Annotated in this window: 207 protein-coding genes, 3 other RNA genes and 1 riboswitch (1 of these 211 cut by a window edge); of the genes, 105 read left to right on the forward strand and 105 right to left on the reverse strand. The window is 68.2% G+C overall.

What is annotated here, in order from left to right:
* The first annotated feature begins 42 nt into the window (after positions 1-42).
* Complete coding sequence (locus J2S75_RS14325; RefSeq protein ID WP_307021306.1) at positions 43-1,317, forward strand: extensin-like domain-containing protein; 1,275 nt, start codon at positions 43-45, stop codon at positions 1,315-1,317.
* Positions 1,318-1,329: 12 nt separating this feature from the next.
* Here J2S75_RS14325 and dapB read toward each other — a convergent pair whose 3' ends face one another.
* The 4 genes from dapB to J2S75_RS14345 all read right to left on the reverse strand — a co-directional run bounded on the left by dapB (position 1,330) and on the right by J2S75_RS14345 (position 4,282).
* Positions 1,330-2,139 (reverse strand): 4-hydroxy-tetrahydrodipicolinate reductase, encoded by an 810-nt coding sequence (gene dapB, locus J2S75_RS14330; protein WP_307020586.1) that lies wholly within the window; start codon positions 2,137-2,139, stop codon positions 1,330-1,332.
* Between the two features lie 81 nt (positions 2,140-2,220).
* Positions 2,221-2,599: RNase P RNA component class A (gene rnpB / locus J2S75_RS14335), an RNA gene on the reverse strand.
* 108 nt (positions 2,600-2,707) lie between these two features.
* Complete coding sequence (locus J2S75_RS14340) at positions 2,708-3,127, reverse strand: lytic transglycosylase domain-containing protein (protein ID WP_307020588.1); 420 nt, start codon at positions 3,125-3,127, stop codon at positions 2,708-2,710.
* Between the two features lie 339 nt (positions 3,128-3,466).
* Positions 3,467-4,282, reverse strand: a complete 816-nt coding sequence (locus tag J2S75_RS14345) for an N-acetylmuramoyl-L-alanine amidase (RefSeq protein WP_307020590.1) — start codon at positions 4,280-4,282, stop codon at positions 3,467-3,469.
* Between the two features lie 291 nt (positions 4,283-4,573).
* On the opposite strand from J2S75_RS14345, the gene J2S75_RS14350 reads away from it, so the two are divergent.
* From J2S75_RS14350 to mraY, 7 genes are all read left to right on the forward strand, one after another.
* Positions 4,574-5,056, forward strand: a complete 483-nt coding sequence (locus tag J2S75_RS14350) for a division/cell wall cluster transcriptional repressor MraZ (protein WP_307020591.1) — start codon at positions 4,574-4,576, stop codon at positions 5,054-5,056.
* Positions 5,053-6,087 carry a 16S rRNA (cytosine(1402)-N(4))-methyltransferase RsmH gene (gene rsmH / locus J2S75_RS14355; RefSeq protein ID WP_307020593.1) on the forward strand — a complete coding sequence of 345 codons (1,035 nt, stop codon included), beginning with the start codon at positions 5,053-5,055 and terminating at the stop codon, positions 6,085-6,087. Before J2S75_RS14350 ends, rsmH begins: the two co-directional genes overlap by 4 nt.
* Before the next feature lie 9 nt (positions 6,088-6,096).
* Positions 6,097-6,690 carry a cell division protein FtsL gene (ftsL, locus tag J2S75_RS14360; RefSeq protein WP_307020595.1) on the forward strand — a complete coding sequence of 198 codons (594 nt, stop codon included), beginning with the start codon at positions 6,097-6,099 and terminating at the stop codon, positions 6,688-6,690.
* Between the two features lie 15 nt (positions 6,691-6,705).
* Entirely contained in the window at positions 6,706-8,490 is a 1,785-nt protein-coding gene (locus J2S75_RS14365) for a peptidoglycan D,D-transpeptidase FtsI family protein (RefSeq protein ID WP_307020597.1), read from the forward strand.
* A 51-nt stretch (positions 8,491-8,541) separates the two neighbouring features.
* Positions 8,542-10,017 carry a UDP-N-acetylmuramoyl-L-alanyl-D-glutamate--2,6-diaminopimelate ligase gene (locus J2S75_RS14370; RefSeq protein ID WP_307020599.1) on the forward strand — a complete coding sequence of 492 codons (1,476 nt, stop codon included), beginning with the start codon at positions 8,542-8,544 and terminating at the stop codon, positions 10,015-10,017.
* 4 nt (positions 10,018-10,021) lie between these two features.
* The gene (locus J2S75_RS14375) at positions 10,022-11,476 is read left to right on the forward strand and encodes a UDP-N-acetylmuramoylalanyl-D-glutamyl-2,6-diaminopimelate--D-alanyl-D-alanine ligase (RefSeq protein WP_307020601.1); all 1,455 of its coding nucleotides are present in this window, start codon (positions 10,022-10,024) and stop codon (positions 11,474-11,476) included.
* A 95-nt stretch (positions 11,477-11,571) separates the two neighbouring features.
* Positions 11,572-12,657 carry a phospho-N-acetylmuramoyl-pentapeptide-transferase gene (gene mraY / locus J2S75_RS14380; protein ID WP_307020603.1) on the forward strand — a complete coding sequence of 362 codons (1,086 nt, stop codon included), beginning with the start codon at positions 11,572-11,574 and terminating at the stop codon, positions 12,655-12,657.
* Between the two features lie 108 nt (positions 12,658-12,765).
* On the opposite strand, the gene J2S75_RS14385 is transcribed toward mraY, so the two are convergent.
* A complete protein-coding gene (locus J2S75_RS14385; protein WP_307020605.1) occupies positions 12,766-13,665 on the reverse strand; it encodes an MBL fold metallo-hydrolase in 900 nt (299 codons plus the stop codon).
* A gap of 131 nt (positions 13,666-13,796) precedes the next feature.
* On the opposite strand from J2S75_RS14385, the gene murD reads away from it, so the two are divergent.
* The 16 genes from murD to J2S75_RS14465 all read left to right on the forward strand — a co-directional run bounded on the left by murD (position 13,797) and on the right by J2S75_RS14465 (position 35,000).
* Positions 13,797-15,182 carry a UDP-N-acetylmuramoyl-L-alanine--D-glutamate ligase gene (gene murD, locus J2S75_RS14390; RefSeq protein ID WP_307020607.1) on the forward strand — a complete coding sequence of 462 codons (1,386 nt, stop codon included), beginning with the start codon at positions 13,797-13,799 and terminating at the stop codon, positions 15,180-15,182.
* Positions 15,183-15,257: 75 nt separating this feature from the next.
* Positions 15,258-16,430: a putative lipid II flippase FtsW gene (gene ftsW, locus J2S75_RS14395; RefSeq protein WP_307020609.1), complete on the forward strand. Its 1,173-nt coding sequence runs from the start codon at positions 15,258-15,260 to the stop codon at positions 16,428-16,430.
* A gap of 8 nt (positions 16,431-16,438) precedes the next feature.
* Positions 16,439-17,551 carry an undecaprenyldiphospho-muramoylpentapeptide beta-N-acetylglucosaminyltransferase gene (gene murG / locus J2S75_RS14400; protein WP_307020610.1) on the forward strand — a complete coding sequence of 371 codons (1,113 nt, stop codon included), beginning with the start codon at positions 16,439-16,441 and terminating at the stop codon, positions 17,549-17,551.
* 123 nt (positions 17,552-17,674) lie between these two features.
* Entirely contained in the window at positions 17,675-19,084 is a 1,410-nt protein-coding gene (murC, locus tag J2S75_RS14405) for a UDP-N-acetylmuramate--L-alanine ligase (protein WP_307020612.1), read from the forward strand.
* Positions 19,081-20,001, forward strand: coding sequence for a UDP-N-acetylmuramate dehydrogenase (gene murB / locus J2S75_RS14410; protein ID WP_307020614.1), 921 nt, complete (start codon positions 19,081-19,083; stop codon positions 19,999-20,001). Before murC ends, murB begins: the two co-directional genes overlap by 4 nt.
* Before the next feature lie 35 nt (positions 20,002-20,036).
* A complete protein-coding gene (locus tag J2S75_RS14415; RefSeq protein ID WP_244450554.1) occupies positions 20,037-20,957 on the forward strand; it encodes a D-alanine--D-alanine ligase in 921 nt (306 codons plus the stop codon).
* 74 nt (positions 20,958-21,031) lie between these two features.
* Positions 21,032-21,937: a cell division protein FtsQ/DivIB gene (locus tag J2S75_RS14420; protein ID WP_307020617.1), complete on the forward strand. Its 906-nt coding sequence runs from the start codon at positions 21,032-21,034 to the stop codon at positions 21,935-21,937.
* Positions 21,934-23,256, forward strand: a complete 1,323-nt coding sequence (gene ftsA / locus J2S75_RS14425; protein WP_244450556.1) for a cell division protein FtsA — start codon at positions 21,934-21,936, stop codon at positions 23,254-23,256. The genes J2S75_RS14420 and ftsA overlap by 4 nt, the downstream gene beginning before the upstream one ends.
* Positions 23,257-23,342: 86 nt before the next feature.
* On the forward strand, positions 23,343-25,055 hold the full coding sequence (gene ftsZ / locus J2S75_RS14430) for a cell division protein FtsZ (RefSeq protein ID WP_244450557.1): 1,713 nt from the start codon (positions 23,343-23,345) through the stop codon (positions 25,053-25,055).
* A gap of 305 nt (positions 25,056-25,360) precedes the next feature.
* Positions 25,361-26,299 (forward strand): UDP-3-O-acyl-N-acetylglucosamine deacetylase, encoded by a 939-nt coding sequence (lpxC, locus tag J2S75_RS14435; protein ID WP_307020620.1) that lies wholly within the window; start codon positions 25,361-25,363, stop codon positions 26,297-26,299.
* Positions 26,300-26,578: 279 nt separating this feature from the next.
* The gene (locus tag J2S75_RS14440; protein ID WP_307020622.1) at positions 26,579-27,484 is read left to right on the forward strand and encodes an outer membrane protein assembly factor BamD; all 906 of its coding nucleotides are present in this window, start codon (positions 26,579-26,581) and stop codon (positions 27,482-27,484) included.
* A gap of 133 nt (positions 27,485-27,617) precedes the next feature.
* Positions 27,618-29,291 (forward strand): DNA repair protein RecN, encoded by a 1,674-nt coding sequence (gene recN / locus J2S75_RS14445; protein ID WP_307020623.1) that lies wholly within the window; start codon positions 27,618-27,620, stop codon positions 29,289-29,291.
* Positions 29,292-29,396: 105 nt separating this feature from the next.
* A complete protein-coding gene (locus J2S75_RS14450) occupies positions 29,397-30,557 on the forward strand; it encodes a glycosyltransferase (protein ID WP_307020625.1) in 1,161 nt (386 codons plus the stop codon).
* Entirely contained in the window at positions 30,554-32,080 is a 1,527-nt protein-coding gene (locus J2S75_RS14455; protein ID WP_307020627.1) for an ArnT family glycosyltransferase, read from the forward strand. The genes J2S75_RS14450 and J2S75_RS14455 overlap by 4 nt, the downstream gene beginning before the upstream one ends.
* 163 nt (positions 32,081-32,243) lie before the next feature.
* On the forward strand, positions 32,244-34,385 hold the full coding sequence (gene ligA / locus J2S75_RS14460; protein ID WP_307021308.1) for an NAD-dependent DNA ligase LigA: 2,142 nt from the start codon (positions 32,244-32,246) through the stop codon (positions 34,383-34,385).
* Between the two features lie 57 nt (positions 34,386-34,442).
* Complete coding sequence (locus J2S75_RS14465; protein WP_307020629.1) at positions 34,443-35,000, forward strand: cysteine hydrolase family protein; 558 nt, start codon at positions 34,443-34,445, stop codon at positions 34,998-35,000.
* Positions 35,001-35,091: 91 nt separating this feature from the next.
* On the opposite strand, the gene J2S75_RS14470 is transcribed toward J2S75_RS14465, so the two are convergent.
* The 3 genes from J2S75_RS14470 to J2S75_RS14480 all read right to left on the reverse strand — a co-directional run bounded on the left by J2S75_RS14470 (position 35,092) and on the right by J2S75_RS14480 (position 38,629).
* A complete protein-coding gene (locus J2S75_RS14470) occupies positions 35,092-35,244 on the reverse strand; it encodes a DUF3309 domain-containing protein (RefSeq protein WP_244450564.1) in 153 nt (50 codons plus the stop codon).
* 126 nt (positions 35,245-35,370) lie between these two features.
* Positions 35,371-37,203, reverse strand: coding sequence for an aminopeptidase P family protein (locus J2S75_RS14475; RefSeq protein WP_307020631.1), 1,833 nt, complete (start codon positions 37,201-37,203; stop codon positions 35,371-35,373).
* Positions 37,204-37,324: 121 nt separating this feature from the next.
* Positions 37,325-38,629: an aspartate aminotransferase family protein gene (locus J2S75_RS14480; RefSeq protein WP_307020633.1), complete on the reverse strand. Its 1,305-nt coding sequence runs from the start codon at positions 38,627-38,629 to the stop codon at positions 37,325-37,327.
* A gap of 99 nt (positions 38,630-38,728) precedes the next feature.
* Between J2S75_RS14480 and J2S75_RS14485 the strand changes: the two genes are divergently transcribed.
* The 3 genes from J2S75_RS14485 to J2S75_RS14495 all read left to right on the forward strand — a co-directional run bounded on the left by J2S75_RS14485 (position 38,729) and on the right by J2S75_RS14495 (position 43,183).
* A complete protein-coding gene (locus J2S75_RS14485; protein ID WP_307020635.1) occupies positions 38,729-39,601 on the forward strand; it encodes a LysR family transcriptional regulator in 873 nt (290 codons plus the stop codon).
* A gap of 93 nt (positions 39,602-39,694) precedes the next feature.
* Positions 39,695-42,157 carry an ATP-dependent helicase gene (locus J2S75_RS14490; protein ID WP_370874145.1) on the forward strand — a complete coding sequence of 821 codons (2,463 nt, stop codon included), beginning with the start codon at positions 39,695-39,697 and terminating at the stop codon, positions 42,155-42,157.
* An 87-nt stretch (positions 42,158-42,244) separates the two neighbouring features.
* The gene (locus J2S75_RS14495; protein WP_307020639.1) at positions 42,245-43,183 is read left to right on the forward strand and encodes a 50S ribosomal protein L11 methyltransferase; all 939 of its coding nucleotides are present in this window, start codon (positions 42,245-42,247) and stop codon (positions 43,181-43,183) included.
* A 33-nt stretch (positions 43,184-43,216) separates the two neighbouring features.
* On the opposite strand, the gene J2S75_RS14500 is transcribed toward J2S75_RS14495, so the two are convergent.
* Complete coding sequence (locus J2S75_RS14500; protein ID WP_307020643.1) at positions 43,217-43,729, reverse strand: thioesterase family protein; 513 nt, start codon at positions 43,727-43,729, stop codon at positions 43,217-43,219.
* 256 nt (positions 43,730-43,985) lie between these two features.
* On the opposite strand from J2S75_RS14500, the gene J2S75_RS14505 reads away from it, so the two are divergent.
* Together J2S75_RS14505 and J2S75_RS14510 are read left to right on the forward strand one after the other, a co-directional pair.
* The gene (locus J2S75_RS14505) at positions 43,986-45,401 is read left to right on the forward strand and encodes an FAD-binding oxidoreductase (protein ID WP_307020647.1); all 1,416 of its coding nucleotides are present in this window, start codon (positions 43,986-43,988) and stop codon (positions 45,399-45,401) included.
* A gap of 162 nt (positions 45,402-45,563) precedes the next feature.
* Positions 45,564-49,169 carry an AsmA family protein gene (locus J2S75_RS14510; RefSeq protein ID WP_307020648.1) on the forward strand — a complete coding sequence of 1,202 codons (3,606 nt, stop codon included), beginning with the start codon at positions 45,564-45,566 and terminating at the stop codon, positions 49,167-49,169.
* Between the two features lie 7 nt (positions 49,170-49,176).
* Here J2S75_RS14510 and serB read toward each other — a convergent pair whose 3' ends face one another.
* Positions 49,177-50,070: a phosphoserine phosphatase SerB gene (gene serB / locus J2S75_RS14515; protein ID WP_307020650.1), complete on the reverse strand. Its 894-nt coding sequence runs from the start codon at positions 50,068-50,070 to the stop codon at positions 49,177-49,179.
* Between the two features lie 50 nt (positions 50,071-50,120).
* Between serB and miaA the strand changes: the two genes are divergently transcribed.
* The gene (gene miaA, locus J2S75_RS14520; RefSeq protein WP_307020652.1) at positions 50,121-51,071 is read left to right on the forward strand and encodes a tRNA (adenosine(37)-N6)-dimethylallyltransferase MiaA; all 951 of its coding nucleotides are present in this window, start codon (positions 50,121-50,123) and stop codon (positions 51,069-51,071) included.
* 4 nt (positions 51,072-51,075) lie between these two features.
* On the opposite strand, the gene J2S75_RS14525 is transcribed toward miaA, so the two are convergent.
* The 3 genes from J2S75_RS14525 to purE form a co-directional block, all read right to left on the reverse strand.
* Entirely contained in the window at positions 51,076-52,014 is a 939-nt protein-coding gene (locus J2S75_RS14525) for a protein-methionine-sulfoxide reductase heme-binding subunit MsrQ (RefSeq protein WP_307020654.1), read from the reverse strand.
* A gap of 152 nt (positions 52,015-52,166) precedes the next feature.
* Positions 52,167-53,261 (reverse strand): 5-(carboxyamino)imidazole ribonucleotide synthase, encoded by a 1,095-nt coding sequence (locus J2S75_RS14530; protein ID WP_307020656.1) that lies wholly within the window; start codon positions 53,259-53,261, stop codon positions 52,167-52,169.
* Positions 53,258-53,767: a 5-(carboxyamino)imidazole ribonucleotide mutase gene (purE, locus tag J2S75_RS14535; RefSeq protein ID WP_307020657.1), complete on the reverse strand. Its 510-nt coding sequence runs from the start codon at positions 53,765-53,767 to the stop codon at positions 53,258-53,260. Before purE ends, J2S75_RS14530 begins: the two co-directional genes overlap by 4 nt.
* A 309-nt stretch (positions 53,768-54,076) precedes the next feature.
* Here purE and J2S75_RS14540 point away from each other — a divergent pair, with 309 nt between their 5' ends.
* Both J2S75_RS14540 and mepK read left to right on the forward strand, forming a co-directional pair.
* Positions 54,077-56,146, forward strand: coding sequence for a L,D-transpeptidase family protein (locus J2S75_RS14540; protein WP_307020659.1), 2,070 nt, complete (start codon positions 54,077-54,079; stop codon positions 56,144-56,146).
* 257 nt (positions 56,147-56,403) lie between these two features.
* Positions 56,404-58,059, forward strand: a complete 1,656-nt coding sequence (gene mepK / locus J2S75_RS14545; RefSeq protein ID WP_307020661.1) for a peptidoglycan L,D-endopeptidase MepK — start codon at positions 56,404-56,406, stop codon at positions 58,057-58,059.
* Positions 58,060-58,135: 76 nt separating this feature from the next.
* On the opposite strand, the gene J2S75_RS14550 is transcribed toward mepK, so the two are convergent.
* From J2S75_RS14550 to J2S75_RS14560, 3 genes are all read right to left on the reverse strand, one after another.
* Positions 58,136-58,420, reverse strand: coding sequence for a DUF2312 domain-containing protein (locus J2S75_RS14550; protein WP_018387757.1), 285 nt, complete (start codon positions 58,418-58,420; stop codon positions 58,136-58,138).
* A 170-nt stretch (positions 58,421-58,590) separates the two neighbouring features.
* On the reverse strand, positions 58,591-58,893 hold the full coding sequence (locus tag J2S75_RS14555; RefSeq protein ID WP_307020663.1) for a DUF1244 domain-containing protein: 303 nt from the start codon (positions 58,891-58,893) through the stop codon (positions 58,591-58,593).
* 27 nt (positions 58,894-58,920) lie between these two features.
* On the reverse strand, positions 58,921-59,769 hold the full coding sequence (locus J2S75_RS14560; RefSeq protein ID WP_307020665.1) for an N-formylglutamate amidohydrolase: 849 nt from the start codon (positions 59,767-59,769) through the stop codon (positions 58,921-58,923).
* Positions 59,770-59,942: 173 nt separating this feature from the next.
* Here J2S75_RS14560 and J2S75_RS14565 point away from each other — a divergent pair, with 173 nt between their 5' ends.
* Together J2S75_RS14565 and J2S75_RS14570 are read left to right on the forward strand one after the other, a co-directional pair.
* Complete coding sequence (locus J2S75_RS14565) at positions 59,943-61,235, forward strand: glycerate kinase type-2 family protein (RefSeq protein ID WP_307020666.1); 1,293 nt, start codon at positions 59,943-59,945, stop codon at positions 61,233-61,235.
* Positions 61,204-61,773 (forward strand): DUF1036 domain-containing protein, encoded by a 570-nt coding sequence (locus tag J2S75_RS14570; RefSeq protein WP_307020668.1) that lies wholly within the window; start codon positions 61,204-61,206, stop codon positions 61,771-61,773. The genes J2S75_RS14565 and J2S75_RS14570 overlap by 32 nt, the downstream gene beginning before the upstream one ends.
* A gap of 132 nt (positions 61,774-61,905) precedes the next feature.
* Here J2S75_RS14570 and J2S75_RS14575 read toward each other — a convergent pair whose 3' ends face one another.
* The 6 genes from J2S75_RS14575 to J2S75_RS14600 all read right to left on the reverse strand — a co-directional run bounded on the left by J2S75_RS14575 (position 61,906) and on the right by J2S75_RS14600 (position 66,541).
* The gene (locus J2S75_RS14575) at positions 61,906-63,468 is read right to left on the reverse strand and encodes a Do family serine endopeptidase (protein ID WP_307020670.1); all 1,563 of its coding nucleotides are present in this window, start codon (positions 63,466-63,468) and stop codon (positions 61,906-61,908) included.
* Between the two features lie 134 nt (positions 63,469-63,602).
* Complete coding sequence (locus tag J2S75_RS14580; protein WP_244450584.1) at positions 63,603-63,788, reverse strand: DUF2065 domain-containing protein; 186 nt, start codon at positions 63,786-63,788, stop codon at positions 63,603-63,605.
* A gap of 12 nt (positions 63,789-63,800) precedes the next feature.
* Positions 63,801-64,757, reverse strand: a complete 957-nt coding sequence (gene hflC, locus J2S75_RS14585; protein WP_307020672.1) for a protease modulator HflC — start codon at positions 64,755-64,757, stop codon at positions 63,801-63,803.
* Positions 64,754-65,896, reverse strand: a complete 1,143-nt coding sequence (gene hflK / locus J2S75_RS14590) for an FtsH protease activity modulator HflK (protein ID WP_307020674.1) — start codon at positions 65,894-65,896, stop codon at positions 64,754-64,756. Before hflK ends, hflC begins: the two co-directional genes overlap by 4 nt.
* A 181-nt stretch (positions 65,897-66,077) precedes the next feature.
* Positions 66,078-66,356 carry a ribbon-helix-helix domain-containing protein gene (locus J2S75_RS14595; protein WP_244450587.1) on the reverse strand — a complete coding sequence of 93 codons (279 nt, stop codon included), beginning with the start codon at positions 66,354-66,356 and terminating at the stop codon, positions 66,078-66,080.
* Positions 66,353-66,541, reverse strand: coding sequence for a DUF4169 family protein (locus tag J2S75_RS14600; RefSeq protein WP_307020676.1), 189 nt, complete (start codon positions 66,539-66,541; stop codon positions 66,353-66,355). The genes J2S75_RS14595 and J2S75_RS14600 overlap by 4 nt, the downstream gene beginning before the upstream one ends.
* A gap of 397 nt (positions 66,542-66,938) precedes the next feature.
* Here J2S75_RS14600 and fumC point away from each other — a divergent pair, with 397 nt between their 5' ends.
* Positions 66,939-68,330 (forward strand): class II fumarate hydratase, encoded by a 1,392-nt coding sequence (gene fumC, locus J2S75_RS14605; protein WP_307020678.1) that lies wholly within the window; start codon positions 66,939-66,941, stop codon positions 68,328-68,330.
* A 133-nt stretch (positions 68,331-68,463) separates the two neighbouring features.
* A complete protein-coding gene (locus J2S75_RS14610) occupies positions 68,464-69,093 on the forward strand; it encodes a Spy/CpxP family protein refolding chaperone (RefSeq protein ID WP_307020680.1) in 630 nt (209 codons plus the stop codon).
* Positions 69,094-69,163: 70 nt separating this feature from the next.
* Here the strand turns inward: J2S75_RS14610 and J2S75_RS14615 are convergent, their stop codons facing one another.
* Entirely contained in the window at positions 69,164-69,643 is a 480-nt protein-coding gene (locus J2S75_RS14615) for a GNAT family N-acetyltransferase (protein WP_307020683.1), read from the reverse strand.
* Positions 69,644-69,645: 2 nt separating this feature from the next.
* Positions 69,646-70,440 carry a thymidylate synthase gene (locus J2S75_RS14620; protein WP_307020684.1) on the reverse strand — a complete coding sequence of 265 codons (795 nt, stop codon included), beginning with the start codon at positions 70,438-70,440 and terminating at the stop codon, positions 69,646-69,648.
* Between the two features lie 182 nt (positions 70,441-70,622).
* Here J2S75_RS14620 and J2S75_RS14625 point away from each other — a divergent pair, with 182 nt between their 5' ends.
* The 5 genes from J2S75_RS14625 to J2S75_RS14645 all read left to right on the forward strand — a co-directional run bounded on the left by J2S75_RS14625 (position 70,623) and on the right by J2S75_RS14645 (position 74,049).
* Positions 70,623-70,940 (forward strand): hypothetical protein, encoded by a 318-nt coding sequence (locus J2S75_RS14625; RefSeq protein ID WP_307020685.1) that lies wholly within the window; start codon positions 70,623-70,625, stop codon positions 70,938-70,940.
* Between the two features lie 37 nt (positions 70,941-70,977).
* Positions 70,978-71,331, forward strand: a transfer-messenger RNA (tmRNA) gene (gene ssrA, locus J2S75_RS14630).
* Between the two features lie 52 nt (positions 71,332-71,383).
* Entirely contained in the window at positions 71,384-72,184 is an 801-nt protein-coding gene (locus J2S75_RS14635) for an SspB family protein (protein ID WP_417281867.1), read from the forward strand.
* 60 nt (positions 72,185-72,244) lie between these two features.
* Positions 72,245-73,543, forward strand: a complete 1,299-nt coding sequence (locus J2S75_RS14640) for a flavin monoamine oxidase family protein (protein ID WP_307020687.1) — start codon at positions 72,245-72,247, stop codon at positions 73,541-73,543.
* A complete protein-coding gene (locus tag J2S75_RS14645) occupies positions 73,540-74,049 on the forward strand; it encodes a dihydrofolate reductase (RefSeq protein WP_307020689.1) in 510 nt (169 codons plus the stop codon). Before J2S75_RS14640 ends, J2S75_RS14645 begins: the two co-directional genes overlap by 4 nt.
* 15 nt (positions 74,050-74,064) lie before the next feature.
* Here the strand turns inward: J2S75_RS14645 and J2S75_RS14650 are convergent, their stop codons facing one another.
* The 7 genes from J2S75_RS14650 to J2S75_RS14680 form a co-directional block, all read right to left on the reverse strand.
* On the reverse strand, positions 74,065-74,691 hold the full coding sequence (locus tag J2S75_RS14650) for a tetratricopeptide repeat protein (RefSeq protein WP_307020691.1): 627 nt from the start codon (positions 74,689-74,691) through the stop codon (positions 74,065-74,067).
* A gap of 97 nt (positions 74,692-74,788) precedes the next feature.
* A complete protein-coding gene (gene ykgO / locus J2S75_RS14655) occupies positions 74,789-74,914 on the reverse strand; it encodes a type B 50S ribosomal protein L36 (protein ID WP_013167868.1) in 126 nt (41 codons plus the stop codon).
* 147 nt (positions 74,915-75,061) lie between these two features.
* Positions 75,062-75,460: a DUF4260 domain-containing protein gene (locus J2S75_RS14660; RefSeq protein ID WP_307020694.1), complete on the reverse strand. Its 399-nt coding sequence runs from the start codon at positions 75,458-75,460 to the stop codon at positions 75,062-75,064.
* Positions 75,461-75,478: 18 nt separating this feature from the next.
* Positions 75,479-76,003 (reverse strand): ribonuclease HI, encoded by a 525-nt coding sequence (gene rnhA / locus J2S75_RS14665; protein ID WP_307020696.1) that lies wholly within the window; start codon positions 76,001-76,003, stop codon positions 75,479-75,481.
* Positions 76,000-76,980, reverse strand: coding sequence for a homoserine kinase (locus J2S75_RS14670; protein ID WP_307020697.1), 981 nt, complete (start codon positions 76,978-76,980; stop codon positions 76,000-76,002). The genes rnhA and J2S75_RS14670 overlap by 4 nt, the downstream gene beginning before the upstream one ends.
* 14 nt (positions 76,981-76,994) lie before the next feature.
* Positions 76,995-77,963, reverse strand: coding sequence for a 4-hydroxy-3-methylbut-2-enyl diphosphate reductase (ispH, locus tag J2S75_RS14675; protein ID WP_307020699.1), 969 nt, complete (start codon positions 77,961-77,963; stop codon positions 76,995-76,997).
* A gap of 67 nt (positions 77,964-78,030) precedes the next feature.
* The gene (locus J2S75_RS14680; RefSeq protein ID WP_307020701.1) at positions 78,031-78,657 is read right to left on the reverse strand and encodes a YceI family protein; all 627 of its coding nucleotides are present in this window, start codon (positions 78,655-78,657) and stop codon (positions 78,031-78,033) included.
* A 261-nt stretch (positions 78,658-78,918) separates the two neighbouring features.
* Here J2S75_RS14680 and J2S75_RS14685 point away from each other — a divergent pair, with 261 nt between their 5' ends.
* A complete protein-coding gene (locus J2S75_RS14685; protein WP_307020703.1) occupies positions 78,919-79,623 on the forward strand; it encodes a DUF1013 domain-containing protein in 705 nt (234 codons plus the stop codon).
* A gap of 80 nt (positions 79,624-79,703) precedes the next feature.
* Here the strand turns inward: J2S75_RS14685 and J2S75_RS14690 are convergent, their stop codons facing one another.
* Both J2S75_RS14690 and J2S75_RS14695 read right to left on the reverse strand, forming a co-directional pair.
* Positions 79,704-81,632: a propionyl-CoA synthetase gene (locus J2S75_RS14690; protein WP_307020705.1), complete on the reverse strand. Its 1,929-nt coding sequence runs from the start codon at positions 81,630-81,632 to the stop codon at positions 79,704-79,706.
* Between the two features lie 344 nt (positions 81,633-81,976).
* Entirely contained in the window at positions 81,977-82,153 is a 177-nt protein-coding gene (locus J2S75_RS14695; RefSeq protein ID WP_307020707.1) for a YdcH family protein, read from the reverse strand.
* Positions 82,154-82,360: 207 nt separating this feature from the next.
* Between J2S75_RS14695 and J2S75_RS14700 the strand changes: the two genes are divergently transcribed.
* On the forward strand, positions 82,361-82,567 hold the full coding sequence (locus J2S75_RS14700) for a YdcH family protein (RefSeq protein ID WP_244450605.1): 207 nt from the start codon (positions 82,361-82,363) through the stop codon (positions 82,565-82,567).
* Between the two features lie 71 nt (positions 82,568-82,638).
* Here J2S75_RS14700 and J2S75_RS14705 read toward each other — a convergent pair whose 3' ends face one another.
* Positions 82,639-83,124 (reverse strand): peroxiredoxin, encoded by a 486-nt coding sequence (locus J2S75_RS14705; protein ID WP_244450606.1) that lies wholly within the window; start codon positions 83,122-83,124, stop codon positions 82,639-82,641.
* Positions 83,125-83,255: 131 nt separating this feature from the next.
* Positions 83,256-84,095: a protein-disulfide reductase DsbD domain-containing protein gene (locus tag J2S75_RS14710; protein WP_307020710.1), complete on the reverse strand. Its 840-nt coding sequence runs from the start codon at positions 84,093-84,095 to the stop codon at positions 83,256-83,258.
* Positions 84,096-84,230: 135 nt separating this feature from the next.
* On the opposite strand from J2S75_RS14710, the gene J2S75_RS14715 reads away from it, so the two are divergent.
* Positions 84,231-84,857: a YqgE/AlgH family protein gene (locus J2S75_RS14715; RefSeq protein WP_244450608.1), complete on the forward strand. Its 627-nt coding sequence runs from the start codon at positions 84,231-84,233 to the stop codon at positions 84,855-84,857.
* 45 nt (positions 84,858-84,902) lie between these two features.
* Here the strand turns inward: J2S75_RS14715 and J2S75_RS14720 are convergent, their stop codons facing one another.
* From J2S75_RS14720 to J2S75_RS14730, 3 genes are all read right to left on the reverse strand, one after another.
* Entirely contained in the window at positions 84,903-88,061 is a 3,159-nt protein-coding gene (locus J2S75_RS14720) for an EAL domain-containing protein (RefSeq protein ID WP_307020712.1), read from the reverse strand.
* A 171-nt stretch (positions 88,062-88,232) separates the two neighbouring features.
* Entirely contained in the window at positions 88,233-89,234 is a 1,002-nt protein-coding gene (locus J2S75_RS14725; RefSeq protein ID WP_307020714.1) for a tetratricopeptide repeat protein, read from the reverse strand.
* A gap of 44 nt (positions 89,235-89,278) precedes the next feature.
* Positions 89,279-89,935: a thiamine phosphate synthase gene (locus tag J2S75_RS14730; protein WP_307020716.1), complete on the reverse strand. Its 657-nt coding sequence runs from the start codon at positions 89,933-89,935 to the stop codon at positions 89,279-89,281.
* 292 nt (positions 89,936-90,227) lie between these two features.
* Here J2S75_RS14730 and J2S75_RS14735 point away from each other — a divergent pair, with 292 nt between their 5' ends.
* Positions 90,228-92,741: a carbohydrate-binding family V/XII gene (locus J2S75_RS14735; RefSeq protein WP_307020718.1), complete on the forward strand. Its 2,514-nt coding sequence runs from the start codon at positions 90,228-90,230 to the stop codon at positions 92,739-92,741.
* 80 nt (positions 92,742-92,821) lie between these two features.
* Here J2S75_RS14735 and pstB read toward each other — a convergent pair whose 3' ends face one another.
* The 5 genes from pstB to tkt all read right to left on the reverse strand — a co-directional run bounded on the left by pstB (position 92,822) and on the right by tkt (position 99,428).
* Positions 92,822-93,571 carry a phosphate ABC transporter ATP-binding protein PstB gene (gene pstB, locus J2S75_RS14740; protein WP_307021311.1) on the reverse strand — a complete coding sequence of 250 codons (750 nt, stop codon included), beginning with the start codon at positions 93,569-93,571 and terminating at the stop codon, positions 92,822-92,824.
* 274 nt (positions 93,572-93,845) lie between these two features.
* Positions 93,846-94,868: a class I fructose-bisphosphate aldolase gene (locus J2S75_RS14745; protein ID WP_307020720.1), complete on the reverse strand. Its 1,023-nt coding sequence runs from the start codon at positions 94,866-94,868 to the stop codon at positions 93,846-93,848.
* Positions 94,869-94,994: 126 nt separating this feature from the next.
* Positions 94,995-96,194: a phosphoglycerate kinase gene (locus tag J2S75_RS14750; RefSeq protein WP_307020722.1), complete on the reverse strand. Its 1,200-nt coding sequence runs from the start codon at positions 96,192-96,194 to the stop codon at positions 94,995-94,997.
* 79 nt (positions 96,195-96,273) lie between these two features.
* Entirely contained in the window at positions 96,274-97,281 is a 1,008-nt protein-coding gene (gap, locus tag J2S75_RS14755) for a type I glyceraldehyde-3-phosphate dehydrogenase (RefSeq protein ID WP_307020724.1), read from the reverse strand.
* Between the two features lie 155 nt (positions 97,282-97,436).
* On the reverse strand, positions 97,437-99,428 hold the full coding sequence (gene tkt / locus J2S75_RS14760) for a transketolase (RefSeq protein ID WP_244450614.1): 1,992 nt from the start codon (positions 99,426-99,428) through the stop codon (positions 97,437-97,439).
* 399 nt (positions 99,429-99,827) lie between these two features.
* On the opposite strand from tkt, the gene J2S75_RS14765 reads away from it, so the two are divergent.
* The 6 genes from J2S75_RS14765 to J2S75_RS14790 all read left to right on the forward strand — a co-directional run bounded on the left by J2S75_RS14765 (position 99,828) and on the right by J2S75_RS14790 (position 104,197).
* Positions 99,828-100,127, forward strand: coding sequence for a DUF4164 domain-containing protein (locus J2S75_RS14765; RefSeq protein WP_244450615.1), 300 nt, complete (start codon positions 99,828-99,830; stop codon positions 100,125-100,127).
* Positions 100,128-100,137: 10 nt separating this feature from the next.
* A complete protein-coding gene (locus J2S75_RS14770; protein WP_244450616.1) occupies positions 100,138-100,521 on the forward strand; it encodes a cell division protein ZapA in 384 nt (127 codons plus the stop codon).
* A 157-nt stretch (positions 100,522-100,678) separates the two neighbouring features.
* Entirely contained in the window at positions 100,679-101,467 is a 789-nt protein-coding gene (locus tag J2S75_RS14775; protein ID WP_307020728.1) for an inositol monophosphatase family protein, read from the forward strand.
* Between the two features lie 138 nt (positions 101,468-101,605).
* The gene (locus J2S75_RS14780) at positions 101,606-102,673 is read left to right on the forward strand and encodes a flagellar motor protein MotA (RefSeq protein WP_307020730.1); all 1,068 of its coding nucleotides are present in this window, start codon (positions 101,606-101,608) and stop codon (positions 102,671-102,673) included.
* The gene (locus J2S75_RS14785) at positions 102,673-103,707 is read left to right on the forward strand and encodes a peptidoglycan -binding protein (protein WP_307020732.1); all 1,035 of its coding nucleotides are present in this window, start codon (positions 102,673-102,675) and stop codon (positions 103,705-103,707) included. Before J2S75_RS14780 ends, J2S75_RS14785 begins: the two co-directional genes overlap by 1 nt.
* A gap of 10 nt (positions 103,708-103,717) precedes the next feature.
* The gene (locus J2S75_RS14790; RefSeq protein WP_244450620.1) at positions 103,718-104,197 is read left to right on the forward strand and encodes a GNAT family N-acetyltransferase; all 480 of its coding nucleotides are present in this window, start codon (positions 103,718-103,720) and stop codon (positions 104,195-104,197) included.
* 41 nt (positions 104,198-104,238) lie between these two features.
* Here the strand turns inward: J2S75_RS14790 and J2S75_RS14795 are convergent, their stop codons facing one another.
* From J2S75_RS14795 to J2S75_RS14805, 3 genes are all read right to left on the reverse strand, one after another.
* The gene (locus J2S75_RS14795) at positions 104,239-105,594 is read right to left on the reverse strand and encodes a PQQ-dependent sugar dehydrogenase (RefSeq protein ID WP_307020735.1); all 1,356 of its coding nucleotides are present in this window, start codon (positions 105,592-105,594) and stop codon (positions 104,239-104,241) included.
* Positions 105,591-106,040: a DUF2231 domain-containing protein gene (locus J2S75_RS14800; RefSeq protein WP_307020737.1), complete on the reverse strand. Its 450-nt coding sequence runs from the start codon at positions 106,038-106,040 to the stop codon at positions 105,591-105,593. Before J2S75_RS14800 ends, J2S75_RS14795 begins: the two co-directional genes overlap by 4 nt.
* A gap of 185 nt (positions 106,041-106,225) precedes the next feature.
* On the reverse strand, positions 106,226-108,070 hold the full coding sequence (locus tag J2S75_RS14805) for an ABC transporter transmembrane domain-containing protein (protein WP_307020739.1): 1,845 nt from the start codon (positions 108,068-108,070) through the stop codon (positions 106,226-106,228).
* Positions 108,071-108,171: 101 nt separating this feature from the next.
* On the opposite strand from J2S75_RS14805, the gene rpmE reads away from it, so the two are divergent.
* Positions 108,172-108,396, forward strand: a complete 225-nt coding sequence (gene rpmE, locus J2S75_RS14810) for a 50S ribosomal protein L31 (RefSeq protein WP_244450624.1) — start codon at positions 108,172-108,174, stop codon at positions 108,394-108,396.
* 132 nt (positions 108,397-108,528) lie between these two features.
* Here rpmE and J2S75_RS14815 read toward each other — a convergent pair whose 3' ends face one another.
* Together J2S75_RS14815 and J2S75_RS14820 are read right to left on the reverse strand one after the other, a co-directional pair.
* Positions 108,529-109,101 carry a DUF1465 family protein gene (locus J2S75_RS14815; RefSeq protein ID WP_370874146.1) on the reverse strand — a complete coding sequence of 191 codons (573 nt, stop codon included), beginning with the start codon at positions 109,099-109,101 and terminating at the stop codon, positions 108,529-108,531.
* A 264-nt stretch (positions 109,102-109,365) separates the two neighbouring features.
* Positions 109,366-109,572, reverse strand: a complete 207-nt coding sequence (locus J2S75_RS14820; RefSeq protein WP_307020743.1) for a DUF1192 domain-containing protein — start codon at positions 109,570-109,572, stop codon at positions 109,366-109,368.
* Positions 109,573-109,694: 122 nt separating this feature from the next.
* Between J2S75_RS14820 and J2S75_RS14825 the strand changes: the two genes are divergently transcribed.
* The 5 genes from J2S75_RS14825 (at position 109,695) to J2S75_RS14845 (ending at position 113,323) form a co-directional block, all read left to right on the forward strand.
* Complete coding sequence (locus J2S75_RS14825; protein ID WP_307020745.1) at positions 109,695-110,696, forward strand: NAD(P)H-quinone oxidoreductase; 1,002 nt, start codon at positions 109,695-109,697, stop codon at positions 110,694-110,696.
* Positions 110,697-110,874: 178 nt separating this feature from the next.
* Positions 110,875-111,030: non-coding RNA, 6S RNA (gene ssrS / locus J2S75_RS14830), on the forward strand.
* Positions 111,031-111,041: 11 nt separating this feature from the next.
* Positions 111,042-111,647 carry a 5-formyltetrahydrofolate cyclo-ligase gene (locus J2S75_RS14835; protein WP_307020747.1) on the forward strand — a complete coding sequence of 202 codons (606 nt, stop codon included), beginning with the start codon at positions 111,042-111,044 and terminating at the stop codon, positions 111,645-111,647.
* A gap of 3 nt (positions 111,648-111,650) precedes the next feature.
* Positions 111,651-112,466 carry a TIGR00282 family metallophosphoesterase gene (locus tag J2S75_RS14840; protein ID WP_307020748.1) on the forward strand — a complete coding sequence of 272 codons (816 nt, stop codon included), beginning with the start codon at positions 111,651-111,653 and terminating at the stop codon, positions 112,464-112,466.
* 110 nt (positions 112,467-112,576) lie between these two features.
* Positions 112,577-113,323 (forward strand): YebC/PmpR family DNA-binding transcriptional regulator, encoded by a 747-nt coding sequence (locus J2S75_RS14845; protein WP_307020750.1) that lies wholly within the window; start codon positions 112,577-112,579, stop codon positions 113,321-113,323.
* Between the two features lie 14 nt (positions 113,324-113,337).
* On the opposite strand, the gene J2S75_RS14850 is transcribed toward J2S75_RS14845, so the two are convergent.
* Entirely contained in the window at positions 113,338-114,084 is a 747-nt protein-coding gene (locus J2S75_RS14850; RefSeq protein WP_307020752.1) for a sulfite exporter TauE/SafE family protein, read from the reverse strand.
* 237 nt (positions 114,085-114,321) lie between these two features.
* Here J2S75_RS14850 and J2S75_RS14855 point away from each other — a divergent pair, with 237 nt between their 5' ends.
* The 6 genes from J2S75_RS14855 to J2S75_RS14880 all read left to right on the forward strand — a co-directional run bounded on the left by J2S75_RS14855 (position 114,322) and on the right by J2S75_RS14880 (position 118,689).
* Positions 114,322-115,251 carry a DMT family transporter gene (locus J2S75_RS14855; protein WP_307020753.1) on the forward strand — a complete coding sequence of 310 codons (930 nt, stop codon included), beginning with the start codon at positions 114,322-114,324 and terminating at the stop codon, positions 115,249-115,251.
* Between the two features lie 112 nt (positions 115,252-115,363).
* A complete protein-coding gene (gene ruvC, locus J2S75_RS14860; RefSeq protein ID WP_307020755.1) occupies positions 115,364-115,915 on the forward strand; it encodes a crossover junction endodeoxyribonuclease RuvC in 552 nt (183 codons plus the stop codon).
* Positions 115,912-116,529, forward strand: a complete 618-nt coding sequence (gene ruvA / locus J2S75_RS14865) for a Holliday junction branch migration protein RuvA (protein ID WP_307020756.1) — start codon at positions 115,912-115,914, stop codon at positions 116,527-116,529. The genes ruvC and ruvA overlap by 4 nt, the downstream gene beginning before the upstream one ends.
* A complete protein-coding gene (locus J2S75_RS14870) occupies positions 116,526-116,966 on the forward strand; it encodes a hypothetical protein (protein WP_307020758.1) in 441 nt (146 codons plus the stop codon). Before ruvA ends, J2S75_RS14870 begins: the two co-directional genes overlap by 4 nt.
* Positions 116,963-118,000, forward strand: a complete 1,038-nt coding sequence (gene ruvB / locus J2S75_RS14875; RefSeq protein WP_307020760.1) for a Holliday junction branch migration DNA helicase RuvB — start codon at positions 116,963-116,965, stop codon at positions 117,998-118,000. The genes J2S75_RS14870 and ruvB overlap by 4 nt, the downstream gene beginning before the upstream one ends.
* A 56-nt stretch (positions 118,001-118,056) precedes the next feature.
* The gene (locus J2S75_RS14880; protein WP_307020762.1) at positions 118,057-118,689 is read left to right on the forward strand and encodes a TetR/AcrR family transcriptional regulator; all 633 of its coding nucleotides are present in this window, start codon (positions 118,057-118,059) and stop codon (positions 118,687-118,689) included.
* 10 nt (positions 118,690-118,699) lie between these two features.
* Here J2S75_RS14880 and J2S75_RS14885 read toward each other — a convergent pair whose 3' ends face one another.
* The gene (locus J2S75_RS14885) at positions 118,700-119,179 is read right to left on the reverse strand and encodes a hypothetical protein (RefSeq protein WP_307020764.1); all 480 of its coding nucleotides are present in this window, start codon (positions 119,177-119,179) and stop codon (positions 118,700-118,702) included.
* 141 nt (positions 119,180-119,320) lie between these two features.
* Here J2S75_RS14885 and J2S75_RS14890 point away from each other — a divergent pair, with 141 nt between their 5' ends.
* The 13 genes from J2S75_RS14890 (at position 119,321) to J2S75_RS14950 (ending at position 132,061) form a co-directional block, all read left to right on the forward strand.
* Positions 119,321-119,737 (forward strand): DUF2852 domain-containing protein, encoded by a 417-nt coding sequence (locus J2S75_RS14890; RefSeq protein ID WP_307020766.1) that lies wholly within the window; start codon positions 119,321-119,323, stop codon positions 119,735-119,737.
* 197 nt (positions 119,738-119,934) lie between these two features.
* A complete protein-coding gene (locus J2S75_RS14895) occupies positions 119,935-120,750 on the forward strand; it encodes a hypothetical protein (RefSeq protein WP_307020769.1) in 816 nt (271 codons plus the stop codon).
* 49 nt (positions 120,751-120,799) lie between these two features.
* On the forward strand, positions 120,800-121,309 hold the full coding sequence (gene ybgC / locus J2S75_RS14900) for a tol-pal system-associated acyl-CoA thioesterase (RefSeq protein ID WP_307020770.1): 510 nt from the start codon (positions 120,800-120,802) through the stop codon (positions 121,307-121,309).
* A 396-nt stretch (positions 121,310-121,705) separates the two neighbouring features.
* A complete protein-coding gene (gene tolQ / locus J2S75_RS14905) occupies positions 121,706-122,407 on the forward strand; it encodes a protein TolQ (protein ID WP_307021313.1) in 702 nt (233 codons plus the stop codon).
* Between the two features lie 4 nt (positions 122,408-122,411).
* Entirely contained in the window at positions 122,412-122,867 is a 456-nt protein-coding gene (tolR, locus tag J2S75_RS14910) for a protein TolR (RefSeq protein ID WP_307020772.1), read from the forward strand.
* Between the two features lie 3 nt (positions 122,868-122,870).
* Positions 122,871-123,854: a cell envelope integrity protein TolA gene (gene tolA, locus J2S75_RS14915; RefSeq protein WP_307020774.1), complete on the forward strand. Its 984-nt coding sequence runs from the start codon at positions 122,871-122,873 to the stop codon at positions 123,852-123,854.
* An 89-nt stretch (positions 123,855-123,943) separates the two neighbouring features.
* Positions 123,944-125,266 carry a Tol-Pal system beta propeller repeat protein TolB gene (gene tolB / locus J2S75_RS14920; RefSeq protein WP_370874156.1) on the forward strand — a complete coding sequence of 441 codons (1,323 nt, stop codon included), beginning with the start codon at positions 123,944-123,946 and terminating at the stop codon, positions 125,264-125,266.
* Positions 125,267-125,421: 155 nt separating this feature from the next.
* On the forward strand, positions 125,422-125,916 hold the full coding sequence (pal, locus tag J2S75_RS14925; protein ID WP_244450643.1) for a peptidoglycan-associated lipoprotein Pal: 495 nt from the start codon (positions 125,422-125,424) through the stop codon (positions 125,914-125,916).
* Positions 125,917-126,035: 119 nt separating this feature from the next.
* Complete coding sequence (gene ybgF / locus J2S75_RS14930) at positions 126,036-126,974, forward strand: tol-pal system protein YbgF (RefSeq protein ID WP_307020776.1); 939 nt, start codon at positions 126,036-126,038, stop codon at positions 126,972-126,974.
* Positions 126,949-128,001 (forward strand): tRNA lysidine(34) synthetase TilS, encoded by a 1,053-nt coding sequence (gene tilS, locus J2S75_RS14935; RefSeq protein WP_307020778.1) that lies wholly within the window; start codon positions 126,949-126,951, stop codon positions 127,999-128,001. The genes ybgF and tilS overlap by 26 nt, the downstream gene beginning before the upstream one ends.
* Before the next feature lie 148 nt (positions 128,002-128,149).
* On the forward strand, positions 128,150-130,072 hold the full coding sequence (gene ftsH, locus J2S75_RS14940; RefSeq protein WP_307021316.1) for an ATP-dependent zinc metalloprotease FtsH: 1,923 nt from the start codon (positions 128,150-128,152) through the stop codon (positions 130,070-130,072).
* Positions 130,073-130,355: 283 nt separating this feature from the next.
* Positions 130,356-131,699, forward strand: a complete 1,344-nt coding sequence (glmM, locus tag J2S75_RS14945; RefSeq protein WP_307020780.1) for a phosphoglucosamine mutase — start codon at positions 130,356-130,358, stop codon at positions 131,697-131,699.
* A gap of 131 nt (positions 131,700-131,830) precedes the next feature.
* The gene (locus tag J2S75_RS14950) at positions 131,831-132,061 is read left to right on the forward strand and encodes a DUF378 domain-containing protein (protein ID WP_307020781.1); all 231 of its coding nucleotides are present in this window, start codon (positions 131,831-131,833) and stop codon (positions 132,059-132,061) included.
* A gap of 88 nt (positions 132,062-132,149) precedes the next feature.
* Here the strand turns inward: J2S75_RS14950 and choV are convergent, their stop codons facing one another.
* The 3 genes from choV to J2S75_RS14965 form a co-directional block, all read right to left on the reverse strand.
* The gene (gene choV, locus J2S75_RS14955; protein ID WP_244450647.1) at positions 132,150-133,346 is read right to left on the reverse strand and encodes a choline ABC transporter ATP-binding protein; all 1,197 of its coding nucleotides are present in this window, start codon (positions 133,344-133,346) and stop codon (positions 132,150-132,152) included.
* 3 nt (positions 133,347-133,349) lie between these two features.
* Entirely contained in the window at positions 133,350-134,201 is an 852-nt protein-coding gene (choW, locus tag J2S75_RS14960; protein ID WP_244450648.1) for a choline ABC transporter permease subunit, read from the reverse strand.
* Positions 134,202-134,372: 171 nt separating this feature from the next.
* Positions 134,373-135,332, reverse strand: coding sequence for a choline ABC transporter substrate-binding protein (locus J2S75_RS14965; RefSeq protein ID WP_307020783.1), 960 nt, complete (start codon positions 135,330-135,332; stop codon positions 134,373-134,375).
* A 393-nt stretch (positions 135,333-135,725) separates the two neighbouring features.
* Here J2S75_RS14965 and betB point away from each other — a divergent pair, with 393 nt between their 5' ends.
* Together betB and betA are read left to right on the forward strand one after the other, a co-directional pair.
* Positions 135,726-137,915, forward strand: a complete 2,190-nt coding sequence (betB, locus tag J2S75_RS14970) for a betaine-aldehyde dehydrogenase (RefSeq protein ID WP_307020785.1) — start codon at positions 135,726-135,728, stop codon at positions 137,913-137,915.
* Positions 137,915-139,585, forward strand: coding sequence for a choline dehydrogenase (gene betA, locus J2S75_RS14975; RefSeq protein ID WP_307020787.1), 1,671 nt, complete (start codon positions 137,915-137,917; stop codon positions 139,583-139,585). The genes betB and betA overlap by 1 nt, the downstream gene beginning before the upstream one ends.
* Before the next feature lie 17 nt (positions 139,586-139,602).
* On the opposite strand, the gene J2S75_RS14980 is transcribed toward betA, so the two are convergent.
* The 7 genes from J2S75_RS14980 to J2S75_RS15010 all read right to left on the reverse strand — a co-directional run bounded on the left by J2S75_RS14980 (position 139,603) and on the right by J2S75_RS15010 (position 148,807).
* Positions 139,603-140,541, reverse strand: a complete 939-nt coding sequence (locus J2S75_RS14980; RefSeq protein WP_307020789.1) for a phosphatase PAP2 family protein — start codon at positions 140,539-140,541, stop codon at positions 139,603-139,605.
* A gap of 273 nt (positions 140,542-140,814) precedes the next feature.
* Positions 140,815-141,603, reverse strand: coding sequence for an adenine nucleotide alpha hydrolase family protein (locus J2S75_RS14985; protein WP_307020791.1), 789 nt, complete (start codon positions 141,601-141,603; stop codon positions 140,815-140,817).
* On the reverse strand, positions 141,600-142,793 hold the full coding sequence (locus tag J2S75_RS14990; RefSeq protein ID WP_307020793.1) for an electron transfer flavoprotein subunit alpha/FixB family protein: 1,194 nt from the start codon (positions 142,791-142,793) through the stop codon (positions 141,600-141,602). The genes J2S75_RS14985 and J2S75_RS14990 overlap by 4 nt, the downstream gene beginning before the upstream one ends.
* Positions 142,790-144,721 carry a DUF3483 domain-containing protein gene (locus J2S75_RS14995; protein ID WP_307020795.1) on the reverse strand — a complete coding sequence of 644 codons (1,932 nt, stop codon included), beginning with the start codon at positions 144,719-144,721 and terminating at the stop codon, positions 142,790-142,792. Before J2S75_RS14995 ends, J2S75_RS14990 begins: the two co-directional genes overlap by 4 nt.
* 51 nt (positions 144,722-144,772) lie before the next feature.
* Positions 144,773-146,812: an NADH:flavin oxidoreductase gene (locus tag J2S75_RS15000; RefSeq protein ID WP_307020797.1), complete on the reverse strand. Its 2,040-nt coding sequence runs from the start codon at positions 146,810-146,812 to the stop codon at positions 144,773-144,775.
* A 121-nt stretch (positions 146,813-146,933) separates the two neighbouring features.
* Positions 146,934-147,716, reverse strand: coding sequence for a YoaK family protein (locus J2S75_RS15005; protein ID WP_370874147.1), 783 nt, complete (start codon positions 147,714-147,716; stop codon positions 146,934-146,936).
* Between the two features lie 119 nt (positions 147,717-147,835).
* Positions 147,836-148,807 carry a GlxA family transcriptional regulator gene (locus J2S75_RS15010; protein WP_307020799.1) on the reverse strand — a complete coding sequence of 324 codons (972 nt, stop codon included), beginning with the start codon at positions 148,805-148,807 and terminating at the stop codon, positions 147,836-147,838.
* 160 nt (positions 148,808-148,967) lie between these two features.
* Here J2S75_RS15010 and J2S75_RS15015 point away from each other — a divergent pair, with 160 nt between their 5' ends.
* Positions 148,968-149,705, forward strand: coding sequence for a hypothetical protein (locus J2S75_RS15015; RefSeq protein ID WP_307020801.1), 738 nt, complete (start codon positions 148,968-148,970; stop codon positions 149,703-149,705).
* 166 nt (positions 149,706-149,871) lie between these two features.
* Here the strand turns inward: J2S75_RS15015 and J2S75_RS15020 are convergent, their stop codons facing one another.
* The 3 genes from J2S75_RS15020 to J2S75_RS15030 form a co-directional block, all read right to left on the reverse strand.
* Positions 149,872-151,038, reverse strand: coding sequence for an FAD-binding oxidoreductase (locus J2S75_RS15020; protein ID WP_307020803.1), 1,167 nt, complete (start codon positions 151,036-151,038; stop codon positions 149,872-149,874).
* A gap of 184 nt (positions 151,039-151,222) precedes the next feature.
* Positions 151,223-152,482, reverse strand: coding sequence for an aromatic ring-hydroxylating oxygenase subunit alpha (locus J2S75_RS15025; protein WP_307020805.1), 1,260 nt, complete (start codon positions 152,480-152,482; stop codon positions 151,223-151,225).
* Between the two features lie 202 nt (positions 152,483-152,684).
* Positions 152,685-153,473: a DUF4394 domain-containing protein gene (locus J2S75_RS15030; RefSeq protein ID WP_307020807.1), complete on the reverse strand. Its 789-nt coding sequence runs from the start codon at positions 153,471-153,473 to the stop codon at positions 152,685-152,687.
* 165 nt (positions 153,474-153,638) lie between these two features.
* On the opposite strand from J2S75_RS15030, the gene J2S75_RS15035 reads away from it, so the two are divergent.
* Complete coding sequence (locus J2S75_RS15035; RefSeq protein ID WP_307020809.1) at positions 153,639-154,208, forward strand: sigma-70 family RNA polymerase sigma factor; 570 nt, start codon at positions 153,639-153,641, stop codon at positions 154,206-154,208.
* A complete protein-coding gene (locus J2S75_RS15040; protein ID WP_307020811.1) occupies positions 154,205-154,927 on the forward strand; it encodes an anti-sigma factor in 723 nt (240 codons plus the stop codon). The genes J2S75_RS15035 and J2S75_RS15040 overlap by 4 nt, the downstream gene beginning before the upstream one ends.
* Positions 154,928-154,939: 12 nt before the next feature.
* On the opposite strand, the gene J2S75_RS15045 is transcribed toward J2S75_RS15040, so the two are convergent.
* The 6 genes from J2S75_RS15045 to J2S75_RS15070 form a co-directional block, all read right to left on the reverse strand.
* The gene (locus J2S75_RS15045) at positions 154,940-155,992 is read right to left on the reverse strand and encodes a GlxA family transcriptional regulator (protein WP_307020813.1); all 1,053 of its coding nucleotides are present in this window, start codon (positions 155,990-155,992) and stop codon (positions 154,940-154,942) included.
* Between the two features lie 94 nt (positions 155,993-156,086).
* Positions 156,087-157,451, reverse strand: a complete 1,365-nt coding sequence (locus J2S75_RS15050; protein WP_307020815.1) for an L-serine ammonia-lyase — start codon at positions 157,449-157,451, stop codon at positions 156,087-156,089.
* A 130-nt stretch (positions 157,452-157,581) separates the two neighbouring features.
* Positions 157,582-158,148: a sarcosine oxidase subunit gamma gene (locus tag J2S75_RS15055; protein WP_307020817.1), complete on the reverse strand. Its 567-nt coding sequence runs from the start codon at positions 158,146-158,148 to the stop codon at positions 157,582-157,584.
* A 10-nt stretch (positions 158,149-158,158) separates the two neighbouring features.
* Positions 158,159-161,194 carry a sarcosine oxidase subunit alpha family protein gene (locus J2S75_RS15060; protein WP_307020819.1) on the reverse strand — a complete coding sequence of 1,012 codons (3,036 nt, stop codon included), beginning with the start codon at positions 161,192-161,194 and terminating at the stop codon, positions 158,159-158,161.
* Position 161,195: 1 nt separating this feature from the next.
* Positions 161,196-161,495: a sarcosine oxidase subunit delta gene (locus J2S75_RS15065; RefSeq protein WP_307020821.1), complete on the reverse strand. Its 300-nt coding sequence runs from the start codon at positions 161,493-161,495 to the stop codon at positions 161,196-161,198.
* 12 nt (positions 161,496-161,507) lie between these two features.
* Positions 161,508-162,758: a sarcosine oxidase subunit beta family protein gene (locus J2S75_RS15070; RefSeq protein WP_244450668.1), complete on the reverse strand. Its 1,251-nt coding sequence runs from the start codon at positions 162,756-162,758 to the stop codon at positions 161,508-161,510.
* A gap of 272 nt (positions 162,759-163,030) precedes the next feature.
* Between J2S75_RS15070 and J2S75_RS15075 the strand changes: the two genes are divergently transcribed.
* Entirely contained in the window at positions 163,031-163,867 is an 837-nt protein-coding gene (locus J2S75_RS15075; protein ID WP_307020823.1) for a tellurite resistance TerB family protein, read from the forward strand.
* Positions 163,868-164,125: 258 nt separating this feature from the next.
* Positions 164,126-164,794, forward strand: a complete 669-nt coding sequence (locus J2S75_RS15080) for an outer membrane protein (protein ID WP_307020825.1) — start codon at positions 164,126-164,128, stop codon at positions 164,792-164,794.
* Between the two features lie 51 nt (positions 164,795-164,845).
* Here J2S75_RS15080 and J2S75_RS15085 read toward each other — a convergent pair whose 3' ends face one another.
* Positions 164,846-165,349 (reverse strand): invasion associated locus B family protein, encoded by a 504-nt coding sequence (locus J2S75_RS15085; RefSeq protein WP_307020827.1) that lies wholly within the window; start codon positions 165,347-165,349, stop codon positions 164,846-164,848.
* 698 nt (positions 165,350-166,047) lie between these two features.
* On the opposite strand from J2S75_RS15085, the gene J2S75_RS15090 reads away from it, so the two are divergent.
* Both J2S75_RS15090 and serA read left to right on the forward strand, forming a co-directional pair.
* On the forward strand, positions 166,048-167,223 hold the full coding sequence (locus tag J2S75_RS15090) for a phosphoserine transaminase (RefSeq protein ID WP_307020829.1): 1,176 nt from the start codon (positions 166,048-166,050) through the stop codon (positions 167,221-167,223).
* 222 nt (positions 167,224-167,445) lie between these two features.
* Positions 167,446-169,032, forward strand: coding sequence for a phosphoglycerate dehydrogenase (gene serA, locus J2S75_RS15095; RefSeq protein WP_307020831.1), 1,587 nt, complete (start codon positions 167,446-167,448; stop codon positions 169,030-169,032).
* A gap of 69 nt (positions 169,033-169,101) precedes the next feature.
* Here serA and eda read toward each other — a convergent pair whose 3' ends face one another.
* A complete protein-coding gene (gene eda, locus J2S75_RS15100) occupies positions 169,102-169,749 on the reverse strand; it encodes a bifunctional 4-hydroxy-2-oxoglutarate aldolase/2-dehydro-3-deoxy-phosphogluconate aldolase (protein WP_307020833.1) in 648 nt (215 codons plus the stop codon).
* Between the two features lie 186 nt (positions 169,750-169,935).
* On the opposite strand from eda, the gene puuE reads away from it, so the two are divergent.
* Both puuE and J2S75_RS15110 read left to right on the forward strand, forming a co-directional pair.
* Positions 169,936-170,865, forward strand: coding sequence for an allantoinase PuuE (gene puuE / locus J2S75_RS15105; protein ID WP_307020835.1), 930 nt, complete (start codon positions 169,936-169,938; stop codon positions 170,863-170,865).
* Between the two features lie 4 nt (positions 170,866-170,869).
* Positions 170,870-171,232: an MliC family protein gene (locus J2S75_RS15110; RefSeq protein ID WP_307020837.1), complete on the forward strand. Its 363-nt coding sequence runs from the start codon at positions 170,870-170,872 to the stop codon at positions 171,230-171,232.
* Here the strand turns inward: J2S75_RS15110 and J2S75_RS15115 are convergent.
* A complete protein-coding gene (locus J2S75_RS15115; protein WP_307020839.1) occupies positions 171,172-171,693 on the reverse strand; it encodes a two pore domain potassium channel family protein in 522 nt (173 codons plus the stop codon). The genes J2S75_RS15110 and J2S75_RS15115 overlap by 61 nt on opposite strands.
* Before the next feature lie 30 nt (positions 171,694-171,723).
* Between J2S75_RS15115 and J2S75_RS15120 the strand changes: the two genes are divergently transcribed.
* Positions 171,724-172,563: a GNAT family N-acetyltransferase gene (locus J2S75_RS15120; protein WP_307020841.1), complete on the forward strand. Its 840-nt coding sequence runs from the start codon at positions 171,724-171,726 to the stop codon at positions 172,561-172,563.
* Here the strand turns inward: J2S75_RS15120 and J2S75_RS15125 are convergent.
* A complete protein-coding gene (locus J2S75_RS15125; RefSeq protein WP_307020843.1) occupies positions 172,504-173,472 on the reverse strand; it encodes a DMT family transporter in 969 nt (322 codons plus the stop codon). The genes J2S75_RS15120 and J2S75_RS15125 overlap by 60 nt on opposite strands.
* Positions 173,473-173,613: 141 nt before the next feature.
* Entirely contained in the window at positions 173,614-174,510 is an 897-nt protein-coding gene (locus tag J2S75_RS15130) for a VOC family protein (protein ID WP_307020845.1), read from the reverse strand.
* 288 nt (positions 174,511-174,798) lie between these two features.
* Between J2S75_RS15130 and J2S75_RS15135 the strand changes: the two genes are divergently transcribed.
* The 3 genes from J2S75_RS15135 (at position 174,799) to J2S75_RS15145 (ending at position 177,996) form a co-directional block, all read left to right on the forward strand.
* A complete protein-coding gene (locus J2S75_RS15135; protein WP_307020847.1) occupies positions 174,799-176,091 on the forward strand; it encodes an adenylosuccinate synthase in 1,293 nt (430 codons plus the stop codon).
* Between the two features lie 28 nt (positions 176,092-176,119).
* Positions 176,120-177,667 (forward strand): hypothetical protein, encoded by a 1,548-nt coding sequence (locus tag J2S75_RS15140; RefSeq protein ID WP_307020849.1) that lies wholly within the window; start codon positions 176,120-176,122, stop codon positions 177,665-177,667.
* Positions 177,668-177,867: 200 nt separating this feature from the next.
* Positions 177,868-177,996 (forward strand): hypothetical protein, encoded by a 129-nt coding sequence (locus J2S75_RS15145; RefSeq protein ID WP_307020851.1) that lies wholly within the window; start codon positions 177,868-177,870, stop codon positions 177,994-177,996.
* 63 nt (positions 177,997-178,059) lie between these two features.
* Here J2S75_RS15145 and sucD read toward each other — a convergent pair whose 3' ends face one another.
* The 7 genes from sucD to gcl all read right to left on the reverse strand — a co-directional run bounded on the left by sucD (position 178,060) and on the right by gcl (position 186,086).
* Positions 178,060-178,956, reverse strand: coding sequence for a succinate--CoA ligase subunit alpha (gene sucD / locus J2S75_RS15150; RefSeq protein ID WP_244450740.1), 897 nt, complete (start codon positions 178,954-178,956; stop codon positions 178,060-178,062).
* A complete protein-coding gene (sucC, locus tag J2S75_RS15155) occupies positions 178,956-180,155 on the reverse strand; it encodes an ADP-forming succinate--CoA ligase subunit beta (protein ID WP_244450741.1) in 1,200 nt (399 codons plus the stop codon). The genes sucD and sucC overlap by 1 nt, the downstream gene beginning before the upstream one ends.
* Positions 180,156-180,287: 132 nt before the next feature.
* A complete protein-coding gene (locus J2S75_RS15160) occupies positions 180,288-181,061 on the reverse strand; it encodes a fumarylacetoacetate hydrolase family protein (protein ID WP_307020854.1) in 774 nt (257 codons plus the stop codon).
* 12 nt (positions 181,062-181,073) lie between these two features.
* A complete protein-coding gene (locus tag J2S75_RS15165; RefSeq protein WP_307020856.1) occupies positions 181,074-182,051 on the reverse strand; it encodes a 2-dehydropantoate 2-reductase in 978 nt (325 codons plus the stop codon).
* A gap of 369 nt (positions 182,052-182,420) precedes the next feature.
* Entirely contained in the window at positions 182,421-183,311 is an 891-nt protein-coding gene (gene glxR, locus J2S75_RS15170) for a 2-hydroxy-3-oxopropionate reductase (protein WP_307020858.1), read from the reverse strand.
* 49 nt (positions 183,312-183,360) lie between these two features.
* Positions 183,361-184,146, reverse strand: a complete 786-nt coding sequence (gene otnI, locus J2S75_RS15175; protein ID WP_307020860.1) for a 2-oxo-tetronate isomerase — start codon at positions 184,144-184,146, stop codon at positions 183,361-183,363.
* A gap of 176 nt (positions 184,147-184,322) precedes the next feature.
* The gene (gcl, locus tag J2S75_RS15180; protein WP_307020862.1) at positions 184,323-186,086 is read right to left on the reverse strand and encodes a glyoxylate carboligase; all 1,764 of its coding nucleotides are present in this window, start codon (positions 186,084-186,086) and stop codon (positions 184,323-184,325) included.
* Positions 186,087-186,470: 384 nt separating this feature from the next.
* On the opposite strand from gcl, the gene J2S75_RS15185 reads away from it, so the two are divergent.
* On the forward strand, positions 186,471-187,289 hold the full coding sequence (locus J2S75_RS15185) for an IclR family transcriptional regulator (RefSeq protein ID WP_244450747.1): 819 nt from the start codon (positions 186,471-186,473) through the stop codon (positions 187,287-187,289).
* Between the two features lie 210 nt (positions 187,290-187,499).
* Here the strand turns inward: J2S75_RS15185 and frc (J2S75_RS15190) are convergent, their stop codons facing one another.
* The 6 genes from frc (J2S75_RS15190) to J2S75_RS15215 all read right to left on the reverse strand — a co-directional run bounded on the left by frc (J2S75_RS15190) (position 187,500) and on the right by J2S75_RS15215 (position 194,273).
* Complete coding sequence (frc, locus tag J2S75_RS15190) at positions 187,500-188,750, reverse strand: formyl-CoA transferase (RefSeq protein WP_144344254.1); 1,251 nt, start codon at positions 188,748-188,750, stop codon at positions 187,500-187,502.
* 329 nt (positions 188,751-189,079) lie between these two features.
* Positions 189,080-190,357, reverse strand: a complete 1,278-nt coding sequence (gene frc / locus J2S75_RS15195; protein WP_307020865.1) for a formyl-CoA transferase — start codon at positions 190,355-190,357, stop codon at positions 189,080-189,082.
* Positions 190,358-190,460: 103 nt separating this feature from the next.
* Positions 190,461-192,200, reverse strand: coding sequence for an oxalyl-CoA decarboxylase (gene oxc, locus J2S75_RS15200; RefSeq protein ID WP_307020866.1), 1,740 nt, complete (start codon positions 192,198-192,200; stop codon positions 190,461-190,463).
* Positions 192,201-192,243: 43 nt separating this feature from the next.
* Positions 192,244-192,969: a GntR family transcriptional regulator gene (locus tag J2S75_RS15205; RefSeq protein ID WP_307020868.1), complete on the reverse strand. Its 726-nt coding sequence runs from the start codon at positions 192,967-192,969 to the stop codon at positions 192,244-192,246.
* A 432-nt stretch (positions 192,970-193,401) separates the two neighbouring features.
* Entirely contained in the window at positions 193,402-194,082 is a 681-nt protein-coding gene (locus J2S75_RS15210; RefSeq protein ID WP_307021318.1) for a GntR family transcriptional regulator, read from the reverse strand.
* A gap of 35 nt (positions 194,083-194,117) precedes the next feature.
* Positions 194,118-194,273 carry a hypothetical protein gene (locus J2S75_RS15215; RefSeq protein WP_307020870.1) on the reverse strand — a complete coding sequence of 52 codons (156 nt, stop codon included), beginning with the start codon at positions 194,271-194,273 and terminating at the stop codon, positions 194,118-194,120.
* 365 nt (positions 194,274-194,638) lie between these two features.
* Here J2S75_RS15215 and oxlT (J2S75_RS15220) point away from each other — a divergent pair, with 365 nt between their 5' ends.
* Positions 194,639-195,943, forward strand: coding sequence for an oxalate/formate MFS antiporter (oxlT, locus tag J2S75_RS15220; RefSeq protein WP_307020872.1), 1,305 nt, complete (start codon positions 194,639-194,641; stop codon positions 195,941-195,943).
* Between the two features lie 724 nt (positions 195,944-196,667).
* Positions 196,668-197,927, forward strand: coding sequence for an oxalate/formate MFS antiporter (oxlT, locus tag J2S75_RS15225; protein WP_307021320.1), 1,260 nt, complete (start codon positions 196,668-196,670; stop codon positions 197,925-197,927).
* A gap of 96 nt (positions 197,928-198,023) precedes the next feature.
* On the opposite strand, the gene J2S75_RS15230 is transcribed toward oxlT (J2S75_RS15225), so the two are convergent.
* Together J2S75_RS15230 and thiC are read right to left on the reverse strand one after the other, a co-directional pair.
* Positions 198,024-198,461 carry an NUDIX hydrolase gene (locus J2S75_RS15230; protein WP_307020873.1) on the reverse strand — a complete coding sequence of 146 codons (438 nt, stop codon included), beginning with the start codon at positions 198,459-198,461 and terminating at the stop codon, positions 198,024-198,026.
* A 54-nt stretch (positions 198,462-198,515) separates the two neighbouring features.
* A complete protein-coding gene (gene thiC, locus J2S75_RS15235; RefSeq protein ID WP_307020875.1) occupies positions 198,516-200,348 on the reverse strand; it encodes a phosphomethylpyrimidine synthase ThiC in 1,833 nt (610 codons plus the stop codon).
* A 94-nt stretch (positions 200,349-200,442) separates the two neighbouring features.
* Positions 200,443-200,570, reverse strand: a riboswitch (TPP riboswitch).
* A 119-nt stretch (positions 200,571-200,689) separates the two neighbouring features.
* Between thiC and J2S75_RS15240 the strand changes: the two genes are divergently transcribed.
* The gene (locus J2S75_RS15240; RefSeq protein ID WP_307020877.1) at positions 200,690-201,925 is read left to right on the forward strand and encodes a lytic murein transglycosylase; all 1,236 of its coding nucleotides are present in this window, start codon (positions 200,690-200,692) and stop codon (positions 201,923-201,925) included.
* A gap of 124 nt (positions 201,926-202,049) precedes the next feature.
* Here the strand turns inward: J2S75_RS15240 and J2S75_RS15245 are convergent, their stop codons facing one another.
* From J2S75_RS15245 to J2S75_RS15265, 5 genes are all read right to left on the reverse strand, one after another.
* A complete protein-coding gene (locus J2S75_RS15245) occupies positions 202,050-202,937 on the reverse strand; it encodes a cation diffusion facilitator family transporter (protein WP_307020879.1) in 888 nt (295 codons plus the stop codon).
* A gap of 132 nt (positions 202,938-203,069) precedes the next feature.
* Positions 203,070-203,978, reverse strand: a complete 909-nt coding sequence (locus tag J2S75_RS15250; protein ID WP_307020881.1) for a sugar kinase — start codon at positions 203,976-203,978, stop codon at positions 203,070-203,072.
* A 108-nt stretch (positions 203,979-204,086) separates the two neighbouring features.
* Positions 204,087-204,848 carry an SDR family NAD(P)-dependent oxidoreductase gene (locus tag J2S75_RS15255; RefSeq protein ID WP_307020882.1) on the reverse strand — a complete coding sequence of 254 codons (762 nt, stop codon included), beginning with the start codon at positions 204,846-204,848 and terminating at the stop codon, positions 204,087-204,089.
* Between the two features lie 110 nt (positions 204,849-204,958).
* Positions 204,959-205,537, reverse strand: a complete 579-nt coding sequence (locus J2S75_RS15260; protein ID WP_307020884.1) for a lysozyme inhibitor LprI family protein — start codon at positions 205,535-205,537, stop codon at positions 204,959-204,961.
* 29 nt (positions 205,538-205,566) lie between these two features.
* On the reverse strand, positions 205,567-206,775 hold the full coding sequence (locus tag J2S75_RS15265; RefSeq protein ID WP_307020886.1) for a pyridoxal phosphate-dependent aminotransferase: 1,209 nt from the start codon (positions 206,773-206,775) through the stop codon (positions 205,567-205,569).
* Between the two features lie 137 nt (positions 206,776-206,912).
* Between J2S75_RS15265 and J2S75_RS15270 the strand changes: the two genes are divergently transcribed.
* The 3 genes from J2S75_RS15270 to radC all read left to right on the forward strand — a co-directional run bounded on the left by J2S75_RS15270 (position 206,913) and on the right by radC (position 209,814).
* Entirely contained in the window at positions 206,913-208,094 is a 1,182-nt protein-coding gene (locus J2S75_RS15270; RefSeq protein ID WP_307020888.1) for a GNAT family N-acetyltransferase, read from the forward strand.
* 107 nt (positions 208,095-208,201) lie between these two features.
* Complete coding sequence (gene map, locus J2S75_RS15275) at positions 208,202-209,029, forward strand: type I methionyl aminopeptidase (RefSeq protein ID WP_307020890.1); 828 nt, start codon at positions 208,202-208,204, stop codon at positions 209,027-209,029.
* Between the two features lie 17 nt (positions 209,030-209,046).
* A complete protein-coding gene (gene radC, locus J2S75_RS15280) occupies positions 209,047-209,814 on the forward strand; it encodes a RadC family protein (protein ID WP_244375059.1) in 768 nt (255 codons plus the stop codon).
* A gap of 8 nt (positions 209,815-209,822) precedes the next feature.
* Here the strand turns inward: radC and J2S75_RS15285 are convergent, their stop codons facing one another.
* From J2S75_RS15285 to J2S75_RS15330, 10 genes are all read right to left on the reverse strand, one after another.
* Positions 209,823-211,298: a flavin monoamine oxidase family protein gene (locus tag J2S75_RS15285; RefSeq protein ID WP_307020894.1), complete on the reverse strand. Its 1,476-nt coding sequence runs from the start codon at positions 211,296-211,298 to the stop codon at positions 209,823-209,825.
* A gap of 74 nt (positions 211,299-211,372) precedes the next feature.
* On the reverse strand, positions 211,373-212,116 hold the full coding sequence (locus J2S75_RS15290; protein WP_307020896.1) for a protease inhibitor Inh/omp19 family protein: 744 nt from the start codon (positions 212,114-212,116) through the stop codon (positions 211,373-211,375).
* Positions 212,117-212,127: 11 nt separating this feature from the next.
* Positions 212,128-213,111: a 2-hydroxyacid dehydrogenase gene (locus tag J2S75_RS15295; RefSeq protein WP_307020898.1), complete on the reverse strand. Its 984-nt coding sequence runs from the start codon at positions 213,109-213,111 to the stop codon at positions 212,128-212,130.
* An 88-nt stretch (positions 213,112-213,199) separates the two neighbouring features.
* Entirely contained in the window at positions 213,200-213,694 is a 495-nt protein-coding gene (locus J2S75_RS15300; RefSeq protein WP_307021322.1) for a MarR family winged helix-turn-helix transcriptional regulator, read from the reverse strand.
* A gap of 119 nt (positions 213,695-213,813) precedes the next feature.
* On the reverse strand, positions 213,814-214,401 hold the full coding sequence (locus J2S75_RS15305) for an NAD(P)H-dependent oxidoreductase (protein ID WP_307020900.1): 588 nt from the start codon (positions 214,399-214,401) through the stop codon (positions 213,814-213,816).
* Positions 214,401-215,822 carry an FAD-binding oxidoreductase gene (locus tag J2S75_RS15310; RefSeq protein WP_307020903.1) on the reverse strand — a complete coding sequence of 474 codons (1,422 nt, stop codon included), beginning with the start codon at positions 215,820-215,822 and terminating at the stop codon, positions 214,401-214,403. Before J2S75_RS15310 ends, J2S75_RS15305 begins: the two co-directional genes overlap by 1 nt.
* Entirely contained in the window at positions 215,812-217,128 is a 1,317-nt protein-coding gene (locus J2S75_RS15315; protein WP_307020905.1) for a cytosine deaminase, read from the reverse strand. The genes J2S75_RS15310 and J2S75_RS15315 overlap by 11 nt, the downstream gene beginning before the upstream one ends.
* Positions 217,125-217,907 (reverse strand): ABC transporter permease, encoded by a 783-nt coding sequence (locus J2S75_RS15320; RefSeq protein WP_307020907.1) that lies wholly within the window; start codon positions 217,905-217,907, stop codon positions 217,125-217,127. The genes J2S75_RS15315 and J2S75_RS15320 overlap by 4 nt, the downstream gene beginning before the upstream one ends.
* An 11-nt stretch (positions 217,908-217,918) precedes the next feature.
* Positions 217,919-218,734, reverse strand: a complete 816-nt coding sequence (locus tag J2S75_RS15325; protein ID WP_307020909.1) for an ABC transporter ATP-binding protein — start codon at positions 218,732-218,734, stop codon at positions 217,919-217,921.
* Between the two features lie 37 nt (positions 218,735-218,771).
* A complete protein-coding gene (locus J2S75_RS15330; protein ID WP_307020911.1) occupies positions 218,772-219,797 on the reverse strand; it encodes an ABC transporter substrate-binding protein in 1,026 nt (341 codons plus the stop codon).
* Positions 219,798-219,950: 153 nt separating this feature from the next.
* On the opposite strand from J2S75_RS15330, the gene J2S75_RS15335 reads away from it, so the two are divergent.
* The 3 genes from J2S75_RS15335 to J2S75_RS15345 are packed head-to-tail and all read left to right on the forward strand — an operon-like array spanning position 219,951 to position 222,256.
* On the forward strand, positions 219,951-220,340 hold the full coding sequence (locus J2S75_RS15335) for a RidA family protein (RefSeq protein ID WP_307020913.1): 390 nt from the start codon (positions 219,951-219,953) through the stop codon (positions 220,338-220,340).
* 36 nt (positions 220,341-220,376) lie between these two features.
* Positions 220,377-221,195 (forward strand): creatininase family protein, encoded by an 819-nt coding sequence (locus J2S75_RS15340; RefSeq protein WP_307020915.1) that lies wholly within the window; start codon positions 220,377-220,379, stop codon positions 221,193-221,195.
* Positions 221,195-222,256 (forward strand): Ldh family oxidoreductase, encoded by a 1,062-nt coding sequence (locus J2S75_RS15345; protein WP_307020917.1) that lies wholly within the window; start codon positions 221,195-221,197, stop codon positions 222,254-222,256. The genes J2S75_RS15340 and J2S75_RS15345 overlap by 1 nt, the downstream gene beginning before the upstream one ends.
* A 62-nt stretch (positions 222,257-222,318) precedes the next feature.
* On the opposite strand, the gene ppa is transcribed toward J2S75_RS15345, so the two are convergent.
* On the reverse strand, positions 222,319-222,843 hold the full coding sequence (ppa, locus tag J2S75_RS15350; RefSeq protein WP_307020919.1) for an inorganic diphosphatase: 525 nt from the start codon (positions 222,841-222,843) through the stop codon (positions 222,319-222,321).
* A gap of 236 nt (positions 222,844-223,079) precedes the next feature.
* On the opposite strand from ppa, the gene J2S75_RS15355 reads away from it, so the two are divergent.
* The 4 genes in view from J2S75_RS15355 to J2S75_RS15370 are tightly spaced (at most 11 nt apart) and all read left to right on the forward strand, a layout consistent with a single transcriptional unit that may run on beyond the window.
* The gene (locus tag J2S75_RS15355; protein WP_307020921.1) at positions 223,080-223,427 is read left to right on the forward strand and encodes a hypothetical protein; all 348 of its coding nucleotides are present in this window, start codon (positions 223,080-223,082) and stop codon (positions 223,425-223,427) included.
* Positions 223,427-224,191, forward strand: a complete 765-nt coding sequence (aztA, locus tag J2S75_RS15360) for a zinc ABC transporter ATP-binding protein AztA (protein ID WP_307020922.1) — start codon at positions 223,427-223,429, stop codon at positions 224,189-224,191. The genes J2S75_RS15355 and aztA overlap by 1 nt, the downstream gene beginning before the upstream one ends.
* Entirely contained in the window at positions 224,188-225,057 is an 870-nt protein-coding gene (locus J2S75_RS15365) for a metal ABC transporter permease (RefSeq protein WP_307020924.1), read from the forward strand. The genes aztA and J2S75_RS15365 overlap by 4 nt, the downstream gene beginning before the upstream one ends.
* Positions 225,058-225,068: 11 nt before the next feature.
* Positions 225,069-225,355, forward strand: partial view of a metal ABC transporter substrate-binding protein gene (locus J2S75_RS15370; protein ID WP_307020926.1) — the beginning only. 697 nt of this gene lie beyond the right edge of the window; only the first 287 of its 984 coding nucleotides appear in the window; its start codon is at positions 225,069-225,071; its stop codon lies off the right edge, out of view.

Raw genomic sequence — 225,355 nt, forward strand, 5'->3', positions numbered from 1 at the left:
GGGCTTAACCCGCTGTCAACCAAGACGGGTTACCGTCTTCCCATGACGCGCGGCGTATCCTGGTTTTTCGTAGCCCCGCTCGTCCTTCTGGGGCTTTCGGGTTGCAAGTTCGGGCTGTTCGATCAGCGCGAACCCTGGCGCACGGAAGCTGAAGAAAGGTGTTTGGCGGAGGGCCGCGTGAAGCCCTCCGCCTTCATCGTTCAGGACCGCGCCATTAACGGCGCCGGCACCTGCGGCATGGACCATGCCTTCCGCATCACGGCTTTTTCCGAAGGATCTGTTGAGGTTAGCCCGCGTGCGACGCTGGCCTGCCCGATGACCTCGGCCGTCGACCAATGGGTGACGCAGGACGTTCAGCCCGCCGCCATGGCCTGGTTCGGCCAGCCCGTGGTCAAGATCAAGCAGATGTCGTCCTATTCCTGCCGGCGCATGAACGGGGCGACGACGGGCAAGATTTCCGAGCACGCCTTCGGCAATGGGCTCGACATTGGCGGCTTCGTTCTGGCCGACGGGCGCGAGATTTCGGTGCGCAAGGACTGGAAGGGCAGTGCCGATGCGCGCGGCTTCCTACGCACCGTGCAGGCCGATGCGTGCGAGCGGTTCACCGTCGTTCTGGCGCCCGGCTCGAACATCTACCACTATGATCACATCCACATCGACCTGATGCGCCGCGCCTCCGGCTCAACTACCTGTAAGCCATTGGCGCAGCGGCCGATTCCGCCGCGGCTGCCGGTGTATAAAGCGCCGGCCTACAAGGCGCCGCCCTATGGCGCGTCCTGGCAGACGGGGCCGATGTCGTCCGTGCCGGGCGCGGCTCAGCCGGCGGAGGATTACGGCCCGGCGGGGGACGAGCAGGAGGGTTATGACGAGGCCGCCGCCCCCGCGCCGCTCGCGCCTGCGCCTTTGGCGCCTGCCCGCCCGGCCGCCGCGCGCGCCGCACCCGCTCCCGTCTATCCGCCGGCGCAGGCCTACCCGGCGCCGAGCCATACCCCCGGCGGGAGTGTCGGGGCGCCAATGGTGCTGACCCCTCCAGCGGCGAATCCTTATGAGAACGGGGGATATGCGGCCGATCCCTATCCGGCGCCCGCTCCCGCCGCACCGGCCTACCCCGCGCCCCGCGCACCGGCCCCCGCACCGGCCGCGCCAGCCTCGACGCGTCCTCCCGGCCTGCTGCCTCCCGGCAGCATCCCGCTGGCGAAATGGCTGGGGCTCGACACCACGCCGACGGGTGCGGCCGGCGATGCCCGCTCCTTCACCACGACGCGTGAATTCGCGAGCCCGATCCCGCCCCCGGCGGCGGCGGCCGGATCGGACTGACGGGGCAACTGTTCAGTCGAGCAGCGTGTCGAGGCCGCGCTTCACCCCGACCCAGCCCTGCACCTTGCGGGCGGCGAGCAGCGTACCGGCGACATAGGGCGCGGCAGACGAGCCGGCATCGTGGCGGATCGTGAGCCGCTCGTCCGGCGCGCCGAAGATCGCTTCGACCCCCAGCACGAAGGAGGGCAGGCGCAGCGCGTGCACCCGCACCTCGCGCGGGCCCTCGCCGAAGGCGCCGCCGCGCGTTTCCGGCACGCCGACCACCTCGGCTACGGGGCGCGAGGTCGCGGGCTGACGTACGCCCGCCAGCGCTTCGGCGAGTTCGCGGCCTGTGCCGGAAGGGGCGTCCGGCTTGCCGGCCGAGGCGTAGTCGATGAGTTCGACATCGGCGACATACTTTGCCGCCTCCAGCGAGAAGCGCTTGAGCAGCGTTGCTGTGATGGAAAAATTGCCGGCCGCCAGCAGCCCTTTCAGATGAGCCTTCGCCACCTCGTCGAGTTCGGCGTAGTCAGCAGCACCGAGACCCGATGTTCCGATCACGACGCAAAGGCCGGCCTCCAAGGCGGCGCGGGCATTGTCCTTCACCACGCCGGGTTTGGTGTAGTCGATCAGCACATCGGCGGGAACGGCGAGGGCTTCCGCGACGCTGGCGAAAACCGGCACGCCGGTCGCGGCCCCACCGAGCGCGGTGCCGAGGTCGGCGCCGGAATGGGAGCGGGCGACGCCGGCGACGATTTCGAGATCGGGCGCGGCGGCGATGGCGGGCGTGAGCGCGCGCCCGACCCAGCCGGTGGCGCCGGCGAGAATGATGCGGATCGCCATGGGGTGAGTTCCTTCACGGTTGACGGCAGCCAAGCCGTAGCAAGCCGTGAGCCCGGCGCCAATGGCGCGGGGGGAAGAGTGGGTGCCAGCCGGCCTGTAAGCCGGGTTCTGTATGGCGGGATTTCTCCCACGTGACGGCCATTCCTCTGGGACGCCAATTGCTTGGCGCCTCGAGCAGTCAACCCGGGCGGCTGTCCGAAGACGGGACCTGAAGCGGAGCTTCGTGCCACCCCTATACGACTTTGCTCCCGGTGGGGTTTGCCGTGCCGCCTCCGTTGCCGGACGCGCGGTGCGCTCTTACCGCACCGTTTCACCCTTACCCCGGGCGAACCCGTGGCGGTCTGATTTCTGTGGCACTTTCCCTAGGGTCGCCCCCGCCGGACGTTATCCGGCACCGTGTCTCCGTGGAGCCCGGACTTTCCTCGGCATCTTGCGATGACGCGGCCGTCCGGCCGGCTGGCGGTCTGCACATGCGGGAGCGCGGCGCTGGCGTCAAGTGCGCGGGGGAGGAAGAGGCCATTGGCGCCGCTCCGCCCACAGGGCAAGCCCTGCATGCGGGGCGTCGGCGTCAGTTGGAGGCCATGATGGTGCGCGCCTTGGAGCAGTAGCTGCGTGCGGCCGATGACATGCGCTTGGCGCCGTGGCCGCCTTGGTAGCGCATCACGGTGCCGCAGGTGTCGCCGCTGGCGAGGCGATAGGCGCCGGCGAGGTAGCGCATGCCCCAGCGGATGTTGGTCGCGGGCTCGTAGAGTTTGGCGCGGGAGCCCTTGTAACCCATGCCGCGCGCGGTCTGGTGCTTGATCTGCATGAGACCGACCTCGCCGGCGCGCCCGGTGGTCTGCACCTTCCAGTTGCTCTCGATGCGCACCACGGCGCGGGCGAGGGCGATGGGGATGCCGTTGGCGCGCGCCTCACGGTCGACGAGTGCGGTCAGATTAGCTCTGGAGGATGAGAGGTTTATCTCGGAAGAATCGCGGGGAGACGGCACCGGTCGCTCGAAAATCGATTTAGCGCCCGCCATGTTCGGCAGGATTGGGATGAAGAGTGAGGCAACCAGGAGAGCAGAGAAGAGACGGGAAACGTTCATCAGACGGTTAAAGCCTTTCGATCCGGTTTGGGCAGCCGGGGAAAAGCCAAGAAAATCAGGTACGAATGTGACCCGCGCCGTACAAGAACGGTCGCATTGCCGACAAGCGACGGCCGCAACCCGCCGACAGTACCGCGCAATGTGGTGCCATCGCAGCGCGCGCGAACGATGCTTGCGGGACGGCGGCAGCACGCGCAGCATCCTGTCGCGCGCTGCGCATATTAGAGGCGTGGCGTTATTTCAGGCGGTCTGGGCGTCGGGCGCCGCGCCCGCCGCGCCCGCCAGGCCCGTCGGGCGCGCGGCGCAGAGCGCGTAGAGCGTCGCCAGCGTCGAGACATCGGCCACACCATCGACGCGAGCGCGGCGGAAATGCCGCTGGAAGGCCCGGACGACCGCCTCGGTCTGCGCGCAATAGGTGCCGGTCACCGGCACGCCATAGCCATAGAGGGCGAGCATGGCCTGCAGCGCCTCGATGGGCTGGCCGTGCTCGCCGCGCATGAAAAACCGTCCATCGCTGGGCGGGACTTCCTCGACGAGATGCCCGACCCCGAAGCGATGCAGGATGTCCCACGGAAACTTTTCGCCGGGGTCATCCTTGCGCGTCGGGGCGACGTCGGAATGGGCGAGCACCCGGTCGGGCGGGATGGGCTGTCGCGACTGGATGTCCTTGGCCAGCGCGGTCACAGCCTCGATCTGGATGGGGGGGAAGGGCGGGTAGCCGAATTCGTGCCCGGGATTGGCGATTTCGATGCCGATGGAATGCGAGTTGATGTCGGTGGCCCCTGCCCAGAAGGCGGCGCCGGCGTGCCAGGCGCGGCGCGCTTCCGGCACCAGCTGAAGAATGCGGCCATTCTCCAGAACCACGTAATGCGCCGATACTTGCCGCTCCGGCGCGCGCAGCCAGGCGACCGCCTCGGCGGTCGATTCCATGCCCGTATAGTGCATGAGCAACATGTCCGGTCGCGCGACACCGAGGCGAGGGCCGTGGTTGGGCGAGGGCAGGACCTCGGCAACCAGCGGCGAGTCGGGTGGAAAAGCGGTGTCGTTGTTGCTCATCCCGCAGCAGCTAATGCCGGGCCGGGGGTGATTCAACAGATTCTTAAGGTTCATGGGGCGTTAATGCCGGATGCCGACTGCGGCGGAATCACCTGTGTGGAAGCCCCACAGGCGGTGGTCCGTCACGGTCATTCCATTGACGACCATCACATCCCATGGTATCCCAAATCATCCCGTTGCAGTACCGCGTAACCAAGGCCGACGGCGCCGTTTCGGCGCCGGTCGTTCGGCATTTGTTGCGCGGCGGGCACATGGCGGCGGGGCGTGTTTGCGTAGGGGCGTGCCGGGCCGATGGAACGTTTCGTATCGACCTACCCGATGCGGCTCGATTCCAAGGGCCGGATGTCGATCCCGGCACCGTACCGCGCGCTTCTGGCGCGGGACGGGCTGGAGCACCTGTACTGCCATCCGGCGCTCGACCTTCCCGCCCTGCAGGCGGGCGGCGCGCGGCTGATGGCGGGGATCGACGCCCTGATCGCGCGTTATCCGCCCTATTCGGAAGCGCGGGAGGAACTGGCGGGCGCGCTCTACGGGGCGATCGAGATGGTCAAGCTCGATCCGGAGGGTCGCGTGATGCTCGGCGAGGGGCTGAAAGCCCATGCGCACATCAAGGACGAGGCCGTTCTGGTCGGCCTCGGGGATCATTTTCGGATCTGGGAGCCCGAGCGCTTCCGGGCGCATCTGGCGGAGGCCACTGCCAGAGTGCGCGCGCTGAAGCAGGAGATCGGCTCTCAGGGGGCGACGCGGGATTCCCGCGCCGATGGGGCACGATGACGGGTCGCGGCGGTTCGGAGACGGACGCTGCCGGCGGACCGGCCCGTCATCTGCCTGTCCTGCTGAACGAAGTTCTGCATTATCTCGCCCCGCAGCCGGGCGGCATCTATGTCGACGGCACCTTCGGCGCCGGCGGCTATACGCGCGCCATTCTGGGTGCGGCCCCGTGCCGCGTGATCGCCATCGACCGCGATCCAAACGCCATTCGCGACGGGCAGGCGCTGGTCGCGGAATTCGACGGACGCCTCACGCTGGTGCCGGAGCGCTTCAGTGCGCTCGATGCGGTGGTCGAGGCGCAGGGCGAGCCGTTCGTCGATGGGGTCGTGCTCGATATCGGCGTCTCCTCCATGCAGCTCGACGAGGGCGAGCGCGGCTTTTCCTTTCGCCGCGATGGGCCGCTCGACATGCGGATGTCGCAGGACGGGCCCTCCGCCGCCGATCTGGTGGCGAAGCTCTCCGAGACCGAACTCGCCAATCTCATCTATCGCTTCGGCGAGGAGCGCCGCTCGCGGGCGGTGGCGCGCGCCATTGTGGAAGCGCGGGCGCAGGAACCGATCGAGCGCACGCTGCAGCTGGCCGACATCGTCGCCAAGGTGGTGTGGGCGAAGCCGCACGAGCCGCATCCGGCCACCCGCACCTTCCAGGCGCTGCGCATTGCGGTGAATGACGAACTTGGCGAGCTCGCCCGCGCGTTGGAGGCCGCCGAGCGCGTCCTCAAGCCCGGCGGTCGGCTGGTGGTGGTGACCTTCCACTCGCTGGAAGACCGCATCGTCAAGAACTTCCTTGCCAACCGCGCCAAGGTCGCCGCCGGTTCACGTCATCTGCCGGCGGTGGCGGGTGCGGCGCCGAGCTTCACGCTCGTGGCGCGCGGCGCGGTCGAGCCGGGTGAAGAGGAACGGGCGGCCAATCCGCGGGCCCGCTCGTCCAAGCTGCGGGCCGCCGCCCGCACCGCGGCGCCGGCCCATGCCGGCGGTGACCTCGGCTCGCTGCTGCCGCCTCTGCCCGCCCTTGATGCTCCCCGCCGTCGCTGAGGTCGAGACATGTTCCGCATACTCAACGCCGTCTCGGTCATCGCGCTGCTCGCCGCGGCGGGTATCGTCTACCATGTCAAATATTCCTCGGCCTTCGAGGCGCAGGAAATCGCCAAGCTGCGGACCGAAATCCGGTCCGAGCGCGACCGCATCGCCATTCTCCATGCCGAATGGGCCCGCCGCACCGCGCCCGACCGCGTTCAGGCCCTGGCGGAAAAGCATCTCGACATGCAGCCGCTCGATGTCGACCATATGGACCGCCTCGCCAGCCTTCCCGCCAAGTCCGAAGGGGGAGGCGACGCGCTCGGCGGGATGATCGAGGCGCTGGTGGACGGCCCCTCTCTCAATCCCGCTACACCGGAAGCGGCCGCGTCCAAGCCGGCCAAGCCGGCGCGCAGCGCCCCGGTGGCCAAGCTGCCCGACGATGCGCCGCTGCCCGAACAGCCCTTCTCCGCCGAACCGTTGCCCCTCTCGGCAATGCCGCCGGCGGGAACGATGGGTACCCCGCGCCGCAGCCCCGCCGGCGCGCAGGGCGTTGTCGGCGCGCCGCTCAATCCGGTCATGGCGGCGCCGCTGCTTCCCCCCGGCGATATCGGCCAGTAAGCGCGAGGTGGCACCATGAGCATCGTTTCCAGCCTCTCCGCCCCCGCGATCGGCCGCGGCCTGCTTCGCCTGCCGCACGCCTTGCTGCGTGGACTGCTCGCCATTGTGCGGGCCGCCTTCGGGCGCGGCCGGCCGGAACCTCATGCCGTCGCCCGCGCGCGCATCGTGCTCTGCATGATCGTGTTCGGCGGTGTCTACCTCGCTATTGGCGGCCGGCTGGCCATGCTGGCCTCGGCGCCCGAGGGCGCCGTGGCGCGGCGCATCGTTGCCACCGATGCGGTCGCTTCGGCGCGGCCGGACATTGTCGACCGCAACGGGCTGGTGCTGGCCACCGATGTGAAGTCCGCCTCGCTCTATGGCGAACCCCGCCGGCTGATCGATGTCGACGAGGCGGTCGAGGCACTCACGGCCGTTCTGCCCGACCTCGACGCCAACGAACTGCGCCAGCGGCTCTCCACCGATCGCGGCTTCATCTGGCTCAAGCGCGACATCACCCCGCAGCAGCAGCGGGAAATCCACAATCTCGGGCTGCCTGGCATCGGCTTCATGACCGAGAACCGGCGCATTTATCCCGGTGGCACCCTGGGCGCCCATGTGCTCGGTTCGACCAATATCGACAATCAAGGCATTGCCGGCATCGAGAAATGGGTCGACACGCGCGGGCTTTCCGATCTCCACCTCGCGGGCTTTGCGACCGACCGCCAGCAGGAACCGGTGGAACTGGCGCTCGATCTGCGCGTGCAGCACGTGCTGCGTGACGAGCTCTTCGCCGCCAAGGAGAAGTTCAAGGCCATCGCCGCCGCGGGAACGGTCGTGGATGTGCGTACCGGCGAGATCGTCGCCATGGCCTCGCTGCCGGATTTCGACGCCAATGACCCGGCGCGCTCGCTCGACCCGAAGAACCTCAACCGCCTGACCACCGGTGTGTTCGAGATGGGTTCGACCTTCAAGGCGCTGACCTTCGCCATGGCGCTGGACAGCGGCCGCTTCAACATCAACTCGACGCTGGACGCGCGCGGGGCGCTGAGCTTCGGGCGTTTCAAGATCAGCGACTATCACGCGGAAAACCGCGTGCTGACGCTTCCCGAAGTGTTCCTGTTCTCGTCGAATATCGGCACCGCGAAGATGGCGCTGTCGCTTGGCGTGGACGCGCACAAGGCGTTCCTCGCCAAGGCCGGGCAGCTGGACCGGCTGCGCACGGAACTCCCGGAAAGCGCCATGCCGATCGTGCCCAAGCGTTGGGGCGAGGTGAACACCGCGACCATCGCCTTCGGCCATGGCCTGGCAGTCGCGCCGCTTCAGGCGGTGATGGCGGTGAACGCGCTGGTCAATGGCGGCTATCTCATTCCCCCGACCTTCCTCAAACGGACGCGGGAGGAGGCGATGGCGCTCGGCACGCCGATCATCAAGCCGGAAACGAGCGCCAAGATGCGCTACCTGCTGCGGCTCAATGCCGAGAAGGGTTCGGCCAAGAAGGTCAACGTTCCCGGCTTCTATGCCGGGGGCAAGACCGGCACGGCGGAAAAGGTCATCAATGGCCGCTATTCAAAGACGCGGCTGCTCACGACCTTCACGGGTGTTTTTCCGATGGACAATCCGCAGTACCTGGTGCTGGTGATGCTGGACGAGCCGCAGCCGGTCGAGGGCACCTATGGCTTCGCCACCGCCGGCTGGAACGCGGCGCCGACCACGGGCAAGATCATCTCCCGCATCGCGCCGATGCTGGGCATCATGCCGCGCACGGATGTGCCGCCGGCCGAAAGCCTGCTCGCCAACACAACCCTGGCTCGGGTGCAATGATGTAAAAGGCGCCCGCTGCGGGCGCGCAGGACGACGCCAATGCCTGACCGGATGCGACCCACTGTTGACTGCGCCCGCCGCCTGACCCTCAAGGGTCTGATCGGGGAGGATGCCGACTACGCCGGCGCCGTGCCGGAACTCGCGGTTGGCGAGCCTTCGCTCGACAGCCGCACGGCGCGGGCGGGTGACGTGTTCTTCGCCTTGTCGGGAGCGAAGTCCGACGGTCTCTCCCATGCGAATGACGCCATCGGGCGCGGCGTCGTCGCCGTCGTCGGCGAGGCGGAGCGGCCGCAAGGACTCGATCCCGCCATCTCCTATGTCCGCGTCGGCAATGCCCGCCGCGCCGTCGCGCTTGCGGCCGCGCGGGCCTTTCCGCGCCAGCCGGCAACCATTGCCGCCGTCACGGGCACGTCCGGCAAGACCTCAGTGGCCGCCTTTACCCGGCAGATATGGCAGGGCCTCGGCTTCTCCGCCGCGAGCCTCGGCACGCTTGGCGTGGTCGCGCCGTCCGGTAACGCCTATGGTTCGCTGACCACGCCCGATCCGATCGAACTGCATCGCACGCTGCACCACCTCGCCGAAGAGGGTGTCACACATCTGTGCCTGGAAGCTTCCTCCCACGGGCTCGACCAGCACCGGCTCGACGGGGTGCGGCTGAAGGCCGGCGGCTTCACCAACCTCTCGCGCGACCATCTCGACTACCACCCGGACATGCAGGCCTATCTCGACGCCAAGATGCGGCTGTTCCGCGATCTCGTGCCCCGCGGCGGCGGGGCGGCGGTGTGGGTCGACAGCACCGAAGGCAGTCACGTCGCGCAGGTCGCCGCCGAACACGAGCTTAACGTGCTCGGCATCGGTGCGACGGGAGCCGGCATCGCGCTGTTGAACCGTGTCGATGAGGGGCTGGGCCAACGGCTTGAGATCGAAATCGACGGTGCGCGCCACACGGTGAAACTGCCGCTCGTCGGCGCGTTTCAGGCCTGCAATGCGCTCATCGCCGCCGGTCTCGCCCTGCTCACCGGTGCCGTCCCCCGCGAAGCGCTGCCGCTGCTCGACACTCTGGAAGGCGTGCCGGGCCGGCTCGAACTCGTCGGTACGAAGGAGGGTGCGGGCGTGTTCGTCGACTACGCGCACAAGCCCGACGCGCTGGCCAACGCGCTCGACGCGCTGCGCCCCTATGCGAGCGGGCGGCTGATCGTCGTCTTCGGCTGTGGCGGCGACCGTGACCGGGGCAAGCGTGCGATCATGGGCGCGATCGCCACCGCCAAGGCCGATGTGGTGATCGTTACCGACGATAATCCGCGCAGCGAAGATCCCGCCACGATCCGGGCGGCGATTCTCGCCACTGCGCCGGGTGCGCGGGAGGTCGGCGACCGCGCAGAGGCCATCAAAGCCGCGCTGGACGAGGCGGCACCCGGAGATGTGGTGCTGATTGCCGGCAAGGGTCACGAAACCGGCCAGATTATCGGCGACCGGACGCTGCCATTCTCCGACCGCGATGTCGCGGCCGGGCTTCTCGGGAGATGAGCGCATGAGCGCCGGTTCGGCTGCCGTATCGCCGCTGTGGACGCCGGAGGCGCTGGCCCAGGCTACCGGAGGAGTGCTCGCCGGTGCGCCGGCCGGGGCCATTGGCGGCGTCTCCATCGATACCCGCACTCTGCGGCCGGGCGAAGTGTTCTTCGCGCTTCGCGGCGACAACAGTGACGGCCATGCCTATGTCGCCCTGGCACATGAGCGCGGCGCGGCACTAAGCGTGGTCGAGCGCGGGCGCACCGGCGACATGCCGGAAGGCGCGCCGCTGCTTTTGGTGGACGATGTGCTCCGCGCGCTGGAAGCGGCCGGGCGCGCCGCCCGGGGCCGCACCCGCGCCCGCATCATCGGTGTCACGGGCTCGGTCGGCAAGACCACGACCAAGGAAGCACTGGCCCTGGCGCTGGGGGCAGACGGCCCGACCCATGCCTCGGCGGCGTCCTACAACAATCACTGGGGCGTGCCGCTCTCCCTCGCCCGCATGCCGCAGGACAGCGTCTATGGCGTGTTCGAACTCGGTATGAACCATGCCGGCGAGATCGCGACGCTTGTGGACATGGTGCGTCCGCATGTGGCGATCATCACCACGGTCGAGCCGGTCCATATCGCCCAGTTCGACAGCGTGGAAGGCATCGCCGATGCCAAGGCGGAAATCTTCACCGGCGTAACGCCCGGTGGCGCGGCCGTGCTCAACCGGGACAACCGGCATTACGAGCGGCTGGTCGCCGCCGCGCGGGCGGCGGGCATCGGCACGATCATCGGTTTCGGCGAGGCGGAAGGCGCGCAGGCCCGGCTCACCAGCGTCAATCTCCAGCCGCATATGTCGACCGCCATGGCCGACATCATGGGCGAGAGCGTCAGCTTCAAGGTCGGGCTGCCCGGCCGCCATATCGTGCAGAACGCGCTTGCCGTGCTCGCCGCCGCCAAGCTGGCGGGTGCGGATCTGTGCCTCGCCGCGCTCGCGTTGTCGGCGCTCGGCCCGCCTCCGGGGCGCGGCGTGCGCACCGGGCTGGCGGTCAAGGGCGGGCGCGCGACCGTCATCGACGAAAGCTACAACGCCAACCCCGCCTCGATGCGCGCGGCGCTGGCCGTGCTCGGCACAACCCCGCCGACCGGTCGCGGCCGGCGCATCGCCGTGCTCGGCGACATGCTGGAACTCGGGCCGCAGGGCGAGGCGATGCACCGTGAACTCGCCCCGGCTGCCAGCGTCGCCGATCTCGTCTTCTGCGCCGGCCCGCTGATGCGGGCGCTGTGGGAGGCGCTGCCCGAAAGCCGCCGCGGCGGCTGGGCGCCGGACGCGGCGGCACTTCTGCCTCTCGTGGCCGAGCGGCTGCGCGGCGGCGACGTGATCATGGTCAAGGGTTCCAATGGCAGCCGCATGGGGCCGCTGGTGCGCGCACTGATCGAGCGTTTTCCCGCCGACCGCCTTGCGGAAACGGCGGAATCATCGGAATGAGCCGCGCCGTTTCTTTCTTCCCGATTCCGGGCCTGAACACTTGCCTGGCGCGGCGCGCCGGCTTGCCGCTCCGCCCACCCCAAGGTTGATCTTCCATGCTGCAATGGCTTGCCGAACTCCAGGGAAGCGTCCCGGCGGTTAACGTCTTCCGCTACATCACTTTCCGCACCGGCGGGGCGATCATCACCGCGCTGCTGTTCGTCTTCATGTTCGGCCCGGCGATCATCGCCCTTCTGCGGCTGAAGCAGGGCAAGGGCCAGCCCATCCGCACCGACGGGCCGCAGTCGCATTTGCTGACCAAAAAGGGCACGCCCACCATGGGCGGGCTCATGATCTTCTCGGGGCTCATGGTGGCGACGCTGCTCTGGGGCAACCTGTCCAACCCCTATGTCTGGGTGGTGCTGTTCGTCACCATCGGCTTCGGGCTGATCGGCTTCTATGACGACTATCTCAAGGTGACGAAGCAGACCCATAACGGCCTGTCGGGCAAGGCGCGCCTCGCCATCGAGGCGCTGATCGCCGGCACGGCGGCGGTGGTCATCATGCATGTCGGCCGCGAGCCGCTGTCCTCCTCGCTGGCCTTCCCGTTCTTCAAGGACCTGCTGCTCGATCTTGGCTGGTTTTTTGTCGTCCTCGGCGCCTTCGTCATCGTCGGCGCCGGCAATGCGGTCAACCTGACCGACGGCCTCGACGGCCTCGCCATCGTGCCCGTCATGGTGGCGGCGGGCAGCTTCGGCATGATCTCCTATCTCTCCGGCAATGTGCTGTTCGCGGATTATCTGCAGATCCACTATGTCGCCGGGGTGGGCGAACTGGCGGTGATCTGCGGCGCCATCATCGGCGCCGGCATCGGCTTTCTCTGGTTCAACGCGCCGCCGGCGCAGATCTTCATGGGCGATACCGGTTCGCTGGCGCTCGGCGGGCTGCTCGGCACCATCGCGGTCGCTACCAAGCACGAGATTGTGCTGGCGGTGATCGGTGGCCTGTTCGTGCTGGAGGCGGTCTCGGTGATCGTTCAGGTCGCCTCATTCAAGCTGACCGGCAAGCGCGTGTTCAAAATGGCGCCGATCCACCACCATTTCGAGCAGAAGGGGTGGACCGAGCCGCAGATCGTCATCCGCTTCTGGATCATCGCGGTGGTGCTGGCGCTGATCGGCCTCTCGACGCTGAAGCTGCGGTGAGTTTTTCGTCGTCCCGGCCGAGCGAAGCGAGAGCCGGGATCGCCATCCGTTCATGGTACGCGATCCCGGACGGCCTGCGGCCGTCCGGGATGACGGGGCTTCAGAGCCTCATCCCGGCAGCGCCAGCACCTTCTTCACGTTGCTGGCGTGTACCGCCTCATAGGGGGCGAAATAAGCCAGCATCCCGGTGGCGAGATCGCCGGCGATGAAGGTGGAAAGGTCCTGGTCGGCCAACGCCATGTCGATGCGGGTGTGCAGCAGCTTGCTCACATAGCGCAGCGTGGCATTGATCAGTTCGGGCCCGTAGCCGCCGGCGGCGATCACATCCGGCGCGCCATGATTTGGCAGGATGCGGCCATAGCCCCACTGCCGGATGCGCTTCAACTCCTCGATATGGACCGGTAGCCGTTCGGCCTCGGCAACATAGGTGATGGGCTCTTCCAGCGTGTCGCCGGCCAGCATCACCCCGAGCTGCGGCAGCAGCAGGATCAGCCCGTCATGGCTGTGGATCTCCGCCGGCTCCAGCTTCACGGTGAGGCGGCCGACGGAAATCTCGGTCGGGCCGGTGATAATCTTGTTCGGCATGACCAGCGGGAAGATCGGCGGGTCGCCATTCTCCAGCGCCACGCGGTTGGCGGCGAGCGCCCGTTCGGTGCGGTCGAGGGCGATGATCTCGTCTGTGGCGAAGACGGCGTTGCCGGCGACATGGTCGTCGTGCCAGTGGCTCAACACCACACGGAAAGACGTGACGCCCGCTGCTTCCAGCGTCCGGCGCATCATCTGCGCGTGGGGAATCGAGATGTGGGTGTCGTAGAGCAGCGCCTCATTGCCATCCACCACTGCATAGACGCAGACGCCGAGGGCATAGGCGCCATCGTCGAGCCAGTTCGGCGCCGCCGAATGCGCCCGCGCGCCATCGATCCGGCCGTCATAGAAGGCGTAGATGTTGGGATGTGGCCGCAGCACGCGCATCGTCGAACCGAGGGGCAGCAAAGCGGGGGCGGGCATGGCAGGCTCTCAGGCTGGGGGAGGGGCACCGGTGGCGTGTCAGGCCGATCATTTCATCGCCCCGTGAAATGCGCTAGCGAGAGGAGCCCGCGCGGTTCTTTTTGCGGGTGCCGCTCCCGAGGTTGCTCCCGATGATACCCGTATCTTCCTTCAAGGACCGCGCTGTCGCCCTGTTCGGGCTCGGCGGGTCGGGCCTCGCCACCGCCCGCGCGCTCCTCGCCGGGGGCGTGAAGGTCACAGCCTGGGATGATTCGCCCGCCTCGGTGGAGAAAGCCGCAGCCGAGGGCATCCCGACCGGCGACCTCTCCGCGGCCGACTGGTCGGGTGTCGCCGCGCTGGTTCTGGCGCCGGGCGTGCCGCTCACCCATCCCGAGCCGCACTGGACGGTGAAGAAGGCGCGGGCCGCTGGCGTGGAGGTCATCGGCGATATCGAGCTGTTCTGCCGGGAGCGCCGGGCGGCGGGACGCCCCGCTTTCGCGGCGATCACCGGCACCAATGGCAAATCGACCACCACGGCACTGCTCGTCCATCTGCTCAAGGTCGGCGGGCGCGACGTGCAGATCGGCGGCAATTTCGGGCCGGCCATTCTGGGGCTGGAGCCGCCGAAGGGGCGGCGCGCCTATGTCATCGAATGCTCCTCCTACCAGATCGACCTGGCGCCGAGTCTCGATCCGGCAGTGGGCATCCTGCTCAATCTCTCCCCCGATCATCTCGACCGGCACGGGACGATGGAGCATTACGCCGAGGTGAAGGAGCGGCTCATCGCCGGTGTCGAAGCGGGCGGTACGGCGGTGATCGGCGTCGATGACGACTGGTCGCGCGCCATCGCCGATCGCGCGGAAGCGGCGGGCAAGAATGTCGTGCGGGTCTCCGTCCGGGAGGCGCTGCAGGACGGCGTCTCCCTCGAAGGCACCGATCTCGTCGTCATGGAGAAGGGTACCCGCGTGTTTACCCTTCCACTCGCCGGCATCGGCTCGCTGCGCGGTGCGCATAATGCGCAGAACGCCGCCGCCGCCTTTGCCGCGGCCCGCGCCCTCGGCCTCGCTCCGGAGGTCATCGCCACCGGCATGAAGAGCTTTCCCGGCCTCGCTCACCGCATGGAGCAGGTGCGTACCATAGGCCATACGCTGTTCGTCAACGACTCCAAGGCGACCAATGCCGATGCGGCCGAGCGGGCGCTGACCTCGTTCGAGGACATTTTCTGGATCGCCGGCGGCAAGCCGAAGGAAGGCGGCATCGAACCGCTGCGGACCTTCTTTCCGCGGGTGAGAAAGGCCTATCTGATCGGCGTGGCGGCCGAGGCCTTCGCCGCGACGCTGGGCGAGACGGTGCCGTTCGAGATGAGCGGGACGCTGGATGTCGCGGTCGCCCGCGCAGCGGCGGACGCCGCAGCGTCGGGGCTGGCGCATCCGGTGGTTCTGCTGTCGCCCGCCTGCGCCAGCTTCGATCAGTATCGCAATTTCGAGGTGCGGGGCGACGCCTTCCGTGACCTCGTGAACGCTTTGCCGGCGGCGTGAGGCGGCGCCGGCATTAAGTCGGCGTCAACCTTAACCGTCCCATACTCCGGCAAAGCGTTTCCCGGAGTGGCGTATATGATATCGCGTGCCGAAAGGACGGTCGTCGGCGAGTGGTGGTGGACCATAGACCGGCTGCTGCTCGGCGCTCTCGCCGCCTTGATGATTATCGGCATCGTGCTGGCGCTGGCGGCAAGCCCGCCGGTGGCGGCGCGCATCGGCATCCCCGACCCGTTCCACTTCGTGAACCGGCAGGTGATGTTCCTGGTGCCGGCGCTCATCATTCTGCTCGCCACCTCGTTCCTCTCGCCACGCAACATCAGGCGGATCGCGCTGGTGCTGTTCCTGTTCTTCCTGGCCCTCGTCTGCGCCACGCTGGTGATCGGGCCGGAAGTGAAGGGCGCGCGGCGCTGGCTGAACATTGCCAGCGTCACCGTGCAGCCCTCGGAGTTCCTGAAGCCCAGCTTCGTCATCATCGCTGCCTGGCTGTTTTCCGAGAGCGTGCGGCGACCGGAAATGCCGGGCCAGTTCCTTGCCATCGGCCTGCTCGGCATGGTGGTGACACCGCTTGTGATGCAGCCGGATTTCGGCCAGACCATGCTGGTCTCGCTGGTGTGGGGCAGCCTTTTCTTTCTGGCCGGGCTGCGCATCGTTTGGGTGGTGGGCCTCGCCGGAATCGGCGCGTCAGGCCTGTTCATCGCCTACAAGACGGTGCCGCACGTCACCCAGCGCATCGACCGTTTCATGAATCCGGATTCCGGCGACACCTATCAGATCGACCTGTCGATCAACTCCTTCCTCAATGGCGGCTGGCTGGGGCAGGGGCCGGGCGAGGGCAGCTTCAAGAAGGTGCTGCCTGACGGGCACACCGACTTCATCTTCGCCGTCGCCGGTGAGGAGTTCGGTGCGGTTCTGTGCCTGATGATCGCCAGCCTGTTCGCCTTCATCGTGCTGCGCGCGCTCTCCCGGGCGCTGAATGACGAGGATCCCTTCGTGCGTTTCGCCACGGCGGGCCTCGCCATGCTGTTCGGGCTGCAGTCCTGCATCAACATGATGGTCAATCTGCACATGATGCCCGCCAAGGGCATGACGCTGCCTTTCGTGTCCTATGGCGGCTCGTCGCTGCTCTCGCTCGCCTATGGCATGGGCATGCTGCTCGCCCTGACCCGCCGGCGCCCACGCACCGCGACGCTGGCCGAGCTGGAGCGGCTTGGCACCCGTCTCGGCGCGCCGATGCCGCGTCCGGCGTGAGGCCCATCATGTCCTCTGCTCCGCGTCCGCTTGTCATGCTTGCCGCCGGCGGCACCGGCGGCCATCTGTTCCCCGCCGAGGCGCTGGCCGGTGAGCTGGCCGCGCGCGGCATCGATGTCGATCTCGTCACCGATTCCCGTGCCGCCCGCTATGCCGGCCACTTTCCCGCGCGGCGCCTGCACGTGCTGCCGGCCGAGACGATGCGCGGCCGCTCGCCCGTCGCGCTGGCGCGCACCGCGCTCACGCTTGGGCTCGGCTTCGCCAAGGGCTTTCGACTGATGCGGGCGATGCGGCCGGCCATCGTCGTCGGGTTCGGCGGCTATCCCACCCTGCCGCCCATACTCGCCGCCCATTATGCCGGCTTCCCGACCCTGATCCATGAGGCCAACGCAGTGATGGGACGCGCGAACACGCTTCTCGCGTCCCGCGTCACCGCCATCGCCTCCGGCTATCCCGCCATATGCGCCGGCAAGCCTGCACTCGCGGCCAAGGCTCACCACACCGGCAACCCCGTCCGTCCGGCGGTGATCGCCGCCGCCGAAGTGCCCTTCGTCCCCCTGGCGCCTGACGGGCCGATCCATCTTTTGGTGACCGGCGGCAGCCAGGGCGCGCGGGTGATGAGCGAGGTGGTGCCGGCGGGCGTGGAAGCGCTCGACCCGGCGCTGCGCGCCCGGCTTCGTCTCGTGCAGCAGGCCCGGCCGGAGGACCTGGAAGCGGTGCGCGCCGCCTATTCCCGGCTCGGCGTCAGCGCGGAGGTGGCGCCCTTCTTCCCCGATCTGCCGGCGCGCATTGCCGGCGCGCATCTCGTCATTTCGCGCTCCGGCGCGATGACGGTGGCGGAACTGGGCGTCATCGGACGGCCTTCCGTTCTTGTGCCATTGCCTGGCGCGCTCGACCAGGACCAGCTGGCCAATGCGACAGCGCTTGCCAATGGCGGCGGCGCGGTGGTGATGCCGCAGAGCCATTTCACGCCGGAGAGCTTCGCCGCCGCCATCGCCCGTCTCGCCGGAGAACCGCGGCGGCTGGAGGCGATGGCCAGCGCTGCCCGTGCCATGGGCCGGGCCGACGCCGCTGAGCGCCTCGCCACGCTCGTGATCGCGGTCGGCAAAATCCATGTCTAGAATCGCGCCCGCCCGCCTTCCCTTTCAAACGATCAAAGGCCCGGTGACGGGCGCTGCGCGCTCGTCTATTCCTGCGCGCCGGCAAAGGACGCCTGCCGCGCGTGCGGGCGGAAGGAACACCCCATGAAGCTCCCGCTCTCTCTTGGCCCCATCCATTTCGTCGGCATTGGCGGCATCGGCATGAGCGGCATTGCCGAGGTGCTGCACAATCTCGGCTACACCGTACAGGGCTCGGATGTCGCCGAGAGCGCCAATGTGAAGCGCCTCGCCGCGAAGGGCATCAAGGTGCTGATCGGCCATGCGAGCGGCAACATTGACGGCGCCGAGGTGCTGGTGGTCTCCACCGCCATCCGCCGCGACAATCCCGAGCTGGTCGCCGCCCGCGCCAAGCGCCTGCCGGTGGTGCGTCGGGCGGAGATGCTGGCCGAACTGATGCGGCTGAAAAGCTGCGTCGCCATCGCCGGCACGCATGGCAAGACCACGACCACCTCTCTGGTTGCCACATTGCTCGACGCTGGCGGTTTCGATCCCACCGTCATCAATGGCGGCATCATCAATGCCTATGGCACCAATGCCCGCCTCGGGGATGGCGAATGGATGGTGGTGGAGGCGGATGAGAGCGACGGCACCTTCCTCAAGCTGCCGGTCGAGGTCGCCATCGTCACCAATATCGACCCGGAGCATCTCGACCACTTCAAGACCTTCGATGCGGTGCAGGCTGCGTTCCGCAGCTTCATCGACAACCTGCCCTTCTACGGCTTCGCGGTCATGTGCACGGATCATCCGGTGGTGCAGGACCTTGTCGGTCATGTCGAGGATCGCCGCGTCATCACCTATGGCGAGAACCCGCAGGCGGATGTCCGCCTGGTCGAACTCGACCTGCGCGGTGGCATGTGCCGGTTTGGCGTGCTGTTCCGTGATCGCACCGGCGCCGTGGTGCATGAACTGCGCGATCTCGTGCTGCCTATGCCCGGCAAGCACAACGCGCTGAACGCTACCGCCGCGATCGCCGTTGCGCATGAACTCGGCGCCAGCGACGAGCAGATTCGCAGTGCGCTGGCGGGCTTCGGCGGCGTGAAGCGGCGCTTCACCCGCACCGGCGAGGTGGGCGGTGTCACCATCTTCGACGATTACGGTCACCACCCGGTGGAGATTGCCGCGGTGCTGCGCGCCGCCCGCGCCTCCACCGAGGGGCAGGTGATCGCGGTCGTCCAGCCGCACCGCTACACAAGGCTGCAATCCCTGTTCGACCAGTTCGCCACCTGCTTCAACGACGCCGATCATGTGATCGTCGCCGATGTTTATGCGGCCGGCGAGGCGCCGATCCCCGGCATCGACCGCGATCATCTGGTGGAAGCGCTGCGCGCGCGCGGCCATCGCTCGGTGACGGCGCTGAGCGGGCCAGAAGCGCTTGCGGGGCTGGTGAGCGGGCTGATGAAGCCGGGTGACTACGTGGTCTGTCTCGGCGCCGGCAACATCACCCAATGGGCCTATGCGCTGCCGGAGCAACTGGCAGCCGGGGCCGCGCGATGAGCTTCCCCGACCTCACGCCAGAGCTTTCCGCCGCGATGCCGGAGCTGCGCGGCCGGCTGATCGCCAATCAAGGCCTGGCAGAGCTCACATGGTTCCGCGTCGGCGGGCCGGCGCAGATGCTGTTCACCCCGGCCGATGAGGACGATCTCGCCTATTTTCTGGCGAATCTGCCGGCCGAAATCCCGGTGACGGTCATCGGCCTCGGCTCCAACCTCATCGTGCGCGATGGCGGCGTGCCGGGCGTGGTGGTGCGGCTGGGGCGCGGCTTTAGCGAGATCACGGTCGAAGACGGATACCGGCTCCGTGCCGGCACGGCGGTGCCGGACGTGAAACTCGCCCGCGCAGCGGCGGAAGCGGGGATCGACGGACTGGCCTTCTATCGCGGCATTCCCGGCGGGCTCGGCGGGGCGCTGCGGATGAATGCCGGCGCGCATGGCGGCGAGACGAAGGATACGCTCATCGAAGCGCGCGGGGTCGATCGCGCGGGGCGGGTGCGCGTATTCACCAATGCCGATTTCGGTTTCAGTTACCGGCATTCGCAGGCACCGGCAGATGTGATCTTCACCGCCGCGCTGTTTCAGGGGCGGCCGGGAGAGACGGCGGCCATCCTTGCCGAGATGGACCGAATCACCAGCGCACGCGAAGCCTCGCAGCCGATTCGTGAAAAGACCGGTGGCTCGACTTTCAAAAATCCGCCCGGCCAGAAGGCCTGGCAGCTGATCGACGCAGCCGGTTGCCGGGGGCTGGCCTTGGGCGGTGCGCAGATGTCGACCATGCACTGCAATTTCCTGATCAACACCGGCGGCGCGACGGCCGCCGATATCGAGGGGCTCGGCGAAGAAGTGCGCCGGCGTGTGAAGGATCACTCCGGCGTCGAGCTGGAGTGGGAGATCAAGCGCATCGGTCTTCCCGTCTGAGCGATGCGGCCCGTCGGGCCGTCGAGGAGAGTATCATGGGCAAGCATGTCGCCGTCCTGATGGGCGGCTGGTCGCCGGAGCGGCAGGTGTCGCTGTGGTCCGGCGAAGCCTGCGCGAAGGCCGCGGAAAGCGTTGGCTACCGCGTGACCCGCGTGGATGTCGGGCGCGACATCGCGCAGGTGCTGACGGCGCTCAAGCCCGATGTGGCGCTTAATGTGCTGCATGGGCGGCCCGGCGAGGACGGCACCATCCAGGGCATTCTTGAAATCCTGCGCATTCCCTACACCCATTCCGGGGTGCTCGCCTCGGCCCTGGCAATGGACAAGCGGCAGGCCAAGATCGTCCTGGCCGCGCACGACATTCCCGTGCCCGAGGGCCGTATGGTGACGCGGGCGGAAGCGGCGCGGGCGCATGTGCTGCCGCGCCCCTATGTGCTCAAGCCGAACACCGGGGGCTCCTCCGTCGGCGTGTTCATCGTGCGGGAGGATCAGGAGCACCCGCCCCAGGAGCTTCACCGGCCGGATTGGGGATTCGGCGAGGACCTCGTGGCGGAGCGCTATATCCCCGGCCTGGAGCTGACCTGCGCCGTCATGGGCGACGAGGCGCTCGGCGTTATCGAAATCCAGTCCGACCTAAAGTTCTATGATTACGAGGCAAAATACGCTCCGGGCGGTTCACGCCACATTCTGCCGGCCCGAATTTTACCGAATATTTACCAAAAGGCGCAGATGTTAGCGGTCAGGGCGCATCGCGCTCTCGGCTGTCGGGGCATCAGCAGGACGGACTTCCGCTACGACGACCAGACCGGAGACGAATCCGGCCTTGTCTGTCTGGAGGTCAATACGCAGCCCGGAATGACCGAGACGTCGCTTGTGCCCGAATTGGCAGCCCATGCGGGCCATTCGTTCGGTGAGCTTGTACGATGGATGGTGGAGGACGCTTCGCTCGATCGCTGACCCCGCGGCAGACGCCGGCGGGCAAGCGGACCAGCGCGGCCACCGGCGAATCGACCCGAGGCGTGCGTCCGCGCATGCCGGTGCGCCGGGCTCCCACGTCCGAGCGCACCCGTCTTCTCGACCGCACCATCATCGGCGGCCGGCGCCTGCTGGTCGGCCTGTGCACCTCGCGCGCCGCCTTCACCGGCGCCGGAGCCTGGCTCACGGCGGCACTGTTCGCCGCCACTGGCCTTTACGGCATGGAGCGGGGCGGCCATATGCCGGCGGCGATCGAGACCGCCCGCGATTTCGGTGATGTCGCCGCCAATTTTGCCGGGTTGCGAATCGCCAACATCAATCTCTCCGGCCAGAATCACGTCACGCCCGGCGATATCCTCGCCACGGCCGGCGTGAAGCCAACCTCCTCGCTGCTTTTCCTCGATGCCGAGGGTGCGCGCATGCGGCTGGAGGATCTGGCCTGGATCAAGCGTGCCACGGTGCAGAAGCTCTATCCCGACCGCCTCGACATCCAGATCGTCGAGCGCGAGGGCTTCGCGCTCTGGCAGAAGGACGGCAAGATCAACGTCATCGCCCGCGACGGCACGGTCATTGCTCCCTATTCCGACGATCCGCGCTATATCCGCCTGCCGATCGTGGTCGGCGACGGGGCCGAGACCCATGTGGTCGAGATCGTCGAGGCGCTGAGCCTCGTGCCGGGGGTGCGCGATCAGGTGCGTGCGGCCATCCGTGTCGCCGACCGGCGCTGGACGCTGAAGCTGCGCAACGGAATCGATGTGCGCCTGCCTGAAGAAGGGCTGAACGACGCGCTCGAACAGCTCGCGCTGCTCGACCAGCAGAAGTCGCTCCTCTCGCGCGACATCACCATTGTCGATCTGCGCCTGCCCGACCGGGTGTCGGTGCGCCTGTCCGACGCCGCTTACGCGGCGCGCGAGGCGGAGTTGAAGGCCAAGGCCAAGGCGAAGAAGGCGGGCAGCACATGAGAACCCGCGCACCGTTCGAGATCGCCCCGAAGATGCGGCCGCTGGCGCCGCGCCGCACCGGCGTGGTTGGCGTACTGGAAGTTGGCACCTCCAAGATCGTATGCATGATCGCCCGGCTGAAGCCGCGGGAGGCGACGTCCAGCCTGCGCCGGCGCACCCATTCGGTGGACGTGCTCGGCATCGGCCACACCAGCGCTCATGGCATCAAGGGCGGCACCGTCATCGACATGGAGCGCGCCGAGCACGCGATCCGCCGTGCGGTGGACGCGGCCGAGCGCACCGCCGGGGCGCAGATCGCTTCCGTGATTGTCTCGATGGCCGGCGGCCGCCTCGCTTCCGAGCACTTCACCGCCGAGGTCGACCTGCCCGAGCCGGCGGTCGCCGAGGGCGATATCCGCCGCGTGCTCGACGCCGCCTCCACTTTCGCGGTCGGCGAGGGGCGCACCATCCTGCATGCTTTGCCGGTCGGCTATGCGTTGGACGGCGTCGCCGGCATCGGCGAGCCGCGCGGCATGCTGGGGCGCCGGCTCGGCGTCGATCTGCACGTCATCACTGCCGAGGCGGCCGCCGTGCGCAACCTGCTGCTGTGCATCGAGCGCTGCCACCTCGGCGTCGAGGCGATGGTCGCGGCCCCCTATGCGGCGGCGCTGTCGACCCTGGCCGATGATGAGGCGGAACTCGGCGTCACGCTTATCGACTTCGGCGCCGGCACCACCACGGTGGCGGTGGTCGAAAACGGCCATTGCGTGCATGTCGACGGCATCGCCATCGGCGGCCAGCACGTGACCAACGACGTGGCGCGCGGCCTGTCCACCCGCCTCGCCGATGCCGAGCGGCTGAAGAGCCTGCATGGCGGCGTGCTGGCGATGGGCGCTGACGAGCGCGAAATGCTCACCGTGCCCAGCATTACCGACGATCACGACCTGCCGCGGGCGATTCCCAAGGCGCGGCTGATGCGCATCGTGCGCCCGCGCGTCGAGGAGATCGTCGAACTGGTGCGCGACCGTCTGCACGCCTCCGGCCATGCGGCGGGAGCGGGCCGGCGCATCGTTCTCACCGGCGGTGCCGCTCAACTCACTGGCCTTGCGGAGCTAGTCGGGAACATACTGGGACCACAGGTGCGAATCGGTCGTCCGCTCGGTATCTCCAAGCTGCCGGAGGCGACGCGCGGCGCGCCCTTCGCCGTGGCTACCGGGCTTCTGGTCTATCCGCAGGTCGCGGGGCTCGAACATTTCGAGGCCCGCCGCCGCCGCCTCTCGCAGGGCGACGGCTCCGGCTACTTCTCGCGCGTCGGTCACTGGCTGAGGGAGGCCTTCTGACGTGCACCATTTAATCCGCGCCGGCGGAACCGGCACCACAGGGATCATGACGGGCCGCGTGCCCGCCGGCGTTAGGGGACACTAGAATGACCATCAACCTCCAGGTACCGGATATCCGCGAACTGCGTCCCCGCATCACCGTCTTCGGTGTTGGTGGCGCTGGCGGCAACGCGGTCAACAACATGATCACGGCCGGCCTGACGGGGGTCGACTTCGTGGTCGCCAACACCGACGCGCAGGCGCTGACCCTCTCCAAGGCCGAGCGCATCGTGCAGATGGGCGTCGCGGTTACCGAAGGTCTCGGTGCCGGTTCCCAGCCGGAAGTCGGCCGCGCCGCCGCTGAGGAAGCGCTGGACGAGATCCGCGATCATCTCGCGGGCGCCCACATGGTGTTCATCACCGCCGGCATGGGCGGCGGCACCGGCACCGGCGCGGCCCCGGTCATCGCCCGTGCGGCCCGCGAGCTGGGTATCCTCACCGTCGGCGTCGTGACCAAGCCCTTCCACTTCGAAGGCCAGCGGCGCATGCGCATCGGCGAGATGGGCATCAACGAGCTGCAGAAGGGTGTCGATACGCTCATCGTCATCCCGAACCAGAACCTGTTCCGTGTTGCCAATGAGCGCACCACCTTCGCCGACGCCTTCGCGATGGCCGACCAGGTGCTTTATTCCGGTGTCGCCTGCATCACCGACCTGATGGTGAAGGAAGGCCTCATCAACCTCGACTTCGCCGACGTCCGCGCCGTGATGCGCGAGATGGGCAAGGCGATGATGGGCACGGGCGAGGCGTCCGGCGAGCAGCGCGCCCGCCACGCGGCCGAGGCGGCGATCGCCAACCCGCTGCTCGACGAAGTGTCGATGCGCGGCGCGCGCGGCCTGCTGATCTCGATCACCGGCGGCAAGGACCTGACCCTGTTCGAGGTGGACGAAGCGGCGACCCGCATCCGCGAGGAAGTCGACCCCGATGCCAACATCATTCTGGGCGCCACCTTCGACGAGACGCTGGAAGGGCTGATCCGCGTGTCGGTGGTCGCCACCGGCATCGACCCGGCGGTGATTCCCGAGCAGATTCCCCACGCGCTGAACAACCTGCCGGACCTCGGCGGCCGCCGTGTCTCCAATGCCGGCCGCGCCGCCGTGGAAGCCCGCCGCGACGCTGCCCTGCGCTCGGTCGCCTCGGCGCTCGACGCGGAGGATTTCGGCGCCCCGCACCACGAGCCGAGCTTCGCCGCGGCCCCGGTCAGCGAGCATCCCTATGGCGAGCCGTCCTATGCCCAGCCGTCCTATGCGCCGGCGCCGGCCGCTATCGACGACGTGACCATCCGCCCGATGGCGCCCAAGCCCGCGCTTTACGCCGAGCCCGAGCCGGCGCCGTACAATGAGGCGGCTTACGAAGAGCACGCGATCGAGCCGTTCATTCCGCCGCAGGCCGAGCGTCCGTCCCCGCGCATGCCGCGCGTCGACGAGCTTCCCATGCCGGCGCAGAATCAGATTCGCGCCGCGCGGGGTGAGGCTCCGGACCATCATCAGGCCGAGAAGAAGCGGATGACGCTGCTGCAGCGTCTCGCCCATGTCGGCCTCGGCCGCAGCCAGGAGGAAGACGAGGAGCCGGCGGCGGATATGCGTCCCGTGGTCCGTCGGGCGCCGGCCCAGCCCGAGCCGCGCCAGGTCGCCGATATGCGGCCCGAGACTTCCGAATACGCCAAGCGCCCGGCGGCCCGCCCGGCCGATCCGCGCGCGGCGCGTCCGGCCGAGGATGATCATCTCGATATCCCCGCCTTCCTGCGCCGCCAGGGTTGAGACATGCGCACAGGCGGCCGCGTGCCGCCTGTTACAAAACGCCCACGCAATGCAGCGCCCGGATCGCGAGGTCCGGGCGTATCTATTTGAAATTAAAGGATTTTTCAGATTTGTGCGGTAGCGTAAAAACGGTAACAGACGGTAAGCAAGCGTGATTTGGCGCGGACTCACGGCGCCGTTATCTTGCCAGCCAACGATAAGCGTCCGCAGCGGATTCGGTTCCGCGGCCTTGAGGTAGCGGCGCACTGTGTTGGTTTTGGGGATTGGGGAGAGCGGGGCGCCTGCCGCACCGCTTTTTGGGTCGAATGAACGCTGTACGGCAGACCACCCTCGGCGATGACGTGACGCTGTCCGGCGTAGGCGTTCATTCCGGCAAGATGGCCCGGATGCATCTTTCCCCCGCCGAAGCCGACACCGGCATCGTCTTCTTCCGCAAGGACACGAATCAGTCGGTGCGCGCCTGCCGTGGTGCGGTACGTGGCAGCGACCTCGCCACCGTGCTGCGCGATTCGGAAGGTCCCGCCGTTTCCACCGTTGAACATCTGATGGCCTGTTTCGCCGGCCTCGGCGTCGACAATGCCCGGGTCGAGATCGACGGCCCGGAAGTGCCGATTCTCGATGGCAGCGCCGGTGAATTTGTGGCGGCCGTGGATGAGGCTGGTATTGTCGAGACCGAGCGCGCGCGCCGTTATCTGCGTGTGCTCAAGCCCGTCCGCATCGAGACCGAGACCGGTTTCGGCGAGATTTCGCCCTATGACATGGGCTTCCGGCTCGAAGTCGAGATCGATTTCAACCATTCCGCCATCGGGCGCCAGCGCTTCGCGGCCACCATGTCGCCGGATGTGTTCCGCAAGGAGCTCGCCGCCGCGCGCACCTTTGGCTTCGTCAGTGATGTGGAGCGTCTGTGGCAGGCCGGCTATGCGCTCGGCGCCTCGCTCGACAACACTATCTGCCTCGGCGACGAGGGCGTGATGAACACCACCGGTCTGCGCTACGCTGACGAGTTCGTCCGCCATAAGGCGCTCGACGCCATTGGGGATCTTGCCATTGGCGGCCTTCCGCTGCTGGCCCGCTACCGTTCCTATCGCGGCGGCCACAAGCTCAATTTCGCCGTCGTCGACGCGCTGCTCTCCGACCGTTCCGCCTATGAGATCGTCGAAGCCCGCATCCCGGCCCGCCGCACCGTCAGCAGCAATGCCGGGCTGATCGCTGTGGCGGTTCCCGCCTACGCGCCGGAACTGTGAGGCTGTCGACCTCCTGGCCGACTGACGCGCCGGGCGCCGGACGTACCAATCGCTCCCGTCTTCCGGTTTTTCTCCACTTGGCTCGGTGCCGCCCGGGCTGCGTTTCCGGGTGTTGCCGTGCAGGCGCGTCCTTCGCGCCACAGACGGCGTGAAAAGGTGGCTTGCCGCGGCTCTTTGCGCTCGGCGTTCCAAGGCGCCATAATCCGGTCGGAAAGCCACCTTAGCGCCTGTCCACGCACTCGGCGACGAAACAGCGACCAGATCGGGATCGAACTTGTGATGCGTCTTCTCTGTCTCGGCCAGACTGTTCCCGGCCCCTTGGCTCCCGCCTCCCGCCCCCGCGCGGTGCGTTCGGGCCTCGTGGCCGCGCGCCTTTTCGGACTGGTGCTCGTTGGTGCCTCGCTGGGTGGCTGCGCCAGCTGGTTCGACACCAACAAGGAAGAGACGATCTATCCCGACGTTCCCGCCGAACAGCGCTACAATGAGGGCCTCACCCTCATGCAGAAGGGGGAATACAAGGAGGCGATCACCCGCTTCGAGGATGTCGACCGCCAGCATCCCTATTCCGAATGGGCGCGCAAGGCGCTGCTGATGATCGCCTATAACAACTATACCCTGGGCGAATATGACGAGTGCATTGCAGCGGCGCGGCGTTATCTCGCGCTGCATCCCGGCTCGGAAGATGCTGCCTATGCGCAGTATCTCGTCGCCGCCTCCTATTTCGACCAGATCCCCGACATCTCTCGCGACCAGCAGCGCACGCAGCGCGCCATGGATGCGCTGGAAGAGGTGATTCGAAAGTATCCCAATACGGAATACGCCGTCAGCGCCAAGAAAAAGCTCGAAGTTGCCCGCGATCAGCTCGCCGGCAAGGAGATGATGATCGGGCGCTATTATCTCGAACAGCGCAACTATGCCGGCGCGATCAACCGCTTCAAGGTGGTGGTGACCCGTTATCAGACGACGCGCCATGTCGAGGAGGCGCTTTACCGCCTCACCGAAGCCTATATGTCGCTTGGGGTCATCAGCGAGGCGCAGACATCGGCGGCGGTGCTGGGCTATAATTTCCCCGACAGCACCTGGTACAAGGACGCGTTCAAGCTGGTGCAGTCGCGCGGCGTCGATCCGAAGATGAACGAGCAGTCGTGGATCGCCAAGGCGTTCAAGGGTTTCACCCTCGGCTAGGGAAGGGGCGAAACCCTCTTCCGCTACGCCGCGACATGTGAGAACGTAGCAAGAACACGATGCGCGTCTTTCGGCCGCTTAAGCCAACGCCGCGCATGCTCGTCCCGCAAGGCCACGTTCTGGAGCGTTACCCATGCTGATCGCCCTGTCGATCAGGGATATCGTGCTCATCGAGCGGCTCGACCTCTCTTTCCATTCCGGCCTCACCGTCCTCACCGGCGAAACCGGCGCGGGCAAGTCCATCCTGCTCGACGCCTTCACCCTCGCGCTCGGCGGGCGGGGCGATGGCTCGCTGGTGCGTCAGGGCACCACTCAGGGGCAGGTGACGGCCGAATTCGATCTTCCCGCCGATCACCCCGTGCGCACACTGCTGGCGGAAGCCGGGATCGACGATGATGGCGCGCTGGTGCTGCGGCGGGTGCAGCATGCGGATGGTCGCACCCGCGCCTTCGTCAACGATCAATCGGTCAGCGCGCAGATGCTGCGCACGCTCGGCCGTCGACTGGTGGAGATTCACGGTCAGCACGATGATCGCGCGCTGGTCGATCCTGCGTCGCACCGCGCGCTGCTCGACGCCTATGGCGGTCTGGTCGGGCTGGCCGAGGAGGTCAGCGCCCGGGCCCGCGGCTGGCGCGCCGCGCGCACGGAGGCCGCCCAGGAAAAGGCGCGGCTCGACGAGGCCGCCAAGGAAGCCGATTTCATCCGTCATGCGGTGGAGGAGCTTACCGCCCTCGCCGCCGAGCCGGGCGAAGAGGAACGTCTCGCGGCGCGCCGCACCGAGATGATGCGTTTCGAGAAGATCGCGACCGATCTGGCCGATGCGCAGGACGCCGTCGGCGGCAACAATTCCCCCATACCCGGTCTCGCCGCCGCCGTGCGCCGGCTCGAACGGCGGGCCGGCGAGGTCGAATCGCTGGTGCGCCCGGCGGTAGAGGCGATCGACGCGGCGCTGAACGCACTCGACCTTGCCCGCTCCCATCTCGATGCGGCGCTGCGCGAGGCCGATTTCGACCCGCATGAGCTGGAACGGATCGAGGAACGGCTGTTCACCCTGCGCGCGGCCGGCCGAAAATACGCCTGCACGGTGGACGACCTGCCGACCGTCGCCGCCCGCTTTGCCGACCAGCTCGACGCGCTCGACCATGGGGCGGAAACGCTCAAGGGTCTGGAGGCCCGTGCCGATGCCATGGAAGCGGCCTATCGCCAGTCGGCGCGCGATCTCTCGCTCAAGCGCCGCGCGGCGGCCGAGGCGCTAGATGCGGCGGTGAACGCTGAGCTGCCGCCACTGAAGCTGGAGCGCGCCCGCTTCCTCACCGACTGCCAGGTGGACGAGGCGGCGCATGTCGACGGCTATGACCGCATCGAATTCTGGGTGCAGACCAATCCTGGCACGCGGCCCGGCCCGATGATGAAGGTCGCCTCTGGCGGCGAACTGGCGCGCTTCCTGCTGGCGCTGAAGGTGGTGCTGGCCGACAAGGGTTCGGCGCCGACGCTGGTGTTCGACGAAATCGACACCGGGGTCGGCGGCGCGGTGGCCGACGCGATCGGCGCCCGCCTCGCCCGGCTTTCGGGTCGCGTGCAGGTGGTGGCGGTGACGCATGCCCCGCAGGTGGCCGCACGCGCCGGCAATCATTTCCGCATCGCCAAGGAGGCCATGGCCGATCTCGACCGCGTGGCGACACGGGTGGCGCCGCTGGCGCCCGATCACCGGCGCGAGGAAATCGCCCGGATGCTGTCCGGTGCCGAGGTGACGTCGGAGGCACGGGCGGCGGCCGACAGGCTGCTGAAAGGGGCCGTCGCCGATTGATGCCCCGCCGGTATGGGGCCTGCGCGCTCGGAGGGCGTCGACTTCCGCGCCGGCCTGTCCTATTCGACGTGCGAACGCCCCTGTCCCTCGCTCCGCCGGCTTCCCATGACGTCCTCGCCGTCCCTCGCGCCCACCCACGCCGGCACCGAAAGTGCCACGCCTGTCCTCCTCGCCGCACCGGCCGTTCCCCCTGATCTGACGGTGGTCATTCCCACCTTCAACGAGCGCGGCAATCTGGAGCCGCTGGTCGCGCGGCTCGCGCGCGTGCTCGACGGTCTCGCCTGGGAAGCGATCTTCGTCGACGATAATTCACCCGACGGCACCGCCGACGCGCTGCGCAGCATCGGCCGGCGCGACCCGCGCATCCGCTGTATCCGCCGCGTCGGCCGGCGCGGCCTCGCCGGCGCGTGCATCGAGGGCATGCTCGCGGCGCAGGCGCCGGTCGTCGCCGTCATGGACGCGGACCTTCAGCATGATGAGAGCCTGCTGCCGCGCATGTTCGAGGCGATGGGCGCCGGTGCCGATGTGGTGGTCGCGACGCGCTACGCCCCTGGCGGCGACGCGGAGGGCTTCAGCGCCTGGCGCGGCCGCGGCAGCCGGCTGGCCACGCTCCTCGCCCAGCGCGTGCTGCATGTGACCTCTTCCGACCCGATGAGCGGTTTCTTCATGCTGCGGCGGGAGACGGTCGAGGAACTGGCACCGAAACTGTCCACGCAGGGCTTCAAGATCCTGCTCGACATTCTCGCCACCGCCAAGGGGCGGCTGAAGGTGACGGAGCTGACCTATAGCTTCGGCGTGCGCCAGAGCGGCGACAGCAAGCTCGACAACAAGGTGCTGATGGATTTTCTCGGCCTGATCGTCGCCAAGGCGACGGGTGGGCTTGTCTCGCTGCGCTTCCTGTCCTTCGCCACAGTGGGCGCGGCGGGGCTCGTCGTCCATCTCGCGGCACTGCGCATCGGCCTCGGTCTGGCTCTGAGCTTCCTGGTGGCGCAGGCCATCGCCACGATGACGGCGATGACGTTCAACTATCTGCTCAATAATCTGCTCACCTATCGCGATCGCCGCCTGACCGGCTTTGCCTTCCTGCGGGGGCTGCTGGCCTTCTATGCCATTTGCGGCCTCGGCGCGGCGGCCAATGTCGGCGCGGCAGACTGGGCCTTCTACCAGACCAACCAATGGTGGCTCGCCGGCATCGCCGGGGCTTTCATCGGCGCGGTGTGGAACTATGCGATGAGCCGCGCGCTGGTGTGGAAGGACGCGGCGTGAACGCGCCACGAGCCGCCTCGTCGCCGCTTGCCTCCTTGTCGCAGGAGATCGCGGTGCGCGGCGCGCTCGCGTTGATTGGGCTGATGCTGGCGTGGCGGCTGCTGCTCGCCGCTTTCGTGCCGCTTGTGCCCGACGAGGCCTATTACGCGCTGTGGGCGCAGGGCCTTTCCGCCGGATATGTCGATCATCCCCCGATGATCGCGCTGTTCATCCGCGCCGGGCAGGAAATGCTGGGCGATACGCCGCTCGGCATCCGGCTGTTCAGCGTGCTGGCCGCGCTGCCGGCGAGCTGGTTCGTCTGGCGTGCGGCGGAGGAACTGCTGGAGGACAAGCGCGCCGGCGCGCTGGCGGCGGTTCTGTTCAACGCCACCATCTTCGGCTTTCTCGGGCTCACGCTGGCGACGCCGGATGCGCCGCTCGCCCTGTTCTGCGCGGCCATGGTGTGGGGCGCGGCGCGGCTGGTGCGCGCACCCCGCCCGTGGTTGTGGCTCGCCATGGGGCTGGCGACGGGGCTGGCGGCACAGTCGAAATATTCCGGCATCATGCTGGCGGGTGGCTTCGCGCTGGCGGTCCTGGTGCTGGCGCCGCTCCGTCGGCAGTTGCTCACGCCGTGGCCGTGGCTGGCGGGTGCGCTCGCGCTGCTCGTATTCCTGCCCAACATTGCCTGGAACGCGACGCATGATTGGGCGACGTTGACCAAGCAGGGCGGCCGGGTGACGGCGCACGCCTCGTTTCGCCCCGGCTTCCTGCCGGAGTTCGTCGGCTCGCAGATCGCGCTGGCAACCCCGCTCATCTTCCTGTTCGCCGTTCTAGGCCTGCTGCCGGGGCGCACGGCGGCGATGTTCCGCTCCGGCGCAGGCCGGGCGCTGGTGTTCTTCCTGCTGTTCGTGCCGCTGGCTTACTTCGTGGTGCATGCGCTGCGCGCGCGCGTCGAGGGCAACTGGGTCGGCTTTCTCTACCCGCTCGTTGCCATCGCCGCGGCGGCCGGCATGCTGGCGCCGGTCGGCAGCGGGTGGCTCGGGCGAAACCTGCCGGGCCTGGCGCGGGCGACGTTGCCTTTGGCTTTTGGTCTCATTCTGGCGCTGGGCCTTCACGCGCTGTTCGTGCCCACCACGCTCGCCGGCAACAAGGACGCCATTGTGCGTATGACGCGCGGCTGGCCTCAGTTCGCCGCCGAGATCGACGCGCGCCGGCGGGAGATCGGCGCGACCGCGATCCTCACCAATGATTACCAGATGACCGCCATGCTGAAGCGGGAATTGCCGGGCGTGACCGTGCGGCAATTCGATGAGCGTCAGCGTTATGCTTTCATGGACGAGTCCGAGCCGCTGGCCCTGCCGGGGCCGCTGCTGCTGGTGCTCTCCACCTACCGCTCCTTCAACGAGATCGCCTCGGTCTATGGACGAGCGGATCTCGGTGAGGTGTCGCGGCGTTTTCGCGACGTGACCATGCCGCCGGTGCGGCTGTTCCGGCTCGATCCGGTGGTGTCTCCCCCGCCGCGCCCTGGGTCTTCCGCGCCCTGATCGCAAGGCTTGAGCCGGCGGGCGATTTCTGGAAAGGGAGAGGGCCCCCGGCGGTGCCCCGCCCAAGCCTGCGGTGAGTGTGATGTCGCGATCCCCAACGTCTTCTTCCGCCACGTCGGCCGACGACCTGCCGAACGCGGCCGCTGCCGAGGATGTCGCGGCAATGACCGCCGACGAGGCGGCGCGTGCGCACGCAAAGCTTGGCGAGGAGATCGCCGGCCACGACCGGCGCTATTACCAGGACGACGCGCCGACCGTCTCGGATGCGGCTTATGACGCGCTGCGCCGGCGCTATGAGGCGATCGAGGCGCAGTTTCCCGAATTGCGCGGCATGGACAGCCTCTCTGAGAAGGTCGGGGCCGCGCCTTCCGCCAAATTCGCCAAGGTACGCCATGCCGTGCCGATGCTCTCGCTGGGCAATGCCTTCGCCGACGAGGAGGTCGAGGAGTTCGTCGCCCGCGTGCGCCGCTTCCTTGGCCTTGCCACAGACGCGGAGGTGACCTTCACCGCCGAGCCGAAGATCGACGGGCTGTCCTGCTCGCTGCGCTACGAGAACGGCGTGTTCGTGCAGGCGGCGACGCGCGGCGACGGCTTCGAGGGCGAGGATGTCACCGCCAATGTCCGCACCATCGGCGAGATTCCGCAGCGGCTGAAGGGCGCGGATGTGCCGGCCGTGTTCGAGGTGCGCGGCGAGGTCTATATGGGCCACGACGCCTTCGCCGCCATAAATGAGCGCCAGCAGGAGGCCGGCAAGCCGCTTTTCGCCAATCCGCGCAACGCGGCGGCCGGCAGCCTGCGCCAGCTGGACCCGAAAATCACGGCGAGCCGACCGCTGCGCTTCTTCGCCTATGCCTGGGGCGAGGTGAGTGAGGCCGGGCTTCCCGCCGATACGCAGTTCGGCGTCATCGAGGCGTTCAAGCGCTGGGGTTTGCCGACCAACCCGCTCACCGTGCGCTGCCATACGGCGGCGGAGCTGCTGGCGCATTACCGCCTGATCGGCGAGCAGCGGGCCATGCTCGGCTATGACATTGACGGCGTCGTCTACAAGGTCGACAGCCTCGCGCTGCAGGGCCGGCTCGGCTTTGTCTCCCGTTCGCCGCGCTGGGCGCTGGCGCATAAATTCCCGGCGCAGCGAGCGGTCACAAGGCTGGAGCGCATCGAAATCCAGGTCGGGCGCACCGGCGCGCTGACGCCGGTGGCCAAGCTCACGCCGGTGACGGTGGGCGGCGTCGTGGTCTCCAACGCCTCGCTGCACAATGAGGACTACATCAAGGGCCTCGGCGGCAATGGCGAGCCGATCCGTGGGACCCATGAGGGGGAACCCGTGGACATTCGCGAGGGCGACTGGGTGGTGATCCAGCGCGCCGGCGACGTGATTCCCCAAGTGGTGGCGGTCGAAACCGAGCGCCGTCCCGCCGATGCCAGACCCTACGCCTTCCCCACCCTCTGCCCCGCCTGCGGCTCCCATGCCGTGCGCGAGGAGGGCGAGGCGGTGCGCCGCTGCACGGGCGGGCTCATCTGCCCGGCGCAGGCGGTGGAGCGCATCCGCCATTTCGTCTCGCGCGATGCTTTCGACATCGAAGGGCTCGGCGAAAAGCAGGTGCAGGCCTTCTTTGAGGCCGGGCTGGTGAAGCAGCCGGCCGATATCTTCACGCTGGAGGCGCGCGATTCCGCGCCCGGCGCGCTCACCCGGCTGAAGAACCGCGAGGGCTGGGGCGAGACCTCCGCGAAGAACCTGTTCGTCGCCATCGCTTCGCGCCGGCAGGTGCCGGTGAACCGCTTCCTCTATGCGCTCGGCATCCGCCATGTCGGTGAGACCAACGCCAAACGGCTGCTGCGCCATTTCGCGACCGTCGACGCGTTGCGCGAGACGGCGCTGGCGGCGATTCCCCCTGGCGAGGCGCACCCCAAGGGCAATGAGGCCTGGCAGGAAATCACCGGGATCGAGGGTATCGGCGCGGTGGTGGCCGAAGCGGTGGTCGATTTCTTCGGGGAACCGAACAACCAGGCGGCGGTCGCGGCGCTGCTGCGCGAGGTGACGCCCGAGCCCATGGAAGCGGTCGCCAGCGCCGGTGCGGTCAGCGGCAAGACGGTGGTGTTCACGGGCACGCTGGAAAAGATGACCCGCGACGAAGCCAAGGCCATGGCCGAGCGGCTGGGCGCCAAAGTGGCGGGCTCAGTGTCGAAGAAGACCGATTACGTCGTCGCCGGCGCCGATGCCGGCTCGAAGCTTGCCAAGGCCCGGGAGCTGGGCGTGGCGGTGCTCTCGGAGGACGAATGGCTGGCGCTGGCCGGCGCCAATTGACAGGTATGTGGCCCGGGGCCGACCTTGGCGCTCCCTTCATGACCACTGGAGCCTGCCGTGTCCGACACTGCGCTTCTCATCATCGACCTGCAGAACGACTATTTCCCCGGTGGCCGCTTCCCGCTGGAAGGTACCGACGCAGCCGCCGCCAAGGCTGGCGAACTTCTCGCCTTGGCGCGCGAAGCGGGCGTCGGGGTGGTGCATGTGCGTCATGAAATGGCGGGCGAAGACTCGCCGTTCTTCACGCGAGGCACGCCGGGCGCGGAAATCCACGCCAGCCTCGCGCCGCAAGAGGGCGAGCCGGTCGTGGTGAAGGAGGAGGTGAACGCCTTCCTGCGCACCGATCTCGACAGCCTGCTCCGCGGGCAGGGTGTCAACCGCCTGGTGATCGCCGGCGCCATGAGCCATATGTGCGTGGACGCGGCGAGCCGGGCGGCGCTCGATCTTGGCTATGAGGTCACGCTTGCGCATGACGCGACGGCGACGCTGCCGCTGGCGTTCAATGGCACCGAAGTTCCCGCGCCCGCCGTGCAGGCGGCGATGATGGCGGCGCTGGAATTCGCCGGCGCGAAGGTGGTGCCGGCTTCGGAGGCCGCGGCGGTGCTGCGCGGCTGACGGCTCACCCCGTTGCCGCGCCTGTTCCGCCGACACGAAAAAGCCGCCGCGGGGGGAGACGCGGCGGCTTTTCCACTCCGGCGCGCGACGGTCAGAGACGCCCGGTCAGCATCATCACGATCAGGATCACCAGCAGGATGGTGACGAGACCGCTGGGGCCGTAGCCCCAATTGCGGCTGTAGCCCCAGCTCGGCAGGGCTCCAATAAGGATCAGGATAAGAATAACGATAAGAATGGTGGTCATCGTCGAGTCTCCAGCCGTCCCGTTACATTGGTCGCGGGGATAATGCCGGTCATCGACGATGGTTCCATTGAACCATTACCTATTTCGTTGCCGCTTGCAGCCGTTGGAGGCGGGGAAGCGCCGCCGTCAGCGCCCCAGCGGCGCGGTAGCCGCTTCCAGCCAGAGCCGGGTCGGCGCGTCGACCAGCGGGCCGATCTCCGCCTGGACCCGGGCATGATAGGCGTCGAGCCAGGCGATTTCCTCGGCTGTGAGCAAAGCGGGCTCGATCCCGCGCCGGTCGAACGGGGCCAGCGTCAGCGTCTCGAAGGCCAAAAGCGTGCGCTCCGCGCCCGCGATCACCGGCCCGTCGACCACGATCTCGAGATTCTCCAGCCGGATGCCATAGGCGCCCGTCTTGTAGTAGCCGGGCTCGTTGGAGAGCACCATCCCGCGGGCCAGCGGCACCGTGCCGACCTTGGAAAGGCGGGCCGGCCCCTCATGCACCGAGAGATAGGCGCCGACGCCATGGCCGGTGCCGTGGTCGAAATCCAGCCCCGCCGCCCAGAGGTGCTGGCGGGCGAAGCTGTCGAGCTGCGCGCCCGAGGTGCCGAGCGGGAACACCGCACGGGCAATCGCGATGTGCCCCTTCAGTACCCGTGTGAAGCGGTCGCGCATCTCCGCGCTCGCGGTGCCGACGACGAGGGTGCGGGTCACATCGGTGGTGCCGTCCTCATACTGCGCGCCGGAATCGATGAGGAACAGTTCATCCGGGCGGATCGGCCGGTTGGTCGCCTCGCTGACGCGGTAATGCACGATGGCGCCGTTCGGCCCGGCGCCGGAAATGCTGGGGAAGGAAATGTCCTTGAGCACGCCCGTCTCGCGGCGGAAGCGCTCAAGCACACAGACCGCGTCGATTTCGGTCAGACCGCCTTTCGGCGCTTCCGTGTCAAACCAGGCGAGGAAGCGGGCGAGCGCCGCGCCGTCGCGCCGGTGCGCGGACCGCATGCCGTCAAGCTCGGCGGCATTCTTTGCCGCCTGCATCAGCGCGACCGGGCTCACGCCGTTGGAGACTTTCCCGCCAGCGGCCTCGATCCGTGCCGCCAGAAGCGTCGGAGCGGTTGCCTGATCGAGCCGGACGGTGGCGCCGCCAGAGGCGGCCATCTCCACGGCACGTTCCAGCAGCACCGGCTCGGCAATCTCGGCGATGGGCGCGAGGGCATCGCGTACCGCGTTGGAGAGTTTGCGGGCGTCGATGAACAGCGTCGGCCGTCCGCCGCGCGGAATCAGCGCCCAGGATAGCGGTAGCGGTGTGAAGTTCACGTCGCCGCCGCGAATGTTGAAGGTCCAGGCGACGGAATGCGGGTCGGAGATGACCAGCGCATCGAGCTTCTGCTCGCCGAGCGCCTTCTGCACGCGGGCGATCTTGTCGGCGGCGCTTTCGCCGGCCAGCGCCGGATCGCGCAGCGTCACCGGAGCGAGCGGGGGCGCCGGGCGGTCCCGCCACACCGCGTCTACCGGATTGCCGTCCACCGCCACGAGCACCCCGCCGGCAGTGGCGGCCGCGCGGCGCAGCTTCTGCTCGCCGTCTACCGTCGTCAGCCAGGGGTCGTAGCCGAAATGAGCGCCCGCCGGCAGGTGCGTCTCCAGCCAGCGCTCGGGCGTGGTTTCCGCGAGCGGCACGACGGCGAAGGAAGCGGTGTCGACCTGCGCGGCGGCCTGCAGCGTGTAACGGCCATCGACCACGATCGCGGCCTCGTCCCGCAGCACCAGTGCGACGCCGGCCGAGCCGGTGAAGCCGGTCAGCCAGGCGAGGCGCTCGTCGCAGGGCGGGACATATTCGTTCTGGTGCGCGTCGGCGCGGGGAACGAGGAAGCCGTCGAGCCCACGCCGCTCCAGTTCCTCGCGCAGCAGTTTCAGGCGGGCGGTGCCGAGCGCAGGAGCGGCGGAATCGGCGAAGGTCTGGAACTTGGCGTCGAACATGATGGGCCTTGGTGCTGCACGGGCGGAATCTGATCGATCAGACCATGCCCGGCCAGGCGATACCAGCGCCCTGTGCCGCCCGGATCGCTTCGTAGCGGTCCGGGCGGGCGCGACGGGCCTCTCAGCCTGTGGCGGCGGTGATGGAGTCGGAGATGATCTCCAGCCCCAGATCGATCTCCGCCTCGCTCACCGTCAGCGCCGGGGCGATGCGGAACACGCCGCCCATACCCGGCAGCTTGACGATGTTCATGCTCAGCCCGCGCGTCATCGCCTCGTCCATGACGCGCGCGCCGAGCTCGAAACCCGGCTCCTTGGTGCCCCGGTCGAGCACGATTTCCAGCCCCAGCAGCAGGCCGCGCCCGCGCACATCGCCAACGCAGTCATGGCGCTGCTGCAGCGCCAGCAGCCCGTCCTTCAGTCTCTGACCGCGCGTGATCGCCTGTTCCACCAGCCCGTCGCGCTCGACCACGTCGAGCACGGTGACGCCGACAGCGGCCGGCAGCGGATCGGAGACATGGGTAGTGTAGAACAGATAGCCCTTCTCATGCGCCTTCTGCTCGATCTCGGCCGTCGTCATGACCGCGGCGAGCGGCAGGCCGGCGCCGAGCGTCTTGGAAAGTGTCATGATGTCGGGCGTCACGCCGTCGCGCTGGAAGGCGAACATGTGGCCGGTGCGGGCGATGCCGGTCTGCGCCTCGTCGAGGATGAGCAGCATGCCGCGCTCTTCGCATTTCTGCTTCAGCGCCTTGAGATAACCGGGCGGCAGTTCGAGGATGCCGCCGCTGGACAGGATCGGTTCGGCGATGAAGGCGGCGAGCGCTCCGGTGGACTGGCGGTCGATCAGCGCGAAGGCGTCGTCGAGTTCTGTCTGCCAGTCATTCGTCCCATCGGCATGGGCGAAGCGCGGGCGGTAGGAGTTCGGCGCGGGAATGACGAAGGAGCCGGGCGTCACCGGTCCATAGCCCCGGCGGCCGGCGCTGTAGGTGGCGGCGGCCGCCGCGCCGGTCATGCCATGCCAGCTCTGCGCGAAAGCGACGACCTCGTGGCCGCCGGTGACGAGCTTGGCCATGCGAATGGCAGCTTCGTTCGATTCCGCCCCGGTCGAGAGCAGTTGGACCCGCTCCAGCCCCGGCGCCAGCGCGGCGAGGCGGGAGGCGAGTTCCACCACCGGGCGGGACAGCATGCCGGAAAACAGATGCGCGACGCGGCCCATCTGCCGCTCGACGGTGGCGACGATGTCGGGGTGGGTGTGGCCCAGCACCGCGCTCATCTGCCCGGAGGTGAAGTCGAGAATCCCGCGCCCGTCGGCGTCATAGACGAAGCTGCCTTCGGCGCGCTCGACGATGATGGATTCGAAGCTCGGCCCGTAGCGGGTGAGATGCGTGGTGGCGGCGGCCCAGAAGGCGGGATCGGCATTCAGCGACATGGCTCATCCCCGTATGGCGGTGGATAAGGCTAGCGGTGACGGCCCGTCTCAGACAAACTGATATTGTTTCATTCCGATATCGATGAAATTGATAGCTGAATGGCCGCCATTCCCGATATCGACCTCGCTTTGCTGCGCAGCTTCACCGTTGTGGCGCGCGCCGGCTCGATCAGCGGCGCCTGCCTGCAGATCGGCCGCACCCAGTCGGCGCTCAGCATGCAGATGCACCGGCTGGAAAGCGCGCTCGGCCAACCCCTGCTGCACCGAAGCGGCTCCGGCGTGCGCCTCACCACGGCAGGCGAGAAGCTGCTGGTGCATGCCGACGCCCTGCTCGCGCGCCACGACGAAATCCTCGCCGATATGGTGGGCACCGGCCTGCGCGGCTCGGTCAGCTTCGGCTGCCCGGAAGACTATTCCGCCGCCTTCCTCCCGGAGCTTCTGCGCGGCTTCTGCGCGCTCCATCCCGATGTCGAGCTGCGCATGGTCTGTGCGCCGACGCTGGAACTGCGTCCATTGCTGCACCGGCGGCAGATCGAGCTGGCCCTCGTTTCGGTGCCGGACCCCGCCGGCGGCGAGGTGATCCGGCCGGAGGAGTTTGTCTGGGTGGCGCATGATCCCGTGCCCGCCGTGCTCGCGCAGGCCACCCTGCCGCTGGCGCTCTCCGCACCGCTAACGCTCGACTACCGCGCCGCCTGCACGGCGATGGAGCAGGTGGGGCGGCGCTACCGGGTGGCCTTCGCCAGCAACAGCCTTGCCGGCCTGATCGCCATCGCCCGCTCCGGCCATGCGATTGCGGTGCTCACCCGCATGGCGGTGCCGCCGGACCTGCATATCGTCACGCAGGGCATGCCGGCGCTGCCCAGCATCGGCATCGCGCTGGAATATGCCGATCCGCGCCCATCGCTGGCGGCGCGGGCGCTGGGGGCCCATATCGGTGCCGAACTGCCCGCGCTGGGCTATCGCGCCAGCTGAAAACGCCGCCAATGTGCGCCGCCCTCGCCAAACGGGCATGCCGGTGCCATTTTGTTCCGCCAAGAATCAATCATCATGACTGTGAGCAGGCCGTTGGCCGACCCCCGAAACATCCCGGACGGTGCCCCCTCCGATTTCCCCTTCGACCTGCCGGCGGCCTCTCCGCGACCCGGCGGCATTGCCGCGCGCGCGGCGGCGCTGGCGCGTCCCGACGGGGCCGGGCACGCCCGCGGCGTCTATCTCGACGGCCTCAACCCCGAGCAGCGGGCGGCGGTGGAGGCGACCGACGGCCCCGTGCTGGTGCTCGCCGGCGCCGGCACCGGCAAGACACGGGTGCTCACCACCCGCATCGCCCATATCCTCTCGCTCGGCCTTGCGTGGCCCTCGCAGATCCTCGCCGTGACCTTCACCAACAAGGCGGCGCGGGAGATGAAGGAGCGCATCGGCGCCATGGTCGGGGAGGAGGTGGAAGGCATGCCCTGGCTCGGCACCTTCCACTCCATCGGCGTGCGGATGCTGCGTCGGCATTCGGAGCTGGTGGGGCTGAAATCCGGCTTTACCATTCTCGATACGGACGACCAGATAAGGCTGCTGAAGCAGTTGCTGCAGGCCGAGGGCATCGACGAGAAGCGCTGGCCGGCGCGGCTGCTGGCCAACATCATCGACGGCTGGAAGAATCGCGGCCTCGGCCCGCAGCAGGTGCCGGCGGGCGAGGGCTCCGCTTTCGCCAATGGGCGCGGCGGCGCCTTCTACGCCGCCTATCAGGCGCGGCTGAAGGCGCTCAACGCCGTCGATTTCGGTGACCTGCTGCTGGAGAGCATCCGCCTGCTGCGCGAGAATCCGGACGTGCTGGCGGAGTATCACCGCCGCTTCCGCTACATTCTCGTCGACGAGTATCAGGACACCAACGTCGCGCAGTATCTCTGGCTGCGCCTGCTGGCGGCCGGCTCCCGCAATGTGTGCTGCGTCGGCGACGACGACCAGTCGATCTATGGCTGGCGCGGGGCGGAGGTCGATAACATCCTGCGGTTTGAAACCGATTTCCCCGGCGCCACCGTGGTGCGGCTTGAACGCAACTACCGCTCCACCGGCCATATCCTCGGCGCGGCGGCCCACCTCATCGCCCATAATGCGGGCCGGCTCGGCAAGACGTTGTTCTCGGAAGGTGAGAGCGGCGAGAAGGTGACGGTGACGGGTGCCTGGGACAGCCAGGAGGAAGCCCGCGCCATCGGCGAGGAGATCGAACAGCTCCAGCGCCAGGGCCATGCGCTGACTCAGATCGCCATTCTGGTGCGCGCCTCGTTCCAGATGCGCGAGTTTGAAGAACGCTTCGTCACGCTGGGGCTGAACTACCGTGTCATCGGCGGCCCGCGCTTCTATGAGCGGGCGGAAATCCGCGATGCGCTGGCCTATCTGCGCGTTATCGCCTCGCCGTCCGACGATCTCGCTTTCGAGCGCATCGTCAATGTGCCCAAGCGCGGTCTGGGCGATGCGGCGCTGCGGCAGATCCATGATCACGCCCGTGCCGCGCAGATTCCGCTGATCGAGGCGGCGCGCGAGCTGGTGGCGAGTGAGGAGCTGAAGCCGAAAGTGCGGCTCACCCTGCGTGACCTCGTCGCTTCTTTCGACCGTTGGCGGGGCCAGATGACCAGCCTGCCGCAGAATGAACTGGCCGAAATCGTGCTGGACGAATCCGGCTACACCGAGATGTGGCAGAAGGACCGCTCCGCCGACGCGCAGGGCCGGCTCGACAACCTGAAGGAACTCGTGCGCTCGATGGAGCAGTTCGAGAACCTCATCGGCTTCCTCGAGCACATTTCCCTCGTCATGGATGTCGAGGGCGCCGCCGGCGGCGATGCCGTCAATATCATGACGCTGCATTCGGCCAAGGGGCTGGAATTCGACACGGTGTTCCTCCCCGGATGGGAAGAGGGCGTGTTTCCCAACCAGCGCGCGCTGGACGAGCAGGGCCGGGCCGGGCTGGAGGAAGAGCGCCGCCTCGCCTATGTCGGCCTCACCCGTGCCCGGCGCCGCGCCAAGGTGTTCTTTGCCTCCAACCGGCGCATTCACGGCATGTGGCAGTCGGCGGTGCCGAGCCGCTTCCTCGACGAATTGTCGGAGAAGGACGTGGAGGTGACGGAGTCGCGCGGCGGGCAGGGCTGGGGCGGCGGCCAGTCGGGTCGCTATGGCTATGGCCCAAGCCGGTTCGACGAGGCGCAGACCTTCGGTTCCTCCTATTCGACGCCCGGCTGGCAGCGGGCGCAGAACGCCGCGCGCAGCAATAGCGGCGGCGGCGGCTTCTCCGGCGGCAGCTTCAGCGACAATCGGCCCTCACGCTTCGCCGCCAGCGAGAAGGCGCGCGGCGGCCGGGTGATCGAGGGTGAACTCATCGCCAAGTCGACCGGCCCGGCCTCCCGCTTTGCCATTGGCGACCGTGTGTTCCACCAGAAGTTCGGCTATGGCGAGGTCGCCTCGGTGGAAGGCAACAAGCTCACCGTGCAGTTCGACAAGGCTGGCGAAAAGAAGGTGGTGGACAGCTTCGTCGACGCCGCGTGAGCGGTGGAGGCGCTCCCGCGCTGGCGTTCGGGCGCTTCCTCGCTTACAGACGCGCACCATGGATGCGCTCGCGAGGTGAGGACCGATATGCTCGAAGGATTGCCGCCCAATGGCGCCTCGCACGTGATGCGGGTGGATGCGCCCGAGCATGAGGCGCGCGCCATTGCCGAATATCTCGGCGAGAGCTTCGACCCGGCGGAGGTGGCCGCGGCCGCTTTTGAGGTGGAAGACCGCGCCGAGGGCTCGGGCTGGGCGGTCGAAGTCTATTTCGGCGATCCGCCGGACGAGGAGATGGTGCGCGAACTCATCGCGCTCGTCTCGCCTGAAGCCGCAGCCGCCGCGACCTTCTCGCTGCTCGACAAGAAGGACTGGGTGGCCGCCTCGCTCGAAGGGCTTGCCCCCGTGGCCATTGGGCGCTTTGTCGTTCACGGCTCGCATGATCGCGGGCGGCTGGCGGCGAACCGCATCGCCATAGAAATCGAGGCGGCGCTCGCCTTCGGTACCGGCCATCACGGCACCACCAAGGGCTGCCTTGCCGCCATCGATGCCTTCGGCAAGCAGCGCCGGCCCGCCCGCACGCTCGATGTCGGCACCGGCACCGGCGTGCTGGCCATGGCGGCGGCGCGGCTGTTCCACGCCCCGGTGCTTGCCAGCGACATCGACAAGGTGGCGGTGACCACGGCGCGGGCCAATGCCGTGGCGAACCGCGCCGCGCCGCATATCCAGTTCGTGCATGCGCCGGGACTGGGGGCGGGAGAATTTCGCCGCCACGGCCCCTATGACCTGATCCTCGCCAATATCCTTCTTGCGCCACTCAAGGGCATCGCCCGGCCGCTAAGCCGGCTTCTGGCGCCGGGCGGCACGGTGGTACTGTCGGGCTTGCTGCCTTCGCACGCCAATGCGGCGCTGGCCGCCTATCGCGCCCAGGGATTGCGGCTCAAGCGCCGCCGCACCATCGAGGGCTGGACGACGCTGGAATTGACCGCTGATCGCGGGCGCAACACCACGCCCGCCTCGCGGGGGTGAACTCCCCGAGGGCGTGTGGGCCCTGCGCGCTGGTCAGCTCAGCCGGATCGGCATGTTGACCGGCCGGCCCAGTTCTTCCGGCATGGGCAGCGCTCCATGAGCCGCCTTCATCAGCGCCAGCCGCTCCAGCACCTCGTCGGGAAAGGGCACCACACGTCGGGTGCCGGCTTCCACATGCTGGGCGATCTGCTCATAGGTCGCGGCGATCCAGCCCTCGCGGGCGTGGTGCAACTCCTGGAACAGATGCATGCGCTTGTCGTCATAATTGATGAGGCGGAGCGTCGCCCGCACTTCCTGCCCGGCCCGAAGCTCACGCTGGAAGCGCTGATGCGCCTCCATTGTGACGAAGGATGCCCGCCGGCTTTCCACCATGTGCGGGCCAAGCCCGACAAGAAACACCGCTTCATCGACCGCGCGATCGAAAAGCAGGCTGTAGAAGGCTGCGTGTAAATGCCCGTTGTGATCGGCCCAACCCGCGTCAACCGTCATCACGGACGACACGAAGGGCGCGAAGAACACGGGTTCGAAATCGATCCCGTCCAGCATGACACTATCCCGACCGTTATGAGCGCGAGGTAGCGCGCTGCCTTATTGACAAGCATTGTGCCGACTTTCCATGCAGTCGTCACCTGCCGTGATGGCGTTTGAATGACCGAATTCTTGCGATGGCGGGGTTTCGTCGTGCTTTTTGCGCGGCAGCAGGCCTCCGCCGGGAGTCGCGGGGGGCCGGCATAAGGTATATGCCGTTGAGACGACCGGCTCCGGCCGGGTGCAGGGCCGAGACGAACGTCGGGAGGGTGGCATGGAAACCAGTGTCGAGGAGCGTCCTGTGGCGCCTGCGGGTGGTGCGGGGGTGCAGCAGGTCATCGCCGCTCTCTCCGCCCATTTCGGCGAGCGGCTCGCCACCGGTCGGGCCATTCGCGAGCAGCACGCCAACACCGTCACCTGGCTCGCCAATGAGGCGCCGGACGCGGTGGTGTTCGTCGAGAGCACCGAGGAGGTGCAGAGGGTCGTGCGCGCCTGCGCGCAGCACCGCGTGCCGGTGATCGCCTTCGGCACCGGCTCCTCGCTGGAGGGCCAGATCAACGCGCCGAAAGGCGGCATTTCCATCGACCTGTCGCGGATGAACCGTGTGCTGTCCGTGCATCCCGAGGATCTCGACTGCGTGGTCGAGCCGGGGGTGACGCGCAAGCAACTGAACGAGCATCTGCGCGATGCCGGCCTGTTCTTCCCCATCGATCCCGGCGCCGATGCCTCGCTTGGCGGCATGGCGTCGACCCGCGCTTCCGGCACAAACGCCGTGCGCTACGGCACGATGAAGGACAATGTCATCGCGCTCACCGCCGTGCTGGCCAATGGCGAGGTGATCACCACCGCGCGGCGGGCGAAGAAGTCCTCGGCCGGCTATGATCTCACGCGCCTGTTCGTCGGCGCCGAGGGCACGCTGGGCATCATCACCAGCCTGACGCTGCGGCTCGCCGGCATTCCCGAGGCGATCTCCGGCGGAGTCTGCGCCTTCCCGACCGTCCGCGCCGCCTGCGACGCGGTCATTCTTACCATCCAGACGGGCCTCCCCATCGCGCGCATCGAACTGCTCGACGAAGTGCAGGTGAGGGCCTGCAATGCCTATTCGAAGCTCGATCTTGCCGAGCAGCCCACGCTGTTCGTCGAGTTCCACGGCACGGAGGCGAGCGTTCACGAGCAAAGTGAGAGGTTTAGCGAGATCGCCGCCGAGTATGGTGGGGGCGGTTTCCGCTGGGCGACGCGACCGGAGGACCGCACGCGCCTGTGGCAGGCGCGGCACGACGCTTATTGGGCCTGCCTGCCCCTAAAGCCCGGCGCAAAAGCTCTCGCCACCGATGTCTGCGTCCCCCTTTCCCGTCTTGCCGACTGCGTCGATGAGACCAAGCGGGACATTGAGGAAATGGGAATGCTGGCGCCGATCGTCGGCCATGTCGGAGACGGCAATTTCCACACCGTCACGCTGGTGGACATGAGCGACCCGCACGATGTCGCCAAGGCAAAGGACTTCATTGCCCGCATGATCAAGCGCTCGCTGGCCATGGGCGGCACCGCCACGGGCGAGCACGGTGTCGGGCAGGGCAAGCGCGCCTATATGGAGGCCGAGCACGGGAGCGCCACATTGGACGCGATGCGGGCGATCAAGCAGGCGCTGGATCCGCACGACATCATGAATCCGGGCAAGATCCTGCCCTGAGCCGGGGCTCCCGGGCGGCGCCGTGGCCCGTCCGCGGTTGTCTGCCTCAATTCGCGCCTTGCGCATACTGCTAAGAACGCGAAAATTATCAACCATCTAGCGTAGAGTGGTCGGGCATCCGCCAGCGGGCGGGACGCCGGGGCCGAAAGGCCGGAGGAACGTGTGCAGAACCTGCTGTTGACGATTGCGGGCGCGATCATACTGGCCGTCGCGGCGGCCTTCGCGGCGCCGTTCGTCGTCGACTGGTCGCAATGGCGCTCGGTGTTCGAGGCGCAGGCGGCCCGCACGCTGGGGGCACCGGTCATCATCCGCGGGCCGATCGACGCGCAGATTCTCCCCACGCCGCGTGTCATCTTGCGCGACGTTTCCATAGGCCTTGATGGCGGCGGAACCTCGCTCTCGGCGGCGGAACTGTCGGGCCGGCTTAATCTTGGCGCGTTGATGCGCGGCGATGTGGTGGCCGATCAGGTCACGCTTCTGCGTCCGCGCGCCCGCTTAGTGATTGATAATTCAGGAAAAATTTCGCTGCCGACCGGTGCCGCCCGGCCGGCGGGGTTCAGCGTGGCCCAACTCTCCGTTCTGGATGGCAGCTTCGAGCTACTGGACCGCGCCAATCAGCGCGCCTTCAAGCTCGACGATGTGGACCTCACCGGCGACATCGGCGGTTCGATGGGACCGATTAAACTGGACGGTGAGGCCGATGCGGCCGGTCTGCGCCGGCGGGTGCGGCTGAATGTGTCGGCCTTCGCCGCCGACGGCACCGCCAAGTTGCGGCTCGGCGCGCAGAATGTCGGCTCGCCGCTCAGCGTCGATGCGGACGGGGTGCTGAACCTTGCCGGTGGCGCGCCGAGCTTTCGCGGCCGGGCGGCGCTGGTGCGCACCGCCGCCCCCGCCGCCGGTCCCACGGGCGACCCGCTCAAGGCCTGGAGCCTGGCGGCCAAGGTGGACGCGACGCCGCAGACCGTCGCCGCCACCGATCTTAGCCTGACGCTCGACGCGGCCGAGCGGCCTGTGGCGCTGTCGGGCTCCGCCCGCCTCGTCGCGGCCGGTCCCGGCGTCCCGGAATCGCGGCTCGATCTCACCCTCGCCGCCCGCCAGCTCGATCTTGCCGCGCTGACCGGCGGCGCGACGCCGCTGGCGGCGACCGACGCACTGGCGCGGCTTCTGGCGCCGCTCGCCGATCTCGCTATGGTCGGCTCGCTTGATCTCTCCAGCGACACGGTGCTGCTCGCCGGGGCGGCGGCGCGTGAGGTGAAGGCCGGGCTCGACTGGTCGCCCGGCGGCTGGCGCGCCCGCACGCTGGAGGCGCGGCTGCCCGGTGGGGCGCGGATCGCGCTGTCCGGCACCCTGCCGCGTGTGGCGGGTACCGGCGATCCCAATGCGGCGCTGTTCGGCGGCACGGGTGTGCTGGAGGCGCAGGACCTGCCGGGCTTCGTCGCCTGGGTGCTGCCGCAGGCCAGCGGGCTGGTGGCGAGCCTGCCGGCCGGCGCGGCGCGGCTTGCCGGCGATCTCAGCGTCAGTGCCGGCGGCTTCGCCCTCGACAAACTGGAGCTTGCCGCCGGCGAGAGCCGCTTTGCCGGCACCGCCGCCTATACGCTGCCGGTGGCACAGGGGCGCGGGCGGATCGACGCGGTGCTGACCACCTCGGATGTCGATGTCGATGCGCTGTTGCCGCCGATGCAGAAGCTGGTGGCGCTCGGCCTCGGGACGACCGATCTCAATCTCAGCGTCGGCGGCCGGCAGGTGCGCCTCGCCGGCGGCAGCGCCCGCAGCCTCGATCTCATCCTCAAGGGCACGTCGGAGGGGCTGGGTATCGAGCGCCTGGCGCTGGAGGATTTCGCCGGGCTCGATCTGACCGGTAGCGGGCGCCTCGCCGCTCTGGGCGGCGACAGCGCCGGGACGGCGCGCTTCACCGCCAAGCTCACCGGCCGGCGGGCCGAGGGTCTGCCGGGCCTTGCCGGGGCGTTCGGCCTCACCCGCATCGAACCCTTCCTTTCCGCCGCGCAAGCGAGCCTCGCGCCTGTCGACCTCACCCTGACGCTGGTGTCGCAGGATGGGCGCACCACGGTGGACGCGGGCGGCCGGCTTGGCGGTCTTTCCGGCACCGGAAGGCTCGGCTTTGCCGCCGAGGGCAGCCTGAGCGGACAAATGGCGCTCGATGCGCGCGACGGCAGCGCGGTGCTCACCAGTGCCGGCGTGCCGGGTCTGCGGCCCCATCTCGGCCCGGCGCGACTTGTCCTCGATCTCGACCAGCGCGTCGCCGCAACGCTCGAATTTGCCGGCGCGCGGCTGCGGGCGGAAGGCAAGGCGACGCTCGACGCCGCCGGGCGGCTGGAACCCGACCTCGCCCTGACGCTGGACGCTGCCGATCTCACCCCCCTGCTGCCGCAGAACGCCATGCCGGCCACCGGCACCGTGCCGGCCCGCTTCACCGGCACGCTCACCCGCGCGGGTGAGGAATGGCGGATCGGCGCACTGGCCGGGACGCTGGGCGCGCAGCGGCTCGATGGCACTCTGGCCTATACGTCGGGTCAGCCGCTGCGGGCGACGCTCAACCTGCCGCAATGGAGCCTCGCGCCGGCGCTCGCGCTTGTCGCCGGCGCTTCCGATGGCGGCGCGGCGGGAGGTTGGTCACGCGCGGCCTTCGGCCCGGCCGCCGCGACGCCCGCCGCCGATCTGGCGCTGAATGTCGGACGTTTCGACCTCCCCGGCGGCCTCATACTGGGCGAGGCGAAGGTGGCGGCGCGGCTGAGCGAGGGGCGCCTCGCGGTGGAGAGCGCGAATGGCACGCTCGCCGGCGGAAATTTCGCCGGCAAGTTCAACCTCGCCCGCACCGGCCAGACGGTGCAGTTCGACGGACGGCTTGCCCTGACCAACGCCGACAGCGCCGCGCTGTTCGCTGCCCTCGGAGTGACGCAGCCGAAGCTGCGCGGCCGCGTGAGCACCACGCTCGACCTCACCGGGCGCGGCACCTCGCCCTTCGCGCTGGCCAGCCAACTGCAGGGGCAGGGCAGCGTCGCGGTCGAGGGGCTGGAAATCGACCAGAGCGACCCGAAGGCGCTGCAATATGTGATGCTGGCGACCGAACGCGGCCCGCCGCCGGACCAGCAGCGCCTGGCTCAGCTGCTCAGCGACGGGCTGGCGCGGGCGCCGCTGAAGCTGGCGCGGGTGGAAAGCGCGGTCAGCGTGGTGGATGGCGTCGCCCGCACCAGTGCCGCCCGGCTCGCGGTGGGCGAACAGCGCTTCGGCCTGAGCGGGGCGCTGGACATTCCCGCCCTGAGCTTCGAGGCGACGCTGGAAATGCAGGATGTCGCCAGCGCCGGCCTGCCGGCTGCGCCGGCGGCGGCGGTGCAGTGGCGCGGCCCGCTGACCGCGCCGGAGCGCCGTTTCGACCTCACCGCGCTCAGCACCGCCATCAATATGCGGGCGCTGGAGCGGGAGACAAGGCGGCTGGAAGCGGAATATGGCCGCACGCCGCTGACCGATGGCGGGCAGGCGACCGACGCGCCGCCGGTGCGCCGCCCCACGCCGCAGGCCGCGCCGCGTGCCGGCGGCGCCGCCGTGGCCCCGCGGGTGACGCCGCAGCCGGCCGTGCCGCGCGCGCCTGCCAGCGCCGCCCGGCCGGCGGCGCCGCAATCCTATTACGGCCAGTACACCGCACCCGGGCCGAGCGCGCCGGGCAGCGCCGCGCCGCCGCTGGCCCCGCCGGTGGACATTCCCAACGACCCGCTGCGCAACCCGATCATCCTGCCGCCGCTGGCGCCGTGAGCGCGGCTCAGGCGGCGATGAATTCGTCGGCCGCATAGCCCTGGAGATAGAGCAGGGCGGTGAGGTCGCCATGATCGATCCGCACCTGCGCCGCCGCGGCGACGGCGGGCTTGGCGTGGTAGGCGACGCCGAGGCCCGCTTCGCCGATCATGGCGAGATCGTTCGCCCCGTCGCCCACGGCGAGCGTGTCGCCATGGCCAAGGCCGAGGGCCGCGCGCAGTTCCACCAGCGCGGCGAGCTTGGCCTCGCGGCCGAGGATGGGTTCCTCGACCAGCCCGGCGAAGGCCTCGCCATCGGCCACCAGCACATTGGCGCGGTGGGCGTCGAAACCGATCATCTCCGCTACGCGCTCGGTAAAGAGGGTGAAGCCGCCGGAAACCAGCAGCGTGTGGGTGCCCTGCGCCTTCATGGTGCGCACCAGAGTGGTGCCGCCCGGGGTGAGGCGGATGCGCGCGGCGATGACCTCATCGACGACGGCGAGCGGCAGGCCCTTGAGCAGCGCCACGCGCTCGCGCAGCGCCGGCTCGAAGGCGATTTCGCCGCGCATGGCGCGCTCGGTGATGGCGGAAACATGCGCCTTCATCCCGGCATAGTCGGCGAGCTCATCGATGCATTCCTGCCCGATCATGGTGGAATCCATATCAGCGAGGAATAGCCGCTTGCGCCGGCCTTCCGCCGGCAGCAGCGCCACATCGACCGGGGCGCCGTCCAGCGCCGCGCGCAGGGCCGCCAGGTCCGCCCCGTCGGCGCAGGCGATTTCCGCCGCGATGCCGGGGTTGAGCCAGCGTGCCGGGCCGGGCGAGGGGAGGGCGGTGCGGGCGCTGGCGAGCAGCGCCTCATCCACCGCCGGGGCCGCGGGAGAAGAGATGAAAACGGCGACGAGCGTCAGGGAGTGCGACATGGCAGCAACTGGGACCTTGCCGCCGGGCCGGCGTCGGGCAAAAAGGCAGGATGGAAACCCGGAAGAGCGAAAAGGGCGTGACCGCGAAAGCTGCGCGCCCGCGCGCCGTGCTTATTGCAGGACCGACGGCGAGCGGCAAGTCGGCGCTGGCGCTCGCTTTGGCGGAGCGGGTGGGCGGCGTTGTCATCAATGCCGATTCCATGCAGGTCTATCGCGACCTCAGGGTACTCTCGGCGCGGCCGACCCTGGCGGAGGAGGCGCGGGCGCCGCACCGGCTCTATGGCCATGTCGATGGCGGTGACGCGTATTCCGTGGCGCGCTGGCTGGAAGATGCGGCGGCGGCGCTGGCCGAGGCGGAGCGCGCGGGGGGGCTGCCGATCGTCACCGGCGGCACCGGGCTCTATTTCAAGGCCCTCACGCAGGGGCTCTCGCCCATTCCGCCGATTCCAGAGGCTGTCCGCGCCCGCGTGCGCGGCCTCGACCTCGACGCGCTGGGGCTGCACGCGCGGCTGATGGCGGTGGACCCGGAGACGGCGGCGCGGCTGCGGCCTTCCGACACGCAGCGGCTGATGCGGGCGCTGGAGGTTTTCGAGGCGACGGGACGGCCGCTGGCGCAGTGGCAGCAGGTCCCGGCCGAGGCGCCGGCGCTGGCGGCGGAAAGCACGCTGCGCCTGTTTCTCGCCACCGACCGGGCGGCCCTGCGTGCCCGCATCGCCGAGCGCTTCCATGCGATGATGGCGGAGGGGGCACTGGACGAGGCGCGGGCGCTGCTGGCCCGCGGCCTGCCGGCGGATCGGCCGCTCTTGAAGGCCCACGGCATGCCGTGGTTCGCGCGCCATCTCGCCGGTGAGATCACGCTTGCGGCGGCGATCGAGGGGGCTATCCTCGACACGCGCCACTACGCCAAGCGGCAGGACACCTGGTTCCGCCACCAGCTGGAGGGCTGGACGGCGTTGCCGAAGGAACAGGCCGGCGCGTGGCTGGAGCGCGCGGTCGGCTGATCCTTCACGCGCGTGCGGCGCGGCGGACGGGAAGGGGCCGCAGCCGCAGGGCGATGTGGCTCAGAATCGCGACGCCGAGGCCAGCGCCCGCGACCCACCAGCTGGGGCTGACGGCGTAGGCGAAGGAGAGATTCGCCTGCAGCACCCGCACAGGGTCGATGCCGGTGGCGGCGGCGTACCAGCCGGCCTCGATCAGCGCGGTGAGGATGCCGGAGGCGGCGGCCAGCGCCAGGAGACTGAGAAAGCCGGTGCCGCGCCCGTAAGCCTGCAGCACGCGCCAGCCCATCAGCCAGACGAACAGGCCGGTCATCAGCACCGGCTGGGTCACGTCGAGCTTCTGCTGCATGAAGAAGTGCAGCAAAGCGAGCGCGGTGGCGGGATAGACCAATTGGTGCAGCCGGTTCCAGCGCGTGGCGCCGAGCCGGCGTATCGCCCCGTCCCACGAGGTCGCGGACAGCGCGGCAAAGGCCAGCACGGCGACAAAGCCGATGGTGAGATAGATGCGCAGCACGATCTCGCTGGCCGCCGTGGCAAGGTTGCCGACATCGACGAGATAGACCACGAAATGCACGCCGATCAGTGTAGCGGCGCCGAGGCCGAGGGTGCGGCGCGTCAGCAGCAGTTTCGGCGCGTTGAACAGGCGCCGCGCCGGCGTGACCGCGAGGGAGAGCAGCAGCAGCCGGATCGCCCAGTCGCCGACGAAATGGATGACCTGGATCAGCGGGCGCGCGCCCAGCGCGGCTTCGCCCCCGAGCCCCCCGGCCGAAGGGGCGCCGAGGCCGGGAGCGCCCAAACCCGCGTCGCCGAGCCCAGGCGGCTCAGGCGTGGCGAAGCCGCCATTGAGGATCTGTGCCAGCAGCAGGCCGAAGGGCAGCAGCACGATCAGCAGCGCCGCGATCTTCTCGGGGCTGAGCTTGCCGGAATTCTCGCGCAGAAAGGGCATGGACGGGTCCGCTCGGGTCGGTGACGGTCCTGCCTATACGCCCCCGGCGGCGGCGGAATTTCAACGGCGCCGTGCACGAAGGCGTGAGCGGTCGTCCCGCCGCCGTGCAAAGCGGAAAACGCGCGGGCCGCCGCGAGGCCCGCCCGCCTGGCCTATTCTTCCTCGAAGATGCGGGTCACATGGCCCATCTTGCGGCCGGGGCGGGCCTCCGCCTTGCCGTAGAGGTGCAGATGCGCGCCCGGCTCATCCAAAAGGTCGCGCCAGCTGTCCGCCTCGTCGCCGATGAGATTGGTCATCTCGACACGGCCGAGCCGCTCCACCGCGCCGAGCGGCCAGCCGGCAATGGCGCGCACATGCTGCTCGAACTGGCTGGTGAGCGCCCCGTTCAGCGTCCAGTGGCCGGAATTGTGCACGCGCGGGGCTATTTCGTTGACGATGACGCCCTGCGCGCCGTCCTCCACCACGAGGAACATCTCCACCGCGAACACGCCGACATAGCCCAGCGCTTCGCCGATGCGCCGGGCGATCTCGCGGGCGACGGCGTCCACCGCCGGGGTGACGTTGGCCGGCACGGTGGAACGGAACAGGATGTGATGGCGGTGCTCGTTCTCCGTCACCTCATAGGCCTTGAAGCGGCCATCCTCGGTGCGGGCGGCGACCACCGAAACCTCGCGCTCGAACGGCACGAAGCCTTCGAGGATCGAGGGGTGGCGACCCACGGCGGCAAAGGCGGCCGCGGCATCATCACCCTCGCGGATGATGACCTGCCCCTTGCCATCATAACCGAAGCGGCGGGTCTTCAGCACCGCCGGGCGGCCGATCTCGGCCAGCGCCGCTTCCAGCTCCGCCACGTCATGCACGGCGGCGAAGGGCGCGGTCTCGATGCCGAGGCGGGAGACGAAGGTCTTTTCCTCCAGCCGGTCCTGGGTAATGCCGAGCGCGCGCGCGCCGGGATGCACCGGCACATGGCGGGCGAGGAATTCGGCGGTGTAGACCGGCACGTTCTCGAATTCATAGGTGACGACATCGACCGTCTTGGCGAAGCGTTCCAGCGCCGGGAAGTCGTCATAGGCGGCGCGGGTGTGGGCGCTGGCGACATCAAAGGCCGGGCTGCCCTCTTCCGGCGCGTAGATATGCGCCTTCAGACCGAGCGGGGCGGCGGCGAGGGCGATCATGCGGGCGAGCTGGCCACCGCCGAGAATGCCGATCGTGTCGCCGGGCGCGAGAATCTTCGGTTCCGTGCTCATTCCGGGCGCTCCGTCACGGCGGCGGTGCGGGTGGCGCGCCACTCCTCCAGCCGCGCCGCCAGAGCGTCGTCGGTGAGGGCGAGCACGGCGGCGGCGAGCAGCGCGGCATTGGTGGCGCCGGCCTTGCCGATGGCGAGCGTGCCGACCGGAATGCCCGCCGGCATCTGCACGATGGAATAGAGGCTGTCGACGCCGGACAGCGCCTTGGATTCGACCGGCACGCCGAATACCGGCAGCGTGGTGAGCGAGGCGACCATGCCCGGCAGATGCGCCGCGCCGCCAGCCCCGGCGATGATGACCTTGGTGCCGGCCGCTTTCGCAGCCTTGGCGAAGGTGAACATGCGCTCGGGCGTGCGGTGGGCCGAAACGATGCGGCAGTCATGGCCGACGCCGAGCGCGTCCAGCGTCTCGGCGGCGTGGCGCATCGTGTCCCAGTCCGACTGGCTGCCCATGATGATGGCGACGGGTCGATGGTCGGCGGCCGTCCCGGCCGTCAGGTCGCTCATTCTGCTTTCCGCCCCTTTCAGGAAAGGCGCGGATTATAGGAATCGCGGGCGCGGGAGCAAGGGAAGATGCGGCTCTGCAGCGCATGCCGCCGCCGCCGCACCCCAAAGTGCTGCCATGTGCAAGGGACAGCATGCTTAACACCGCCTTTACCATGCCGGGGCAGAGTGCGGGGCGAGAGATTCCCCGGGGATCCGCCTGCCGTGTTCGTGAGTTGAACCCCGCGTGGGCTATGGTCTGATCGTCGCCGATTCCCGACGGGAGCGGCGCGGCCAGGCGACCCCGATGGGCAACAGGCGGAGAAGATTCCAATGTTCGGTCGCGGCGCTACAGATACGGTCGAGAACAGGAGCGCCACGGCACGCGGGACGGCCTCGCGCCGTGTGCTGGCGGCTTCCGCCGGCCTGCTGCTGGCCACGGTGAGCAGCGCGGGATTGAGCGTCCAGGCGCAACAGGCCCCCGACAGCATCGTCGCCGTCGACCGTGCCGGTCAGGGAACCGGCGAGGCGCCGGCCGGGGCGACCAGCTCCTCCGAGGCTTTGGCCCCTGCCGCAGCGGCCGCGAGCCTCGTGCGCCCCGGCGAGCCGGCGGCGCCGCTGCCGTCCATCGCGACGCAGGCGCCGCATTTCGATGCCGCCGATCCCGCCCGCCCCAGCCCGGCGCGCAGCGCGGCGCTGGCGGCGCCGAGCCCGGCCGAGCCGCTGCCCGAGGCTCCGGTCGATACGGGTCCGGCGGCCGCGTTGCCGGCCGCGCCCAGTGTCGGCAATGGGGCGCCAAGTGTTGGCGAAGGCACGTCCGGCGGCCCCGCACCGGTCGCCCCGGCCGAGACCGCCGAATCGGCGTTCTCCCGCCAGCTCGCCGCGCTGATCACCAATTCGCTGCCGCGCTTCTCCACCCGCCCGGCGGACCGCGAGGCGCTGGCCGCTTTCTACACGGCCCGTGCCTTCCAGCCCGCGTTCACGCAGGAAGGGGGCGTCTCCCCGCTCGGGCAGGCGGCGCTCGACAGCTTCGCCGCCGCCGCCAGCGAAGGGCTTGACCCGACCGACTATGCCCAGCCGCCGCTGCCGGCGACGGCCGATGCCGGCCAACGCGCCGAAGCCGAGATGCGGCTTGCCGCCACCGCGCTGCTCTATGCCCGGCACGCGCAGAGCGGACGGTTCGACCCGAAGAAGCTCTCCAAGGATGTCGATCCCAATCCGACCGTGCCGGATTCGGCCGATGTGCTGGCCCGTCTCGCCGGCGCGCCGGATGCGGCGGCGGCGCGCGCCGTGCTGGCGAGCTTCGCCCCGCAATACCCGCAATATCTTCTGCTGAAAGAACAGCTTGCGCGGCTGATGGCCCGGGAGCAGGCCGTATCCCACGCGCCGATCCCGCCCGGCCCGTCGGTTCGCCCCGGCGAGAGCGACCCGCGCGTGCCGCTGCTGCGCGCCCGGCTGGGGGTGGAGCCGCGCGGGGACGGGGAGGTCTATGACATTGCGCTGGTGCGGGCGGTGGAGGATTTCCAGCGTCAGGCCGGCCTTGCCGCCGACGGCATTGTCGGGCGCGGCACGGTGGCGGCGCTCAACGACACCGGCGGCGACCCGGTGCCGGACATCATCGCCAATATGGAGCGCTGGCGCTGGGTGCCGCATGAGGTGGCGCCGACCTACGTGATCGTCAACATTCCCGAATTCATGGTGCGCATCATCGTCGATGGCGGCACGGTGCATGAGACGCGGGTGGTGGTCGGCAAGCCGGAGAGCCCGACGCCGATTCTCGACGAGACGATGCAGTATGTGGTGTTCAACCCCTCCTGGCACGTGCCGCCCAGCATCATGCGCAACGAGATGCTGCCCAAGCTGCAGGCGGACCCTTACGCGCTGCAGCGCCAGGGAATCGACGTGGTGCGCAATGGCCGGGTGATCGACCCCGGCATGGTGGACTGGCGCCGGGGCACGCAGGGCTATTCGTTCCGCCAGGAGCCGGGCGAGCGCAACGCGCTGGGGCGGATGAAGTTCATGTTCCCCAACAAGCACTCGGTCTATCTGCACGACACGCCGAGCCGCGCCCTGTTCGCCCGCGACCGCCGTGCCTTCAGCCATGGCTGCGTGCGGGTGCATGAGCCGATGGCCTTCGCCGAGGCGCTGTTTGCGCTCGGCCTGCCGAAGGAGGGTTGGACTGAGCAGCGTCTGTCGCGTCTGCTTGGTGGCAATGAGCGCTCGCTCACGCTGAAGAACAAATTCCCCATCCACCTCGTCTATTTCACCAGCTTCGTCGATTCCGCCGGCCAGCTGGTGACGCGCGAGGACCTCTACGGCATCAACGCCGCCACCAAGGCGCAGCTCGGCCTCGACGGGGCGCGCCGCTTCGCCGAGCAGGGAAAGCCGGCGCTGCGGCGCTGACGGCAGCCCCGCACCAGCTGCTGTGGCTAGAAGGAGACGGTCGAGCGCAAAGAAGCGCGGCGGGAGGTAATCGCACGCGAATTTGACGCGCTGGCACTCTTTTGCCACAGTCACTTTTTAGTGCGAGAGACAACAGGCGTGGGGGCTGGGGTCGTAAGGACCTCTTAACCAAACCCGAGAAGACTGTGTTCACCATGCGCGGTACGGGCGCTTCCGCCCGCACCGTTCCAGGAAACGTTGAGTTCGGGTTCAAGCCGTTGCGATTTTCCGCCCTCCGCTCGTCCAAGCTGGCCAAGGCCGCTCTTCTCGCGGCGCTTGCCACGCTGTGCGGCGCCGATCTGCTGCAGGATGCGGTGGCCAATGGCGACACGCGCACGCTCAGCTTCCATCACGTCCATTCCGGCGAGAGCGCCACCATCACCTTCAAGCGCAATGGCCGTTACGACCCGGCGGCGCTGAAGCAGCTCAACGTGCTGATGCAGGACTGGCGGCGCAAGGAGTCCACCAACATGGACCCGCGCCTGTTCGACATCGTCTGGGAGGTCTATCGCGAGACCGGCGCCACCCAGCCGATCCAGGTGATCGGCGGCTACCGCTCCCCGGCGACCAACGCCATGCTGCGTTCGCGCTCGCGCGGCGTCGCCCAGACCAGCCTGCACATGCAGGGGCGGGCGATGGATTTCTACATTCCCGGCGTGCCGCTGGCGAAGATCCGCGAGGCCGGGCTGCGGCTGCAGCGCGGCGGCGTCGGCTTCTACCCGACCTCCGGCTCGCCCTTCGTGCATCTCGACACCGGCGGCATCCGCCACTGGCCGCGTATGAGCCGGCCGGAACTCGCCCGCGTCTTCCCCGATGGGCGCACGGTGCATGTACCGGCGGATGGCAAGCCGATGCCGGGCTATGCGCAGGCACTGGCGGCGGTGGAAGCGCGCGGCAATGAGCCCGGTGGCGCCGGCGCCGCCTTCGCCGGCCTCTCCGGCGGCAATGATCCCAAGCGCAAGGGCGCGCCGGCCAAGAACATTTTCGCCGGCCTGTTCGGCAAGGATGGCGACGACGAGGAAGAGGCCGGCCCGGCCGCCGCCTCCGCCCCTGCCGAGGAGGCGCCGGCCCAGGTCGCCGCCGCTCCCGCGCCTGCCGCGCCAGCCCAGCTCGCGCTCGCCGCGCCCGTGCCCACACCGACGCCGCGCCCGTCGCTGCCGGCGGCTGCGGCGCCCATGGCACCGTTTGAAGTCGCCTCGCTGGATTCCGTGCCGCTGCCGCAGCCCAATCCGTTGCCGCGCGGAGCGGTGGCCGCCGCGCCCGCTCCCCGCCCCGTTCCCGCGCCGGCCGGCGGCAAGGCGGACCTCGCCGCACTCGCCGCCGCGATTCCCATGCCGGGCACGCCGGAGGCGAGCAATAGCCGGCAGATCGCCAGCGCCATCAGCGGCACGCCGCTCGCTGCCACCCGCCCGAGCGAGGTCGGTGGCCTGCCGGAAGTGATCGTGCGCGGCACGCCGGGCGAGGGTCCGGCGCTGGCCTATGCCGACGCCGCCGGCAGCGTGTTCACCGCCCCGCGCCTCCAGCCCGGCCGCGCGCCGGAGCCGGCCCCGGCGACCGCCGCCCGCGCCGCGCCCACACCGGCAACAGCCGCCGCCACCGCCGGGCGCAAGCCGCAGGCGCATTCGCAAGCGATGATCGCGGAGATCCGCCGCCTGTTCAGCGGCCCCAGCGTCGCGGGCGAGGTGTCCATGCATCTGCCGGAACTGCGCCGCTTCAGCGCTTTCGTGCTGCCGCCGCGCCGCATCGTCGCCGCGCAGTTCAACCGCGACGGCGTGCAGGGGCTTTCCACCACGCAGTTCTCCGGCGAAGCGGTGGTCGCCGTGCCGGTGGTGGCGATGATGACCGGCCCGGCCCCGCTCAAGAAGCCGCTCTGATCGGGGCGCTGGCCCTCCAAACGGAACGGGCGGCCACTGGCCGCCCGGTCGGTTTGACAAATCCAGAGGGCCAGGCTCAGCTTTCGCCCAGCATCCCCAGAGCCTGCATATAGAGGTCGACGATCGCCTCGTGCTCGGCGCGCTGGTCGGCGTCCTGCTTGCGGATCTTGAGGATTTCCCGCAGCGCCTTGGTGTCGAAGCCGGTGCCCTTGGCTTCGGCGAAGACATCCTTGATGTCGTCGGCAATGGTCTTCTTCTCTTCCTCAAGCCGCTCGATGCGCTCGATGAAGGATTTCAGCTGTTCCTTGGCGAAGCCGGCGGCGGCGTCAGACAAGGGCTGGTCGTTCGGAATATCGGACATGGTATCTCCGGGGCAGCGGGCAGGGCCCGGCGTCTAGACGGCAATTCGGGCGGCGATAGGGAGCGCAAGCCGGGCGGGCCGTCAAGGCAAGGACGCATCCATGCGTCTTGGCGGGGCCAGCTAGCCCCGCTATCCACCGCGAATCCGGGGAAAAGCTCCTCCTTACCGGCTCAGTGCGGGCCCGGTCCGGGGAAGGCCGCCTTCTGCTCCGGCGTCGCCTCGCTCTGGTGGCGGGCCTTCCACTCCTCATAGGGCATGCCATAGACCGCTTCGCGGCTCTCGTCCTTGGTCATGGGCACGTCCCGTTCCCTGGCCGCATCGAGCAGCCAGTTGGACAGGCAGTTGCGGCAGAAGCCGGCCAGATTCATCAGCGCGATGTTCTGCACATCGGTGCGCGCCTGCAGATGGGCCACCAGGCGGCGGAAGGCCGCGGCTTCCAGTTCGGTGCGGGTCGTGGCGTCGAGGTCGGTCATGGAAGTCTCCCGGGAGATGTCGTCCCGTCAGATGGGGGGCACGGGGCCGGTGCGCGAGCCATAGCTGCGCACTTCGTGCAATTCCGGCCGGGCGAGAATGGCGGGGAGCAGCCCGGCCAGCCGGTCGGCCCAGGCGCGCTGGCCTTCAACCTCGGCGATCAGGTCCTGCCGGATTTCCAGCAGCGTGTTGGCGAGGCCGCGCAGCGTGGCGTGGCGGAACAGGCAATCGCCGCGCAAGGCGCCATCATAGGGCTCGTTGTCGCCGACGATAAGATCACCGGGGGCTTCCAGCGCGTCGATGAGCTCGCGGGTGAAGCGGGGATCGCTGTCCCACAGCACGGCGGCGTGCCAGGGGCGGGCTACGCCGCGCCAGACCGGGGTGAAGCTGTGAATCGACAGCAGCACCGGCACGATGCCCGCCGCCAGCGCCGCCTCGATCTCGGCGGTGATGGCGTCGTGATAGGGGCGGTGGAACAGCGCCAGCCGGCGCTCGATCTCCGCAGCATCGGCATGGCGGTTGCCCGGAACCACCGCACCGTCGGACAGCCGCATGACCAGCGTGGGATCGTCCTCACCGCGATTGGGGTCGATGAGAAGGCGCGAAAAGCGCGAGAGAATGGCGGGGCAACCGAGGCGATGCGCCAGCATGCGGGTGACGCCGGCCGCGCCGATGTCGTAGCCGATGTGGCGCTGCAGTTCCGCCTTGGGCAGGCCGAGCGAGCCATAGGCCGGCGGCAGGGCGTTGGAGGCGTGGTCGCACAGCAGGATAAGCCCGGCTTCCAGCGTTCCCGGAAGGCGCTCAAAGGCGGGGAAGCGGTCCAAAGCGGCGGAAGCGCTGGCGGGCGCGGCGGAATCGTCCGTGGAGAGGCGGCGCATAATTGCCCGTGTGCTGCGGGGAAGTGTGCAGGAGGATATCGACGTGAGGCGTGGCGTGCCATAGGAATACGCCCGTTTCGCGTCGCGCGGCCGGGGATTCGCGCCCGTGCGCAATAAGCAATGGCCGGGCAACAGACCGGCAGGAAGGCCTCCTTTGGGGCGGGGTGGGTGTGATGACGGACGTTTCGGCGCGTGATTTTCTCGATCGCCTGTTCACCGCTGCGGTTGCGGCCGCGCATCCTTCCACCTGTCTGCCGCCGGCGCTGCCGCCGCCCCCCGCCCATGGCCGCCTGATCCTGCTCGCCGCCGGCAAGGCCGCCGGCTCGATGCTGGAAGTCGCCGAGCGGCATTATCTCGACGAGATGGGCGTCGACCCCTCGCGTCTCCTTGGGATCGGCGTCGCCCGCCACGGCTATGGCCGCCCCACCCGCCAGCTGGAAATGGTCGAGGCCGGCCATCCCGTGCCGGACGCGGCGGGCCTCGCCGGCGCGCAGAAAGCCATCGACCTCGCCGCCTCCGCTACCGCCGACGATCTCGTGCTCGTGCTGCTTTCCGGCGGGGCTTCGGCCAACTGGATCGCCCCGGCTTTCGGCGTCGAACTGGACGACAAGCGCGCGCTGACGCGGGCGCTGCTGCGCTCCGGCGCCAACATCACCGAAATCAACACGGTGCGGAAGCATCTCTCGCGCATCAAGGGCGGGCGCCTCGCGGCGCTGGCTCAGCCGGCGCGGGTGGTGACCCTCTCGGTCTCCGACGTGCCGGGCGACGACCCGGCGGTCATCGGCTCCGGCCCGACCGTGCCGGACCCGACCACGCTGGCGGAAGCGCGCGATGTGCTCGCCCGCTACCGCATCGACCCGCCGCCCTCCGTGGCGGTGGCGCTGCGCGATCCCGCCAATGAATCGCCGAAGCCCGGCGACGCGGCCTTCGCCGGTTCCGAGTATGTCCTCATCTCCCGCCCGGCCGATTCCTTCGTCGCGGCGGAGAAGATCGCCCGCAAGGCTGGCATCGAGCCGGTGCTCCTCGGCGACAATCTGGAAGGCGAGGCGCGCGACGTGGCCGCCGCGCAGGCCGCCAAGGCGAAGGAGCTGAAGGCGGCCGGCCGCAAGGCGGTGCTGCTCTCCGGCGGCGAACTCACCGTCACCATGCGCGGCCAGGGCCGGGGCGGCCCGAACCAGGAATATGCGCTGGCGCTCGCCGTGGCGCTCGACGGCGCGACGGGGATCTACGCTGTTGCCGGCGACACGGACGGCACCGATGGCGGCGGCGGCGACGCCTCCGACCCGGCCGGCGCCTATGTGATGCCGGACACGCTGGCGCGGGCGAAGGCGCAGGGTCTCGATCCTGCCGCCTTTCTCGCCAATAACGATTCCACCAGCTTCTTCGAGGCCCTCGGGGATCTGCTCACGCCGGGGCCGACCTGCACGAACGTCAATGATTTCCGAGCCGTTCTCGTCGACGAGTGACCCTGTTGCCGCTGCCGCCGCCCTCCCTCGGGGCGGCCGGCTGCGGGTGCCGCGTGGTGCGCTGACGCGGGCACTGGGGGCGGCCGTGCTCGCCGTGCCGCTTCTCGCCGGGCTGATGCCGGTGCCGGCGGCGGCGGATTTCCGCCTGTGCAACCGTTCCAGCAGCCGCGTCGGCATCGCGCTCGGCTATAAGGACGGCAATAACTGGGCGACCGAGGGCTGGTGGAATATCGGCGCCAATAGCTGCGAGACGCTGCTGCGCGGCGATCTGGTGGCGCGCTTCTACTATGTCTACGCTATCGACTACGATCTCGGCGGGGAATGGTCCGGCAAGGCCTTCATGTGTACCCGCGAGAAGGAATTCACCATTCGCGGCATTCAGGACTGCCTGGCGCGCGGCTTCGACCGCACCGGTTTCTTCGAAGTGGACACCCACGAGCAGAAGAGCTGGACGGTGCAACTGACCGAGCGCAAGCCCGCCGCGGCGGAGGCCGGCTCCGGCCTGCCGCCGCCGCCGATGCCGCAGGCGCGGCCCTGAGCGCGTCGCCCGGCGCATTCGCTCGTTGCCTGCGCCTCCCTTTGATCCGTCCTGACGACAACACCCCGGAGCGGGCTCCGGGGTGTTGTGTCTGTCGGATGGAGAGGGGTGATGCGGCCTTGGCCGCGCGCGTCACTCGATCGGCAAGGCGGTGAAGCGGATCTGGCCTTCGGGGTCGGCCACCATCAGCAGCGCCGAACGCCGGCCTTCCTTCTTCAGTGCAGCGAGGCGCTTTTCGACATCGCCGGGGGTGAGCATCGCTTCCTGATTGACCTCGACGATGAGGTTGCCCGGCGCGATTCCGCGCTCGGCCGCCACCGAGCCAGGCTCCACGGCCATGACCACGACGCCCTTGAGCTCGTCCTTGATCTTGAAGCGGGTGCGCAGTTCCGGCGTCATCTCGGCCATCTCGACGCCCATCAGCTTGAGCGTGGCGACCGGCGGCGGCGCTTCGGGCTTCTTTTCGGGCGCGACGGAGGCGCTGGGGGAGGGCGTGCCCTCGTCGAGCCGGCCGACGGTGAGCTTGACCGTCTCCTGCTGGCCCTTGCGGATGACGACGACATCGACCTGCTTGTCGACCGGCGTGTCGGCGACGATGATCGGCAGAGCGCGCATGTCCTTCACCTCCTTGCCGTCGAAGGTGATGACCACGTCGCCCGCCTTGAGCCCGCCCTTGGCGGCGGGGCCGTCCTCGGTCACCGAGCCGATCAGCGCGCCGCGCACGCGGTCGAGCGAGAGGCTCTCGGCGATTTCCGGCGTCACCTGCTGGATGCGCACCCCGATCCAGCCGCGGCGGGTTTCGCCGAACTCCTTGAGCTGGGCGATGATCGGGATGGCGGTGTTGGAGGGCACGGCGAAGCCGATGCCGATGGAGCCGCCCGACGGCGAGATGATGGCGGTATTGATGCCGATCACATCGCCTTCCATGTTGAACAGCGGGCCGCCGGAATTGCCGCGATTGATGGCGGCGTCGGTCTGCAGGAAATTGTCGTAGGGGCCGGAATTGATATCGCGGTTGCGGGCGGAGATGACGCCCACCGTGAGCGTGCCGCCGAGGCCGAACGGGTTGCCGATCGCCATCACCCAGTCGCCGACGCGCAGAATGTCGGAATTGCCGAACTTCACCGCCTTCAGCGGCTTGCCGGCCTCGGGCGTCACTTTCAGCAGCGCGAGATCGATCTTGGTGTCGCGGCCGACGATCTCGGCCTTCAGCTTCGAACCGTCGGCGAAATTGGCGTAGACCTCGTCGGCATCGGCGATGACGTGGTTGTTGGTGACGATATAGCCGCTGGCGTCGATGACGAAGCCGGAGCCGAGCGAGGAGACGCGACGTGGGCCCTGGCCCTCGCCCTGCTGCTGCCGGCGCTTGAAGAACTCCTCGAAGAACTCCTCGAACGGCGAGCCCGGCGGCAGTTCCGGCGTCGGCACGCTGCGCGAGGGGGCGACCGTCTGCGAGGTGGAGATGTTGACCACCGCGTCCATGATCTGGGCGGCGGTGTCGGCCACGGTGTCGGGACCCTTGGTCGCCGCCGCACGGCCCGGCTGCGGCAACAATGTCACCGAGAGCGCTACGGCGAAGGCGAGAAGCGCGGCGCCGAGCCGCCGTGCCAGGCAGGCCTGTTCGGCCCTGCGGCCTGAGGCTGAGAGAGCGGGGGCGGAACGCGCAAGGCCGAGGCCCTCAAGGCATTTGGTCATGAAGCCTCCTTGACGCCGCCACGCGGAGCCGGGCGGCACGGCCCCTCATCCATTGGCCGTTCGCCCGACGCTACAAGCCGCAAGGCGCGATGCAAGCCAAAACAGCGCGAGGCGGGGCACGGAGCCCCGCCTCGTCAACCTCGGATGATCCACACAAGGGCAAGACCCAGAACGGCCCCGATGAGGCCGGCCACGCGCAAGGGCGAGTCGGACAATTGCGCGATGGCTTCGGCAGAGCGGCGCACCGCCGCCGGAGCGACGGCAAGCGCCAGACCTTCGATCACCAGCACAAGGCCGAGCGCGACGATGAAATCATACATCGTCGCGTCGCGTCAGTTCGCCGGCGCCAGCGGCGCCGCCGGTGCCGCCGGGGCGGGCTGAGCCGCCGCGGGTGCGGCCGGCGTGCCGAGAACCGCGTCGGCGCGCGCCGTGGGATTGCTGAAGAAGCGGAAGAACTCCGAATCCGGCGCCAGCAGCATCCGCGTGTCCGAGCCCTTCAGCGAGGCCTCATAGGCCTGCATCGACCGGTAGAAGTCGAAGAAGGCCCGGTCCTGATTATAGGCCTGCGCGAAGATCTCGTTGCGCTCGGCCTCGCCCTCACCGCGCAGCTGGTCGGCGGTGGCGTTGGCCTCGGCGACGATGATCGTCGAGTCGCGATCAGCGCGGGAGCGGATGGTCTGCGCCGCTTCCGCACCCTGCGCGCGGATTTCCGCCGCCTCACGCTGACGCTCGGTCTGCATGCGCTGGAACACGGCCTGGCTGTTGGCTTCCGGCAGATCGGCGCGACGGATGCGGACATCGATGACATCGATGCCGAAGCCGGCGGCCTCGCGGTTCACCTGGCTGCGAATGCGCGCCATCAGGTCTTCGCGCTGGTCGCGCACCACCTGGGTGAAAGTGGATTCGCCGAGCACGCGGCGCAGCGACGAGTTGAGGATGGTGGCGAGGCGGGAATTGGCCGCCTCGACACTGCCGACCGACTGGTAGAAGCGCAGCGGATTGACGATGCGATAGCGGGCGAAGGCATCCACCACCAGACGCTTCTGGTCGGCCGCGATCACTTCCTGCGAGGGGTTTTCGAGGTCGAGGATGCGCTTGTCGATGAAGATCACGCTGTCGATCATCGGGATCTTGGCGTGCAGGCCCGGCTCCTCGATGACCCGGATGGGTTCACCGAGGCGCAGCACCAGCGCCTGCTGGGTCTGGTAGACGCTGAACAGGGCCGAGAACAGGCCGATGAGCACGGCGGCGACGGCGATCGCCAGAATGAGGCCGAGGCTGTTCCTCATTTCGCGGCTCCCTGAGCGGGGGTGCTGCCGGTGAGCGGCGCGAGAGGCAAATAGGGCACCACGCCGGACGAGCCGCCGGCCGCAGGATCAATGATCACCTTGTCCATTCCGCCGAATACGCGTTCCATGGTTTCGAGATAGAGGCGCTGGCGTGTGACTTCGGGCGCCTTCTGGTATTCGCCGAGCACGCTCAGGAAGCGCGCCGCCTGGCCTCGCGCCTCAATGATCGCCCGCTCCTTGTAGCCTTCAGCGCCCTGGGTGATGCGCGCGGCGTCACCGCGGGCTTCCGGCACCACGCGGTTGGCGTAGGCCTGAGCCTCGTTCTGCAACCGCTCCGCATCGGCGCGGGCGGCCTGCACGTCACGGAAGGCATCGATGACCTGCGAGGGCGGATCGACCTTCTGCAGCTGCACCTGGGTGATGAGCACGCCGGCGCGGTAACCGTCCAGCGTACGCTGCATCAACTCCTGCACCGCCGTTTCGATGTTCTGGCGGGCGCCGGTGAGGATGGGCTGGATGTTGGTGCGGCCGACCACCTCGCGCATGGCGCTCTCCGCCACGGCCTTGATGGTGCCTTCCGGGTTCTGGACGTTGAACAGGAAGTTGGCGGCGCCGACATCCTCGGTAGAACCGGGCGCGGCGGGCTTCACCATCCAGAACACGGCGAAATCGACATCGACGATGTTTTCGTCGCCGGTGAGCATCAGGCTCTCTTCCGCAACGTCGCGCTGCACGGAACCGCGGCGCGGGTCGTCCCCGGTGCGGATGCCGATATCGATGCGGTTCACGCGCGTGACCTGGGGGGTCAGCACGGTCTCGATGGGGTAGGGGAGGTGGTAGTTGAGGCCGGGATTGGTGGTGCCGACGAATTTGCCGAAGCGCAGGACCACGCCCTGCTCGTCCGGCTCGACGCGGTAGAAGCCCGACAGCAGCCAGGCGACGATGGCGAGCGCCACCAGAACCACGATGCCCTTGCCGGTGCCGAAACCGCCGGGAATGGCGGTCCGCAGCTTTTCCTGTCCGCGACGGATCAGATCTTCAAGATCAGGAGAACTCGGCCCCGGCGATTGCGGACCAGTGCCCCAAGGGCCGCGTGGACCATTGCCCCATGGCCCGCCGCTCTGGTTCTTCCATGACATTCCGCGCCCACTCCGTTTGCGCGCCCGGCTTGTCCGGGCTCGCAAGCGCAGAACCGGCAGACGCCACCGTGCAAGAAAACCCGCGCCTCGCCGCCATAACGGCGTGACGAGGCGGTTATAGGTGACGAGGCATCAGGTTACAACGCGCCCGCCACCTGCCGATATGGGAACGGCTTCGGGTTTACGCAACGGTAGAGCGCAAGGAACCGTTTCGCTCCGACGCTTCCGTCGGTTCGCGGCTGGAGGAGGGGCTGCGGTAATGCGCCAGCACATAGAGGCGGATCGCCGATGACAGGTTGCCCTGATTGCGGCCCGAATCGATCGAGGCCACGATCTCCGACAAGGTGCTGCGCCGGTTGGCCGCGATCTCCTTGAGGGCGTCCCAGAACTGATCTTCCAGACTGACGCTGGTCTTGTGCCCGGCAATCACGATGGACCGCTTAACCACGGGACTCTTCATGTCTCGTCCTCTCGAATGCGCCTATGCCCTTCAAGCATTTTTTCCTGCTTCCGTTCTTCGGCCGCGGCCAACTCGCGCTGGTACTTTGGGCGGCCGAACTCCAAACGCCGGGCAGCGGCGGTTTGTTCCGCAGTCAGTCGTGCCATCCGTTTGCGGTGGCGGTTGAGATTCACGAGATCGCCCACGGGCGCCGGCCTCCGTTCAAAGGGCACGCAGAATCTACGCAACCAGCTGCATTAGTCTTCTCATAATATCGTTGAAAATGGCGTTTTCCAAGAATTTGCGGCCCTCCGGTACCCGGCGGCAGTCGCCTCCACGGCAACGGAAAACCGTTGCAGGTAGCCGGCTGACGACTCGCCCCCCGACCTCTCTGCGGTAAAATGGTGATGGCAGTAGGTGATCCATAGGGGCCGCCCAAGGGGTAGTTATCACGTATTTGTGAACATAGCCGACGGAACCTTGCGTGGGGCTGTCATGGAACCTGCGGCTGATTTCGCCGCCGCACGACGCATGCTAAACCGGCGCCGAGCCGCGATGCCCGCGTGGACGGGCCCAGAGACGCACCCCGAAAGGCTTTGACCGATGAGCAATACCCGCATCGAAACCGACACGTTTGGGCCCATCGAGGTGGAGGCCGACAAATACTGGGGCGCGCAGGCGCAGCGCTCTCTGGGCAATTTCAAGATCGGCTGGGAAAAGCAGCCGCTGCCAGTGATCCGTGCGCTTGGCATCGTCAAGCGGGCGGCGGCGGAAACCAATATGGCGCTCGGCCGTCTCGATCCCGCGCTCGGCGCCGCGATCATCGCTGCCGCGCAGGAGGTGATTGACGGCAAGCTGGACGCTCATTTCCCGCTGGTGGTGTGGCAGACCGGGTCGGGCACCCAGTCCAACATGAACGCCAATGAGGTGATCTCGAACCGGGCCATTGAGATGATGGGCGGGGAGAAGGGTTCCAAGAAACCCGTCCACCCCAATGACCACGTCAATATGAGCCAGTCGTCCAACGACACCTACCCGACCGCGATGCATGTCGCCTGCGCGGAGGAGATTTCGCGCCGGCTGCTGCCGGCCCTGCGCACGCTGCACGCCGCGCTGGCCGAGAAGGCGGCGCAGTGGCAGCACATCATCAAGATCGGCCGCACCCACACCCAGGACGCGACGCCGCTCACGCTTGGCCAGGAATTCTCCGGCTACGCCCATCAGGTGGAGAACGGCATCGCCCGCATCGAATCGACGCTGCCGGCGCTGATGCAACTCGCGCAGGGCGGCACGGCGGTGGGGACCGGGCTGAACGCGCCGGTGGGCTTCGCCGAGAAGGTGGCCGAGCATATTGCCGCCATCACCGGCCTGCCCTTCACCACGGCGCCGAACAAATTCGAGGCGCTCGCGGCCCATGACGCCATGGTGTTCTCGCACGGGGCGATCAATACGGTGGCGGTGTCGCTGTTCAAGATCGCCAACGACATCCGCTTCCTCGGTTCCGGCCCGCGCTCCGGCCTCGGCGAGCTGGCGCTGCCGGAGAACGAGCCCGGCTCGTCGATCATGCCCGGCAAGGTGAACCCCACCCAGTGCGAAGCGCTCACCCAGGTCTGCGTGCAGATTTTCGGCAACAATGCCACGTTGAGCTTCGCCGGCAGCCAGGGCCATTTCGAGCTGAACGTCTACAACCCGGTCATGGCCTATAATTTCCTGCAGTCGGTGCGCCTCATGTCCGACGCGGCGCTGAGCTTCACCGAGCATTGCGTCGTCGGCATCGTGCCGCGCGAGGACAACATCAAAGCGGCGCTGGAGCGCTCGCTCATGCTGGTCACCGCCCTGGCGCCGAAGATCGGCTACGACAACGCGGCCAAGATCGCCAAGACGGCGCATAAGAACGGCACCACGCTGCGCGAGGAAGCGGTGGGTGGTGGCTATGTCACCAACGAAGAATTCGACGCTGTTGTGCGTCCGGAGAAGATGATCTCGCCGGGTTAATGAATATTCATGAACCTGAACGTTCGTTCAGCTTCGTTTCTGAACGTAACGTTGGGTTTATTACCGAAGTTTCATTTGAAACGCTTCGTCTCATCAGCCAGCATCGGCCTCACCTTCACAGGAGATGAGGCCGATGAAACGCACGATCATTGCCGCTACCGCCGCCGCCCTTCTCGCGGGTGTCACCTTTGGTGTGGCGGCGCCAAAGCCGGGCATGGGCGAGCCTCCGCGCCCGAGCCCGGAGCAGATGGCCGAATTCGCCGGCGCCATGAGCGATGCACGCATCGCCGCGCTCAAGGCCGGGTTGCGGCTCAACGCCGAGCAGGAGAAGCTCTGGCCGGCGCTGGAGACCGCGCTGCAGGACGCCGCCAAGGAGCGCGCCGCGCACTGGGCCGAACGCCGCGCCGCGCGGGAGGCGATGCCCAGGGGTGAGCGCCCCGATGTCATCGAGCGGCTGCGCGCGCAAGCCGACGGGATGATCGGCCGCGGTGAGACCATGAAGAAGGTCGCCGATGCCGCCGCGCCGCTCTATGACGCGCTCGACGGTTCCCAGCAGCGCCGCTTCGCCATTCTGTTCAAGCAGATCGAACATCCGCGGATGGCCGATCGCCGCCACGGGCCGGGTCATGAACGCGGCCCCGGGCCGCATCGCTTCGGTCCCGGCGGCGAGGGGCCGGATGGCCCGATGCCGCACCGCTTGCCGCCCGGCCCGATGGACCACGGCCCGGATGGGCCGGACGGTCCGGACGGCGAGCCGCTCTGACGCGATCGCCGTGTCGTGAAGAATACCTGCCGCCGGCCTCGCGCCGGCGGCATTTTCTGACCCGGTTCGGTCAGCCCTGCGCCAGCCGTCCCAGCGCCTCGCCGGAGACGCGCTGCATGGTCCAGGCATCCAGCGGCACGGCGCCGACCGAGCGGTAGAAGCGGATGGCCGGCTCGTTCCAATCCAGCACATTCCACTCGAAGCGCCCGAGACCTTCGTCGAGGCAGCGCCGGGCGAGGCGGCTCATCAGCGCCCGCGCGATGCCGCGCCCGCGAAAGGCCGGGCGGACATAGATATCCTCAAGGAAGATTCCCTGCCGTCCGCGAAAAGTGGAGAAGGTGTAGTAGTAAAGCGCGAAGCCCGCCGGCGCGCCCTCCCATGCCGCGATGTCGCAGAACACGCGCGGCTGCGGGCCGAAGAGCTCGCGGGCGAAATCCGCTTCCGTCGCCTCCACCTCGTGCCGCAGCTTCTCATAGTCGGCGAGTTCGCAGACGAAGGCGTGGATCAGCGCGGCATCGTCGGGCTGCGCGGGCCGCAGGGTGAGGGGCATGTCTACACCGCCACCGGCGCCTTGATGGCGGGATGGGGATCATAGCCTTCGATGGCGATGTCCTCGAAGCGGAAGGCGAAAAGGTCGGTCACGTCGGGATTCAGCTTCAGCTTCGGCAGCGGCCTCGGCGCGCGGGAGAGCTGCTCGTGCACCTGGTCGAGATGGTTGAGATAGATGTGGGCATCGCCGAAGGTGTGGACGAAGTCGCCCGGCTGCAGCCCCGTCACCTGCGCCACCATATGGGTGAGCAGCGCATAGGAGGCGATGTTGAACGGCACGCCGAGAAAGATGTCGGCCGAGCGCTGATAGAGCTGGCAGGAGAGCCTGCCTTCCAGCACATAGAACTGGAACAGGCAGTGGCAGGGCGGCAGCGCCATGGCCGGCACGTCGGCCGGGTTCCAGGCCGAGACGATGAGGCGGCGCGAATCGGGATTGCGCCGGATATCGGCAACCACCTGCGCGATCTGGTCGATCACCCCGCCGCGCCCATCCGGCCATGAGCGCCATTGATGGCCATAGACCGGGCCGAGATCGCCCCTGTCATCGGCCCACTCATCCCAGATCGAAACGCCGTTCGCCTTGAGATAGGCGATGTTGGTGTCGCCAGCCAGAAACCACAGCAATTCGTGGATGATGGAACGCAGATGCAGCTTCTTGGTGGTGACGAGCGGAAAGCCCTCGGCGAGGTCGAAACGCATCTGGTGGCCGAAGAGGGAAAGCGTGCCGGTGCCGGTGCGGTCGTCCTTGCGCACGCCCTCGCTCAGCACCCGTTCCAGAAGCTCGTGATAATTCCGCATCGCTGTTCGTCCCGGAACCTTTCTGCCCACCCCATATAACATGAGCCTGCCGGGGCCCATCCGCGAGACCTCATTCGCCCTCGTCATCCCCAGCAGGGGGCGCCCGGCGGTGGGAGGCGGTAACGGGGAACATTCCGGCTGGGCTCGACTTGTCCCCTGCGGCCACGCTGAGGGAGGAAACCATGACCAAGAGCACCGACACGCTCAATACGGAACTGCACCGCCTGCGCATGCATCTGAACCTGCTGGAGAAGGATGCCACGCATCCGCTCGACTTCACGGTGGAGCACTCGCACACGGCCCCGGCTCTGGTGCTGCGCGAGGGGCAGGCGCTGCGCAGCGCCCATTCCGAACTGCGGCTGGATTACGAGATGCTGCGCCAGGTCCTGATGGAAGCGCTGCGCACCGAGATTGCCGGGCGCGAGGAAAAGCTGCTCGGCAGCAATGGCGGCAACCGGCCGATCGAGCATCTGCAGTTCGGCGACCAGACCGAGGCGTGAGGCGCGGGACGGGGACGGGGACGGGAGTTTCGTCTGCCCCCTTCCAACCGGCGGGGCGAACGCCTATATTCGGTCTGCCGGCGCAAGCCGGCTATGGCGATAAACGGACACCGTAATAAACTCTTCGGACCCGGGGGCAGTACCCGGCGCCTCCACCGGAGCCCATCGGCAAGTGGGCTGCGGCGGGGGCGAAACAGGATCGACGAGAGCGTAAAGGGTCTTCTTTCGCCCGGCATGGTACCGCCGTCATCGGACCAAACATATAGTTGCCAACGACAACTATGCTCCGGTTGCTCAGGCCGCGTGAGCGGTTTGATCTACGGAAAATAAGTCCAAACGGGTAGCACCGTGAGGCGGGGTTCGCAGGCACCTGGCAACAGAAGCCTGCACTTCCTTCTCATGTCCTACTGGCAGTCAGGACTGGAATCGGGTTCATTGCGAGCATGAGCGTCGATCTGATCCGATATGACCTGCTGGTGCAGGATGCGTTGCGCGGCGTCGTTGGCCGCGTCCTTACCGATGTCGCCCGCGACGGCTTGCCCGGCGAGCACCATCTTTATCTCTCCTTCGATACGCGTGCGGCCGGGGTGCGAATTTCGCCGCGGCTCAAGGAGCGTTATCCCGAAGAGATGACGATCGTTCTTCAGCATCAGTTCTGGGACCTGATCGTCACCGACCAGTTCTTCGAGGTCGGCCTGTCCTTCAACGGCATTCCCGAGCGCCTGCATGTGCCCTATGCGGCGCTGAAGGGCTTCTTCGACCCTTCGGTCAAGTTCGGGCTGCAGTTCGAATCGGCGGAGGAGGACGGCACCGGCGAGACGCCGACCGAGCCGACGGCCGTGGCGCCCACCCCGATCGGCGAGGGCCGCCCCACCTCCGTTCCCTCCACACGTGCGCCCGCACGCGCCGCCGAGCCGGTGGTGAAGCTGGAAACGCCGGCGGCAGCGCCGCAAGCGGCGCCGACGCCCGTCGCGGCTGCCGAGAGCAAGGCCGCGCCGAAACCGGCCACTGTCGCTCCGGCCACCGTCCGGGCGGCCGAGGCGAAGCCTGCCGGAGGCGAGCCTTCCGACGCCAAATCTGTTGACGGCAAGAAGTCTTTGGACAGCAAGCCTTTGGACGGCAAGCCTGCCGAGGTGCGGCCGTCCGACGACAAGGGCGCTTCTCCCGCCGAGAGCGAGGATCCCAAGGATGGCGGCTCGGGCGGGGCGCAGGTCGTGCGGCTCGATGCGTTCCGCAAAAAGTGATGATGCCGCCGGCAGGTCGGCGGTCTCACTTTCTCTCTTCCCCCAATATCGGACCTGACCGTGACCGCTCAGCATGAGGTGATCGTCATCGGCGCCGGCGCGGCCGGCTTGGCTGCTGGCGCGCGGCTGGCGCAAGCGGGGACGGATGTGCTGGTGCTGGAGGCGGCTGCGCGCACGGGCGGGCGGGCCTTCACCGACACCGCGACCTTCGGCGTCGCCTGGGACCGCGGCTGCCACTGGCTGCATTCCGCTTCGGTCAATCCGTTGCGGGCGGCGGCGGACGAACTCGGCCTCGCCTATTTCGTGCGCGGCAACCGCAAGGCGCGCGCCACACATCTCGGTGACCATTGGGCCGATGAGGTGGAGCGTGAGAGCATCTGGGACGCCATTCAGGCCAGTTACGCCGCGATCCACAAGGCGGGCGAGGAGGGGCGGGACGTCGCCGCCAGCGCGGTTCTCGCCGAGCTGACGCTGCCGCCGGAGGGCGCGCGGCTCGCCCGGCACTGGCTGACCCTGCTCTCGGCCGCCGAGCCGGAACGGCTCTCCACCCTCGACTACGCCGCCTATGCCGACACGGGCGAGAACTATCCGGTCGAGAAGGGCTATGGCGCGCTGGTGCAGGCGCTCGCCGCCCGGGAGGCGCCGGGACTCCCTATCGCTACCGGCTGCGCGGTTTCGACCATCGATTGGTCGGGGCAGGGGGTGACGCTGGCCACCTCACGCGGAACGCTCACGGCCCGCCTCGCCATCGTCGCGGTGCCGACCTCGGTGATCGCGCGCGGCGGGCTTGCCTTCGCGCCGCTACTGCCGCCCGATCTCGCGGAGGCCTTCGAGGCGCTGCCGCTGGGCGCGGCGGAAAAGGTCGCCTTCCTGTTCGACCGCGACGTGTTCGGCGCCGAGCCCACCAGCTATATCGACACGCTGGATCGGCGCGACCCGGAGCGCAAGCCGGTGAATTTCACGCTCAACCCGTTCGGCCACCCCATGGCCGTCGCCCAGCTCGGCGGGGCGAATGCGGCGGCGCTGGTGACGGCCGGGCCGGCGGCGATGCGCGACTTCGCGCTGGCCGCGCTGAAAGACGCGTTCGGCGCCGACATCGACAAACATGTCGCCGGCGTCGCCACCACGGGCTGGGTGGCCGATCCCCTGATCGGCGGCGGCTATAGCTGCGCCCTGCCGGGTTTCGCCCATATGCGGGCGCGGCTGACGCAGACGCTGACGCACCCGCTCGGGGACCGTCTTCTGTTCGCTGGCGAGGCCGCCTCGCCCCACGCCTATTCCACCGCCCATGGCGCGCACCAGACCGGCCTTGCGGCGGCGGACACCGCCCTGGCGCGGCTGCGCGGGAGGGCTGCATGACCGTTCTCACCCTGGTTGCCGCCGTGGCGGAGAATGGCGTGATCGGGCGCGGCGATGCGCTGCCCTGGCACATATCGGGCGATCTCAAGCGCTTTCGGGCGATCACCTGGGGCAAGCCGATCCTGATGGGGCGGCGGACCTTCGAATCCATCGGCAAGCCGCTGCCGGGGCGCACCAGCCTCGTCATCACCCGCGACACCGGCTTCCGGCCGCCGGAGGGGGTGCTGGTCGTCTCCTCGCTCGGGGCCGCGCTGGAGCGCGGGGCGCAGGAGGCTTTGCGGCTCGGCGTCGACGAGATGGCGGTGGTCGGCGGCGCACAGATCTACGCACAGGCCTTTCCCCATGCCGCGCGGCTGCGCCTCACCGAGGTGCATGGCAAGCCCGAGGGCGACGTGCATTTCCCCGCCTTCGCGCGCGAGGAGTGGCGTGAGACCGGCCGCGAAGGGCCGATCCAGGGCGAGAAGGACGAATTCGCCTTCAGCTTCGTGGATTACGAGCGGGCCTGAGCCGGCCGTCCGGCTTCAGATCGGCCGTCCCTCGACCTTGATCGCCAGTTCCTTCTCCATATCCACCATCGCGTCGAGATGCGGGTAGATGGCCAGCGCCCGGCGGGCGGCCTCCAGCGCGCGCTTGTCGTCGCCGATTTCCTTGCAGATGATGGCGATGCCCGCCCAGGCGCCGTAATGGCGCGGCTCGCGGGCGACGACCTGGCGCAGATCGACCAGCGCGTCGGAATAGTCCTCGCGCAGGAAGAAGATGGTGGCGCGCTTGTTCCAGGCTTCGAGATAATCCGGCTCGATGCGCAGCAGGCCGTCGAGCAGTTCCACCGCGAGGTCGAACTGCTTCGCCTGGGTCGCCTGCGAGGCGCGGGCCATCAGCAGATCGGCGGTGTCGCTGCCGGAAGGGGTGAGCGCCACGTCGATGCGGGCGGCGATTTCCTTGGCCGATTCGTCGTCCGGCGCCGCCTTCAGCGCGGCGAACAGCGCGTCGAGCCGCTTGGCGCGGTCGGGCTCCGCCGGCTTGGGCGCAGGCGCGGCAGCCTCGGGCCGCTCCGCCTGGGGCGGCGGGGGCGTCTCGGCCGATGCGCCGGGCGCGAAAGCGCCAAGCGGGGCGGCGGCAAGGATCAGGGCAGCAAAAAGGGCGCGCATGTCTCCATGTTAGGAGTCACGGCGCCCTTGAGCAATATTGTCCGCTAAAGGCCGCGAAATCGTGAACGCGGCCGATCGAGGGCCCAGAGGCCTTCGCTCAGCCCTGGCGGGCCTTGAAGCGCTTCTGGGTCTTGTTGATGATGTAGACGCGGCCCTTGCGGCGCACCAGACGGTTGTCGCGGTGACGGCCGAGCAGCGACTTGAGCGAGTTACGGATCTTCATGACACTAACCTTCGGATCGACAGAGCCTGCGCATGAGACGGCGCCCTATGGCCGCGCCCCGATCCGCCAGCAGAAATTGAGGCCCGGCTGATAGCGGAGCGGAGGGGGCCTTGTCAATCCAAACGGCCTTCTCCGCCTGAACCTTCCTCAGCTTCGGCCGAGGCGGCCGAGATGGGTGTGGCCGAAACCGGCGCTGTATTTGAGCCCATAGCCGAGCAGCCGGTCGAGCCCGATATGGGCGGTCCAGATCAGGGCGAGGGCGGCGGCGAGCGGGGCGCTGAACCCATAGGCGAGGGCGCCGAGCAGCGCCGGGCCCACATAGGTGTGGCCGGTATTGTAGACCAAAGCCCCCGCGCGCGGCCCGGCGAGATAGCCCAGCATCGACAGGTCCGGCGCCAGAATCAGCGCGGCGAACAGCCACCAGCTGGCGCCGAGCGCGGCATAGGCCACCAGAGCGGCGGCGAAGACGGCGAGGCCCTCGGCGCGCAGCAGCGCGGCAGGAGCGCCCGTCACCGCGCCTGAAGATGCCTCACGTTCAGTCGTCATGACATTAGGCCGTCCGGTTCAGTAGCCGCCCCGCGCGGCCTTGTAGGGCGCCATGCCGGCGCGGGCGAGTTCGTCCGCCCGCTCGTTCATCTCGTCGCCGGCATGGCCCTTGACCCAGTGCCAGCGAATGTCGTGGCGGGCGATGGCCGCTTCAAGGCGTTCCCACAGGTCGACATTCTTCACCGGCTTCTTGTCGGCGGTGCGCCAGCCATTGCGCTTCCAGCCGGCGATCCACTTGGTGATGCCGTTGCGCATATATTCGCTGTCGGTGTGCAGATCGACCGTGCAGGGGCGCTTGAGCGCCTCCAGCGCAGAGATCGCCGCCATAAGCTCCATGCGGTTGTTGGTGGTGGGGGATTCGCCCCCCGAGAGTTCCTTTTCCGAGCCGGCATAGCGCAGGATCGCGCCCCAGCCGCCGGGGCCGGGATTGCCGGAGCAGGCGCCGTCGGTCCAGATGGCGACGATGCCCTTCGGCGCTTCCTTGGGAGCTTCCTTGGCCGTGTCGTCGGCGAAGATGCGGGCGGTGCCGGGAGCGGTCTTCACGCGGCGTCGCCTTCCAGCACGCCATAGTCGCGCGGGCTGGTCACGGAGCGGTGGAAGCGCAGCTTGCGCAGATATTCCAGCGGGTCGTGCGGGCGCACCAGCGCGCCGGGCGGCACGTTCAGCCAGTCCACCAAACGGGTGAGCAGGAAGCGCAGCGCGGCGCCGCGCGCCAACAGCGGCAATGCGGCGATCTCGTCAGACCCGAGAGGCCGCTCGGCCTGATAGGCGGCGAGCAAGGCGCGGCCCTTGGTCTGGTTGAAGGCGCCGTCCGGCTCGAAGCACCAGGCATTGAGGCAGATGGCGACATCATAGGCGAGAAGGTCGTTGCAGCCGAAATAGAAGTCGATCAGCCCCGACAGCCGCCCATCGGTGAAGAACACATTGTCCGGGAACAGATCGGCATGGATGATGCCGTCGGGCAGGCCGGTTGGCCAGCGCGCTTCCAGCACGGCGAGCTCATCGGCGATGAGGGCGGAGAGTCCCGGCGCCACTGTGTCCGCCCGCTCGCCCGCCTGCTCGTAGAGCGGACGCCAGCCGGCGACCGAGAGCGCATTGGCGCGGTGGAAGGCGGTGAAGTCGGCGCCGGCCTTGTGCAGCCCTGCCAGCGCGGCGCCGAGCGCGGCGCAGTGGGCGACGCCGGGACGGCGCACCGAGGTGCCGACGAGGAAGGTGACGATCAGCGCCGGCCGTCCCGCCAGCCGGCCGAGGGCCACGCCGTCGCGGTTACGCACCGGCTGCGGGCAGTCGATGCCGCGTGTCGCCAGATGCTCCATCAGACCGACGAAGAACGGCAGATCCGCCGGGTTCACCCGCTTCTCATAAAGGGTGAGGATGAAGCTGCCCGCCTCGGTCTGCAGCAGGTAGTTGGAATTCTCTACCCCCTCGGCGATGCCTTTGAAGGCCCGCAGGCGGCCGAGATCATAGGTGGCGAGGAAGGCTTCGAGCTCTTCCGGGGAAACGTCGGTGTAAACGGCCATGGGACGGGTCGAGCCTATTCGGCAGCATCGGAACGGAGCTGCCGGGGCAGCGGGAAGAACACGTCCTCATGGGCGTTGTGCACCGTCTCCACCGCCAGCGTGTAGCGTTCGGCGAAGGCGTCGAGGATTTCCTCGACCAGCACTTCCGGGGCAGAGGCGCCGGCGCTGACGCCCAGCGAGGTGATGGCGCCGAAGCGCTCCCAGTCGATCTCGCTCGCCCGCTGCACCAGCGCCGCGTGGCGGCAGCCGGCGCGCTCGGCGGCCTCCCTCAGGCGCTGGGAGTTGGAGGAGTTGGGGGCGCCGACGACGATCATCGCGTCCACCTCAGGCGCGACGCGCTTGACCGCTTCCTGCCGGTTGGTGGTGGCGTAGCAGATGTCTTCCTTGTGCGGCGCCACCATGGCGGGGAAGCGTTCGCGCAGGATGGCGACGATCTCGGCGGTGTCGTCGATGGAGAGCGTGGTCTGGGTGGTGAAGGCGAGATTGCCGGTGTCGCGGGGCTGAAACAGCCGCGCCTGCTCGGCGGTCTCCACCAGCGACACCGCGCCCTCGGGCAGCTGGCCCATGGTGCCGATCACCTCGGGGTGGCCGGCATGGCCGATGAGCACGACCTCGCGGCCGCGCTTGTAGTGGACGGTGGCCTCGCGGTGCACCTTGGTCACCAGCGGGCAGGTGGCGTCGATGGCGAAGAAATTGCGCCGGGCGGCGTCCTCGGGCACCGAACGGGCGACGCCATGGGCGGAGAAAATGACCGGGGCGGCGGTGCCGGCGGGCACTTCGTCGAGTTCCTCGACAAAGACGGCGCCCTTCGCCTTCAGCCCTTCCACCACATATTTATTGTGCACGATCTCGTGGCGCACATAGACCGGCGGGCCGTACATCTCCAGCGCCCGCTCCACCGCGTCGATGGCGCGCACCACCCCGGCGCAGAAGCCGCGCGGGGCACAGAGTAGGACGCGGAGAACAGGTTTTTCGGCGGTCATCGCAGGGTCCAGCGGGGCCTCGCCACCGTCATGGGTGCCGAGGCCCGCGCTGTCAAGCGCGGCCCGGTCAGGGCTGCTTGATGAAGGCGGCGACGATGTCCAGCGCCACCTCGTCGGAAATAGTGGGCACGCCATAGCCGAGGCCGAAATCGCTGCGCTTGATCTCGGTGGTGCCGGTGAAGCCGATATTCTCCACCTTGGTCATCGGGTTGATGCCGGCGCCGAAAAAGCTGACATCCATGGTGACCGGCTTGGTCACGCCGTGCAGGGTCAGCTCGCCCTCGATGGTGGCGTCGCTGCCCTCGACCGTGATCTTCGAGGATTTGAAGGTCGCGGTGGGAAACTTCGCCGCGTCGAGGAGATCCGGGCTGGCGAGATGGGTGGCGAACTCTTCCGACGTGACGCGCAGCCCCGCGATCGGGATGGTGACTTCCAGCTTCGCGTCATCCGGCTTGCTGGGATCGAGCACCAGCGTGCCGGCGGAAGCGCCGAACATGCCGGCGAGCGGGGTGATGCCCATGTGATCGACCGTCCAGACGATCTGGGTGTGGTCGGGATCGACGGTGTAAGTGCCGCCGCTGATGCGGGACACCTCGTCCGTGCCCGGCATTTCGCGCGCGGCGTCCTGCGCGAGGGCGCCGGTGACGGCGGAGAAAAGGAGGGTGGCGGCGGTGATAAGTCGAACAGGCTTCATCGCGTCATCCTTGTTGGTGGGGGGCGCGGACGCTAGCAGCGGGGCAATGCAACCGCCACCCCATGCGCTGCGTCTTTGGATTTGCAGGACGGCGCGCGCGGGCTTATATTCACGCCATCCCGGTCATCGCGAGACGGTCCGAGGCTCCGCCCCTCCGGGTGGTGGGCGCGGGGAGACTTTTGCGCGGCCGAAGACCCGAAATCTGCACGCCGGCTCGGTTTCACCGCCCGCCCGGCGCCTCACTGGATGGAGCTGCGTCCCATGGCGAACGCCCCCCTGATGCCGAAGGCCACCGCCGTGTGGCTGGTCGAGAATACCGCCCTGACCTTCGACCAGATCGCGGATTTTTGTAAGCTGCACGTGCTGGAAGTGAAGGGCATCGCCGATGGCGAGGTGGCGCAGGGCATCAAGGGCAGCGATCCGATCACCACGGGCCAGCTCGCCCGCGAGGAAATCGAGCGCGCGGAGAAGAACCCGCATCACCGGCTGAAGCTGCTCGAGTCCAAGGTGCGCCTGCCCGAGCCCAAGCGCCGCCGCGGCCCGCGTTACACCCCCGTGTCGAAGCGCCAGGATCGCCCGAATGCCATTCTCTGGCTGCTGCGCAACCATCCGGAGCTGAAGGACAGCCAGATCATGCGTCTGGTGGGCACGACCAAGACGACCATCGAGTCGATCAAGGAGCGCACCCACTGGAACGCGGCGCATCTGACGCCGATGGACCCGGTGACGCTCGGCCTGTGCTCGCAGATCGACCTCGATATCGAGGTGCAGCGCTCCTCCAAGGACCGTCCCGCTTCGGTGGCGCCGGTCGGCGACGAGACGACGCTGCTGCCGGTCGACCTGTCGGTCGGCGACGGGCCGGAGCCCTTCGTGCCCAGCCGCAAGCCGCGCGAGGAAGCGATCGACCTCGAAACCGTGTTCGCCAAGCTTGGCGGCTCGCGCAAGAGCGAAGCCGACGACGAGTGAGCCGCGTTTTGCGGACAGCCGCCTGAACGAGAAAAGCCCGGAGCGTTACCGCCCCGGGCTTTTTCATGCGTCGTTGAGACTCACGCGGCCGTCACCTTGGCGAGGCCGCGTGCGCCGAGCGCGGCGGCGATTTCGTCCAGCGCGGCGGGATCGTCGATGGTGGCGGGCATGTTCCACGGCTCGGCGTCGGCGATCTTCTTCATCGTGCCGCGCAGGATCTTGCCCGAGCGCGTCTTCGGCAGCCGGTTGACGGTGATGGCGAGGCGGAACGCCGCCACCGGGCCGATGCGCTCGCGCACCAGCGCCACGATCTCGGCCTCGATATCGGCCGGCGAACGGGCCACCCCCGCCTTCAGCACCACGAAGCCGCAGGGCACTTCGCCCTTCAGCTCATCATGAATGCCGATCACCGCGCATTCCGCGACATCGGCATGGGCCGCCAGCACTTCCTCCATGCCGCCGGTGGAGAGGCGGTGGCCGGCGACATTGATGATGTCGTCGGTGCGGCCCATGATGAAGAGTTGGCCATTGGCATCGGTGAAGCCGGCATCCGCCGTCTTGTAATAGCCGGGGAAGTCGACGAGATAGCTCTCGCGGAAGCGCTCGTCCTGCCGCCACAGCGTCGGCAGGCAGCCGGGCGGCAGCGGCAGCTTGATGGCAATGGAGCCCATGCGGTCGGGCCCGACCGGGTGTCCGCCTTCGTCGAGAATATCCACCTGATAGCCCGGCATCGGCACGCCGGTGGAGCCGACGCGTATCGGCAGGGCGCCGAGGCCGACGGGATTGCCGGCGATCGCCCAGCCCCTCTCCGTCTGCCACCAGTGGTCGACCACGGGAACACCGAGCCGGGCCTTGGCCCATTCCACCGTATCGGGGTCGGCGCGTTCGCCTGCGAGGAACAGGGTGCGCAGGCTGGAGCGGTCATAAGCGCCCATCAGCCGGCCTTTCGGGTCTTCCTTCTTGATCGCACGCAGGGCGGTGGGGGCGGTGAACAGCGCCGCCACCTTGTATTGCTCGATCACCCGCCAGAAGGCGCCGGCGTCCGGGGTGCCGACCGGCTTGCCCTCATAAAGCACGGTGGTGCAGCCGGTGAGCAGCGGGGCATAGATGATGTAGGAATGGCCGACCACCCAGCCAATATCCGAGGCCGACCAATAGACCTCGCCCGGCCGCACATCATAAAGCCCTTCCATCGACCAGCGCAGCGCCACCATATAGCCGCCGCTGTCGCGCACCACGCCCTTCGGCTTGCCGGTCGTGCCTGACGTGTAGAGGATGTAGAGCGGGTCGGTCGCCTCGACAGGCACGCAGTCCGCCCGCGTGCCGGCAGCGCGCGCCTGCGCGCACCGCGTCGCCCAGTCATGATCGCGGCCGGCGACCAGCTTGGCCTCGACCTGCGGCCGCTGGAAGATGAGGCAGGCCTCCGGCCGATGCTTCGCCATGGTGAGGGCGAGGTCGAGCAGCGGCTTGTACTGCACCAGCCGCGAGGGCTCGATGCCGCAGGAGGCGGACAGTACGACCTTGGGCTGCGCGTCCTCGATGCGGCTGGCGAGCTCGGCGGCGGCGAAACCGCCGAACACCACCGAATGCACCGCGCCGATGCGGGCGCAGGCCAGCATGGCGAACACCGCTTCCGGGATCATCGGCATGTAGATGACGACGCGGTCGCCCTTGCCGACGCCGAGTTCGCGCAGCACGCCCGCGAGCAGGCTCACCTCGTCCTTCAGCTCGGCATAGGTCACGCTGCGCTGCGCGCCGGCCACCGGGCTGTCGTAGAAAATAGCCGGCTGGCCGCCGCGCCCGCCTTCCGCATGACGGTCGACCGCATTGTGGCACACATTGGTGGTCCAGCCGGGAAACCAGCGGCCGTAAATGCCGAGCGCGGGATCGAAGACGCGCGCGCCTTCCTCTATCCAGTCGATGGCACGGGCGGCCTCGCGCCAGAAGCCCTCGGGGTCCGCGATGGAACGGGCATGCAGGGACGGATAGCGGCTGGCGGCAGCGGACATGCGGGCGTCTCCCAGAGCAGATTCCTGTCGAGCAGGTTTTTGTTGCTGTGAGATTTCGCCTTTCGCGCGCGTCTGGCAAGACGCTGAAATGCTTACGCCCTTCGTCGAGGGCATGAAGGACGTGCGTCTGCCCGGGTCGGTCCGCACAGGCACATGCGCGGATCGCCGACGGCAAAGCCGGCGACCGCGTTGTCATGTCAATGAAGGGACTGCGCCGGGACGATAACCCGGCGCCGAGGCGACATGGCTGGCATGGCCGCAAGCGACGCGTACGCCGCTTTCAGGCGCGCGGCCCGGAACGGCGGTCTGCGGTGTTCTCGTCGTCGACGGGTGGAGCGAGGGTCCTAGTGTACCGTTCCGCCCTTGCAGCGGGCGATTTCGTCCTTGAGGATGAGCTTGCGCCGCTTGAGATCAGCGATGCGGGTAGCGTCGGTCGCGGGACGCGTAATCTCTTCCCGCAATTGCTTTTCAAGTGCCTGATGGCGACGTTCCAACTCGGCAACATGCGACTGCATGGTCATGGACAGTATCTCCTGTCTTCCGATGCGAACGTCATCAGTCTGTCACGAGAGATCAGGGCTGTCGATGAAAGGATGTGCTGCACCGCAGCGCCGTCGCTCACAGTGTCGGGAGCCGGCGGTTGCGGCCGGCCGCAGGGGCGGCGATACTCCTGCCCGACCTCGGCCGTGCCGGGGATGAGTCGGGTTCGGGTCGGGCGTTTGACACAAATGACGGCGGAAGAGGAACGCGAGCTCCTGGCTGTTCTCGAGCGCTTGCGGCAGGAGCATCGTGATCTGGATGTCGCGATCCAGGCGTTGCAGGACATGCCGGGGAGCGATCAGCTCCAGCTGGCGCGGTTCAAGAAGCGCAAGCTGCAGCTGCGCGACCGCATCGGCTATATCGAGGACCAGATCTGCCCCGACATCATCGCCTGACCGGCGGTGGTCTCAACCTCGCGGGAAATTCCGGCGCGGGCGTGCCCGGCCGGAATTCCGTGTTCAACGGCTCAGAACTGGGTGAGCAGCACGTCGGCGTTGGTCTTGTCGGCCTTGCTCGGCACGTCTTCGACATTGAGGATCATGACCTCGCCGTCATCGACCAGCATGGAATAGCGCTTGGAGCGCACGCCGAGGCCCGCCGCCGCCGCGTCGAAGTCGAGGCCGATGGCCTTGGCGAACTCGGCATTGCCATCCGACAGGAACACGATCTTGCCGCCGGCATTGGAGGCCTTTTCCCACGCCGCCATGACGAAGGGATCGTTCACGGCAGTGACGGCGATGGTGCTGACGCCCTTGGCGAGAATCTCTTCCGCGCGGGCGATGAAGCTCGGCAGGTGGTTCTTGTGGCAGGTGGGCGTGAAGGCGCCGGGAACGGCGAACAGCACGACCTTCTTGTTCTTGAAGATCTCGTCGGTGCTCTTCGGCACCGGGCCGTCTTCGGTGGCCACCCGGAAGGTAACGCTGGGGAGCTGATCGCCAACCTTGATCGTCATGGAAACGTCCTTTCATAGGGCGGGAAGGGGTGGGAACGGACCCGCCGAAGCGCCGCGCCGAACCGGCGTGCCGTAGGGTCCGGTTCGATCGGTCGGTACCATAGCGATTTCCCGCGAAGCGGGAAGCGGGTTCAGTGTGCGGAAAGCGGCGCGTCCACCTGGATCGCCCGGTCGCCATCCACAAGCGTGAAGCGAAGCTTTGCGGTGGCGATATCCGCGCCCTTCGGCACGCCATCGACCGGAAGCACGAAGACCGTGCGCCCGTCCGGGCCGGTCTCGCGCACGGGTAGCGGCAGCGCCCAGTCGTCGTTCGGCCCTTCGACGAAGAGATCGGCGGTGGCGGCGTTACCGACATCGGCGATAATGCGGATGGAAGGCGTCTCCGCGCTACGCTCAAGCTTGGCGGTGGCGATGCCGGGCTCGCCCTTTTCGCCGAGGGGAGCCGCGCGCGGCACGCGGGCGAGGGCCTGGGCCAGCGCGGCGGAAGGAGTGCCGGCGCCGCCGGGCGGCAAAGCGAGATCGAGCGCGGCATTGGCCGGCTGGCAGATCTTGCCGCATACGGCGAAATCGAGATTGAGCTTCAGTTCGACCGGCTGAGCGCGGTCCTTCGGCGTGATCCGCAGCGGCAGCACCACGTCATGCTTGTAGCCGATGGAGTAGGAGCCGCCATCGTCGAACCGCGCCGGGGCCGGCCACAGCACCTCGACCGCCTCGACATTCTGCGAGCCGCTCCAGTCGAAATGCGGCGGCACGCCGCTGTCGCCGGGATAGCGCCAATAGGTCTTGAGGCCGGGCGGCAGGCGGATCTCGACGCCGCCCAGCAGCGCTTCACCCTGCGTTCCGCCCGCGATCAGGCGCGCCGCCGTACCCTCCGGTGCCGACCAGGAGGACATGTCGCCGGCATGCGCCGGCACCGCGACGGGCACGAGCGCAAGCGAGCACAGAGCGAGGGAACACAGACGAGACAGCATGGTCTTGGCGATAGCCTCTCCTCTCCCCGCGGGGAAGTCGTTCGGGGCGCACTTTCGTGTGAGGCCGCACCCGCCGCCGCTGAGCGGTGAACGGGTGGGCTTGAAAATGCCCCGGCGGGGATTAGGCTTCCCTTTATGTGGATCGGACGCGAGCGCCCCCGGAAGCCCGACCCCCTCGATGGCGGGACCTTCCTCGACGGACAGATGCTGGTCGCCATGCCCGGCATGCGCGACGAGCGTTTCGCGCGGTCGGTGATCTATCTGTGCGCCCATTCCCCGGAAGGAGCGATGGGCATCGTCGTCAACCAGCCGGCTGCCCATGTGAACTTTCCCGATCTGCTGGTGCAGCTCGATGTCATTCCGAAAGATGAGCGCATTCACCTGCCGCAAAGCGCCGGCGGGGTGAAGGTGCTGCGCGGCGGCCCGGTGGAAACCGGGCGCGGCTTCGTGCTGCACAGCGCCGATTTCTTCATTCAGGATTCCACCCTGCCGATCGACGACGGCATCTGCCTGACGGCCACGCTCGACATTTTGCGGGCGATGGCGGCCGGCAGCGGGCCGGCCTTCGCCATGCTGGCGCTCGGCTATGCCGGATGGGCGCCGGGACAGCTGGAGAACGAGATCCAGCAGAATGGCTGGCTGCATTGCCCGGCCGATCCGGCGCTGGTGTTCGAGGCCGAGGCCGGCGCGAAATATGATCTCGCTTTGCGCAAGATCGGCATTGATCCGGGCATGCTGTCCGCGGAGGCCGGCCACGCCTGAGGTGCGCGCCGTTCGCCGCGCCACGCGTTTTCAGAAGGATCGGCGTCAGGAATTCGGCGTCTGTGTGGGCGCCGCGGCTGTCGTTGCAGCGGCGGGACGCGCGGCCACGGGCGCAGGGGCGGCACCAGCGGGCGCCGATGCGGGCGTCGCCTCCGGAGCGGCCGGCCGGGCGGCGCGCTGCGCGGCCTCGGCGGCGCTGGCGGGCCGGGTGGCGGCCGAGGGAACCGGCGGCGGGCCGGCGGGCGCGCGCGCACCGCGGGAGAGCTGGCGGCCGCGCTCCAGCAGCGAGGTCGGCGGCTGTTCCGGCTGCAGGCGCTTGCGCGCCTCATCGGCGGTCATCGCCTCGCCGAAGAACCGTCCCTGGCCATAGCGGCAGCCGAGCTTGCCGAGCGCAGCGGCGACCTGCTCGGTCTCGACACCCTGGGCGATGATGTCCATGCCGAGATCATGCGCCATGTTGACGATGGTGCGCAGGATGATGGGGCGCTGCGCCTTGTTGCCGCTGCGGCCCAGCGCCTTGGTGAAGGTGCGGTCGACCTTGATGCTGTCGAAGGGGAAACGCTGGAGATAGGCCAGCGCCGAATAGCCGGAGCCGAAATCCTCCAGCGTGAGGCCGGCGTCGAGCTCGCGCATCCGGGTGAGGATCTGCGAGGTGTATTCCGGGTTCTCCATCGCCAGCGATTCCGACAGTTCCAGCTTCAGCGTGCCGGGCGCGACGACATTGCGGGCAAGCACCGCCTTCAAATCCTGCAGCAAATCGTGCCGCAGCATCTGGCGGGAGGAGATGTTGACGCAGATGAAGATCGGCTCGCCGCGCAGCGTGCGCTGCCACACGCCCAGCTGGCGCGCGGCGGTGTCGAGCACGAACAGGCCGAGATCGACGATCAGCCCCGAATCCTCGGCGAGGCCGAGGAAATCGTCGGGCGTCAGCGTGCCCAGCGTCGGGTGCTGCCAGCGCATCATCGATTCGAAACCGGCGATGCGCCGCGTCGCGAGATCGACGATGGGCTGGTAGAGCACGCTGATTTCGCCGCGCTGCAGCGCCTGGCGCAGGTCCTGCTCCATGGTCAGCCGGTCGAGCTTCTGCGTCCGCATGTTGGGCCGGAACACCTCGATGCGGTCGCCGCCGACGCGCTTGGCGAAATACATCGCCAGTTCCGCGTCCTTGAGCGTCTCCACCGGGGTGCGCTTCTGGCCGTCGGCCAGCAGCAGACCGATGGAGGCGGTGATGAAGATTTCGCGGTCGCCGAAGGTGATGGGCGCGCGCAGCGTGCGGCGCAGCGTGTCGGCGAAGGCGGTGATGCGCTCGGGGTCGCGTTCGGACAGCAGGATCAGCGCGAAATGGTCGCTGCCGAGGCGGGCCAGCGTGTCCTGCTGCTTGACGAGCCGCATCAGGCGGCGGGCAACGGTGAGCAGGATGGAATCGCCCGCCGGCATGCCGAGCGTGGCGTTCACCTGCTTGAAGCGGTCAAGGTCGATCAGCAGGACCGTCGGCCGGATCTGGTCGTCGCTGCGGGCGAGCCCGTTGGCGGCGGCGATGCGGTCGAGGAACAGCTCGCGATTGGGCAGGCCGGTCAGGTTGTCATGCACCGCATCATGCAGCATCCGCTCCTCGGCGGTGCGGCTGTCGGTGACATCGGAAAGAGTGCCGATGCAACGCACCACCTCGCCATCCGTGCCGACCACCGGGCGGGCGCGCAGGTTGAACCAGAGATAGTGGCCGTCATGCGCGCGCAGACGGAAATCCTGGTCGATGCGCCCGCGCCGCTGGTCGAGCAGCCCGTCCAGCGTGGCGCGGAAACGGTCGCGGTCGCCCGGGTGGATGATGTCGAGCCAGCCCGCGGCCTCGGTTTCCAGCGTGCCCTGCTTGAGGCCCAGCATGTGCTCGGCCTCCGGGCTGACATGGATGCGGTCGGTGTCGACATCCCAGTCCCAGACGATGTCGCCCGAGCCCGCCACGGCGAGCGCCCGGCGCTCCAGCTCCTGGGCGCTGCCGGCCACCGAGCCGATGCCGGCAAAGGCGTGCTGCATGACGGTGAAGCCGATCAGCATCACGATCAGCACCAGCCCGCCGAGGAGTGCCGGGGCGACGAGATCATTGCCGATGCGCCCGGACACCGCCATGCCGGCGGTGATGACCCACACGACGAGCAGCAGCAGCGTCGGGATGATGAGCACGGCGCGGTCGTAGCGATGCAGCGCCAGCCACACCACCACGCCGAAGCCCATGAAGGAGACGACGAGCAGCGAGGGACGGGCAATGCCGGCCGCGGCGGAGGGGTCGAGCAAGGCGAGGCCGACAATGGCGGCGAGGAACACCAGCCAGCCGGCGGTGACATGGGCGTAGCGCACATGCCAGCGGTTGAGATTGAGATAGGCGAACAGGAACACCACCAGCGTCGCGGCGAGAATCGCCTCGCCGGCCGCGCGCCAGAATTGCTGCGCCAGCGGCGAGATGCCGAACACTTTCGACCAGAAGCCGAAATCGAGGCCGATATAGCCCAGTACCGCCCAGGCCAGCGCCGCCGCCGCCGGGAACATGGCGCTGCCCTTCACCACGAACAGGATGGTGAGAAACAGGGCGAGCAGGCCGGCAATGCCGATGACGATGCCGTTGTAGAGGGTGAAGCTGTTGACCTTGTCCTTGTAGGCCTCCGGCTCCCAGAGATAGAGCTGCGGCAGCCCGCCATCGCCGAGCTCGGCCACCAGCGTCACCGTGGTGCCGGGGTCGAGGGTGAGAAAGAACACATCGGCGTCCGGCGCGTTCTGCAGTTCGGGCCGGAAGCCCTGGCTGGTGGTGACGTTGAGGATGCGGCGATTGCCGAGATCCGGCCACAGCACGCCCGAACCGACCATGCGGTAATGCGGGGCGACGATCAGCCGGTCGACCTGCTCGTCGGTGTTGTTGGCGAGGGCGAAGACCGCCCATTTGCTGCCATGCGGTCCCGGCACCACCGAGCGCACCTCGATGCGGCGGACGATGCCGTCGGCGCCGGGCACGGTGGATACCTGCAGCCGGTCATTGTCGCTGGTGCGCCGCTCAATGGCAGGGACGAGATCGATCACCGGGGCATCCAGCCGGATCGCCACCGCCTCCAGCGCGCGGGCGGGCGCCGCCCCCAGCGTGAGCATCGCCACCAGCACTGCCGCCACCACCGCGAACGCCCGGACGAGGTCCGGCCGGCGGGAGAGAAGACGCGGCATGGCCCGCGAGGGCACTGGACGAGCGATGAGCAAACGAAATCCCCAGAAGCTGTCGTCGACGGCGCGCCGCCGGCTCCCAACGGCGAAGCGTCCCGATGAGTAACGGTGCCCGGCGGCATGAGCAAGGCGGGAACGTGCCGCCCGGCTTTGCCGGTCGGGCGGGCGGTTGCGCTAATAGGCCGGCGGTGGCGTCCAAGGCTTGATCCGCGCCTGCGCCTGCGCGCGCTGTTCAGGAGTAAGGCTCGCCAACAGCTTGTCGAGCATCGGATCGTCAAGTTTCTGCGCCCTGGCGACGAGGTGCCAGCCGGCGGCGGCGATCACATCCTTGGGAACGCCGCGCCCGGCGGAGAGGATGCGCGCATAGCGGTTCTGAGCGATGGCGTTGCCCTGCAATGCCGCCTTGCGGAAGAGTGCGGCGGCGCGCTCCTCGTCCTTCGGCACCCCGACGCCGTTGAAAACGGCGATGGCGAGTTCAGTGGTGGCGACATCATTGCCGATCTCGCTGGCGCGCTGCAGCAGGCGGGCGGATTCGATGGGATCGCGCGGCACGCCATTGCCGTCGCGGTAGAGCGTCGCCAGCGCGTAGAGCGCGTCCGGCTGGTCGCGTTCGGCGCCGCGCTTGAACCATTCGGCGGCGATGGCCGGTTCCTTCGGCGCCACCTCACCCTGGAGATAGACAAGCCCGAGATTATAGGCGGCGCGGGCGCTGCCATTCTCGGCGGCCTGGCGGAAGAACTCCACCGCCTGGTCCTTGGTGGTGACCGTGGGGGAGGCCATGAGCAGGGCCCCGAGGGTGAACAGCGCGTCGGGATTGCCCTTGGCGGCGGCAGCCTCGTACCATTTGCGCGCGGCCGTGGGGTCCTGGCGCACGCCATAGCCTTGGGACAGCAACTCACCGGCCAGTACCATCGCCGCGGCGTCGCCCTGCGCATTGGCCCGGCTGACGGCGAGATCCAGTGCCGTGCGGTAGCGCCCGCGCTGATAGGCGGTGTAGGCGGGATCCCGGTCGGTGCCGAGCGGTGCTGCCGTGCTGGAGGTGCCGAGGGGCGCGCCAAGCGGGGTGGCGAGGGGGTTGGGCGCGGCGGGCTGCGGCGCTGTCGGCTTAGGCGCCGCCGGCGACTGCGCCAGCGCCGCGCCGGCGCCCGCGAGATGGGCGAGGAGCAGGCCGGCCATGACCGCCGTGCTCCGCCCCCGCTCGCTGCCGCACGCCCGCCGCATCAGGACGCCTCTGCGGGGAGGACAAGGCGGGCCGCCAGCGCGCGGGCACCCTCGACGGGCGCCTCAAGGAGCAGCGTATCGACGGCGATGAAATCGGCACCGGCGCCGACCAGCACCTCGACCTCTTCCAGCGTGCGCGCATAGGCGACGCAGGGCGGCTCGAACAGCTGCGCCCACCATTCGGTGCGCTCCAGCGTCGCCTCGAAGGGCGGGCGGCGGCCTTCCGCGTCGGGCTCGCCGAACATCACGTAATCCGCGCCGCTCTCCGCCGCCGTCATGGCGTCGTGCTTGCTGCGCAGCCCGCCGGCACCGACGATCCCGTCGGGCCGAAGCGCGGCGACGGCGGCCTTCAGCGCGGGGACAGCGTCGACATGCGCGCCATCGGCCCCCAGCGTGGCGACGAGGGCGGCCGCGCCATCGACAAGGCCCGCCGCGCCGATCGCCTGGCAGGCGTCCAGCAGCGGCGCGAGGGCGGTCGCGGCGGCACCGGCAGCCGGGCGGAGCAGAACGGCGGCGATGTCGACCTCGGCGGCCGCCTGGCGCAGCGCCTCAGCCTGCGCCGCGATGCCGGCGGCGTCGGCGGCGGGGGCAAGCACATAGAGGCGGGGCGCCGGGCGCGGCGGTTCGGAGGCGGGGCGGGTGGAGGAGCGAGCCATTGAAACAGTCTTGTGACGAGCCATTGGGGGAAGCCATCGGCGAGGATGGCGGCGAAAGCACGGCACGCGGCGCTTTCTCTAGCGCGGAGGGCCCTTTGCGGTCCAGTACGCCGCCCTGATCGCGGCAAGCTGGTGCCTTCGCCTTAATGCGGTAACATTTTAACGGCGATCTCTGTGTCGTCGCTTTCGTGTTCGGGCGGCGTCTTATCGTTACGAATCAGCGGTGCTAATGCTCTACCGCAGCAAGCCGACCGGCCCGTCGCCGGATCGCCGCCGCCCGTTTGGGGGAAACATGCGCCTTCATTCCCAGTCTCTCGCTTTGATTGCCGCGGCGCTCGCGGCGAGCCTTTCACCCGCCCTGGCGCAGCAGCCGGCGCCGCCGGCCGCCCAGGCTGGCACCGCCGCCGCGCCATCGGCACTTCCGGCCGCGCTGGCCTGGCCGCGCAGCTTCGACCTCGGCGACAAGCTGATGCAGGTCTACCAGCCGCTGATCGAACAATGGAACGGCGACCAGATCTCCGGCCGCGCCGCCGTCGCCATCGGGCCGAAGCCTGACGCGAACGCCGCCAGCGCAGCGGGCTCGTCCACCACGCCCGCTGCCGGCCCGACCTATGGCCTCGCCCGGTTCACGGCGCGGGTGGCAATCGACAAGCCGTCCAAGCTCGCGCAGCTGAGCAATATCCGCATCACCTCGGTCGATGTGCCGACCGACGCCTCGCAGAACGCGGTTCTGCTGAACGCGCTGCAGTCGCGCATCTCGCCGCAGGGCCTGACCTTCGCCCTCGATCAGCTGATGACCAGCTATGCCGCGACCAAGCAGCTGGACAAGGAGATGACGCAGCCGGTGCAGAACACCCCGCCGCGCATCATCTTCGCCGACAAGCCGACCCTGCTCGTGCTCGTCGCGGGGCAGCCGGTGCCGCGGCCGGTCAACGGCGTGCCGGGCTTCCAGCGCATCGTCAACACCCAGCCGCTGATGCTGGTCGACAGCGCCGGGCTCTATCACCTGCAGGCCTCGGGCACCTGGTATCAGGCGCCGTCGGTCGAGGGGCCGTGGACGGTGACCGCGCAGCCGGACCCCGCGCTGGAGGCCGCCGGCAGCACCGCCACCTATGAGGAGCCGGCGCAGACCATGCTGCCGGCCAATGGCCAGAAGCCGGCGACCCCGCCTGCCATCATCGTCTCCACCACGCCCGCCGAGCTGATCATCACCGCCGGTGCGCCGCAGATGACCCCGGTGGGCGGCACGTCGCTGTTGCGCGTGGGAAATGCCGACCACGCGATCATCCTCGATCCCGACAGCAACCAGTATTATGTGCTGATCTCCGGCCGCTGGTTCCGCGCCGCCGGCTTCAACGGGCCGTGGAGCTTCGTGCCCGGCACCAGCCTGCCGGCCAGCTTCGCCAAGATTTCCACCACGGATCCGGCGGCGAATGCGCTGGTTTCCGTGCCCGGTACGCCGCAGGCCAAGGAAGCGGCGATCGCCGCCACCGTGCCCCAGACCGCCTCGATCAAGCGCGATACCCAGCTCACCGTCCAGTATGATGGCGGGCAGCCCAAGTTCCAGCCGATCAAGGGCACCATCCTTTCCTATGCCGAGAACACCCGTACGCCGGTGATCCAGCTCGATCCCGGCCGCTATTACGCGCTGTTCCAGGGCGCATGGTTCGTCTCGGCGACGCCGAGCGGCCCCTGGGTGGTGGCGGATGTGGTGCCGGACGCGATCTACACCATCCCGGTGTCCTCGCCGCTGCACTATGTGACCTATGTCCGCGTCTACGCCTCGACCGCCGATGTGGTCACGGTGGGCTACACGCCCGGCTATATGGGCGTGGTGATCGAGCCCGGCGGCACGGTGGTCTATGGCACGGGCTATAATTGCGTCGGCTATATCGGCACCTACTGGTATGGCTGCCCGGCCACCTATGGCTATGACGCCGCCTTCGCCTGGACCATGGGCTTTGGCTTCGGTTACGACGCCGCCTTCGGCTGGGGCGCGATGTATCCCTGGTGGGGCCCCTATTGGCGGCCCGGCCCGTGGTACGGCCCCTGGGCCGGCGTCGACATCGCCCGCACCAACATCTATGGCGCCTGGGGCGGCGCGGCGACCTGGAACCATGCCTGGGGTGTCGGCCCCTATGGCACCGCCTGGGGCGCCAACGCCGTGCATGGCGTGACCGGCTGGGGCACCGACTTCGCCGGCCGCTCCGCCGCCGCCTTCAACCCCTGGACCGGCAATTACGCCGCCGGGCGCTCGGCCGCCTTCTTCAATCCCTATACCGGCGCCCATGGCGAGGCGCGCGCCGGCGTTGCGGGCAATGCCTATACCGGCAATGCGGTCGCCGGGCGCGAATCGGCGGGCTACAACCCGACGACCGGCATCGGCCATGCCTCCGAGACGGGCGTGGTCGATAATGACGGTCACGTCAGCGTCGACAGCCGCGGCGTCGCCGGCAACGCCAAGACCGGCAATGCGGTGGCGTGGAACAATGGCAATGTCTACACCGACCATGACGGCTCGATTCACCAGTACGACGCCAATAATGGCTGGCAGCGCCAGACCGGCAGCGGCTGGGCGAACGACACCGATGCCGCCCAGATGGACCGCCTGAACCAGCAGCGCCAGTACCAGTCCTACGGCGACCAGCGCGCCGACAGCTTCGCCCGCGCCGGCGGCTATGACGGTTTCGGCGGTGGCGGCGACCATTTCGGTGGCTATGGCGGCGGCTTTGGCGGCGGCTATGGCGGTGGATTCCACGGCGGCTTCGGCGGCGGGTTTGGCGGGGGCTTCGGCGGCCGCCGCTGAGCCTTCTGGCTCAGTTCCAAACGACATCATCCCCGGCCCAGCGCCGGGGATTTTTTTGCGTTCAGGGCCTTGAGGCTCGCTCAGCCCATCCGGCCGGAAATATAGGCGAGGGTGCGCGCCTCGCGCGGGGCGGAGAACATCTGGGCGCTGGAGCCGAACTCGATCAGTTCGCCGAGATAGAGAAACGCCGTGTAGTCGGCAATGCGCGCCGCCTGCTGGAGATTATGGGTGACGATGACAAGGGTGCTCACGCTCTTGAGCTCCTCGATCGTTTCCTCGATACGGGCGGTCGAGATCGGGTCGAGCGCTGAGCAGGGCTCGTCCAGCAGGATCACTTCCGGGTGGACCGCCATGGTGCGGGCAAGGCACAGGCGCTGCTGCTGGCCGCCGGACAGGCTGAGCGCGGAATGGTCGAGAAGGCCGCTCACCTCCTCCCAAAGGGCCGCGCGGCGCAGCGCGTCCTCGACCCGCTGGTCGAGCTGAACCTTGGTCAGTTCCTCATTGAGGCGCAGGCCGATCGCGACATTGTCGTAGATCGACATCGGAAAAGGCGAGGGCTTCTGCGTCACCATGCCTATGCGCCGGCGCAGCGTCAGAACGTCGACCTCGGGGGCGAGAATATCCTCGCCGTCGAGAAGAACCTGCCCCTCCACATGCTGATCCTCGTAAAGGTCCGCCATGCGGTTGAACACCCGCAGCAAGGTGGACTTTCCGCAGCCGGAGGGGCCGATCAGCGCGGTAACGCGGTTGGCATAGATGGAGAAGGAAATGTCGTGCAGCGCCGGCTTGTCGCCGAAGCGGAAGCCGACATGGCGGACGTCGAGCTTCACCGGGGCGGGCGCGGACTCGCCAAGCCGGGCGGTGGGTGCGGCGAGGCCATTGGGATCGAACGCGTTCGAGAGCCCCGTTTTGCCGAGTGGGCCGCTCTTGAGATCGTGTCGCACGCGCGTCTCTCCCCTGCCATGCGGCAAGGTTAGAGCGGCGGGGCCGTTGCACCTTGCGCAGGGTCAAGGTGAGACGAAAATCTGATGTGAGAACTATAAGCCGGCAAAACAAAGACGCCGCCTTGCGGCGGCGTCCTGTTTTTCCTCGCGATGCGGCAGATCAGGCCGCCTTCTTCTCTTCGCTTTCCGGCGTCCACTGGCCGAGAGCGGCGAGATAGTTCATCCGGGCGCGGTGGGTGAAGGCCGCCTGGCCGGCGGCAACGTTCTCCGGCTTGCCGGACCACGCCTTCTGCGGCGCGGCCTGAAGGGCGCGCCCATAGGAGAAGGTGAGGTTCCACGGCAGCCCGCCCTGACGGATCATCGCGTCGAGATGGGCGGTGGCCTCTTCGTCGGACTGGCCGCCGGAGAGGAAGGCGACGCTCGGGATCGCCGAGGGTACGCAGTTCTTGAGGCAGCGGATGGTCTTCGCCGCCACTTCCTCGACTGAGGCCTGCTTCTGCGACTTTTTGCCGGCGATGACCATGTTCGGCTTGAGCACGGTACCTTCCAGCTTCACGCGGCCATAGAAGAGCTGCTGGAACACTTCCTTCAGCACCCACTCGGTCACGTCGTAGCAGCGGTCGATGTCGTGATCGCCGTCCATCAGCACTTCCGGCTCGACGATCGGCACGATGCCGGCGGCCTGGGCCAGCGCCGCATAGCGCGCCAGCGCCTGGGCATTGGCGAGGATCGAGGTGTAGCTCGGAATGTGCTGGCCGATATCTATCACCGCGCGCCACTTCGCGAAGCGGGCGCCGAGGTCGTAATATTCCTTGAAGCGGCCGGCGAGGCCGTCGAGCCCCTCGGTGATGGTCTCTCCCGGGCAGCCCGGCTGCGGATGGGCGCCGAGATCGACCTTGATGCCGGGGATGGAGCCGGCGGCTTCGATGAGCGACACCAGCGGCGTGCCGTCCTTGGCCTTCTGGCGGATGGTCTCGTCGAACAGGATGACACCCGAAATGTACTGGGTCATCGCCTCGGAGCGGAACAGCATCTCGCGATAATCGCGCCGGTTCTCCTCCGTCGATTCCACGCCGATGGCGTCGAACCGCTTCTTGATGGTGCTGGCGCTTTCATCCGCCGCCAGCAGGCCCTTGCCGCCCGCTGCCAGCTTATACGCGACCTCTTCGAGGCTTGCAGTCATTGTCTCTCTCCCGCGCGAAACTGACCGGCCGGCACCGCCGCCGGAGCGAACGCGGGCCGGACCGGTCGGATATTAGCACCGGGCGGAGCGATTCCGAATGACGGGACCGCGCCGCCCGGGCGTCCTTCAACGTCTCAGGGCTTCGACGCCCGGCAGGGGCTTGCCCTCAAGCCATTCCAGGAAGGCGCCGCCGGCCGTCGACACATAGGTGAAGCGGTCGGCCACCCCGGCATGGTTGAGCGCGGCCACCGTGTCGCCGCCGCCTGCCACGGACAGAAGTCCGCCGGCGTCGGTGAGTTCCGCTGCCGCACGTGCCACCGCCACCGTCGCCGTGTCGAAGGGCGGCAGCTCGAAGGCGCCGAACGGACCGTTCCAGACGATGGTCTTCGCGTCCTTCAGCCGCGCCACGACGTTTTCCACCGAGGCCGGGCCGGCATCGAGCATCATCTCGTCCGGCCGAATGTCGTCGACGGAGGCGACGCGGTGCGGCGCATGCGCCTTGAACTCGGTGGCGGCGAGGGCGTCGACCGGCAGCACGATGTCGCAGCCGGCGGCCTTGGCCTTGTCGAGGATCTCCAGCGCCGTGCCGGTGAGGTCATGCTCGCATAGCGACTTGCCGACATCCTTGCCCTGGGCGGCGAGGAAGGTGTTGGCCATGCCGCCGCCGATCACCAGAATGTCGACCTTGGCGACGAGATTGCCCAGCAGGTCGAGCTTGGAGGAGACCTTGGCGCCGCCGACCACGGCGAGCACCGGGCGTTCGGGCTTTTCCAGCGCCTTGGCCAGCGCCTCGATCTCTTCCTGCATGCAGCGCCCGGCGAAAGCCGGCAGCTTGTGGGCGAGACCTTCGGTGGAGGCGTGGGCACGGTGGGCCGTGGCGAAGGCGTCGTTGACATAGACATCGCCGAGGCCAGCCAGCGCCGCCACGAAGTCGGGATCGTTCTTCTCTTCCCGCTTGTCGAAGCGGGTGTTCTCCAGCAGCAGCACGTCACCGTTCTGCAGCTTGGCGACCGCTTCCTCCGCCACCGGGCCGATGGTGGCCGGGGCGAAAGCGACGGGCCTGCCGAGCCGGCTCGCCACTTCCGCGGCGATGGGGGCCAGCGACAGGGCCGGGTCCTCGCCCTTGGGGCGGCCGAAATGGGCGAGCAGGATGACCTTGCCGCCCTTGTCGGCGATTTCGCGGATGGTGGGCAGCACGGCCTGGATGCGGGTATCGTCGGTGACGCGGCCATTGTCGACCGGCACGTTCAGATCGACGCGCACGAGAACGCGCTTACCGGCGACGTCGGCGTCGTCGAGGGTGCGAAAGGCGGAAGCCTCGCTCATGGTCTTCTCCCTGGGATTGTTGATCTTAACTGCGAAACGGCCGGACCTCCTTGGCGGGAGGCCCGGCCGGGCCGGCTGGTCAGATCAGCTTTCCGAGGGCGACCGCCGTGTCGGACATGCGGTTCGAGAAACCCCATTCATTATCGTACCAGGACAGAACCCGGACGAAATTGCCTTCCAGAACCTTGGTCTGGTCGAGATGGAAGATCGAGGAATGGGGATCGTGGTTGAAGTCGGTGGAGACGTTGGGCTGGTCGGTGGTGCCGAGAATGCCCTTGAGCGGGCCAGCGGCAGCAGCCTTGATCGCCTCGTTGATCTCCTCCTTCGTCACCTTCTTCTTGGCGACGAACTTGAAGTCGACCACCGAGACATTCGGGGTCGGGACGCGGATCGAGGTGCCGTCGAGACGGCCGGCGAGTTCCGGCAGCACCAGGCCGACGGCCTTGGCGGCGCCGGTCGTGGTCGGGATCATCGACAGCGCCGCAGCGCGGGCGCGGTAGAGATCCTTGTGCATGGTGTCCAGCGTCGGCTGGTCGCCGGTGTAGGAGTGGATCGTTGTCATGAAGCCGTGGTCGATGCCGACGGCGTCGTTCAGCGCCTTGGCCACCGGCGCGAGGCAGTTGGTGGTGCAGGAGGCGTTGGAGACGACAAGGTGATCCTTGGTCAGCTTGTCGTGGTTGACGCCGTACACGACCGTGAGGTCGGCGCCTTCCGCCGGGGCGGAGACCAGCACGCGCTTGGCGCCGGCCGCGAGATGGGCGGCGGCCTTGTCGCGGGCGGTGAAGATGCCGGTGCATTCGAGCGCGATGTCCACGCCGAGCGCGGTGTGCGGCAGTTCGGCCGGGTTGCGGACGGCGGTCACCTTGATCGGGCCGCGACCGACATTGATCGTGTCGCCGTCGACCGTCACCGTGCCGTTGAAGCGGCCATGCACGCTGTCGAAGCGGAACAGATGCGCATTGGTCTCGACCGGGCCGAGATCATTGATGGCGACGACCTCGATATCGGTGCGGCCGGACTCGATGATGGCGCGCAACACGTTGCGGCCGATGCGTCCAAAGCCGTTGATGGCAACCTTGAGCGTCATGCGTTTAATCCCCAGGTAAGCTGTCTCATCACGATCCGCGCGTGGGCCTCATAGCGCGACGGTGGCCACGACACCAGCCGGTCTTTTGACGCTGCCAGTGGGACGCAGGGCTGGCGCATTTCCCATGCGCCAGCTGCATGGCTTGTCGGCCCGACTCAGCGCTTGAGGCGGCTGAGCGCGGTCGCGACCACGGCTTCGACGGTGATGCCGAAATGGGCGAAGACCTGCGGCGCCGGGCCGGAGGCGCCGAAGCCGTGCATGCCGACAAAGGCCGCATCGGAGCCGACGATCTCGTCCCAGCCCTGGCGGATCAGGGCTTCGACGGCGATCTTCACCGGGGCCTTGCCCACCACCTGACGGCGGCTTTCCTCGGGCTGGTTCAGGAACAGCTCGAAGCAGGGCACGGAGACGACGCGGGTCGGCACGCCCTGCGCTTCCAGCTGCTCGCGCGCCTTCATCACCAGCGACACTTCCGAGCCGGAGGCGAAGAGGGTGACCTCAGCCTCGTCGGAAGCGCTCGCCAGCTCATAGGCGCCGCGCGCGGTGAGGCAGCGCTCGGTGTCGTCGGTGCGCAGCAGCGGCAGGTTCTGGCGGGTGAGCGCCAGCACGCTCGGGCCGGTCTTGTGCTCCAGCGCCAGCTTCCAGGCTTCCGCCGTCTCGACCGTGTCGCAGGGGCGGAAGACGAGGAGGTTGGGAATGGCGCGCAGCGCGGCGATCTGCTCCACCGGCTGGTGGGTCGGGCCGTCCTCGCCCACGCCGATCGAATCATGCGTGAACACATAAACGACGCGCACGCCCATCAGCGCCGCGAGGCGGATGGAGGGGCGGCAATAGTCGGAGAACACCAGGAAAGTGCCGCCATAGGGGATGAAGCCGCCATGCAGGGCGATGCCGTTCATCGCCGCCGCCATGCCGTGCTCGCGGATGCCCCAGTTCACATAGCGGCCGTCATATTTCGGCGGCTCGACATAGACCGAGGTGGCCTTGGTCTTGGTGTTGTTGGAGTGGGTGAGGTCGGCCGAGCCGCCCACCATTTCCGGTAGAGCGGCGGTGAGCGCTTCCAGCACGATCTCCGACGATTTGCGGGTGGCCACCGCCCCGCCATCGGCGCGGGCCTTGGCGATCACGGCGGCGATGGTCTCGCCGAGCTTGGAGGGCAGGTCGCCGCGCACGCGGCGCTCGAACTCGCCGCGCAGCGCCGGGTCGGCGTCGTTGAAGCGCTGGCTCCAGCTCTTGTGCGCCTGGCGCGAGCGCAGGCCGGCGAGGCGCCAGGCATCGAGCACGTCGCTGGGAATGACGAAAGGCTCGTATTCCCAGTTCAGGAAGGCGCGGGCGGCCGCGATTTCGGCGGCGCCGAGCGGTGCGCCGTGCACGGCATTGGTGCCGCCCTTGCTGGGCGCGCCATAGCCGATGGTGGTGCGGCAGGCGATCAGGGTCGGCTTGTCGCTGGTCTTGGCGGCCTCCAACGCGGCGAGGATCGCGTCCGGGTCATGGCCGTCGATGCGGGTGGTCGCCCAGCCCGAGGCAGCGAAGCGCTCCAGCTGGTCGGTCGCCACCGACAGCGCGGTCGAGCCGTCGATGGTGATGTGGTTGTCGTCCCACAGCACGGTGAGCTTGTTCAGCTTCTGGCGGCCGGCGATCTCGATCGCCTCCTCCGAGATGCCTTCCATCAGACAGCCATCGCCGGCGATGACATAGGTGTGGTGATCCACGAGGTCGCCGCCGAACTGCGCGGCCATCATGCGCTCGGCGAGCGCGAAGCCGACCGAATTGGCGAGGCCCTGGCCGAGCGGGCCGGTCGTGGTCTCGACGCCGACCGTGTGGCCATATTCCGGATGGCCGGGCGTGCGCGAGCCGAGCTGGCGGAAATTCTTGATGTCGTCGAGCGTCATGCCCTCATAGCCCGTGAGGTAGAGCAGGGCGTAGAGCAGCATCGAGCCGTGGCCGGCGGAGAGGATGAATCGGTCGCGATCCGGCCAGCGCGGGTCGGTCGGATCGAATTTCAGCACCTTGCCGAACAGGACGGTGGCGACATCCGCCATCCCCATGGGCATGCCGGGATGGCCGGAATTGGCGGCTTCGACGGCATCCATGGCCAGGGCCCGAATGGCATTGGCCATGCGGTCGTGCTTCTCGCGGTTCGACATGAGGACGGATCTCTCCGAGGCAGATGGGTTGCTGTGTCAGGGCGCGACGTTTCGGTGCCGCAGGCCGGGCGGCGTGCTCCCGGGCGGGCCAGCTCAGCATGCGGGCGGGGCTGGCGAGTGATAGCACCACCGGGCGCGGTGTCAAAGACAGCCCTGTGACAGCCCCCGGCACAACGTCCCTCGCCGGCACCGAAAGGGGGAGGGGCCCCGGCCGCTGCCCGCTGAAACCAGCTGGTTGCTGGGCCGCCGGTGGCGAAGTTGACGCTGCCGCGCGCCGCAGGCTCAATATTGCCGGATTCGTTCCGCGATGAATGCTTTACGCACGGGTGGAACGGAGCGTCGCCATGGGCCGTTTCGCCCGCGCTTCCCGCCCGCGACGGGCGAAACAAGGGAGATGTCATGAACGCGCCTGAGGCGGGCGAGACGACGGGCGTCGTGGATGCCGCCCTGCGGCGCTTCGACAGCGCGGTCGAGGCCCTCGAAAGCGCCATCGAGCGCCGGCTGGAGGTGGAGCGGCAGGAGGCCGCGCTCGCCCAGCAGCTGCATGTGCTTGGTGCCGACCGTTCCCGCCTCGCCGATGCGCTCGACGGCGCGCAGGCCCGTGCCGAGCGGCTCGACAGCGCCAATGAAGAGGTCGCGCGCCGGCTGGGCAGCGCCATGGAAACCATTCGCGCGGTGCTTGCCGCGCAGGAGCGCTGAGGGAACGGCAATGGCCTATGTGACCATCAGCATTGGCGGGCGCGCCTACCGCATGGCCTGCGACGACGGCCAGGAGGATCATCTCAGCGGCCTCGGCGAGGAAGTGGATGCCCGAATCGAGCAGCTGCGCGTCGCCTTTGGCGAGATCGGCGACCAGCGCCTCAGCATCATGGCCGCCATCACCCTCGCGGACGAACTGAGCGAGGCGCGCCGGCGCATCCAGGCGCTGGAGAAGGAGGCGAGCGCCGAGCGCGCCGCCCGCAGCGCCGCGACGCGACGCCTCGACGAGACGGAGGCCCGTGTGGCGCGCGGCATCACCGGCGCCGCCGAGCGGCTGGAGCGGCTGACCCGCGAACTCGGCACCAGTCCCTCCGGCGGCGTCGGCATGGGCTGAATACCCGGAGAAACCCCCGGCATGCCGGGCCGCTCCGGCCGTCCCCGCCCATTGGCCGGCCCGGCGGCGGGCCGTGCGGACTTGACGCGCTCCGCCGCGCGGCGCACAGGAGCACACCGTTCTAAGGCTGCCGATCGCGCTTCATCTGGAATTTGACATGATCCGTACTCCCCTGATGACCGTCATGGTCCAGGCCGTTCGCAAGGCCGGCCGCTCCCTGATCCGCGATTTCGGGGAGGTGGAAAACCTGCAGGTCTCGCTCAAGGGGCCGGCGAATTTCGTATCCAACGCCGACCGCAAGGCCGAGCGCATCCTGCACGACGAGCTCTCCAAGGCGCGACCGAATTTCGGCTTTATCATGGAGGAAGGCGGCGAGATCGACGGGGCCGACGAGAGCCACCGCTGGATCATCGACCCGCTCGACGGCACCACCAATTTCCTTCACGGCATTCCGCTGTTCTGTGTCTCGCTTGGCCTGGCGCGCGATGGCGTGCCGGTGGCGGGCGTGATCTACAACCCGGTCACCGACGAGCTTTTCGTCGCTGAGAAGGGCGCCGGCGCGTTCATGAACGACCGCCGCATCCGCGTGGCCGCCCGCCGCAGCCTCGCCGATGCCGTGGTCTGCTGCGGCCTGCCGCATATGGGCCGGGGCGACTTCGCCCAGTTCGGGCGCGAATACGGCGCCATCGCCCCCAAGGTCGCCGGCCTGCGCCGCACCGGGTCGGCCGCGCTCGACCTCGCCTGGGTCGCCGCCGGGCGCTTCGACGCTTTCTGGGAGCGCGGGCTCAGCCCGTGGGACATGGCGGCCGGCATCGTGCTGGTGCGCGAGGCGGGCGGCTATGTCTCCGACCTCGACGGCGGCGACAAGATGCTGGCCAAGGGCGACATCATCGTCGGCAATGACACGGTGCGGCGCGACCTGCTGGCGCTCGTCAACAAGGCGTAGAGAAAGCCGTAACGGTAGAGACATAAGGGCTTTTCCAAAGGTCTCTGCCGCGTTCCTTTTCCCTGCGTCTGTGGCATAGTCCGGCCCGAGGGGCGGTCTTTCGGGCCATCGCCGTCCTTCACAGGGACGGCCGACGGCATGAGCGCTACCGATTCATTTCATAAATTGTCATCGCCCCGCATCTTTCTGGTGCGGATGTTCGTGTTCATCCTGCTGTGCGTGGCGCTGGCCTCCATTCTGCACGAGCCGATCTGGCGCGCCTTTCTCAACAATCCCGGCCTGAACGGCGTCATCTTCGGCGTTCTGTTCATCGGCATCATCTTCGCCTTCCGCCAGGTGCTGCGCCTGCTGCCGGAAGTGGAATGGGTGAACAGCTTCCGCATCGCCGATCCCGGCCTTGAAGTGCGGCAGGCGCCCGTGCTGCTGGCGCCGATGGCGGCGCTGCTCGGCGACCGCGTCGGGCGCATGTCGATCTCCCAGGCGACGATGCGCGGCATTCTCGAATCCATCGGCACCCGGCTCGACGAGGCGCGCGACCTGCTGCGCTATCTCACCGGCCTGCTTGTCTTTCTCGGCCTGCTCGGCACCTTCTGGGGCCTGCTCGAAACCGTCAGCTCGATCGCCCGGGTGATCGGCGCGCTCGATGTGGGGCCGGAATCCGGCTCCGTGCTCGACACGTTGAAGACCGGCCTTGCCGCGCCGCTCGGCGGCATGGGCATCGCCTTCTCCTCCTCGCTGTTCGGCCTCGCCGGCTCGCTGGTGCTCGGCTTCCTCGACCTGCAGGCCGGGCAGGCGCAGAACCGCTTCTACATCGACCTGGAAGACTGGCTGTCGACCACGGTGGAGGATCTCGGCACGGAGGCGGCGCGCGCCCGCGGCCCGGTGCCCGCGCCGATCTCCGCCACGCCGACCGGGCCGCTGCCGCTGCCTCCCGCGCCGGCGCCCGCCTTTGCCCAGGCGCCGGATTTCAGCGACCTCTCCGCCGCCATTGCGAGGCTTGAGCGGACCATGACCGAGGCCGGCTCGCAGCGCGTCACATCCGCCATGGCGCATCTTGCCGAGAGCCTGCAGGGTCTCGTGCAGCACATGCGCAGCGAGCAGCAGATGGTGCGCGACTGGGTGGAGGCGCAGGCCGAGCAGCAGCGCGACATCAAGCGCCTGCTGGAGCGGATCGCCCAGTCCAAGTCGGACCGCGAGAGCGTCTGATGGCTCTGGGTCGCTCCCGCCGTGGCGAGCGCCACATCGACTACTGGCCCGGCTTCGTCGACGCGCTGTCGACGCTGCTGCTGGTGTTCGTGTTTCTGCTCTCCGTCTTTGTGCTCGCGCAATTCGTGCTCACCCAGGAGATCGGCTCCAAGGACGACGCCATGGCGCGGCTGCAGGCGCAGATCCGCGAATTGACCGAATTGCTGGCGCTGGAGCGGGCGAACGACGCCGAGGCCGAAAGCCAGATGGGGGCGTTGCGCGCCAGCCTGCTGCGGCTGGAACAGGAACGCGATGTGCTGCGCGACGCCGCTGCGGCGGTCGCCAGCCCGGAGGAGATCGCCTCCGCCCAGAGCCGCACCGCCGAACTCGCCCGCCAACTCGGGGAGGAGAAGGACGCGGCGGCGTCGGCGGCGGCGCAGATCGCCATCCTCAACCAGCAGATCGCCGCGCTGCGCCGGCAGATCGCGGCGCTGGAAGAGGCGTTGAACATTTCCGACCAGAAGGACAAGGAAAGCCAGTCGCGTCTCGCCGATCTCGGCCGGCGGCTGAATGTCGCGCTTGCGCAGCGTGTGCAGGAACTGACCCGCTACCGCTCCGAATTCTTCGGCCGGCTGCGCACCATTCTCGGCGACCGGCCCGATGTGCGGGTGGTGGGCGACCGTTTCGTCTTCCAGTCGGAAATCTTCTTCGACCCCGCCGCCGCGCAGCTGCGGCCCGACGCGCTGCCGGCGCTGGACAAGCTCGCCACCGCGTTGATCGAGCTGGAAAAGCAGATACCGGACGATCTTCCCTGGGTGCTGCGCGTCGACGGACATACCGACAACCGCCCCATCGCGACGCCGCTCTACCCCTCGAACTGGGAGCTTTCGGCCGCGCGCGCCATCGCGGTGGTGCAGTATCTGGCGCAGCGGGGGGTCTCGCCCCAGCATCTCGTCGCCGCCGGCTTCGGTGAGTACCAGCCGCTTGATGCGGGCAGCGATGACGAGGCGCGCGCGCGCAACCGCCGCATTGAGCTGAAGCTCACCGAGCGATGAGCCCCTTGCGATGAGCGAGACGCGCGCGCCCCTGCTGATCGGCTTCGACTGGAGCCATATGCCCGAGATGACGCATCTGTGGGTCGAGGCCTGGCAGGAGGCGCTGCCGGAAATCGACTTCGAGGCCCGGCGCGGCTGGCTCTGCCATCGAATCGGCACGCTGATCGACGAAGGGGCGGAAATCGACCTCGCCCAGGCGGAAGGGGAGGGCGGCGCGCCAGGGGCGCTGCTTGGGTTCGTGTCCGTCAATCCCCGCACCGGCTATGTCGACCAGTTGGTGGTGCATCCCAACCATTGGGGCGCGGGGGTGGCCAGCCGGCTGATCGCCGCCGCCGCCGCCCGCTCGCCGCGCCATCTCGTGCTCGACGTGAACGAGCAGAACGAGCGGGCCGTGCGCTTTTACGAAAAGGCGGGGTTCGTTGTGACCGGCCACGGGGTCAACCCCACCTCCGGCCGCCCGACGCTGCGGATGGAGCGCCGGGGCGGCTGAGGCGCGCCGCCGCTGGCCAGCCGGCCTGTAGCAGGCCCGCATCAGCGCGCGGCGTTCACCGGTGGTGTGGCGGTGACGCGCCAGACGGTATTTCCGGCATCGTCGGCAATTAGCAGGGCGCCTGTCGCGTCCACCGCGACACCGACCGGCCGGCCGCGGGCCTGACCTTCCTCATTGAGGAAGCCGGTGACGAAGTCCTCCGCCGGGCCGCTCGGGCGGCCATCGGCGAAGGGAACGAAGATCACCTTGTAGCCGCTGAATTCATCCCGGTTCCAACTGCCGTGCAGACCGATGAAGGCGCCGCCCTGATAGCGCGGGGCGAAGGCGGTGGCGGTATAGAAATCGAGCCCCAGAGCCGCGACATGCGAGCCGAGCGCATAGTCGGGCACGATGGCGCGCTCGACCAGATCCGGCCGTTCCGGCTTCACCCGCGGATCCACATGCTTGCCGTAATAGCTGTAGGGCCAGCCATAGAAGCCGCCGTCCTGGACCGAGGTGAGATAGTCCGGCACCAGATTGGGGCCGAGTTCGTCCCGCTCATTGACCACGGTCCATAGCGCCCCCGTCGTCGGATTGAATGTCAGGCCGTTGGGATTGCGCAGGCCGCTGGCAAAAAGCCGCTGGCGGCCGGTGGCGCGGTCCACCTCGTGGATGGCGGCGCGGTTCTTCTCGGCCTCCATGCCGCGCTCGGCGGCATTGCTGTTCGAGCCGACGCCGACATAGAGCAGGTTGCCGTCCGGGCTGGCGACGAGGCTCTTGGTCCAATGGTGGTTGATCGGCCCGCCGGGCAGGGGCGCCAGCAACTCGCCGGGGGCGGTGATCTGCGTGTCGCCCTCATTGTAGGGATAGCGCATGATGGCATCGGCGTGGGCGACATAGAGATCGCTGCCGACGAGGGCGACGCCAAAGGGCGAATGCAGATTTTCGAGGAACACGGTACGCTCCTCGGGCGTGCCGTCTCCATTGGTGTCGCGCAGCAGGGTGATGCGGTTGCTGTCGCCGCTGCCACCGCCGCCGCCGCCGACCATCTTCTCCACGAAGCCGCGCACCAGGCCCTTGGGGTGACGGACGGGCTTGCCGGCAGGGGCTTGTGCTTCGACGACGAGAATGTCGCCATTGGGCAGGACATAGAGCTCGCGCGGATGCGCGAGGCCGGTGGCCAGCGCCTTGATCGCGTAGCCCTGAGGCACGCTCGGCGTTTCGCCGTCCTTCCAGCCGACGATCTCGGAGATCTTCATGGTGGGGAAGAGGCCGAGCTGCGGTTCGGGCAGCACCGGATTGGGCCCTGTCTGCTGCTCCACGGTGATGCCGTCCTGTGCCGGCGCGGGCAGGGTGAAGGAGAGGAGGCCGAAGGCGGCCGCGACGCAGGGGGCGAGCGAGGTTTTCCAACGGTTCATCGGATGGAACCTCCAATGCGGGGACGGGCGACAAGGCCATAGGCCGCGACAGCGGCGGCGAGGAAGGCGAGCACGGTCAGGGCCGAAAGCGCGAGGCCCCACGGCACAACGGAGGACCAGCCATCGCGGCTGTGCACCAGCATGTTGAAGGTCGCCAGAACCATGGCGGCGAGATAGGCGAGCACATAGACCGCCATGCCCGCGCTGGCGCGCAGCACGGGCCGCATCAGCAGCTCGACGAGGCCGGCTATGGCGACCAGCCACGCCAGGATGGCGCCGGCGCTGACCAGCCAGGCCGAGAAATCCGCCCACATGGTGTTGACGGTGGCCCAATAGGTCAGATCGGTCAGCAGCCCGGCGGTGAGGCAGGTTGCCGGAACGAGCATGAGGAAGGGGTGGAGCGGCGGCGCGACGATGCGCGTCGTCGATGCCTCTAAAACGGCCATGTGCGGTCTCCCGTGCCGAGGACGGTGCGCCGTGGCGGTGGGCGGTGCCAATTGCGGCACGCCGAATGCCGCCCTGCCACGGGCTGCGTGTCCGAGGTCAATGCAGGAGCCGCAGGATGGTTCAGATCGGAGACCGGAAACCCGCCGGAAGGGGTCGAGGGCGGCGAGCCCCGGACCCCGCGGCCTCAGCCGCCAGCCGTCGCCTCGCCGAATTGCAGTGCCGCGAGGCGCGCATAGAGCCCGCCGCGCCCGACGAGGCTGGCATGGGTGCCTTCCTCGACGATGCGCCCGCCTTCCATGACGAGAATGCGGTCGGCGGAGAGAACCGTTGCCAGCCGATGGGCGATGACGAGTGTGGTGCGGCCCTGCATGGAACGGTCCAGCGCCTGCTGCACCAGCGTCTCGCTTTCGGCGTCGAGCGCCGAGGTGGCCTCGTCCAGCAGCAGGATCGGCGCCTGCCGCAGAATGGCGCGGGCAATGGCGAGGCGCTGGCGCTGGCCGCCGGAAAGCGTGACGCCGCGCTCGCCGACCGGGGTTTCCCAGCCTTCGGGCAGGCGGGCGACGAATTCGTCGGCACGGGCCAGCCGGCCGGCTTCCTCCACTTCCGCATCGGTGGCGCCGGGGCGGCCGAGGCGGATGTTCTCGCGGATCGAGGTGGCGAAGATGGCAACATCCTGCGGCACCAGCGCGATGCGTGCGCGCACCGCCTCCGGGTCGGCCTCGGCAATGTCGACGCCATCGACCAGCACCCGGCCGGCGACGGGATCGTAGAAGCGCAGCAGTAACTGGAACAGCGTGCTCTTGCCCGCTCCGGAGGGGCCGACCACCGCCACCCGCTCGCCCGGCGTCACCGCGAAGCTCACGCCCGAGAGTGCCGGCAGGTCCGGCCGTGCGGGATAGGCGAAGGCGACATTCTCGAAGGCGACGGCGCCGCGCGCCGGCTCGGGCAGGGCAATGGGCGTGGAGGGGGGCGCCACTTTCGGCTTCTCCGCCAGCAATTCCGCGATGCGCTCGGTGGCGCCCGCAGCCTGCGAAATCTCGCCCCACACCTCGCCGAGCTGGCCGAGCCCGCTCGCCGCCAGCACGGCGTAGAGCACGAACTGGCCAAGCGTGCCGGCGCTCATCTCACCGGCGAGAACGGCGTTGGCGCCGGCCCACAAGATGCCGACCACGCTGGCGAAGACGAGGAAGATGCCGACGCCGGTGAGAAAGGCGCGTGCCCGCACGGCGTTGCGGGCGGCGCCGAAGGCGTGCTCGACCTCGCCGCTGAACAGGCGCGCGGCGGCGCCCTCGGCCGTGTTGGCCTGAAGGCTGCGCACCGAGCCGATGGCTTCGGCGGCATAGGCCGAGGCTTCCGCCAGCGTGTCCTGCGCCCCGCGGGAGCGTTTGCGCACGCCGCGCCCGGCGCCGATCAGCAGCGCGACGATGACCGGAATCGCCACCAGCAGCGTCGCCGCCAGCCAGGGGCTGGTGATGACCATCATGATGGTGGCGCCGATGAACAGTAGAATGTTGCGCAGGGCGATGGAGGCCGAGGCGCCGACCGTCGACTTGATTTGCGTGGTGTCGGCGGTGAGGCGCGAGATCAATTCGCCCGACTTGGCGCTGTCATAGAACGCGCCGTCGAGGGTGAGCAGATGGGCGAAGACTTCCGAGCGCAGATCGGCGACGATCCGCTCGCCAAGCGTCATGACGAGATAATAGCGCGCCGCCGAGGCCAGCGAGAGCACCGCCACCACGCCGATCATGACCGCGAAATAGCGGTCGATGAAGCCGGCATGGCTTTCGTCGAAGCCGAAATCGATCATCCGCCGCACCGCGATCGGCACCACCAGCGTCGCGATGGCGGCGACCAGCAGGGCGGTGAGCGCCGCCAGAGCCCGGCCGCGATAGCGCATGAGATGCGGCCACAGCGCCATTAGCGGCTTGAGGCGCGGGCGGCGCGTGGCCGGCTTTTCCGGCAGGGCCGGCGCGGAGGCTTCGGTGGACGCGGCATTTGAAGGCTTGGAGGCGGCTTGTGTCACAGGCATGTCTCGGTTATAGAGCCGCTCGGATTTCCGGCAGGATCGTTTTGTAGATCGCCGCATGGCTCCCGCGAGGGGCCGGCCTGCGGCGGCTGAGGATGCTACCCATGAAGAGCGACATCCATCCCGACTACCACTTCGTCAAGGTGGTGATGACGGACGGCACCGAGTACACGACCCGGACGACTTGGGGCAAGGAGGGCGATGTCCTCCAGCTCGATATCGACCCGACCTCGCACCCGGCCTGGACCGGCGGCTCCGGCCAGCTGCTCGACCGCGCGGGCCGCGTGTCCAAGTTCCAGAAGAAGTTCGCGGGCTTCCTCAAGGCCTGATCGGCCGGGGAGTGGCGTCCATCCGGACGCCGCGCGACGCAACGACATCAACCCTCGCGCCGGGCACGGCCTGGCGCGAGGGTTTTCGTTTGCCTTGGTTTTGACGGAGGCGTCCGTGCGCCGCACGCGATGTCAGCGACGCTCGAAGGCGCGGCGCAGCCGGCCGATTTGCCCGGCGACGACATTCGGTCGCAGGGCGGCGACATCCGCCGCCGATGGCGCGGCGAGGGCGGCGTCGAGCTGCGCGATCCGCCGCTGAAGCTCGAAGCTGCGGGCGATCAGCCCGGTCAGCGGCTCCGGCAGCAGCGCTTCGGCGTCCATGTCCCGCAGGGGGCCTTCTATGTCGATCTTTGCCGCCTCGCGGCGGGCGGTCGCCTCCGCCATTTCGCCTTCCGCCACGGCGCGGCGCAGCAGCAGCCAGGAGGCGAGCTGCATCAGCCGTGTGGACAGCCGCATGCTCTGCTGCACATAGGCGGCAAGGCGCCCGCGCGAGAGTGCGGCGCTGGCCGCGCGGCCTTCGCCGTCGAGATAGGCGGCGGTTTCCTCGACCAGCGCCATGCCTTCCTGAAACAGCGCGAAGAAGGCGGGGGAGGCGAGGCGACGCTCGGCAAAGCGGATCATCTCCGCCGACGCGGCCGCGCTCCGCGCGTCCCGTCCCGCCTCCGGCGCGCCATCTCTGTCCGAATCTTCGCGGAAGCTGCCCATCGCGGCGAAACCCTCAACGACGCCCGGCGGCGTCTGACACCGCTGTCTGTCGCGCAGCCGTGCTGCGCTGTCCAGCAGGCGTGGATGGATTCGCGTTCGGTCCGATGGCGGCGTGGGATAGCGGGGATGAAAAAAGAGCCGCCCAGGGGGCGGCTCGTAAAGTGGTAGACAGGGATGCGTCAAACAGAGTGGACAGAGGCCACTCGCGGTCAAAAAGGACCGGCCCCAGTAATAGGTCGGAAACCTTAATCGGGGGTTAAGGCCTCAGCGCTTGAACACGTTCTCGGCGGCGAGCCGGGAGGCGCGCTTGGCCTCCAGCGCCCGTTTCAGCCGCTCGATTTCGGCGGCGAGCTGAACGATGCGCTCCTCGATCTCGGTCTCGGAGAGGGCGGAAATCTCGGCGCCGACCATGTGGGTCGCGGGCTTCGCTGCCGGGGCCGCCGAGGGAAAAAGGTCATCGTCGATCGCCATCGCTCTGCTCCTGTTCGTCGCCCGGCACATGCCGCGAACTTAGCCGCCCCCGTGCGCGGTTGCCAGCACTGGCGGCTTGACCTAGGACGGACGGAACATTCGAACAGGATGAGGACGACGCCGTGACCGAGCTGCCCGCCACCATGACCGCCATCGGCCTGCCCACGCCGGGCGGACCGGAAGCCCTGGTTCCCGTGGAGCGGCCGGTGCCGGTCCCGGGCGCAGGCGAAATCCTGGTCAAGGTCGCGGCCGCCGGCGTCAATCGCCCGGATGTGATGCAGCGCAAGGGCCTGTACCCGCCGCCGCCCGGCGCGCCGGACATTCCCGGCCTCGAAATCGCCGGCGAGGTGGTGGCGCTCGGCGAGGGCGTCACGCGCTGGAAGCTCGGCGACATGGTATGTGCGCTGGTCTCCGGCGGTGGTTATGCGCAGTATTGTCTGGCGGATGAGGGCTCTGCTCTGCCGGTGCCGGCCGGCCTTTCCATGGTCGAGGCGGCGGCGCTGCCGGAGACCTTCTTCACCGTCTGGACCAATGTGTTCGACCTCGCCGGGCTGAAGGAGGGCGAGCGCTTTCTCGTCCATGGCGGCACGTCCGGTATCGGTACGACGGCGATCCAGCTGGCCAGGGCCTTTGGGGCCACCGTGTTCACCACCGCCGGCAGCGCCGAGAAATGCGAGGTCTGCCGCCAGCTCGGCGCCGATGTCGCCATCGACTACAAGACGGAGGACTTCGTCGCCGTGGTGAAGGAGAAGACCGGCGGCAAGGGCGTCAACGTCATTCTCGACATGGTGGGCGGCTCCTACATTGCCCGCAATTACGAGGCGGCCGCGCCGCAGGCCCGGCTGGTGCAAATCGCCTTCATGGAAGGCTCCAAGGTGCAGATCGACTTCATGCGGCTGATGCTCAAGCGCCTGTCGCATATGGGTTCCACCCTGCGCTCGCGGCCCAAGGCGGAGAAGGCTGCGATCGCCGCGTCGCTGGTCGAGAAGGTCTGGCCGCTGATCGAGGCCGGGAAGGTCAAGCCTGTCATGGACCAGAGCTTCCCGCTGGAAAAGGCCAGCGAGGCTCATGCCCGGATGGAGAGCAGTGCCCATATCGGCAAGATCATGCTCACCGTGGGGTGAGGCTTCGCCCGTCTTCCCGGACGGGCGGATGGCCGAGCCGGGAACGGTTCCGGTGTTTCGAGCGCTCCCGGCTCGACGCGTCGTGTCGGCCGGGATGACGCTGTGCGATCACCGAAAGCTGTTCAGCCCCCGTCATCCCCCTCTGGCAATTTTCCCTGCGGCGTCCTAGATTTGTCATGCGGGGCTGCGGGGTTCGTCAGGAGCACATATTTCCGGGGCCTTATCGATCTCAAAGGGAGCTGTCCCTGACCTTGCCCCTGGGCTTGGACACACGGCGCCCACCTACGTTGTAGGTTCCCGGGATCGAGCCTCCAACGGCCATCGTGGCTCCGCACTCATCGCATCATGCCGCTTGTGACAGACGCCCAACTCGACAAGGCCAACCTCCGCACCGTGGCGCTCGCCCGGCGGGCGGCGCTTGAGCCTGCCGCGCGCGCGGCGGCGGCCGAGGCGGCCGCTGCCCATGCCATGGAATGGCTCGGCGCGGTGCGGGGCGAAGTCGTCTCCGTGTTCGCGTCCATCGGCGGCGAGATCGATACCGATCCGCTGGTGCGCCGGCTGCGAGAGGCCGGCGCGTGCATCGCCTTGCCGATCGTGCTGGAAATCGGCAAGCCGCTGCTGTTCCGGCTGTGGGAGGCGGGGGTCGGTCTGGTTCCCTCCGCCGGTCCCGGCCGCATGGCCATTCCCGCTCCGCCGGTGGACGCGCCCGCCGTCTCGCCCGATGTGCTTGTCGTGCCGCTCGCCGGCTTCGATGCGCGCGGCAACCGGCTCGGCTATGGCGCCGGCTTCTACGATCGCACGCTCAGCGTGCTGCGCCACGCCAAGCGCATCGAGGCGCTCGGCTACGCCTTCGCGGTGCAGGAATTGCCCGCCGTGCCGGCAGAGGCGCATGATGAGCGCCTCGACGCCATCGCCACCGATGCCGGCGTGGTCCGCCCGGCCGAGGAGTGACGCATGCGCCTTCTTTTCCTCGGTGACGTGGTCGGGCGTCCCGGCCGCCAGGTCGTGCTGGAGCACCTGCCGCGCCTGCGTCGCCAATGGGCGCTCGATTTCGTCGTCGTGAACGGCGAGAACGCCGCCGGCGGCTTCGGCATTACCGAGGCGATCTATGAGGAATTCCTGGAGGCCGGCGCCGACGCGGTCACGCTCGGCAACCACGCCTTCGACCAGCGGGAAGCGCTGGTATTCATCGAGCGAGCGCCGCGCCTCGTCCGCCCCGCCAATTATCCGCCTGGTACGCCCGGACGCGGGGCGGCGCTGATCGAGGCGAATAATGGCGCCCAGGTGCTCGTGGTCAACATGATGGGCCGCGCCTTCATGGAGCCGCTGGACGACCCCTTCGCCGCCATCGACCGCGAGCTCGACGCTGCCCCGCTGGGACTGGTGGCGGATGCGACCATCGTCGATTTCCACGCCGAAACCACCAGCGAGAAGCAGGCCTTCGGCCATTGGTGCGACGGAAGGGCGAGCCTCGTCATCGGCACCCACACCCATGTGCCGACCGCCGACCACCGCATCCTGCCCGGCGGCACCGCCTACATGACCGATGTCGGCATGTGCGGCTGCTATGACGGGGTGATCGGCATGGACAAGGAGGAGCCGCTGCGCCGCTTCACCCGCAAGATCGGCTCGTCGCGCTTCGAGCCGGCGGCCGGGCCGGGCACACTGTCGGGGTTCGCCGTGGAGACGGATGGCAGCGGGCACGCCGTCGCCGTGGCGCCGGTGCGGCTCGGTGGCAACCTGAGCGAGGCAGTGCCGCACTTCTGGTAGGGTGCCGCTTTACGCGCGCCCGCCCTCTCGCCTATAAGCCGCGCACCTTTTCTTTCAGGCATTCGACACGGCCGGGCCACGGGCCCGCCCGGTGTGACGTGGAGGCGGCCATGGCCGGGCATTCGCAATTCAAGAACATCATGCACCGCAAGGGCAAGCAGGACGCGGTGCGTTCCAAGCTGTTCTCCAAGCTGGCGCGTGAAATCACTGTCGCGGCCAAGCTCGGCATGCCCGACCCGGCGATGAACCCGCGCCTGCGCGCCGCCGTGCTGGCGGCCCGCGCGGAAAACATGCCCAAGGACAATATCGACCGCGCGATCAAGAAGGCGCTGGGCGGCGATTCCGAGAACTATGACGAGATCCGCTATGAGGGCTACGGCCCCGGCGGCGTCGCTGTCATCGTCGAGGCGCTGACCGACAACCGCAACCGCACCGCCTCGGAAGTGCGCTCCTACTTCACCAAGTCCGGCGGGGCGCTGGCCGAGACCGGCGCCGTCTCCTTCATGTTCGACCGCATCGGCACGGTGGAGTTCGACGCCGCCAAGGCCTCGGCCGACGCCATGCTGGAAGCCGCCATCGAGGCCGGCGCGGATGACGTGACTTCGGACGAGAACGGCCATGAGGTGGTCTGCTCGGTGGAGAACCTGCACGAGGTCGCCCGGGCGCTGGAAGCCAAGTTCGGCGAGCCGCGCAAATCCGGCCTCGTCTGGCGGCCGCAGAACACCGTGGCGGTGGACGATGAAGTGGCGGAAAAGCTGATCCGCCTCGTCGACAATCTCAACGACAATGACGACGTGCAGAACGTCTACGCCAATTTTGAGCTGTCCGACGCCTTCATGGCGAAGATGGGCGGCTGATCCGCGGCGCGCCGCTACCGCCCGATCAGCGTGTCGAACAGCGGCAGGCTGAGCAGGGCGGCGGCGGCGATGACCAAATAGGCGGCGACGCGGTAGTGCCGATCGGAGGCCCCGCGAAAGGCGCGTGCGCCGGCATAGAGCCCGAGCGCATAGGCCGGCCCGAGAAGCAGGGTCAGCCTCCCGACCTCGGCGGTGAACATGCCGTTGAGCGCGTAGGAAGACCCGGTCGCCAGAGTCACCAGCGCGAAGAAGCCGAACAGGTTCGCCCGCACCAGCACTGAAGGCTGGCCGCTGCCGAGCCAGTACACCACCACGGCAGGCCCGGACATCTGTGCCGCGCCGCCGCAGAAGCCGGCGACCGCGCCGATGCCCAGCGTGACGGGCAGCGTGTGCTGGCCGGTGTGGCGCCAGCCCGAGGCCAGCAGCGCCAGCAGCCCCAGCCCGAGAAAGGCGAGCGCCCAGCGCACCACCAGCGGGTCCGTATGCTGCAATACCCACACGCCGGCCGGAACCGCCACCACGGCGCCCACCGCCAACGGGGCGACCTGCCGCCAGACACAGGCCCGCAATGCCGGAACGACAAAGGGCAGCGTCATCAGCGTATCGATGAGCAGGAGCGAGGGCACCGCCACGCGCGGGCCATAGGCGGCACTGACCAGCGGCACGAAGATGAGGGCTCCGCCGAAGCCCGAGAAGCCGCGCGTCGCGCCGGCAATGAGCGCGGTGAGGAAGGCCCAGGCCAGGGCGGGATCGAGGACCATGAACGAACCGGGGGAAGGCGCACGCCGCCGGGGCCTGCGCGCGTAGAGCTAGCCCTCCGCCGGAGACGCGTCAACACGATCGGTGATCGAACCGCCACATCCATCAGCTTTCGCGAACGTGCCTATTCGCAAAACGCGTTTGCGAAGACGGGTCGCGCGCGCCACATTTCGGCTAACGCTCATCCCGGCCGCGCCGGGAACCCCTTCTTTGCGCCGCTTGGCGGCGGGATTTCGCTTATGAACACGTCTGTCTCAACGGCCGCGCCGGGCGGCGCGGCGGTGCCGTCGCTTTCCGACCGCTTGATCGGCGCCGGCTGCGCGCTGCTGGCCATCGCCATCTGGGGCGGCTGGATTGTCTCCACCCGCCACGCCGTGCACGGGCATCTGCCCCCGGCGACCATTGGCTGGCTGCGCTTCATCGTGCCGGCGGTGGTGCTCGCTCCCGCCTGGTGGCGCATCGGCCTGTGGCCGAAGCGGGGCTTGCGTCCCTTCCTGCTCTGTTTCCTTGGCGCCGGTGCGTTCTTCTTCCTCGACGTGGCGACGGCGATGCGCTTCGTGCCGGCGGCGGATGTCGGGCCGCTCTTGCCCGGCACCATGCCGTTGATCGTTGCCTCTATCTCCGTGCTGGTGTTCCGCGAGAAGCTCGGCACCGCGCGGGCGATCGGCTTCGCCGCCATCGCGCTCGGCGTGCTCACCCTCGGCGGGCGGGGTCTCATCTACCCGCAGGACGGCGCCTGGCGCGGCCATGCGCTGCTGCTGGCCGGCGCGACGATGTGGGCCGGCTACACGCTGGCCTTTCGCCGTACCGGGCTGAAGGCGACGGAGACGGTGGGGCTGGTCGGGCTGTGGTCGGCCGTCATCCTCACGCCTTACGGGCTCCCTGGTGTGATCGACGCCGTCTCCAGCGGCTATGGCCGCGAAATCCTGATCCAGCTCCTGATCCAGGGGCTGCTGTCCGGGGTCGTCGCCCTGGTGGCGTTCGGCATCGCCATCGAGCGTCTGGGCTCCTCCCGCGCCGCCGCCTTCACCGGGCTGGTGCCGGCGCTGGCGGCGGTGATCGCGGTGCCGGTGCTGGGCGAACATCCCGACACGGCGGCGATCATCGGCGTGGTGGCGACCGGGGTCGGGGTGACGCTGGCGAGCGGGGCGTTCAGCGGCAGGCGCTGAGGCCATACGCGTTAACGGCGCGTTCACCCTGAGCGAGGATCCGCGGTGTCCCGGACGCCGCGCGCACCGTCTCCCCTAGGCGTTCGTCCTTTGTTCGGCTACGCCCTAGGGTATGGTGCCGTCGCCGATTCGCATTCTCGGACTCGATCCGGGCCTCCGCCGCACCGGCTGGGGGGTGATCGAGGCTGCCGGCACGCGGCTGAGCTTCATTGCCTGCGGCACGGTGATGCCGCCGGAGGAGGGGGGGCTCGCCGAGCGGTTGGCCTGTCTCCACACCGAGTTGATGCAGGTTCTGCGTGCCTACGCCCCCGATGAGGCGGCGGTGGAAGAAACCTTCGTCAACGTCAACCCGGCCTCCACGCTCAAGCTCGGCCAGGCGCGCGGCGTGGTGATGCTGACCCCGGCGCTGGCCGGGGTGCCGGTGTCGGAATATGCGGCCTTGCTGGTGAAGAAGACCGTGGTCGGCGCCGGCCGGGCGGAGAAGGCGCAGATTCGGCTGATGATGAAGATTTTGCTGCCTCAGGCGGATTTCACCACCGATGACGCGGCGGATGCGCTTGCGGTGGCGGTAACGCATGCGCAGCATCGGGGCATGGCGGCGATGAAGGCGCAGATGGCGGCAAAGGTGCCGGCAAAACTCACGGCAAAGGCGGCGGCGCGATGATCGGCAAGCTCAAGGGCCTCGTCGACAGCTATGGCGACGATCATGTGATCCTCGACGTGCAGGGCGTGGGCTATCTCGTCCACTGTTCGGGACGCACGCTGCAGGCGTTGCCCAAGGCCGGCGAGGCGGCGGCGCTGTTTATCGAAACCTTCGTGCGCGAGGACATGATCCGGCTCTACGGCTTCGCGACGCTGGCGGAGAAAAGCTGGTTCCTCCTGCTGCAGAATGTGCAGGGCGTCGGCTCCAAAGTGGCGCTCAACGTGCTCTCCACCCTCTCGCCCGCCGAGCTCGCAAACGCGGTGGCACTCGGCGACAAGGTCACGGTGGCACGCGCCAATGGCGTCGGCCCCAAGGTCGCTGCGCGTATCGTCGCCGAATTGAAGGACAAGGCGCCGGGCTTTTCCAGCGTCGATCCGGCGGTGGCGGGGCTCGCGGCGCAGATCGAGGAGCGGCAGGCGCCCGGTCCGGTGGCGGATGCGGTCTCGGCGCTGGTCAATCTCGGCTATGCGCAGCTGCAGGCGAGCGCAGCCATCGCGGCGGCCCTGCGCGAGGCCGGCGAGGGCGCCGATGCCGCCAAGCTGATCCGGCTCGGCCTGAAGGAACTGGCGCGATGATGCTGCGCTTCATCACCGCGCGCGAGCCGGGGAAGCGCCAACCCTGGCCGTGGTCGGCCCGCATTCCGGCGATGATCTTCGCCTATGGCGGGGCGATTCTCGCCGTGCTCACCATCGAGCGGCTGATGCACAGTGCGGCTTCCGCGAACTATGCCGCGATCGCGGTGGTGCCCGGTGGGGCGGTGGCCGGGATCTGTGCCTTTGCGCTGTCTTTCCGGCCTCGCCACCCGCTCTTCGTGCTGGCGGCCGTGGTGGTGGTGGCGCTGCTGCCGCTCGGCGTCATCGCGGTGTCCTATGATTTCGGCGCGTTTCGGGAGTTGTTCGAGCGGCGGGCGGTGCTGCTGGCCCCGATCCTCGCGGCGACGGTGGTGCTTGTCACCGGCGTGCTGATGGCGGGCGGCGTCTTTCCCGCGCGTGAACGGGAGAGGGCGGAATGAACGCCAAACGCCTCGTCGCCCCCGACAAACGCGAGGAAGACCTCGCGGAGGCCTCGCTGCGGCCGCAGAACCTTGCGGAATTCGTTGGGCAGGAGCAGGCGCGCGCCAATCTCGACATCTTCATCAAGGCGGCGAAGGCGCGCGGCGAGGCGCTGGACCATGTGCTGTTCGTCGGTCCGCCGGGGCTGGGCAAGACCACGCTGGCGCAGATCGTGGCGCGCGAGCTCGGCGTGGGCTTCCGCTCCACCTCCGGGCCTGTCATCGCCAAGGCCGGGGACCTCGCGGCACTGCTGACCAATCTCGAAGAACGCGACGTGCTGTTCATCGACGAGATTCACCGGCTCAACCCGGCGGTGGAGGAAATCCTCTATCCCGCCATGGAGGATTATGAACTCGACCTCATCATCGGCGAGGGGCCGGCGGCGCGCTCGGTGAAGATCTCGCTGTCGAAATTCACCCTGGTGGGCGCGACGACCCGCTCGGGCCTGCTGACCACGCCGCTGCGCGACCGCTTCGGCATTCCCATCCGGCTGAACTTCTACACGGTGGACGAGCTGGAACTGGTGGTGACACGCGGCGCGCGGGTGATGGGCATTCCCATCGCCCGGGACGGCGCGCGCGAAATCGCCCGCCGGGCGCGGGGCACGCCGCGCATCGCCGGGCGGCTGCTGCGCCGGGTGCGCGATTTCACGCTGGTAGCCGGCAAGGAGATCATCGACCGCGCCGCCGCCGACCATGCGCTGCTGGCGCTTGAGGTGGATGGGCTCGGCCTCGACCAGATGGACCGGCGCTACCTCACCGTGGTGGCGATGAATTATGGCGGCGGGCCGGTGGGGGTGGAGACCATCGCCGCCGCCCTTTCCGAGCCGCGCGACGCCATCGAGGAGATCATCGAGCCCTATCTGGTGCAGCAGGGCTTTCTCCAGCGCACCCCGCGCGGGCGGGTGCTGACCGCGCACGCCTTCAAGCATCTCGGCCTCACCGCGCCGTCGAGCGTCAACCAGATGCCGCTGTTCGACGAGGGCGCGGATTAACCCCGTGCGCGCCCGGCCATCGACGCGACCCCTGGCGTGATGTAAGTCCCCTTCACATGAGCTGGTCCCGGAATGGCGGAGAATCGCGCGGCTACCATCACGGCAACCTTCGGGAAGCCCTGATGAAGGCGGCGCTCGAGCTGATTGGCGAAAAGGGCACCGCCGGCGCCACTTTCGCCGAGGCGGCGCGCCGCGCCGGCGTCTCGCCGGCGGCGCCCTACCGGCATTTCCGCGACCGCGACGACCTCCTTGCGGCGGTGGCGGCCGATGGTTTCGAGCGCTTCACCAAGGCGCTGGAGGCCGGCTGGAACGGGGGACGGCCAGCGCCGGCGGAGGCCTATGAGCGGCTCGGCCGCGCCTATCTCGCCTTTGCCCGCGAGCATCCGGCCGACTATGTCGCGATGTTCGAATCCGGCCTGCGCAACGAGGCCTATCCGGCACTCGATCAGGCCGGCCAAAGGGCGTTCGGCGTGCTGCGCGAAGCTGCGGACACGCTGGTCGCCTCCATGCCGGCCGGGGATCGCCCGCCCGCTTTGATGGTGGCGTTGCACACCTGGGCGCTGGCGCATGGCGTCGCCTCGCTGTTTGGCCGCGCCGACGGCGCCCGCCGCAAGCTGCCGATGGCGCCGGACGACCTGCTGGAGGCCGCGTTCCTGATCTATCTCAAGGGGCTCGGCGCGGGCGGCTAGTGGCCAGCGTTCAGTTGTCCGCCGTCAGGTTGACTTCGATGGCGGCACCGGCGCCGCGGCAGAACAGCAGGATATCGTCGGGCTTATTCTCCGGCGTCAGGATCACCGGACGCTGCGCGCGTTCCGCCAGCCACAGCATGAACCCGCCGAGCGCCTGCCAGTCCTCCGGCTCGCAGACATCGGCCGGGTCGATATCAAACTCGATGTCGTCGCTGCGGAAAAAGTGAAGGTTGACCGCCACATTGCCGGCATTCCACCGCAGACTGGGGCTTGCGCGCTTCCAGACGGCGAACACATCTTCGATGCGGTCGGGCATAAGGGCCGGCTCGCCATCGGTTTCGAAAATGGCGGGCGGGTCGAGCGTGCGCAGGCCGTCGATCACGGTCTGCCAGCCCTCCGGGCCTGCATCGAGCACATAGAGGTCGCGCAGTCGGCCATCGGGCTCGAAGAGCGGGGCGACTTCGGTCCAGTCGGGAATCAATGCGGTCATCGAAGCAGTCCTTTGCTTTTCAATCCCGCAGACCGCGCCCATTGACAAGCGGGGAGCGGATTTCTATCTATGTAAATGTGATTAACATTAACCCGAGCGGGCATGGAGCCCGCGGCGGTTCTACCCAGGAGCGGTACGCCCATGGAGCTCGCACAGAAGCTCGACAATTACGGCAAGCCGGCCTGGATCGCGCTCACGGTACTGGGCTTCATGGCCTGGTGGCCTCTGGGTCTTGCGGTCCTGGCCTTCACGATAGGGAGTGGACGGATGTTTTGTGGTGGCAAGCGCGGCTTCGGCCGCTGGCAGGAAGAGGGCGCGGAAGCCATGCGCAATTTCGGCAGCCGGTTCGGCGGCGGCTTCCCCTCCAGCGGCAATCGCGCCTTTGACGAATACCGTCAGGAGACGCTGCGTCGGCTGGAAGAGGAACAGAAGGACTTCCGTTCCTTCCTCGACCGTCTGCGCCAGGCCAAGGACAAGGCGGAGTTCGACCAGTTCATGGCCGACCGCCGCAACCGCCCGGCCGCGCCGACGGCCCCAGTCGGCGAGGGGCAGGGCTGAGCCTTCCGCTCTGATCGCCGTCGCTTTGGCCTGAAGTGGGGCGGTTCGCTTCCCCCGGCGGAAACACCCCTCTGAAAGACCGGACGCCGCGCCCCTGCACGCAGGAGGCGCGGCGTCATTTTGTGCAACCTCGGTTCTTTTCAGCCCGCTCCGTTATGATATGATGGAGGTATCATGCTGCGCGGGCGGAGGGTGCGATGTGGTTTCTTGATCGCCATAGATCGATTCTTATTTTTCTTATTCTTCTTCTTGGTATTGCATGGTTTTTTCTTCTTGGTCTTGGTATCTATGGAGCTTTAGCAGCAGAGCTTAATGAAAAGCTTGATTACCTAAGATTTGCAATTGGCATTTCGACATTTGGCGTCACAATATATGCGTTATATTATAGTTCAGTTAGTTCATCATACCTCAGATCAGCGTTCGGTCTGGGTCTATGGCGTGGATATTCAAGAAATTTCCTTGATCGTGTAGTGAGGAGTTTCCAGGATCAGGGGGAGCGGCCCCCATTTTTTGTCCTTGCGTCTCCATCCTACTCGGTTATCGGAAGCCTCGATTTTCCAGCTTTTCTGGAGACACATCTGCCAGCCGCCCTCGAATCTCGAGGCTATAAGATAGAGTCCCTTTACGGAAACGAAATCGGCAAGCCTGCCTCTTATCGGCAGGCATTCCGTATCGCCCGAAAAGATAGAACGGATTGGAAATTTCTCGATCGTGTTCTTTTCTTCGATTTTCCTACTACTCTGATTTCCTTTGAAGGGGCTGCAGACGCTCTTGCGAAACAAAAGAAAAAACCTCTCGACAGTGACGGAAAGTCAAAAGAATTCGAGAAAATGAAAGAAGATTTCTTCAGCGCGGGTGCTCAGTGGGCAGAGCATGTTGGAACAAGTATATTTCCGATTGATATGCCCAACAACGATGTCGCCCTGTTTGCAAAGGTGCTCACGCGCAAGCTCGAAGACGCGTCCGATGGCATTGGACTCGCGTATGGATCCGTCCGAACTATCGTACCCTGACCGCATCCCCTTTGTTCACAAGAGCCGCGCCCTCGTTTATGAGGGCGCCATGAACGAGCGCCCCGATCCCTTCTCTCCCGAAACCCTCAAGGCCGACCCTTTCCTGCATCTTGCCGGCAGGCTGGTGCCGGGGGGGCATGTGCTGCCCGTGCGGGTCTATTACGAGGACACGGATTTCTCCGGCATCGTCTACCACGCCAACTACCTTAAATTCATGGAACGCGCCCGTTCCGACCATCTGCGCCTGATCGGCGTGGTGCAGGGCGAACTGTTCGGCGAGGCGCTGGCCGAGGCGCCGGGCTTCGCCTTCGTGGTGCGCTCGATGGAGCTGCAATTCGTCCGCCCCGCCCGCATTGACGACGTGCTGGAAGTCCACACCAGCCCGGTCGAAGTCGCCGGCGCCTCCATCACCCTCGCCCAGAAGGTCAAGCGCGGCGAGGAACTGCTGGTCGAGGGCAAGGTGAAAGTGGCCTTCGTCGCCCAGGGCCGCGCCCGCCGCATTCCCGATGCGTTGCGCGCCGCCATGAAGCTGGCGCTGGAACAGGCCCCGCAGCTCTGACGCGCGCCCGGTAGCAAAACACCCTTTTCGCTGTTGCGATGCGGCAACGCTAACGCGGTATTAACCCTAATGCGGTGTTGTACCGCGCGGCTGTGGACGCGTCTCGGCCCTGATCGCCCAAGTTTGGACAGACTCGGTCGGTTGATGGCGAACGCGTTCCCTTAAAGCAGCCATGCAGGGCATTCGCTGCTGTCGGCAGCGGATGCAAGGCGGCGGTGCGACCTTTAACGAGCGGGCAGGATTGGCTTGATGACGCTGAAGAAGCTCTTAATCGCGGTGATGCTGGTTCTTACGGCACCCGCGTCCATAGCCATTGCCCAGAACGCGCCCGCTCCGGTCACCGCCGCGCCGACGGCGCAGGTCGACGGGCAGGCCGTCGCCGCCCCTCCCGGAGCGATGAGCGCGCCCGCCGGCGCCGGCATGGGCAGCGCCGACCTGTCGCTCATCGGCCTTTTCCTCCAGGCACACTTCATTGTGAAGCTGGTGATGTCGGGTCTCGTCCTCGCCTCGGTCTGGGTCTGGGCGATCATCATCGACAAGACGATCCTGTACGGCCGGATGAAGCGGCAGATGGACCGCTTCGAAACCACCTTCTGGTCCGGCCAGAGCCTGGAAGAGCTGTATCGCTCGCTCTCCTCGCGCCCCAACCACGCCATGGCGGCGATCTTCGTCGCGGCGATGCGGGAGTGGAAGCGCTCCTATGAAGGCGGTGCGCGCTCGCTTTCCGGCCTCACCCAGCGGCTCGACAAGGTGATGAACGTCACCATCGCCCGCGAGGTGGAGCGGCTGGAGAGCCGGCTGCTGGTGCTGGCCACCGTCGGCTCGGCCGGCCCGTTCATCGGCCTGTTCGGCACGGTGTGGGGCATCATGACCAGCTTCCAGTCGATCGCCGCTTCGAAGAACACCAGCCTCGCCGTGGTGGCGCCGGGCATCGCCGAAGCCCTGTTCGCGACGGCAATCGGCCTCATCGCCGCCATCCCCGCGACGATTTTCTATAACAAGTTCGTTTCGCAGGTGAACCGGCAGGCGGCGCGGCTGGAGGGCTTCGCCGACGAGTTCTCCGCCATCCTGTCGCGCCAGATCGACGAACGGGGCTGATCGCATGGGCATGTCCGCAGGAGGAGCGGGAGGCGGCTGGCACTCGCGGCGTTCGCGCCGGCGCGGGGGCGGTGCCGTGATGTCCGAAATCAACGTCACGCCGATGGTCGACGTGATGCTGGTTCTGCTCATCATCTTCATGGTCGCCGCGCCCATGCTCACCACGGGCGTGCCGCTCGACCTTCCGCAGACCGAGGCCAAGGCGGTGCCGCAGGAAAGCGCGCCGCTGATCATCAACATCACCAAGGACGGCAAGATCTTCCTGCAGGACACCGAGATCCCGGTCGATGAACTCGTGCCCAAGCTGCAGGCCATCGGCAAGGCCGGCTATGAGGAGCGCATCTTCGTGCGCGCCGACAAGAGCCTCGACTATGGCTCGGTCATGCGCGTGATGGGTCGCCTCTCCGGTGCCGGTTTCAAGCGCGTGGCGCTGGTCTCCGAAGTCGATCAGGGGGGCTGACGCATGAAGGCGGGCTTCCTTTCCTCGACGGTTCTTCACGTCGGCATCATCGGCTTCATGGCGGTCTCCTTCGCGTCACCCTCGCCCTATGAGGTGACGCCGGCCGAATCCATGCCGATCGACATCATCTCCGATTCCGAGATGTCGAAGATGATGGCCGGCAAGAAGGACGCGCCGAAGGAGAACCCGAAGCCCGTCGTCGAGAAGAAGGCCGACACGCCCAAGCAGGCGGAGAACCTTGACTCCAAGGTGTCGGAGAAGCCCGAGGTGAAGGCCGCCAACGAGCCCTCCGCGCCTCCGCCTCCGCCCCCTCCGCCGCCTCAGGCGCAGCCCGCCGAGCCCAAGCCTCCGGCCGCACAGGCCGAATCCAAGCCCGCGCCGCCCCCGCCGCAGGATGCGGAGGCGCTCGCCGCCAAGCCGCCGGAGCCGCCCAAGGACCAGCCCAAGCCGCAGGACCAGGCGCAGGCCACCCCGCCGCCGCCCGCGCCGCCGAAGAAGCCGAAGAACATTCCGCCCAAGGTGGTGCAGGAGCCGGCGCCCGAGCGCGACTTCAACCCGAACCAGATCGCCGCCCTGCTGAACAAGCAGGACCCGCGGCGCATGGCGGCGCTTGGTGACACGATCAACAACACCGCCTCGCTCGGCGCGTCGCAGGGAACGGCGACATCGCTGTCGCAGACCGAGATCGATGCGCTCCGGGCCTATATCGCCCGCTTCTGGAAGCTTCCGGCCGGCGCGGTCGATGCCGCGCAGGTGACGGTGGTATTCAAGATCGTGCTGAGTCCGGACCGCCGGCTGGTGGGGGCGCCGCAGCTGGTTGAGGTGCAGGGCGCCGGCAATCCCTATGCGCCGATCGTGCGGGAAACCGCGCAGCGGGCGCTGTACGAGATCGCCAATCAACAGAACCCGTTCCCGATGCTGCGTGCCGACCGTTACGACACGTGGAAGGAACTGGAGCTGGGGTTCAACCCGGCCATGCTTCATTGATGCCCGTTTTTTTCGAGGTACCCAGAATGTCGCGGCGTTTTTCCCTTGAAGCCCACGGTCTTGTCGGCCGCCGGTCGGTCCTTGTCGGCATGGCGGCGCTCGGCGGCGCCGGGCTTGGCGCCGCCGGACTTGGCGGGGCAATGCTGGGTTCGACGCCGGCCAATGCGGCGGTGCGCCTCGACATCACGTCCGGCACGGTGCAGCCGCTGCCCATCGCCATTACCGATTTCGTCGGCGGCGGCAGCCCGCAGGACATCGAGGCCGGCAAGGGGGTGTCGCAGATCATCTCCGCCGATCTGCGCCGTTCCGGCCTGTTCGCCCCCATCGACCCCGCCGCCTTCGTCGAGAAGATCACCAACCCGGACGCCTCGCCGCGCTTCCAGGACTGGCGCGTCATCAACGCCCAGGCGCTCGTCACCGGCCGCATCACCCGACAGCCGGACGGCCGGGTGAAGGCGGAATTCCGCCTGTGGGACGTGTTCGCCGGCCAGCAGCTGATCGGCCAGCAGTACTTTACCCAGCCGGAGAACTGGCGTCGCGTCGCCCATATCATCGCCGACGCGATCTATGAACGTCTGACCGGCGAGAAGGGCTATTTCGACACCCGGATCGTCTTCGTCGACGAGAGCGGGCCGAAGGAGAAGCGCATCAAGCGCCTCGCCATCATGGACCAGGACGGCGCCAATGTGACCTATCTCACGCGCGGCGACGATCTCGTGCTCACGCCCCGCTTCTCGCCGACAAGCCAGGAAATCACCTATATGAGCTATGGCCGCGGCGAGCCGCGCGTCTATCTGCTCAACATCGAAAACGGCCAGCGCGAAGTCGTCGGCAACTTCCCCAATATGAGCTTCTCGCCGCGCTTCGCCCCGGACGGGCAGCGGGTGATCCTGAGCCTGCAGCAGGGCGCGGATTCAAACATCTTCGTGATGGACCTGCGCTCCAAGGCCACCACGCGGCTCACCGACACGGCGGCCATCGATACCGCGCCGTGCTATTCGCCCGACGGCACGCAGATCTGCTTCGAGAGCGACCGTGGCGGCGGCTCGCAGATCTACCTGATGAATCCCGATGGCTCGAATCAGCGCCGCATCTCCTTCGGCGACGGGCGCTATTCGACGCCGGTGTGGTCGCCGCGCGGCGACGTGATCGCTTTCACCAAGCAGGCGCAGGGCCGCTTCGCCATTGGCCTGATGCGGCCGGATGGCTCGGGCGAGCGCATCCTGACCGAGGGTTACCACAATGAGGGCCCGACTTTCGCGCCGAATGGCCGGGTGATTATGTTCTTCCGCGATGCGGGGGGCGGGGGTGGCCCGCAGCTCTATACGGTCGACATCACCGGCTATAATGAGCAGCGCGTGCCGACGCCCAGCTATGCGTCCGATCCCGCCTGGTCGCCCTTGCGCTCCTGAGCGGGTTCTGTCAGGGAACGATTAACCATAAGCGGCGGTTTAAGGCATGGCCGCGAAATGGACGCAATTCAGCAAGGTTCTGTAAAGCACGACAGAACATTGATTGACGCCAGCAGCCAGTCGGCAGATCAGTCGGGAATTCAGGAGTCAGCGGAATGATCCGTATGTTGCGCCATCTGGGCGGCGCGCGCGTCGCCTTCATCGTCGGTTTCGCGATGCTCGCGGCCGCCTGTGCCAAGAACCCGATGGACGGCGCCGGTCAGGCGCTCGGCTCGGCCCCTCCCGGCAGCCCGCAGGAGTTCATCGTCTCCGTCGGCGACCGCGTGTTCTTCGAGAGCGACCAGACCAGCCTCACCCCGCAGGCGCAGGCCACGCTCGACAAGCAGGCGCAGTGGCTGAACCACTATGCCAAGTACACCTTCACCATCGAAGGCCATGCCGACGAGCGCGGCACGCGCGAATACAACATCGCCCTCGGCGCCCGCCGCGCCCAGAGTGTGCGCGACTACCTCGTCCAGCGCGGCGTTGCGGCGAACCGCATGCGCACCATCTCCTACGGCAAGGAGCGCCCGGTCGCGGTCTGCAACGATATCTCCTGCTGGTCGCAGAACCGCCGCGCAGTCACGGTGCTGAACGCCGCCGGCAGCTGATCGCCGCGTCCGAACCTGTCTTGACCCGGCTCGCCCTGCGGGCCGGGTTTGGCATTTAAGGGACTGGCGATCGACCAAGCGGTGTGCCTGGGTCAAACTTTGGACGTGATCCGCCCCGTATGCTCCAATGGAAAGCCCGCCGCTTCCCGCTGCCGCTCCTCCCGTTCCAGTGCATGGCCATGATGACCGTCCGCTCGCCCCGCCCCGTCGCTCTTCTTCTCGTTGCCGCTCTCGCAGCCTCGTTTTTCCCCCACGGGGCGGCACAGGCGCAGGCGGACAACAATTTCTTCGGCAATCTCTTCAAGCCGCCGGGGCAGGTGCGCGGCGGCAACCAGCCCGCCGAGGCGGTGGAGGAGGCCGACAGTCTCGTCACCCGGATCGACCGGTTGGAGAATCAGCTGCGGCAGATGACCGGCCAGATCGAGCAGTTGCAGTTCCGCAACCAGCAGCTTGAGCAGCAACTGCGGGCGTTGCAGGGCGGCACGGGCGCCGCGGTCGGGGCCGCACCGGCCACCGACCCGGCCCGTCGCGCCGATGTGTTCGACCCGTCGTCGCAGGCAGGCGCGCCAGGTGCCCCGCGCCCCCTCGGCACGACCGCGCCTTCCGGCCCCTCGGGCGCGCCCATGGACCTCGGCACGTTGTCCGGCGCCACTGCGGGAGCGCCGGCCGCAGGAGGAACGCCGCGCGAGCTGTTCGATGCCGGCTTCGGCGCCCTCCAGCGCCAGGATTATGCGGGAGCGGGCCAGACCTTCGAGCAGTTCGTCCGCCTCTACCCCACGGACCGCGCCACGCCGGACGCCTATTACTGGCTGGGCGAAAGCCAGTATCTGCGCAAATCCTACAAGGAGGCGGCGCAGAACTTCCTGAAAGTGTCGACCGACTTCCCGAATGCGGTGAAGGCGCCGGACGCGCTGCTGCGTCTCGGCCAGTCGCTCGCCGCCATCGGCGAGAAGGATGCCGCCTGCGCGACGCTGAATGCCGTCGGCAACAAATATCCCCGCGCCTCGGCGACGGTGAAGCAGGGGGTGGAGCGTGAGCAGAAGCGCGCCGGCTGCTGACGCCGGGCCCGCCGATCTCGCGCTCGGCCCGCGTGCGGCCGAACTCGCCACGCTCTTTGCCGCCTTCGCCGCCCACGACCATGTGCTGCTCGCCGTCTCCGGCGGGCCTGATTCGACCGCGCTGATGCTGCTGGCCCAGCGCTGGCAGGTGGAATGCCGGCCGTCGACGCAGCTTCACGTTGCCACCGTTGATCACGGGCTGAGAGCCGAATCCCGCGCCGAGGCCGGCGCTGTGGCGGCGCTGGCGGCGCAGCTGGGTCTCCCCCACAATATAATCGAGCTCGTACGGCCGCTTCCCGCGACGCGGCTGCAGGAGGCGGCGCGCCATGCGCGCTACGAGGCCCTGACCGCCCGCGCCCATGCCATCGGCGCCACCGCCCTCGCCACCGCCCATACGCTGGACGACCAGGCGGAAACAGTCCTGTTCCGGTTGCTGCGCGGCTCCGGTGTCAGCGGCCTCGCCGGCATTCCGGCCCTGCGGCCGCTGGGCGGGCTCACTCTGCTGCGCCCGCTTCTCCGCCGGCCTAAGGCGGAGCTGGTCGCGCTTTGCCGGGCGGCCGGCACCGCCTTTGCCGAGGACCCCTCCAACCTCAACCCGCGCTTTGCCCGTGTGCGGCTGCGGGCGCTGCTGCCGTCGCTGGCGGCGGAAGGGGGCGACGCCGCGACGCTGGGGCGTCTTGCCCACCGCATGGCCCGCGCCGATGCGGCGCTGGAGGCGGCGACGGATGCAGCCGCCGCCGCGCTTGGGGCCGCGCCGGGGGAGGAGGGCGGGCTCGCTTTTCCCCGCCTTGGCCTTGGGGCGTTGCCCGAGGAGATCGCCCTTCGCCTCGTCGGCCGGGCGATCGGGACCGTCGGAACAGGGCCGGTGGAACTCGGCAAGCTGGAGGCGCTGATGGGCTGGATCGCCGGTCTCGGCGACCAGCAGACGGGCGCGCGCACCCTGGCCGGGGCGGTGGTGAGAGTGAGCCGGCAGAGTATCGTCGTGGCGCGGGCGCCGGAGCGTCGGCCGCTCGGTTCCCTGAGGTGACGCCGATTTGCGCGGATGGTCGCAGCTGGCCGCTGCCCTGCATCTTGGCAATCCCCCCTCCGCCACCTAAATTACGGAGCGACAAGGGAGGGCCGCCAGCGCCGGCGGTGCCCGTGCGTCGGTCACATCCGACGCCGAAAGGGACATGATGAACGCCAATATCAGGAATTTCGCCCTCTGGGTGATCATCGTTCTTCTTCTTCTGGCGTTGTTTTCGCTGTTCCAGAATCCGGCGCAGCGTCAGGCGACGAACGATGTCAGCTTCTCGCAGCTGCTCAACGATGTTGATCAGGGCCGTGTGCGCGACGTGGTGATTCAGGGGCCGGAGATCACCGGCACCTTCACCGATGGGCGCACCTTCCAGACCTACGCCCCCAATGATCCCTCGCTGGTGCAGCGTCTCTACGGCAAGGGCGTGTCGATCACCGCCAAGCCCTTGACCGACAATGTGCCGTGGTTCGTCAGCCTGCTGATTTCCTGGCTCCCCTTCATCGCGCTGATCGGCGTGTGGATCTTCCTCTCGCGGCAGATGCAGGGTGGCGCGGGCGGCAAGGCCATGGGTTTCGGCAAGAGCCGGGCCAAGCTGCTGACCGAAGCGCATGGCCGCGTGACTTTCGAGGATGTCGCGGGCATCGACGAAGCCAAGAGCGACCTCACCGAGATCGTCGACTTCCTGCGCGACCCGCAGAAGTTCCAGCGCCTCGGCGGCCGCATTCCGCGCGGCGTGCTGCTGGTCGGCCCCCCGGGCACCGGCAAGACGCTGCTCGCCCGCGCCATCGCCGGCGAAGCCAATGTGCCCTTCTTCACCATTTCCGGCTCCGACTTCGTTGAGATGTTCGTCGGCGTCGGCGCCAGCCGCGTGCGCGACATGTTCGAGCAGGCGAAGAAGAACGCGCCCTGCATCATCTTCATCGACGAAATCGACGCGGTCGGCCGTCATCGCGGCGCCGGCCTTGGCGGCGGCAATGACGAGCGCGAGCAGACGCTGAACCAGCTGCTGGTCGAGATGGACGGTTTCGAGGCCAATGAGGGCATCATCCTCATCGCCGCGACCAACCGCCCCGACGTGCTGGACCCCGCTCTGCTGCGCCCCGGCCGCTTCGACCGTCAGGTCGTGGTGCCGAACCCGGACGTGGTCGGCCGCGAGCAGATCCTGAAGGTTCATGCCCGCAAGGTGCCGGTGGCGCCGGATGTGAACCTCAAGGTGATCGCCCGCGGCACCCCCGGATTCTCCGGTGCGGACCTTGCCAATCTCTGCAACGAAGCCGCCCTCATGGCCGCGCGCCGCAACAAGCGCATGGTGACGATGAGCGATTTCGAGGATGCCAAGGACAAGGTGATGATGGGCGCCGAACGCCGCTCGCTCGTCATGACCGAGGACGAGAAGCTGCTCACCGCCTATCACGAGGGTGGTCACGCGATCGTTGCGCTGAAGGTTCCCGCGACCGATCCCGTGCACAAGGCGACGATCATCCCGCGCGGACGTGCGCTCGGCATGGTCATGCAGCTGCCGGAGCGCGACAAGCTCTCCATGTCCTATGAGCAGATGACTTCGCGTCTCGCCATCATGATGGGCGGCCGCGTCGCCGAGGAGCTGATCTTCGGCCACGACAAGGTGACCTCCGGCGCCGCCTCCGACATCGAGCAGGCTACCCGCCTCGCCCGCATGATGGTGACCCGCTGGGGCTTCTCCGAGAAGCTCGGTCAGGTCGCCTATGGCGAAAACAATGACGAGGTGTTCCTTGGCATGTCGATGCAGCGCCAGCAGAACGTCTCGGAAGCGACGGCGCAGACCATCGACAGCGAAGTGCGCCGGCTGGTGGATGAGGGTTATGCCGAAGCCAAGCGCATCCTGACCGAGAGCAAGGACCAGCTGGAGACACTGGCGCGCGGTCTGCTGGAATATGAGACGCTGTCCGGCGATGAGATCATCGGACTGCTCGACGGCAATGCGCCGGTGCGTGACACGACCATTGAGCCCGCCAATACGCGCGGTTCCGTGGTGCCGAGCGCCGGCAAGAACCGTCCGCCGCGCCCGGATGCCGGCATGGAGCCGCAGCCGCAGGCGTGATCCCCGTCTCGGGGTGAAGTGAGGGGAAGGTCTGCGCAAGCAGATCTTCCCTTTTTATTTGTCGCCAACTTTGCGGTGCGGCAGGCTGGCGAAGTATCCCGCGAGATAAAATCGCGTGATTCTGATCGCGCCGGCGTGAAGCGCGTCTTTGACGGCCGGCTCGGTGCCGCAATGAACGCTTACACTTTGTGAAACCCTTGCCTGTAGGCTCAATGATAGAGAAGAGTAAGAACCGGCGCGCCAATGGCGTGCCGGAACGGCGTCGATTCGCATGAGGCAGGGCATGGCACGCACATTATTCGGCACCGACGGGATTCGCGGCCGGGCCAACGGCATCATCACCCCGGAACTCGCGCTGCGGGTCGGCATGGCGGCCGGTCTGGTGTTCCAGCGCGGCGATCATCGCCACCGCGTGGTCATCGGCAAGGACACACGCCTGTCCGGGTACATGATCGAGAATGCGCTGGTCGCCGGCTTCACCGCCGTCGGCATGGATGTGCTGCTGCTCGGCCCGATGCCGACGCCGGCGGTGGCCATGCTCACCCATTCCATGCGTGCCGATCTCGGCGTCATGATCTCGGCCTCGCACAACCCCTATGATGATAACGGCATCAAGCTGTTCGGCCCGGACGGCTACAAGCTCTCCGACGAGCTGGAAACCCGGATCGAGGCGCTGATCAGCGGCGATATGGGCGGCATGCTGGCCCAACCCGCCAATATGGGCCGCGCCAAGCGTATCGAGAGCGTGCATGCACGCTATATCGAATTCGCCAAGCGCACTTTGCCGCGCAACCAGTCCTTTGACGGGCTGCGGGTCGTCGTCGACTGCGCCAATGGCGCGGCCTATCGCGTGGCCCCGGAGGCGCTGTGGGAACTCGGCTGCGAGGTCATCACCATTGGCGACGAGCCCGACGGTTTCAACATCAACCGCGATGTCGGCTCGACCGCGCCCGAGGCGCTGGCGGCGAAGGTGCGGGAAGTCCGCGCCGATATCGGCATCGCCCTCGATGGCGACGCCGACCGCGTGCTGATCGTCGATGAAAAGGGCCGGTTGGTCGATGGCGATCAACTCATGGCCGTGGTGGCGGAGAGTTTCCAGGAGGATGGCCGGCTGTCGCGCGACGGCATCGTCGCCACCGTCATGTCCAATCTCGGCCTGGAGCGTCATCTCGCCGACCGGGGTCTCTCCCTCGCCCGCACCCCGGTGGGCGACCGCCATGTGCTGGAGCATATGCGCAGCCATGGCTTTAATGTCGGTGGCGAACAGTCCGGCCACATCATCCTGTCCGATTATTCGACCACGGGCGACGGGCTGGTGGCCGCGCTGCAGGTGCTGGCCGTGGTGCAGCGCCGAGAGCGGCCGGTATCGGAAGTGTGCCACCGCTTCGACCCGCTGCCGCAGATCCTGCGCAATGTGCGCTACAAGAGCGGTCGGCCGCTGGAGAATGACGGGGTGCTGAAGGCGATCGCCGCCGCCGAGCTAAAGCTCAACAGCCATGGGCGGCTGCTGATCCGTCCCTCCGGTACCGAGCCGGTGATCCGGGTGATGGGCGAGGGCGATGATCGCGATCTCGTCGAGGCGGTGGTGAGCGACATCGTGGAAGCCGTGGGTCTGGCGGCCGCCTGAACGGTGAGGCCTTTACGGCGTCATCTCACGACACTGTCATCAAACCATGCGCGACGGGGCGGGTTGGCCCTCTGAGTGCCGCGATATGGCCGCAAGTCCTTTGCGTCCGATGGCGGCCATGGAGACGCCCGATGAAAACCATCAACCTGATTACCCTGCTGCTGGTCATCGTCGGCGGTGTGAACTGGGGGCTGGTCGGCCTGTTCCAGTTCGACCTCGTCGCCGCGCTGTTCGGCGGCCAGGACGCCGCTCTGGCGCGCATCGTCTATGTTCTGGTCGGCGCGTCCGCGCTCTGGCAGATCGTCCCGCTCACGCGGGCGATGAGCCAGGACGAGCCGGCCGCCCAGCGCGGACGGATGTGATCCGCGCCACCTTCGCTGCGCGTCAACATACCACGAAAGCACCGTCAGGCTTCGGCCTGGCGGTGCGTTCATGCGCGGAGACCAGAAGTCAGCCGTCGAGACGCCGCAGCAGCCCGCGATAGATTTCGTCGTCGTCGCACAGGCCGGCGAGGCGGCCAAGGCTGTCCACCAGCAGGATCGGCAGGTCGGTGTGGCGCTTCAGCTCAATGGCGGCCTTCAGCTTGAGATCGACCGGGGCGACGATGCAGTCGGCGTCATGCGCCAGCTTGTCGTCGATCAGCCCGGCCTCGCCATCGGCGGTCGCGAGCACGCCGGTGCGGCCGTCGAGATCGAGCGCCACCGGCCGCCCGTCGGCATCGACCTTGACCTTCACATGGCCGTCGCGATCGAGCACCACGGCGTCGCCGTCGCGGGCGAGGCTCGCCGCCGGGCGCATCACAGCCGTGCCGCGCAGTACGTTGAGCGGGTTCATGTGCTTCACGAATTCGGCGACATAGGCATTGGCCGGGCGAAGAAGGATATCCTCGGCAGTGCCGGCCTGCACGATGCGCCCGCCCTCCATGATGGCGATCTTGTTGCCGAGCTTCAGCGCCTCGTCGAGATCGTGGCTGACAAAGACGATGGTCTTCTGGATGCGCCGCTGCAGGTCCAGCAACTCGTCCTGCAGCTTGTCGCGGATCAGCGGGTCGAGCGCGGAGAACGGCTCGTCCATCAGCAATATGTCGGCATCGGTGGCGAAGGCGCGGGCGAGGCCGACGCGCTGCTGCATGCCGCCGGAGAGTTCGTTGGTGTATTTTCCGGCCCAGTTGGTGAGGCCGACCATGGCCAGCTTCTCGTCGACGATACGGTTGCGCTCCGCCGCGCTCATATCGCCGCGCAGTTCCAGCCCGAAGCCGACATTGTCGCGCACCGTGCGCCAGGGCAGCAGGCCGAATTGCTGAAACACCATGGAGACCGTGTGCATGCGGATGTCGCGCAGCGTGTTCTCGTCGCAGCGCGCGACATCGATGGCGGCCCCCTTGTGCTCGACGAGCACCTCGCCGCGCGCCACCTCGTTCAGCCGGTTGATGGCGCGCAGTATGGTGGATTTGCCGGAGCCGGACAGGCCCATGAGTACGCAGATCTCGCCGCGCTCAATGGCAAGGCTGACGCCCGCCGCGCCGAGCACGGCGCCGGTGGCGGCGAGGATCTCGTCGCGCGAGCGACCCTCGTCGATCAGCCTCAGGGCGCTCTTCTGGTCGGCGCCGAAGACGATGTCGATGTTACGGAATTCGACGGCGGCCATGGTTCAGCCCTTTCGCGCGCGGCGCTCGGGCCGCTTGCACACACGGTCCAGCACGATGGCGAGGACGACGATGGCGAGACCGGCCTCGAAGCCCATGGCGATGTTGACGGAGTTCAGCGCCCGCACCACCGGCTTGCCCAACCCGTCGGCGCCGACGAGGGCGGCGATGACCACCATGGACAGGCTCAGCATGATGCACTGGGTGATGCCGGCCATGATGGTCGGCAGCGCATAGGGCAGTTCCACCTTGAACAATAGCTGTGTCTTGGTGGCGCCGAACGCCTTGCCGGCCTCATAGAGAGCGGGCGGCACTGAGGAGATGCCGAGATGGGTGAGACGGATCGGGGCGGGGATGGAAAAGATGACGGTGGAGATCAGCCCCGGCACCGCGCCCAACCCGAAAAGCACAAGCGTCGGAATGAGATAGACGAAGGTGGGGATAGTCTGCATCAGGTCCAGTACCGGGCGTATCGCGGTATAGAGCCAGGGCCTGTGCGCGGCGGCGATGCCGATGGGAACGCCGACGACGACGCAGACCAGTGTGGCGCAGATGACGAGCGAGAGTGTCTCCATCGTTGCCGACCAGTAGCCGAGATTGGTCACCAGCAGCAGCGAGCCGACGATGAACACCACCAGCCCGATGGAGCGATGCACCAGCCAGGCGGCGAGGCCGAACAGGGCGATGAGGAGCAGCGGCGGCACCCAGAGCAGCGCCGCGGTGAAGCCGCCGATCAGCGCGCCGAGCACCAGCGACACGAAGTCGAAGAAGCCCTGACCATGCGTGGTGAGCAGGTCGACGAAGTCGCGGAGCCAGATTCCCAGCGGGATCTTGTGCTCGGTCAGCCAGTCATACATGGGCGCTCCTCGGCGGGGTGAGTGAGGGCGGGCGCCGCCTGCCGGCAGGGGCGCTTGCGGTCAGCCTTCGTCAAGCCCCGGCCACGAGGGCGGCTCGGCATGACGGTCATCGCTTATGATCGGTAGCGGCGGCCCCTCATGGCAAGGGGCCGCCAGGCAGGATCGCTGGGCTCAGAGCTTCAGCGCGGCCTTCACCGCCGGAATGGCGGGCTTGCCGTCGATGGTGGTGACGCCGGCCAGCCAGGGCTCCCACACCGTGGGATTGGCCTTCAGCCACTTGTCCGCCGCCTTGGCGGGCTCCATGCCGTCGAGCAGGATGTAGCCCATGACGACATTTTCGGTGTCGAGCGAGAATTTCAGGTTCTTGATCAGCGTGCCGACATTCGGGCATTCGCTGGTATAGCCGGCGCGGGTGTTGGTATAGATGGTGGCGCCGCCATAATTCGGGCCGAACACATCGTCACCGCCCGAGAGATAGCTCATCTTGTACTTGGCATTCATCGGGTGCGGTTCCCAGCCGAGGAAGACGATGGCTTCCTTGCGGCGGGAGGCGCGTTCCACCTGGGCGAGCATGCCCTGCTCGCTGGATTCGACCAGGTCGAAGCCCTTCAGGCCGTATTTGTTGTCCTTGATCATGTCGAGGATCAGGCGGTTGCCGTCATTGCCCGGCTCGATGCCGTAGATCTTGCCGCCGAGCTTGTCCTTGAACTTGGCGATGTCGGTGAACGACTTCAACCCTTCGTCATAGAGATAGGTCGGCACCGCCAGCGTGTACTTGGCGCCTTCCAGATTGACGCCAATCACCTCGACCGTCTTGTCCTCGCGATAGGGCTTCAGATCGGCTTCCATCGTCGGCATCCAGTTGCCGAGGAAGACGTCGATATCTTTGGTCTGCATGGACTTATACGTCACCGGCACCGAGAGAACCTGCGTCTTCGGGGTGTAGCCGAGCGCCTCCAGGATGGAGGAGGCGAGCGCGGTGGTGGCGGTGATGTCGGTCCAGCCGACATCGGCGAAGCGGACCGTCTTGCAGGCTGCGGGCTCCGCGGCCTGGGCGGCGTCGCGGGGCTGGGGAGCGAGGCCGAGCGCCAATCCTAGGGTGGCGGCGGCCATGAAATTGAGCATGCGCATCTTTGTTGTTCCCGTTGGCATCCTGGCAGGATCATGGAACCGGCGTGGCCTGACGCCAAGCCCGGTACGGCCGGAATCGACAAGTCGGGGACGGCGGGGTCTTTCGGTGCCCTTCGGGCCCGGCCCGCTCCGCCCGGATGCGGCCTCTGGAGGCTTCTTTTGAACAGCTATTCAAAACGCGATCGGACGATTTGTCACGCGTAATTTTTACCCAGAAACGACGAATTTACGGCGCTTTTCGCGGCGTTTGACGAATTGCGCCACGGCGGCAGAAGCGTTGCGACGCGGCCGCCGGCGGTACTCCATGCCGGACGCGTCGGGGATTGCCGGCGCAGGCGATCCATGTATTGTACAGCCATTCAATAGTTCCCTTCCGTCGATCAGGAGGTGCCGTTGGCCCGGGCGAATGCGCAGGCGCAGAAGCCTCCCGCGCGGTTCGATGAGGTGGACGATGAGGCCGATCAGGCCGGTCAGTCCGCTCCGGTGCGTGGCGATGAAGAAATCCGCCGCCGCGCGCCCGAGGATGTGCGCCGCCGCCAGCTGATCGACGCCACCATCGATTCGCTCGCCGAGATCGGCTTCAACGCCTCGACCCTGGCGCAGATCGCCCGGCGGGCAGGCGTCTCGCCCGGTCTCGTCGCGCATTATTTCGGCGACAAGGACGGGCTCCTGGAGGCGACGCTGCGTCACCTCTCGCTGCGGCTCTACCGCGCCACCGCGCAGCGGCTCGCCGCCGCCGATACGCCGCGCGGCCGCGTTCAGGCGCTGATCGACGCCAATCTGGCGCCGGAGGAATTCGACCAGCGCACGTCAAGCGTCTGGCTCGCCTTCTGGGGGCAGGTGCTGCATTCCGAGCGGCTGCGCCGGGTGCAGCGCATCTATCAGGCGCGCATGCTCGCCAATCTGCGCCACGATCTGCGGGCGCTGGTGGCGGCGGAAGATGTGCGCCGCCTCGCCATCACCATCGCCGCCGTCATTGACGGGCTGTGGCTGCGCTCCTCGCTTTCCGCCGCCGGCGAGACCGACTCGGTCAGCGCCCGGCAGGTTGCCTCGCTTTTCGTCGATGCCCAGATCGCCGCCGCCGCGCCGGCGCCCCCCACCAACGGACCCGCGACCATGACCAGCCGTCCCCCGCTGCACGCCAACCATATTGGCGGGCATTACCGCCCGCATGGCGGCGCCACCTTCACCACCGCCAACCCCGCCACCGGCGAGGTTCTGGCGGAGATCGAGATCGCCGGCGAGGCCGAGGTCGAGGCGGCGGTGGCGGCCGCGCGCACCGGCCAGAAGCGCTGGGCGGCGATGACCGGGGCCGAGCGCGGGCGCATTCTCATGCGGGCGGTCGCCCTGCTGCGCGACCGCAATGACGAGCTGGCGCATCTGGAGACGCTCGACACCGGCAAGCCGATCCAGGAAACCAGCGTCGTCGACGTGCTCTCGGGCGCGGACTGCCTCGAATATTATGCCGGCCTCGCCGCCTCGCTCTCGGGCGAGCATGTCGATCTCGGCCCCAGCGCCTTCGGCTATACAAGGCGCGAGCCGCTCGGCATCGTCGCCGGCATCGGCGCCTGGAACTATCCCCTGCAGATCGCCTGCTGGAAATCCGCCCCGGCGCTCGCCTGCGGCAATGCGATGATCTTCAAGCCGGCGGAACTCACCCCGCTCACCGCGCTGAAGCTGGCCGAAATCTATGCCGAGGCCGGCGTGCCGGAGGGCGTGTTCAGCGTGGTGCAGGGCTTTGCCGATACCGGCCGGCTGCTCACCCGCCACCCCGCCATCGCCAAGGTCTCGCTCACCGGCGAGGTCGGCACCGGCAAGAAGGTGATGGTGGATGCCGCCGGCACGCTGAAATATGTGACGCTGGAACTCGGCGGGAAATCGCCGCTCATCGTCTTCGACGACGCCGATCTCGACGATGCGGTGTCCGGCGCGCTGCTGGCGAATTTCTATTCCGCCGGCGAGGTCTGCTCCAACGGCACCCGCGTCTTCGTGCACGAAAAGGTGCGCCCCGCCTTCCTCGAAAAGCTGAAGGAGCGCGTGGCGAAGATGGTGGTGGGCGATCCGCTCGACCCGGCGACCCAGGTCGGCGCGCTCATTTCGCCCGACCATATGGAAAAGGTGCTCAGCTACATCGAGAAGGGGAAGGCGGAGGGCGCGCGCCTGCTGGCGGGCGGCCACCGCGTCACCCATGGCGCGCTGGGCAAGGGCTGCTTCATAGCTCCCACCGTGTTCGACGGCTGCGCGGACGGGATGAGCATTGTGCGCGAGGAGATTTTCGGCCCGGTCATGGCCGTTCTGTCCTTCGAAGATGAGGACGAGGTGATCGCCCGCGCCAACGACACCGATTTCGGCCTCGCCGCCGGCGTGTTCACCAAAGACCTCGCGCGCGGCCACCGGGTGATCGCGCAATTGCAGGCCGGCACCTGCTGGATCAACGCCTACAACATCACGCCGATCGAGCTGCCCTTCGGCGGTGCCAAGCAGTCCGGCCTCGGGCGGGAGAACGGCAAGGCGGCGATCGAGCACTACACCCAGCTCAAGAGCGTGTATGTCAATCTCGGCCGCGTCGAGGCGCCCTACTGATGTCGGCCGCCGCGCATGAACTGTTCGATTATGTCATCATCGGCGCCGGCTCGGCCGGCTGCGTGCTGGCCGACCGGCTGAGCGCGGACGGGAGCAACCGCGTTCTCGTGCTGGAATATGGCGGTTCCGACCGTTCCGTGTTCATCCAGATGCCGAGCGCGCTCTCCATCCCGATGAACATGAAGAAATACAACTGGATGTATGAGACCGAGCCGGAGCCGGGGCTGGACGGGCGGCGGCTGCACTGCCCGCGCGGCAAGGTGCTGGGCGGCTCCTCCTCGATCAACGGGCTCGTCTATATGCGCGGCGCGCCGGCGGATTTCGACCGTTGGCAGGAGGAGGGCGCGCGCGGCTGGTCCTATGCCGATGTGCTGCCCTATTTCCGCCGGGCGGAAAGCCGGCGCGAGGGCGGGGATGAATATCGCGGCAGCGACGGCCCGCTCGCCACGCGCTATGGCACGCTGGAGAATCCGCTCTACCGGGCGTTCATCGAGGCGGCGCGGCAGGCCGGCTACCCCGCCAGCGACGACGTGAACGGCTACCAGCAGGAAGGCTTCGGCCGCATGGACATGACCGTCAAGGACGGCGTGCGCTGGTCGGCGGCCAATGCCTATCTCAAACCCGCGATGAAGCGGGCCAATCTCAAGGTCGAGACCCATGCGCGGGTGGAGCGCATATTGTTCGAGGGCCGGCGCGCCATCGGCGTGCGCTGGTCGCGCGGCGGCAGCACGCAGGAGGTGCGGGCGGCGCGCGAGGTGATCCTCTCCGGCGGCTCGATCAACTCGCCGCAGCTGCTCAAGCTCTCCGGCATCGGCAGCGCGGATGAATTGCTCCCCCTCGGCATCGAGATGGTGGCGCACCGGCCGGGCGTGGGGGAGAATCTGCAGGACCATCTGGAAATCTATTTCCAGCAGGCCTCCACCCAGCCGATCACGCTCTACTCGAAAATGGGGCTGGTCCCGCGCGGGCTGATCGGCGCGCGCTGGCTGCTGAAGAAGGACGGGCTCGGCGCCACCAACCATTTCGAGGCCTGCGGCTTCATCCGCTCACGCCCCGGCGTCGCCTCGCCGGATATCCAGTATCATTTCCTCCCCCTCGCCGTGACCTATGACGGGCAGGGGCTGGCGAGCGAGCATGGCTACCAGGCCCATGTCGGGCCCATGCGCGCCAAGAGCCGGGGCTGGGTGCGGCTCGCCTCAGCCGACCCCTTCGCGGCGCCGCGCATCCAGTTCAACTACCTCACCCATCCCGATGACAGGGTCGAGTTCCGCGCCGCCGTGCGGCTGACGCGCGAGATCTTCGCGCAGCCGGCCTTCGCGCCCTATCGCGGGCGGGAAATCCAGCCGGGGGCTGATGTGACGAGCGACGAGGCGATCGACGCCTTTGTGCGCGAGAAGGTGGAGAGCGCCTATCACCCTTCCTGCACCTGCCGCATGGGATCGCCCTCCGACCCGCTGGCGGTGCTCGACCCGCAGATGCGGGTGATCGGGGTGGAGGGGCTGCGGGTGGTGGATTCCTCCGCCATGCCCTCGATCACCAATGCGAATCTGAACGCGCCGACCATCATGATGGCGGAGAAGGCGGCGGACCATATTCTCGGCAAGCCGCTGCTCGCGCCGTCCAACGCGCCGGTCTATGCCGCGCCGAACTGGCAGAGCGCGCAGCGCTAGGGGCTTTCGGCGGGCGCTCAGGGCGGGTTGGTGCCGGTGGGGGCGCCGACACTGCCGGTCGGCGCGTCCATGGCGGCGGCGCGGGCGGCGGCGCCGGGATGGATCGCCCGCTCGGCCCGGCGTAGATTGCGGGCGCTGCGATAGGAGGTCGCGAGGGTGCGGCGCAGCCAGTGGCGGAACTGGGCGCGCTGCTCGGCCATGCGATAGCCGAGCGCGGTCAGCCGCTTTTCCAGTGCGGCGTCGGAGAGCGTGTGGCGGTAGCGCACGAAGATGAGGTGATGAAGCGCCGCCGCCAGGATCAGCATCAGCCCGATGGAGATCACCACGTCGGAGAGATAGTGCCCGCCAAAGGCGACGCGGCTGAGCCCGACCGCCGCGACGAACATCCCGAGCAGCGTGCCGACCGGCCAGCGCCATTCGCGCGGGACGAACAGGACCAGCGGCAGCAGGCAGGCAATGAACGCCCCCTCGCCGGAGGAGAAGGAGTGGTTGCCGAGGCCCGGGGGCCCCATCACCCACGGCCCCTGAAACGGCCAGGGACCGCCGAAATGATCCGTGTTCATCGGCCGGGGGCGGCCCCAATAGGGCTTCAGGATACCGTTCACCAGAAGGGCGGGGCCGAGCAGATACAGGGAGACGAAGAACAGCGCCATGCGCGGCGGCACCAGGCTCGTCTTCGCCGGGAAGGACAGTTTCAGCACCACGCCGACGAGCAGCAGCAGCGGCAGCGACAGCGAGATGTTGGAGCCGAAGGTGCGGAAATCCTGCAGCAGCGGGATCTGGGCGGCGGGGAAGCTCTTGCCCGGCTCATGGAACAGCCCGGCGACGGCAAGGTCGATCTGCGGCAACAGATAGAACAGGAACGAAAGCGCCACGGTCGCGAGGATGGCCGTCGTCAGCGGCGCGCGCGCGAAGAGGGAGGCCCTGGCGCGCGAAGGTTCGTTCGGATCGGACATGGTCAGTCTGTCTGTCTCAGCGAGAAATCACGGGAAGACGCAGGCGGCGTGGCCTTGGCGGCTCAGCGGGCGCGGCGTTCTGCCGTAACGGCAGGTGCGGGGCGGGTGCCGGTGGGCTCGCGTGTTTTCGGCATGATCGGTTCCCTCTCGCGCATGCGTCGCCGGGCCCCCGGGAAGCGGTAGGTTGTTAGCCGCTCTTCGTGGCAAATGCATGGGAAAAGGCGCGGTGCTGCCCGGCAAAATGGGCCGGCTTGCCGCTGACAGAAGCCGGCTTCAGCGCGGGGCGATGAGGCCGAGCGCGCGCAGATGGGCGAGAATCTCCCGCGCCGCTTCCTCCGGCGCCGGATCGACCAGCAGCTTGCCGCCGCCGCTCGCCGCCACCGTCGCCGCCTTCAGCCGCTCGGCGGCGGAAGCCCCGGCCGCGGCCTTGGCGATGAGTTTCGGGCGCGGACGGTAGGGGCGTTCTTCCACCTCGTGCGGGGCGGGAGCGCTGGGGGCGGCCTCCCGCATCTCCACCTGTCCGCGCCGCAGACCGGCAAAGGCGAAGGGCAGCGGCGCCGGCGCGGCCGGATGGACGGTGACGAGCGCCGGCAGCCGCACCACGAGACGCCGCCGCGCCCCGCGTCCCAGCGCCTGTTCGACACTGAGCGTGCCAGCCTCGGCCCCCGGCGCCAGCGCGGCGGCATCGGCGAGGATGGGACGGCCGAGCGCACGCGCCAGCGTGTAGGGGAGGAGGCCGGTATCCTCGCCCCCCTGGCCGCTGCGGCCGGCGAGGATGAGGTCGTAGCCGCCGGCTTCCAGCGCCGCGGTGAGCGCGGGAGCGGGATCGGCCTCGGCCGGCATGCGCAGATGCACGAGATGGCCGAGCCCATGGCCGAGCGCATCGGTGAGCGGGCCGATCTCCGGCCCGGCATGCAGGCCGGTGACGGTGCCGCCCGATTGGCCGCCGTGCGTCTGCGCGAGATCCGCCGCCAGCCGCAGCGCCTGAAGCTCCACCGGCACCGGCGCCGGACGGCCGGAAACCCTGTGCCGGCCGGCGGAAAGCAGCAGCGCGATTCTCATGGCGCGCCCTCCTCGCCGAGCAGCCGCAAAAGCGCCGGCATCACCTTCTGCGCGTCCGCCACGATGGCGAGGCCGGCGCGTTCGATCATCGCGGCGTGGAGATCGGTGTTGACGGCGATCACATGCTCGCAGCGCGCCACGCCTTGGAGATGCTGCGGCGCGCCGGCAATGCCGAGGGCGAAATAGCCGCGTGCCTCCAGTACCGTGCCGGAGGCGCCGACCTGCGCGGCGCGCGGCATCAGCCCGGCGTCGCACAGCATGCGGCTGGCGCCGGGTGTGCCGCCAAGCGCCGCCACCAGCATGCGGAACGTGTCGAGATCGCTGACGCCATTGCCGGCGGAGACGACGAAATCGGCTTCCGCCAGCGACACGCGCGCCGGGTCGGCGGGGATGAACTCGGCGGAGAGAAGGGCGCCGCCCGTCGTCTCCGGGAAGGCGAATTCCACCGGCAGCGCCTCGTGCAGGCTGCCCGCATGCGGGGCGATGGCGTCGATGGCCAGGCTGAGAAGGCGCGGCGGGGCGCGGCGCTGTTCCACCCGCCGGCCACGCGCGGCGCGGGTCACGGCCTTGGGGCTGAGGCTTTCCGCACCGGCGAAGAAGGGCTCCCCCGACAGCGCCGCGAGCCGGCGGGCGAGGTCGCCGCCTTCCGCGCTCTCCGGGAACAGCACATGGCGCAGGTCGAGCGCGGCGAGCGCGGCGTTCAGCGCCAGCGCCTTCGCCTCCGGATCGTAGCCGGTGATTGGCAGCGCCAGCACGCGGTCGGCGCCGGCGGCGCCGAGTTCCTCGCTCGACCCGTCGACCAGCGCCAGCACCGCCCCGCCGCCGGCGTCCGCCAGCAGGCGGGCGGCACCGAACAATTGCCGGTCATGGGCGGAAAGCCGCCCGCCCGGCGCGTCCGGCACCAGGGCGACGAGAAAGGCGGGCTCCGCGATGACCACGCGGCGCGGCGCGGCCTCCGCCTCCACCGGCGCAGCGACCGCCACGACGGATACTGCCGGGGCGCGCTGGCTGCGGTCGAGCCGGCGGCGCAGCGTGCCGGGCACGAGGGCAAGGCGTTCTTCCGCGCGCGGGTCGCGGCGCAGGCGGCCGGAGGTGGCGGGCGTGGCGGCGAGATCGAAGCGCGGCCGGGCGCCGCCGGGCACGAGATGGGCGGCGCGCTCCATGCGCGGGTCCTTGCGCGGGCGGCTCATGCCGGCACCTGCGCTGACCGGGCCGGGGCGGTGCCGGCCTTTTCCACCGCCATCAGCACCAGCTCGGCAATGTCATGCACCGCCGGGCGCTCGCCGGTGACGCCTTCCAGCATGGCGGAGCATTGCGGGCAGGCCACCGCGACGATGCCGGCGCCGGTGGCGGCTGCCTGGCCCATGCGGATGTCGGGAATGCGCCGCTCGCCCTCGATATCGGACACCGGCGCGCCGCCGCCGCCACCACAGCACATGGAGCGCTTGCCGGAACGCTCCATCTCCAGCCGCGCGATGCCCAGCCGGTCGAGCAGGCGGCGCGGGGCGTCCACCTCGCCATTGTAGCGGCCGAGATAGCAGGGGTCGTGATAGGTGACGCGGGCCGCCTCCAGCGCGCCGAGCGTGAGCCGGCCGGTGGCGGCCAGTTCGTCGAGAAAGGCGGTGTGGTGCACCACCTCATAAGTGCCGCCAAAGGCGCTGTACTCGTTGCGCAGCGCGTGCAGCGCGTGCGGATCGGCGGTGAGGATGCGGGCGAAGCGGTAGCGCGCCAGCGTCTCGATATTGGCACGGGCGAGGCGCTGGAAGCCGGCCTCGTCGCCGAGACGGCGGGCGAGGTCGCCGCAATCGCGTTCCTCCGCGCCGAGCACGGCAAAGTCGACGCCGGCCTTCTGCAGCAGGGTGACCAGCGCGCGCAGCGTGCGGCCATAGCGCAGATCATAGGCGCCTTCGCCGAGCCAGAGCAGAATTTCCGCTTCGCCCTTTTGCGCCATCAGCGGCAGGGTAAGGCCGGCGGCGAAATCGGTGCGGCCAGTGAGCGGGCGCCCGCCGGGTTCGTCGGCATAGCGCAGTTCCATCAGCGGCGCGGCGGCCTTGGCCGGCAGCGCGCCGAGTTCCAGCGTCTGGAAGCGGCGCAGGTCGAGGATGGCGTCGACATGCTCGATCATCATCGGGCATTCCTCGACGCAGGCGCGGCAGGTGGTGCAGGACCACAGCGTGTCCGGGTGGATCATCGCCGCTTCGCCGACGATGGGCAGGCCCGGCCCACCGACCCCGGCGACGGGGCGGGCGTTCGGGTAGGGGCTGCCGGCGTAAGCGGCGTTGGTGCCGCCGGGCTGGAGGCTGGCGGCGAGGTCCTGGATGAGGCGCTTGGGGTTCAGCGGCTGACCGGCGGCGAAGGCCGGGCAGGCGATTTCGCAGCGCCCGCACTGGATGCAGGCGTCGAAACCGATCAGCCGGTTGACGGCGAAATCCTCCGGCATCGCCACGCCGAGGCGGGGCGCGTCAAGGTCGAGCGGGGCCAGCGCAGTGGCGCGCTCATCCATGAACCGTCCGGGGCGGGGATGGGCGACGAGATGAGCGGCGCCGGCAAAGGCGTGGCGCATCGGGCCCCGGTCGATCTGCAAGGCGAGCCCGATGCCGCCGATGGCCGCGAAGGCGAGGCCGAGCAGGCCGAGCGGGCGCAGCGCCCCGCCGAGCGAGGCGTCGAGCGCGACGAGGAAGCCGCCGCCGCTATAGGCGGCGAGCAGGAAGGGCAAAATCTGAAAGCGCCCGCCGGAAAGCCGTGCCGGCTTTGTCGGGTAGCGCCGCCGCCCGACCATCGCCCCGCCAGCAAAGGCGGCGGCGAAGGCCAGCGCGGTGAGCCACCAGAACAGGCGCGCATCGCCCAGCGCGGGGATGAGGCCGATGAGCGCGAGGCTTGAACCGGCGAGCAGCCCGCCGGCGGCCAGCGCGTGCATGCGGGCGGCATAAGGATCGCGCCCCACCACATGGTGGACATCGACGAGATAGCGTTTCGGCAGGGCCATGAGGCCCGCCGCCCAGTCCACCCGCGCCGCCCGGCCGATGCGCCACGCCCGCGCGCGGCGGGCGGCGAGGGCGCCGGCGATCACCAGCATGGCGAGGACAATGAGGGAGAGGAGAAGCGCGAGGTCCGTCATGAGGCGCCGCCGTCACTCGATTGCCCGGGGATGACGGTGCCTATCATCGCCTCACAGATCCTTGCAGAGCCGGAGCGAATCATAGAGCGCGGCGTGGATGTTGCGCCCGGTCCAGGCGTCGCCGACACGGTAGAGCGCAAAGCCCGGCTGGCCGGTCCAGCGCGGGGCGCGGCCGGAAATGAGCGCGTCGAGATCGGTCTCGCCATCATTGATGGACGCGCCGCGCAGCGCCTCGAACAGGCCGTCGACGGGGAGCGTGCCGTAATCGACCACGACGCGATCGACCACGCGCTCCTCCTCCGCATCGGTCATGGTGTTGCGCAGGGCGGCGATGAGGCGGTTGCCCTCGGGGTAGATCTCGATCAGCTCGGTATTCGGGGTCATCACCACGCCGAGCTTGTACAGTTCGCGCAGATGCACCGGCTTGTTGGTGGTGCCGATCTCCTGCGCGATCTGCACATCATGCGTCACCATCTCCACGAGGCAGCCCTTCTTGGCCAGCACCTCGGCGGTGGAGGCGGCGTTGTGGCCGCCGATCTCGTCGAACAGCAGCACCGAGCCGGTGGGCTCGACCCGGCCGGTGAGGATGTCCCAGGTGGAGACGGCGTGCTCATGCCCCTTGGCATGGCCGAGATTGGGCACGCCGCCGGTCGCCATGATGACCACGTCGGGCGCCTCGGCGGTGATGTCGTCGGCGGTCGCGGCGCGGCCGAGGCGGATGTCGACGCCCTTCTTCTGCACCTGTGCATAAAGCCAGCGCGGAATGCCCGACAGTGCCTCGCGCCAGGTGGCCTTGGCGGCGATGTTGATCTGGCCGCCGACCACCGGTTCCTTCTCGAACAGCACCACCTTATGGCCGCGCTCGGCGCAGACGCGGGCGGCCTCTAACCCCGCCGGGCCGGCGCCGACCACCACCACCTTGCGCGTCACCTCCGCCCTGGGGATGACATGCGGCATGGTCGCCTCGCGGCCCGTCGCCGCGTTCTGCAGGCACAGCGCGTCGCCGCCGACATAGATGCGGTCGATGCAATAGCCGGCGCCGACGCATTGGCGGATGTCGTCGTCGCGGCCTTCCATCAGCTTCTTGACGAGATGCGGATCGGCGATGTGGGCGCGGGTCATGGCGATCATGTCGACATGGCCCTCGGCGACGGCGCGGGCGCCGGTGGCGAGATCGGTCACGCGCTGGGCGTGGAAGATCGGCACCTCCACCTCGCGCTTGATGGCGCTCGGCAGATAGAGGAAGGGCGCGACGGGGAAGGACATGTTGGGCAGCGAGACGGCATGGGACATCTCGTCCCGCGCCTGGCCGCCGACGATGTTGAGGAAGTCGACGAGGCCCGCCCGCGCATATTCGGCGGCGATGGCGACGCAGTCCTCATGGCTGAGGCCGTCGGCGATCATCTCGTCGCCGGACATGCGGATGCCGATGACATAATCGTCGCCGGTGGCCTCGCGCATGGCGGTCAGCACTTCCTTGCCGAAGCGCATGCGGTTTTCCAGGCTGCCGCCATATTCGTCCGTGCGCTGGTTGACCGAGGGGCTCCAGAACTGGTCGACGAGATGGCCATGGGCGGCGGAAATCTCGCAGCCGTCCAGCCCGCCTTCCTTGCAGCGGCGGGCGGCGTCGGCGAAGGCCTTCACCACGCGGCGTATGTCGTGCTTGTCCATGGCGCGCGGCACGGTGCGCGAGGCGGGCTCGCGCCGCACCGAGGCGGAGATGGTCGGCAGCCAGTTCTCCGTGTCCCATTTGGTGCGCCGGCCCATATGGGTGAGCTGGATCATCAGCTTGGCGCCGTGGGCGTGCACCCGCTCGGCAAATTGCTGGAAATAGGGGATGACGCTGTCGTCGGTGACGGAAATCTGGTTCCACGGCGCGGCGGGGCTGTCGATCGCCACCGAGGAGGAGCCGCCGAACATGGTGAGGCCGATGCCGCCCCTGGCCTTTTCCATGTGGTAGAGCTGGTAGCGCTCCTGCGGCTTGCCGTCCCGGCCGTAGCCCGGCGCGTGCGAGGTCGACATCACCCGGTTGCGGATGGTGAGACCCTTGATGGTCAAGGGTTTGAGAAGTGCCTCGGCATTGGCGATCATGATGGTGGGCGCGCTCCTTCGCCTACGCATTCTAAACCCGACATGGGCACGATAGGTCGCATGCACCTATGCCGGACAGAAGATTTGCGCCATCGCGCCGGTAGCGTTGCGACCGAGCCGTTCAGCGCAGCAGGATGCGCAGCGCCGAAGGGCCGGCCAGCGCCAGAACCAGCAGCGCCAGCGGCACGGCGAAGACGAAGCCGATATAGTTGAAGCCCACCGCGCCGACGACGCCGCCGACGAAGAAGGCGGTGAGGAAATAGCTGAGCAGCTTGAGCTTTTCCCGGTCCGCCAGCACCAGCGGCAGGCCGGTGCCGCGCCGGCGGCGGTTGGAATAGAACAGCTTGCCGAGTTCGATGCCGATATCGGTGACGATGCCGGTCATGTGGGTGGTGCGGATCTTGGCGCCCGACATCTTGGTGACGGTGGCGTTCTGCAGCCCCATGATGAAGCACAGCACCGCCACGGCGAGGCCGAGCATGAGGGCGTGCTGGCGGGTGAACGGGCCGATGAGCGCGAAGGCCAGCAGCAGCAGCGCCTCCAGCGTCAGCGGCAGGGCATATTCGCGGCCGGCGACATGCAGCCGGCCCCAATTGACCAGCACCGCCGAGGTGGCCGCGCCGAGCACGAAGGCGATGAGCGCGCCGAGGCCCCCGAGAACGAGGTCGAGCGCGCCGAGCACCGCATGGTCGGCGGCCGAGGAGATGATGCCCGACATGTGCGAGGTGTATTGCCCCACCGCCAGCAGCCCGCCGGCATTGGTAGCGCCGGCGACGAAGGTCATGGGCAGGCCGAGCCAGGCATCGGCGAGCGGCGTGCGCTCGGGTGCCAGCATGCCGGAGGTCAGGTCGCTGTAGCGGGCGGCCAGCCTGCGATAGCCGTTCGGATTCACGGGCGCGTTCATGGGCGCAGTCTCGGGCGCAGTCTCGGGGCGCGGCACTGTTCGGCACCGCTGAAAGGGCAGTTGCCTTGCACAATTAATACCACGCGGCGCGGCGCGCCAGTGCGGGGGATGCCGAAGGCTCAGGCCCGCGCTGGCGTGGGGGCGGCGCCGCGGCGCTCGCGGCTGGGCGGGCGGCCGAAATGCCGGGCATAGGCGGTGGAGAAATGCGCCGCCGACTGGAAGCCGCAGGCGAGCCCGACATCGGTGACCGGCAGCGGCGAGAGGCGCAGCAATTCGCGTGCCCGCTCCAGCCGCAGCCGCAGCTGATAGGCCGCCGGGGTGACGCCGAGATGGCGCTGGAACAGCCGTTCCAGCTGGCGGGCGGAGACGCCGAGCCGGTTGGCGATGCCGGAAACGCCGAGCGGCTGCTCGATGGCGGCTTCCATCAGCCGTACCGCACGGGCGAGCGTCGGGTCGGGCAGCAGCGGGCGCGGGCGGGCGGCCACCTTCTCCGTCCGGCGCGGGGCGCGGTCGACGATGAACTGTTCCGACACCTTGTCGGCGAGCGTGCGGCCGGCCTTGGCCTCGATCAGGGTGAGCATCATTTCCAGCGGGGCGATGCCACCGGTGCAGGTCAGCCGGTCGCGGTCGATGACGAAGGCTTCCTCGACGAAATCGATCTGCGGGAATTCCTCGCGAATGGCCGGCAGGTTCTCCCAATGCACGGCGCAGCGATAGAAATCGAGCAGCCCCGCCTCGGCGAGCACGAAGCTGCCGGTACACAGCGCGCCGAGCGCGACGCCGCGCCGGCCGAGCCGGCGGAGCGTGTCGGCCACGGCCGGGGTGGCGGCGTGGCGGACATCGATGCCGCCGCAGACCAGCAAAAGGTCGAGCGGGCCGGCTTCCGCCAACGCCAAAGTAGGGGAGAGGGTGAGGCCGTTGCTGGCGGTGGCGGGCACGCCGTCCGGGGTGACGATACGCCAGGAATAAAGCTCGCCCTCGGCGACGTAATTGGCCATGCGCAGCGCTTCCAGCGCGTTGGCGCAGGCGATCATCGAATGGTTCGGCAGGGTGAGGAAGCCGATGCGGGTCAGCGAGGCGGTGTCGAGCACGTGAGGGCACCCGGAAAGTTTGCCGAAGGTTGCGCGGCGATCATGTTGGGAAATGGGCGCGCAGGATTACCCCCGCTTCGTCACCGACTGGCACCAATCATGCCGCAAAATGGTCGTCAACGCAGGCGGAAATGCGCCGAGATAAAAGGGGATTCCGTCCATGCGCTCTTTTCTGCGCTCGCGCACCAGCTTCCAGTCCTCGCTTGCCGGCCGCCTCATGCTGCCGGTGGGCTTCGCGCTCGCGGTCGCCGTCGGCACCTATGTCGTCGCCGAGGATAGCGGCTATCTGCGCGGCAAGGCGGAACAGGCGGGGGCGCAGCAGGCGCACGAGAGCGTGAAGACATTGGCCCGGCTGGTGGCCCAGCCGGTCGATCTGGCCGAGGAGCCGACCGACAAGGGCGACCAGCTCGCCATTCCCACCATGATCCGCGCCATCGAGCCCGGCGCGGTCTACAAGCCGCCGCAGAAGGCCGCCAAGCCTGTCGCGACGTCTGCCGCGACGCGCACGACCCATGCCGGCGCCGCGCCGCTTTCCAGCGACATCACCGTCGCCGACCTGCCGGCGGGAGTGGAGCGTTTCGACCAGTGCGGCGCGCGCTGCGACAGCCGCGACCCGATGGTGCGAAACGCGCCCGCACCGGTCGCCGGCAGCGCCGCTCCGGCCGCTGCCGCCGCGCCCGCCCCGGTCGGCCGGCCGCTCGATCTCGCCGCCGCCGAACCGGGCGTGCTGCCGCCGGCCCCCGTGGTCCCGCGCGAGAGCGAGAAGAAGGAAGGCTTCCTCGGCCTGCCGCCCATTCCCACCGCCACCGAGATCGTCGACCGCACGGTCGAGGGCACCAGCCGCGCCTATGACGGCATGAAGCAGGCGGTGAACGGCGCTCTCGATCTCTGGAGGTGATGCGCCGGTTGAGCCGCTTCCTCAAGAAGCGTCATCCCGGCCGCCGCCGGAGGCGGTGTGCCGGGATCGTTCGACGGGGCCGCGCGCACCGATTGTCAAGCGATCCCGGACAGGGCCTGCGGCCCTTCCGGGATGACGTTTTTCAAGCGGAGCCCGGCGCGCTGCCTCAGCGGTCGACCACCAGATTGCTGGTCGGCTTGGAGCAGCACAGCAGCGCCATGCCGGCATCGATTTCGCGCTGGCGGATGCCGCCGCCATGCTTCATCTCCACCGTGCCCTCGATGAGCTTCGACTTGCAGGTGCCGCACAGCCCCTTGGAGCAGGAGGAGGGCAGGCGCACCCCGGCGCGGCGGGCGGCGTCCAGCACGAACATGTCCGAGCGGCACTCGATGCTGCGCTTCTGCTTGGCGAATTCCACGGTGTAGGTGACGACCGGCGCTTCCAGCGCCTCCGGCACCGCCTGCAGCAGTTCGGCCGAGACCACCTCCGCCGCCACCTCGGGCTCGGCCTTGGCCAGTTCGGCGAAATCGAAGCTTTCCTCATGGTGGCGGGCCATGTCGAAGCCCGCGCCCTTCAACAGTTCCCGCACCGCCTTCATGAACGGCGCCGGGCCGCAGACGAAGACTTCGCGCTCGCGAAAATCGGGCGCGACATGTTCGAGCACGCCAAGGCTCACCCGACCGCGCAGGCCGTGCCACGGCGCGCGCGGGCTATCGCCCTCGCAGACCGGGGCGAAGCGGAAGCTGCCCGGCTGGTTGCGCGCCATCAGTTCCAGCTCGTCGCGGAAGATGATGTCGGCGGGCGAGCGGGCGGCGTGGACGAAGACGATGTCGCGCGGCTCGGCGAGGTCGTGGAAGGTGCGGGCCATCGACATGAGCGGGGTGATGCCGCTGCCGCCGGAGAGGAACAGATATTTCGGCGCCGGCGCGGGGGTGCCCTCGATGAAGCAGGAGAACTCGCCCATCGGCCCGACCGCGCGCAGCGTGGAGCCGACGCGCACCTGGTCGTGCAGCCAGTTCGACACCGGCCCGCCAGGCACGCGCTTCACCGTGATGGCGAGCGTGTGCGGGCGGGTGGGCGCCGAGGCGATGGTGTAGCAGCGATTGATGGTCTCGCCGCCGATTTCCAGCTCCAGCGTGAGGAACTGGCCGGGCCGGTAGTGGAACAGGCACGGCTCCTTCGGCGCCAGCACGAAGGTCTTCACATCCGCCGTCTCCTCGCGGATGGCGAGGACGGTGAGCGCGTCATCCGCCTCCGGGTTCCACGCCTTGAGGGCGCCGGCGAGGCGCGGGGCGGCGGGTTCGGGCGAGACGGTGGGGGTGGGCGCGTGCATGGGGGCGGGTTCCGATTATGAGCGACTGTCCCGGCGGATCAGCCATGCGCCCTCTCCCCGATGGGGAGAGGGGTGGGGTGAGGGGGCTGCTCTTGGCCATCCCGTAACCCCTCACCGACCCGCTTCGCGGGCCACCTCTCCCCATCGGGGAGAGGATGAGAGGTCGTTCAGGCGTCTACCCGCGTCACCGCCCCAGATGTTCGCTCATCCGGTTGACGTACCAGTTGCAGAACTTGTCCACGAGCATCTCGGTGTGCGGCGAGTAGGGGCCGGGCTCATAGGCCGGGCTGCGCGCGCCGGTCTGGCAATAGCCGACCAGTTCCGAATCCTGGTCGTTGGTGGCGTCCCACACGCCGGTGAGGTTCTCGATCGTGTAGTCGACGCCCTCGACCGCGTCCTTGTGCACCAGCCACTTCGTGCGCAGCAGCGAGCGCTCGGCGTCGAGCGGCAGCACCGAGAACACCACGGCGTGGTCGGACATGAAATGGTGCCAGCTGTTGGGCTGGGTCCAGAAATGCAGCGCGCCGTGCTTGGGATCGTTGATCTTGCCGAGCAGCTTCTTGCACGCGGCTTCCGTGCTGTGGGTGTGGCTCTCGCCGGCGCCGGCGAGCGGCAGGCGCTCGGTGCGGAAGCCGGTGGCCATGTCGTCGAGATGCTCCATCAGCGTGGAGGGGAAGCCGCAGCTTTCCCATTCCTTATGGCTGTCCTTGAGCAGCTTGTCGTAATCCTCGGCTTCCTTGCGCTCATGCTCGTCGAGCTCTTCCGGCGCGAAGCCGAAGCCATAGGCGAAGAGCGGCACGGTCAGCTCGGGATGGTTGCCCGCGCAGTGATAGCACTCGCGGTTATTCTCCATGGTGAGCTTCCAGTTGCCGGGCTCGATGATGTCCTTCTCGAAGGCGACCTTGGCGTTCTTCAGGTCGTGCGGGGCGAGATAGGGCGCCATCTTCGCCGCCATCACCTCGAAATCCGCCGGGGGCTCGTCGGCGAGGCAGACGAAGAGCAGCCCTTCCAGCGAGCGCACATGCACCGGCTTCAGGCCATGGCAGGACGCGTCGAAGCCCTCGCCCATATGCGAGGCGGCGAGCAGCTTGCCGTCGAGGCCATAGGTCCAGGAATGGTAGCGGCAGACGAGGTTGCCGACCGTGGTCTTGTAGTCATGCACGATCGGCGCGCCGCGATGGCGGCAGACATTGTGGAAGGCGCGCACCTCGCCATCATCGTCGCGCACCAGCACGATGTTGGTCTGGCCGATATTCAGCGTCATGGCGTCGCCCGGCTCGGGGATGTCGGGGTCGACGCCGACGAAGAGCCAGTGATGGCCGAAGATGATGTCGAGGTCGGCCGCGAAGATCTCGGGGCTGGTGTAGAACGGCGCTTCCAGGCTGTAGCCCGGCTTGCGGCGGCGCAGCAGCGCCTTCAGCGGGGTGGCGGTGGAATCGAGCATCGTCTGTTCTCCCTCGCGCGGGTGCGGCCCGCTTGTCGTCTGGAATTGTTCGACACAAGCGCGGCGCTGACTTTGCTGGAAGCGACAGACAATTCTCTGAACGCGACATTCCCACGGCCCGCGCAACGCCAAGAGGGCGGAGCGTCGCCGCGCCGCCCTCTCCGTGGTTCGCAGGTGTCGGAAAGGCTAACGCCGCAAGGGCTCACATGGACGGCAGGATGGCGATGTCGTGCACCTTGCCCGCGACCCCGGCGATCTTGCCCGCCGCGGTGGCCTTGCCGGTGGCGAGATCGACCGCATAGAGCGTGTCGCCGGCCATCAACCAGCCCTCATTGACGCCGGCCGGGGTGGTGACGATGTCGAAGGCGTAGGTGTCGCCGGTGACGCCGAGCTTGCCGACGGAATTGAGCACGCCATCATTGGGCGGGGCCTGCTTGACCAGGGTGCCGGCGGTGGCGTCGATGTCGTAGAGTGCGGTCTCCTTGGCGCCCTTCACCGAATTGGTGTAGGCGCCGGCGACGACCTTCGAGGCCTTGCCCTTGTGCATGTCGCCCTCGGCATAGTTCAGCACGCCATCCGTCGTCACCTTGCCGTCGTCGACATTGGCGCGCAGATTGGTGCCGTCGCTGCCGATCACCCGCAGCCGGTCGGCCACCGGGTTGAAGTCGACCGTGGCCATGGAGCCGGCCGGCAGCATGGTGGAGAGTGTGGACTTCTTCATCGCCTTGCCGCTCAACGGATCGATGGTGACGACGGTGCCATCGGCGAACAGGCCGTAGAGCATGCCGTCGGCCGGGCGCACATCGAGGCCGACGAGCTTGCCGTCGCCGGCGACCGTCATCGGCGTGCCGGCCTTGGCGGCCTTCACATCGACGAGGACGATGCGGTTGCCGTCGAGCAGGGCGGCGACGGATTGCGCCCGCGCGCCGGTGGCGGCGAGGGCGAGGCCGGTGACGGCGCTGAAGGCGAGGGCGATCATCGAGCTTTTCATGGTGGCGAACTCCGTTTCGCGCCGAACCGTGTCGGCTGGGACGGAGCGGCTACACGCGGGAATCGCCGGCGGATGCAGCGACATACGAAAAAATCTCCTGCCGTTGCGTCCGAGGCCGCCGGCCCGGCGTAAGAGTAGCAAGCCTTACTTTGCGGGAGCCGCCCGATGACGACCCTGCTGCCGGCCCTTGAGGCCGCCGCCGAGGACGACCTCGCCGAGGCGCTGCGCAGCTGCGCGCGCGGCGATCGCGCCGGGCTGCAGCTTCTCTATGACCGGCTGGCGCCAAAGATGACCGGCGTCGCGCTGCGCATGCTGCGCCGGCGCGATCTCGCCGACGAGGTGGTGCACGACACCTTTCTGCGCATCTGGGAAAAGGCCGACAGCTTCGATGCCGCGCGCGGCCGGCCGGCCTCCTGGGCCTTCGCCATCCTGCGCAACACCGCGCTGAATGCCCTGCGCGGCGAGGGGCGGATGGAACTGGTCGGCGATTTCGAGGCGATCGAGCCGGCCAGCGAGGAGGCCGACGCCGAGACGCTTGTCATGGCGCTCTCCGAGGCCAGCGCGCTCAGGCGCTGCCTCGACCGGCTGGAGCCGGCGCGGCGCCGGGCGATCCTGCTCGCCTATATGCGCGGGCTGACCCATGGCGAGCTGGCGGGAAGGCTCGGCGTGCCGCTCGGCACCGCCAAGGCGTGGATACGCCGCAGCCTGCTCACCCTGCGGGAGTGCATGACATGAGCGCGGACGAACGCGACCGGCTGGCGAGCGAATATGTGCTCGGCCTGCTCGATGCGGAGGAAATGCGCCGCTGCGAGGAAAGGCTGGCGCGCGATGCCGGGCTCGCCGTGCAGGTGGAATTGTGGCGGGCGCGCCTCGCCGAACTGGATGCCACCGCCGCGCCTGTCACGCCCGATCCGGCGCTGTGGCCGCGCATCGAGGCGGCGCTCGGGCCGGTGGCGCCCGCGACGCCGCGCCGGGTCGCGCGGCCCTCCCGGCTGGCGACATGGTGGCAGAGTCTCAGCCTGTGGCGCTTCTATGGGCTGGCGGCCTCGGCCGCGCTGGTGCTGCTCGCGATCGGCACGGCGCAGCTGGCGCGGCAGGCGGCACAGGCGCCGGTGCTGGTGGCGGTGCTGCTCTCCGACCAGAATCAGCCGGCGGCGGTGGTCAACGCCTTCCGCGACGGGCGCACCGAGCTGCTGGCGCTGAGCGCCCTGAAGGCGCCGGAAGGCAAGTCGCTGCAGGTGTGGACGCTGTGGGACCGGGAGCGCGGGCCGGTCTCGGTGGGCCTCCTGGAGGCGATGCGCAATGTGGAATTGAGCGTGGAGGGACTGCCGCGCCCCGCCGCCGCGCAGCTCTATGAGGTGACGCTGGAGCCGGCGGGCGGCTCGCCCACCGGGCGCCCGACCGGGCCGATCCTGATGAAGGGCAATGCCAGCCCGACCGAGACCGGCATCTGAGAAGCGGCGTGGCTACTCGAACAGCCGCTGGCCGGCGACGCTCTGCACCGCCACCGGGGCGCGGGCGCGGGCATCGGACGGGGTGAAGCCGTGCTGCGCCTTGAACTGGCGGGAGAAATGCGCGCAGTCGGAAAAGCCGGCTTCCAGCGCGATATCGGTCACCGAGCGGCCGGTGGTGTCGAGCAGGAAGCGGGCATAGCGCAGCCGCAGCCGGCGGTAGAATTCCGCCGGGCGCTGGCCCATCACCGTCTGGAACAGGCGTTCCAGCTGGCGGGTGGAGAGCTGCAGCCGGCGGGCGATGTCGGCGATGGGCAAGGGGTCGGCGAGGTGCTGCTCCATCATCAGGAGCGCGCGGCGCACGCGGTCATCGGCCACCAGATCGGCGATGGGCGGGTGCGGCTGGGATTCGGTGCCGGGGCGCTGGCGGTCCAGCAGCAGCACATGCCGGCTCTTCTGCGCCACGGAGCGGCCGAGGAACTTCTCCACCAGCGCGGTGGCGAGGTCCGCCGCCCCGCCGCCGCCGGCGCAGGTGATGCGGTCGCCATCGATGACATAGAGCCGGTCCGCCACCGGGGTGTGGTGGGGGAATTCCTCCATGAAATCCTGATAGTGATACCAGGAAACGCAGCAGCGCCGGCCGGTCATCAGCCCGGCGCGGGCCAGCACGAAGGAGCCGGTGCAGACGCCGACCAGCGGCACGCCGGCGCGGGCGGCGCGCTTCAAATAGGCGATGCTCTCCTCGTCCAGCTGCTGGCCGCCATGCAGCAGGCCGCCGACGACGATGATGTAGTGGAAGTTCGTGGGGTCGGCGAGCGGGCCGGAGGGCGCCACGGTGATGCCGCAACTGGCGCGGATTGGCTCCTGACGCGAGGACATGACCTGCCAGCGGGCGAGGATGGGGCGCGAGCGGTCGCCATCATCGGCGGCAAGGCGGAACTGGTCGACCATCAGCGAAAAGGCCGAGAGGGTGAAATTATCGGCCAGAATGAAGCCGACATTCAGCACTGGCGCCGCCGTGCTGGACGCGCTCGTCATGGCCAGAGAGGGGGGACGCTGCTGGTTCATGGCCTGCTCCTCGGCCCAGCATAGCAAATTTGCGGCGTCAGGTCGCACCGGCTGTGCGGAAGGTGAGGGCTTCCTCGGCGGCGGCATCGGCGGCTCAGCATTCCGGCAGGTTCACGGCGAGGCCGCCCAGCGAGGTTTCCTTGTATTTCGAGGCCATGTCGCGGCCGGTCTCGCGCATGGTGACGATGACCTTGTCGAGCGAGACGATATGCGTGCCGTCGCCATGCAGCGCCAGCGAGGCGGCGTTGACCGCGCTGATGGCGCCAAAGGCGTTGCGCTCGATGCAGGGCACCTGCACCAGCCCGCCAATGGGGTCGCAGGTCATGCCGAGATGATGCTCCATGCCGATTTCCGCCGCGTTCTCCACCTGCGCCGGCGTGCCGCCCAGCGCGGCGGCGAGCCCGCCGGCCGCCATGGAACAGGCGACGCCGACCTCGCCCTGACAGCCGACCTCGGCGCCTGAAATCGAGGCGTTGATCTTGAACAGCGCGCCGATGGCGGTGGCGGTGAGCAGGAAGATATGCAGCCCCTCGCGGTTCGCGCCGGGGCAATGATCGCGATAGTAGCGCAGCGTCGCCGGCACGACGCCCGCCGCGCCATTGGTGGGGGCGGTGACGACGCGCCCGCCGGCGGCGTTCTCCTCGTTCACCGCGATGGCGTAGAGGCTCACCCAGTCCATGATCTCATGCGGCGTCGGGGCGTTGCGGGCGATGAGCGCGTCGCGGATCGCCTTGGCCCGGCGCTTGACGTGCAGCCCGCCGGGCAGTTCGCCCGAGGTGGCAAGGCCGCGGTCGATGCAGGCCATCATCGCCTCGACCACGCCGTCGAGCCGCGCCTCCACCTCGGCGGGCGTGCGGCGGGCGCGCTCATTGGCGAGGACGAGATCGGCGATGGAGAGGTTTTCGCGCGCGGCCAGCGCCAGCAGCTCGCGGGCGTTGCGGAACGGGTAGGGCAGGGCGGCCTCGTCCTCGGCCGGCGGCTGGCCGACTTCCGCCTCCGGCACGACGAAGCCGCCGCCGATGGAGCACCAGCGCGCCTCGGACAGCGGCGCGCCATCCGCCGCGAAGGCGCGGAAGGCGAGCGTGTTCGGGTGCTGCGGGGTGGGCGAGACGCCGTCGAAAACGATATCGCGGGCGGGATCGAAACGGATGCCGTGGCTGCCGCCGAGCGGCAGGCGGCCGTCCTCCGCCACGCCGGCGACGAGCAGGTCGGCGCGGTCGGGATCGACATTGCGCGGGTGCAGGCCGGCAAGGCCGAGGATCACCGCCTTGTCGGTGCCGTGGCCCTTGCCGGTCCAGGCGAGCGAACCGTAGAGCACCACTTCCACGCGGGCGGTGCGGGCCAGCACTCCCTCGGCCGCGAGGCTCTCGGCAAAGCGCAAAGCGGCCAGCATCGGCCCCACCGTGTGCGAGGAAGACGGGCCGATGCCGATCTTGAAGAGCTCGAAGGCACTGATCATGGCGGTCTGTTCCGCTTGTGTCATCCCGGCCGAAGCGGAGCGGAGAGCCGGGATCGCTCTCCTGAGGCGAACGATCCCCGAGCGGCCTGCGGCCGTCCGGGATGACGTTGTGGCGGCAGCCCCGCCCGGGTCACGCCAGTTCGCGGCGGGCGTCTTCCAGCAGTTCCCAGACATAGGGCGCGAAGGAGCGCCAGACATCGATGTGGAACACGTCGGGAGCATGGCGCACCAGCACGATTTCCGCCTTGTGGAACACGGTGCGGGTGCACATGCCCACCGGGAAGGCGTCGAGCGAGAGGTCCAGCGGGTTGCCCTGGTTGAGCACGAAGGCGGCCTTGTCGCCCGCCAGCTCGATGCCGACGCTGCGCGCGGAGACATCGACGAGGGAGTGGGGAAGACCCGCCGTCGCGGCCTCGATGGCGGCGAAGAGCGGCGCGGGCTCAGCGCCGGGGGCGAGCAGCAGCCACTCATCCGGGCCGAGCCAGAAGGCGAAGCGGCCATTGCCGGCATTGAAGCGGCAGGCCTCGCGCGGCAGGGCGACGCCGAAGGCCTCGCCGGCCGGGCCGATCGCCGCCTCGCGGCCACGGAAGACCAGGCGGGCGGCGTCCCCCAGCGCGGTGAGCCGCGCGGCGGGGAGGACGCGGGAGGCGGCGGCCAGCGCGCCGAGCGGGCGGGCGGGTGCGAGGGACGCGGTCACGGCAGCGCTCTCAACCATTGAGGCGTTCTCCCTTGGGGTCGTAGAACACCGGCTCGACCACCTCGACCTCGATGGCGTGGGTCGGCATCGGCACCATCAGCTTCGTGCCGATGCGGGCGCGCCCGCCCTTCACCATCGCCAGCGCGATGGAGCGGCCGAGAACGGCGCTGTGATAGGAGGAGGTGACGAAGCCGAGCATCGGCACCGGAACGGGGGCGGCAGGGTCGGCGACGATCTGCGCGCCTTCCTCCAGCACGATTTTGGGGTCGGTGGTCTTCAGGCCGACCAGCTGGCGGCGGTCCGGCGCGGACATGGACTCGCGGAGGAGCGAGCGCTTGCCGACGAAGTCCTTCTTCGCCTTGCCGACGGCCCAGCCGAGATTGACATCGTCCGGCGTGGCGGTGCCGTCCGTCTCCTGGCCGACGATGATGTAGCCCTTCTCGGCGCGCAGCACATGCATGGTCTCGGTGCCATAGGGCGTGATGCCGAAGCGCTCGCCGGCGGCATAGACCGCTTCCCATACCGCCCTTCCATAGGCGGAGGGCACGTTGATCTCGAAGCCGAGTTCGCCGGTGAAGGAGACGCTGAACAGCCGGGTCGGCACGCCGAGAATGGTGCCCTCGCGCACGCTCATATGCGGGAAGGCTTCCTTGGAGAGGTCGATGCCCTCGATCAGCGGGGCGATGACCTCGCGGGCCTTCGGCCCCTGCACGGCGATGACCGACCATTGCTCGGTCGTGGAGGTGAGCCACACATCGAGGTCCGGCCATTCGGTCTGGAGATAGTCCTCCATATGCGCCAGCACGCGCGGGGCGCCGCCCGTGGTGGTGGTGACATGGAAGCGATCCGCCGCCATGCGCCCGACGACGCCGTCATCCATGACGAAGCCGTCCTCGCGCAGCATGACGCCGTAGCGCAGCCGGCCGGGCTCCAGCTTGGCCCAGGCGTTGGTGTACATGCGGTTCATGAACTCGGCGGCATCCGGGCCGACGACCTCGATCTTGCCGAGGGTGGAGGCGTCGAACATGCCGACGCTCGCGCGCACCGCCTTGCATTCGCGGGCGACGGCGGCGTGCATGTCCTCCCCCGCGCGGGGGAAGTAATGCGCGCGCTTCCAGTTGCCGACATCCTCGAAGGCGGCGCCGTGTTCGGCGGCCCAGTCATGGATCGCGGTCTTGCGGACGGGATCGAACACATCGCCGCGCGCCGCCCCGGCGAACAGGCCGAAAGTGGTGGGGGTGAAGGGCGGGCGGAAAGTGGTGAGCCCGATCTTCGGCACCGGCGTGTCGAGCGCCTCGGAAACGATGCCGAGGGCGTTCATGTTCGAGGTCTTGCCCTGGTCGGTCGCCATGCCCGTGGTGGTGTAGCGCTTCACATGCTCGATGGAGCGCATGCCCTCGCGGGTGGCGAGCTTCAGGTCCTTGGCGGTGACATCGTTCTGCCAGTCGACGAACGCCTTGGTGAAGGCGGGGTTGCGCCCATGCGGGGTGGCGCCGATGAAGCCGTCCGTGCCGAGATCCTCGGCGCTGGCGGGGATGCTCCGCGACGGCGCGGCCGGCGCCGGCGTGGCGCCGCGCGCGGGGGAGGTGTAGGTGCGGGCGGCGAGCGCGGCGGCTTCGCCCTGGGCGTAGCCGTCTTCCAGCACGCGCTGCAGGCCATTCACGCCCCGGCAGGCGCCGGCGGAACGCTCGCGCTCCACCGAGGTGCCGGGCAGATAGGCGCCGGCGGCGCCGTCCCACACCAGCTTGCCGCGCGACTGCGAGAACAGATGCACGCTCGGCGTGAAGCCGCCGGACATCAGCACGCTGTCGCAGGCGATGGTTTCCGCCGGGCCGACCGCGCCCTTCGTCACCTTGGCGAGCTGGGCGGAGGCGACGCGCAGCCGGCCCTTGGTGCCGACCAGCACGGTGGAGGGACGCACATCAATGCCGGCGGCGAGCGCGCGGGAAGGCAGCTCGCCGGAGACTTCCGCGCGCAGATCGGCGATGGCGGCGATGCTGACGCCGGCGGCCTTGAGATCGAGCGCGGCGCGGTAGCCGGCATCGCAGGCGGTGAAGATCACCGCGCGCTCGCCAACCTTGGTGCCGTAGCGATTGGCGTAGGTGCGGGCGGAATCGGCCAGCAGCACGCCCGGCCGGTCATTGTCGGGGAACACCAGCGGGCGCTCCAGCGCGCCGGCGGCGATGACCACCTCTTTCGCCCGCACTTCCCACAGCCGCTCGCGCGGCAGATCGGGGCCGGGGGCGGCGAGATGCTCGGTGACGCGCTCGGCCAGCGCGATGTGGTTGTGCGGGAAATAGCCGAAGGCGGTGGTGCGCGGCATCAGCGTGACATTGTCGCGCGCCGTGAGCGTCGCCAGCGTCGCGGCCAGCCAGTCGGCGGCGGGTTTGCCTTCGATGGTGGCGGTGGTCTCGGACAGCAGCGAGCCGCCGAGTTCCGCCTGCTCGTCGCACAGGATCACCTTCGCCCCGCTCTCGGCGGCAGCGAGCGCGGCGGCAAGGCCGGCCGGGCCGGCACCGACGACGAGCACATCGCAATGGGCGTGGTTCTGGGTGTAGCGGTCCGGGTCCGGCAGATCGGGGGCGACGCCGAGGCCGGCCATGGCGCGGATCTTCGGCTCGTAGAAGCGCTTCCACGCCCCCGCCGGCCACATGAAGGTCTTGTAGTAGAAGCCCGCCGGCAGGAAGGGCGCGGCGAGGTCGTTGACCGCGCCGGCATCGAAGGAGAGCGAGGGCCAGCGGTTCTGGCTCTGCGCCTTCAGCCCCTCGTAGAGTTCCACCTGCGTGGCGCGCAGATTCGGCGCGGCGCGGGCGGCGTCGCGGGCGACATTGACCAGCGCATTGGGCTCGTCCGAGCCGGCGGAGAGGAAGCCGCGCGGGCGGTGATATTTGAACGAGCGGCCGACGAGGTGGACGCCATTGGCGATGAGCGCCGAGGCCAGCGTGTCGCCCTTGAAGCCGGAGAAGGTCTGCCCGTCGAAGCGGAAGGACAGCGGCGCGGCGCGGTCGATGCGCCCGCCCGAGGCGGTGCGGAAGCGGTTGGTCATGTCACTTGCTCCCGCCGCTGGAGGCGTCGATGTCCGGACGCTTCTCGCCGGCCTTGTAGGTGGTGACGAAGAAGTCGCTCACCGTGTCGCGCAGGGCGTTGAAGTAACGCCCGCAGCCATGGATGTGGCGCCAGCGCTCGGCGTGCAGGCCCTTGGGATTGGTGCGGTTGTAGAGGAAATCGGCCCATTCCGCGTCGGTGAGGGCGGAAGGGTCGGCGGGGCGGGCGATATGCGCCTCGCCGCCATAGCGGAACTCGACTTCCGGCCGGGCGCCGCACCAGGGGCAGGTGATGATGAGCATGTCCTGCCCTCCTCAGTGCGCGACGGCGGCGGCGGCCGCTTCGTCGATCAGGAAACCGTCGCGGAAGCGCTCCAGCGTGAAGGGCGCGTTGATGGCGTGCGGGGCGTCCTTCGCGATGGTGTGGGCGAAGACATGGCCGGAGCCCGGCGTCGCCTTGAAGCCGCCCGTGCCCCAGCCGCAATTCACATAGAGGCCCGGCACCGGGGTCTTGGCGATGATCGGCGAGCGGTCGGGCGTCACGTCGACGATGCCGCCCCAGTTGCGCAGCATGCGCAGGCGCCGGAACTGCGGCACCAGCTCGCAGATGGCGTCGAGCGTATGGGCGGTGATGTGCAGCGCGCCGCGCTGGGAATAGGAGGTGTAGGCGTCCGTGCCGGCGCCGATGACCATCTCGCCCTTGTCGGACTGCGAGATATAGGCGTGGATGGTGTTGCTCATGACCACGGTGGGGAAGGCGGGCTTCACCGGCTCCGACACCAGCGCCTGCAGCGGGAAGCTTTCCAGCGGCATGCGCAGCCCGGCCATCGCCATGACGACGCTGGTGTGGCCGGCGGCGGAGACGCCGACCTTCTTCGCCCGGATGAAGCCGCGCGAGGTTTCCACCCCCTCCACCGCGCCGGAGGGGCCGCGACGGATGCCGGTGACTTCGCAGTTCTGGATGATGTCGACGCCGCGCGAATCCGCGGCGCGGGCAAAGCCCCAGGCCACCGCGTCGTGCCGCGCCGTGCCGCCGCGCCGCTGCAGCGCGCCGCCGATGATGGGGTAGCGCATGCTCTTGATGTTGAGCGGCGGGCAGAATTCCTTCACCTGCTCGGCGGTGAGCCATTCATTGTCGACGCCGTTCAGCCGGTTGGCGTGGACATGGCGCTTGAAGCTGATTTCGTCATGATGGTTATGCGCCAGCATCAGGACGCCGCGCGCCGAATACATGACGTTGTAGTTGATGTCCTGCGACAGGCCTTCCCACAGCTTCACCGCGTGCTCGTAAAGCGCGGCGCTCTCGTCGAACAGATAGTTCGAGCGCACGATGGTGGTGTTGCGGCCGGTATTGCCGCCGCCGAGCCAACCGCGCTCGATGACCGCGACATTGGTGATGCCGTGTTCCTTGGCGAGGTAATAGGCGGCCGCCAGGCCATGCCCGCCGGCGCCGACGATGACGACATCGTATTCGGCCTTCGGCTCGGGATTGCGCCATTGCGGCTGCCAGCTCTTATGGCCGCCCAGCGCGCGGCGGAACAGCTCGAAGCCGGAGAATTTCTGCACGGTCGCCTCCGCGGCAAAGAGTGAGACGCAGGCGGCCGACCCATGGGGCGGGGCCGCTTTCGTCGTCTGTCCGCATGCTCGCGCGGCCACCGCGAAACGGCGAGCATTGTTTCGGCGCTGGCGTTGAACGGATGCGACATGAGATGCGACACGCGCCCGGTTCTCGCGGGCGGCACGGATCACGCGGCGGTGACCGGGAAAGCGCGGCTTTCCTTGCGGAAGCCATGATTGGTTCCTACCTCCCTGCGCAGACAGACACCACGGGATGAACCATGTTCAACAGCGGCAATTTCGACGCCAAGCGGCTCCTCGACCAGTTCCTCACGCCGCAGGCGGGAACGCAGGGACAGGTGCCCGCGCAGACGAACCCGCTGGGCGGGCTGCTCGGCGGCCTCGCGGGCAGCCTCGGCGGGGGCGTCACCGGCAGCGCCAACGCGCAGCCGCCGGGCGCGGGCACGGCCGGCGCCGGCGACCTGATGGGGCGCGCCAAGGAGTATCTCGGCACTAATGGCGGCTCGCTTGCCTCCGGCGCGGCGGCCGGCGCGCTGGTGTCGCTGGTGCTCGGCAGCAAGGGCGGGCGCAAGATGGCCGGCAATGCGGTGAAGCTCGGCGGCCTCGCCCTTGTCGGCACGCTCGCCTACAAGGCCTACCAGAACTACCAGCAGGGTCAGAAGCCGCAGCAGACGGCGGCCGAGCCCGTGCCGAGCCAGCTTCCGCCGGCGCAGTCGCCCTTCCATCCCGCGCAGGCCGAGCGCAGCCATTTCGACGTGACGCTGCTGCGCACCATGATCGCCGCCTCGCTGGCCGACGGCCATGTCGACGAGGCCGAGCGCGCGGCGATTTCCGCCAAGCTCGGCAGCGCCCAGCTGGATGAAGCCGAGCGTTTCCTCACCCAGGAACTCGGCACGCCGGCCTCGCCCGAGGCGCTGGCCTCCGAGGCGACCTCGCCCGAGCAGGCGGCGGAGATCTATATGACCGCGCTGCTCGCCATCGACGCCGACACCACCTCCGAGCGCGTGTTCCTCGCCCGGCTGGCGACGGCGCTGAAGCTCGACCCGGCGCTGGTGCCGCATCTGGAAGCCAGCGCCCGCGCCGCGCGGGCGGCGTGAGGCTGTTTCCCGACATGCCGTCATCCCGGCCGAAGCCGAAGGCGAAGTGCCGGGATCGGGCGGGAATGGCGAGCGATCCCGGATCGGGCCGGTGGCCCGTCCGGGATGACGCCTTCGGTTCGCCTGAGGCAAAGCCCTGCGGGCTTGCCTGACGTAATCAAGGTTAAGCGTTAAGGTTAAGCCGCTCTTAATCACTCGCGGTCAAAGTGCAGCCGTCGAAGAACGCCGGGACACTCCCGGCTCGTCTGGGATGGCTGCATGCGTAAAGCGGGTGAGAAGGTTGGGGCAGGGGTGCGCGGGAGCGTGCTCGCGACGGTATGTGTCGTTCTGCTCGCGGGCGGCGCGGCGCGGGCGGCGGATGCGCTCGACGATCTCGACGCCGACGATCTGCTGGCCCGCGCGCCGGAGGTCGAGGAGGCGCGCAGCTTCTATCTGCGCGGCGATATCGGCTTCGTCTTCAACGAATCGGCCGATCTCGGCGCCATGGGCCATGCGCCGGTGGATGATGCCGGCGTGTTCGGCCTCGGCGCCGGCTTGCGGCTGAACGACCTGCTGCGCCTCGACCTCACCGCCGACTACCGCAGCGCGGCGGATGTGTCCTTTCGCGGCTTTAGCGGCGAGGCGAGCGCCACCACGCTGCTCGCCAATGCCTATCTCGACCTCGGCACCTGGTATGGAGTGACGCCCTATGTCGGCGCCGGCCTCGGCGGGGCGCATGTATCGCTGTCCGGGCTCGGGGCGGGCGATGGCTGGGGCTTCGCCTGGGCGGCGATGGCGGGCGGCACGGTGACGCTGGCGCCGAACTGGCAGCTCGATCTCGGCTATCGCTATGTCCGCATCGAGAACGCCGATCTCGGCGGCGGGCTCTCAGGGTTCAGCCAGGCGGCGCATGAGGTGCGGCTCGGCGTGCGCTACCTCTTCGACTGAGGCGCGCACCGGCGGGCCGGGCACTATGCCAACCCGCCGGCGGGGCGCCTTTCAGCTGCAGCCGGACAGGATCCGGTTGGTGGCGGCGGTCACGCCGTTGAGCGAGAACACATAGCTCGTGTCATTGCCGCGCGCGGAAGTGGCGCTGATGCTCATCTGGCTGCCGCCGCGCAGCGCTTCCAGAAAGGCCGGCTCGCGCTCGGCCCGGCGCAGCCAGGCGCTGCTGCCTTCGGTCATCATCACGAATTTGTCGTCGCCAATGCTGGCGACCACCTGCGAGCCGGCGGCGAAGCTGTAGCCGGTCTGGAAACTCACCTCGGTGCGCTGAGCGGTGTTGGGCAGGGCGGTGACAAAGAACGTCACATCGCCATGGGTCAGCCGGTCCGGCTTGGCCGAGATCGGCGTGCTGATGGTATAGCATTGCGGCTTGCCATCGGCGTTGAAGCGCCAGGTGCTCCAGTCCTTGTACTCACCCATTGCTGTCGGCTTGGCAGCCATGGCGGCCGTGCTGGCAAGGAACATCACACTCAGTGCGATGGCGGTCCGTCCAATCATGGGGGGAAACCTCCTCTCGTCTGTGGTTCAACGCAGAAGACTTGTCGGCCCGCGTTAAGACAGCGTTAAGGCACAGGGCGGGAGCGCGATCACAATGTGGACAGGCTGCCCGGTATGGGCCCGCGCGGCGGCGGCGCGCCACATGTCCGGCCCGATCGCTTCAGGTCGCGCCGCCCTGTCGGGGGAGGCGTTTGCGGTCCCTGATGAATCGGCAAAAGTCAGAGAGCATGGTGGAGCAGATACACCGCTCCCATGATAAAAATAGCGATAGAGAATGTGTAGTCTAGTAGAATATCGAACATCGTCTAAGCAAGCTTCTCATCTTAAGGCCCGCGAATGCGGGCGGGTGGAGCGTTTTATCTGACGCCGATGCGTTGACATCGGCGTCATTCTGAGAAAGTCATTTCTCTGAGGTCAGATCCGCGAGCATCGCCGTCCAAACCAGAATGTGACGGGTAGGTAACGGCTAACCCTCCGCGGCGGTTCCATACCGTCAGAGGTAAAATGAGCCGGCGCGGGCGGCTGGCGGGAAATCGCCTCCGGTTCGGGCTGGGGCGCACGGAGCCGCTGATCCGCGTCTCGGTGACACGGACACAGGCAGGAACCTTTGCCTCTTGCGTTTCGCGCCCGCCGGGAGTAGACCCCTTCTCGGGCTACCCCTCCCCACCGAGGGGCACCCATCTGGAAGGATGGCTATCATGACGAATACCGCGCAGCCGGCTGTGAAGCCGGCCAATCCCAATTTTTCGTCCGGCCCCTGTGCCAAGCGTCCCGGCTGGACGCTTGAGGCTTTGAGCGATGCTCCGCTCGGCCGCTCGCACCGTGCCAAGGTCGGCAAGGCGAAGCTGAAGCTCGCCATCGACCTCACCCGCGAAGTCCTGGAAATTCCCGCCGATTACCGCATCGGCATCGTTCCCGCGTCCGACACCGGCGCGGTCGAGATGGCGCTGTGGTCGCTGCTCGGCGCCCGCCCGGTCGATCTTCTGGCCTGGGAAAGCTTCGGCGAAGGCTGGGTGACGGATGTCGTCAAGCAGCTGAAGCTCAAGGACGCCCGCGTCCTGAAGGCGCCTTATGGCGAACTGCCCGACCTCGGCCAAGTGAATTTCGACCATGATGTGGTGTTCACCTGGAACGGCACCACTTCGGGCGTGCGGGTGCCGAACGGCGATTTCATCCCCGCCGACCGGCAGGGCCTGACCATTTGCGACGCCACCTCGGCCGCCTTCGCGCAGAATCTCGACTGGGCCAAGCTCGATGTCGTGACCTATAGCTGGCAGAAGGTGCTGGGCGGCGAAGCCGCGCACGGCATGCTGATCCTCTCGCCCCGCGCGGTCGAGCGGCTGGAGAGCTATGTCCCGGCCTGGCCGCTGCCGAAGATCTTCCGCCTGACCAAGGGCGGCAAGCTGATCGAAGGCACCTTCGAGGGCGAGACCATCAACACCCCGTCCATGCTCTGCGTCGAGGACTATATCGACGCGCTGAACTGGGCGAAGGCGGTGGGCGGGCTCAAGGGCCTGCAGGCGCGCTCGGATGCGAATTTCAAGGTGCTCGCCGACTATGTCGCCAAGACGCCCTGGATCGACTTCCTCGCCACGGTGCCGGAAACCCGCTCCAACACCAGCGTGTGCCTGGTTGTTGCCGACCCCGAGGTGAAGGCGCTGGCGCCGGACGCGCAGGCGGCTTTCGCCAAGGCGCTGGCGGCGTCGCTGGAAAAGGCCGGCGTCGCCTATGACATCGGCGCCTATCGCGACGCGCCGGCCGGCCTGCGCATCTGGGCGGGCGCCACGGTCGAGGCGTCCGATCTCGACGCGCTGCTGCCCTGGCTCGACTGGGCTTTCGCCACCGCCAAGGCCGGCCTCAAGCAGGCGGCCTGAGCCGCTTTCGCGACGGTCCCCGCCGCTGACGCAAGGGGACGGCGAAGGGGCCGCGCAGGTTCCGAAGGCGCAGGGCTTTCTCTCCCGGCCGCGTCTCGCCTTCGACGCCTTGCATGTGCGCCCGACGAACGCTTCGTCGTCCCCTCCCGCCAGCGGCGGGAGCCTTCCTCTCTCCCGCTCCGCGCGGGTCGATGTTCCCCTTTTCCGAACAGGATGAAGCCCATGGCTCCCCGCGTTCTCATTTCCGATGCGCTTTCCCCCGCCGCCGTGCAGATCTTCAAGGACCGCGGCATCGAGGTCGATTTCCAGCCGGCGCTGGGCAAGGACAAGGACAAGCTGGCCGAGATCATCGGCAATTATGATGGCCTCGCCATCCGCTCCGCCACCAAGGTGACGCCGAAAATCCTCGCCAACGCCACGCGGCTGAAGGTGGTCGGGCGCGCCGGCATCGGCGTCGACAATGTCGACATCCCGGCCGCGACCGCCAAGGGCGTGATCGTGATGAACACGCCGTTCGGCAACTCCATCACCACCGCCGAGCACGCCATCGCCATGATGTTCGCGCTCGCCCGCGAAATCCCCGCCGCCGACGCCTCCACCCAGGCCGGCAAGTGGGAGAAGAACCGCTTCATGGGCGTGGAGCTGACGGCCAAGACGCTCGGCATCATCGGCTGCGGCAATATCGGCTCCATCGTCGCCGACCGCGCCATCGGGCTGAAGATGAAGGTCATCGCCTTCGATCCCTTCCTCTCGCCGGAACGCGCCAAGGATATCGGCGTCGAGAAGGTGGAGCTGGACGACCTGCTCGCCCGCGCCGATGTCATCACCCTGCACACGCCGCTGACCGACAAGACCCGCAACGTGCTCTCCGCCGAGGCCATCGCCAAGACGAAGAAAGGCGTGCGCATCGTCAACTGCGCGCGCGGCGGGCTGGTCGATGAGGCGGCGCTGGCGGAAGCGCTGAAGAGCGGCCATGTCGCCGGCGCGGCCTTCGACGTGTTCATCACCGAGCCGGCGACCGAGAACCCGCTTTTCGGCCTGCCCAATGTCATCTGCACCCCGCATCTCGGCGCCTCCACCACCGAGGCGCAGGAGAATGTCGCGCTGCAGGTGGCCGAGCAGATGAGCGACTATCTGCTGCGCGGCGCCATCTCCAATGCGGTGAACTTCCCCTCGATCACGGCGGAAGAAGCGCCGAAGCTGAAGCCGTTCATCGAACTCGCCGAAAAGCTCGGCTCCTTCGCCGGCCAGCTCACCGACACCGACATCCAGACCGTGCGCATCACCTATGACGGCGCGGTGGCCAGCCTGAAGATCAAGGCGCTGACCTCGGCGGCGGTGGCCGGCCTGCTGCGCCCGGCGCTGGCGGACATCAATGTCGTTTCCGCGCCCTCCATCGCCAAGGAGCGCGGCATCGTGGTGGAAGAGACCACCCGCGAGATCGCCGGCGATTATGAGAGCCTGATCACCCTCACCGTCATCACCGACAAGATGGAGCGCTCCATCTCCGGCACGGTGTTCGCCGATGGGCGCCCGCGCATCGTCGACATCAAGGGCATCAAGGTGGACGCCGAGTTCGCGCCGTCCATGCTCTATGTCACCAATGAGGACAAGCCGGGCTTCGTCGGCCGCTTCGCCGGCCTGCTCGGCGATGCCGGCATCAACATCGCCACCTTCGCGCTCGGCCGCGACCGGCAGGGCGGCGACGCCATCGCGCTGGTCGAGGTGGACGGCACCGTGCCGGCCGAGCTGCTCGCCAAGGTGCAGCAGCTGCCCTCGGTGAAGCAGGCCAAGCCGCTGGCGTTCTGAGGCGCGGCGCTCCCAGTAAAAAAGGCCCCCGGAGCGATCCGGGGGCCTTTTGCGGAATGTGCCTCCCGCTCACATCGGGAAGGCGGCGCGGTGCAGGCGGGCGGCGGCCTTGGCCAGCGCGACGATCTGTTCCCAGTCGCCCATCGTCACCGCGTCATTCGGCGCCACCCAGGAACCGCCGACGGCGAGGATGTTGGGCTGGGCGAGATAGGCGCCGACATTGGCCGGGCTGATGCCCCCGGTCGGGCAGAAGCGCAGGTCGGGGAGCGGGCCCGCCAGCGACTTGATGAGATTGACCCCGCCCACCGCTTCCGCCGGGAACAGCTTGAGCACGGGAAAGCCCAGCGCGTGCAGCGTCATCGCCTCGGTGGCGGTGGCGCAGCCGGGCATGACCGGCACCGGCGCCTCGGCCAGCGCCTCGGCCAGCGCGGTCGGGCAGCCGGGGCTGACGAGGAAGCGCGCGCCGGCGTCGATGGATTTCTGGATGAGGTCCGGCCGGGTCACCGTGCCGGCGCCGACGATGGCGTCCGGCACCTCGGCGGCGATGGCGGCGATGGCTTCCAGCGCCGCCGGCGTGCGCAGCGTCACCTCGATCAGCGGCAGCCCGCCCTCGGCCAGCGCCCGCGCGAGCTTCACGCCCGCAGCAACGCTCGGCACGGTGACGACGGGAACGACGGGAGCGCGGGCGAGCAGCAGGCTGGGGTCGGGAAGCGACATCGGACACCTTGCGGGACATTGCGGGGACTGGTTGCGACATCAAGACCGCCGGGCGCCGGCTTGTCGAGAGGCAGGGCCGAGAATTGTGCGCTGCGGCGTGGACGGCGCCGGTTCCGCCATGGCTTTGAACCGGCTAGCCTGAGGTCCGCGCTTCGCCGCCCGTCGCTCGCCTCCGGACCTGCCCGCATGTTCAACATCGATTCCGTCTATCCCCGCGACCTCATCGGCTATGGCCGCACCCCGCCGGACCCGAAATGGCCGGGCGGGGCGCGGATCGCGGTGCAGTTCGTCATCAATTACGAAGAGGGCGGCGAGAACTGCATCCTGCATGGCGACGCCGCCTCCGAGGCCTTCCTCTCCGAGATCGTCGGCGCCCAGCCCTGGCCGGGGCAGCGGCACATGAACATGGAGTCGATCTACGAATATGGCGCGCGCGCCGGCTTCTGGCGGCTGTGGCGGCTGTTCACCGCGCGCGGCCTGCCGGTCACGGTCTATGGCGTCACCACGGCGCTGGCGCGCAACCCGGAAGCGGTCGCCGCGATGAAGGAGGCGGAATGGGAGATCGCCAGCCACGGGCTGAAATGGATCGACTACCGCAATCATTCCTACGCGGCGGAGAAGGCCGATTTCGACACCGCGCTGCGCCTGCACACGGAGATCACCGGCGAGCGGCCGCTCGGCTGGTACACCGGCCGCACTTCGGAGCACACGCGCCGCATCGTCATGGAGGAGGGCGGCTTTCTCTATGATTCCGACATCTATTCCGACGAACTGCCCTTCTGGGTGAAAGGCCCGCGCGGGCCGCACCTCTCCATTCCCTATACGCTCGATGCCAATGACATGCGCTTCGCCATTCCCGCCGGTTTCGACCATGGCGAGCCGTTTTTCGCCTATCTGCGCGACAGTTTCGACGTGCTCTATGCGGAAGGGGCGGACGCGCCGAAGATGATGAGCGTCGGCCTGCATTGCCGGCTCGCCGGGCGGCCGGGGCGGTTCCTGGCGCTGCAGCGCTTCCTCGATCACATCGCCCGCCATGACCGTGTGTGGGTGCCGCGCCGGATCGACATCGCCCGGCACTGGCACACCCACCACAAGCCGTCCCCGAAGCCGGAGTAAGGCCATGACACTGCGGAGTGCTTCCGTCGTCGCTTTCGTTCTCGCCGCGCTGCCCTGCGCCGCGCTGGCGGATACGATCGTCCTTCCGCTGCCGAAGGGAGCGAAGGCGGAGACGATCCGCGTCGCCTATGACTGCGGCGCTTTCGGCCATGTATCGGCGCAGTATGTCAACGCCCCGCCGGTGGCGCTGGCCAGCCTCTCCTTCAAGGGCGAGTTCGTGGTGGCGGCCAATGTGATCGCGGCGTCCGGCGCGCGCTATGCCGGCGGCAAATATATCTGGTGGACCAAGGGCAGCAGCGCCGACCTCTATGATGTGACCTTGGGCGAGGGGGCGGCGCCGATCGCGTCCTGCATCTCGGGCACATGAGCCTCCTCGTCATGGCGCGGCGGCCGCCGGCGCGGCGGACGGCGCACCTCCGGCAGATGCTGCTGGATGACGAGAAACAGCAGCGCCGTGCTCCAGCCGAACATCATGATGCCGCTGCCCGCCGTCATCGGGTCGATCAGCCGGGTTCCGGCGTCCTGCGTCGACTGGCCGAAGCCCAGCGCGGTGTAATTGACGAAGGCGGAGTAATAGGCGTCGTTGTGATCCTCGACGATGCCCTGCATGGCATAGACGACGGCCCAGAGGCCGACCTCGATGAGATGGGCGACCAGCAGCACGATATTGGCGACGGTGAGCGCCATGAGCAGCCGCAGCCGGGGATGACGCCTGAACATGTTGTCATAGGCGTCCGCCCAGTCGAGCAGGATATAGGTCGCCATCAGATGAACCAGCATGACCAGCATCATCAAGGCGATGCCGATGCCGATTTCCTTGATGATCATTGTCGTCTCCCGGGGGCGGAGGAGGAATGAATGCCGGCGGAACCTAGCATTCGCGCGCTTAACACGGCGGAAATCGGGCTGGCGGTGGAATGGGCGGCGGCGGAAGGCTGGAACCCCGGCCTCACGGACGCCGCCTGCTTCGCCACGGTCGATCCCGCCGGCTTTCTCGTCGCCGAGCTCGACGGTGCGCCGGCGGCGGTGATCTCGGTGGTGAATTACGATACGCGCTTCGCCTTTCTCGGCTTCTACATCGTGCGGCCGGAACTGCGCGGGCAGGGCATCGGGTTTCGCCTGTGGCAGGCGGGCCTCGCCCATGCCGGGGCGCGCACCATCGGCCTCGACGGGGTTGTGGCGCAGCAGGCGAATTACGCCAGCCAGGGCTTTGCCTTGGCCCATCGCAACATCCGCTTCACTGGCACGCCGGAAACCGGCGAGATGGGGGAGACGGTGGACCTCGCACAGGTGCCATTCGCGGCGATAGAGGCCAGCGATGCCGAGGTGTTTCCCGCGCCCCGTGCCGCCTTTCTCAAGGCGTGGATCACCGCGCCGGGCCATGTCGGGCGGGCGGTGCTGCGCGAGGGGCGCCTTGCCGGCTGGGGCGTGGTGCGCCCGGCGCGAACGGGGTGGAAGATCGGGCCGCTGGTCGCCGGGGATGCGGAGGTGGCGGACAGGCTGTTTCGCGCGCTGCGGGCGGCGGCGGGCAGCGCGGCCGTCGTGCTCGACGTGCCGGAGCCGAACGCGCCGGCGCTGGCGCTCGCCCGCCGGCACGGGCTCACCCCCGTTTTCGAGACGGCGCGGATGTACCGGGGCTCACTCCGGCCGGCGAGGCTGGAGCCGGTCTATGGCGTCACCAGTTTCGAGCTCGGCTGAAGCGGGCGCGCGGCCGGTCTTCGGCGCCCATTTGGTGGCGATGACGACGCCGGACAGCACCAGCGCATAGCCGGCGGCATGGTAGAGATGCGGCCGCTCGCCGAGAAAAAGGATGGCGAGCGCCGAGCCGAACACCGGCATGAGGTGGAAGAACGGCGCGGCGCGGTTCGGCCCCACCAGCTGCACCGCGCGGTTGAAGAACAGATAGGCCAGCAGCGAGGGAAACAGCGCGACATAGACGATGGCGGTCAGCGCCTTGGCGTCGAATGTCAGCGGCGGGCCCATGATCCGCTCCGCCAGGAAAAGCGGCGTGAGCATAAAGAGGCCGAGGCTGAGGCTGATGCCGAGGAAGCCCAGGGCCGAGAAGGCCGGCCGGCGCGCCAGCAGCGAGGAATAGAGCCCATAGAGCACCATCGCCGCGATCAGCCACAGATCGCCCCGGTTGAAGGCGATGTTCATGAGCACATGCGGATCGCCCCGGCAGATGATGGTGAGCACGCCCATGAGCGAGAGAAAGATGCCCGCCGCCTGACCGGGCGACAGCCGCTCGCCATTGAGCAGCAGCGACCAGAAGGCGATGAGCAGCGGCCCGGTCGATTGCAGCAGAAGCGCGTTCAGCGCCGGGGTGAATTCCAGCGCGTGGTACTGCATGGTGTTGAACAGGGTGATGCCGGTAAGCGCCAGCAGGCCGACAAGTTTCCAGTGCCGGCGCAGCAGCGGCCAATCCGCCCGCATCGAGCGCCAGGCGAAGGGCAGGAGAATCAGCACCGCCAGCGCCCAGCGCAGCCAGGCGAGGCTCGCCGGCGGCACATGGCCGGCGACGTGCCGGCCCATCACGATATTGCCCGCCCAGAACAGCGAGACGAGGGGCAGCAGCAGATAGGGCGCGTCGAACAGGCGGCGGAACATAAGCGGGCCCGGGTGCGAACGGGTGGCGCGCCGAGGCTTTAGCGTATTTCCGCCGCGCTGGCGCCGCCGGGCGGGAGGCGCCAGCATGAAATCTTCTGATCCATCGCCGCGCGCCGCTGATGCGTCGCGGGGCGGGCAGGCTCAGCCGGCGGCGCGGATCACGGCCCGCGTGCCCCAGGGGTCGGTGACGGCGACGCCGTGCGGGCGCGCCGCTACCGTCTCGCCCGCCGCGTTCAGCCGCGCGCGCACCGCCTCCACGGCGGCGGCGTCGGGCAGAACGATTTCATACGCGACGAGGCCGACGCTGTTGGCCGGTGCCGGCCCGCCATTGCGGCTGTGCCAGATGTTGAGCCCGAGATGGTGGTGATAGCCGCCGGCGCTGACGAACAGCGCGCCGGGATAGCGGTCCGTCGTGATCGCGAAGCCGAGCCCGTCGACATAGAAATGCCGGGCGCGCGCGAGGTCGCCGACCTGGAGATGCACATGGCCGACGCGTGTGCCCTCGGGCATCGGGGCATCGAGCGGGGCGCCCTCGGGCGCATCGGCGAGCAGGTTGCGCAAATCGAGCGGGTGCGTCGCCATCTCGATCGTCGTCCTGTCCCAGCGCCAGTCGCCTTCCGGCCGGTCGCGATAGATTTCGATGCCGTTGCCATCGGGGTCGTCGAGATAGAGCGCCTCGCTCACCAGATGGTCGGAGGCGCCGAGCCGCACGCCCCGCGCGATCAGCCGGCGCAGCACCACGGCGAGGGCGGGACGATCCGGCACCAGCAGGGCGACATGGAACAGGCCGGTAGTGCCCGCCGGGCGCGCATGGGCATCGGGCGCGCCGACCAGTTCGATCAGCGTCTCATTGCCGACGCCGAGGCGCAGGCTGCCGTCCTCGCCCTTGCCGAGCAGCGCGAGCCCAACCGTGCCGGTGTAGAAAGCGGCGGAGCGCGCCGCGTCACGCACGCGCAGGCGTACCGCGCCAAGGCGCAGGCCGGCGGGCAGGGCGGAAGCGGCGGCAGCGGGCGACGGGGCGGGGGAGAGCGTGTTCATGGCGGGTCCTCGGGGCGGCTTTATGTGTTGCCGCTAAGGTCGTGCAATACCGGCCGTGCCGCAATGGCGGCTTGATTGCAGTGTTGCAATACCAACCTGTCCTCGGCGCCCGGTTCGGCGCCGCTGCGCGCGCTTGTGCATCGCGTCAACGGCATGGCCCGCGTTCTTGCCTCTCCCTGTGTCATACCTTAAGACGAAGCAGCCCCGGTCGGACGTTCGCCGGGGCTTTGTCTGTGCGCGGGCACGGCACGCCGCCGCACCCCGCCTCGCAATGCAGGAGCGTGGCTCGTGGCGAATGTGGTCGTCGTCGGTTCCCAGTGGGGCGACGAGGGTAAGGGTAAAATTGTCGATTGGCTGAGCGAGCAGGCGGACGTGGTCGTCCGCTTTCAGGGCGGCCACAATGCCGGGCATACGCTCGTCGTTGGCGACAAGACCTACAAATTGTCGCTGCTGCCGTCCGGCCTGGTGCGCGGCGCCCGGCTGTCGATCATCGGCAATGGCGTGGTGCTCGACCCGTGGGCGCTGGTGGACGAGATCACCCGCATCACCGGCCAGGGCGTCGAAGTGACCCCCGAGCGGCTGCGCGTGGCGGAGAATGTCGCGCTGATCCTGCCGCTGCACCGCGAGCTCGACGCGATTCGCGAGAATGCTTCCGCCGGCACCAAGATCGGCACCACCAAGCGCGGCATCGGCCCGGCCTATGAGGACAAGGTGGGCCGGCGCGCCATCCGCCTGATCGACCTCGCCTCGCCGCAGACGCTGGCCGGCAAGATCGATCGCCTGCTGGCGCATCACAACGCGCTGCGGCGCGGCCTCGGCATCGAGGAAGTGGACGCCGCCCGTCTTGCCGCCGAACTCGCTGAGATCGCCCCCAAGGTGCTGCCCTATATGGACCGCGCCTGGGCCCTGCTGGACGATGAGCGCCGGCGCGGCGCCAAGATCCTGTTCGAGGGCGCGCAGGGCGCGCTGCTCGATGTCGACCACGGCACCTATCCTTTTGTGACCTCCTCCAACACGGTGGCGGCGCAGGCGGCGACGGGCTCCGGCCTCGGCCCGGGTGCGATCGGCTATGTACTGGGTATCACCAAGGCCTATACGACCCGCGTCGGCGAAGGTCCGTTCCCGACCGAGCTGCACGACGACACCGGCCGCCGCATCGGCGAGCGGGGGCATGAGTTCGGCACCGTCACCGGCCGTCCGCGCCGCTGCGGCTGGTTCGATGCCACGCTGGTGCGCCAGACCGTGCGCACCTCGGGCATCAACGGCATCGCGCTGACCAAACTCGACGTGCTCGACGGCTTTGACGAGCTGAAGATCTGCACGCGCTATCGCCTCGACGGGCAGGAGATCGACTATTTCCCCGCCGGGCAGGACGCCCAGGCGCGGGTCGAGCCGGTCTATGTCACCATCGAGGGCTGGAGCGAATCGACCGCAGGCGCCCGTTCCTGGGCCGACCTGCCGGCCGAGGCGGTGAAGTATGTGCGCCTCATCGAGGAACTGATCGGCTGCCCGGTGGCTTTGCTGTCCACCAGCCCCGAGCGCGATGATACGATCCTGGTGCAGAACCCGTTTGAATCCTAGACCTTCCCTCCGGACCTGAACCTCCCCCATGGCCGACTACTACCCGCTCATCGCCCGCGCCGTTGGCGGCCTCCCCGACAAGACGGCGGAGGCGCGCAAGGCTGTCTATGAGCGGGCGCGGCGGGCGCTTCTCGCCCAGCTCACCGCCGTCGACCCGCCGCTTTCCGCACCTGATGTCGCCCGCGAGCAGCAGGCGCTGGAGACGGCGATCGACCGGGTGGAGGCCGATTTCGGCGGAACGGTTCCGGCCGCTCCGCCACGGGCACCGGTGGCACCGCTCGCGCCGGTGAGCCCGCCTGCCGCAGTGGCCGCGCCGCCAGCGCCTCCGCCCGTGACCCGGGCGCCGCTCACCGCGGCGAATCCGCCGGCGCCACCTGTGACGCCCTCACCGGTCTCGCCCGCCGCCTTCCCCGAAGCGGCCCCGCCGCCGCGCTGGAGCGGGCGCAGCCCGGAGCGCCCAGTGGAGCGAGCCCCCGAGGTGGGCACCGGCTTTCACCCGAGCGAGGCCGAAGCGGTGGCCGCCGGGCTGGAGCCGCCGCGCGGCGCCGGCCGCCCGTCCGACTGGCGCAGCGAGGCTGCCCGGCTGGTGCGCGAACGGGAGGCCGGCGAGGCCGCTCAGGACATCGCCCGGGAGGGGGCGCGTGCCAGCGGCGAATCCCTGCCCAACACAGCGAATTCCGGCGAGGAAGCGCCTGTCGCCGAGGCGCCCGCCGCCAAGGGCGGGCGCAGCCGGCTCATCGCCATCGGTCTTTTCGTGCTGCTGCTGATCGCCGGCGGCGTCGTCGGCTATACGCAGCGCGCGACCATCGTGGCGCTTCTGCATGGCGGCAGCGCCGGCACGTCCGCGCCCTCCGCGCAGGCGCCGGCCACGCCGGCCCGCGCCGATGCGCCGAAGTCGACGGATCGCATCACGCAAGCGAGCGGTGAGCCCGCCTCCGCGCCGGCCAGCGCGCCGCAGGCGGCGGGCGGTGCCGAGGCGGGGCAGAGCACCGACCAGCGCGCCGTGCTGTTCGAGGAAAGCCCCGGCGGCGGCGAGCAGGGGCTGCAGCAATATGTCGGCACGGTAGAATGGAGCACCGAGCAGGCCAGCGCCGGCGCCGGCCAGCCGACCGATCTCGGCGTGCGGGCGGAGATTTCGATCCCGGCGCGCAATTTCAGCGCCACGCTGACCTTCCGCCGCAATCAGGACCCGTCGATCCCGGCCTCGCATATCGTCGAGGTGCAGTTCAAGCTGCCGCCGGGCTTCGATCTCGGCAACATTTCCAGCGTGCCGGGCATGCGTGCCAAGGCATCGGAAGGGGCGCAGGGCGCGCCGCTGGTGGGCCTCGCCGTGCGGGTGGCGCCGAATTACTTCCTGATCGGCCTGTCCTCGCTGCCGGCGGATGTGCAGCGCAATCTCGGCTTCATCATCACCCGCAACTGGCTCGACCTGCCGCTGGTGTTCGAGAACGGCCGCCGCGCCATCCTGGTGCTCGACAAGGGCGGGGCCGGGCAGGCGGCCTTCCGTCAGGCCTATACGGCGTGGGGTCTCGCCCCGGCGACGCCGCCCGCGCAGCAGGACCAGAATCCGAACTGACGCCGGCTATCGGCGGCTGAAGATCAGGGGAAGCCTCGCGCTTCCCCTTTTTCTTGTGCCTTCACCGGCGGAACGCCCGCGGGTTCCGGTGGGTCAATGTCATGCGTCTGGCGCAAGGGCGGTATCTGGTATGTGGTATGCCAGAAGCCGACGGTCTTCGCTATTGTGCGTCGCAACATAGACGCGATCGGAGTCGGCGCATGTTCCAGTCGATCTACCCCCTCCTGCCGCTGCTTATTCTCGGCCATGCGTGGATGACGATCCTGATCGTCGAACTGCTGGGCGATGAGGAGACGGCGGGAATGGCGCCGGAATGCTACCCGGCATGACATGAAAAAACCCCGCGGCGGCACCGCGGGGTTTGTCGTTTTCAGGTCCTGGCGGTGTGCCGATCAGGCGGCGACACGGCCCTTGAGCACCTCGACCAGCGTCTTGCCGAGCCGGGCGGGGGAGGGAGAGACGACGATGCCGGCCTCTTCCATCGCCGCGATCTTGTCCTCGGCGCCGCCCTTGCCGCCGGAGATGATGGCACCGGCATGGCCCATGCGGCGGCCGGGAGGGGCGGTGCGGCCGGCGATGAAGCCGACCATCGGCTTCTTGCGGCCGCGCTTGGCCTCGTCCTTGAGGAACTGCGCCGCTTCTTCTTCCGCCGAGCCGCCGATCTCGCCGATCATGACGATGGATTCGGTGGCGTCGTCGGCCAGGAACAGTTCCAGCACGTCGATGAACTCGGTGCCCTTCACCGGGTCGCCGCCAATGCCGACGGCGGTGGTCTGGCCGAGGCCTTCCTGCGAGGTCTGGAACACCGCCTCATAGGTCAGCGTGCCGGAGCGCGAGACGACGCCGACCGAGCCCTTCTTGAAGATGTTGGCCGGCATGATGCCGATCTTGCACTCGCCGGCGGTGACGATGCCGGGGCAGTTGGGGCCGACGAGGCGGGACTTGGAACCGTCCAGCGCGCGACGCACCTTCACCATATCGAGCACCGGAATGCCCTCGGTAATGCAGACGATGAGCGGGATTTCCGCCGCGATCGCCTCGCAGATGGCATCGGCCGCGCCCGGAGGCGGCACATAGATGACCGAGGCGTCGGCGCCGGTCTTCTCGCGCGCCTCGGCGACGGTGTCGAACACCGGCAGGCCGAGATGGGTGGAGCCGCCCTTGCCCGGCGAAGTGCCGCCGACCACCTGCGAGCCATAGGCCAGCGCCTGCTCGGAGTGGAAGGTGCCGTTCTTGCCGGTGAAGCCCTGGGTGATGATCTTGGTGTTCTTGTTGATGAGGACCGACATCACACAGTCTCCTTCACGGCCTTGACGATCTTCTGCGCGGCATCGTCGAGATCGTCGGCGGGGATGACGTTCAGGCCGCTGTCACGGATGATCTGCTTGCCTTCCTCGACATTGGTGCCTTCGAGGCGCACCACCAGCGGAACCTTGAGGCCGACCGCCTTCACCGCAGCGATGACGCCGCGCGCGATGACGTCGCACTTCATGATGCCGCCGAAGATGTTGACGAGGATGCCCTTCACGCTCGGGTCGGAGGTGATGATCTTGAACGCCGCCGTCACCTTCTCTTCCGTGGCGCCGCCGCCGACATCGAGGAAGTTGGCCGGGCTTTCGCCATAGAGCTTGATGATGTCGAGCGTCGCCATGGCAAGGCCGGCGCCGTTGACCATGCAACCGATGGTGCCGTCGAGCGCGATATAGGCGAGGTCGTATTTCGAGGCCTCGATTTCCTTGGCGTCTTCCTCGGTCTCGTCGCGCAGCGCCACCACGTCGGCGTGGCGGTAGAGCGAGTTGGAGTCGAAGGAGATCTTGGCGTCGAGGCACTTCAGCTTGCCGTCCTTGGTGACGACCAGCGGGTTGATCTCGAGCATCGCCATGTCCTTGCCGACGAAGGCGGCATAGAGCTTGGCGACGAGGTCGCCGGCCTGCTTGGCGAGATCGCCGGTGAGGCCGAGCGCCTGCGCGACGGTGCGCCCGTGATGGGGCATCACGCCGGTGGCGGGATCGACGGAGAAGGTGTGGATCTTCTCAGGGGTGGAGTGGGCGACTTCCTCGATGTCCATGCCGCCTTCGGTGGACACGACGAAGGCGATGCGCGAGGTGGCGCGGTCGACAAGGGCGGAGAGGTAGAACTCCTTGTCGATGTCGGAGCCTTCCTCGATATAGACGCGGTTGACCTGCTTGCCGGCCGGGCCGGTCTGGATCGTCACCAGCGTCTTGCCGAGAATCTGCTTGGCATTGGCGGCCGCTTCCTCGGCGGATTTGACGACGCGCACGCCGCCCTTCTCACCGGCATCGGCCTCCTTGAACTTGCCCTTGCCGCGCCCGCCGGCGTGGATCTGGCTCTTCACCACCCAGACGGGGCCGGCGACCTTGGCCGCGGCGGCTTCCGCCTCAGCGGCGTCGAGAATGGCAACGCCATTCGGCACCGGGACCCCGTATTCGCGGAGCACTCCCTTGGCCTGATATTCATGGATGTTCATTAATTCCGCTCCTCCACAACCGGCGGGTCGGGAGAGCCGCCCCGGCCCTCCCGTCGATTGGCGTATCCTATTTCCCTATAGGCGCACACGCGCCAAGACGCTACTGCGCCGAAACGCAGACACCCTATGCCGCTACTGCACGAAGGTGTTGCTCAGCGTCCCGATGCCCTCGATCACGATTTCCACCGTGTTGGTCGGGGCCTTCATCACACCGACGCCGACCGACGTGCCGCAGCAGATGATGTCGCCGGGGTTCAGAGTCATATCGTGCGAAATGCGGCTCACCAGCTGGCGGGCCGAGAACACCATGTCGCTGATCGGGTAGTTCTGGCGCTCGTCGCCATTGAGCACCGTGCGCACGACGAGGCTGGCGGGATCGACATCAGTCGCCACCACGGGCCCGAACGGTCCGAAGCCGTCGAAGCTCTTGGCCCGCACCCATTGGGCGAAGGTAGCATCTTTGTTGATGATGTCGGCCGCGGTGATGTCGTTCACGCAGGTATAGCCGAAGATGTAGCCATCGGCTTCTTCTTCGGAGACGGCGGTGGCCTTCTTGCCGATGACGATGCCGAGTTCGCCCTCATAGACGACCTTGCCGTCATAGGAGGCCGGCCGGTGCACGGTGGCGCCGGGGCTGGTGAGGCAGGAACCGGCTTTGAGCAGATAAAGCGGATCGGCCGGAACCGGCGAATTCAGCTTGGCCGCCAAGGCATGGAAATTGTTCCACAGCGCGATGATCTTGGTCGGCTCCGTCGGGGCGAGGAGATCGACCTCGGAGAGCGCGATGCGCTCTCCGGTCGGCGTGGCGCCAGTGAACATGTCGCCGCTATGGACGGTGATGGTGTCGCCCTCGAGCGTGCCGAAGCCGGCCGCGCCCGAGCGCTGGTAACGAACCCAGTGTGCCATGTCTCGCCGAACTCAGTTGTACAGGCCGGCGATCTGCGCGCGCTGGCGGACCAGCGAGAGCACGACGTCGATGGTCGGGGTCGGGATGCCGGCGAGGCGGCCCATTTCCTGAACGACGGTGACGAGCGCGTCGATTTCCATGGCGCGGGAGCGTTCGAGATCCTGCAGCATGGAGGTCTTGTGCGCGCCGACGGCGCCGGCGCCGTCAATGCGGCGCTCGACGCCGACGCGGAAATTGACGCCCGACTGGACGGCGATTTCCTGCGCTTCCAGCATCATCGCCTTGGCGACCGCGCGGGTGCCGGGATCGGAGGCGATCACGTCCAGCGTGGCATGGGTGAGGGCGCTGATCGGGTTGAAGCAGAGATTGCCCCACAGCTTCAGCCACAGCTCGTCACGGATGTTGGGCAGAACCGGCGCGCGCATGCCGCCGGCGGCGAAGGCTTCCGAGAGCTTGGTGGCGCGCTCGGTGATCTCGCCGGAGGGCTCGCCCAGCGGGAACTTGTCGCCATAGACGTGCTTGATGACGCCCGGTTCGACCACTTCGGTCGCGGGATAGACGATGCAGCCAATGGCGCGCTCGGGGCGCAGGCCGGCCCACTGCTTGCCGCCGGGATCGACGCTTTCCAGCGTCTTGTTCTCCAGCTGATCGCCATGCTTGTAATAGTACCAGTAGGGCACGCCGTTGACGGCGGTGACCACGGCGGTGTCGTTGCCGAGCAGCGGCTGCATGGCGTCAACGACGCCCGGCACCGAATGGGCCTTGAGCGCGACGATGACATAGTCCTGCGGGCCGAGTTCGGCCGGGTTGTCGGAGCAGGGAATGTGCTCGACACGCTCTTCGCCGTCGATGAGCAGCTTGAGGCCGTTCTTCTTCATGGCCTCGAGATGGGCGCCACGGGCAACCAGGCTGACATCGACGCCCGCCCGCTTGAGCTGGACGCCAACATAACCGCCGATCGCGCCGGCACCATAGATGCAGACCTTCATGGGACTCCCTCCTATGTCCAGGCTGCCCCCGCGGCGCCCGGACTTGTTTGGTATTTTGTATGCCATGATTAGGTGCAATGAGCCCCTAGTCAAGAGCGAAGGCACGGGCGTGATAAAACGTCGCGCATGTTTAGCCGCTTCGCTTATCCCAGCGGGGCGTGTTTGCGACGTGTCACTTAAGTTACTTCGCGAAGGACCGGCTTGTCCACGGTGTATAGGCCAGAACAATTGTCTGAATGAATACGCAAAAGACGTCGCGGGGCGTCGGATTTCACTAGCCGGACAGCAATGCTTACTTTTCTCGTCAGAAACAGTTCGGGGGCGCCAAGCGCCCCCGAAGGTCGTTTTGAATTATGAATTCAGATACGCTCAGGCGTCCGGCGCGACGGTGTGATTGGCCATCAGTTCCAGGGCCTTGACGAGGGCCGAGTGGTCCCAGGCCGAGCCGCCATTGGCGGCGCAGGTGCTGAACAGCTGCTGCGCCAGAGCGGTGGAGGGCAGGGCCATCTGCATCTGGCGCGCGCCGTTGAGGGCGAGGTTCAGATCCTTCTGGTGCAGCTCGATGCGGAAGCCCGGGTTGAAGGTGCGGTTGATCATCCGCTCGCCATGGACTTCCAGAATGCGCGAATTGGCGAAGCCGCCCATCAGCGCCTGGCGCACCTTGGCCGGGTCCGCCCCCGCCTTGGAGGCGAAGAGCAGCGCCTCGCCGACGGCGAGGATGTTCAGCGCGACGATGATCTGGTTCGCCACCTTGGTGGTCTGGCCGTCGCCATTGCCGCCGACGAGGGTGATGTTCTTGCCCATCTTCTCGAACAGCGGCTTCACCGTCTCGAACGCCTTCTCCGGGCCGCCGACCATGATGGTGAGCGAGGCCGCCTTGGCGCCGACCTCGCCGCCCGAGACCGGGGCGTCGAGATAGTCGCAGCCGAGTTCGTTGATCTTCTTGGCGAACTCCTTGGTCTCGACCGGGGCGATCGAGGACATGTCGACCACGATCTTGCCCGGGGTGAGGCCGGCGGCGATGCCGTTCTCGCCGAACAGGGCGGCGTTCACATGCGGGGTGTCCGGCACCATGGTGATGATGATGTCGGCGTTCTTGGCGACTTCGGAGCCGCTGGCGCAGGCCACGCCGCCCTTGCCGGTCAGCTCGGCCGGAACCGGCTTGACGTCGTAGAGATAGAGCGTGTGGCCGGCGTCGATGAGATGACCGGCCATGGGCGCGCCCATGATGCCGAGACCGACAAATCCAACATTCGCCATCGTCTTATCCTCGTTTTCCCAGACGTTTCGTTTCTTGACCGGTGCAGCCTCACGCCGCGCCGGTGAGTTCCTTCAGCCAGCCGAGGCCGGCGGCCGTTTCGCCCTTCGGCTTGTATTCGCAGCCGACCCAGCCCTCGTAGCCGATGGCGTCGAGATGGCGGAACAGGAAGGGGTAGTTGATCTCGCCGGTGCCGGGCTCGTTGCGGCCGGGATTGTCGGCAAGCTGGATATGCGCGATCTGGGACAGGTTCGCCTCGATGGTGCGGGCGAGATCCCCTTCCATGATCTGCATGTGGTAGATGTCGTACTGGATGAAGAGATTGTCGGAACCGACCTCTTCGATGATCGCCTTCGCCTGCTTGGTATAGTTCAGGAAGAAGCCGGGAATGTCGCGGGTGTTGATCGGTTCGATCAGCAGCTTGAGACCGGCTTCCTTGATCTTCGGCGCGGCGAACTTGAGATTGTTGACGAAGGTGTTGTGCAGCAGCTCGCGGTCCGCCCCGGCGGGCACGATGCCGGCGAGGATGTTGACCTGCGGGCAGCCGAGCGCCGTGGCGTAGTCGATCGCCTTGTCGACGCCGGCGCGGAACTCGTCCACGCGCTCGGGCAGGATGGCGATGCCGCGCTCGCCCGCGCCCCAATTGCCGGCGGGGAGATTGTGCAGCACCTGCTTCAGGTTGTTGGCCTTCAGCTTGGCGACCAGTTCCTCGACCGGGAAGTCGTAGGGGAACAGGTATTCAACGCCGGTGAAGCCGGCGGCGGCGGCCTTCTCGAAACGATCGAGGAAGGGCACCTCGTTGAACAGCATGGTGAGATTGGCGGCAAAACGGGGCATGGACCGCTCCTAGGGCAGGACGTTTCTGGGGCTTTGGCATCCGCCGGGCGGCGGCATGCCTTTAGCTTTATGGGCGCAGTTGCCGTCGATGGCATGAATGCGCACGCGGCGGAAGCGCACGGCTCCCGCCAATAGGCAAGGGGGCGCGGGCGCGGACCACCCGGCGCCCGGCCGGCTCACGCCTTGGCGGCGTCTTCCAGCGGCAGGTCGAGGACCTCCTCGAACTCGTTCACCGCGTCGATCTCGGTGCCCATGGCGATGTTGGTGACGCGCTCGAGGATGAACTCCATCACGACCGGAACCTGGTGCTCCTTCATCAGTGCCTTGGCCTTGACGAAGGCGTCCTTGAATTCGTTCGGCGAGGAGACGCGCACCGCCTTGCAGCCGAGGCCCTCCGCCACCGCCACGTGATCGACGCCATAGCCGGCATTCTCGTCGGCATTGATGTTGTCGAAGGCGAGCGAGACCTCGAAGTCCATGTTGAAGCCGCGCTGCGCCTGGCGGATCAGCCCGAGATAGGAGTTGTTCACCACCACATGGATGTAGGGCAGCTTGTGCTGGGCGCCCACCGCCAGTTCCTCGATGAGGAACTGGAAGTCATAGTCGCCCGAGAGCGCCACGATTTCCGCATCCGGGTCCGCCGCGCGCACGCCGAGCGCCGCCGGCAGGGTCCAGCCGAGCGGGCCGGCCTGGCCGCAATTGATCCAGTTGCGCGGCTTGTAGACGTGCAGCATCTGCGCGCCGGCGATCTGGCTGAGGCCGATGGTGGAAACGTAGCGCGTGTCGCGGCCGAACGCCTCGTTCATCTCCTCATAGACGCGCTGCGGCTTCAGCGGCACATTGTCGAAATGCGTCTTGCGCAGCATGGTCTTCTTGCGGTCGAGGCATTCCTTGGCCCAGGCGGAGCGGTCCTTCAGCTTGCCGGCAGCCTTATATTCCTTCGCCACCTCGATGAAGAGGTCGAGCGCCGCGCCGGCATCGGAGACGATGCCGAGATCCGGGCCGAACACGCGGCCGATCTGGGTCGGCTCGATGTCGACGTGAATGAACGTGCGGCCCTTGGTGTAGACATCGACCGAGCCGGTGTGGCGGTTCGCCCAGCGATTGCCGATGCCGAACACGAAGTCCGAGGCCAGCATGTTGGCATTGCCGTAGCGGTGCGAGGTCTGCAGGCCGCACATGCCGGCCATCAGGTCGTGATCGTCAGGAATCGTGCCCCAGCCCATCAGGGTCGGGATGACGGGCACGCCGGTCAGCTCGGCGAACTCGACCAGCTTGTCGGAAGCGTCCGCATTGATGATGCCGCCGCCGGAGACGATGAGCGGGCGCTCGGCCTCGTTCAGCATGGCGATGGCCTTCTCGGCCTGCTTGCGCGTCGCCTTGGGCTTGTAGACCTCGAGCGGGGAATAGGTCTCCTCGTCGAACTCGATCTCGGCGAGCTGCACGTCGATCGGCAGGTCGATCAGCACCGGGCCGGGACGGCCGGAGCGCATGACGTGGAACGCCTGCTGGAACACCATCGGCACCAGCGCCGGCTCGCGGACCATGACCGCCCATTTGGCGACCGGCTTGGCGATGGATTCGATGTCCACCGCCTGGAAGTCTTCCTTGTAGAGGCGGGCGCGCGGGGCCTGGCCGGTGATGCACAGGATCGGGATCGAATCGGCGGAGGCCGAATAGAGGCCGGTGATCATGTCGGTGCCGGCCGGGCCGGAGGTGCCGATGCACACGCCGATATTGCCGGCCTTGGCGCGGGTGTAGCCTTCGGCCATGTGCGAGGCGGCCTCGACATGGCGGGCGAGCACGTGGCGCGTCTGGCCATAGGCGCGCATCGCGGAATAGAGCGGATTGATCGCGGCACCGGGAACGCCGAAGGCGGTGGTGACGCCTTCCATTGCGAGAATCCGGATCGCCGCATCGACGGCACGCATCTTGGCCATGGCACTTCCTCCTCGCGTCGCAGGTCCGGCGGGGGCTCGCCCCTTGAAGGGGCTGGCGGCGCCCGGCACCGGCCTGTTCGACCTGTTCAAAACACTTGTCCGGCACCGCACGGCGCCGCCTTGCGCAGGGGTCGCGGAACCCGGGCGCATGCTGCGGGGCGGCATCATTCTTTCCGCACTGCGGAATGAATTTCCGAAATCGCGGAAAACATGCCACGGCGGAGCTATTTCCGCAATACGGGATATATTTCTGGTTTGCGAAAAATGTGAGGATGCGCCTTTATGCGGGGAGGCGGCGCCGCCGGCCGATGGCATAGGCTGTGACGCGTAGGCAGCGGGGCCGGGCGGTGCGATGGTGTGCTCCCTTTCGGAGGTGATCTGCGGATGAATCAGGATGTTCCGACCGTGCGCCGCCGCGGCCGCCCTTCCTCCGCGACCGGCACCGAGGGCGGGGGCGAGGTGCAGTCGCTCGACCGCGCCATCGCGCTCTTGGAAGTGCTGGCGCTGTCCGACGGGCTGACGCTGAGCGAGGTGGCGCGCGCCGCCGAGCTGCCGACCTCCACCGTGCACCGCCTGCTGACCACGCTGGAGCGGCGCGGCCTTGTCGGCCATGACGCGGCGACCGGGCTGTGGATGGTCGGCATCGGCCTGTTCCGCGTCGGCTCGGCCTATTTGCGCATCCGCAAGCTGCCCGAGATCGCCCGCGCGCTGCTGCGCGAACTCTCCCACGGGGTGAACGAGACGGTGAACCTGTCGCTGATCGAGGGGCCGCATCTCGTCTGCGTGGCGCAGGTGGAAAGCCACGCGGCGGTGCGGGCCTTCTTCCGCATCGGCGGCGATCTGCCGATCCACGCCTCGGGCGGCGGCAAGGCCATTCTCTCGGCGATGAACCCGGAGGCGCGGCGCGCCTGGCTTGGCGGCGACCAGCTGCAGCGCTTCACCGAGCACACCCATATCAGCCGCCGCGCCCTGCAGGCCGACCTCGCCGAGATTGCCGAGCGCGGCTTCTCCATCGACGATGAGGAGCACACGCCCGGCATGCGCTGCGTGGCGGCGGCGGTGCTGGACGAATGGCGCGAGCCGGTGGGGGCGATCTCGATCTCCGCGCCGACCGTGCGCATGCCGCCCGAGCGCATCGCCGATCTCGGCTCCCGTGTGCGCGAGGCGGCGCGGCGGCTGACGACGCAGTATTCGGGGCGCTAGCGTGCAAAAAAAAGCCGGCGCTCAGCGCGCCGGCGTTAGTCGCCTAGGAGGAACCGAACGTTGGGTGAACCCTTCGTCCTGCTCCGGGAGGCTCGTGGGCTTTTCCCTCTCCGCCGCATCTGCCGCGCGGCGTGAAAAGGGGCCGATAGGTCCGCGCCGGTGAGCGCGGGACGGAGCGGCGCCGCGCGCCGCTCCGCAGGCCACGGGCGATCAGACCGCCTTGGCGTCGTGCATCGCGGCGATTTCTTCCTGCGAATAGCCGAGCTGGGCGAGCACTTCGTTGGTGTGCTGGCCGAGCAGCGGCGAGGCGGTGACCTCGACTTCCACGTCCGAGAACTTGATCGGCGAGCCGACGGTCAGGTACTTGCCGAGCTTGGGGTGATCGACCTCGACCACGGTGCCGCTCTTGCGCAGCGACGGGTCGTTGGCGATTTCCTTCATCGACAGCACCGGAGCGCAGGGGATGTCGAACTTGCGCAGGATGTCGATGGCTTCGAACTTCGTCTTGTCGGCGAGCCAGGACTCGATGAAGGCGAAGATGTCGAAGATCTTGTCCTGACGGGCCTCGGCGGTGTTGTAGGCCGGATCGTCGATCCACTCCGGCTTGCCCAGCGCCTTGCAGATCGGCGCCCAGGCATGGCCCTGAATGGTGAAGTAGATATAGGCGTTCGGGTCGGTCTCCCAGCCCTTGCACTTCAGCACCCAGCCCGGCTGACCGCCGCCGCCGGCATTGCCGCCGCGCGGAACGACATCCGAGAACTCGCCATGCGGGTACTGCGGATATTCTTCGAGATAGCCGAGGGCGTCGAGGCGCTGCTGGTCGCGCAGCTTGACGCGGCAGAGGTTGAGCACCGAATCCTGCATCGACACGGCGACCTTCTGGCCCTTGCCGGTCTTGATCTTCTGATGCAGCGCCGTGAGGATGCCGATGGCGAGGTGCATGCCGGTGTTGGAATCGCCGAGGGCGGCGGCCGACACGGTCGGAGGGCCATCCCAGAAGCCGGTGGTGGAGGCGGCGCCGCCCGCGCACTGCGCGACGTTCTCGTAGACCTTCAGGTCCTCATAGGCGTGGCCTTCCGAGAAGCCCTTCACCGAAGCGAGGATCATGCCCGGGTTGAGCGACTGGATGTGCTCCCAGGTGAAGCCCATGCGGTCGAGCGCGCCGGGGCCGAAATTCTCGACCATCACGTCCGACTCCTTGATCAGCTTGGTCAGGACTTCCTTGCCCTGCGCCGTCTTGGTGTCGAGGGTGAGCGAACGCTTGTTGGAGTTCAGCATGGTGAAGTACAGCGCGTCGGCGTCCTTGACATGACGCAGCTGCGAGCGCGTGACATCGCCCGCGCCGGGGCGCTCGACCTTGATCACGTCGGCGCCGAACCAGGCAAGAAGCTGCGTGCAGGCCGGACCGGCCTGAACGTGCGTGAAATCGATGATCTTAATACCTTCGAGGGGCTTAGACATTGTAGTCGACTTCCCTTTTCGCGTTAACAGTCCGGACGGAGGCTCACCCTGCCGCCGGATTGAGGCCTCCATCCCGCGGATGAAGGCTTTCGTCTCCCCATGCTCCCCGGTGCTGTTCAGCGCCGGCGGGCATCTCCCAGGGGGTGATCGACTTCGGAACGATTCACGACTTCTTTTCGTCCACCCTGGCCTCACATCCCGCCGGTCGCCGCGCCTTGGGCGGCCTTCCGGCGGAATGTCTCGTTGCGGACAAGTCGCGGTCGCCCGCGCCATGCCCGTATCGTCACGCGACGCCTCCCGCCGCCGGGAGGCGCGTCAGATGCGCAAGCTCACTCGGCCGCCAGCGCCACGGGGGCGCCGACCGCGCCGGAGGCCTTGATGCGCTCGATCTCGTCGCCGCCGAGGCCGAGAACCTCGGCGAGGATTTCCTCGGTGTGCTCGCCCAGCAGCGGCGAACGCTCGACCGCGACATCATTGTCCGACAGCTTGATCGGGTTGCCGACGGTCAGATACTTGCCGCGCGTGGGGTGGTCGATCTCCACCAGCGTTCCGGTCGCGTAGAGCGACTCGTCCTCGGCGATCTCCTTCATCGAGAGCACCGGGCCGCAGGGAATGTCGACCTTGTTGAGGATTTCCATCGCTTCGAACTTGGTGTGGGCCATGGTCCACGATTCGATGCGGTGGAAGATCTCGTTGAGATGCGGCAGGCGGGCCGCCGGCGTGGCGTAGTTCGGATCGGTCTTCCACTCCGGCTCGCCGATGACGTCGCAGATCTTCCCCCAGACCGGGGCCTGGGTGATGAAATAGATGTAGGCGTTGGGATCGGTCTCCCAGCCCTTGCACTTCAGGATGCGGCCGGGCTGACCGCCGCCGGAATCATTGCCGGCGCGGGGCACGGTGTCGCCGAAGGGGAAGCCCTCGCCGAACTGGCTGTATTCGCGCAGCGGGCCGCGATCGAGGCGCTGCTGGTCGCGCATCTTCACGCGGCAGAAATTCAGCACCGCGTCCTGCATGGCGCAGAGCACCTTCTGGCCACGGCCGGTCAGGGTGCGCTGGTAGAGCGCGGTGACGATTCCGAGGGCGAGGTGCAGGCCGGTGCCGGAATCGCCGATCTGCGCGGCGGTGACAAGCGGCAGCCCGTCGCGGAAACCCGTGGTCGAGGCGGAACCGCCGGTGCACTGGGCGACATTCTCATAGACCTTGCAGTCCTCGAACGGGCCGGGGCCGAAGCCCTTCACTGAAGCGAGGATGATGCGGGGGTTCAGCTCCTGGATGCGTTCCCAGCTGAAGCCCATGCGGTCGAGCGCGCCCGGCGCGAAATTCTCGACCATCACGTCGCAGATCTTCACCAGTTCCTCGAGGACCTTCTTGCCCTCGGGATTCTTGGTGTCGAGCGTGATGGAGCGCTTGTTGGAGTTCAGCATCGTGAAGTAGAGGCTGTCCGCATTGGGGACATCGCGCAGCTGGGCGCGGGTGACATCACCTTCGCCCGGGCGCTCTACCTTGATCACATCGGCCCCGAACCACGCGAGAAGCTGCGTGCAGGTGGGGCCGGACTGAACATGGGTGAAATCGAGGACGCGAACGCCGTCCAATGCCTTGCCCATGGGGTTCCTCTCAAGATGACCCGGCTTTTCGCCGTTGTGTCGTTGTTACTTAGGGAATGGGACGGGTGGGGATATTGCCGCTCCCCACCCGTCCCGGTTTGACTTACTTCTTCTTCACAACGCTCTGCGGGTTCAGGCTGCCGATATTGCCGCTCTCGCTGCCGGCGGCCGGATCGATCACGGCGTTGATGAGGGTCGGCTTGCCGCTGTCCATCGCCTCGTCCACGGCGCGCTTGAGCTCGTCCGGGGTGGTGACGTGGACGCCGACGCCGCCGAAGGCTTCCATCATCTTGTCGTAGCGCGAGTCCGCGACGAAGACGGTGGTGCCGGGATCGCGGCCGGTCGGGTCGGTGTCGGTGCCGCGATAGATGCCGTTATTGTTGAAGATAACGACGCAGACCGGCAGGTTGTAGCGGCAGATCGTTTCCACCTCCATGCCGGAGAAGCCGAAGGCCGAGTCGCCCTCGACCGCCAGGACCGGCTTGCCGGTTTCCACGGCGGCGGCGATGGCGAAGCCCATGCCGATGCCCATCACGCCCCAGGTGCCGACATCCAGGCGTTTGCGCGGCTGGTACATGTCGATGACGCCGCGGGCGAGGTCGAGCGTGTTGGCGCCTTCATTGACCAGGATCGCGTCGGGACGCTCCTTGATCACCTGCTTGAGCGCACCCAGAGCCGAGTGGAAGTCCATCGGCGTCGAGTTCTTCAGCAGCCGCTGGGACATCTTGGAGATGTTGACTTCCTTGCGGGCGTTGATCGCGCCGATCCACTCCTGCGAGGGGGCGGTCCAGCCGGACTTGATGCCCTCGTTCAGGGCCTCGATCACCGAGCCGATGTCGCCGACGAGCGGCGCCGCGATCTCGACGTTCGAGTCCATTTCCTTGGGCTCAATGTCGATCTGGATGAACTTCTTCGGGGCATCGCCCCAGGTCTTGCCCTTGCCGTGCGAGAGCAGCCAGTTGAGGCGGGCGCCGACGAGGACGACCACGTCGGAATCCTTCAGCACCGTCGAGCGGGCGGCGCCGGCCGAGAGCGGATGGGTGTCGGGCAGCAGGCCCTTGGCCATCGACATCGGCAGGAAGGGGATGCCGGAGGTCTCGATGAAGGAGCGGATCGCCTCGTCGGCCTGCGCGTAGGCCGCGCCCTTGCCAAGGATGACGAGCGGCTTCTTCGCCGACTTCAGCACGTCGAGCGCGCGGGTGACCGCGGCCGGGGAGGGGAGCTGCGCCGGGGCGGCGTCGATCACCTTGACCAGCGACTTGGCGCCGGCGTCGGCGTCCATCACCTGCGAGAACAGCTTGGCCGGCAGGTCGAGATACACGCCGCCGGGACGGCCGGAGACCGCCGCGCGGATGGCGCGGGCGACGCCGATGCCGATATCGGCCGCATGCAGCACGCGGAACGCGGCCTTGCAGAGCGGCTTGGCAATGGCGAGCTGGTCCATTTCCTCATAGTCGCCCTGCTGGAGGTCGACGATCTCGCGCTCGGAGGAGCCGGAGATGAGGATCATGGGGAAGCAGTTGGTGGTGGCGTTCGCCAGGGCGGTGAGGCCGTTGAGGAAGCCCGGCGCCGAAACGGTGAGGCACACGCCCGGCTTCTTGGTCAGAAAGCCGGCGATGGCGGCGGCGTTGCCGGCGTTCTGCTCATGGCGGAACGAGATCACGCGGATGCCTTCGGCCTGCGCCATGCGGCCGAGGTCCGTGATCGGAATCCCGGGCACGCCGTAGATGGTGTCGATATCGTTCAGTTTGAGCGCATCGATGACCAGGTGGAAGCCGTCGGTGAGCTCCTGTTCGGTCTCGGTGGCGGCATTCACGTCAATAACCTGTGCGACTGCGGACATCCCGTATTCCCTCCCAAACGTCCTTCGGCGGGTTCATGCCGCCCTAATCTAGGTCTACGTGGTTCTCGACATGCTCAGCGAGCCGGAGCGTGTGGTCGCGCACCAAACGCTCGGCGCGGTCCGCGTCCCGCGCCTCGAGAGCAAGAATGATCTCCAGATGGTCGGAGGCCGAACGCTGCGCCCGGTCCATCTCGAAGATCGTGCGGTGGCGGATGGCCCGTACATGGAAGAACAGGTTTTCCGTCATCGCCACGAGCAGCTCAGAGCCGCTCAGCCGGATCAGCGCCTGGTGAAACGCGATATTCGCACTCGAATATTCGTCGCACCGGTCGCGCTCGATCCGCGCCAGATCGAACTTCTTGAACAACGTCCTCAGCTCGGCGATCGCCTCGTCGCTTGCGCGCTGCGTGGCAAGGCGGGCCGCCATGCTTTCGAGCGCCGCCCAGGCCTCGATCATCTGGATGATCTCGGCCTTGGAACGGCGAACCACCATAATTCCCCGCCGGGGCACGGCGCGGAGCAGGCCTTCCTGCTCCAGCATCGCGACCGCCTCGCGGATCGGCGTCCGGCTTGCGCCGAGACGCTCGGAAATATCCCGCTCGTCGAGCAGCATCGGCTCGCTCGAGCCGTAAATATTCATGTGCGTGATAGCTTCCTTGAGAGCGGCGTAGGCCTTGCTCTTGAAGCTCTCCTTGGCCGGCAGGCGTTCGATGGTCAGGCCATTCTCACCGCTTTGCCAGGGCTTGCTCTCAACGGCTTTGCTGCTCACGGAAGCGTCCTCTGCGGAAAACCCACAGTGGATTTCCGAAAAAGTGGCATACCAAATACCAACATGTCAATTCGCTTGTCCCCGCTGCGGGAACCCCTCCGGCTCCTTTTCCTCACGCGTGCCGCGCGCTTTCTCAGCTCCACCTGCCCCTGGGGAAGAGTGCCGGAACGCGCTTGCGTATGCAATATACCACGGGTGAATGCGGCTGGCGAGAGTGTCTGAACACTTTGCTGCGCTGCGCAGTCAAAAGTTCGCCAGAGGTAACAAAGCGGGGCGCCTGACGGTGGAGATCGGGGCGCGCAAGCTCGGCGGGCGGTGCGGAAAGCCCTTTGGCTGTCAGCGCTTCTGCACGCGTGCTGCGCCCGTATGCCAAGGCGGCGCACCGGCCGCTCGCGAAGCGGCAGGCGCCTGTGCGCCGCACCATGCCTGATGTCAGGAGGGGAAGCGGCCGTGCTTCTCCACATGGGCGGCGAGGCCCAGCGTGTGCTCGCGCACGAGTCGTTCGGCGAGGTCGGCATCGCGGGCGACCAGCGCGGCGATGATGGCGCGGTGCTCCTGCAGCGAGCGCTCCGAGCGGTTTTCCTGCCGCACCGAGACGGCGCGGATGCCGCGAATATGGATGAACAGGTTTTCCGTCACCTCGCCGATCATGGCGCAGCCGCCGAGGCGGATGATGGTCTGGTGGAAGCGGATATTGGCGTTCGAGTACTCGTTCATGTGCTCGGCCGGCGCCTCGGCCTCGAAGTCATGGAACATGTCGCGCAGTTCCGTAAGGTCGCGGTCGCTGGCGCGGCTGGTCGCCAGCCGGGCGGCCATGCTCTCCAGCGCCGCCCAGACGATGATCATGTCGATGATCTCGCGCTTGGACTTGCGCACGACGAAGATGCCCCGCCGCGGCACGGAGCGCACGAAGCCTTCCTGTTCGAGAACCGTCAGCGCCTCGCGGATCGGCGTGCGACTGACGCCGAGATCGTGCGAGAGCTGGCGCTCATCGAGCCGGATCTCGCTCTCCTGCCCATACATGTCCATCTCGGTGATGGCCTTCTTGATGGCGTCATAAGCCAGCGTGCGAAGGCTCGTATTGGCGGCGAGAGGCGCGATGTTCAGCCTCATCTGGGTGTCGGCGCTTTCCACGGGCGGTTTCCTCGTCAGTTGATCGGTATCTTGTTCTTGTTGTTGTCCGTCGCAGCGTGGCTGCGGCGCGGCCGGCTTTGGCGGCCTTCACGCGACCCTGTCCTGTCATTGGCGATTCTGTGGCGGATCAAGGCATCGTGAGCATCGTATAACACATACAGAATGTCCATGCGGGAGGCCCCTTACCGGCGCGCTGGGCTCCCCGCGCCGGCCTCTCCCTGCGTTTCCGGCCGGGCCCTTCCGCATCTCGCACGCACGCCTCGCCGGTCCGCGGGAGTGTTGCGCACCCGTTTCAAGAGCTGACGCTGCGTAATAATGGGCAAGTATTCCCTATGGGAATATGCCGTTACGTCACTCTGCGTTCTGCACATGGACTGTGTTCGTGGTATGCAAAATTTTGCATTACCCAAATTTCATAGTATGGTCGTTTCAATGGCTGATTGATGACCCGCCCGGATGGGCGTGCGTAGCGGGCATTCAACAAGAAAATAGAAAATAGTCAGTCGGTTTACGTTGGGAAACGTTCGAGGACAACATGACATCTGACGCAACGGCATCCATCAATAAAAAGCGCTGGCTGCAGCTGGTGTTCGGCGTGATCTGCATGTGCATGATCGCCAACATGCAGTATGGCTGGACCTTCTTCGTCAATCCGATGCAGGAAGCCCATGGCTGGGATCGCGCCGCGATCCAGGTGGCGTTCTCCATCTTCATCGTCACCGAAACCTGGCTCGTGCCGGTCGAAGGCTGGTTCGTCGACAAGTACGGCCCGCGCGTCGTGGTGCTGTTCGGCGGGCTGCTGTGCGGCGTTGCCTGGGTGATCAACTCCTATGCCGACACGCTGACCCTGCTCTATGTCGGCGCCGCCCTCGGCGGTATCGGCGCCGGCGCGGTGTACGGCACCTGCGTGGGCAACTCGCTCAAGTGGTTCCCGGATCGTCGCGGTCTCGCCGCCGGCATCACTGCCGCCGGCTTCGGCGCGGGCTCGGCTCTGACCGTGATTCCGATCCAGAACATGATCAAGAATCAGGGCTACGAGGCCGCCTTCTTCTATTTCGGCGTCGGCCAGGGCGTGGTGATCACGCTGCTCGCCCTCTTCCTCGCCGCCCCGAAGAAGGAGCAGATCGCCGCCTTCGCCGCCAAGGCGGTGGCCAAGCTCTCCCAGTCGGCCCGCGATTTCGCGCCGAAGGAAATGCTCTCCACCCCGCTGTTCTGGGTGATGTACGCGATGTTCGTCATGATGGCCGCCGGCGGCCTCATGGCGACCGCCCAGCTCGGCCCGATCGCCAAGGATTTCGGCATCGCCGACATTCCGGTGAGCCTGATCGGCATCACCCTGCCGGCGCTGACCTTCGCCGCCGCGATCGACCGCGTGCTCAACGGCCTGACCCGTCCGTTCTTCGGCTGGGTGTCGGACCAGATCGGCCGCGAGAACACCATGTTCGTGGCCTTCGCCATCGAGGGCGTCGGCATCTATGCGCTGAGCGTGCTCGGCCATAACCCGGTGCTGTTCGTCATCCTCACCGGCCTCGTCTTCTTCGCCTGGGGCGAGATCTACTCGCTGTTCCCGGCCATGTGCGGCGACGCCTTCGGCTCGAAGTTCGCCACCACCAATGCCGGCCTGCTCTACACCGCCAAGGGCACTGCGGCGCTGATCGTGCCGTTCACCTCCATCATCACCACCATGACCGGCAGCTGGCATGCGGTGTTCATCACCGCCGCGGCGCTCAACATCATCGCCGCCGTAATGGCGCTGGTGGTGCTGAAGCCGCTCGCCTCCGCCCATGGGCGCCGCGCGGCAGCGCAGGCGGCCGCGTCGAAGGTGGTGGCGGCCGAGTAAGCCGCCCCCTCCTTCCCTGGCCTTCTTTCAGGGCCCGTCTCCGGACGGGCCCTTTTTCTTTTCCGGAGCACCGGAAGCGGGGGCGCGCCTGCCCTTTATTGGCGGCAAGATTGACAGCATTCCAATTGTAAACTGGCGGCGAAAAGGGGATGCGAAGCGTGCGCTTTCGTGTCGTCGTCCGGGGATCCGTGTCACGCGACGTGACAACGCAAAGTCACCATTCCCGAACGTTCCTGATATTCAACTTTTATCTGAATTTGAACTGACGCAGCGGCGTCGCACGACAACGATGTGACATCTATTAATATCCGTCGCCAGACCAAGTGAAAAGTGTTCGGTATCTTTAGCCTTACGGAACGGTTGGCGAGTCATAAAAGCCAATTGGCATACATAATATTGTCGATTATGATCCTTGCTCAGCGGGTCGGTTCCGCAACCCTGCGGCAGGGCGTCTCCGAGGTGTCGGAACGCGGCGTCAGGGGCGGATACCGCGCAACCTTTGAGAACGAGATGCCGCACGAGCGGCCGTCGCGGGGGCGACGCAGAAAGCGCCCCCGGGACCAACGACAAGCCGGCGCCCGGGCCCCACAGGCAACGGAGCGACCGCAACAAAAAAGCCGATCCGCGGCATTTATCGATTTGGGAGAGGAGATCGCCCTTGAATACGACCAAGACTCTGGCGGCTGTCGGGCCGGGCCAGGATTTCTCTGAGAGCCGCCGCTGGATGCAGCTGGTCGTCGGCGTGGTCTGCATGATCGCGACCGCCAACATCCAGTATGCCTGGACCCTGTTCGTCCCTGAAATTCAGCAGACCTTCGGCTGGGAGCGCGCCTCGATCCAGGTGGCGTTCACCATCTTCGTGCTGGTGCAGACCTGGCTGGCGCCGATCGAAGGCTACTTCATCGACAAGTTCGGCCCCCGCCTGATGGTCGCCTTCGGCGCGCTGTTCATCGGCACCGCCTGGGTCATCAACTCGCAGGCCACCAGCCTGATGGGCTTCTATGTCGGCGCGGCCATTGGCGGCATCGGCGTCGGCTCCATCTACGCCACCTGCATCAACAACGCGCTGAAGTGGTTCCCGGATCGACGCGGCCTCGCCGTCGGCCTCACCGCCGGTGGCTATGGCGCCGGCTCGGCCGCCACCATCCTGCCGATCGCGGCGATGATCGAATCCTCGGGCTTCCAGGAGACCTTCTTCTTCTTCGGCGTGCTGCAGGGCGGTCTCGCCTTCATCGCGGCGTGGTTCCTGCGTTCGCCGAAGGCGGGCGAGGTCAAGGCCTCCACCAAGCTCAACCAGAGCCGCCGCGACTACACCCTCAAGGAAGCGCTGAACACCAAGCTGTTCTGGCTGATGCTGGTCATGTTCACCTGCGTCGTCACCGGCGGCATGATGGCCGTGGCGCAGCTGGGCGTGATCGCGCAGGACCTCGGCGTGAAGGAGTTCGAGGTCAACCTGTACTTCTTCACCATGGCCGCCCTGCCGCTGGCCCTGATGCTCGACCGCGTCATGAACGGCATTTCGCGTCCGCTGTTCGGCTGGATTTCCGACCATATCGGCCGTGAGAAGACCATGGTCATCGCCTTCTCGCTCGAAGGCATGGGCATCATCGCGCTCGGCTATTTCGGCCACAATCCGTGGGCGTTCCTCATCCTCTCCGGCGTCGTCTTCCTCGCCTGGGGTGAAGTCTACTCGCTGTTCTCGGCGCTGGCCGGCGACGCCTTCGGCACCAAGCACATCGCGAAGATCTATGGCGTGCTCTACTGCGCCAAGGGCATCGGCGCGCTGTTCGTTCCGATCGGCAACCTGCTGATGGAAGCGACCGGCACCTGGTCGACCGTGCTCTACACCGTCGCCGCCATGGACCTGTTCGCCGCCTTCCTGGCGATCACCCTGCTGCCGCGCACGCTGAAGTCGCATGTCGCGCAGTCCGCCGCGATGGGCCCTTCGGTGGACAAGACCGCGACCGCCTCGGCGCATGCCTGATCCGCTTGCCGTCCCGGCCGGCAAACACCGCCCGGGACGCAACGGAACGACCTTGGATAAGGGGCCCTCGCGGGCCCCTTTTTCGTTGCGGAGTTCTCAGTCGGCGCTCGCCGCAGCAAGGGCGAGGTCCGCGAGATACTCGACCTTCAGGCTGGCGGCGGGGCCGAGGCGGGCGAGTTCCGCCCGGTCGAACCAGCGCGCTTCCAGCGCGTCGTCGGCGGCGACGGCCTCGCCCGCCTGCCAGCGGCACAGCACGGCGATCATCGCGAAATGATGGGCGAGGGCCCCGGACGCCTCGTGCTCGATGAAGTCCAGCACGGTGACGAGGCGCGGGTCTTCGGCGAGAAGGCCGGTTTCCTCGTGAAGCTCGCGCAGCGCCGCGTCGAGATAGGTCTCGCCCGGCTCCACCCGGCCACCGGGAAAGCCCCACAGCCCCTGGTCGGGCGGGTTGGCGCGGCGCACCAGCAGAACCTCACCCCCGCGCTCGACGAGAGCGAGCACGGCGACGGTGGGGCGGACAGGGGGCGGCGTCATGCAGCGAGGGCTCCCGGTTGAGAACGCGGCCGGGAAAGCCCGGCCGCGCCAAAACTACTCTGCCGCTGTGACATCGCGATAGAGCTGGCCGCCGCCGTCGCGGAAGCGGGCGGCCATGTCCTCCATGCCCTGCGCGGCCTCTTCCGCCTGCCGGGCGCTGTCGCGGATTTCGTCGCGAATATCCTGGCTGATCTTCATCGAGCAGAATTTCGGCCCGCACATGGAGCAGAAATGCGCCAGCTTGTGTGCCTCCTTCGGCAGCGTCTCGTCATGGAAGGCGAGGGCGGTGTCGGGGTCGAGGGCGAGGTTGAACTGGTCCTGCCAGCGGAACTCGAAGCGTGCCCGCGACAGCGCATCGTCCCAGGCCCGCGCCAGCGGGTGCCCCTTGGCGAGGTCGGCGGCGTGAGCGGCGATCTTGTAGGTGATCACGCCGGTTTTCACGTCGTCGCGGTTGGGCAGGCCGAGATGCTCCTTCGGCGTGACGTAGCAGAGCATGGCGGTGCCGAACCAGCCGATCATCGCCGCGCCGATGGCGCTGGTGATGTGGTCATAACCCGGCGCGATGTCGGTGGTCAGCGGCCCGAGCGTGTAGAAGGGCGCTTCGCCGCAGGTGGCGAGCTGCTTGTCCATATTGGCCTTGATCTTGTGCATCGGCACATGGCCGGGGCCCTCGATCATCACCTGGCAGTCCCGCGCCCAGGCGATCTGCGTCAGTTCGCCCAGCGTCTCCAGCTCGGCGAATTGCGCCGCGTCATTGGCGTCGGCGATGGAGCCGGGCCGCAGCCCGTCGCCGAGCGAGAAGGTGACGTCATAGGCGCGCATGATCTCGCAGATCTCGGCGAATCGTTCATAGAGAAAGCTCTCGCGGTGATGGGCGAGGCACCATTTCGCCATGATGGAGCCGCCGCGCGAGACGATGCCGGTGACGCGGTTGGCGGTGAGCGGCACATGGGCAAGGCGCACGCCGGCATGGATGGTGAAATAGTCCACGCCCTGCTCGGCCTGCTCGATCAGCGTGTCGCGAAACACCTCCCAGGTCAGGTCCTCGGCGATGCCGCCGACCTTCTCCAGCGCCTGGTAGATGGGCACGGTGCCGATCGGCACGGGCGCGTTCCGCACGATCCAGTCGCGAATGTTGTGGATATTCCGACCGGTGGAGAGGTCCATCACCGTGTCGGCGCCCCAGCGGATGGCCCACACCATCTTGTCCACCTCGTCGGCGACCGAGGAGGTGACGGCGGAATTGCCGATATTGGCGTTGATCTTGACCAGGAAATTGCGGCCGATCGCCATCGGCTCCAATTCGCCATGGTTGATATTGGCGGGGATGACGGCGCGCCCGCGCGCCACCTCGTCGCGCACGAATTCCGGCGTGACGACATCGGGGATGGCGGCGCCGAAATCCTCGCCGTCGCGAATGATGTCGCGCAGGCGATCGCGCAGGCCATTCTCGCGCAGCGCGACATATTCCATCTCCGCCGTGACGATGCCGGCGCGGGCATAGGCCATCTGCGTCACCGCGCCGGACCGGGCGCGCAGCGGGCGGTGGCGCAGCGGAAAGGGGGCGACGAGCCGGTCGGCCGGGACATAGCCGTTATCCTCCGGCTTCACCGCGCGCCCGTCATAGGCCTCTATATCTCCACGCGCACGCACCCAGGCGTCACGCGGGCGCGCGAGGCCCGCCGCGATGTCGATGGTGGCGTCCGCGTCGGTATAGGGGCCGGAAGCGTCATAGACCGCGAGATTGGGCTCGCCGGCCGAGGGGTGCAGCAGGATTTCGCGGAACGGCACGCGGAAGCCGCGCACGGGGCATTCGGCATAGATGCGGCGCGAGCCGGGAATGGGACCGGTGGCGACGCTGAGGTTGTCGGGGGATGTGGTCGACATGCTGGATCTCCTGAACCATGGGTTGGGGAGATCCGGGCGTATGACGTTGGGGAAGGATGGCGGCGCGGGACGCGGCCTGAACCCGCGCGTGGCGACGCCATTCGGTTCCGATCCCTTCGCCGGCATGACCCGGATCAGGTTCGAAGGGTCATCGCGTTGCGGTGCCTTGCGGCACGGCCGGCGCTCTCTCAGCCCCCTAGCGGGGCTCCCCTTGGAACGGGTCGATCTTCGGTGAAACGGGAGCCGGGGTCAATCGGCCTGAACCGTCACCCTGCCGCTGCCGTATTCCTGTAGAATGGCTGACGGCGAGACGATTGCAGAACGACATGTCGGGGAGTGCCATGCGCCGCTGGAAGAGTTCGATCGGCCGTTTGGCCGCACTGGTGGCGCTGGCCGCGCCTTTGGCCTTCTCGACCGCCGCCTCGGCGCAGGAGAATTGCGGGCGCAGCGGCGCCGGCTTCGACGCCTGGCTCGCCGGCTTCAAGCAGCAGGCGGTGGCGGAAGGGGTGTCGCCGCGCACGGTTGCGGCGGCGCTCAACGGCATGACCTATGCTCCCGACATCGTCGGCACCGATCGCGGGCAGAAGGTGTTCGGCCAGAGCTTCTTCCAGTTCTCCGACCGCATGGTGGCGAATTATCGCATCCAGCAGGGCCGGCAGAAGATCCAGGCCAATCCCGATCTGTTCAGCCGCATCGAACAGCGATTCGGCGTGCCGGGCGCGGTGCTGGTGGCGTTCTGGGGGTTGGAAACCGATTTCGGCGCGGTCATGGGCGACAAGCCGACCATCCGCTCCGTCGCCACGCTGGCCTGGGACTGCCGGCGGTCGGAGATGTTCCGCACCCAGCTGATGGCGGCGCTGAAGATCATCGACCGCGGCGACCTCACCGTGCAGACGATGCGCGGGCCGTGGGCGGGGGAACTCGGGCAGTTCCAGTTCCTTCCCGATCACTATCTCAATTACGGCATCGATTTCGACGGCGACGGGCGGGTCGATCTCATCCGCTCGGCGCCGGACGCGCTGGCCTCGGCGGCCAATTACATCAAGGCGCTGGGCTGGAAGGCCGGCCAGCCCTGGCTGGAAGAGGTGCGGGTGCCGCCGAACCTGCCCTGGGACCAGGCGGATCTGTCGATCAAGATTCCCCGCTCGCAATGGGCGCGCATGGGCGTGGTGCGGGCCGGCGGCGGCCAGCTTCCCGCCGACCAGCTTCCCGCCTCGCTGCTGTTGCCGATGGGGCGCAACGGCCCGGCCTTCCTCGTTTATCCCAATTTCGACGTGTTCACCGAGTGGAACAACTCGCTGACCTACGCCACGTCCGCCGCCTATCTTGCCTCGCGCGTCGCCGGGGCGGGGCCGTTCAACCGGGGGCAGGGGGATAAGATCCCCGTGCTGTCCATGGCCGAGGTGAAGGACCTGCAGACACTGCTCAACGCGCGCGGGCACCATGTGGGCCGGGTCGACGGCATTGTCGGGGCGGCGACGCGGCAGGCGATCAAGGTCGAGCAGATGCGGCTCGGCCTGCCGGCCGACTCCTATCCGACGCCGGAGCTGGTGGCGGCGCTGCGCGCGGGCCGGTGAGGAGACCGGAGAGGGGCGTTCGTCATCCCGGACGGCCGACAGGCCGATCCGGGATCGCGTGCCGTCAGCGGATGGCGCCCCCGGCTCTCGCTTCGCTCGGCCGGGATGTCGGCGTGTCGCGGCCCTAGAGAACCGGCACGCCCTGCTGCTTGGCCTTCACTTCCGGCTCGACATGGATGTTGACGAGGATATCGGCAACCTCCGCTTCCAGCGCGTCCTCGATACGGTCGCAGATGGCGTGGGCTTCGCTCACCGGCATGTCGCCGGGCACGACGAGGTGAAAGTCGACGAAGGTCATCCGCCCGGCCTGGCGGGTGCGCAAATCATGCGCCTCGATGGCGCCGGTGGCCTCGGCGGCGATGCGCTTGCGGATGCGCTCCAGCGTCTCCGCCGGCACGGCCTGATCCATCAGCCCGCCGACGCTCTCCTTCAGTACCGACCAGCCCGACCAGAGGATGTTGACCGCGACGAGGCCGGCGAGGACGAGATCGAGCTTGTCCCAACCGGACAGCACCGCGAGCACCACGCCGAGCAGCACGCCGGCCGAGGACAGCACATCGGTGAACAGATGCCGCCCGTCGGCCGCCAGAGCGGGGGAGCGCGCGCGCCGTCCCTCGCGGATCAGCACCGCGCACCAGATGCCGTTGATGACCGTCGCGGCGGCGTTGATCGCCAGACCCTGCGGCGAGGCGTCGAAGCTGTGCGGTTCCAGCCAGCCGAGATAGACCTCGCGCAGGATCGAGATCGCCGCCACCACGATCAGCACGCCGACGATGACGGCGGAAAAATACTCCGCCTTGGCATAGCCATAGGGATGGGCGGCATCGGCCGGCTTGGCGCTGACCCGCAGCGCCAGCACCGCCGTGATGGCCGTCGCCACATTGACGATGCTCTCCAGCGCGTCCGAATACAGCGCGACGCTGCCGGTGAGCAGGAAGGCGAGATATTTCAGCCCCAGCACGGCGAGGCTGACGCCGACATTGATCAAGGCGATCCGCGAGGAGATGGTCATCGGCGCAAACCCGTTCCGGCGCCGCGCGCCCGCTGCCGCAGCGCTTAGTCGGTCAGAGGGCGGAAATCAAGCAAGCGCAAGGGTTTGCAAGTCGTTCGCAGAAGCAGGTGCGGCCTCTGCGTCCCTCTCCGCTCAGGCGTTGGCGTGGCGCGGCAGCAACGCGCCGCGATGGCGGATGACGCGGCCGGCGAGCTGGTGCCCGGCCGTCGCCGCTGCCGCCGGGGCTTCGCCGGCAAGGCGCGCGGCGAGATAGGCGGCGTTGAAGCTGTCGCCGGCGGCGGTGGTGTCCACCGGCACCACGGGCTGGGGAATGGCGACCAGCTGCGCCTGGCCACCACTCACGACAAGCGCGCCCTCGGCGCCGTTCTTCACCACAATTTCCTGCACGCCGAAGGTGGCGAGCCGCTCGGCGGTGGCGGTGGGGGAACCGTCGCCCCACAGCGTCGCCTCATCCTCGAAGGTCGGCAGGGCGATGGAGGTGCGCTTCAGCGCCTCGGCATAGACGGCGCGGGCGCGGGCCACGTCGCCGCGCCAGTTGCGCGGGCGGAAATTGCCGTCGAAGACGACGCGCGTGCCGCGCTCGCGGGCGAATTCGATGGTCGCGAGCAGGCGGCCCAGCCCGGCATTGGAATAGAGCGAGAGGGTGATGCCGGAGAGATAGATGAGCTTGGCCTCGATCAGCGCCTCGCACATCACCTCCCAGCCGGGCAGTTCGAACAGCTCGCGTGCCGGAGCGCTGTCGCGCCAATAGGTGAAGCTGCGCTCGCCCGCCGCGTCGATGTCGATGAGATAGAGCCCGGCGGTGCGGCCGGGTACGCGGGCCATCAGGCTGATGTCGAGGCCCTCGGCCTGGGCGGAGGCGCGGATGGCGTCGGAATAGGGATCGTCGCCCAGCGCGGTGGCATAGGCGGTGTTGACGCCGGCGCGGGCGAGATAGACGGCGGTGTTGAAGGTGTCGCCGCCGACGCCCTGGCTGAAACGGCCATCGGCGCTGCGGGCCAGTTCGACCATAACTTCGCCGATGGAGATTACCTCAGCCATGCGTCCCTCCCTGTCGCGTCGATTCGCGCGGGAGCCTCGCCCTATTCGGCGGGGGAGGCAAGGCCGGGGCGTCTCCCCGCCCCGCGCGGGCGGGACGGGGAGGGGTACTCAGAGCTGGACGCCGCGCGTCAGCGCGCCGTCGACAACGAGATTGGTGCCGTAGATGAAGCTCGCCGCCGGGCTCGCCAGGAAGACGGCGGCATTGGCGATTTCCTGCGGCGTCGCCATGCGGCCGGTGGGATTAAGGGCCAGCGCCTCGGCGAACAGGGCCGGGTTGCCGTCCTTGATCTGGTTCCAGATGCCGCCGTCGAAATAGGTATTGCCGGGCGAGACGGTGTTGGCGCGGATCTTCTTCGGCGCCAGCTGGAAGGCGAGGCCCTGCGTGTAATGGATCAGCGCCGCCTTGAATACGCCATAGGGCCCGCAGGCAAAATCGATCTCGCGGCCCGACACCGAGGAGATGGTGACGATGGAGGCGGCGGCGCTCTTCTCCAGATAGGGCATGGCGGCGTTGACGAGGCGCACCGTGCCCATGAGGTCGGTCTCGAAACCCTTCTTCCAGTGCTCCTCATCATTGCCCACGGCCAGCGCGCTGACATTGGCGACGACGATGTCGAGCCCGCCAAAGGCTTCCGCCGCCTTGTCCACGAGGCTGGCAAGGGCGGCGCCGTCGGACACATCGGCGGCCGCGCCCAGCGTCTTCACGCCGCTTTCCGCCAGCCGTGCGGCAGTGGCTTCCGCCTCCGCGCCGTTGCGGCTGCACAGGGCGACATCGCAGCCCTCGGCGGCCAGGGTCTCGGCGATGGCGAGGCCGATGCCCTTGGTGCCGCCGGTGACGACGGCGCGCAGTCCCTTGAGTCCGAGATCCATGGTCGGGGGTCCTTCATGAACGGGGGGAAGAGGGCGGCATGATCCCAACACCGCCGGCCCTGCACAAGACGGTTCGTCGGCTTATTCCGATGCCGTGTGGAGGGTGGCGCTCATGGCGCGATCAGGATGACGCGCGGCGCGCCGGTGGGCGCGGGAGGTGGCGCGGTGGCGGTGGAGGGGTCGCCGGCGGGCGCCGCAGGCGGGGCGGGCGGCGCCGGCGGCCAGCCGCCTTCCGGCGCGTAGCGGGTTTCGAGGTCGCGGGCGCGCTGTCCGTTGAGGCCGATCAGGCAGATCAGCCGCTGCTCCATGACGCCCGACCCGCCGAGCCGCCCGCCAATGCTCTGCTTCGGGCCCTCACCCTCGAAGGGGGCGATGCTCTGGCACTCGAAATTGCGCCAGTGGACGAACCGGCCCTGCGCCTCCTCGAACAGCGAACTCCAGCGGCGGCGCTGCGCCGGCTGCAGATCGGCCCGCGCCTCGATGGTGGCGAGGACGCCGGCGACGCTCCGCTCCAGCGCGCTTTCGCCCGCCGCCTGCAGCGCGGCGAGGCAGTCGAGATAGGCGCGCGGCTCGGCATGTTCGCGCCGGCAGGCCGCCGGGTCCGTCGAGGCGCTGGCCGCGGCGGAACCGAGCCCGAGCAGAAGCGATGCGGCGAGAAGGTGAAGGCCGAGGCGGCTTCGGTCTGTCATCGGTCTCGGCCTCCGTTCGACCGCCACGCTCAGGCGGCGGGCGCCTTGCGCAGGAACGCGTCCATGCGCTCCAGCGCGCGGGAGATGTTCGCGGCCGAGTTGGCATAGGACAGGCGGATATAGCCCTCGCCGAACACGCCGAAATCCGGCCCGCCTATGGTGGCAACACCCGCCTCGTCCAGCAAGGCGGTGGCGAGCTTCTTGGCGGAGGTCCAGCCGGTGCCCGTGATGTTGGGGAAGGCGTAGAAGGCGCCCTTCGGCACGGCGCAGCGCACGCCCGGCAGGGCGTTGAGCCCGTCCACCACCAGATGCCGCCGCCGGTCGAACTCGGCCACCATTTCCGCTACGCAATCCTGCGGCCCGGTGAGCGCCGCCAGCGCGCCGAACTGGGCGGGGGCGTTGACGCAGGACCAGGCATTGACCGCGAGCTTGCGCGCGGCATCGAACAGCCCTTCCGGCCACAGCGCCCAGCCGAGCCGCCAGCCGGTCATCGCATAGGTCTTTGACCAGCCATTGAGCAGGATCAGCCGGTCGCGGATCTCGGGATAGGCGAGCAAGGTGGTGTGCGCTTCCCCATCGAACAGGAACTGGTCGTAGATCTCATCGGAGAGGATCGCGACCTGCGGGTGCGCGGCCAGCCCGGCAATGAAGGCGTCGATCTCGGCCTTGGGGGTAACACCGCCGGTCGGGTTGGCCGGCGAGTTGAGGATGACGAGCCGCGTGCGCTCGGTGATGAGCGAGAGCGCCTCGGCGGCGGAGAAGCCGAACCCATTCTCCTCGCGCACCGGCACCGGCACCGGGGTGGCGCCGGTGAACTCGATCATCGAGCGGTAGATGGGAAAGCCGGGGTCGGGATAGAGGATTTCCGCGCCGGGTTCGCCGAGCATGAGGATGGCGGAGAACATCGTCACCTTGCCGCCGGGCACGATCATCACCCGGCCGGGGTCGATGCCGAGGCCGAAGCGGCGTTCGATATCGCCCGCCACCGCCTCGCGCAGCGGCTCTATGCCGACGGAAGGGGTGTAGCCATGCTGGCCGTCGCGCAGCGCCTTGATGGCGGCTTCGACAATGTGGCCCGGCGTGGCGAAATCCGGCTGGCCGATGCCGAGATTGATGATGTCGCGGCCCTGCGCCGACAGGGCGGCGGCGCGCGCCAGCACGGCGAAGGCGTTCTCCTCGCCGATCCGCGCGAAGGCGGCGACGGGGTGGAGCGGCAGGCGGGCGTCTGGCGTCATCATGTCCTCGTTCGGCTTGCGTTGGCGTTTCGGTTGACGCGGCGCATCAAAGCTCTTGCAGTCTTTCGCAGTCGTGTCACACGGGAACGGGGCCGGGTTCAAGTGCGACGCCGGCCATGCGGGAGTAGGACAAGACGCCGATGACTGGGCCGCAGAGTGAGCTTTCCGCACCGCCGGCGCTGCCGATCGGGCCCTTGGTCGATACCGCGCCGGCGCAGCGGCCCGTGCGCACGGTGCTCGCCGGCCGCTTCGTCGACCTCGTGCCCTTCGATCTCGACGCCCATGGGCCGGCGCTGTACGCCGCCAGCCATGGGCCGGAGAGCGAGGCCATCTTCGCCTATCTGCCCAATGGCCCCTATGCCGATTACGCCGCCTTCGCCGCCTATTACGGCCCGGCGGCGGAGCGCGACGACCCGCTGCTGTTCGCGATCATCGACAAGGCGACCGGCGTCGCGGTGGGCCATGCGACCTATCTGCGGATCGACCCGGCGAACCGCTGCATCGAGGTCGGCCATATCCTCTACACGCCGGCGCTGATGCGCACGCCGGGCGGCACGGAAGCCATGTATCTCATGGCCCGCCATGTGTTCGAGACCCTGGGCTATCGCCGCTATGAGTGGAAGTGCAACGCGCTCAATGCCCCCTCGCGCCGGGCGGCGGAACGCTATGGCTTCCGTTTCGAGGGGATTTTCCGCCACCACATGATCATCAAGGGCCGCAATCGCGACACGGCGTGGTTCTCCATCCTCGAAGAGGAATGGCCGCAGATCGCGGTGGCGATGGAGACATGGCTGGCACCGGAGAATTTCGACGCCGCCGGCCGGCAGCTGGTCTCGCTCTCCGTGCTCAACGCCCGCACGCTTGAGGTGGAAGGGCGCGCGCTGCGCCGCGCCGACCTTGCCGATCTTCCCGCCGTCGAGACGCTGCAGCGCGCCGCCTATGCCCGCAACCGCATCCTGCTCGGTGTCGAGCCGGTGCCGCTGCTGTGGGATTATGCCCGCGTGTTCCGCGAGCGCGAGGTGTGGGTGCTGGACGGCGCCGACGGCATCGCTGCCGTCGCCATTCTCCAGCCGCGCGGCGACGACCTGCTGGCCGACAGCCTCGCCGCCTGCCCGCGCGCGCAGGGCTTCGGCCATGGCAATCTGCTGCTGGCGGCGGCCGAGGCGCGGGCCCGCGCCCTCGGGCGGCACACGGTGCGGCTGTATACGGGCGAGCCGCTGGAAGCCAACATCAACTGGTACCGCCGCAAGGGTTACGCCATCGAGCGGGTGGAGCAACTGCCCGACCGGCGGCTGGTGCATATGGCCAAGCCGCTGGGGTGAGGGCGATGCGCGGGCCGTTTGGCGCGCGCTTTCCTTGCGCCAGCGCGCGGATGGCTTACATTCGGGGCGCACCTTCGCCCTGACCCCGTGCTTTTGGACGTTCGACGATGAGCTATGTGGAGGCGGCCGGCGCGCCGCTGCGCAAGACCGGCCATATCAAGCTGCATGGCCCCGAGGGCTTTGCTGGCATGCGCAAGGCCGGGCAGCTGACGGCGCAGGCGCTCGACCTCGTGCATGAACTGGTGGCGCCGGGCGTGACCACCGACGCCATCGACCGGCTGGTGTTCGACTTCGCCATGGACCATGGCGCGCTGCCGGCGACGCTGATGTATCGCGGCTACCGCAAATCCACCTGCACCTCGATCAACCATGTCGTCTGCCATGGCATTCCCAACGACAAGCCGCTGCGTGAGGGCGACATCGTCAATGTCGATGTGACGCTGATCGTCGATGGCTGGTATGGCGATTCGAGCCGCATGTATCCGGTGGGCGAGATTCCCCGCCGCGCCGAGCGGCTGCTGGACGTGACCTATGAATCGCTGATGCGAGGCATCGCCGAGGTGAAGCCCGGCAACCATGTCGGCGATATCGGCGCGGCGATCCAGGATTTCGTCGAGCCGCTGCATATGAGCGTGGTGCGCGATTTCTGCGGACACGGCGTCGGCCAGGTGTTCCACGACGAGCCTAACATCGTGCATGTCGGCCGGCGCGGCGACGGGCCGGAACTGATGCCCGGCATGATCTTCACCATCGAGCCGATGATCAATCTCGGCCGCCCGCATGTGAAGGTGCTGTCCGACGGCTGGACGGCGGTGACGCGCGACCGTTCGCTCTCCGCCCAGTTCGAGCACACGGTGGGCGTGACGGAGACGGGGTGCGAGATCTTCACCCTCTCGCCCAAGGGCTATCACAAGCCGATCTTCAGCAACGACTGAGCGGGGCCGGGGCCGGCATGGCGCGCAACGGAGCAGGGCGCAGCGGCGGCCGCGAGGCCGCGCCGGGGTCCGCCGGAAGCGAGCCGGCCGCCCCTTCCGGCTTCGACGAGGCGGAGCCGCATTTTCTCGGCCATCGCGAGCGGCTGCGCGAGCGCTTCCGCAGCGGGGGCGGGGAGGCGCTGCCGGACTACGAACTGCTCGAACTCGTGCTGTTCCGCGCCGTGCCGCGCGCCGATGTGAAGCCGCTCGCCAAGGCGCTGATCGACCGTTTCGGCTCCTTCGCCGAGGCGATCAGCGCCCCGCCCGGACGGCTGCGCGAGGTGAAGGGGGTGGGCGAAGCCATCATCACCGAGCTGAAGCTGATCGGCGCGGCGGTGGAGCGGGTGACACGGGGACAGGTGCGCGCCCGCCCGGTGCTCTCCTCCTGGAGCGCGGTCATCGCCCATTGCCGGGCCAGTATGGCCTTTGTCGAGCAGGAACAGTTCCGCATCCTGTTCCTCGACAAGCGCAACCAGCTCATCCTCGACGAGGTCCAACAGCGCGGCACGGTAGACCACACGCCCGTCTATCCGCGCGAAGTGGTGAAGCGCGCGCTGGAAGTGGCGGCGAGCGCGATCATTCTCGTCCACAACCACCCGAGCGGCGATCCCACGCCGTCCCATGCCGACATCCAGATGACCAAGACCATCATCGACGTGGCCAAGCCGCTCGGCATCGAGGTGCATGACCACATCATCGTCGGCAAGGACGGCCACGCCTCCCTGCGCGGGCTGCGGCTGATCTGACGTCTCCGTCAGCGCGCGCCGGAAAGCGGGCGCGCCTCCGGGTCGATCTGCCGGGCGGCGCGCAGGCCGGATTCGATGGCGCCCTCCACCCAGCCGGTCTTCAGCGTGGTGAAATCGCCGGCGAAATGGATGCGCCCCTCCGGGGCGGTCCATTCCTTCACCATCCAGCCGCCGCCGACCGGGGTGGAGCCGAAGGAGCCGCGAATCCAGGGCTGTTCGCTCCAGGCGAAATCGCTGACGCTGACGACGTCGCCGAGCAGGCCCGGCAGGTCCTGCTGGAAGAGGTCCACCACCTGCTGCGCGCGCACCTCGCGCGGGGCGGCGAGCACACGGTCGGCATTCTCGCCATTGAGGTAGAGGAAACCGCTGCCATGGCCGCCGGGTTCGTTGCCGGTGATGTCGATGAAGCGCTCCCACGGCCGGTCGCCGCCGGCCATCGGCCAGCCGCGCACATTATGGGCGAGCCAGGTCGGTTCACGGGTCTTGACGATGACCTTGACCGTCTTGTCCCACTCCATCTCGGCGAACATGCGTGCCTTGCCGGCGGACCAGGCGGGCGCGACCTCGACCTCGTCCATCACGCTGAAGGGGATGGTAGAGACGATGGCGTCGCCGGTGAACTCCTTGCCGTCCTTGGTGCCGACGCGAATGCGCGGGCCGGTCTGGTCGATGCGGACCACCTGCGCGTCGAGCACGATGTTGCTACGGCCGAGAGCATTGGCCATCGCCATCGGCAGGCGGTTATTGCCGCCCTGGATGCGGAACACGTTCTGATCGCCGAAATGATAGGCGAGATCGGGAATGATGCTGAGCGTCTGCGCGTAGGGGGTGAACAGCCCGGCATTGGCGGCGAGCAGCTTGAGGAAGGCGGGCGAGGCGCCCACCGGCCGCAGCAGGTCTTCCAGCGTGATGTCGTCCAGTCGGTCGAGCAGGTCCTCGTCCGGCCAGTCGGGGCTCAGCACGGTGTTGGTGTCGAGCCCGGCGCGGAACAGATAGCGGTTGAGATTGGCGGAGACGGTGACGTTGCGCTCTTCCGCCGTCAGGTCCCACGGCCAGTTGGTGATGTCGGCGGATTTCGCCGTCTTGCCGTCCACCATATAGACCGGCAGCCCGTCATTCAGGCTGAGCAGCGGCAGGTTGAAATGGCGCACATAGTTCAGCACCAGCGGCATGTCGGAGCGGAAATGGCCGCCGCCCGCCTCGGTGAACATGCCATCGCCCAAGGGCAGGGAGAGCAGCCGGCCGCCGATGCGTCCCTGCCGCTCGATCACCGTCACCTTGTGGCCGCGCCGTTGCAGCGAAAGCGCCGCGGTGAGGCCGGACATGCCGGCGCCGAGCACCAGAACCTCGATGGGGTTGCCGGTGCGCGCCTGCGCCCGCGCCGGTGCCGCCAGCGGCGGGGCGGCGAGCGCCCCCAAGGTCGCGGCGGTGCCGGCCAGCAGCGCGCGGCGCGAGAAGCCACGGGGGGGCGTATCGGTCGTCATCGGTTCAAGCTCCACCTTGCCGGTACGGCATCTAGCAGGAGATGGTTCAAAAGTCTCGCATCTAGCGGCGCGGCTCAGGGGCGGCTCAGCAGCAGCGGCTTTCCTTCTTCCGGCGGCACTTTCTCCCAGCCGCCGTCTTCCTGCGCGGCGAAGCGCAGGCCCTCGCCGCGCGCGGTGAGCAGCACCAGGCTGCCGCCGTCGAGCCGCCAGCGATCCGGCGCCAGCGCCACCAGCCGCGCCGGGCAGCCGGCGGCGAGCCGGGCGCGGAAAGTGCCGCCGCCGGCCTCGGCATCGGTGAGTTCGAGCCGGCACAGCGGCTTGCCCGCCTGCTCGGCCATGTCCCAGACCCCCACGAGATCGGCGGCGTGCAGCGCGGGATCGGCGAGGCGCGGATTGACGAGGAAATACACCCCGTCGCCCTCGCGCAGCGCCTCCCAGGTGCCGCCGACGCCCTCAGTAAACTCCGCCACCAGCGCGCCATCCGGCCCCTGCAGCCGGATGGCATTGCCGGGGCCGGGCGACCAGGAAGCGATGTCGACACTGAACAGGATGGCGCCGGCGCAGGCCTGCCGGTCGAGGGCGACCTCGAAGCGCGCCGGGCTGCGGGCTCGGCCCTGCGGTTTTTCGGACAGGGTGAGAAGACACATCCGGTCGCCATCGGCATTGGTCAGCCGGTAGTCGGCCGCGAGCGAGGCCGGCGCGGGAATGTCGCTCTCCTGCGCGCGCGCCGGTGCCGCGACGGCAAGCGCGACGGCAAGCGCGAGGGCTCCGGCGCCGACACGCGGGCGGCAGCGGGCGAGGCGGCGGGGCGCCGGCATGGGCGTCGCCCTCAGCCGGCCGGCTTCACGGGCGTCTCCGGCACCGGGGTCAGCACCGGCTTGCCCGCCGCCCAGGCGAGGAGGTTGTCGACCACAAGCTGGCCCATGGCGTTGCGCGTGACATGGGTGGCGGAGGCGACATGCGGCAGCAGCACGACATTGTCCATGCCGATCAGCGCTTCCGGGACATGCGGCTCGTTGGCGAACACGTCGAGCCCGGCGGCGGCGATGGTGCCGTCTTCCAAGGCCTTCACCAGCGCCGGCTCGTCCACCACCGAGCCGCGCGCGACATTGATCAGCACGCCCTTCGGGCCGAGCGCCGCCAGCACCTCGGCATTGATCATGCGGTCGGTTTCGAGCCCGCCCGGCACGATGACGATGAGCGCGTCGACATCCTTCGCCAGCGCGACCAGCTCGGGATAATGGGTATAGGGCACATCCGCGACGGGACGGCGGCTGTGATAGGCGATGGGCCGGCCGAAGCCTTCCAGCCGGCGGGCGATGGCGCGGCCGATGCGGCCCATGCCGACAATGCCGAGCGTGCGGTCGCGCAGGGTGGCGGTGAGCGGGAAGCCGCCGGCGGGCCACTTGCCCTCGCGCAGATGCCGCTCGGCCTGGGGAATCTGGCGGATGGTGGCGAGCAGCAGGCCGACGGTGAGGTCGGCCACCTCGTCGTCGAGCACGCCGGGGGTGTTGGTGACCACCACGCCGCGCCGGCCGGCCGCCTCGGCATCCACAGAATCATAGCCGACGCCGAAATTGGCGACGATTTCCAGCGCCGGCAAACGGGCCATCAGCGCCTCGGTCACCCGGCGGGCACCGCCGCCGGTGGAACCGACGCCGGTGGCGACGGCGCGGATGCGCGGGCCGACCTCCGTCAGCATCAGCTCGGCGTCCGGCGCGTCGAGCCGGTGAACCGTGAAGTGCTCGTTCAGCTGCGCCTCGATCATGCCCATCATCGGGCCGGTCTGGAGAAGGTCTGGGCGGCCGGACATGGGACACTCCTGCGCGGAAAGGGGCCGACATTCCTCACCAAAGCCGGGCCGGTTTCAAGCCCGATTCGGCGGAAGGCGCCTTTCGCGTTCAGGCGGTCTCTTCCTCGGCCGCGTCCTCGGCGTCCTCGTCCGCCTCGGTCGTCGCGGCGCCGAGCTGGGCGGAGAGGTTGCGGTCGATCTTGCGCAGCATCTTGCGGAAACGCCTGCGGTCCTTGCCGTCGAGGCCGGCGGTCATCGTGTCTTCGATGGAGTCGGAAATGGCGTCGATCGCCTCGGCGCGGTGGCGACCTTCCTCGGTCAGATGCACCCGCACCAGCCGGGCATCGCCCTCGGAGGCGCGGCGCACCAGCAGCCCTTGCGCGGAGAGGCGGCCGACCGTCTTCGACGCGGTAGGCGGGCGCACCTTCAGGGCGGCGGCCAGCTCGCTCATGGTGCGGCCGTCACTTTCGCAGAGCAGCTTGAGTACCGTTTCCTGACCGGGAAACAGCCCGACATCCTGAAGGCGCCGTGCCGCCAGAGCGCGCTGAAGCCGCGCGACGTGATGCAGCCGCTGGCCAATCTTCTTGTCGAAGCCGTCCTTCATGGGCGTCCCTGCCATCCAATGCACGCCACGGTACCATTATCTAATGCGAAAATAACGCATTGCCGTGACACAAACACCGATGCCAGCGAAAGATCGCCCGGCAAAGAGGGCGCGCGGCGTCAGAGCCGGGCGAAACGGGCCTCGACCTTGGCCAGGAAGGCGGCGCGGCGCTCGGCACTGGCGGAATCCATGCTGTGCAGCGCCAGCCAAAGCTTGCGCGCGCGCGGGTGGATGATGCCGCCAATGCCGTCGAGCAGGATGCGCCGGCCGGGCTGGCCGATCCACAGCCACCAGTACCAGGGCGAACCGAGCGAACTCACCGCCGCCAGCACGCGGATATTGGTCAGCCGGCGTTCCAGCGAGCGAAAGGGCTTGGGCATGCCGAAGGTTTCGTGCGGCACCAGTACCCGCTCCAACCAGCCCTTGAGCATGGCGGGAGGGCCGTACCACCAGGTGGGCGCGACGAAGATGAGGGCGTCGGCCTGCTTCACCCGTTCGAGATGACCGGCGATGCGGACCGTGTTGAGGCCGGGCTCGTGATAGGCGAGCCGCTCCTCGCGGCCCATCACCGGATCGACGCCCTCGCCATAGAGGTCGAGCAGGTCCACCTCATGGCCGGCGGCCATCAGCCCCCTAATAACCGCGTCGCGGACGCCGGCGGTGAAGCTCTCCGCCACCGGGTGGCAATAGACGACAAGCGCGCGCATCAGCTGGCCTCTCCCGTGCTTCGGCCTTCCAGCCCGGGGAACAGATAGGTGCGGCCGGTGGCAAAGTCGAAGTCGGGATTCTCCCAGGCGATCATCTTGCCGGGGTTGAGCAGGCCGCGCGGGTCCGCCTGGCGCTTGAAGGCGAGCTGCGCCGGGTCGGTCTGCTTCATGCCGCCTTCCTCCAGCGTGTAGCGGTGCGGATTGAACACCGGGATGCCCAGTTCCTCATGCAGGGCGACGATTTCCTCAAGCCGCTCCTCGGAGCTGAAGCGCACGAGCGGCAGGCCGAAACAGGTGACCTTGCCGTCGAAGCGCACGAATTCGAGATGCGCCGGCACTTCCTCGCCGAGCAAGGCATGCACCTTCGCCACCAGCCCCAGCTGGTGCGGAAAGGGATAGAGCGTCTGCAGATAGGTGATGGCGGGGTCGACCCGCAGCGCCCGCAGCGTCGTGTGGTTCCAGGCCAGCTCGTAGAGCGGCGGCAGGCCCTTCCGCTCCTCCGGCGGCAGCCGATCGGAGCGGAACAGCATTTCCCCGCCCCAGCGGGCGGTGAAGCCCTCGAACGCCGCGCGGCCCATCGGCGCCAGCATCACCAGCACGATGTGCCGGCCCTCCGGCAGGAAGGGGCGATGGCGCAGGAAACTCAGTTGCGGAATGGGCGCGGCGATGACGGAAACGAGCTTCTTCAGCAGCGCGTCCTGTTCGCCCAGCGCGTTGGCATAGGCGGCGGCCTCGTTGAAGTCCGAAAAGCCGATAATGGCCTCGGTCCAGTCATAGGCCGGCGCGAGCGGCATCTCGATGTCGAGGATGATGCCGTTGGTGCCATAGGCGTGGGCGACCTTCTGCACCTCCTCCCCGGTCAGGGTGAGGAGGCGCGGCTTTGCCTCCATGGTGGCGAGGCGCAGCGAGAGGATGTTGCCGAGGTCGCGCAGCCCACCCCAGCTGATCGAGCCGACCCCGCCCGAACCGCCGGCGATGAAGCCGCCCAGCGAGGCGGTGCGGTAGGTGGAAGGGTGCAGGCGCAGTTCCTGCCCGCTCATTGCGCAGGCGGCGTCGATGTCCGCCAGCAGGGCGCCGGCCTGCGCCCGCACCCGGCCGGGGGCGATGTCGAGCACCTTGTCGAGGCCGGAGAGATCGAGCACCAGCCCGCCCGCCAGCGGCATGGCCTGCCCGTAATTGCCGGTACCCGTGCCGCGCGGGGTGACGGGTATGCCGAGTTCAAAGCAGGCGGCGAGGATGCGCAGCACCTCCTCCTCGCTGGTCGGAGCGGCGAGGATGTCGCCGACAACGCCGTCGAGCTGGCGCTTCAACGTCGGCGAGTACCAGTAGAAATCACGGCTCTTCTGCCGCAGCACGGCCGGATTGTCCTCAAGCCGGATGCCCGCCAGCCGGGCCTTGAGGGCGGCGATGTCATAGGTCACGCGGGCGCTCCATCAAATCGTCCAGCTCGGCATAATCGGGCGGCATGGTGTCGATGGCGCGGCCTGCCCTGAGCACGGTGCGCCCCGCCAGAGGGCGGGCGAGCCATTCATTGAGGCTGCGCGCGGGAAAAAGCGAGAGATCGGCGGGCGAACCCTCGGCCAGCGTGCCGGCCTCCACGCCCATATGCGCCGCCGGGGCGCGGGAGATGAGCGCCGGCCCGTCGCCATGGGGATGGTCGAGATGGGCGATGCGGGCGGCTTCGCGATAGACTTCCGCGAGGTCGAGATCGCCATAGGCGTAGAAGGGATCGCGGGTATTGTCGCTCGCCACCATGACCGGGATGCCGCGCGCCCTCATTTCCTGCAGCAGGGTGACGCCGCGCCAGCGCGGGGTGCGGCCGGACTGGCGGTCCTGCAAATAGAGGTTGCACATGGGCAGCGAAACGACGGCAATGCCGGCCTGCGCCACAAGGTCGAGCGTGCGGTCGATCTCGTCCTCCCCCTTCACCGCGAGCGCGCAGCAATGGCCGGCGAGAATCGGTCCCTCGAAGCGGCGCTCCAGCGTCATGCGCGCCAGGAGGTCGAGCCCGCGCCCCTCGCGGTCGCGCTCGTCCACATGCAGGTCGAGCCCGAGGCCGAAGCGCTCGGCCGCGTCGAACAGCCGGGCAAGGCCGGCTTCGAGGTTCGGGGTGAGATAGGTATAGGCGCCGAGACGGCCGCCATGAGTGCGCACCAGATCCAGAAACGGCGTGAAGGCCGAATCGTCGAGCACGCGGTCGATGGCGATCAGCCCCACCGCCTGCAGGTCGATCCGCCCGCGCCAAGCCTCGCGCATCCGCGCGAAGACCCGCCACGCGCCGGCGGCGCGCGGCCCTTCGGAATCGAGATGGGTGCGGATCGCCACCGTGCCATGGGCATAGGCGCAGCGCAGGCCGAAATCGAAGCGCCGGCTTATGTCCTCCTCGGTCCAGTGCGCGGCGCGATCCGCGTTCACCGCGTTCACCGCGCCGTCGAAACTGCCGTCGGGGTTCGGCGCGCGCTTCCAGATGAAACCCTTGTCGAGATGGGTGTGGATGTCCACAAGGCCAGGCAGCACCAGCCCGCCCGAGAGGCCGAGCCGGGGGCCGGCCTCGACAAGCGCGCCGGCCGGGGCGAGGCGGGCGAGGCGCGCCCCTTCCACGGCGATGTCGAGCGCCACCAACCCTTCCGCATCCGCCGTCCCGGCAAAGGACGGCACGAGACAGGCGGGCGCCCGCACAGGGCCGAGAATGTAGGCGGCCGGCGGGGCTTTCAGATCAAACGTCACGTCCGGCCACCCAGTTCGCTCTCGTGCCAGCGCCGCAGCACCAGCCAGGACAGCAGGCTCAGCGCGGCATAGATGAGGATGCCGGTGAGCGAGATGAGGAGAAGCGCCGCGAACAGGCGCGGAATATTGAGCCGATAGGCCGATTCGACGATGCGGAAGGCGAGGCCCGACCCTTGCCCGGCCGAGCCGGCGGCGATCTCGCCGACCACCGCGCCGATCAGCGCCAGCCCGCCGGCAATGCGCAGCCCGCCGAGAAAATAGGGCAGGGCGGTGGGCAGCTTGAGCTGGATGAGCGTCTGCCAGCGCGAGGCGCCGGAGAGGCGGAACAGGTCGCGCAGGTTCGGGTCCACCGAGTTCAGCCCCAGCGTGGTGTTGGACAGTACCGGGAAGAAGGCGACGATCCAGGCGCAGAGCAGCACCGCGCTGTCGGTGGAGAGGTAGATCAGCATCAGCGGCGCCACGGCGATGACGGGCGTCACCTGCAGAATGACAGCGATGGGGAACAGCGAGAATTCCACGATGCGGGCGCTGGCGAACAGCAGCGCCAAGGCGACGCCGCCGACCACGGCCAGCGCCAGCGCGACCAGCGTGGTTTGCAGCGTCACCAGCATGGAGGCGAACAGCACCGCGCGGTCCTTGACCAGCGTCGCCAGCACCGCGTCCGGGGCCGGCAGAACATAGGGCGGCAGGTTGTTGAGCTTCACCACCGCTTCCCAGCCGAGGATGAGTGCCGCCAGCACGCCGAGGGGGAGCAGCCAGCGCAGCGGCGAGGTGGCCATGCCCGCCCCCGCTAGTGCGCGTCCATCGCCCGGGCGAGGGCGAGGGAGGTTTCGCGGCAGAGCGCCGCATATTCCGGCGAGGTGCGGAAGGCTTCGTCGCGCGGCTGGTCCGGCGCGATGGACAGTTCCGCCGAGACGCGTCCGGGGCGGGCGCGGAAGACCAATATGCGCGAGGAGAGATAGACCGATTCGAACACCGAATGGGTGACGAAGACGATGGTGCAGTTGAGGCGCCGCCACACCTCCAGCAGATCATTGTTGAGCTTGAAGCGGGTGATCTCGTCCAGCGCGGCGAAGGGCTCGTCCATCAGGAGCAGGCGCGGCTTGGTGACGAGCGCGCGGGCGATGGAAACCCGCATTTTCATGCCGCCGGAGAGCTCGCGCGGATAGGCATCGCGGAAGGCGGAAAGGCCCACCAGTTCCAGCGCTTCCATGATGGCGGGCTCAGCCGCGCGCCGGCCGACCCCGGCGAGTTTCAGCGGCAGATGGACATTGCCGAACACGCTGGCCCAGGGCATCAGCGTGGGCTCCTGAAACACGAAGCCGATGGCGTGGGGATGCTGCGCGCGCCGGGCCTTTTCGTCCGCGGCCCAGTCGAGCCGGCCCTCGCTCGGCTCGGCGAGGCCGGCGATGAGCCGCAGCGCGGTCGACTTGCCGCAGCCGGAGGGGCCGAGCAGCGAGACGAACTCGCCCGCGCGGACCTCCATATCCAGCCCCTCCAGCGAGGTGACGCTGTTGGCAAAGCGTTTGCCGACGCCGGACAGGCGCAGCAGCGGCGCGCCTTCGCCGGCCGGGCGCGGTGCGATGTCCGACGGGTGCGCGTTCATGCCGGGCTCGCGCGGCGAGCAGGGGGCGAGGCACGCCTCATTTCGGCGCCAGCTCCTTGCCGACGCCCTTGTTGACGAAGTGCAGCGTGTAGGATTTTGCGTAGTCGATGCCCGGCGCCAGCACCTTGGCCTTCACCATCTTGTCGTAGAACGCCTTCATCCGCGCATCGCTCATCGCGCCGATGCCGAGCGTGGTCGTGTCGCCGGAATCGACGATGCCATATTCCTTCATCTTGGCGATGGAGAAGGCGATCATGGCGTCGGTCATCTCCGGGTTGTCCTGCTTGATCAGGGCATTGGCCTTGGCATTGTCGCCATAGAGATAATTGTACCAGCCGATGATCGAGGCATCGACGAAGCGCTGCACGAGGTCGGGATTCTGCTTCACCAGCTCGGTGCGGGTCTCGATGGTGGTGGCGTAGGTCTCGAAGCCGTAATCGGCGAGCAGGAACAGGCTCGGCTTGAACCCGCCCTGCTGTTCCACCGCATAAGGCTCGGAGGTGATGTAGCCCTGCATGGCGCTGTTCTTGTCGACGAGGAAGGGCGCGGCGTTGAAGGTGTAGGGCTTCACCTGGTTCTCGCTGAAGCCGTAATCGGCGATCAGCCACTGGTAGTAGCTCGCCAGCCCCTCCTTGGAGATGAACAGCGTCCGTGTCTTCAGCTGCTCGAACTGCGTCACGTCGGGATGGGCGATGAGGACCTGCGGGTCCTTCTGGAACATGGCGGCGACGACCTCGGTGGGGATGTTCTCCACCACCGAGGAGATCGCCTGCAGCATGTTGGCGCCCATGTAGAAGTCGATCTTGCCCACTGGCAGCAGCAGCCGGTTATTGGCCTGCGGGCCGCCGGGCATGATGGTGACGTCGAGCCCGTATTTCGCATAGGTGCCATCGGCCACCGCCTGGTAGAAGCCGCCATGCTCGGCCTGGGCGACCCAATTGGTGCCGAAGGTCACCTTGTCCGCGGCGCGCGCCGGAGCGGCCGTGAGCAGAGTGGCGAGGGCCAGCGCACCCAGCGCGGCGCGAGGGAAGAGGGAACGCAAGCGCGGCAGACGCGGGCGCATCGAAATCTCCATCCGGGCTAACAAGGGCGGTGCGTGACGGAACCCATGCCCTCATGATAGGCGAGCTTAATCGCCATGCACATATGCTGTCGCGAGAGAACTGTGCATGCGCAGCATCGCCCGCCTTCGGCCCGGCGGAACCGGAGAGACCCCATGCTTCGCCATTTCGTGCCGTCCGCCATCCGCGCCCCTTTCGCCCGCTACAGCCATGCGGTGGAAATCCCCGCCGGCGCCCGGCTGCTGCTGGTCTCCGGCCAGCTCGGCATCACCCCGGACGACGCCATTCCCGACGGGGTGGAAGAGCAGGCCGCGCTGTGCTTCGCCGCCATCGAGGCCTGCCTCACCGAGGCCGGCATGGGGCGCGCCGACATTGTGCGGCTCAACGCCTATGTCACCGACCGGGCTTATCTCGCCGGCTACATGGCGGCACGCGACCGTTTCATCGCCGCCCCGCCGCCGGCCTCGACGCTGATGATCGTCTCCGGCTTCGCCCGGCCGGCGTTCAAGGTGGAAATCGAGGCGCTGGCGGCCCGGCGGGATTGAGCCTAGAACGCCGCCAGCAACGACCGGAGCCGTGCCATGCCCCCCAAACGCTTCTGGACCGAACTCAGCTGGACCGATTTCGCCCAGGGCGACACGGAGAACTGGATCGCCGTCTTGCCGGTGGCGGCGGTGGAACAGCACGGGCCGCATCTGCCGGTGGGCGTCGACGCCTTCATCGGCGAGGGCTATCTCAAGGAAGTGGCGCGGCTGCTGCCGGAGGATATTCCCGCCCTGTTCCTGCCCATGCAGGCCATCGGCAAGTCGAACGAGCATCTCGATTTTCCCGGAACGCTGACGCTTTCGGCAGAGACGGTGATCCGCGCCTGGACCGAGATCGGCGAGAGCGTGCACCGCGCCGGGGTTCGCAAGCTGGTGATCGTCAACTCCCATGGCGGCAATGTGCCGATTCTGGACATCGTGGCGCGCGAATTGCGGGCGCGGCTCGGCATGTTGGCCGTCATGGTCTCCTGGCATCGCTTCGGCTATCCTGAGGGCCTGTTCACCGCGCAGGAACGCCAGCACGGCATCCATGCCGGCGGGGTGGAGACCTCGCTCATGCTCGCCTTCCGGCCCGATACGGTGCGGGTTGACGAGGTGCGCGACTTTCCCCCGGTGACGCTGGCCATGGAGCAGGAATTCGCCTTTCTGCGCGCGGGCTCGCCGGCCGGGTTCGGCTGGATGGCGCAGGATATCCAGCCCACCGGCGCGATGGGCGATGCCACCGAGGCGAGCCTTGAGAAGGGCGAGGTCTGCGCCCTCTATGGCGCGCGGGCCTTTGTCGAACTGCTCGGCGATGTCCATCGTTTCGATCTGTCGCGGCTGCCGGCGGGGCCGCGCGGCGGGGTGGCCCGCTGATGGAAGGCTCGGTCGCGCGGGCGGCGTTCCATTCCCGCCCTCTCTCGCTTGACGCTGCCCGCGCCTATGCAACGCGGGTGCTGGAGCGCTTCGGCGCGGCGCCGGGCAACGCCCACGTGACCGCCGATGCGCTGGTGCGCGCCGAGGCGGACGGGCTCGCCACCCATGGCCTGACCCGGCTGCCGAGCTACAGCGCCATGGTCGCCGCCGGCAAGATCGACGGCCACGCGGTGCCGCGGATGCGGCCGGTCGCTCCGGCGGTGCTGGCGGTGGATGCCGGCAACGGCTTCGCCTATCCCGCCCTCGCCCATGGCCTGCCCTCGCTGGCGGCGATGGCGCGGGCGAGCGGGGTGGCGCTGATGGCGGTGCGGCGCTCAAGCCATTTCGGCGTCGCCGGCCAGCCGGTGGAGACGCTGGCGAATGAAGGTCTCGTCGGTCTCGCCTTTTCCAACGCCTCGGCCTCCATCGCGCCCTGGGGCGGGAAGCGACCAGTGTTCGGCACCAACCCCATCGCCTTCGCCACGCCGCTGAAGGGAAGGGCGCCGGCGGTGGTGGACCTCTCCGTCGCCAAGGTGGCGCGCGGCAATCTGCTCGCCGCCGTGCAGCGCGGCGAAGACGCGATTCCCCCGGGCTGGGCCTTCGACCGCGAGGGCAACCCGACCACCAACGCCAAGGCGGGGCTCGCCGGCACCATGGTGCCGATGGGCGAGGCCAAGGGCACGGCGCTCGCCTTCGTCGTCGAGGTGATGGCGGCGGCGCTCACCGCTTCCACCTTCTCCTTCGACGCGCCGAGCTTCTTCACCGGCGAGGGGCCGCCGGCCTCGGTCGGCCATGTCGTGATCGCCATCAATCCCGGCCTGCTGGCGGGCGATGCCTATCTCGACCATCTCGAGCGCCTGGCGCTCACCATCGAGAGCGAGCCTGGCGCGCGGCTGCCGGGAACGCGCCGGCTGGTCAACCGCGAACGCGCGGCCCGCGAGGGCGTGACGCTCACGGTCGGCGTGCAGCGGGCGCTGGCGCAGATGGGCTATGTCGACGCTCCGGAAGCGGCCGGGGCCTGACAGCCGAAAGGCCCGGACAGGGCCGGGCCTTTCATATTCTCACACACCGGGAAGTGCGGCGCTCACTTATAGGCGGCGATCGCCTTGAGGATCAGCTCGCGCGCGCGCTCGGGACCTTCCCAGCCGGCAACCGAGACCTTCTTGCCCTTCTCCAGATCCTTGTAATGGGTGAAGAAGTGGCCGATCTGCTCGATGACGAGCTCCGGCAGGTCGGCATAGGTCTTGATCTTGGAGTGGTAGGGATAGACCGAGTCCGCCGGCACGGCGAGGATCTTCTCGTCGCCGCCCTTCTCGTCGGTCATCATCAGCACGCCGACCGGGCGGCAGGCGATGACGCAGCCGGCCAGCAGCGGGATGGGCGAGAGCACGATCACGTCGATCGGGTCGCCGTCATCGCCGAGCGTGTTCGGCACGAAGCCGTAATTGCCGGGATAGAACATCGGCGTGTGCAGGAAGCGGTCGACGAACAGCGCGCCCGATTCCTTGTCGATCTCGTATTTCACCGGCGCGCCGCCGGCGGGGATTTCGATGATGGCGTGGACTTCGTCAGGCGGGTTGGGCCCGACCGAAATGCGCGAAATATCCATGAATGGGCTCCAACGGCTCCAGGTCGACGGGCCGGCAAGGCCGGCGGGCAGAAAGGCGCCTTCTCATAGGTCGCTGCGGGCGCGCCGTCGAGACGGGTCGTCCCATCAATTCGACGGGCACCACTCGCGCAATGAGGCTAGCCGCTGACGCACCGTCAAGGATTTGATACACTGTATCTTTCTGCTGGACGGGCAATGCCGATATACAGTATCAATTCCGGGTCTGGAGTTTGAGCATGTCCGTCGCCCCCATCCGCCTGCACGACCACGCCCACATATCCGCCCCTCCGGAGGGACGTGGAAAGGCCGGCGCGGGGGGGCACGGGCACGCTCATTCTCCGGGCCACGCGCATGGTCACGATCACGATCACGGCCATGCGCAGACCCATTCCCCTGCCGATGCCCGGGAGGGCGGCGCGCATCTGCACCGCCATCATTCGCATGCGGCGGGCGAGCGGCATCCGCCGGCCCGGCCGGGCTTCTCGTTGCTGCGGCTCTCCGCCCTGCAGCGCCTCGCCATCGCGCTGCCGCTGGCGGCCGTGCTGTGGGCCATGGCGCTGGCGGTGATCGGGGTGGGCGCGTGATGGGAAACGTGCTGGCCTTCCGCAATCTTACCCTCGGCTATGACCGCCACCCGGCGGTGCACCATCTCGACGGCGAGGTGGCCGAGGGCGACCTGCTTGCCATCTGCGGGCCGAACGGCGCGGGAAAGTCCACCCTGCTCAAGGGCATTGCCGGCGTGCTGTCGCCGCTCACCGGGCGCATCGAGGGCCATATTGCGGCGCGGGACATCGCCTATCTGCCGCAGGCGGCGGAAGTCGACCGCTCCTTCCCGATCGACGTTTACGATCTCGTCTCCATGGGACTGTGGCGGCGCGCCGGCCTCTTCGGCGGCATCAGCCGCGCCGACCGGGTACGGATCGAGGAGGCGCTCGCCGCCGTCGGGCTGGAAGGCTTCGAGGCGCGCCCCATCGGCACGCTGTCGGGCGGGCAGATGCAGCGCGCGCTGTTCGCCCGCCTGCTGCTGCAGGATGCGCGGCTGCTGCTGCTCGACGAGCCCTTCACCGCGCTCGATGCCGGCACCATCACCGATCTCACCGCGCTGGTGAAGCGCTGGAACGGCGAAGGCCGCACCGTCATCGCCGTGCTGCACGATTTCGAGCTGGTGCGCGGGCATTTCCCCCGCACGCTGCTGCTCGCCCGCGAGGCGGTCGCCTGGGGTGCCACCGGCGAGGTGCTCACCCCCGCCAACCTCGCCGAAGCCCGCCGCATGTGCGAGGCATGGGACGAGGATGCGCCGGCCTGCGCTCCATCGCTCAAGGCGACGGCGGCGGGGAGGGCGGCGTGATCTACGATCTGCTCATCGCCCCCTTTGCCGAATTCGATTTCATGCGCCGCGCGCTGGTGGGCGTGCTCGCGCTCGGCATCGGCGCCGGTCCCATCGGCGTGCTGATGATGCTGCGCCGCATGAGTCTCGCCGGCGACGCCATGGCCCACGCCATCCTGCCCGGGGCGGCGGTCGGTTTCCTCGCCGCCGGGCTGAACCTGTTCGCCATGACGGTGGGCGGGCTGGTGGCAGGCTTCGCGGTGGCGCTTGGCGCCGGCGCGGTGGCGCGGGCGACGCAGATGAAGGAGGACGCCGCGCTGGCTGCCTTCTACCTCATCTCGCTGGCCCTCGGCGTGCTTCTCGTGTCACTGCGCGGCTCCAATGTCGATCTGCTGCATGTGCTGTTCGGCACGGTGCTGGCGCTCGATGACGCGACGCTGCTGCTCATCGTCTCCATTTCCAGCCTGACGCTGGTGGCGCTGGCGCTGGCCTGGCGCCCGCTGGTGCTGGAGAGCGTCGACCCCGGCTTTCTGCGCTCGGTGAGCCGTGCAGGGGCGCCGACCCATCTGATCTTCCTGGCGCTGGTGGTGATGAACCTCGTCGGTGGCTTCCATGCGCTGGGCACGCTGCTGGCGGTGGGGCTGATGATGCTGCCCGCCGCCGCCGGCCGGTTCTGGACCCGCGAACTAACGGCGCTGGTCGGCGTCTCGGTGCTGATCGCCTGCGGCTCCGGCGTGCTGGGGCTGCTGGTTTCCTATCATTCCGGCGTGCCCTCCGGGCCCGCCATCATCCTCGTCGCCGGCGGCGCCTATGCGCTGTCCGTTCTGTTCGGGCCGGTGGGCGGGCTTCTGCCCCGCTTCCTGCCGCAACGCCATCTCGAAGCCTGAAGGAGCCCCCCATGCTCACCCGCCGCCTTGCTGTCGCCGGCGCGCTCGCGCTCGGCCTGTCGCTTCCCCTCGCGCTGCCCGCCGCCGCGCAGGAGGCCGCAAAGAAGATTCCCGTCGTCGCCTCCTTCTCCATCTTGGGCGACTTCGTTAAGGAAGTCGGTGGTGATCGTGTCTCGGTCACCACTCTCGTCGGCCCCAATGGCGATGCTCATGTGTTCCAGCCCGCGCCGGCCGACGCCAAGAAAGTCGCGAGCGCCCAGATCGTCTTCGTCAACGGCCTCGGCTTCGAGGGCTGGAT

This window comes from Ancylobacter polymorphus (assembly GCF_030813495.1).
In the GTDB taxonomy this organism is placed as follows: domain Bacteria; phylum Pseudomonadota; class Alphaproteobacteria; order Rhizobiales; family Xanthobacteraceae; genus Ancylobacter; species Ancylobacter polymorphus.

Bases quoted from the DNA above. Each gene is read 5' to 3' on its own strand.
- glxR (WP_307020858.1), bottom strand. From the start codon at position 183,311: ATGGCGAATGTTGGATTTGTCGGTCTCGGCATCATGGGCGCGCCCATG.
- J2S75_RS14610 (WP_307020680.1), top strand. From the start codon at position 68,464: ATGAAACGCACGATCATTGCCGCTACCGCCGCCGCCCTTCTCGCGGGT.
- J2S75_RS15345 (WP_307020917.1), top strand. From the start codon at position 221,195: ATGGAAGGCTCGGTCGCGCGGGCGGCGTTCCATTCCCGCCCTCTCTCG.
- J2S75_RS14505 (WP_307020647.1), top strand. From the start codon at position 43,986: ATGGAAACCAGTGTCGAGGAGCGTCCTGTGGCGCCTGCGGGTGGTGCG.
- J2S75_RS14765 (WP_244450615.1), top strand. From the start codon at position 99,828: ATGAACGCGCCTGAGGCGGGCGAGACGACGGGCGTCGTGGATGCCGCC.
- ligA (WP_307021308.1), top strand. From the start codon at position 32,244: ATGACCGCCGACGAGGCGGCGCGTGCGCACGCAAAGCTTGGCGAGGAG.
- J2S75_RS14800 (WP_307020737.1), bottom strand. From the start codon at position 106,040: ATGGCCGTTTTAGAGGCATCGACGACGCGCATCGTCGCGCCGCCGCTC.
- J2S75_RS14990 (WP_307020793.1), bottom strand. From the start codon at position 142,793: ATGAGCCGCCCGCGCAAGGACCCGCGCATGGAGCGCGCCGCCCATCTC.
- J2S75_RS15300 (WP_307021322.1), bottom strand. From the start codon at position 213,694: ATGAAGGACGGCTTCGACAAGAAGATTGGCCAGCGGCTGCATCACGTC.
- J2S75_RS15295 (WP_307020898.1), bottom strand. From the start codon at position 213,111: ATGTCCGGCCGCCCAGACCTTCTCCAGACCGGCCCGATGATGGGCATG.
- tolA (WP_307020774.1), top strand. From the start codon at position 122,871: ATGAAGGCGGGCTTCCTTTCCTCGACGGTTCTTCACGTCGGCATCATC.
- J2S75_RS14485 (WP_307020635.1), top strand. From the start codon at position 38,729: ATGGCCGCCATTCCCGATATCGACCTCGCTTTGCTGCGCAGCTTCACC.
- J2S75_RS15330 (WP_307020911.1), bottom strand. From the start codon at position 219,797: ATGCGCCCGCGTCTGCCGCGCTTGCGTTCCCTCTTCCCTCGCGCCGCG.
- eda (WP_307020833.1), bottom strand. From the start codon at position 169,749: ATGTCGCTTCCCGACCCCAGCCTGCTGCTCGCCCGCGCTCCCGTCGTT.
- ybgC (WP_307020770.1), top strand. From the start codon at position 120,800: ATGAACGAGCGCCCCGATCCCTTCTCTCCCGAAACCCTCAAGGCCGAC.
- J2S75_RS15185 (WP_244450747.1), top strand. From the start codon at position 186,471: ATGAATCAGGATGTTCCGACCGTGCGCCGCCGCGGCCGCCCTTCCTCC.
- ispH (WP_307020699.1), bottom strand. From the start codon at position 77,963: ATGACCGCCGAAAAACCTGTTCTCCGCGTCCTACTCTGTGCCCCGCGC.
- J2S75_RS15020 (WP_307020803.1), bottom strand. From the start codon at position 151,038: ATGCACGCGCCCACCCCCACCGTCTCGCCCGAACCCGCCGCCCCGCGC.
- J2S75_RS14495 (WP_307020639.1), top strand. From the start codon at position 42,245: ATGCTCGAAGGATTGCCGCCCAATGGCGCCTCGCACGTGATGCGGGTG.
- J2S75_RS14680 (WP_307020701.1), bottom strand. From the start codon at position 78,657: ATGAAGCCTGTTCGACTTATCACCGCCGCCACCCTCCTTTTCTCCGCC.
- J2S75_RS14595 (WP_244450587.1), bottom strand. From the start codon at position 66,356: ATGAAGAGTCCCGTGGTTAAGCGGTCCATCGTGATTGCCGGGCACAAG.
- J2S75_RS15165 (WP_307020856.1), bottom strand. From the start codon at position 182,051: ATGAAGGTCTGCATCTATGGTGCCGGCGCGATCGGCGGTTATGTTGGC.
- J2S75_RS14790 (WP_244450620.1), top strand. From the start codon at position 103,718: ATGAGCGAGACGCGCGCGCCCCTGCTGATCGGCTTCGACTGGAGCCAT.
- J2S75_RS15290 (WP_307020896.1), bottom strand. From the start codon at position 212,116: ATGCCGGCGCCCCGCCGCCTCGCCCGCTGCCGCCCGCGTGTCGGCGCC.
- ftsH (WP_307021316.1), top strand. From the start codon at position 128,150: ATGAACGCCAATATCAGGAATTTCGCCCTCTGGGTGATCATCGTTCTT.
- ftsL (WP_307020595.1), top strand. From the start codon at position 6,097: ATGTTCCGCATACTCAACGCCGTCTCGGTCATCGCGCTGCTCGCCGCG.
- pal (WP_244450643.1), top strand. From the start codon at position 125,422: ATGATCCGTATGTTGCGCCATCTGGGCGGCGCGCGCGTCGCCTTCATC.
- J2S75_RS15260 (WP_307020884.1), bottom strand. From the start codon at position 205,537: ATGACAGACCGAAGCCGCCTCGGCCTTCACCTTCTCGCCGCATCGCTT.
- J2S75_RS15210 (WP_307021318.1), bottom strand. From the start codon at position 194,082: ATGAGGCTGAACATCGCGCCTCTCGCCGCCAATACGAGCCTTCGCACG.
- gap (WP_307020724.1), bottom strand. From the start codon at position 97,281: ATGACGCTCAAGGTTGCCATCAACGGCTTTGGACGCATCGGCCGCAAC.
- murD (WP_307020607.1), top strand. From the start codon at position 13,797: ATGATACCCGTATCTTCCTTCAAGGACCGCGCTGTCGCCCTGTTCGGG.
- J2S75_RS15325 (WP_307020909.1), bottom strand. From the start codon at position 218,734: ATGAACGCGCACCCGTCGGACATCGCACCGCGCCCGGCCGGCGAAGGC.
- J2S75_RS14325 (WP_307021306.1), top strand. From the start codon at position 43: ATGACGCGCGGCGTATCCTGGTTTTTCGTAGCCCCGCTCGTCCTTCTG.
- sucD (WP_244450740.1), bottom strand. From the start codon at position 178,956: ATGTCGGTCCTCATCAACAAGAACACCAAGATCATCACCCAGGGCTTC.
- J2S75_RS14530 (WP_307020656.1), bottom strand. From the start codon at position 53,261: ATGAGCACGGAACCGAAGATTCTCGCGCCCGGCGACACGATCGGCATT.
- serB (WP_307020650.1), bottom strand. From the start codon at position 50,070: ATGTCGCACTCCCTGACGCTCGTCGCCGTTTTCATCTCTTCTCCCGCG.
- oxc (WP_307020866.1), bottom strand. From the start codon at position 192,200: ATGTCCGCAGTCGCACAGGTTATTGACGTGAATGCCGCCACCGAGACC.
- J2S75_RS14660 (WP_307020694.1), bottom strand. From the start codon at position 75,460: ATGACGACTGAACGTGAGGCATCTTCAGGCGCGGTGACGGGCGCTCCT.
- J2S75_RS14855 (WP_307020753.1), top strand. From the start codon at position 114,322: ATGAACACGTCTGTCTCAACGGCCGCGCCGGGCGGCGCGGCGGTGCCG.
- J2S75_RS14850 (WP_307020752.1), bottom strand. From the start codon at position 114,084: ATGGTCCTCGATCCCGCCCTGGCCTGGGCCTTCCTCACCGCGCTCATT.
- J2S75_RS14815 (WP_370874146.1), bottom strand. From the start codon at position 109,101: ATGGGCAGCTTCCGCGAAGATTCGGACAGAGATGGCGCGCCGGAGGCG.
- oxlT (WP_307020872.1), top strand. From the start codon at position 194,639: ATGACATCTGACGCAACGGCATCCATCAATAAAAAGCGCTGGCTGCAG.
- J2S75_RS14890 (WP_307020766.1), top strand. From the start codon at position 119,321: ATGGAGCTCGCACAGAAGCTCGACAATTACGGCAAGCCGGCCTGGATC.
- betA (WP_307020787.1), top strand. From the start codon at position 137,915: ATGTCGGCCGCCGCGCATGAACTGTTCGATTATGTCATCATCGGCGCC.
- J2S75_RS15000 (WP_307020797.1), bottom strand. From the start codon at position 146,812: ATGATCGCCAATGCCGAGGCACTTCTCAAACCCTTGACCATCAAGGGT.
- J2S75_RS14795 (WP_307020735.1), bottom strand. From the start codon at position 105,594: ATGAACCGTTGGAAAACCTCGCTCGCCCCCTGCGTCGCGGCCGCCTTC.
- purE (WP_307020657.1), bottom strand. From the start codon at position 53,767: ATGAGCGACCTGACGGCCGGGACGGCCGCCGACCATCGACCCGTCGCC.
- J2S75_RS14525 (WP_307020654.1), bottom strand. From the start codon at position 52,014: ATGCCCTTTCTGCGCGAGAATTCCGGCAAGCTCAGCCCCGAGAAGATC.
- J2S75_RS14620 (WP_307020684.1), bottom strand. From the start codon at position 70,440: ATGCGGAATTATCACGAGCTTCTGGAACGGGTGCTGAGCGAGGGCGTG.
- J2S75_RS14685 (WP_307020703.1), top strand. From the start codon at position 78,919: ATGGCGAACGCCCCCCTGATGCCGAAGGCCACCGCCGTGTGGCTGGTC.
- J2S75_RS14985 (WP_307020791.1), bottom strand. From the start codon at position 141,603: ATGAGAATCGCGCTGCTGCTTTCCGCCGGCCGGCACAGGGTTTCCGGC.
- frc (WP_307020865.1), bottom strand. From the start codon at position 190,357: ATGGGCAAGGCATTGGACGGCGTTCGCGTCCTCGATTTCACCCATGTT.
- ykgO (WP_013167868.1), bottom strand. From the start codon at position 74,914: ATGAAGATCCGTAACTCGCTCAAGTCGCTGCTCGGCCGTCACCGCGAC.
- J2S75_RS15090 (WP_307020829.1), top strand. From the start codon at position 166,048: ATGACGAATACCGCGCAGCCGGCTGTGAAGCCGGCCAATCCCAATTTT.
- J2S75_RS15060 (WP_307020819.1), bottom strand. From the start codon at position 161,194: ATGACCAACCGCTTCCGCACCGCCTCGGGCGGGCGCATCGACCGCGCC.
- J2S75_RS14950 (WP_307020781.1), top strand. From the start codon at position 131,831: ATGAAAACCATCAACCTGATTACCCTGCTGCTGGTCATCGTCGGCGGT.
- J2S75_RS14715 (WP_244450608.1), top strand. From the start codon at position 84,231: ATGTGGATCGGACGCGAGCGCCCCCGGAAGCCCGACCCCCTCGATGGC.
- frc (WP_144344254.1), bottom strand. From the start codon at position 188,750: ATGTCTAAGCCCCTCGAAGGTATTAAGATCATCGATTTCACGCACGTT.
- J2S75_RS15245 (WP_307020879.1), bottom strand. From the start codon at position 202,937: ATGACCATCTCCTCGCGGATCGCCTTGATCAATGTCGGCGTCAGCCTC.
- J2S75_RS14835 (WP_307020747.1), top strand. From the start codon at position 111,042: ATGCCGCTTGTGACAGACGCCCAACTCGACAAGGCCAACCTCCGCACC.
- J2S75_RS14480 (WP_307020633.1), bottom strand. From the start codon at position 38,629: ATGTCGCTGAATGCCGATCCCGCCTTCTGGGCCGCCGCCACCACGCAT.
- choW (WP_244450648.1), bottom strand. From the start codon at position 134,201: ATGTATGACTGGCTGACCGAGCACAAGATCCCGCTGGGAATCTGGCTC.
- puuE (WP_307020835.1), top strand. From the start codon at position 169,936: ATGTTCAACATCGATTCCGTCTATCCCCGCGACCTCATCGGCTATGGC.
- fumC (WP_307020678.1), top strand. From the start codon at position 66,939: ATGAGCAATACCCGCATCGAAACCGACACGTTTGGGCCCATCGAGGTG.
- thiC (WP_307020875.1), bottom strand. From the start codon at position 200,348: ATGTCGACCACATCCCCCGACAACCTCAGCGTCGCCACCGGTCCCATT.
- J2S75_RS14745 (WP_307020720.1), bottom strand. From the start codon at position 94,868: ATGACTGCAAGCCTCGAAGAGGTCGCGTATAAGCTGGCAGCGGGCGGC.
- mraY (WP_307020603.1), top strand. From the start codon at position 11,572: ATGCTGCAATGGCTTGCCGAACTCCAGGGAAGCGTCCCGGCGGTTAAC.
- J2S75_RS15240 (WP_307020877.1), top strand. From the start codon at position 200,690: ATGCGCCGCTGGAAGAGTTCGATCGGCCGTTTGGCCGCACTGGTGGCG.
- tkt (WP_244450614.1), bottom strand. From the start codon at position 99,428: ATGTCGAACCGCGAGAAGCACGACCGCATGGCCAATGCCATTCGGGCC.
- J2S75_RS14440 (WP_307020622.1), top strand. From the start codon at position 26,579: ATGCGTCTTCTCTGTCTCGGCCAGACTGTTCCCGGCCCCTTGGCTCCC.
- hflK (WP_307020674.1), bottom strand. From the start codon at position 65,896: ATGTCATGGAAGAACCAGAGCGGCGGGCCATGGGGCAATGGTCCACGC.
- J2S75_RS14700 (WP_244450605.1), top strand. From the start codon at position 82,361: ATGACGGCGGAAGAGGAACGCGAGCTCCTGGCTGTTCTCGAGCGCTTG.
- murC (WP_307020612.1), top strand. From the start codon at position 17,675: ATGAAGCTCCCGCTCTCTCTTGGCCCCATCCATTTCGTCGGCATTGGC.
- J2S75_RS14370 (WP_307020599.1), top strand. From the start codon at position 8,542: ATGCGACCCACTGTTGACTGCGCCCGCCGCCTGACCCTCAAGGGTCTG.
- recN (WP_307020623.1), top strand. From the start codon at position 27,618: ATGCTGATCGCCCTGTCGATCAGGGATATCGTGCTCATCGAGCGGCTC.
- otnI (WP_307020860.1), bottom strand. From the start codon at position 184,146: ATGCCCCGTTTTGCCGCCAATCTCACCATGCTGTTCAACGAGGTGCCC.
- J2S75_RS15215 (WP_307020870.1), bottom strand. From the start codon at position 194,273: ATGGACATTCTGTATGTGTTATACGATGCTCACGATGCCTTGATCCGC.
- J2S75_RS14775 (WP_307020728.1), top strand. From the start codon at position 100,679: ATGATCCGTACTCCCCTGATGACCGTCATGGTCCAGGCCGTTCGCAAG.
- J2S75_RS14365 (WP_307020597.1), top strand. From the start codon at position 6,706: ATGAGCATCGTTTCCAGCCTCTCCGCCCCCGCGATCGGCCGCGGCCTG.
- murG (WP_307020610.1), top strand. From the start codon at position 16,439: ATGTCCTCTGCTCCGCGTCCGCTTGTCATGCTTGCCGCCGGCGGCACC.
- J2S75_RS14730 (WP_307020716.1), bottom strand. From the start codon at position 89,935: ATGGCTCGCTCCTCCACCCGCCCCGCCTCCGAACCGCCGCGCCCGGCG.
- tolQ (WP_307021313.1), top strand. From the start codon at position 121,706: ATGAGCGCGCCCGCCGGCGCCGGCATGGGCAGCGCCGACCTGTCGCTC.
- J2S75_RS14450 (WP_307020625.1), top strand. From the start codon at position 29,397: ATGACGTCCTCGCCGTCCCTCGCGCCCACCCACGCCGGCACCGAAAGT.
- J2S75_RS14885 (WP_307020764.1), bottom strand. From the start codon at position 119,179: ATGACCGCATTGATTCCCGACTGGACCGAAGTCGCCCCGCTCTTCGAG.
- J2S75_RS15045 (WP_307020813.1), bottom strand. From the start codon at position 155,992: ATGAACCAGCAGCGTCCCCCCTCTCTGGCCATGACGAGCGCGTCCAGC.
- J2S75_RS14555 (WP_307020663.1), bottom strand. From the start codon at position 58,893: ATGACCGACCTCGACGCCACGACCCGCACCGAACTGGAAGCCGCGGCC.
- J2S75_RS15050 (WP_307020815.1), bottom strand. From the start codon at position 157,451: ATGATCAGTGCCTTCGAGCTCTTCAAGATCGGCATCGGCCCGTCTTCC.
- J2S75_RS14735 (WP_307020718.1), top strand. From the start codon at position 90,228: ATGCGCCTTCATTCCCAGTCTCTCGCTTTGATTGCCGCGGCGCTCGCG.
- J2S75_RS14840 (WP_307020748.1), top strand. From the start codon at position 111,651: ATGCGCCTTCTTTTCCTCGGTGACGTGGTCGGGCGTCCCGGCCGCCAG.
- J2S75_RS14780 (WP_307020730.1), top strand. From the start codon at position 101,606: ATGAGCGCTACCGATTCATTTCATAAATTGTCATCGCCCCGCATCTTT.
- J2S75_RS14750 (WP_307020722.1), bottom strand. From the start codon at position 96,194: ATGAGCGAGGCTTCCGCCTTTCGCACCCTCGACGACGCCGACGTCGCC.
- J2S75_RS15285 (WP_307020894.1), bottom strand. From the start codon at position 211,298: ATGACGACCGATACGCCCCCCCGTGGCTTCTCGCGCCGCGCGCTGCTG.
- J2S75_RS15075 (WP_307020823.1), top strand. From the start codon at position 163,031: ATGTTCAACAGCGGCAATTTCGACGCCAAGCGGCTCCTCGACCAGTTC.
- tolB (WP_370874156.1), top strand. From the start codon at position 123,944: ATGGCGGCGCTCGGCGGCGCCGGGCTTGGCGCCGCCGGACTTGGCGGG.
- J2S75_RS15140 (WP_307020849.1), top strand. From the start codon at position 176,120: ATGGCCGACTACTACCCGCTCATCGCCCGCGCCGTTGGCGGCCTCCCC.
- J2S75_RS15015 (WP_307020801.1), top strand. From the start codon at position 148,968: ATGCGCTCTTTTCTGCGCTCGCGCACCAGCTTCCAGTCCTCGCTTGCC.
- oxlT (WP_307021320.1), top strand. From the start codon at position 196,668: ATGCAGCTGGTCGTCGGCGTGGTCTGCATGATCGCGACCGCCAACATC.
- J2S75_RS15120 (WP_307020841.1), top strand. From the start codon at position 171,724: ATGCCGGCGGAACCTAGCATTCGCGCGCTTAACACGGCGGAAATCGGG.
- J2S75_RS14645 (WP_307020689.1), top strand. From the start codon at position 73,540: ATGACCGTTCTCACCCTGGTTGCCGCCGTGGCGGAGAATGGCGTGATC.
- J2S75_RS15265 (WP_307020886.1), bottom strand. From the start codon at position 206,775: ATGATGACGCCAGACGCCCGCCTGCCGCTCCACCCCGTCGCCGCCTTC.
- J2S75_RS14560 (WP_307020665.1), bottom strand. From the start codon at position 59,769: ATGCGCCGCCTCTCCACGGACGATTCCGCCGCGCCCGCCAGCGCTTCC.
- J2S75_RS14625 (WP_307020685.1), top strand. From the start codon at position 70,623: ATGACCAAGAGCACCGACACGCTCAATACGGAACTGCACCGCCTGCGC.
- J2S75_RS14470 (WP_244450564.1), bottom strand. From the start codon at position 35,244: ATGACCACCATTCTTATCGTTATTCTTATCCTGATCCTTATTGGAGCC.
- radC (WP_244375059.1), top strand. From the start codon at position 209,047: ATGGCGCGCAACGGAGCAGGGCGCAGCGGCGGCCGCGAGGCCGCGCCG.
- J2S75_RS14580 (WP_244450584.1), bottom strand. From the start codon at position 63,788: ATGTATGATTTCATCGTCGCGCTCGGCCTTGTGCTGGTGATCGAAGGT.
- J2S75_RS14845 (WP_307020750.1), top strand. From the start codon at position 112,577: ATGGCCGGGCATTCGCAATTCAAGAACATCATGCACCGCAAGGGCAAG.
- sucC (WP_244450741.1), bottom strand. From the start codon at position 180,155: ATGAACATCCATGAATATCAGGCCAAGGGAGTGCTCCGCGAATACGGG.
- rsmH (WP_307020593.1), top strand. From the start codon at position 5,053: ATGACGGGTCGCGGCGGTTCGGAGACGGACGCTGCCGGCGGACCGGCC.
- J2S75_RS14375 (WP_307020601.1), top strand. From the start codon at position 10,022: ATGAGCGCCGGTTCGGCTGCCGTATCGCCGCTGTGGACGCCGGAGGCG.
- J2S75_RS15270 (WP_307020888.1), top strand. From the start codon at position 206,913: ATGACTGGGCCGCAGAGTGAGCTTTCCGCACCGCCGGCGCTGCCGATC.
- murB (WP_307020614.1), top strand. From the start codon at position 19,081: ATGAGCTTCCCCGACCTCACGCCAGAGCTTTCCGCCGCGATGCCGGAG.
- J2S75_RS14475 (WP_307020631.1), bottom strand. From the start codon at position 37,203: ATGTTCGACGCCAAGTTCCAGACCTTCGCCGATTCCGCCGCTCCTGCG.
- J2S75_RS14725 (WP_307020714.1), bottom strand. From the start codon at position 89,234: ATGGCCGGCCTGCTCCTCGCCCATCTCGCGGGCGCCGGCGCGGCGCTG.
- J2S75_RS15160 (WP_307020854.1), bottom strand. From the start codon at position 181,061: ATGGCACACTGGGTTCGTTACCAGCGCTCGGGCGCGGCCGGCTTCGGC.
- map (WP_307020890.1), top strand. From the start codon at position 208,202: ATGAGCTATGTGGAGGCGGCCGGCGCGCCGCTGCGCAAGACCGGCCAT.
- J2S75_RS14710 (WP_307020710.1), bottom strand. From the start codon at position 84,095: ATGCTGTCTCGTCTGTGTTCCCTCGCTCTGTGCTCGCTTGCGCTCGTG.
- J2S75_RS14550 (WP_018387757.1), bottom strand. From the start codon at position 58,420: ATGTCCGATATTCCGAACGACCAGCCCTTGTCTGACGCCGCCGCCGGC.
- J2S75_RS15040 (WP_307020811.1), top strand. From the start codon at position 154,205: ATGAGCGCGGACGAACGCGACCGGCTGGCGAGCGAATATGTGCTCGGC.
- J2S75_RS14770 (WP_244450616.1), top strand. From the start codon at position 100,138: ATGGCCTATGTGACCATCAGCATTGGCGGGCGCGCCTACCGCATGGCC.
- J2S75_RS15255 (WP_307020882.1), bottom strand. From the start codon at position 204,848: ATGGATCTCGGACTCAAGGGACTGCGCGCCGTCGTCACCGGCGGCACC.
- J2S75_RS14615 (WP_307020683.1), bottom strand. From the start codon at position 69,643: ATGCCCCTCACCCTGCGGCCCGCGCAGCCCGACGATGCCGCGCTGATC.
- choV (WP_244450647.1), bottom strand. From the start codon at position 133,346: ATGGCCGCCGTCGAATTCCGTAACATCGACATCGTCTTCGGCGCCGAC.
- J2S75_RS15110 (WP_307020837.1), top strand. From the start codon at position 170,870: ATGACACTGCGGAGTGCTTCCGTCGTCGCTTTCGTTCTCGCCGCGCTG.
- J2S75_RS14690 (WP_307020705.1), bottom strand. From the start codon at position 81,632: ATGTCCGCTGCCGCCAGCCGCTATCCGTCCCTGCATGCCCGTTCCATC.
- J2S75_RS15030 (WP_307020807.1), bottom strand. From the start codon at position 153,473: ATGAAAAGCTCGATGATCGCCCTCGCCTTCAGCGCCGTCACCGGCCTC.
- J2S75_RS15340 (WP_307020915.1), top strand. From the start codon at position 220,377: ATGCCCCCCAAACGCTTCTGGACCGAACTCAGCTGGACCGATTTCGCC.
- lpxC (WP_307020620.1), top strand. From the start codon at position 25,361: ATGAACGCTGTACGGCAGACCACCCTCGGCGATGACGTGACGCTGTCC.
- J2S75_RS14650 (WP_307020691.1), bottom strand. From the start codon at position 74,691: ATGCGCGCCCTTTTTGCTGCCCTGATCCTTGCCGCCGCCCCGCTTGGC.
- J2S75_RS14965 (WP_307020783.1), bottom strand. From the start codon at position 135,332: ATGCGCATGCTCAATTTCATGGCCGCCGCCACCCTAGGATTGGCGCTC.
- aztA (WP_307020922.1), top strand. From the start codon at position 223,427: ATGGGAAACGTGCTGGCCTTCCGCAATCTTACCCTCGGCTATGACCGC.
- J2S75_RS14500 (WP_307020643.1), bottom strand. From the start codon at position 43,729: ATGCTGGACGGGATCGATTTCGAACCCGTGTTCTTCGCGCCCTTCGTG.
- J2S75_RS14695 (WP_307020707.1), bottom strand. From the start codon at position 82,153: ATGACCATGCAGTCGCATGTTGCCGAGTTGGAACGTCGCCATCAGGCA.
- ftsZ (WP_244450557.1), top strand. From the start codon at position 23,343: ATGACCATCAACCTCCAGGTACCGGATATCCGCGAACTGCGTCCCCGC.
- dapB (WP_307020586.1), bottom strand. From the start codon at position 2,139: ATGGCGATCCGCATCATTCTCGCCGGCGCCACCGGCTGGGTCGGGCGC.
- J2S75_RS14570 (WP_307020668.1), top strand. From the start codon at position 61,204: ATGATTTCCGAGCCGTTCTCGTCGACGAGTGACCCTGTTGCCGCTGCC.
- ftsA (WP_244450556.1), top strand. From the start codon at position 21,934: ATGAGAACCCGCGCACCGTTCGAGATCGCCCCGAAGATGCGGCCGCTG.
- hflC (WP_307020672.1), bottom strand. From the start codon at position 64,757: ATGAGGAACAGCCTCGGCCTCATTCTGGCGATCGCCGTCGCCGCCGTG.
- J2S75_RS14420 (WP_307020617.1), top strand. From the start codon at position 21,032: ATGCCGGTGCGCCGGGCTCCCACGTCCGAGCGCACCCGTCTTCTCGAC.
- J2S75_RS15305 (WP_307020900.1), bottom strand. From the start codon at position 214,401: ATGCGCGCGCTTGTCGTCTATTGCCACCCGGTGGCGGAGAGCTTCACC.
- J2S75_RS15115 (WP_307020839.1), bottom strand. From the start codon at position 171,693: ATGATCATCAAGGAAATCGGCATCGGCATCGCCTTGATGATGCTGGTC.
- ppa (WP_307020919.1), bottom strand. From the start codon at position 222,843: ATGGATATTTCGCGCATTTCGGTCGGGCCCAACCCGCCTGACGAAGTC.
- gcl (WP_307020862.1), bottom strand. From the start codon at position 186,086: ATGGCCAAGATGCGTGCCGTCGATGCGGCGATCCGGATTCTCGCAATG.
- J2S75_RS14575 (WP_307020670.1), bottom strand. From the start codon at position 63,468: ATGACCAAATGCCTTGAGGGCCTCGGCCTTGCGCGTTCCGCCCCCGCT.
- miaA (WP_307020652.1), top strand. From the start codon at position 50,121: ATGGAAACCCGGAAGAGCGAAAAGGGCGTGACCGCGAAAGCTGCGCGC.
- J2S75_RS15130 (WP_307020845.1), bottom strand. From the start codon at position 174,510: ATGAACACGCTCTCCCCCGCCCCGTCGCCCGCTGCCGCCGCTTCCGCC.
- rpmE (WP_244450624.1), top strand. From the start codon at position 108,172: ATGAAGAGCGACATCCATCCCGACTACCACTTCGTCAAGGTGGTGATG.
- J2S75_RS14540 (WP_307020659.1), top strand. From the start codon at position 54,077: ATGTTCGGTCGCGGCGCTACAGATACGGTCGAGAACAGGAGCGCCACG.
- J2S75_RS15035 (WP_307020809.1), top strand. From the start codon at position 153,639: ATGACGACCCTGCTGCCGGCCCTTGAGGCCGCCGCCGAGGACGACCTC.
- J2S75_RS15125 (WP_307020843.1), bottom strand. From the start codon at position 173,472: ATGTTCCGCCGCCTGTTCGACGCGCCCTATCTGCTGCTGCCCCTCGTC.
- J2S75_RS14635 (WP_417281867.1), top strand. From the start codon at position 71,384: ATGAGCGTCGATCTGATCCGATATGACCTGCTGGTGCAGGATGCGTTG.
- J2S75_RS15335 (WP_307020913.1), top strand. From the start codon at position 219,951: ATGCTTCGCCATTTCGTGCCGTCCGCCATCCGCGCCCCTTTCGCCCGC.
- J2S75_RS14820 (WP_307020743.1), bottom strand. From the start codon at position 109,572: ATGGCGATCGACGATGACCTTTTTCCCTCGGCGGCCCCGGCAGCGAAG.
- ruvB (WP_307020760.1), top strand. From the start codon at position 116,963: ATGAACGCCAAACGCCTCGTCGCCCCCGACAAACGCGAGGAAGACCTC.
- J2S75_RS14805 (WP_307020739.1), bottom strand. From the start codon at position 108,070: ATGCCTGTGACACAAGCCGCCTCCAAGCCTTCAAATGCCGCGTCCACC.
- J2S75_RS14565 (WP_307020666.1), top strand. From the start codon at position 59,943: ATGACGGACGTTTCGGCGCGTGATTTTCTCGATCGCCTGTTCACCGCT.
- J2S75_RS14705 (WP_244450606.1), bottom strand. From the start codon at position 83,124: ATGACGATCAAGGTTGGCGATCAGCTCCCCAGCGTTACCTTCCGGGTG.
- J2S75_RS14995 (WP_307020795.1), bottom strand. From the start codon at position 144,721: ATGACGGACCTCGCGCTTCTCCTCTCCCTCATTGTCCTCGCCATGCTG.
- J2S75_RS15065 (WP_307020821.1), bottom strand. From the start codon at position 161,495: ATGCTCATCATCACCTGCCCCTGGTGCGGCGCCCGGCCGGAAGTCGAG.
- serA (WP_307020831.1), top strand. From the start codon at position 167,446: ATGGCTCCCCGCGTTCTCATTTCCGATGCGCTTTCCCCCGCCGCCGTG.
- J2S75_RS14350 (WP_307020591.1), top strand. From the start codon at position 4,574: ATGGAACGTTTCGTATCGACCTACCCGATGCGGCTCGATTCCAAGGGC.
- ruvC (WP_307020755.1), top strand. From the start codon at position 115,364: ATGGTGCCGTCGCCGATTCGCATTCTCGGACTCGATCCGGGCCTCCGC.
- J2S75_RS14385 (WP_307020605.1), bottom strand. From the start codon at position 13,665: ATGCCCGCCCCCGCTTTGCTGCCCCTCGGTTCGACGATGCGCGTGCTG.
- J2S75_RS15005 (WP_370874147.1), bottom strand. From the start codon at position 147,716: ATGAACGCGCCCGTGAATCCGAACGGCTATCGCAGGCTGGCCGCCCGC.
- J2S75_RS14720 (WP_307020712.1), bottom strand. From the start codon at position 88,061: ATGCCGCGTCTTCTCTCCCGCCGGCCGGACCTCGTCCGGGCGTTCGCG.
- J2S75_RS14980 (WP_307020789.1), bottom strand. From the start codon at position 140,541: ATGTCCGATCCGAACGAACCTTCGCGCGCCAGGGCCTCCCTCTTCGCG.
- J2S75_RS14895 (WP_307020769.1), top strand. From the start codon at position 119,935: ATGTGGTTTCTTGATCGCCATAGATCGATTCTTATTTTTCTTATTCTT.
- J2S75_RS15250 (WP_307020881.1), bottom strand. From the start codon at position 203,978: ATGGCTGAGGTAATCTCCATCGGCGAAGTTATGGTCGAACTGGCCCGC.
- J2S75_RS15080 (WP_307020825.1), top strand. From the start codon at position 164,126: ATGCGTAAAGCGGGTGAGAAGGTTGGGGCAGGGGTGCGCGGGAGCGTG.
- J2S75_RS15085 (WP_307020827.1), bottom strand. From the start codon at position 165,349: ATGATTGGACGGACCGCCATCGCACTGAGTGTGATGTTCCTTGCCAGC.
- ftsW (WP_307020609.1), top strand. From the start codon at position 15,258: ATGATATCGCGTGCCGAAAGGACGGTCGTCGGCGAGTGGTGGTGGACC.
- ruvA (WP_307020756.1), top strand. From the start codon at position 115,912: ATGATCGGCAAGCTCAAGGGCCTCGTCGACAGCTATGGCGACGATCAT.
- glmM (WP_307020780.1), top strand. From the start codon at position 130,356: ATGGCACGCACATTATTCGGCACCGACGGGATTCGCGGCCGGGCCAAC.
- tolR (WP_307020772.1), top strand. From the start codon at position 122,412: ATGGGCATGTCCGCAGGAGGAGCGGGAGGCGGCTGGCACTCGCGGCGT.
- ybgF (WP_307020776.1), top strand. From the start codon at position 126,036: ATGCTCCAATGGAAAGCCCGCCGCTTCCCGCTGCCGCTCCTCCCGTTC.
- J2S75_RS14670 (WP_307020697.1), bottom strand. From the start codon at position 76,980: ATGGCCGTTTACACCGACGTTTCCCCGGAAGAGCTCGAAGCCTTCCTC.
- J2S75_RS14870 (WP_307020758.1), top strand. From the start codon at position 116,526: ATGATGCTGCGCTTCATCACCGCGCGCGAGCCGGGGAAGCGCCAACCC.
- J2S75_RS14880 (WP_307020762.1), top strand. From the start codon at position 118,057: ATGAGCTGGTCCCGGAATGGCGGAGAATCGCGCGGCTACCATCACGGC.
- J2S75_RS15355 (WP_307020921.1), top strand. From the start codon at position 223,080: ATGTCCGTCGCCCCCATCCGCCTGCACGACCACGCCCACATATCCGCC.
- J2S75_RS15025 (WP_307020805.1), bottom strand. From the start codon at position 152,482: ATGCTCGATTCCACCGCCACCCCGCTGAAGGCGCTGCTGCGCCGCCGC.
- J2S75_RS14785 (WP_307020732.1), top strand. From the start codon at position 102,673: ATGGCTCTGGGTCGCTCCCGCCGTGGCGAGCGCCACATCGACTACTGG.
- J2S75_RS14345 (WP_307020590.1), bottom strand. From the start codon at position 4,282: ATGAGCAACAACGACACCGCTTTTCCACCCGACTCGCCGCTGGTTGCC.
- J2S75_RS15145 (WP_307020851.1), top strand. From the start codon at position 177,868: ATGTTCCAGTCGATCTACCCCCTCCTGCCGCTGCTTATTCTCGGCCAT.
- J2S75_RS15320 (WP_307020907.1), bottom strand. From the start codon at position 217,907: ATGGCCACCTCGCCGCTGCGCTGGCTGCTCCCCCTCGGCGTGCTGGCG.
- J2S75_RS15230 (WP_307020873.1), bottom strand. From the start codon at position 198,461: ATGACGCCGCCCCCTGTCCGCCCCACCGTCGCCGTGCTCGCTCTCGTC.
- J2S75_RS14415 (WP_244450554.1), top strand. From the start codon at position 20,037: ATGGGCAAGCATGTCGCCGTCCTGATGGGCGGCTGGTCGCCGGAGCGG.